The organism is Streptomyces sp. NPDC096105, from assembly GCF_044763335.1.
In the GTDB taxonomy this organism is placed as follows: Bacteria; Actinomycetota; Actinomycetes; order Streptomycetales; family Streptomycetaceae; genus Streptomyces.
The window spans coordinates 160,619-384,864 of record NZ_JBIWGC010000002.1; the positions used below are offsets into that span (position 1 = coordinate 160,619).

The 224,246-nt window shown below is 71.6% G+C and carries 217 protein-coding genes, 4 tRNA genes and 3 pseudogenes (2 of these 224 running past the window's edge); 136 read left to right on the forward strand and 88 right to left on the reverse strand.

All coding sequences use genetic code 11. The features are described 5' to 3' along the window. Nucleotides 1-114, forward strand: the end of a protein-coding gene (locus tag ACIQ8B_RS03475) for a YibE/F family protein (protein ID WP_403544954.1). Its footprint begins 1,419 nt before the window's first position; only the last 114 of its 1,533 coding nucleotides appear in the window; its start codon lies off the left edge, out of view; the stop codon is at nt 112-114. Between the two features lie 81 nt (nt 115-195). Here the strand turns inward: ACIQ8B_RS03475 and ACIQ8B_RS03480 are convergent, their stop codons facing one another. The 4 genes from ACIQ8B_RS03480 to ACIQ8B_RS03495 all read right to left on the reverse strand — a co-directional run bounded on the left by ACIQ8B_RS03480 (nt 196) and on the right by ACIQ8B_RS03495 (nt 2,430). Then, nucleotides 196-630 (reverse strand): SsgA family sporulation/cell division regulator, encoded by a 435-nt coding sequence (locus tag ACIQ8B_RS03480; protein ID WP_106413425.1) that lies wholly within the window; start codon nt 628-630, stop codon nt 196-198. 98 nt (nt 631-728) lie between these two features. After that, nucleotides 729-1,559 carry an IclR family transcriptional regulator gene (locus tag ACIQ8B_RS03485; protein ID WP_403544956.1) on the reverse strand — a complete coding sequence of 277 codons (831 nt, stop codon included), beginning with the start codon at nt 1,557-1,559 and terminating at the stop codon, nt 729-731. Between the two features lie 195 nt (nt 1,560-1,754). Then, complete coding sequence (locus ACIQ8B_RS03490) at nt 1,755-1,964, reverse strand: DUF5326 family protein (protein ID WP_093549636.1); 210 nt, start codon at nt 1,962-1,964, stop codon at nt 1,755-1,757. Nucleotides 1,965-2,112: 148 nt separating this feature from the next. Next, nucleotides 2,113-2,430, reverse strand: a complete 318-nt coding sequence (locus ACIQ8B_RS03495) for a cupin domain-containing protein (protein ID WP_048457242.1) — start codon at nt 2,428-2,430, stop codon at nt 2,113-2,115. A 59-nt stretch (nt 2,431-2,489) separates the two neighbouring features. Between ACIQ8B_RS03495 and ACIQ8B_RS03500 the strand changes: the two genes are divergently transcribed. From ACIQ8B_RS03500 to ACIQ8B_RS03525, 6 genes are all read left to right on the forward strand, one after another. Further along, nucleotides 2,490-2,867 carry a phage holin family protein gene (locus tag ACIQ8B_RS03500; RefSeq protein WP_290002274.1) on the forward strand — a complete coding sequence of 126 codons (378 nt, stop codon included), beginning with the start codon at nt 2,490-2,492 and terminating at the stop codon, nt 2,865-2,867. A 5-nt stretch (nt 2,868-2,872) separates the two neighbouring features. Continuing rightward, nucleotides 2,873-3,364: a low molecular weight protein-tyrosine-phosphatase gene (locus ACIQ8B_RS03505; protein ID WP_403544959.1), complete on the forward strand. Its 492-nt coding sequence runs from the start codon at nt 2,873-2,875 to the stop codon at nt 3,362-3,364. Next, complete coding sequence (locus ACIQ8B_RS03510; RefSeq protein WP_290002278.1) at nt 3,361-4,509, forward strand: cystathionine gamma-lyase; 1,149 nt, start codon at nt 3,361-3,363, stop codon at nt 4,507-4,509. The genes ACIQ8B_RS03505 and ACIQ8B_RS03510 overlap by 4 nt, the downstream gene beginning before the upstream one ends. Nucleotides 4,510-4,725: 216 nt before the next feature. Continuing rightward, nucleotides 4,726-5,631, forward strand: coding sequence for a LysR family transcriptional regulator (locus ACIQ8B_RS03515; protein WP_403544961.1), 906 nt, complete (start codon nt 4,726-4,728; stop codon nt 5,629-5,631). Nucleotides 5,632-5,721: 90 nt separating this feature from the next. Next, complete coding sequence (locus ACIQ8B_RS03520) at nt 5,722-6,204, forward strand: NUDIX domain-containing protein (RefSeq protein ID WP_006134039.1); 483 nt, start codon at nt 5,722-5,724, stop codon at nt 6,202-6,204. 88 nt (nt 6,205-6,292) lie between these two features. Next, on the forward strand, nt 6,293-7,156 hold the full coding sequence (locus ACIQ8B_RS03525) for a GNAT family N-acetyltransferase (protein ID WP_403544963.1): 864 nt from the start codon (nt 6,293-6,295) through the stop codon (nt 7,154-7,156). A 126-nt stretch (nt 7,157-7,282) separates the two neighbouring features. On the opposite strand, the gene ACIQ8B_RS03530 is transcribed toward ACIQ8B_RS03525, so the two are convergent. Both ACIQ8B_RS03530 and ACIQ8B_RS03535 read right to left on the reverse strand, forming a co-directional pair. Beyond that, a complete protein-coding gene (locus tag ACIQ8B_RS03530; protein WP_106413419.1) occupies nt 7,283-7,702 on the reverse strand; it encodes a heme-binding protein in 420 nt (139 codons plus the stop codon). Nucleotides 7,703-7,805: 103 nt separating this feature from the next. Then, nucleotides 7,806-9,014: an MFS transporter gene (locus tag ACIQ8B_RS03535; RefSeq protein WP_403544966.1), complete on the reverse strand. Its 1,209-nt coding sequence runs from the start codon at nt 9,012-9,014 to the stop codon at nt 7,806-7,808. A 141-nt stretch (nt 9,015-9,155) separates the two neighbouring features. Here ACIQ8B_RS03535 and ACIQ8B_RS03540 point away from each other — a divergent pair, with 141 nt between their 5' ends. Continuing rightward, nucleotides 9,156-9,620 (forward strand): MarR family winged helix-turn-helix transcriptional regulator, encoded by a 465-nt coding sequence (locus tag ACIQ8B_RS03540; protein ID WP_290002292.1) that lies wholly within the window; start codon nt 9,156-9,158, stop codon nt 9,618-9,620. Between the two features lie 10 nt (nt 9,621-9,630). Then, a complete protein-coding gene (locus ACIQ8B_RS03545; RefSeq protein WP_290002295.1) occupies nt 9,631-10,083 on the forward strand; it encodes a GNAT family N-acetyltransferase in 453 nt (150 codons plus the stop codon). 86 nt (nt 10,084-10,169) lie between these two features. Here the strand turns inward: ACIQ8B_RS03545 and ACIQ8B_RS03550 are convergent, their stop codons facing one another. Further along, nucleotides 10,170-11,555, reverse strand: a complete 1,386-nt coding sequence (locus ACIQ8B_RS03550) for a serine hydrolase domain-containing protein (RefSeq protein WP_403544968.1) — start codon at nt 11,553-11,555, stop codon at nt 10,170-10,172. 324 nt (nt 11,556-11,879) lie between these two features. Here ACIQ8B_RS03550 and ACIQ8B_RS03555 point away from each other — a divergent pair, with 324 nt between their 5' ends. Next, entirely contained in the window at nt 11,880-12,722 is an 843-nt protein-coding gene (locus tag ACIQ8B_RS03555; protein WP_403544970.1) for a phosphotransferase family protein, read from the forward strand. A 103-nt stretch (nt 12,723-12,825) separates the two neighbouring features. Here the strand turns inward: ACIQ8B_RS03555 and dnaB are convergent, their stop codons facing one another. Beyond that, complete coding sequence (dnaB, locus tag ACIQ8B_RS03560; protein WP_106413415.1) at nt 12,826-14,304, reverse strand: replicative DNA helicase; 1,479 nt, start codon at nt 14,302-14,304, stop codon at nt 12,826-12,828. Nucleotides 14,305-14,765: 461 nt separating this feature from the next. Here dnaB and ACIQ8B_RS03565 point away from each other — a divergent pair, with 461 nt between their 5' ends. Next, the gene (locus ACIQ8B_RS03565; RefSeq protein WP_403544972.1) at nt 14,766-16,103 is read left to right on the forward strand and encodes an MATE family efflux transporter; all 1,338 of its coding nucleotides are present in this window, start codon (nt 14,766-14,768) and stop codon (nt 16,101-16,103) included. Nucleotides 16,104-16,229: 126 nt separating this feature from the next. On the opposite strand, the gene rplI is transcribed toward ACIQ8B_RS03565, so the two are convergent. The 4 genes from rplI to rpsF all read right to left on the reverse strand — a co-directional run bounded on the left by rplI (nt 16,230) and on the right by rpsF (nt 17,919). Next, complete coding sequence (gene rplI, locus ACIQ8B_RS03570) at nt 16,230-16,676, reverse strand: 50S ribosomal protein L9 (RefSeq protein ID WP_106413413.1); 447 nt, start codon at nt 16,674-16,676, stop codon at nt 16,230-16,232. Between the two features lie 18 nt (nt 16,677-16,694). Continuing rightward, the gene (gene rpsR, locus ACIQ8B_RS03575; RefSeq protein ID WP_003949403.1) at nt 16,695-16,931 is read right to left on the reverse strand and encodes a 30S ribosomal protein S18; all 237 of its coding nucleotides are present in this window, start codon (nt 16,929-16,931) and stop codon (nt 16,695-16,697) included. Between the two features lie 43 nt (nt 16,932-16,974). Then, nucleotides 16,975-17,553 (reverse strand): single-stranded DNA-binding protein, encoded by a 579-nt coding sequence (locus ACIQ8B_RS03580; RefSeq protein WP_403544975.1) that lies wholly within the window; start codon nt 17,551-17,553, stop codon nt 16,975-16,977. 75 nt (nt 17,554-17,628) lie between these two features. Beyond that, nucleotides 17,629-17,919 (reverse strand): 30S ribosomal protein S6, encoded by a 291-nt coding sequence (gene rpsF, locus ACIQ8B_RS03585; RefSeq protein WP_004985983.1) that lies wholly within the window; start codon nt 17,917-17,919, stop codon nt 17,629-17,631. A gap of 314 nt (nt 17,920-18,233) precedes the next feature. Here rpsF and ACIQ8B_RS03590 point away from each other — a divergent pair, with 314 nt between their 5' ends. The 3 genes from ACIQ8B_RS03590 to ACIQ8B_RS03600 all read left to right on the forward strand — a co-directional run bounded on the left by ACIQ8B_RS03590 (nt 18,234) and on the right by ACIQ8B_RS03600 (nt 20,967). After that, the gene (locus tag ACIQ8B_RS03590; protein WP_106413412.1) at nt 18,234-18,548 is read left to right on the forward strand and encodes a hypothetical protein; all 315 of its coding nucleotides are present in this window, start codon (nt 18,234-18,236) and stop codon (nt 18,546-18,548) included. 164 nt (nt 18,549-18,712) lie between these two features. Continuing rightward, nucleotides 18,713-19,834 carry a peptidoglycan bridge formation glycyltransferase FemX gene (femX, locus tag ACIQ8B_RS03595; protein WP_106413411.1) on the forward strand — a complete coding sequence of 374 codons (1,122 nt, stop codon included), beginning with the start codon at nt 18,713-18,715 and terminating at the stop codon, nt 19,832-19,834. A 101-nt stretch (nt 19,835-19,935) separates the two neighbouring features. Further along, a complete protein-coding gene (locus ACIQ8B_RS03600; RefSeq protein WP_106413410.1) occupies nt 19,936-20,967 on the forward strand; it encodes an alanine racemase in 1,032 nt (343 codons plus the stop codon). Nucleotides 20,968-21,061: 94 nt separating this feature from the next. Here the strand turns inward: ACIQ8B_RS03600 and ACIQ8B_RS03605 are convergent, their stop codons facing one another. Together ACIQ8B_RS03605 and ACIQ8B_RS03610 are read right to left on the reverse strand one after the other, a co-directional pair. After that, a complete protein-coding gene (locus ACIQ8B_RS03605) occupies nt 21,062-22,570 on the reverse strand; it encodes a glycosyltransferase family 87 protein (RefSeq protein ID WP_403544978.1) in 1,509 nt (502 codons plus the stop codon). 99 nt (nt 22,571-22,669) lie between these two features. Continuing rightward, nucleotides 22,670-24,955: a transglycosylase domain-containing protein gene (locus ACIQ8B_RS03610; RefSeq protein ID WP_403544980.1), complete on the reverse strand. Its 2,286-nt coding sequence runs from the start codon at nt 24,953-24,955 to the stop codon at nt 22,670-22,672. A gap of 717 nt (nt 24,956-25,672) precedes the next feature. Here ACIQ8B_RS03610 and ACIQ8B_RS03615 point away from each other — a divergent pair. The 4 genes from ACIQ8B_RS03615 (at nt 25,673) to ACIQ8B_RS03630 (ending at nt 29,433) form a co-directional block, all read left to right on the forward strand. Next, a complete protein-coding gene (locus ACIQ8B_RS03615; RefSeq protein WP_290002327.1) occupies nt 25,673-26,356 on the forward strand; it encodes a PadR family transcriptional regulator in 684 nt (227 codons plus the stop codon). Between the two features lie 43 nt (nt 26,357-26,399). Then, nucleotides 26,400-27,482 (forward strand): inositol-3-phosphate synthase, encoded by a 1,083-nt coding sequence (locus tag ACIQ8B_RS03620; protein WP_106413406.1) that lies wholly within the window; start codon nt 26,400-26,402, stop codon nt 27,480-27,482. Nucleotides 27,483-27,562: 80 nt separating this feature from the next. Continuing rightward, a complete protein-coding gene (locus ACIQ8B_RS03625; protein WP_403544982.1) occupies nt 27,563-28,825 on the forward strand; it encodes an MFS transporter in 1,263 nt (420 codons plus the stop codon). A 122-nt stretch (nt 28,826-28,947) separates the two neighbouring features. Beyond that, a complete protein-coding gene (locus tag ACIQ8B_RS03630; protein WP_403544984.1) occupies nt 28,948-29,433 on the forward strand; it encodes a hypothetical protein in 486 nt (161 codons plus the stop codon). Nucleotides 29,434-29,527: 94 nt separating this feature from the next. On the opposite strand, the gene ACIQ8B_RS03635 is transcribed toward ACIQ8B_RS03630, so the two are convergent. Continuing rightward, the gene (locus ACIQ8B_RS03635) at nt 29,528-30,955 is read right to left on the reverse strand and encodes a CCA tRNA nucleotidyltransferase (RefSeq protein ID WP_403545459.1); all 1,428 of its coding nucleotides are present in this window, start codon (nt 30,953-30,955) and stop codon (nt 29,528-29,530) included. A 240-nt stretch (nt 30,956-31,195) separates the two neighbouring features. Here ACIQ8B_RS03635 and ACIQ8B_RS03640 point away from each other — a divergent pair, with 240 nt between their 5' ends. The 7 genes from ACIQ8B_RS03640 to trxA all read left to right on the forward strand — a co-directional run bounded on the left by ACIQ8B_RS03640 (nt 31,196) and on the right by trxA (nt 41,042). Then, on the forward strand, nt 31,196-33,595 hold the full coding sequence (locus tag ACIQ8B_RS03640; RefSeq protein WP_403544985.1) for a DUF6049 family protein: 2,400 nt from the start codon (nt 31,196-31,198) through the stop codon (nt 33,593-33,595). Between the two features lie 44 nt (nt 33,596-33,639). Then, entirely contained in the window at nt 33,640-36,006 is a 2,367-nt protein-coding gene (gene murJ / locus ACIQ8B_RS03645) for a murein biosynthesis integral membrane protein MurJ (protein ID WP_403544987.1), read from the forward strand. Between the two features lie 142 nt (nt 36,007-36,148). Beyond that, nucleotides 36,149-37,846, forward strand: a complete 1,698-nt coding sequence (locus ACIQ8B_RS03650; RefSeq protein ID WP_403544989.1) for a protein kinase family protein — start codon at nt 36,149-36,151, stop codon at nt 37,844-37,846. A gap of 26 nt (nt 37,847-37,872) precedes the next feature. Beyond that, on the forward strand, nt 37,873-38,598 hold the full coding sequence (sigM, locus tag ACIQ8B_RS03655) for an RNA polymerase sigma factor SigM (protein WP_403544991.1): 726 nt from the start codon (nt 37,873-37,875) through the stop codon (nt 38,596-38,598). Continuing rightward, nucleotides 38,595-39,509 carry an anti-sigma factor family protein gene (locus ACIQ8B_RS03660; protein ID WP_403544993.1) on the forward strand — a complete coding sequence of 305 codons (915 nt, stop codon included), beginning with the start codon at nt 38,595-38,597 and terminating at the stop codon, nt 39,507-39,509. The genes sigM and ACIQ8B_RS03660 overlap by 4 nt, the downstream gene beginning before the upstream one ends. Before the next feature lie 193 nt (nt 39,510-39,702). Continuing rightward, on the forward strand, nt 39,703-40,671 hold the full coding sequence (gene trxB, locus ACIQ8B_RS03665; protein ID WP_106413397.1) for a thioredoxin-disulfide reductase: 969 nt from the start codon (nt 39,703-39,705) through the stop codon (nt 40,669-40,671). A 38-nt stretch (nt 40,672-40,709) separates the two neighbouring features. After that, nucleotides 40,710-41,042, forward strand: coding sequence for a thioredoxin (gene trxA / locus ACIQ8B_RS03670; protein ID WP_003991504.1), 333 nt, complete (start codon nt 40,710-40,712; stop codon nt 41,040-41,042). Nucleotides 41,043-41,129: 87 nt separating this feature from the next. On the opposite strand, the gene ACIQ8B_RS03675 is transcribed toward trxA, so the two are convergent. The 9 genes from ACIQ8B_RS03675 to rpmH all read right to left on the reverse strand — a co-directional run bounded on the left by ACIQ8B_RS03675 (nt 41,130) and on the right by rpmH (nt 48,143). Then, nucleotides 41,130-41,747: a GNAT family N-acetyltransferase gene (locus tag ACIQ8B_RS03675; protein WP_290002357.1), complete on the reverse strand. Its 618-nt coding sequence runs from the start codon at nt 41,745-41,747 to the stop codon at nt 41,130-41,132. Between the two features lie 316 nt (nt 41,748-42,063). Next, a complete protein-coding gene (locus ACIQ8B_RS03680) occupies nt 42,064-43,164 on the reverse strand; it encodes a ParB/RepB/Spo0J family partition protein (protein WP_403544996.1) in 1,101 nt (366 codons plus the stop codon). Continuing rightward, nucleotides 43,161-44,237: a ParA family protein gene (locus ACIQ8B_RS03685; RefSeq protein ID WP_403545461.1), complete on the reverse strand. Its 1,077-nt coding sequence runs from the start codon at nt 44,235-44,237 to the stop codon at nt 43,161-43,163. Before ACIQ8B_RS03685 ends, ACIQ8B_RS03680 begins: the two co-directional genes overlap by 4 nt. A 365-nt stretch (nt 44,238-44,602) precedes the next feature. Next, nucleotides 44,603-45,322 carry a 16S rRNA (guanine(527)-N(7))-methyltransferase RsmG gene (rsmG, locus tag ACIQ8B_RS03690; protein WP_403544998.1) on the reverse strand — a complete coding sequence of 240 codons (720 nt, stop codon included), beginning with the start codon at nt 45,320-45,322 and terminating at the stop codon, nt 44,603-44,605. Nucleotides 45,323-45,447: 125 nt separating this feature from the next. Continuing rightward, a complete protein-coding gene (locus tag ACIQ8B_RS03695; RefSeq protein ID WP_290002365.1) occupies nt 45,448-45,960 on the reverse strand; it encodes a R3H domain-containing nucleic acid-binding protein in 513 nt (170 codons plus the stop codon). 15 nt (nt 45,961-45,975) lie between these two features. Next, nucleotides 45,976-47,238 (reverse strand): membrane protein insertase YidC, encoded by a 1,263-nt coding sequence (yidC, locus tag ACIQ8B_RS03700; RefSeq protein ID WP_290002368.1) that lies wholly within the window; start codon nt 47,236-47,238, stop codon nt 45,976-45,978. 3 nt (nt 47,239-47,241) lie between these two features. After that, nucleotides 47,242-47,616: a membrane protein insertion efficiency factor YidD gene (gene yidD / locus ACIQ8B_RS03705; protein WP_290002371.1), complete on the reverse strand. Its 375-nt coding sequence runs from the start codon at nt 47,614-47,616 to the stop codon at nt 47,242-47,244. Further along, nucleotides 47,613-47,984, reverse strand: a complete 372-nt coding sequence (gene rnpA / locus ACIQ8B_RS03710) for a ribonuclease P protein component (protein WP_106413390.1) — start codon at nt 47,982-47,984, stop codon at nt 47,613-47,615. The genes yidD and rnpA overlap by 4 nt, the downstream gene beginning before the upstream one ends. A gap of 21 nt (nt 47,985-48,005) precedes the next feature. Next, entirely contained in the window at nt 48,006-48,143 is a 138-nt protein-coding gene (rpmH, locus tag ACIQ8B_RS03715) for a 50S ribosomal protein L34 (protein WP_003956500.1), read from the reverse strand. A gap of 375 nt (nt 48,144-48,518) precedes the next feature. Between rpmH and dnaA the strand changes: the two genes are divergently transcribed. The 11 genes and pseudogenes from dnaA (at nt 48,519) to ACIQ8B_RS03770 (ending at nt 62,368) form a co-directional block, all read left to right on the forward strand. Further along, nucleotides 48,519-50,510: a chromosomal replication initiator protein DnaA gene (gene dnaA, locus ACIQ8B_RS03720; protein ID WP_365416313.1), complete on the forward strand. Its 1,992-nt coding sequence runs from the start codon at nt 48,519-48,521 to the stop codon at nt 50,508-50,510. An 879-nt stretch (nt 50,511-51,389) separates the two neighbouring features. Then, a complete protein-coding gene (dnaN, locus tag ACIQ8B_RS03725; RefSeq protein ID WP_106413388.1) occupies nt 51,390-52,520 on the forward strand; it encodes a DNA polymerase III subunit beta in 1,131 nt (376 codons plus the stop codon). Between the two features lie 142 nt (nt 52,521-52,662). Further along, complete coding sequence (gene gnd / locus ACIQ8B_RS03730; protein ID WP_106413387.1) at nt 52,663-53,538, forward strand: phosphogluconate dehydrogenase (NAD(+)-dependent, decarboxylating); 876 nt, start codon at nt 52,663-52,665, stop codon at nt 53,536-53,538. 72 nt (nt 53,539-53,610) lie between these two features. Next, a complete protein-coding gene (gene recF / locus ACIQ8B_RS03735) occupies nt 53,611-54,732 on the forward strand; it encodes a DNA replication/repair protein RecF (protein ID WP_403545003.1) in 1,122 nt (373 codons plus the stop codon). Next, complete coding sequence (locus ACIQ8B_RS03740; RefSeq protein WP_106413385.1) at nt 54,729-55,271, forward strand: DUF721 domain-containing protein; 543 nt, start codon at nt 54,729-54,731, stop codon at nt 55,269-55,271. Before recF ends, ACIQ8B_RS03740 begins: the two co-directional genes overlap by 4 nt. A 434-nt stretch (nt 55,272-55,705) precedes the next feature. Continuing rightward, nucleotides 55,706-57,763 (forward strand): DNA topoisomerase (ATP-hydrolyzing) subunit B, encoded by a 2,058-nt coding sequence (gyrB, locus tag ACIQ8B_RS03745; protein WP_403545005.1) that lies wholly within the window; start codon nt 55,706-55,708, stop codon nt 57,761-57,763. A 42-nt stretch (nt 57,764-57,805) separates the two neighbouring features. Next, nucleotides 57,806-60,403: a DNA gyrase subunit A gene (gene gyrA / locus ACIQ8B_RS03750; protein ID WP_403545007.1), complete on the forward strand. Its 2,598-nt coding sequence runs from the start codon at nt 57,806-57,808 to the stop codon at nt 60,401-60,403. Between the two features lie 18 nt (nt 60,404-60,421). Continuing rightward, nucleotides 60,422-61,168 (forward strand): DUF3566 domain-containing protein, encoded by a 747-nt coding sequence (locus ACIQ8B_RS03755; protein ID WP_106413382.1) that lies wholly within the window; start codon nt 60,422-60,424, stop codon nt 61,166-61,168. A 121-nt stretch (nt 61,169-61,289) separates the two neighbouring features. Beyond that, nucleotides 61,290-61,363: transfer RNA gene (locus ACIQ8B_RS03760), tRNA-Ile, on the forward strand. An 84-nt stretch (nt 61,364-61,447) separates the two neighbouring features. Continuing rightward, nucleotides 61,448-61,906, forward strand: a complete 459-nt coding sequence (locus tag ACIQ8B_RS03765; RefSeq protein WP_403545009.1) for an ASCH domain-containing protein — start codon at nt 61,448-61,450, stop codon at nt 61,904-61,906. Between the two features lie 85 nt (nt 61,907-61,991). Further along, nucleotides 61,992-62,368: pseudogene (locus ACIQ8B_RS03770) on the forward strand (VOC family protein). A 257-nt stretch (nt 62,369-62,625) separates the two neighbouring features. On the opposite strand, the gene ACIQ8B_RS03775 reads toward ACIQ8B_RS03770, so the two are convergent. Further along, nucleotides 62,626-63,123: a DUF6344 domain-containing protein gene (locus tag ACIQ8B_RS03775; RefSeq protein ID WP_403545011.1), complete on the reverse strand. Its 498-nt coding sequence runs from the start codon at nt 63,121-63,123 to the stop codon at nt 62,626-62,628. A gap of 338 nt (nt 63,124-63,461) precedes the next feature. Here ACIQ8B_RS03775 and ACIQ8B_RS03780 point away from each other — a divergent pair, with 338 nt between their 5' ends. Then, complete coding sequence (locus ACIQ8B_RS03780) at nt 63,462-63,590, forward strand: DLW-39 family protein (protein WP_003999697.1); 129 nt, start codon at nt 63,462-63,464, stop codon at nt 63,588-63,590. Nucleotides 63,591-63,732: 142 nt separating this feature from the next. Then, nucleotides 63,733-65,082, forward strand: coding sequence for a hypothetical protein (locus ACIQ8B_RS03785; protein WP_290002402.1), 1,350 nt, complete (start codon nt 63,733-63,735; stop codon nt 65,080-65,082). Between the two features lie 38 nt (nt 65,083-65,120). Here the strand turns inward: ACIQ8B_RS03785 and ACIQ8B_RS03790 are convergent, their stop codons facing one another. Further along, nucleotides 65,121-66,704 carry a protein kinase gene (locus ACIQ8B_RS03790; RefSeq protein WP_403545014.1) on the reverse strand — a complete coding sequence of 528 codons (1,584 nt, stop codon included), beginning with the start codon at nt 66,702-66,704 and terminating at the stop codon, nt 65,121-65,123. 141 nt (nt 66,705-66,845) lie between these two features. Then, nucleotides 66,846-67,394 (reverse strand): DNA-binding protein, encoded by a 549-nt coding sequence (locus ACIQ8B_RS03795; RefSeq protein WP_019526636.1) that lies wholly within the window; start codon nt 67,392-67,394, stop codon nt 66,846-66,848. Nucleotides 67,395-67,576: 182 nt separating this feature from the next. Between ACIQ8B_RS03795 and ACIQ8B_RS03800 the strand changes: the two genes are divergently transcribed. Next, nucleotides 67,577-67,649 (forward strand) — tRNA-Ala (locus ACIQ8B_RS03800). Between the two features lie 141 nt (nt 67,650-67,790). Here the strand turns inward: ACIQ8B_RS03800 and ACIQ8B_RS03805 are convergent. Then, entirely contained in the window at nt 67,791-68,489 is a 699-nt protein-coding gene (locus tag ACIQ8B_RS03805; protein ID WP_290002410.1) for a DUF5324 family protein, read from the reverse strand. A gap of 338 nt (nt 68,490-68,827) precedes the next feature. Between ACIQ8B_RS03805 and ACIQ8B_RS03810 the strand changes: the two genes are divergently transcribed. Then, nucleotides 68,828-69,355, forward strand: a complete 528-nt coding sequence (locus ACIQ8B_RS03810) for a peptidylprolyl isomerase (RefSeq protein WP_290002414.1) — start codon at nt 68,828-68,830, stop codon at nt 69,353-69,355. Between the two features lie 102 nt (nt 69,356-69,457). Continuing rightward, nucleotides 69,458-70,345 carry a rhomboid family intramembrane serine protease gene (locus ACIQ8B_RS03815; protein ID WP_403545017.1) on the forward strand — a complete coding sequence of 296 codons (888 nt, stop codon included), beginning with the start codon at nt 69,458-69,460 and terminating at the stop codon, nt 70,343-70,345. A 306-nt stretch (nt 70,346-70,651) separates the two neighbouring features. Here ACIQ8B_RS03815 and crgA read toward each other — a convergent pair whose 3' ends face one another. After that, a complete protein-coding gene (gene crgA, locus ACIQ8B_RS03820; RefSeq protein WP_403545019.1) occupies nt 70,652-70,906 on the reverse strand; it encodes a cell division protein CrgA in 255 nt (84 codons plus the stop codon). Between the two features lie 140 nt (nt 70,907-71,046). Here crgA and ACIQ8B_RS03825 point away from each other — a divergent pair, with 140 nt between their 5' ends. The 5 genes from ACIQ8B_RS03825 (at nt 71,047) to ACIQ8B_RS03845 (ending at nt 74,731) form a co-directional block, all read left to right on the forward strand. Further along, nucleotides 71,047-71,829 carry a DUF881 domain-containing protein gene (locus ACIQ8B_RS03825; RefSeq protein ID WP_403545021.1) on the forward strand — a complete coding sequence of 261 codons (783 nt, stop codon included), beginning with the start codon at nt 71,047-71,049 and terminating at the stop codon, nt 71,827-71,829. 209 nt (nt 71,830-72,038) lie between these two features. Then, the gene (locus ACIQ8B_RS03830; RefSeq protein WP_290002425.1) at nt 72,039-72,200 is read left to right on the forward strand and encodes a hypothetical protein; all 162 of its coding nucleotides are present in this window, start codon (nt 72,039-72,041) and stop codon (nt 72,198-72,200) included. Next, nucleotides 72,197-72,835 carry an aminodeoxychorismate/anthranilate synthase component II gene (locus tag ACIQ8B_RS03835; RefSeq protein WP_403545023.1) on the forward strand — a complete coding sequence of 213 codons (639 nt, stop codon included), beginning with the start codon at nt 72,197-72,199 and terminating at the stop codon, nt 72,833-72,835. Before ACIQ8B_RS03830 ends, ACIQ8B_RS03835 begins: the two co-directional genes overlap by 4 nt. Then, nucleotides 72,832-73,959 carry a class E sortase gene (locus ACIQ8B_RS03840; protein WP_403545025.1) on the forward strand — a complete coding sequence of 376 codons (1,128 nt, stop codon included), beginning with the start codon at nt 72,832-72,834 and terminating at the stop codon, nt 73,957-73,959. Before ACIQ8B_RS03835 ends, ACIQ8B_RS03840 begins: the two co-directional genes overlap by 4 nt. A gap of 13 nt (nt 73,960-73,972) precedes the next feature. Further along, nucleotides 73,973-74,731, forward strand: coding sequence for a class E sortase (locus ACIQ8B_RS03845; protein ID WP_403545027.1), 759 nt, complete (start codon nt 73,973-73,975; stop codon nt 74,729-74,731). Nucleotides 74,732-74,823: 92 nt separating this feature from the next. Here the strand turns inward: ACIQ8B_RS03845 and pknB are convergent, their stop codons facing one another. The 7 genes from pknB to ACIQ8B_RS03880 form a co-directional block, all read right to left on the reverse strand. Next, nucleotides 74,824-76,788, reverse strand: a complete 1,965-nt coding sequence (pknB, locus tag ACIQ8B_RS03850; protein WP_403545030.1) for a Stk1 family PASTA domain-containing Ser/Thr kinase — start codon at nt 76,786-76,788, stop codon at nt 74,824-74,826. Nucleotides 76,789-76,958: 170 nt separating this feature from the next. Then, on the reverse strand, nt 76,959-78,425 hold the full coding sequence (locus tag ACIQ8B_RS03855) for a peptidoglycan D,D-transpeptidase FtsI family protein (protein WP_403545032.1): 1,467 nt from the start codon (nt 78,423-78,425) through the stop codon (nt 76,959-76,961). Nucleotides 78,426-78,666: 241 nt separating this feature from the next. Continuing rightward, on the reverse strand, nt 78,667-78,882 hold the full coding sequence (locus ACIQ8B_RS03860) for a hypothetical protein (protein WP_403545034.1): 216 nt from the start codon (nt 78,880-78,882) through the stop codon (nt 78,667-78,669). A gap of 265 nt (nt 78,883-79,147) precedes the next feature. Further along, a complete protein-coding gene (locus ACIQ8B_RS03865; protein ID WP_403545036.1) occupies nt 79,148-80,596 on the reverse strand; it encodes an FtsW/RodA/SpoVE family cell cycle protein in 1,449 nt (482 codons plus the stop codon). Between the two features lie 27 nt (nt 80,597-80,623). Next, entirely contained in the window at nt 80,624-82,168 is a 1,545-nt protein-coding gene (locus ACIQ8B_RS03870) for a Stp1/IreP family PP2C-type Ser/Thr phosphatase (protein WP_290002797.1), read from the reverse strand. 132 nt (nt 82,169-82,300) lie between these two features. Beyond that, nucleotides 82,301-82,807: an FHA domain-containing protein gene (locus ACIQ8B_RS03875; protein ID WP_106413365.1), complete on the reverse strand. Its 507-nt coding sequence runs from the start codon at nt 82,805-82,807 to the stop codon at nt 82,301-82,303. Between the two features lie 10 nt (nt 82,808-82,817). Continuing rightward, entirely contained in the window at nt 82,818-83,657 is an 840-nt protein-coding gene (locus ACIQ8B_RS03880) for a DUF3662 and FHA domain-containing protein (RefSeq protein ID WP_093764316.1), read from the reverse strand. Nucleotides 83,658-84,265: 608 nt separating this feature from the next. Here ACIQ8B_RS03880 and ACIQ8B_RS03885 point away from each other — a divergent pair. The 4 genes from ACIQ8B_RS03885 to ACIQ8B_RS03900 all read left to right on the forward strand — a co-directional run bounded on the left by ACIQ8B_RS03885 (nt 84,266) and on the right by ACIQ8B_RS03900 (nt 87,481). Beyond that, nucleotides 84,266-84,349: transfer RNA gene (locus ACIQ8B_RS03885), tRNA-Leu, on the forward strand. Nucleotides 84,350-84,710: 361 nt separating this feature from the next. Then, nucleotides 84,711-86,171 carry a DUF2252 domain-containing protein gene (locus tag ACIQ8B_RS03890; protein WP_403545039.1) on the forward strand — a complete coding sequence of 487 codons (1,461 nt, stop codon included), beginning with the start codon at nt 84,711-84,713 and terminating at the stop codon, nt 86,169-86,171. 85 nt (nt 86,172-86,256) lie between these two features. Next, complete coding sequence (locus ACIQ8B_RS03895; RefSeq protein WP_403545041.1) at nt 86,257-87,096, forward strand: hypothetical protein; 840 nt, start codon at nt 86,257-86,259, stop codon at nt 87,094-87,096. A 55-nt stretch (nt 87,097-87,151) separates the two neighbouring features. Then, entirely contained in the window at nt 87,152-87,481 is a 330-nt protein-coding gene (locus ACIQ8B_RS03900) for a rhodanese-like domain-containing protein (protein ID WP_106413363.1), read from the forward strand. A gap of 78 nt (nt 87,482-87,559) precedes the next feature. On the opposite strand, the gene ACIQ8B_RS03905 is transcribed toward ACIQ8B_RS03900, so the two are convergent. Genes ACIQ8B_RS03905 through paaA form a run of 5 tightly spaced genes read right to left on the reverse strand, consistent with a single transcriptional unit; the run spans nt 87,560 to nt 91,185 of the window. Further along, nucleotides 87,560-88,618, reverse strand: a complete 1,059-nt coding sequence (locus tag ACIQ8B_RS03905) for a 2Fe-2S iron-sulfur cluster-binding protein (RefSeq protein ID WP_403545043.1) — start codon at nt 88,616-88,618, stop codon at nt 87,560-87,562. Continuing rightward, nucleotides 88,618-89,157 (reverse strand): 1,2-phenylacetyl-CoA epoxidase subunit PaaD, encoded by a 540-nt coding sequence (gene paaD / locus ACIQ8B_RS03910; RefSeq protein WP_403545045.1) that lies wholly within the window; start codon nt 89,155-89,157, stop codon nt 88,618-88,620. The genes ACIQ8B_RS03905 and paaD overlap by 1 nt, the downstream gene beginning before the upstream one ends. Next, entirely contained in the window at nt 89,151-89,888 is a 738-nt protein-coding gene (gene paaC / locus ACIQ8B_RS03915; protein WP_403545047.1) for a 1,2-phenylacetyl-CoA epoxidase subunit PaaC, read from the reverse strand. Before paaC ends, paaD begins: the two co-directional genes overlap by 7 nt. Beyond that, entirely contained in the window at nt 89,885-90,172 is a 288-nt protein-coding gene (gene paaB, locus ACIQ8B_RS03920; RefSeq protein ID WP_024886305.1) for a 1,2-phenylacetyl-CoA epoxidase subunit PaaB, read from the reverse strand. Before paaB ends, paaC begins: the two co-directional genes overlap by 4 nt. Continuing rightward, nucleotides 90,169-91,185: a 1,2-phenylacetyl-CoA epoxidase subunit PaaA gene (gene paaA, locus ACIQ8B_RS03925; RefSeq protein ID WP_403545050.1), complete on the reverse strand. Its 1,017-nt coding sequence runs from the start codon at nt 91,183-91,185 to the stop codon at nt 90,169-90,171. Before paaA ends, paaB begins: the two co-directional genes overlap by 4 nt. Before the next feature lie 313 nt (nt 91,186-91,498). Here paaA and ACIQ8B_RS03930 point away from each other — a divergent pair, with 313 nt between their 5' ends. Genes ACIQ8B_RS03930 through ACIQ8B_RS03940 form a run of 3 tightly spaced genes read left to right on the forward strand, consistent with a single transcriptional unit; the run spans nt 91,499 to nt 94,462 of the window. After that, nucleotides 91,499-92,425 (forward strand): DUF5819 family protein, encoded by a 927-nt coding sequence (locus ACIQ8B_RS03930; RefSeq protein WP_403545052.1) that lies wholly within the window; start codon nt 91,499-91,501, stop codon nt 92,423-92,425. Further along, nucleotides 92,422-93,666: an HTTM domain-containing protein gene (locus ACIQ8B_RS03935; RefSeq protein WP_403545054.1), complete on the forward strand. Its 1,245-nt coding sequence runs from the start codon at nt 92,422-92,424 to the stop codon at nt 93,664-93,666. Before ACIQ8B_RS03930 ends, ACIQ8B_RS03935 begins: the two co-directional genes overlap by 4 nt. A 10-nt stretch (nt 93,667-93,676) precedes the next feature. Next, entirely contained in the window at nt 93,677-94,462 is a 786-nt protein-coding gene (locus tag ACIQ8B_RS03940; protein ID WP_403545056.1) for a TrmH family RNA methyltransferase, read from the forward strand. Nucleotides 94,463-94,468: 6 nt separating this feature from the next. On the opposite strand, the gene paaN is transcribed toward ACIQ8B_RS03940, so the two are convergent. Further along, a complete protein-coding gene (paaN, locus tag ACIQ8B_RS03945) occupies nt 94,469-96,160 on the reverse strand; it encodes a phenylacetic acid degradation protein PaaN (protein ID WP_290002487.1) in 1,692 nt (563 codons plus the stop codon). 161 nt (nt 96,161-96,321) lie between these two features. On the opposite strand from paaN, the gene ACIQ8B_RS03950 reads away from it, so the two are divergent. Both ACIQ8B_RS03950 and ACIQ8B_RS03955 read left to right on the forward strand, forming a co-directional pair. Further along, nucleotides 96,322-97,836: a 3-hydroxyacyl-CoA dehydrogenase gene (locus ACIQ8B_RS03950; protein ID WP_403545059.1), complete on the forward strand. Its 1,515-nt coding sequence runs from the start codon at nt 96,322-96,324 to the stop codon at nt 97,834-97,836. Beyond that, the gene (locus tag ACIQ8B_RS03955; RefSeq protein ID WP_290002495.1) at nt 97,833-98,435 is read left to right on the forward strand and encodes a TetR/AcrR family transcriptional regulator; all 603 of its coding nucleotides are present in this window, start codon (nt 97,833-97,835) and stop codon (nt 98,433-98,435) included. Before ACIQ8B_RS03950 ends, ACIQ8B_RS03955 begins: the two co-directional genes overlap by 4 nt. A gap of 160 nt (nt 98,436-98,595) precedes the next feature. Here ACIQ8B_RS03955 and ACIQ8B_RS03960 read toward each other — a convergent pair whose 3' ends face one another. Beyond that, entirely contained in the window at nt 98,596-99,081 is a 486-nt protein-coding gene (locus ACIQ8B_RS03960) for an Lrp/AsnC family transcriptional regulator (RefSeq protein WP_106413353.1), read from the reverse strand. Nucleotides 99,082-99,270: 189 nt separating this feature from the next. Here ACIQ8B_RS03960 and pdhA (ACIQ8B_RS03965) point away from each other — a divergent pair, with 189 nt between their 5' ends. From pdhA (ACIQ8B_RS03965) to ACIQ8B_RS03990, 6 genes are all read left to right on the forward strand, one after another. Then, nucleotides 99,271-100,413 (forward strand): pyruvate dehydrogenase (acetyl-transferring) E1 component subunit alpha, encoded by a 1,143-nt coding sequence (gene pdhA / locus ACIQ8B_RS03965; RefSeq protein ID WP_403545061.1) that lies wholly within the window; start codon nt 99,271-99,273, stop codon nt 100,411-100,413. Next, entirely contained in the window at nt 100,410-101,414 is a 1,005-nt protein-coding gene (locus ACIQ8B_RS03970; RefSeq protein WP_290002500.1) for an alpha-ketoacid dehydrogenase subunit beta, read from the forward strand. The genes pdhA (ACIQ8B_RS03965) and ACIQ8B_RS03970 overlap by 4 nt, the downstream gene beginning before the upstream one ends. Further along, nucleotides 101,414-102,853: a dihydrolipoamide acetyltransferase family protein gene (locus ACIQ8B_RS03975; RefSeq protein ID WP_403545063.1), complete on the forward strand. Its 1,440-nt coding sequence runs from the start codon at nt 101,414-101,416 to the stop codon at nt 102,851-102,853. Before ACIQ8B_RS03970 ends, ACIQ8B_RS03975 begins: the two co-directional genes overlap by 1 nt. A gap of 242 nt (nt 102,854-103,095) precedes the next feature. Then, the gene (locus ACIQ8B_RS03980; RefSeq protein WP_403545065.1) at nt 103,096-104,061 is read left to right on the forward strand and encodes an NTP transferase domain-containing protein; all 966 of its coding nucleotides are present in this window, start codon (nt 103,096-103,098) and stop codon (nt 104,059-104,061) included. Beyond that, nucleotides 104,058-105,482: a molybdopterin molybdotransferase MoeA gene (locus tag ACIQ8B_RS03985; protein WP_403545067.1), complete on the forward strand. Its 1,425-nt coding sequence runs from the start codon at nt 104,058-104,060 to the stop codon at nt 105,480-105,482. Before ACIQ8B_RS03980 ends, ACIQ8B_RS03985 begins: the two co-directional genes overlap by 4 nt. Beyond that, on the forward strand, nt 105,479-106,573 hold the full coding sequence (locus ACIQ8B_RS03990; protein WP_290002511.1) for a TrkA family potassium uptake protein: 1,095 nt from the start codon (nt 105,479-105,481) through the stop codon (nt 106,571-106,573). Before ACIQ8B_RS03985 ends, ACIQ8B_RS03990 begins: the two co-directional genes overlap by 4 nt. A gap of 123 nt (nt 106,574-106,696) precedes the next feature. On the opposite strand, the gene ACIQ8B_RS03995 is transcribed toward ACIQ8B_RS03990, so the two are convergent. After that, a complete protein-coding gene (locus ACIQ8B_RS03995; RefSeq protein WP_290002513.1) occupies nt 106,697-107,545 on the reverse strand; it encodes an ABC transporter permease in 849 nt (282 codons plus the stop codon). Then, complete coding sequence (locus ACIQ8B_RS04000; RefSeq protein WP_106413345.1) at nt 107,542-108,558, reverse strand: ATP-binding cassette domain-containing protein; 1,017 nt, start codon at nt 108,556-108,558, stop codon at nt 107,542-107,544. Before ACIQ8B_RS04000 ends, ACIQ8B_RS03995 begins: the two co-directional genes overlap by 4 nt. A gap of 190 nt (nt 108,559-108,748) precedes the next feature. On the opposite strand from ACIQ8B_RS04000, the gene ACIQ8B_RS04005 reads away from it, so the two are divergent. Continuing rightward, the gene (locus ACIQ8B_RS04005; RefSeq protein WP_403545070.1) at nt 108,749-109,732 is read left to right on the forward strand and encodes an NAD(P)H-quinone oxidoreductase; all 984 of its coding nucleotides are present in this window, start codon (nt 108,749-108,751) and stop codon (nt 109,730-109,732) included. 18 nt (nt 109,733-109,750) lie between these two features. On the opposite strand, the gene ACIQ8B_RS04010 is transcribed toward ACIQ8B_RS04005, so the two are convergent. Further along, nucleotides 109,751-110,467, reverse strand: a complete 717-nt coding sequence (locus ACIQ8B_RS04010) for a hypothetical protein (protein WP_403545072.1) — start codon at nt 110,465-110,467, stop codon at nt 109,751-109,753. 188 nt (nt 110,468-110,655) lie between these two features. Between ACIQ8B_RS04010 and ACIQ8B_RS04015 the strand changes: the two genes are divergently transcribed. After that, nucleotides 110,656-111,195 (forward strand): bacterial proteasome activator family protein, encoded by a 540-nt coding sequence (locus ACIQ8B_RS04015; protein WP_106413342.1) that lies wholly within the window; start codon nt 110,656-110,658, stop codon nt 111,193-111,195. A 114-nt stretch (nt 111,196-111,309) separates the two neighbouring features. Here ACIQ8B_RS04015 and ACIQ8B_RS04020 read toward each other — a convergent pair whose 3' ends face one another. Then, nucleotides 111,310-112,941 carry a protein kinase gene (locus ACIQ8B_RS04020; protein WP_403545074.1) on the reverse strand — a complete coding sequence of 544 codons (1,632 nt, stop codon included), beginning with the start codon at nt 112,939-112,941 and terminating at the stop codon, nt 111,310-111,312. Nucleotides 112,942-113,317: 376 nt separating this feature from the next. Between ACIQ8B_RS04020 and ACIQ8B_RS04025 the strand changes: the two genes are divergently transcribed. The 4 genes from ACIQ8B_RS04025 to ACIQ8B_RS04040 all read left to right on the forward strand — a co-directional run bounded on the left by ACIQ8B_RS04025 (nt 113,318) and on the right by ACIQ8B_RS04040 (nt 119,030). Continuing rightward, nucleotides 113,318-114,979 (forward strand): protein kinase, encoded by a 1,662-nt coding sequence (locus ACIQ8B_RS04025; protein ID WP_403545077.1) that lies wholly within the window; start codon nt 113,318-113,320, stop codon nt 114,977-114,979. A gap of 395 nt (nt 114,980-115,374) precedes the next feature. Beyond that, on the forward strand, nt 115,375-116,580 hold the full coding sequence (pdhA, locus tag ACIQ8B_RS04030; protein ID WP_290002529.1) for a pyruvate dehydrogenase (acetyl-transferring) E1 component subunit alpha: 1,206 nt from the start codon (nt 115,375-115,377) through the stop codon (nt 116,578-116,580). Nucleotide 116,581: 1 nt separating this feature from the next. Then, nucleotides 116,582-117,559: an alpha-ketoacid dehydrogenase subunit beta gene (locus ACIQ8B_RS04035; RefSeq protein WP_093764344.1), complete on the forward strand. Its 978-nt coding sequence runs from the start codon at nt 116,582-116,584 to the stop codon at nt 117,557-117,559. A gap of 10 nt (nt 117,560-117,569) precedes the next feature. Continuing rightward, nucleotides 117,570-119,030, forward strand: a complete 1,461-nt coding sequence (locus tag ACIQ8B_RS04040; RefSeq protein WP_403545080.1) for a dihydrolipoamide acetyltransferase family protein — start codon at nt 117,570-117,572, stop codon at nt 119,028-119,030. A gap of 142 nt (nt 119,031-119,172) precedes the next feature. Here ACIQ8B_RS04040 and ACIQ8B_RS04045 read toward each other — a convergent pair whose 3' ends face one another. After that, nucleotides 119,173-120,075, reverse strand: coding sequence for a D-alanyl-D-alanine carboxypeptidase family protein (locus ACIQ8B_RS04045; protein ID WP_290002540.1), 903 nt, complete (start codon nt 120,073-120,075; stop codon nt 119,173-119,175). A 198-nt stretch (nt 120,076-120,273) separates the two neighbouring features. Between ACIQ8B_RS04045 and ACIQ8B_RS04050 the strand changes: the two genes are divergently transcribed. Continuing rightward, nucleotides 120,274-120,930 (forward strand): GntR family transcriptional regulator, encoded by a 657-nt coding sequence (locus ACIQ8B_RS04050; protein ID WP_391662691.1) that lies wholly within the window; start codon nt 120,274-120,276, stop codon nt 120,928-120,930. Next, entirely contained in the window at nt 120,927-122,258 is a 1,332-nt protein-coding gene (locus tag ACIQ8B_RS04055) for a nitrate/nitrite transporter (protein ID WP_290002543.1), read from the forward strand. Before ACIQ8B_RS04050 ends, ACIQ8B_RS04055 begins: the two co-directional genes overlap by 4 nt. 373 nt (nt 122,259-122,631) lie before the next feature. On the opposite strand, the gene ACIQ8B_RS04060 is transcribed toward ACIQ8B_RS04055, so the two are convergent. Next, nucleotides 122,632-123,456: a maleylpyruvate isomerase family mycothiol-dependent enzyme gene (locus ACIQ8B_RS04060; RefSeq protein WP_106413334.1), complete on the reverse strand. Its 825-nt coding sequence runs from the start codon at nt 123,454-123,456 to the stop codon at nt 122,632-122,634. A 219-nt stretch (nt 123,457-123,675) separates the two neighbouring features. Between ACIQ8B_RS04060 and ACIQ8B_RS04065 the strand changes: the two genes are divergently transcribed. Further along, on the forward strand, nt 123,676-124,470 hold the full coding sequence (locus ACIQ8B_RS04065) for a carbon-nitrogen family hydrolase (RefSeq protein WP_290002548.1): 795 nt from the start codon (nt 123,676-123,678) through the stop codon (nt 124,468-124,470). A gap of 637 nt (nt 124,471-125,107) precedes the next feature. Here ACIQ8B_RS04065 and ACIQ8B_RS04070 read toward each other — a convergent pair. After that, nucleotides 125,108-125,446: an LLM class flavin-dependent oxidoreductase gene (locus ACIQ8B_RS04070; protein WP_403545084.1), complete on the reverse strand. Its 339-nt coding sequence runs from the start codon at nt 125,444-125,446 to the stop codon at nt 125,108-125,110. Nucleotides 125,447-125,560: 114 nt separating this feature from the next. Continuing rightward, complete coding sequence (locus ACIQ8B_RS04075; protein ID WP_403545086.1) at nt 125,561-125,935, reverse strand: cupin domain-containing protein; 375 nt, start codon at nt 125,933-125,935, stop codon at nt 125,561-125,563. Nucleotides 125,936-126,009: 74 nt separating this feature from the next. On the opposite strand from ACIQ8B_RS04075, the gene ACIQ8B_RS04080 reads away from it, so the two are divergent. Then, a complete protein-coding gene (locus ACIQ8B_RS04080; protein ID WP_290002568.1) occupies nt 126,010-126,483 on the forward strand; it encodes a MarR family winged helix-turn-helix transcriptional regulator in 474 nt (157 codons plus the stop codon). A 297-nt stretch (nt 126,484-126,780) separates the two neighbouring features. Here ACIQ8B_RS04080 and ACIQ8B_RS04085 read toward each other — a convergent pair whose 3' ends face one another. After that, nucleotides 126,781-127,275 carry an LURP-one-related/scramblase family protein gene (locus ACIQ8B_RS04085; protein WP_106413324.1) on the reverse strand — a complete coding sequence of 165 codons (495 nt, stop codon included), beginning with the start codon at nt 127,273-127,275 and terminating at the stop codon, nt 126,781-126,783. Between the two features lie 104 nt (nt 127,276-127,379). On the opposite strand from ACIQ8B_RS04085, the gene ACIQ8B_RS04090 reads away from it, so the two are divergent. Continuing rightward, entirely contained in the window at nt 127,380-129,242 is a 1,863-nt protein-coding gene (locus ACIQ8B_RS04090; RefSeq protein WP_403545089.1) for an NHL domain-containing thioredoxin family protein, read from the forward strand. Here the strand turns inward: ACIQ8B_RS04090 and ACIQ8B_RS04095 are convergent. From ACIQ8B_RS04095 to ACIQ8B_RS04105, 3 genes are all read right to left on the reverse strand, one after another. Further along, the gene (locus ACIQ8B_RS04095) at nt 129,218-129,472 is read right to left on the reverse strand and encodes a DUF6458 family protein (protein ID WP_290002577.1); all 255 of its coding nucleotides are present in this window, start codon (nt 129,470-129,472) and stop codon (nt 129,218-129,220) included. The genes ACIQ8B_RS04090 and ACIQ8B_RS04095 overlap by 25 nt on opposite strands. 137 nt (nt 129,473-129,609) lie before the next feature. Further along, the gene (locus ACIQ8B_RS04100; RefSeq protein WP_106413321.1) at nt 129,610-130,908 is read right to left on the reverse strand and encodes a M18 family aminopeptidase; all 1,299 of its coding nucleotides are present in this window, start codon (nt 130,906-130,908) and stop codon (nt 129,610-129,612) included. 118 nt (nt 130,909-131,026) lie between these two features. Then, complete coding sequence (locus tag ACIQ8B_RS04105; RefSeq protein ID WP_106413320.1) at nt 131,027-132,853, reverse strand: acyl-CoA dehydrogenase; 1,827 nt, start codon at nt 132,851-132,853, stop codon at nt 131,027-131,029. Between the two features lie 163 nt (nt 132,854-133,016). On the opposite strand from ACIQ8B_RS04105, the gene ACIQ8B_RS04110 reads away from it, so the two are divergent. From ACIQ8B_RS04110 to aspS, 3 genes are all read left to right on the forward strand, one after another. Next, nucleotides 133,017-133,481 (forward strand): SseB family protein, encoded by a 465-nt coding sequence (locus tag ACIQ8B_RS04110; protein WP_106413319.1) that lies wholly within the window; start codon nt 133,017-133,019, stop codon nt 133,479-133,481. Nucleotides 133,482-133,656: 175 nt separating this feature from the next. Further along, entirely contained in the window at nt 133,657-134,637 is a 981-nt protein-coding gene (locus ACIQ8B_RS04115; protein ID WP_290002587.1) for a pirin family protein, read from the forward strand. Between the two features lie 429 nt (nt 134,638-135,066). Continuing rightward, on the forward strand, nt 135,067-136,830 hold the full coding sequence (gene aspS / locus ACIQ8B_RS04120; RefSeq protein WP_290002590.1) for an aspartate--tRNA ligase: 1,764 nt from the start codon (nt 135,067-135,069) through the stop codon (nt 136,828-136,830). Between the two features lie 71 nt (nt 136,831-136,901). On the opposite strand, the gene ACIQ8B_RS04125 is transcribed toward aspS, so the two are convergent. The 5 genes from ACIQ8B_RS04125 to ACIQ8B_RS04145 form a co-directional block, all read right to left on the reverse strand. Beyond that, complete coding sequence (locus tag ACIQ8B_RS04125; RefSeq protein WP_365416716.1) at nt 136,902-137,792, reverse strand: hypothetical protein; 891 nt, start codon at nt 137,790-137,792, stop codon at nt 136,902-136,904. 253 nt (nt 137,793-138,045) lie between these two features. Then, complete coding sequence (locus ACIQ8B_RS04130; RefSeq protein WP_403545093.1) at nt 138,046-138,981, reverse strand: hypothetical protein; 936 nt, start codon at nt 138,979-138,981, stop codon at nt 138,046-138,048. Then, nucleotides 138,978-139,562, reverse strand: a complete 585-nt coding sequence (locus ACIQ8B_RS04135; RefSeq protein ID WP_403545095.1) for a DUF6932 family protein — start codon at nt 139,560-139,562, stop codon at nt 138,978-138,980. Before ACIQ8B_RS04135 ends, ACIQ8B_RS04130 begins: the two co-directional genes overlap by 4 nt. Before the next feature lie 71 nt (nt 139,563-139,633). Continuing rightward, nucleotides 139,634-140,539, reverse strand: a complete 906-nt coding sequence (locus tag ACIQ8B_RS04140) for a helix-turn-helix domain-containing protein (RefSeq protein WP_403545464.1) — start codon at nt 140,537-140,539, stop codon at nt 139,634-139,636. A 150-nt stretch (nt 140,540-140,689) separates the two neighbouring features. Continuing rightward, nucleotides 140,690-141,235 (reverse strand): ATP-binding protein, encoded by a 546-nt coding sequence (locus tag ACIQ8B_RS04145; protein ID WP_403545097.1) that lies wholly within the window; start codon nt 141,233-141,235, stop codon nt 140,690-140,692. A gap of 156 nt (nt 141,236-141,391) precedes the next feature. Between ACIQ8B_RS04145 and ACIQ8B_RS04150 the strand changes: the two genes are divergently transcribed. After that, complete coding sequence (locus tag ACIQ8B_RS04150) at nt 141,392-142,267, forward strand: helix-turn-helix domain-containing protein (RefSeq protein ID WP_403545099.1); 876 nt, start codon at nt 141,392-141,394, stop codon at nt 142,265-142,267. Next, nucleotides 142,264-142,488 carry a DUF397 domain-containing protein gene (locus ACIQ8B_RS04155; protein ID WP_403545101.1) on the forward strand — a complete coding sequence of 75 codons (225 nt, stop codon included), beginning with the start codon at nt 142,264-142,266 and terminating at the stop codon, nt 142,486-142,488. The genes ACIQ8B_RS04150 and ACIQ8B_RS04155 overlap by 4 nt, the downstream gene beginning before the upstream one ends. A 33-nt stretch (nt 142,489-142,521) precedes the next feature. Here ACIQ8B_RS04155 and ACIQ8B_RS04160 read toward each other — a convergent pair whose 3' ends face one another. From ACIQ8B_RS04160 to ACIQ8B_RS04170, 3 genes are all read right to left on the reverse strand, one after another. Then, nucleotides 142,522-142,887, reverse strand: coding sequence for a PH domain-containing protein (locus ACIQ8B_RS04160; RefSeq protein ID WP_106413312.1), 366 nt, complete (start codon nt 142,885-142,887; stop codon nt 142,522-142,524). 126 nt (nt 142,888-143,013) lie between these two features. After that, on the reverse strand, nt 143,014-144,630 hold the full coding sequence (metG, locus tag ACIQ8B_RS04165) for a methionine--tRNA ligase (protein WP_106413311.1): 1,617 nt from the start codon (nt 144,628-144,630) through the stop codon (nt 143,014-143,016). A gap of 124 nt (nt 144,631-144,754) precedes the next feature. After that, on the reverse strand, nt 144,755-146,542 hold the full coding sequence (locus ACIQ8B_RS04170; protein WP_403545104.1) for a VWA domain-containing protein: 1,788 nt from the start codon (nt 146,540-146,542) through the stop codon (nt 144,755-144,757). Between the two features lie 277 nt (nt 146,543-146,819). On the opposite strand from ACIQ8B_RS04170, the gene ACIQ8B_RS04175 reads away from it, so the two are divergent. Continuing rightward, nucleotides 146,820-148,892, forward strand: coding sequence for a PhoX family protein (locus ACIQ8B_RS04175; protein ID WP_403545106.1), 2,073 nt, complete (start codon nt 146,820-146,822; stop codon nt 148,890-148,892). 27 nt (nt 148,893-148,919) lie between these two features. Here ACIQ8B_RS04175 and ACIQ8B_RS04180 read toward each other — a convergent pair whose 3' ends face one another. After that, complete coding sequence (locus ACIQ8B_RS04180) at nt 148,920-149,843, reverse strand: LysR family transcriptional regulator (RefSeq protein WP_366251509.1); 924 nt, start codon at nt 149,841-149,843, stop codon at nt 148,920-148,922. A gap of 228 nt (nt 149,844-150,071) precedes the next feature. On the opposite strand from ACIQ8B_RS04180, the gene snpA reads away from it, so the two are divergent. Continuing rightward, entirely contained in the window at nt 150,072-150,752 is a 681-nt protein-coding gene (gene snpA / locus ACIQ8B_RS04185; protein ID WP_403545108.1) for a snapalysin, read from the forward strand. A gap of 190 nt (nt 150,753-150,942) precedes the next feature. Here snpA and ACIQ8B_RS04190 read toward each other — a convergent pair whose 3' ends face one another. Both ACIQ8B_RS04190 and ACIQ8B_RS04195 read right to left on the reverse strand, forming a co-directional pair. Continuing rightward, nucleotides 150,943-151,863, reverse strand: coding sequence for a hypothetical protein (locus tag ACIQ8B_RS04190; RefSeq protein WP_403545110.1), 921 nt, complete (start codon nt 151,861-151,863; stop codon nt 150,943-150,945). Nucleotides 151,864-151,996: 133 nt separating this feature from the next. Continuing rightward, nucleotides 151,997-152,437, reverse strand: coding sequence for a hypothetical protein (locus ACIQ8B_RS04195; RefSeq protein WP_403545112.1), 441 nt, complete (start codon nt 152,435-152,437; stop codon nt 151,997-151,999). A gap of 139 nt (nt 152,438-152,576) precedes the next feature. On the opposite strand from ACIQ8B_RS04195, the gene ACIQ8B_RS04200 reads away from it, so the two are divergent. From ACIQ8B_RS04200 to ACIQ8B_RS04220, 5 genes are all read left to right on the forward strand, one after another. Further along, complete coding sequence (locus ACIQ8B_RS04200; protein ID WP_290002629.1) at nt 152,577-153,788, forward strand: PP2C family protein-serine/threonine phosphatase; 1,212 nt, start codon at nt 152,577-152,579, stop codon at nt 153,786-153,788. A 64-nt stretch (nt 153,789-153,852) separates the two neighbouring features. Continuing rightward, nucleotides 153,853-154,992, forward strand: a complete 1,140-nt coding sequence (locus tag ACIQ8B_RS04205; protein WP_403545114.1) for a hypothetical protein — start codon at nt 153,853-153,855, stop codon at nt 154,990-154,992. A 9-nt stretch (nt 154,993-155,001) separates the two neighbouring features. Beyond that, the gene (locus ACIQ8B_RS04210) at nt 155,002-155,364 is read left to right on the forward strand and encodes a hypothetical protein (protein WP_290002636.1); all 363 of its coding nucleotides are present in this window, start codon (nt 155,002-155,004) and stop codon (nt 155,362-155,364) included. A gap of 4 nt (nt 155,365-155,368) precedes the next feature. After that, on the forward strand, nt 155,369-157,984 hold the full coding sequence (locus tag ACIQ8B_RS04215; protein WP_403545116.1) for a substrate-binding domain-containing protein: 2,616 nt from the start codon (nt 155,369-155,371) through the stop codon (nt 157,982-157,984). Continuing rightward, nucleotides 157,984-159,357 carry an extracellular solute-binding protein gene (locus ACIQ8B_RS04220; RefSeq protein WP_403545118.1) on the forward strand — a complete coding sequence of 458 codons (1,374 nt, stop codon included), beginning with the start codon at nt 157,984-157,986 and terminating at the stop codon, nt 159,355-159,357. The genes ACIQ8B_RS04215 and ACIQ8B_RS04220 overlap by 1 nt, the downstream gene beginning before the upstream one ends. A gap of 27 nt (nt 159,358-159,384) precedes the next feature. Here the strand turns inward: ACIQ8B_RS04220 and ACIQ8B_RS04225 are convergent, their stop codons facing one another. Continuing rightward, the gene (locus tag ACIQ8B_RS04225) at nt 159,385-159,555 is read right to left on the reverse strand and encodes a hypothetical protein (protein WP_198602511.1); all 171 of its coding nucleotides are present in this window, start codon (nt 159,553-159,555) and stop codon (nt 159,385-159,387) included. A gap of 97 nt (nt 159,556-159,652) precedes the next feature. Between ACIQ8B_RS04225 and ACIQ8B_RS04230 the strand changes: the two genes are divergently transcribed. The 3 genes from ACIQ8B_RS04230 (at nt 159,653) to ACIQ8B_RS04240 (ending at nt 162,304) form a co-directional block, all read left to right on the forward strand. Then, nucleotides 159,653-160,996 (forward strand): tetratricopeptide repeat protein, encoded by a 1,344-nt coding sequence (locus tag ACIQ8B_RS04230; protein WP_403545120.1) that lies wholly within the window; start codon nt 159,653-159,655, stop codon nt 160,994-160,996. A 223-nt stretch (nt 160,997-161,219) separates the two neighbouring features. Continuing rightward, nucleotides 161,220-161,978, forward strand: a complete 759-nt coding sequence (locus ACIQ8B_RS04235) for a GAF and ANTAR domain-containing protein (RefSeq protein WP_403545122.1) — start codon at nt 161,220-161,222, stop codon at nt 161,976-161,978. A 50-nt stretch (nt 161,979-162,028) separates the two neighbouring features. Further along, nucleotides 162,029-162,304 carry a hypothetical protein gene (locus ACIQ8B_RS04240; RefSeq protein ID WP_403545124.1) on the forward strand — a complete coding sequence of 92 codons (276 nt, stop codon included), beginning with the start codon at nt 162,029-162,031 and terminating at the stop codon, nt 162,302-162,304. A 28-nt stretch (nt 162,305-162,332) separates the two neighbouring features. Here ACIQ8B_RS04240 and ACIQ8B_RS04245 read toward each other — a convergent pair whose 3' ends face one another. After that, nucleotides 162,333-163,163 carry a hypothetical protein gene (locus ACIQ8B_RS04245; RefSeq protein WP_290002655.1) on the reverse strand — a complete coding sequence of 277 codons (831 nt, stop codon included), beginning with the start codon at nt 163,161-163,163 and terminating at the stop codon, nt 162,333-162,335. Between the two features lie 332 nt (nt 163,164-163,495). Here ACIQ8B_RS04245 and thrS point away from each other — a divergent pair, with 332 nt between their 5' ends. The 4 genes from thrS to ACIQ8B_RS04265 all read left to right on the forward strand — a co-directional run bounded on the left by thrS (nt 163,496) and on the right by ACIQ8B_RS04265 (nt 168,667). Continuing rightward, a complete protein-coding gene (thrS, locus tag ACIQ8B_RS04250) occupies nt 163,496-164,716 on the forward strand; it encodes a threonine--tRNA ligase (RefSeq protein ID WP_403545126.1) in 1,221 nt (406 codons plus the stop codon). A gap of 37 nt (nt 164,717-164,753) precedes the next feature. Continuing rightward, complete coding sequence (locus ACIQ8B_RS04255; RefSeq protein ID WP_290002658.1) at nt 164,754-165,737, forward strand: nucleoside hydrolase; 984 nt, start codon at nt 164,754-164,756, stop codon at nt 165,735-165,737. 208 nt (nt 165,738-165,945) lie between these two features. Further along, the gene (locus tag ACIQ8B_RS04260; RefSeq protein WP_290002660.1) at nt 165,946-167,649 is read left to right on the forward strand and encodes a glycoside hydrolase family 13 protein; all 1,704 of its coding nucleotides are present in this window, start codon (nt 165,946-165,948) and stop codon (nt 167,647-167,649) included. Nucleotides 167,650-167,872: 223 nt separating this feature from the next. Further along, entirely contained in the window at nt 167,873-168,667 is a 795-nt protein-coding gene (locus ACIQ8B_RS04265) for a carboxypeptidase regulatory-like domain-containing protein (RefSeq protein ID WP_403545129.1), read from the forward strand. A 105-nt stretch (nt 168,668-168,772) separates the two neighbouring features. On the opposite strand, the gene ACIQ8B_RS04270 is transcribed toward ACIQ8B_RS04265, so the two are convergent. Both ACIQ8B_RS04270 and ACIQ8B_RS04275 read right to left on the reverse strand, forming a co-directional pair. After that, on the reverse strand, nt 168,773-169,144 hold the full coding sequence (locus ACIQ8B_RS04270) for a DUF6479 family protein (protein ID WP_290002666.1): 372 nt from the start codon (nt 169,142-169,144) through the stop codon (nt 168,773-168,775). Between the two features lie 512 nt (nt 169,145-169,656). Beyond that, nucleotides 169,657-170,850 (reverse strand): cytochrome P450, encoded by a 1,194-nt coding sequence (locus tag ACIQ8B_RS04275; protein WP_403545132.1) that lies wholly within the window; start codon nt 170,848-170,850, stop codon nt 169,657-169,659. 104 nt (nt 170,851-170,954) lie between these two features. Between ACIQ8B_RS04275 and ACIQ8B_RS04280 the strand changes: the two genes are divergently transcribed. From ACIQ8B_RS04280 to ACIQ8B_RS04290, 3 genes are all read left to right on the forward strand, one after another. After that, nucleotides 170,955-171,707, forward strand: coding sequence for a TetR/AcrR family transcriptional regulator (locus tag ACIQ8B_RS04280; RefSeq protein ID WP_403545134.1), 753 nt, complete (start codon nt 170,955-170,957; stop codon nt 171,705-171,707). Between the two features lie 115 nt (nt 171,708-171,822). Beyond that, complete coding sequence (locus ACIQ8B_RS04285; protein ID WP_403545136.1) at nt 171,823-172,203, forward strand: MerR family transcriptional regulator; 381 nt, start codon at nt 171,823-171,825, stop codon at nt 172,201-172,203. Between the two features lie 238 nt (nt 172,204-172,441). Beyond that, nucleotides 172,442-172,645: a cold-shock protein gene (locus ACIQ8B_RS04290; protein WP_006134583.1), complete on the forward strand. Its 204-nt coding sequence runs from the start codon at nt 172,442-172,444 to the stop codon at nt 172,643-172,645. A gap of 107 nt (nt 172,646-172,752) precedes the next feature. Here the strand turns inward: ACIQ8B_RS04290 and ACIQ8B_RS04295 are convergent, their stop codons facing one another. Both ACIQ8B_RS04295 and ACIQ8B_RS04300 read right to left on the reverse strand, forming a co-directional pair. Next, complete coding sequence (locus ACIQ8B_RS04295; RefSeq protein WP_403545139.1) at nt 172,753-173,640, reverse strand: serine hydrolase; 888 nt, start codon at nt 173,638-173,640, stop codon at nt 172,753-172,755. Continuing rightward, the gene (locus ACIQ8B_RS04300) at nt 173,637-174,605 is read right to left on the reverse strand and encodes a LysR family transcriptional regulator (RefSeq protein WP_403545141.1); all 969 of its coding nucleotides are present in this window, start codon (nt 174,603-174,605) and stop codon (nt 173,637-173,639) included. The genes ACIQ8B_RS04295 and ACIQ8B_RS04300 overlap by 4 nt, the downstream gene beginning before the upstream one ends. An 85-nt stretch (nt 174,606-174,690) precedes the next feature. Between ACIQ8B_RS04300 and ACIQ8B_RS04305 the strand changes: the two genes are divergently transcribed. Both ACIQ8B_RS04305 and bla read left to right on the forward strand, forming a co-directional pair. Further along, complete coding sequence (locus ACIQ8B_RS04305) at nt 174,691-176,316, forward strand: penicillin-binding transpeptidase domain-containing protein (protein WP_403545143.1); 1,626 nt, start codon at nt 174,691-174,693, stop codon at nt 176,314-176,316. 32 nt (nt 176,317-176,348) lie between these two features. Continuing rightward, nucleotides 176,349-177,272 (forward strand): class A beta-lactamase, encoded by a 924-nt coding sequence (gene bla, locus ACIQ8B_RS04310; RefSeq protein WP_403545145.1) that lies wholly within the window; start codon nt 176,349-176,351, stop codon nt 177,270-177,272. Between the two features lie 10 nt (nt 177,273-177,282). On the opposite strand, the gene ACIQ8B_RS04315 is transcribed toward bla, so the two are convergent. Continuing rightward, complete coding sequence (locus ACIQ8B_RS04315) at nt 177,283-177,603, reverse strand: antibiotic biosynthesis monooxygenase (protein WP_290002695.1); 321 nt, start codon at nt 177,601-177,603, stop codon at nt 177,283-177,285. Nucleotides 177,604-178,264: 661 nt separating this feature from the next. Here ACIQ8B_RS04315 and ACIQ8B_RS04320 point away from each other — a divergent pair. The 11 genes from ACIQ8B_RS04320 (at nt 178,265) to ACIQ8B_RS04370 (ending at nt 187,958) form a co-directional block, all read left to right on the forward strand. After that, nucleotides 178,265-179,395: a sugar ABC transporter substrate-binding protein gene (locus tag ACIQ8B_RS04320; RefSeq protein WP_403545147.1), complete on the forward strand. Its 1,131-nt coding sequence runs from the start codon at nt 178,265-178,267 to the stop codon at nt 179,393-179,395. Between the two features lie 97 nt (nt 179,396-179,492). Then, entirely contained in the window at nt 179,493-179,699 is a 207-nt protein-coding gene (locus tag ACIQ8B_RS04325) for a DUF4287 domain-containing protein (protein ID WP_006134592.1), read from the forward strand. A gap of 40 nt (nt 179,700-179,739) precedes the next feature. Continuing rightward, entirely contained in the window at nt 179,740-180,687 is a 948-nt protein-coding gene (locus ACIQ8B_RS04330; protein WP_403545150.1) for an RNA polymerase sigma-70 factor, read from the forward strand. A gap of 101 nt (nt 180,688-180,788) precedes the next feature. Beyond that, a complete protein-coding gene (locus ACIQ8B_RS04335) occupies nt 180,789-182,000 on the forward strand; it encodes an NAD(P)/FAD-dependent oxidoreductase (protein WP_403545152.1) in 1,212 nt (403 codons plus the stop codon). A 6-nt stretch (nt 182,001-182,006) separates the two neighbouring features. Then, the gene (locus tag ACIQ8B_RS04340) at nt 182,007-182,210 is read left to right on the forward strand and encodes a hypothetical protein (protein WP_403545154.1); all 204 of its coding nucleotides are present in this window, start codon (nt 182,007-182,009) and stop codon (nt 182,208-182,210) included. Nucleotides 182,211-182,389: 179 nt separating this feature from the next. Beyond that, on the forward strand, nt 182,390-184,696 hold the full coding sequence (locus ACIQ8B_RS04345; protein ID WP_403545156.1) for a histidine kinase: 2,307 nt from the start codon (nt 182,390-182,392) through the stop codon (nt 184,694-184,696). Next, nucleotides 184,693-185,367, forward strand: coding sequence for a response regulator (locus ACIQ8B_RS04350; protein ID WP_403545158.1), 675 nt, complete (start codon nt 184,693-184,695; stop codon nt 185,365-185,367). The genes ACIQ8B_RS04345 and ACIQ8B_RS04350 overlap by 4 nt, the downstream gene beginning before the upstream one ends. A gap of 113 nt (nt 185,368-185,480) precedes the next feature. Further along, on the forward strand, nt 185,481-185,843 hold the full coding sequence (locus tag ACIQ8B_RS04355) for an SCO4225 family membrane protein (RefSeq protein WP_403545160.1): 363 nt from the start codon (nt 185,481-185,483) through the stop codon (nt 185,841-185,843). Nucleotides 185,844-186,009: 166 nt separating this feature from the next. Beyond that, a complete protein-coding gene (locus ACIQ8B_RS04360; protein WP_403545162.1) occupies nt 186,010-186,603 on the forward strand; it encodes a hypothetical protein in 594 nt (197 codons plus the stop codon). A gap of 84 nt (nt 186,604-186,687) precedes the next feature. Further along, nucleotides 186,688-187,239, forward strand: a complete 552-nt coding sequence (locus ACIQ8B_RS04365; RefSeq protein WP_403545164.1) for a SigE family RNA polymerase sigma factor — start codon at nt 186,688-186,690, stop codon at nt 187,237-187,239. Then, nucleotides 187,236-187,958 carry a hypothetical protein gene (locus ACIQ8B_RS04370; protein WP_403545166.1) on the forward strand — a complete coding sequence of 241 codons (723 nt, stop codon included), beginning with the start codon at nt 187,236-187,238 and terminating at the stop codon, nt 187,956-187,958. The genes ACIQ8B_RS04365 and ACIQ8B_RS04370 overlap by 4 nt, the downstream gene beginning before the upstream one ends. Nucleotides 187,959-188,016: 58 nt before the next feature. Here ACIQ8B_RS04370 and ACIQ8B_RS04375 read toward each other — a convergent pair whose 3' ends face one another. From ACIQ8B_RS04375 to ACIQ8B_RS04385, 3 genes are all read right to left on the reverse strand, one after another. Continuing rightward, nucleotides 188,017-188,601, reverse strand: coding sequence for a TerD family protein (locus tag ACIQ8B_RS04375; protein WP_106413274.1), 585 nt, complete (start codon nt 188,599-188,601; stop codon nt 188,017-188,019). Between the two features lie 103 nt (nt 188,602-188,704). Next, on the reverse strand, nt 188,705-189,475 hold the full coding sequence (locus ACIQ8B_RS04380) for a polysaccharide deacetylase family protein (RefSeq protein WP_403545168.1): 771 nt from the start codon (nt 189,473-189,475) through the stop codon (nt 188,705-188,707). Between the two features lie 242 nt (nt 189,476-189,717). Continuing rightward, complete coding sequence (locus ACIQ8B_RS04385) at nt 189,718-189,888, reverse strand: hydrophobic protein (RefSeq protein WP_106413272.1); 171 nt, start codon at nt 189,886-189,888, stop codon at nt 189,718-189,720. 137 nt (nt 189,889-190,025) lie between these two features. Between ACIQ8B_RS04385 and ACIQ8B_RS04390 the strand changes: the two genes are divergently transcribed. Beyond that, a complete protein-coding gene (locus tag ACIQ8B_RS04390) occupies nt 190,026-190,199 on the forward strand; it encodes a CsbD family protein (RefSeq protein WP_106416323.1) in 174 nt (57 codons plus the stop codon). Nucleotides 190,200-190,268: 69 nt separating this feature from the next. On the opposite strand, the gene ACIQ8B_RS04395 is transcribed toward ACIQ8B_RS04390, so the two are convergent. Then, entirely contained in the window at nt 190,269-191,003 is a 735-nt protein-coding gene (locus tag ACIQ8B_RS04395) for a translation initiation factor IF-2 (protein WP_403545171.1), read from the reverse strand. A 240-nt stretch (nt 191,004-191,243) separates the two neighbouring features. Further along, nucleotides 191,244-192,134, reverse strand: a complete 891-nt coding sequence (locus ACIQ8B_RS04400; protein WP_403545173.1) for a DUF3152 domain-containing protein — start codon at nt 192,132-192,134, stop codon at nt 191,244-191,246. Between the two features lie 140 nt (nt 192,135-192,274). Here ACIQ8B_RS04400 and ACIQ8B_RS04405 point away from each other — a divergent pair, with 140 nt between their 5' ends. From ACIQ8B_RS04405 to ACIQ8B_RS04420, 4 genes and pseudogenes are all read left to right on the forward strand, one after another. Next, nucleotides 192,275-192,967 carry a response regulator transcription factor gene (locus tag ACIQ8B_RS04405; RefSeq protein ID WP_290005152.1) on the forward strand — a complete coding sequence of 231 codons (693 nt, stop codon included), beginning with the start codon at nt 192,275-192,277 and terminating at the stop codon, nt 192,965-192,967. A gap of 77 nt (nt 192,968-193,044) precedes the next feature. Next, the gene (locus ACIQ8B_RS04410) at nt 193,045-194,523 is read left to right on the forward strand and encodes a sensor histidine kinase (RefSeq protein ID WP_403545466.1); all 1,479 of its coding nucleotides are present in this window, start codon (nt 193,045-193,047) and stop codon (nt 194,521-194,523) included. Continuing rightward, complete coding sequence (locus ACIQ8B_RS04415) at nt 194,520-195,152, forward strand: hypothetical protein (protein WP_403545175.1); 633 nt, start codon at nt 194,520-194,522, stop codon at nt 195,150-195,152. The genes ACIQ8B_RS04410 and ACIQ8B_RS04415 overlap by 4 nt, the downstream gene beginning before the upstream one ends. A 133-nt stretch (nt 195,153-195,285) precedes the next feature. Continuing rightward, nucleotides 195,286-195,491: pseudogene (locus ACIQ8B_RS04420) on the forward strand (VapC toxin family PIN domain ribonuclease); the annotation flags it as partial. Nucleotides 195,492-195,557: 66 nt separating this feature from the next. On the opposite strand, the gene ACIQ8B_RS04425 reads toward ACIQ8B_RS04420, so the two are convergent. Further along, the gene (locus ACIQ8B_RS04425; protein ID WP_403545177.1) at nt 195,558-195,776 is read right to left on the reverse strand and encodes a hypothetical protein; all 219 of its coding nucleotides are present in this window, start codon (nt 195,774-195,776) and stop codon (nt 195,558-195,560) included. Nucleotides 195,777-196,413: 637 nt separating this feature from the next. On the opposite strand from ACIQ8B_RS04425, the gene ACIQ8B_RS04430 reads away from it, so the two are divergent. Next, nucleotides 196,414-196,917: a lamin tail domain-containing protein gene (locus tag ACIQ8B_RS04430; protein ID WP_290005159.1), complete on the forward strand. Its 504-nt coding sequence runs from the start codon at nt 196,414-196,416 to the stop codon at nt 196,915-196,917. A 1,676-nt stretch (nt 196,918-198,593) separates the two neighbouring features. Here the strand turns inward: ACIQ8B_RS04430 and nhaA are convergent. After that, the gene (gene nhaA / locus ACIQ8B_RS04435) at nt 198,594-199,919 is read right to left on the reverse strand and encodes a Na+/H+ antiporter NhaA (protein ID WP_403545179.1); all 1,326 of its coding nucleotides are present in this window, start codon (nt 199,917-199,919) and stop codon (nt 198,594-198,596) included. A 512-nt stretch (nt 199,920-200,431) separates the two neighbouring features. Here nhaA and ACIQ8B_RS04440 point away from each other — a divergent pair. Further along, nucleotides 200,432-201,022, forward strand: a complete 591-nt coding sequence (locus tag ACIQ8B_RS04440; RefSeq protein WP_403545181.1) for a DUF5994 family protein — start codon at nt 200,432-200,434, stop codon at nt 201,020-201,022. A gap of 5 nt (nt 201,023-201,027) precedes the next feature. Further along, the gene (locus tag ACIQ8B_RS04445; RefSeq protein WP_403545183.1) at nt 201,028-201,315 is read left to right on the forward strand and encodes a hypothetical protein; all 288 of its coding nucleotides are present in this window, start codon (nt 201,028-201,030) and stop codon (nt 201,313-201,315) included. Here the strand turns inward: ACIQ8B_RS04445 and ACIQ8B_RS04450 are convergent. The 3 genes from ACIQ8B_RS04450 to ACIQ8B_RS04460 all read right to left on the reverse strand — a co-directional run bounded on the left by ACIQ8B_RS04450 (nt 201,312) and on the right by ACIQ8B_RS04460 (nt 204,860). Further along, entirely contained in the window at nt 201,312-201,788 is a 477-nt protein-coding gene (locus ACIQ8B_RS04450) for a fatty acid desaturase (RefSeq protein WP_403545185.1), read from the reverse strand. The genes ACIQ8B_RS04445 and ACIQ8B_RS04450 overlap by 4 nt on opposite strands. Before the next feature lie 206 nt (nt 201,789-201,994). Then, a complete protein-coding gene (locus tag ACIQ8B_RS04455; protein WP_403545187.1) occupies nt 201,995-203,722 on the reverse strand; it encodes a SpoIIE family protein phosphatase in 1,728 nt (575 codons plus the stop codon). 328 nt (nt 203,723-204,050) lie between these two features. Further along, complete coding sequence (locus ACIQ8B_RS04460) at nt 204,051-204,860, reverse strand: GntR family transcriptional regulator (RefSeq protein ID WP_403545189.1); 810 nt, start codon at nt 204,858-204,860, stop codon at nt 204,051-204,053. Nucleotides 204,861-204,940: 80 nt separating this feature from the next. On the opposite strand from ACIQ8B_RS04460, the pseudogene ACIQ8B_RS04465 reads away from it, so the two are divergent. The 6 genes and pseudogenes from ACIQ8B_RS04465 (at nt 204,941) to ACIQ8B_RS04490 (ending at nt 210,494) form a co-directional block, all read left to right on the forward strand. Then, nucleotides 204,941-205,218: pseudogene (locus tag ACIQ8B_RS04465) on the forward strand (hypothetical protein). A 508-nt stretch (nt 205,219-205,726) separates the two neighbouring features. Beyond that, complete coding sequence (locus ACIQ8B_RS04470; RefSeq protein WP_403545191.1) at nt 205,727-205,996, forward strand: hypothetical protein; 270 nt, start codon at nt 205,727-205,729, stop codon at nt 205,994-205,996. Beyond that, entirely contained in the window at nt 205,965-206,696 is a 732-nt protein-coding gene (locus ACIQ8B_RS04475; protein WP_403545193.1) for a GntR family transcriptional regulator, read from the forward strand. Before ACIQ8B_RS04470 ends, ACIQ8B_RS04475 begins: the two co-directional genes overlap by 32 nt. Further along, a complete protein-coding gene (locus tag ACIQ8B_RS04480; RefSeq protein ID WP_403545195.1) occupies nt 206,693-206,998 on the forward strand; it encodes a hypothetical protein in 306 nt (101 codons plus the stop codon). The genes ACIQ8B_RS04475 and ACIQ8B_RS04480 overlap by 4 nt, the downstream gene beginning before the upstream one ends. Nucleotides 206,999-207,580: 582 nt before the next feature. Beyond that, on the forward strand, nt 207,581-208,405 hold the full coding sequence (locus ACIQ8B_RS04485) for a DUF4231 domain-containing protein (RefSeq protein ID WP_210963120.1): 825 nt from the start codon (nt 207,581-207,583) through the stop codon (nt 208,403-208,405). 919 nt (nt 208,406-209,324) lie between these two features. Next, on the forward strand, nt 209,325-210,494 hold the full coding sequence (locus ACIQ8B_RS04490; RefSeq protein ID WP_403545197.1) for a hypothetical protein: 1,170 nt from the start codon (nt 209,325-209,327) through the stop codon (nt 210,492-210,494). Nucleotides 210,495-210,717: 223 nt separating this feature from the next. On the opposite strand, the gene ACIQ8B_RS04495 is transcribed toward ACIQ8B_RS04490, so the two are convergent. Further along, nucleotides 210,718-211,320 (reverse strand): hypothetical protein, encoded by a 603-nt coding sequence (locus ACIQ8B_RS04495; RefSeq protein WP_210963125.1) that lies wholly within the window; start codon nt 211,318-211,320, stop codon nt 210,718-210,720. Nucleotides 211,321-211,771: 451 nt separating this feature from the next. Then, nucleotides 211,772-212,236 carry an NUDIX hydrolase gene (locus tag ACIQ8B_RS04500; protein WP_210963126.1) on the reverse strand — a complete coding sequence of 155 codons (465 nt, stop codon included), beginning with the start codon at nt 212,234-212,236 and terminating at the stop codon, nt 211,772-211,774. A gap of 18 nt (nt 212,237-212,254) precedes the next feature. On the opposite strand from ACIQ8B_RS04500, the gene ACIQ8B_RS04505 reads away from it, so the two are divergent. The 11 genes from ACIQ8B_RS04505 to ACIQ8B_RS04555 all read left to right on the forward strand — a co-directional run bounded on the left by ACIQ8B_RS04505 (nt 212,255) and on the right by ACIQ8B_RS04555 (nt 219,424). Then, entirely contained in the window at nt 212,255-213,034 is a 780-nt protein-coding gene (locus ACIQ8B_RS04505; RefSeq protein ID WP_210963128.1) for a GntR family transcriptional regulator, read from the forward strand. A 139-nt stretch (nt 213,035-213,173) separates the two neighbouring features. After that, nucleotides 213,174-213,530 (forward strand): hypothetical protein, encoded by a 357-nt coding sequence (locus tag ACIQ8B_RS04510; protein WP_189480428.1) that lies wholly within the window; start codon nt 213,174-213,176, stop codon nt 213,528-213,530. A 3-nt stretch (nt 213,531-213,533) separates the two neighbouring features. Then, nucleotides 213,534-214,889, forward strand: coding sequence for an FtsK/SpoIIIE domain-containing protein (locus ACIQ8B_RS04515; protein WP_403545200.1), 1,356 nt, complete (start codon nt 213,534-213,536; stop codon nt 214,887-214,889). Nucleotides 214,890-214,973: 84 nt separating this feature from the next. Then, nucleotides 214,974-215,651 carry a DUF2637 domain-containing protein gene (locus ACIQ8B_RS04520; protein ID WP_403545202.1) on the forward strand — a complete coding sequence of 226 codons (678 nt, stop codon included), beginning with the start codon at nt 214,974-214,976 and terminating at the stop codon, nt 215,649-215,651. 19 nt (nt 215,652-215,670) lie between these two features. Beyond that, complete coding sequence (locus tag ACIQ8B_RS04525) at nt 215,671-215,865, forward strand: hypothetical protein (RefSeq protein ID WP_365425949.1); 195 nt, start codon at nt 215,671-215,673, stop codon at nt 215,863-215,865. Between the two features lies 1 nt (nt 215,866). Beyond that, nucleotides 215,867-216,058 (forward strand): mobile element transfer protein, encoded by a 192-nt coding sequence (locus ACIQ8B_RS04530; protein WP_403545205.1) that lies wholly within the window; start codon nt 215,867-215,869, stop codon nt 216,056-216,058. 12 nt (nt 216,059-216,070) lie between these two features. After that, nucleotides 216,071-216,226, forward strand: coding sequence for a DUF4175 domain-containing protein (locus ACIQ8B_RS04535; RefSeq protein WP_215209544.1), 156 nt, complete (start codon nt 216,071-216,073; stop codon nt 216,224-216,226). A gap of 12 nt (nt 216,227-216,238) precedes the next feature. After that, the gene (locus tag ACIQ8B_RS04540; protein WP_403545207.1) at nt 216,239-216,559 is read left to right on the forward strand and encodes a SpdD-like protein; all 321 of its coding nucleotides are present in this window, start codon (nt 216,239-216,241) and stop codon (nt 216,557-216,559) included. An 89-nt stretch (nt 216,560-216,648) separates the two neighbouring features. Beyond that, nucleotides 216,649-218,046: a replication initiator protein RepSA gene (gene repSA, locus ACIQ8B_RS04545; protein WP_403545209.1), complete on the forward strand. Its 1,398-nt coding sequence runs from the start codon at nt 216,649-216,651 to the stop codon at nt 218,044-218,046. 2 nt (nt 218,047-218,048) lie between these two features. Further along, nucleotides 218,049-218,258 carry an excisionase family DNA-binding protein gene (locus ACIQ8B_RS04550; RefSeq protein ID WP_189480445.1) on the forward strand — a complete coding sequence of 70 codons (210 nt, stop codon included), beginning with the start codon at nt 218,049-218,051 and terminating at the stop codon, nt 218,256-218,258. Beyond that, a complete protein-coding gene (locus ACIQ8B_RS04555; protein ID WP_403545211.1) occupies nt 218,258-219,424 on the forward strand; it encodes a tyrosine-type recombinase/integrase in 1,167 nt (388 codons plus the stop codon). The genes ACIQ8B_RS04550 and ACIQ8B_RS04555 overlap by 1 nt, the downstream gene beginning before the upstream one ends. A 79-nt stretch (nt 219,425-219,503) precedes the next feature. On the opposite strand, the gene ACIQ8B_RS04560 is transcribed toward ACIQ8B_RS04555, so the two are convergent. Further along, nucleotides 219,504-219,577, reverse strand: a tRNA-Gly gene (locus tag ACIQ8B_RS04560). Between the two features lie 277 nt (nt 219,578-219,854). On the opposite strand from ACIQ8B_RS04560, the gene ACIQ8B_RS04565 reads away from it, so the two are divergent. The 3 genes from ACIQ8B_RS04565 (at nt 219,855) to ACIQ8B_RS04575 (ending at nt 221,214) form a co-directional block, all read left to right on the forward strand. Then, on the forward strand, nt 219,855-220,013 hold the full coding sequence (locus tag ACIQ8B_RS04565) for a hypothetical protein (RefSeq protein ID WP_167534416.1): 159 nt from the start codon (nt 219,855-219,857) through the stop codon (nt 220,011-220,013). A gap of 131 nt (nt 220,014-220,144) precedes the next feature. Continuing rightward, nucleotides 220,145-220,720, forward strand: a complete 576-nt coding sequence (gene dcd, locus ACIQ8B_RS04570) for a dCTP deaminase (RefSeq protein ID WP_093764417.1) — start codon at nt 220,145-220,147, stop codon at nt 220,718-220,720. Beyond that, nucleotides 220,717-221,214 carry a phosphoribosyltransferase gene (locus tag ACIQ8B_RS04575; RefSeq protein ID WP_106413264.1) on the forward strand — a complete coding sequence of 166 codons (498 nt, stop codon included), beginning with the start codon at nt 220,717-220,719 and terminating at the stop codon, nt 221,212-221,214. The genes dcd and ACIQ8B_RS04575 overlap by 4 nt, the downstream gene beginning before the upstream one ends. Nucleotides 221,215-221,286: 72 nt before the next feature. Here the strand turns inward: ACIQ8B_RS04575 and ACIQ8B_RS04580 are convergent, their stop codons facing one another. Both ACIQ8B_RS04580 and ACIQ8B_RS04585 read right to left on the reverse strand, forming a co-directional pair. Continuing rightward, entirely contained in the window at nt 221,287-222,279 is a 993-nt protein-coding gene (locus ACIQ8B_RS04580) for a Yip1 family protein (RefSeq protein WP_403545214.1), read from the reverse strand. A gap of 62 nt (nt 222,280-222,341) precedes the next feature. Then, nucleotides 222,342-222,821 (reverse strand): NADase-type glycan-binding domain-containing protein, encoded by a 480-nt coding sequence (locus ACIQ8B_RS04585; RefSeq protein ID WP_403545216.1) that lies wholly within the window; start codon nt 222,819-222,821, stop codon nt 222,342-222,344. Between the two features lie 30 nt (nt 222,822-222,851). On the opposite strand from ACIQ8B_RS04585, the gene ACIQ8B_RS04590 reads away from it, so the two are divergent. Beyond that, nucleotides 222,852-224,246, forward strand: the 5' portion of a protein-coding gene (locus ACIQ8B_RS04590; protein ID WP_403545218.1) for a hypothetical protein. It continues 93 nt past the right edge of the window; the window shows 1,395 of its 1,488 coding nt (coding positions 1-1,395); its start codon is at nt 222,852-222,854; its stop codon lies off the right edge, out of view.

The window sequence follows — 224,246 nt, forward strand, 5'->3', positions numbered from 1 at the left end:
TCGGCCGACCGCCCGGCGGACCGGGCCCCGGTGTCCGGGCAGACGGCGGGACACGCGCCGGAGCCCCGGCCGGCCATGGTGCGGGGCGGACGGGGCCGACGCCGCAAGCGCTGACGTCCCCCGTCGCGGGTCGGGCGCCGGGCCGGGGGCGCGCTGAAGCGTTACGCCACCGGCCCACCCGGTCGGCCCAACGCCTCAGCCGGCGCTCTGCTCCGCGAGGATGCGGTCCAGCGCGTCGTCGAGATGGGCGTCGAAGTCGGCGAGCGCCCCTTCCTGCCCCAGCGGCACCAGCTTGTCGGTGCGGTCGAGGAAGGCCACGAGCGGGGCGGCCGACGAGCGGAACAGCGCCTGGTCGCTGCCGACCTGCAGCCGGATCAGCACCTCGCCCAGGGTGTCGGGGTCGACCGGCGCGACCCGCACATCGCCCTCGCCGCAGGGCCTGCCCACGCCGTCGACCAGCAGCTCCCGGCCGAACGCCCACGTCACCGGGGCGTCTCCGGGCAAATGGAAGGTCAGCCGCACCGCGTAGGGATCACAGGTGTCATAACGCAGCTCCACCGGAATGCGGAAGGAAAGCTCCTCCGACACGAGAAAGCTCATCATGACCTCTGCCTGTACGGATTCGCGCATCGCCTACCCCGTCATTCGCCGCGGACTGGCCGGGCATGGACCCTGACACCAGAGGGAATCTTGCTGAACGTACACAGCAGATCACAAGGAGTGAGTTTTCAGATACTGATAGACAGTGCGAGCGACCCCGGCAGACGGCGCGTCTCCGCCTGCAGCCGCTGGACCACCGGGAGGAGCCGTTCGGCCTGGTGCACGGGCAGCGAGACCGCCACGGACGCCGCTGTCGCGCCGACCGTGAGAGGGATCGCGGCGCACACCGTCCCCAGCGCGTACTCCTGACGTTCGGTCACCATGTCGCTGCCCCGGGCGCGTTCGAGGCGGCGGAGCAGGCTGTGGGCGTCGCGCACCGTGTACGGGGTGACCGGCCGCACCGGATAGCGGTCGAGATGGTCGCGCCGGGCCGCCTCGTCGAGCTGCGCGAGGAGGCACTGGCCCAGGGCGTGGGCGTGAGCGGTCTCGCGGAAGTCGGCCCACTCCTCGACAGCCGGGGCGGCCGGGGTGTCGGCGACGCCGACCAGACCGATCTCGCCGTCGTGGTACACCGCGTAGTAGACGGGGGCGCCCACCGCGTCCCGCCAGCGGGCGAGGGTGTCGGTCACCGTGCTGCGACGTTTCTGCCGCGCTCCGCTGCTGCTCAGCCGCTCGACGGCCTCCCCGAGGAAGAACAGCCCGCGGTCGCGCCGCAGATACCCCTCGTGCACCAGGGTGCGCAGCAGGTGGTAGGCCGTGGGAAGCGCCAGCCCGGTCTCCCGGGCCAGCTGTTTGGCCGGGGCGCCGTGCTCGTGACCGGCGACGGTCTCCAGCAGGCGCATGGCGCGCTGGACCGAGCCGATGAGGGTCGCACCGGCGGGAGAGGCGGGCGGTGCCGGCGAACGGGGCTGCGGGGGGACCGCGGTCCGAGAGGCGGGGGCGGTGCCAGTCGTGGCCAAGGGTCACTCCCGTAACGCGAGGGGGCAGCCCGTGCGGGGAACACGGGTGGTGGAGTCGCCGCTCGCGGGGACCGGCCCCGCGTCGAGTTCCGGACTCTAACCGGCCGTCACCGCTCTCAGGAGATCCTGGGCGGAAACTTCCCCCACCCGAGGGAACCGGCGCTTCCTGTTACCGTCCCGCCGGTTCCCGTCGGCTCACCAGTCGCGCGACGAGGAGCTCGCCGTGAACTTCCGCACGACATAGATCAGTCCGCCGACCAGGGCGACGAAGACCAGCGCCTTGAAGAGCAGGCCGACGACGAAGCCGACCACGCTCGCTATCAGACCGCCGAACACCACCAGGGCGATGACCGGCACCGCGATCCACTTCACCCACCACGGCAGTCCCGTGAAGATCTCTCGCATGGCCTCGTCCTTACCTCTCCGCCCGCTGCCCGCCGGGTCGTGTCGATGATGTCCTGCACTCGATGCTAGGGCGGCCGGAGGTCCGGCGGGGGCCCTGGATCCCTTGTCCTCCCCTGACCCGTCCCCTAGGGAACCCCGAGACCGGGCCTCAGCTCTCCGGGGGAGAGAACACCACCAGGACCCGCAGGTCCTCGCTGATGTGGTGGAACTTGTGCGGTACCCCGGCCGGTACGTAGACGACACTGCCGCGTGCCACTTCCGTGGTCTCCGTGCCGACGGTGATCGAGGCGCGGCCGCTGACCACGAAGTACACCTCGTCCTGGCCGTGCGGCTGCTGCGGGTCCTGGGCGCCGGCGTCCAGGGCGTAGAGGCCGACCGACATGTTCCGTTCCCGCAGGAATTGCAGGTACGCCCCGTCGTTCGCGGCACGTTCCGCTTCCAGTTCGTCCAGCCGGAATGCCTTCACTGGTCCCGCCCCTGTTCTCTCACTGCCCGATCACGATGCTGTCTGCAACGATCAGACACATGAAGAATTTCCTAGTCAAGACGATCGCCAACGCGGGAGCCCTCGCGGTCGCGGTCTGGCTCCTCGACAAGATCACCCTGACCGGGGACGACACCGGCAAGGAGATCGGCACCCTGCTCCTGGTGGCGCTGATCTTCGGCGTGGTGAACGTCCTGGTCAAGCCGGTGGTCAACCTGCTGAGCCTGCCACTGCTCATCCTGACCCTGGGCCTGTTCACCCTGGTGGTGAACGCCCTGATGCTGCTGCTCACCTCCTGGCTCGCCGGCCAGCTCGACCTGAGCTTCCACGTGGAGGGCTTCTGGACGGCCGTCCTGGGCGGCCTGATCATCTCCGTGGTCTCCTGGGCCCTGAACGTCGTCCTGCCCGACGGGGACTGACCAGGATGACCTACCGCGTCTGCTTCGTCTGCACCGGCAACATCTGCCGTTCCCCGATGGCCGAGTTCGTCTTCCGCGCGCGCGTGGCCGAGGCCGGGCTGGAGGACCTGGTCGAGATCGACAGCGCCGGCACCGACGGCTGGCACGAGGGCGAGGGCGCGGATCCCCGCGCCGCCGCCGTGCTGCGGGGGAACGGCTACGACGCCGAGCACACGGCCCGGCGGTTCGACCCCTCCTGGTTCGACCGTCTCGATCTGGTCGTCGCGCTGGACGCCGGTCATCTCAGGGCGCTGCGCCGCCTCGCCCCCACGGAGCGGGACGCGGAGAAGGTGCGGCTGCTGCGGTCGTACGACCCGGCCGCCGGTGACGACCTCGACGTGCCCGATCCCTACTACGGGGGTCCTGAGGGTTTTGACGTGTGTCTTGAGATGGTGGAGGCGGCGAGCCAAGGGCTGCTCGCCGCGGTGCGCGAGCAGGTGGAAGGACGGACGGCATGAGCGACGCGACAAGGGGCACGGGCGGGCCGGGCGACGGCACCCGTGCGGTGCGGGCCGGGCTGCCCGAGCCGGTGAAGCACGAGCCGACCCTGCCCGGGCCGGTGTTCGCCGCCCACTTCCATCTGCCGGGCGACCCGACCGGCCCGTACACCTACGGCCGGGACGAGAACCCGACGTGGACCCTGCTGGAGCGGGCCATCGGCGAACTGGAGGCTCCGGGGCGGGACGGCGTCGAGACACTGGTGTTCGCCTCCGGCATGGCCGCCATCTCCGCGGTGCTGTTCTCCCAGCTCCGCGCGGGGGACGCGGTCGTCCTCCCGGACGACGGCTACCAGGCGCTGCCACTGGCGCGCGCCCAGCTGGAGGCGTACGGCATCGAGGTGCGCACCGCGCCGACCGGCGGCGACGCTCAGCTGGAGGTGCTGGACGGCGCGAAGCTGCTGTGGATCGAGACGCCCTCCAACCCCGGTCTGGACGTGTGTGACGTGCGGCGGCTCGCCGAAGCGGCCCACGCGCGGGGGGCCCTGGTCGCCGTCGACAACACCCTGGCGACGCCGCTGGGCCAGCGCCCGCTGGAGCTCGGCGCGGACTTCGCGGTGGCCAGCGGCACCAAGCAGCTGACCGGACACGGCGACGTGCTCCTCGGGTACGTCACCGGCCGGGACGCCGGGGCGATGGCCGCCGTGCGGCGTTGGCGCAAGATCGTCGGCGCCATTCCGGGGCCCATGGAGGCGTGGCTCGCCCACCGGTCGATCGCCACGCTGCAGCTGCGCGTGGAGCGGCAGAGCGCCACCGCGCTGCGGCTCGCCGAGGCGCTGCGGGAGCGGCCGGAGGTCACGGGCCTGCGCTATCCGGGGCTGCCCGACGACCCGTCCCACAGGATCGCGTCGCTGCAGATGCGGCGCTACGGGTGCGTGGTGTCCTTCACACTGCCGTCCCGCGAGCGGGCGGACCGTTTCCTGGACGCCCTGCGGCTCGTGGACGACGCGACGAGCTTCGGCGGCGTGCGGTCCACGGCCGAGCGGCGCGGACGCTGGGGCGGGGACGCGGTGCCGGAGGGCTTCGTCCGCTTCTCCGTGGGCGCCGAGGACCCGGAGGACCTGATCGCGGACGTGCTGCGGGCGCTGGACGCAACGGCAGGCTGACCTGCGGACATCTGGCGGAAGGCACCACTGCGGACGGTCCGAGCCTCCCCCCTCGTGGCTCGGACCGTCCTCGGTTCTGCGCGCGAAGAACCGCTCGACTTAGGCTAGTTGACTCACTGTCAGTGTCCAATCACTGGAGCGACAGCGGCCTATCGACATATTTATAGTTGGGCCCGTCCGGACTGCGGCGGGGCCGATGAGGAAGGGGTGCGTGCCGTGGATCTGGCCTTGCTGCGGACCTTCGTGACCGTGCACCGGGCCGGCTCCTTCACGCGCGCGGCGGCCCTGCTGGGCCTCTCACAGCCGGCCGTCACCTCGCAGATCAGAACGCTGGAGCGGCAGGTCGGGCGGCCCCTGTTCCTGCGGCAGGCGCGCGGGGTGACGCCGACGACGATCGGCGACGAACTCGCCCACAAGGCGGCGCCGCACCTGGACGCCCTGGTGGAGATAGCCGAGTCCGGGCTGGAGCAGGACTCCTCGTTACGCACCCTGCACCTCGCCGGGCCTCCCGAGTTCACCGCCGAGCGGGCGCTGCCCGCGCTCACGGAGCTGACCGGCGAGGACGGCCAGGGCTTCGCGCTGCGGGCCTCCTTCGGCACCGTGGACGAGGTCCTCGAAGGACTCGCCGCCGGCCACCACGACCTGGCCATCAGCACCATCCGGCCGCGCGGTGCGCTGCTCTCGGCCACCGCGCTCTGCGACGAGGAGCACGTCCTGGTCGCCGCGCCCGGCTGGGCCGAGCGGATCGGCACCGGGACGCTCCGCCGGGCCGGGCCGAGCGCCCTCGAGCGGGTCCCGGTCGTGGAGGTGCACGAGTCGCTCCCCTTCGTCGCCCGTTACTGGGCCTCCGTGTTCGACTCCCGTCCGGTCTGTCCGGGCACGGTGATCGTCCCGGACCTGCGGGCCGTGCTGGCGTGCGCCACGGCCGGGGCGGGTCTCGCGGTGCTGCCGCGCTATCTGTGCGCGGGCGCGCTGACGCGCGGCGAGGTCGTGACCCTGCACGAACCCGCGGTGCCTCCGCTGCGCACCTACTTCCTGGCCGTCCGCACGGGCACACTGGCGATGCCGCACATCGCACGGGCCCACGAGTGGCTGGAGCGGGCGGCCGCCGACTGGTGCTGACACAGTCGTCGCCGCCCCGGCGTCCGGCAGCCCCGGAGCAGGGGCGCCCGGTGATGTTTCACGTGGAACCAGCCGGGCCACATTTCCCCCATGACCGTCCGACCCGTGGTCAAGCGCACCGCCCGAGCCGTTCTCCTCGACGGCGATCATCTGATTCTGATCAAGCGCACCAAACCCGGCGTGGACCCCTACTGGGTCACTCCCGGCGGCGGGGTCGAGCCGGAGGACCCGACCGTCGTCCACGCCCTGCACCGCGAGGTGTACGAGGAGCTCGGCGCCAAGATCACTGACGTGGTGCCGTGCTTCGTGGACACCGTGGAGCACATCGGTGAGGACGAGGGCTCCACCGGCGTGAAGGTGCAGCACTTCTTCGTCTGCCGTCTGGAGTCCATGGATCCGTCCCTGCGGCACGGCCCGGAGGTCGAGGAACCCGCCGGCGAGTACGAGATCGTGCGGGTGCCCTTCACCCGGGTCGGTATCGCCTCCGTCCACCTCGTACCGCTGTCCCTGCGGCACTACCTGGACGGCAACATCGAGGGCGTGCGTGCGCTGCACGCCTCCGACCTGGGCTGATCCCCACCTGGACGGGATGGCCAAAAGCACGTGCGCATCTGCGGAAACAGGTGGACGCCGAAGGCTCCGGTCGGACAGCCTGACCTGCGTGCCGACACCTTCTCTCGACTCCCTGCCCATCCGCCGTCTGACGCTCCGCGATCTCACCGCCTGCGCCGACCTGTCCGAGGACCGGGGGTGGCCCCGGGAGGAGCACAAGTGGGGACTCCTGCTCGCGGCCGGACGCGGCCACGGCGTCGATGCCCCCGACGGCGGTCTGGCGGCCGCCTGCGTCGTCACCGAGTACGGCTCCCGGGAACAGCCCTCCCTCGCGGCCGTGGGCATGGTGCTCGTCGCGGAGCGCCACTCCCGACAGGGCCTCGGACGCCGGCTGATGCGCCACGTCGTCGAGGAGGCGGGCACCACTCCCCTCACCCTGCACGCCACACCCCTCGGCCGGCCTCTCTACGAGGAGCTCGGTTTCAAGGTCACCGGTCAGGCCGAGATGGTGCGCGGCCACTTCGTCCCGTCCGGCCGGCCGGACGTCCTGACCCGCACGGCCACCGCCGACGACCTTCCGGCGATCCTGCGGCTCGACGAGGAGGTGTTCGGCACGGACCGGACGCACATCGTCACCCGCCTGCCCGCCTTCGCGGACCAGTTGCGGGTGGCCGAAGAGGACGGAAGGATCATCGGCTACGCCGCCGCCTGGCCCAACATGAACACCCATGTCGTGGGCCCGCTGATCGCCCGGGACACCGCGACCGCCCAGGCACTCATCGCCTCGCTGGCCGCCCACACCAACCGCCCCCTGCGCACCGACATCGACGTACGGCACCGCGAGCTGCTCGACTGGGTGAAGGAGCGCGGCCTCGCGCCAGTCGCGTTCAACGCCGTCATGGCGCACGGGATCACGGAACTGCCGGGGGACTGGAGCCGGCGGTTCGCCCCGGTGACGGTGGCGGCCGCCTGACGGTACGCAGACGGCGACGCCGGTCCCGCGTGCCTGCGGGACCGGCGTCGCCGTGCGATGCGCCGTACGGGCGTTGCCACGCCTTGTACGGCTGCGCCATACGTCGTGCGGGGTTGGTGTCCCTCGTCAGGCGAGGGACTCCACAGCGGCGGTGGCGAAGCCGTGGTCCTGCTCCGGGGCGCCGCCGCCGACGCCCACGGCGCCGATCAGCCGGCCGTCACGCCGTACAGGCACGCCGCCGGCGATGAAGAGCAGCGGCCGGTCGAGGGCGGTGGGCAGGGTGTGGAAGAGCCCGCCGGGCTGCACGGCGTCCACCAGGTCGGCGGTGGGCGTGTTCAGCTGCAGCGCGGTGTAGGCCTTGCGCGTGCTGGTCTCACCGGAGATCAGCACAGCTCGGTCGTCCCGGCGGAATGCGAGCAGGTGCCCGCCCGCGTCGAGGACGGTCACGCTGACGGTGACACCGGCCTTCTCGGCGGCCTCGACCGCGGCGGTGACGAGGGCTTCGGCGTCCGTGGTGGTCAGCGGGGCGACGGCAGTGGTGGTCATGAGGTGGTTCTCCTAGCGGTTCGTGCGGTGTCCGTCGTGACGGACGGGAGGGGAGCTGTGGGCGCGGGGACGGCCCTGGCCCCGCGCCCGGCGGCGCCTCGGGTCAGCGCGTGGCAACGGTCGGCCGCTCCGCGGGGGCCGTGCCGGCGACCGGTGTACCGGCCGCGCGCTCGCGGCGCTCGAGGCCGGCCGAGAGGACGGCGAGCGCCAGGGCAGCCGCGGCGAGGACGGCGCCGACCCAGTTGGGGGCGGTGTAGCCGAACCCGGCGGCGATCACCAGGCCGCCCAGCCAGGCGGACAGCGCGTTGCCCAGGTTGAAGGCGCCGATGTTGAGCGCCGAGGCCAGGGTGGGAGCGCCGTGCGCGTGGTCCAGGACCCGCTTCTGCAGCGGGGGGACGGTGGCGAAGCCGAGTGCGCCGACGAGGGCGATGGTGACGGCCGCGGCGATCTTGTTGTGGGCGGTCAGGGTGAACAGCGCCAGGACGGCGGCGAGGGCCCCGAGGGACACGTACAGCATCGGCATCAGGGCGCGGTCGGCGTACTTGCCGCCGACGAGGTTGCCGCCGACCATGCCGAGGCCGAACAGCACCAGCAGCCAGGTGACGGAGCCGTCGGCGAAGCCCGCGACGTGCGTCATCATCGGCGCGATGTAGGTGATCGCCGCGAAGACGCCGCCGAAGCCGAGCACGGTCATCGCCATGGCGAGCAGGACCTGCACGTTCTTCAGGGCGGCCAGTTCGTGGCGCAGCCGCACGCCCTCGGGCTTGGGCATGTCGGGCACCAGCTTGGCGACGCCCAGCAGGCCGACCACGCCGAGCGCGGCGACGATGCCGAAGGTGACGCGCCATCCGAGGGACTGGCCGACCAGGGTGCCCAGCGGCACGCCGACGACGTTGGCGACGGTGAGACCGGTGAACATCAGAGAAATGGCGCCGGCCCGCTTGTCGGGGGCGACCAGGTCGGCGGCGACGACGGAGCCGATGCCGAAGAAGGCGCCGTGGGCCAGGGACGCGACCACCCGTCCGGTCAGCATGAGGCCGAAGGTGGGGGCCAGCGCCGAGAGCAGGTTCCCGACGACGAAGAGGCCCATCAGCAGCATCAGCATGCGCTTCCGGGAGATCTTGGTGCCGAGCACGGTCATCAGGGGGGCGCCGAACATGACACCCAGGGCGTAGCCGGTCACCAGGTAACCGGCGGTGGGGATGGAGACACCGAAGTCGCCCGCGACCTCGGGCAGCAAGCCCATGATCACGAATTCGGTGGTGCCGATCCCGAAGGCCCCGATCGCGAGGGCCAGAAGCGCGAGAGGCATGAGGGAACAGACCTTCCGGAGATTGCGGGAGCGCTTAACGAGACTCGACAATAGTTGCAGACGCGGGATACTTGCAAGCGCGGGATATTTCGTCTGTGCTCTACCCTGGTGTCAGACGCTGCTGGACGGAGGAATCACCCCATGACAGCCACGGATCCCGCACTCACCGCCCTCGCCCAGGGCTGGTGCGCTCTCTCGCTGCTGCACGGGAGGATCGAGACCCACATCGAACGCGCCCTGCAGGCCCGGCACGATTTGAGCGTGCGGGAGTACTCCCTGCTCGACGTGTTGAGCCGGCAGCACGCCGGCGAGGGCGGCCATCTGCAGATGAAGCAGGTCGCCGACGCGGTCGTGCTCAGCCAGAGCGCCACCACCCGGCTGGTCACCCGGCTCGAGGACCGCGGTCTTCTGGAGCGCTACCTCTGTCCCACCGACCGGCGCGGCATCTACACCGACGTCACCGAGGCCGGCCTCAAGCTGCTGGAAGAGGCCCGGCCCACCAACGACACCGCGCTGCGCGAGGCGCTCGACGAGGCGGCGAAGAACCCCGACCTCGCCCCGCTGGTCCGCGTCGTGGAGACGCTGAAGGCGCCGGTGCCCGCATAGGGTGCGCGGCATGGGAGACCTTGAGATACGGCCCGCGACCACCGACGACGTCCTGGCGATCGTCGCCATGCTGGCGGACGACCCGCTGGGTGCGCGACGCGAGTCACCTGACGACCTCGCACCCTACTTGACCGCGATGGACCGGCTGCGTGCCGACCCGAACCAGCACCTTGTCGTCGCCGTCCGGGGAGGGCGGGTCGTCGGGACGCTCCAGCTCACCATCATTCCCGGACTGTCCCGGCGAGGCGCCACGCGGTCGATCATCGAGGGCGTGCGCGTCCATGCGGACGAACGCGGCAGCGGTCTGGGCAGCCGGATGATGGAGTGGGCGATCGACACCTCTCGCCGCGAGGGCTGCCGGCTGGTCCAGCTGACCTCGGACAACACCCGCACCGACGCCCACCGCTTCTACGAGCGGCTCGGCTTCACGGCCTCGCATGTGGGCTTCAAGCTGGCTCTGTGAGAAAAGCGGCCGTGTTTCACGTGAAACACGGCCGCTTGCGTGCGTCCGGTAAGCCACCGGACCCGGTCGGGTCCACGGGCCGCCGACTACGGGATGCCCTGCCACCCCTCCGTGTCCACGCCGCCGGGCACCGGGACGCCCTCCTCGTACGGCTGCCGGGTGAACACGAACGAGCCGAGGTCGAGATGGCTGACCGAGCCGTCCGGACGCCGCACGGGCTTCAGCACCTCCCCGGCGTAGTAGCCCTCGAGCCCCACCCAGCCGCCGGAGCCGTCCGGACGGAAGCGTGAGCGCCGCCCCTTCCCGGAGAGCGGCTCCAGCGCGAGCAGCCCGTCGGCCGACAGCCGCAGCCCGAAGGCGTACGTCCCCCAGTACCACTGGCCCACCAGGCCGAGCACGGCGGAATCGGCCTCCCGGAGCGGCCGCCAGGGTGCGGGGATGCGGGGTTCCGCCTCCGCGACGATCCGCACCAGGTCCGCGGCGACCGTGAACGGAGCGGGCCCGGAGGTGCAGTTGGCGAGGACCACCGCGCTGACGTCGTCCGCGAGGCCCATCGTGAGGCAGGCCAGGAACCCGGGGAGTGAGCCGGTGTGCCCGACGAGCCCCCTGCCGTGCTGATGGCGCAGCTCCAGGCCCAGGCCGTACGCGTAACCGTCGGCCACGTCCGCCGCCTCGGCCGGCGCCGCCGGCGTCCGCATCTCCCGCACCGACTCGGCGCTCAGTACCCGCTCGTCCCCCGCGGCCAGGAAGGCCGCGAAGCGGGCCAGGTCACCGGTGGTGGACCACAGCTGTCCTGCGGGAGCCATCACGCCCAGGTGCTCCAGCGGTTCGGGCTGCATCACGTCGGCCCACGGATGCACGGCCCAGCCGCCCGCGTGCGGCGCCACGGGCTCCACGGTCGTGCGGCGCAGCCCCAGAGGGTCGAGCACCTCTCGCCACAGGACGTCCGCCCACGGCGCCCCGCGGAGCTTCCCGACCAGCGCGCCGAGGAGCGCGTACCCGGGGTTCGAGTAGTGGAAGCGCCGCCCCACCGGGTGAACCAGGGGACGCTCGCCGAGGACGTCGGCGAGTGCGGGGCGCAGGGAGCCGGGGGTCCGCTCCCACCAAGGGCCGGGCGTCTCGGCGGCCAGTCCGGCGCGGTGCGCGAGCAGGTCGACGACGGTCACCTCGCCCACGCCGGTGCCCGGCAGGTGCTTCTCCAGCGGGTCGGCGAGGTCGAGCAGACCCTCGTCCCGCAACCGCAGCACCAGAACGGCGGTGAAGGTCTTGGTGATCGAGCCGATCCGGTACTGGACGTCATCGTCCGGGACCTCCCCCTCCACCGAGGTCCGGGCCCCGCTCCACACGGTCCTTCCGCCCCGCACCACGGCCGCGACGAGCGACGGCGCCCGCCCTTCGCTCTGCGCGACGGCGATCCGGTGCAGCAGCGCGCGCCGCGTACTGGGCAGCAGTTCTTCCTGGGGTGACGTCATGCCACCAGTTCAGCAGGTACGTCAGATCCGCGCGGCGGCGACCGGCCCCGTGAGAGCACCACCCTGCCGAGAACGGCGGATGACGTCCTGCCCGGGGCCTGTACGCGACCGCGTCTGTAACGACCGTTGCCGGCCACCGGTCACAAGGTCGGCCGAATGAATTCCCCAGCCCGTGCGGGTTCTGCTTTGCGATGCTTATCGCCGGGTCCGGGGTCCGAGGTCCGAGGTCCGAGGTCCGAGGTCCGACCGATGCTCATGAAGACCTCGGGGACGTCGCTGTTGTCCCCGGGCGTGCAGGCGTACTCAACGATGAGGGGGAACGCTATGGAGCCGTCAGAACTCCGCCGAGCAATGGCGGCAGGACGGGCGACCGCTTCGGCTCTGGGACTTCAGGCCGACGACGCCGTCGTCGTCCACGACTCGGACCGGGTCGCGCTGCGCCTGGTCCCTTGTGATGTTCTCGCCCGGGTCGCGCCTTCGGGGCATCTGGCTGATTCCGAGTTCGAAGTGGAGGTCGCCCACCGTCTCGCCGACGTCGACGCCCCGGTGGCCGAGCTCGATCCTCGGATCCAGCCCCGCATCCATGTGCGTGACGCCTTCGCCATCTCGCTCTGGACCTACTACGAACCTGTGGGGTCAGAGATCGCGCCGGCCGACTACGCAGACGTGCTGATGCGGCACCATGCCGCCCTGCGCCAGATCGATCTGGACGCACCGCATTTCACCGACCGAGTCGCCGCGGCGCTGAAAGAGGTGAACGACCCGGAACGATCCCCCGAGCTACCTGACTCCGACCGGGAGCTCCTCAGCACCACGCTCGAGGGCCTGAGCGCCACGATCAGCTGCGACAGAACCGGCGACCAGCTGCTGCATGGCGAGCCGCATCCGGGCAACCTCCTCAACACGAGGCGAGGACCGCTTCTCGTGGACCTCGCCACGTGCTGCCGTGGGCCGATCGAGTTCGACCTCGCCCATGCTCCTGAGGAAGTGGGGGAGCACTATGCGGGGGCTGACCACGGCCTGGTTCAGCGGTGCCGCGCCCTGAACTGGGCGATGTTCTCGGCCTGGCGCTGGCGCCGAGCCGACCAGATGCCTGACCGGGGCCACTGGAGGGTGGAGGGGCTCCACCGGGTCCGTGCCGCACTCGATCGCTGCGCACGGGGCTGAGCTGGAGGAAAAAGGGCTTCCGTCCCGTCCCCTTCACCCCACGCAGTGGCCATCGCTGAGCGGGAAGCGGCCACGGGATCCGGAAACCCGCGCCGGCCGTCGCTCAGGTCTGCGCCATGTCGACGAAGCGGGAGTAGTGGCCCTGGAAGGCGACCGTGATGGTCGCCGTCGGGCCGTTTCGGTGCTTGGCGACGATCAGGTCGGCCTCGCCGGCGCGCGGGGACTCCTTCTCGTAGGCGTCCTCGCGGTGCAGCAGGATGACCATGTCGGCGTCCTGCTCGATGGAGCCCGACTCGCGCAGGTCGGAGACCATCGGCTTCTTGTCCGTGCGCTGCTCGGGACCTCGGTTCAGCTGCGACAGCGCGATGACCGGGATTTCCAGTTCCTTGGCGAGCAGTTTGAGGTTACGGGACATGTCCGAGACCTCCTGCTGCCGGCTCTCGGCCCGCTTGGAACCGCCCGACTGCATGAGCTGGAGGTAGTCGATGACCACCAGCTTGAGGTCGTTGCGCTGCTTGAGCCGCCGGCACTTGGCGCGGATCTCCATCATCGACAGGTTGGGCGAGTCGTCGATGTAGAGCGGCGCGGCCGAGACGTCCGGCATCCGGCGGGCCAGGCGGGTCCAGTCCTCGTCGGTCATCGTGCCGGACCGCATGTGGTGCAGGGCGACGCGGGCCTCCGCGGACAGCAGACGCATCGCGATCTCGTTGCGGCCCATCTCGAGCGAGAAGATGACGCTGGGCAGGTTGTTCTTGATGGAGGCGGCCCGCGCGAAGTCCAGCGCGAGCGTCGACTTGCCCATCGCGGGACGCGCGGCGATGACGATCATCTGACCGGGGTGCAGCCCGTTGGTGAGCGAGTCGAAGTCGGTGAACCCGGTGGGGACGCCCGTCATCTCGCCGCTGCGTGACCCGATCGCCTCGATCTCGTCGAGGGCGCCCTCCATGATGTCGCCGAGCGGCAGGTAGTCCTCGCTGGTGCGCTGCTCGGTGACGGCGTAGATCTCCGCCTGGGCGCGGTTGACGATCTCGTCGACGTCGTCGTCGGCCGCATATCCCATCTGCGTGATGCGCGTGCCCGCCTCGACCAGGCGGCGCAGCACCGCCCGCTCGTGCACGATCTCCGCGTAGTACGCCGCGTTGGCCGCTGTCGGCACCGTCTGCACGAGGGTGTGCAGGTACGACGCCCCGCCGACCTTGTTGATCTCACCGCGCTTGGTCAGCTCGGCGGCGATGGTGATCGGGTCGGCCGGCTCGCCCTTGGCGTAGACGTCGAGGATCGCGGTGTAGATGGTCTCGTGGGCCGGTTTGTAGAAGTCGTGGCCCTTGAGGATCTCGACGACGTCGGCGATGGCGTCCTTGGACAGCAGCATGCCGCCCAGCACGGACTGCTCGGCCTCCAGGTCCTGGGGCGGGACCCGCTCGAAGGCGGAGCCCGGGCCGTCCCACACTCCCCGGTCCGGGCCGCGGTCGTGCTGCTCGTCGCGGCCCCTGCCGTGATCACCCGTGCGGCGGGAGGCGGGCAGACGATCACTGGGACCGCTGTCGGCCCAGGGGTCGTCCAAGGGCTCGGAAATGCTCACCGAGCCACCTCCTCCCGTCCGCCGGAGCGGATCTCGCCGTGCGTCTCAGTTCTACGGCACGGCACTGACAGATAAGGGGGGCCGACTCCGCTTGTCGGACGCCGGTTTTGTGACGTTTCCGGATCCGGTGGACGGAGCAGGCGCCGGACCACCGTAGGCCCGTCGGCACCGTCAGCCAATCTGGTTATCCACAGGCCGTGTGGACGACTGGCCCAGAGCTGTGGAGAACTCCGCGAAACCTGTGCACGAGCCGGTGGACAGCGCTGTGAACAAGCCCTTGAACACCCTGTGAAGAACACTCTGACCTGCTTCTTTGCCATCCACCGGCTGTGCAGAAGAAAAACTTCCCCACACGGATCAAGATCGGTTCAACAGGTGTACACAACCCCACACCCTGAGCCACGAGGTAAGGGTCACAATCAGTTGGCATCTCTTACCTGTGGATGATTAGATTGGTGCACATGACACAGGCTCCCGCGCGCCCCAAGGCCGCCCGCCGTCGGCACGACCGAGAGATCGTCCTGCTGGCCGTCCCGGCCTTCGGCGCCCTCGTCGCCGAGCCTCTTTTCGTCATGGCGGACAGCGCCATCGTCGGCCATCTCGGCACGGCACAACTCGCCGGACTCGGCGTCGCGTCGGCCCTCCTGGTGACCGCGGTGAGCGTCTTCGTCTTCCTCGCCTACGCCACCACGGCGGCCGTCGCCCGGCGGGTGGGCGCCGGTGACCTCCCCGCCGCGATCCGTCAGGGCATCGACGGCATCTGGCTGGCCCTGCTGCTCGGCGCCGCCGTCATGGCTGCCGTCCTCCCCACGGCACCCGCGCTCGTGAACCTCTTCGGGGCCTCCGAGACCGCCGCCCCGTACGCCACCACCTATCTGCGGATCTCGGCGCTCGGCATCCCGGCCATGCTGATCGTGCTCGCGGCCACCGGTGTGCTCCGCGGACTGCAGGACACCCGGACCCCGCTGTACGTGGCGGTCGCCGGCTTCGTCGCCAACGGCATCCTCAACGTCGTCCTGGTCTACGGCGCCGGCCTCGGCATCGCCGGGTCCGCCTGGGGCACGGTCATCGCGCAGTGCGGCATGGCCATGGTCTATCTGGGCGTGGTGCTGCGGGGCGCACGTCGGCACGGGGCTTCTCTGCGGCCGGACGTCGCCGGAATCCGGGCCTCGGCCCAGGCGGGCGCTCCCCTTCTGGTGAGGACGCTCTCGCTGCGGGCGATCCTGATGATCACGACGGCGGTGGCCGCCCGTCTGGGAGACTCCGACATCGCGGCCCACCAGATCATCCTCTCCCTGTGGAGCCTGCTCGCCTTCGCCCTCGACGCCATCGCCATCGCGGGGCAGGCCATCATCGGGCGTTATCTGGGAGCCGGTGACGCCCAAGGTGCGCGGGACGTGTGCCGCCGCATGGTCGAGTGGGGTGTGGCCGTCGGTGTCCTTCTGGGCATGCTCGTCGTCCTGGCCCGCCCGGTGTTCCTGTCACTCTTCACCAGCGACGCCGCCGTGAAGGACGCGGCGCTGCCCGCCCTGGTGATCGTGGCCTTGTCCCAGCCGATCTGCGGCATCGTCTTCGTCCTGGACGGCGTCCTGATGGGCGCGGGCGACGGGCCGTACCTGGCCTGGGCGATGCTGGTCACCCTCGCGGTGTTCACCCCGGCCGCCCTGCTGGTGCCCGTTCTCGGAGGTGGACTCACCGCGCTGTGGGCCACGATGACACTGATGATGACCGTGCGGATGCTGACCCTGTGGCTGCGTTCACGCTCGGGCCGCTGGGTCGTCACGGGCGCCGCGCGCTGAGCGTTTCACGTGGAACACCGCTCTCAGGACGGTTTCACGTGAACCGTGAAACACCGCACCCATGCGACGGGGGCCGCACCCTGACGGATGCGGCCCCCGTGCTCACTGCTTCAGCGAGCGCTGCCCTCAGGCGGCGACGACCTCGATGTTGACCGTGGCGGCAACCTCGGGGTGCAGACGCACCGACGTCTCGTGGGCGCCCAGCGTCTTGATCGGCGAACCGAGCTCGATGCGGCGCTTGTCGACCTCGGGACCACCGGCAGCCTTGATCGCCGAAGCGATGTCGGCCGGGGTGACGGAACCGAAGAGACGGCCGGCGTCGCCGGAGCGGACGGCCAGGCGGACCTTGACGCCCTCGAGCTGGGCTTTCACCTGGTTGGCCTGCTCGATGGTGTGGATCTCGTGGATCTTGCGAGCACGACGGATCTGCTCGACGTCCTTCTCGCCACCCTTGGTCCAGCGGATCGCGAGCTTCCGCGGAACCAGGTAGTTGCGAGCGTAGCCGTCCTTGACGTCGACGACGTCGCCCGCGGCGCCGAGGCCGGAGACCTCGTGGGTGAGGATGATCTTCATGAGTGGGTCACCCTTCCCTTATCGCGCGGTGGAGGTGTAGGGCAGCAGCGCCATCTCACGGCTGTTCTTCACGGCCGTGGCGACGTCACGCTGGTGCTGCGTGCAGTTGCCGGTCACGCGGCGGGCACGGATCTTGCCGCGGTCGGAAATGAACTTCCGCAGCATGTTCGTGTCCTTGTAGTCCACGTACGTGACCTTGTCCTTGCAGAACGCGCAGACCTTCTTCTTAGGCTTGCGCACAGGCGGCTTCGCCATGGTGTTTCTCCTGTGTGATCAAGAAGTGTGGGTACGGCCCGCCCTAGAAGGGGGGCTCGTCCGAGTAGCCGCCGCCGCTGCCGCCGGAGCCACCGCCCCAGCCGCCGCCGCCCTGCTGACCACCGGCGGGAGCACCGGTCGCCCACGGGTCGTCCGCGGGAGCGCCGCCGCCCTGCTGGCCGCCGCCGGGGCCGCCGCCCCAGCCGCCGCCCTGGCCGCCGCCGCCACCGCCGCCGTAGCCGCCCTGGCCACCGCGGCCGGTGGTCTTGGTGACCTTGGCCGTGGCGTTGCGCAGGCTGGCGCCGACTTCCTCGACGTCCAGCTCGTAGACCGTGCGCTTGACGCCCTCACGGTCCTCGTAGGACCGCTGCTTCAGCCGGCCCTGCACGATGACGCGCATGCCTCGCTGGAGCGACTCGGCGACGTTCTCCGCCGCCTGACGCCAGACGGAGCAGGTCAGGAACAGGCTCTCGCCGTCCTTCCACTCGTTCGTCTGACGGTCGAAGGTGCGGGGGGTCGACGCGACACGGAACTTCGCGACGGCCGCACCGGACGGGGTGAAGCGCAGCTCGGGGTCGTCGACAAGATTGCCGACGACCGTGATGACGGTCTCGCCTGCCATGGGGGAACCTCTCGGCGGGTTTGCTGCTGGCTGCTTGCTGCTACTCGGATCCCGGGATCAACCGAGCGGAGACGCTCAGTGGGTCTCGGGACGGAGGACCTTGGTCCGGAGGACCGACTCGTTCAGGTTCATCTGGCGGTCGAGCTCCTTGACGACCGCAGGCTCGGCCTGCAGGTCGATGACCGAGTAGATGCCCTCGGGCTTCTTCTTGATCTCGTACGAGAGACGACGACGGCCCCAGGTGTCGACCTTCTCGACCTTTCCGCCGCCGTCACGGACGACAGAGAGGAAGTTCTCGATCAGCGGGGAGACAGCGCGCTCCTCGAGATCGGGGTCGAGGATGACCATCACCTCGTAGTGACGCATGTGGAACCCACCTCCTTTGGACTCAGCGGCCACGGTCGTTCCGTGGCAGGAGGGTCGTGATGCGTTGCGCAACGATGTCTGTCAGTAGAACAGCCGCCACTGACAATCGAGCCGGGCGGCGGTCCGCCGGGCCGGACGGAGGGGCCATGACCCGCTCCTGCTCCCGCCTGGCTCTGTCCGGACAGACACCGGTGCAGACGCTACAGAGTACCCGCACAGCGGCTTCCGGTTGAAATCTGGCCGTGAAGCCCGTCAATCTGGACACATCGGGTGTGTACGGCGCTACGATGCGCCGCCCTTCGCAGGAGGTGCCCATGGCACAGGCAATGCGACCCAATACCGCCGGCGGACTCTTCGCCACCGACGGCAAGCCCCACCCGCTCCAGTACACCCTGCTCGCGGTGACCCTGGTGCTGGGGCTCACGTCCTTCATCTCGGCGCAGTTCCACGACCTGCACCTGCTCAGCTCCTGGACCGGCCTGGTGGGCCTCCTCACCGGGGCGTACGGCCAGTGGATCTCCGTCACGACGCGTGAGCGGTTCGGGCTGATCCTGGGCCTCGGCCTCGCGGGGATCGGGTTCTTCCTGGGCATGGCGCGCGGCGGCCTCTTCGGCGGAGTCATCGCCTGACGTCCGCACCCCCCAACCGCACATCGTCGAGGGCCCCGGCCGACGGCCGGCCGGGGCCGAGGTCCCGTGCGCCCAACCGGGCCGCACCCGAGGCGCAGTAGGCTTCGCGCGAGAGCCGGAGCCCCTGAACCCATGGGGACACACCAGCCCGAGGAGCGCCCCGAATGAGCCTGACCCTGAGGACCATCAGTCGCGAGCAGCATCTGGCGTACATCCAGAGCCTGCCGTCGGCGAGCCACATGCAGGTCCCGGCCTGGGCAGACGTCAAGGCGGAGTGGCGCTCCGAGAACCTCGGCTGGTTCGACGACCGCACCGGCGAGATGGTCGGCGCCGGTCTGGTGCTCTACCGGCAGCTGCCCAAGATCAAGCGTTACCTCGCCTACCTGCCCGAGGGCCCGGTCATCAACTGGTTCGCGCCGAACCTCCAGGAGTGGATCGAGCCGATGCTCGCCCACCTGAAGCAGCAGGGCGCCTTCTCCGTGAAGATGGGCCCGCCGGTGATCATCCGGCGCTGGGAGGCCGCGACCATCAAGCGGGGCATCCAGGACCAGGACGTCAAGCGTCTGCGCGACCTGGAGGCCGACTTCATCGAGCCCCGCGCCTTCGAGGTCGCGGACAAGCTGCGCCGTATGGGCTGGCAGCAGGGCGAGGACGGCGGCGCCGGCTTCGGCGACGTCCAGCCGCGCTACGTCTACCAGGTGCCGCTGGCGAACCGCTCGCTCGAAGAGGTCCACAAGAACTTCAACCAGCTGTGGCGCCGCAACATCAAGAAGGCCGAGAAGGCCGGCGTCGAGGTCGTACAGGGCGGCTACGACGACCTGCCCGAGTGGCAGCGTCTGTACGAGATCACGGCCGTGCGCGACCGCTTCCGGCCGCGCCCGCTGTCGTACTTCCAGCGGATGTGGGCGGCCCTCAACACCGAGGACCCCAACCGCATGCGGCTGTACTTCGCGCGGCACAACGGCGTGAACCTGTCCGCGGCGACCATGCTGATCGTCGGCGGGCACGTCTGGTACTCCTACGGCGCCTCCGACAACATCGGTCGCGAGGTCCGTCCCTCCAACGCGATGCAGTGGCGGATGCTGCGCGACGCCTACGCGCTCGGCGCCACCGTCTACGACCTGCGCGGCATCTCCGACTCGCTGGACGAGACCGACCACCTCTTCGGTCTGATCCAGTTCAAGGTCGGCACCGGCGGCCAGGCGGCCGAGTATCTCGGCGAGTGGGACTTCCCGCTCAACAAGCTGCTCCACAAGGCGCTCGACATCTACATGTCGCGCCGCTGACCCGCGCTTCGCCGCAGTATGCGTCTCCGTAGCCCCGACGGCTTCGTCGCCTCCCATACCTTTGTTACACCGCAGCCACGAGAAAGGTTCCAGGTCCGGCCATGGCGCTCACGCTCTACGTCGACACCGCGCGCTGGCGGGCGCATCACAAGCACGTGCAGGAGCAGTTCCCGGGGCTCGTCCCCGTCTGCAAGGGCAACGGCTACGGCTTCGGCCACGAGCGGCTCGCCGAGGAGGCCACCCGGCTGGGCACGGACGTCCTGGCCGTCGGCACGACGTACGAGGCCGCGCGGATCAAGGACTGGTTCGGCGGTGACCTGCTGGTGCTGACGCCGTACCGGCGCGGCGAGGAGCCCGTGCCGCTGCCCGACCGGGTCATCCGCTCGGTGTCGTCGGTCGACGGCGTGTACGGCCTGGTCGGCGCCCGCGTCGTCATCGAGGTCATGTCCTCGATGAAGCGGCACGGCATCAGCGAGCAGGACCTGCCCCAGCTGCACGCCGCGATAGAGAACGTCCGGCTGGAGGGCTTCGCCCTCCACCTCCCGCTGGACCGCACCGACGGGTCCGACGCCGTCGAGGAGGTCATCGGCTGGATGGACCGTCTGCGGGCGGCCCGTCTGCCGCTGCACACGATGTTCGTCAGCCACCTCAAGGCCGACGAACTCGCCCGCCTCCAGCAGCAGTTCCCGCAGACCCGTTTCCGCGCCCGGATCGGCACCCGGCTCTGGCTCGGGGACCACGAGGCGACCGAGTACCGCGGCGCGGTCCTGGACGTCACGCGCGTCGTCAAGGGCGACCGGTTCGGCTACCGGCAGCAGAAGGCCGCCTCCGACGGCTTCCTGGTGGTCGTGGCGGGCGGGACGTCCCACGGGGTGGGTCTGGAGGCCCCCAAGGCTCTGCACGGCGTCATGCCGCGCGCCAAGGGCGTCGCCCGGGCCGGCCTCGCGACCGTCAACCGGAACCTCTCGCCGTTCGTGTGGGCGGGCAAGCAGCGCTGGTTCGCCGAGCCGCCGCACATGCAGGTGTCCATCCTGTTCGTGCCGGCCGACGCCCCGGAGCCCAAGGTCGGCGAGGAACTGGTGGCCCATCTGCGGCACACCACCACGCAGTTCGACCGGCTCGTCGACCGCTGAGACGACGCCGGGACCACGCGAAGGGCCGTGCACGGATTTCCGTGCACGGCCCTTCGCGTGGTCCCGGGACGACCGCCCGAGGACGGCGGTTCGCTCAGAGCGAACCTCCCTGGGCCCCTGTTCCGCCCCAGTCGACCTGGGGCCCCTCGGAGTGGGTCGCGTGCCGCGCGGGACGCGCCACGGGGCCGAGCACGAAGACGTCCTCGGCGCCGTCCAGAACGCCCCCCGAGGGGTCGTCACCGCCGGAGCGGCGCACCGGGTCCCGGTCCGGCATCAGGATGTCGCGGACGATCATGACGCAGAGGTAGAGCGTCCCCGCCAGGTGCACGCCGACGGCCCAGTGGTAGCCGTCGGTGGGCAGCCCCTTGTGGGCGTCCCCGCTGGTCGTGTACGCGAGGTACATCCAGATGCCCAGGAAGTACGCCACCTCGCAGGCCTGCCAGATCAGGAAGTCCCGCCACTTGGGCCGGGCGAGCGCCGCGAGCGGCACCAGCCACAGCACGTACTGCGGCGAGTAGACCTTGTTGGTGAGGATGAACGCCGCGACGATCAGGAAGGCCAGCTGCGCGAAGCGCGGCCGGCGCGGAGCCGTGAGCGTCAGGGCCGCCACGCCCGCGCAGCACAGCAGCATCAGCAGTGTCGCGAGGGTGTTGACCGTCTCGGTGGCGAGCGGGTCGTCCGAGTTCTGGGCCAGGATCAGCCAGAACGAACCGAAGTCGACGCCGCGTTCCTGGCTGAACGTGTAGAACTTCGACCAGCCGTCGAAGGCGAACAGCATCACCGGCCCGTTCACGACGATCCAGGCGACGGCGGCCCCGGCGAGCGCCGTGCCGTACTGCCGCCACCGGCCCGCGCGCCAGCACAGCACGAGCAGCGGCCCGAGGAGCAGCACGGGATAGAGCTTGGCGGCCGTGGCGAGGCCCAGCAGGACACCGAAGGCGAGGGCACGCCCCCGCGACCACATCAGCATCGCGGCGGCCGTCAGAGCGACCGCCAGCAGGTCCCAGTTGATGGTGGCGGTCAGCGCGAAGGCCGGGGCGAGGGCGACGAGCAGGCCGTCCCAGGGACGCCGCGCGTGGGTGCGCGTCACGCACACGGCGATGACGGCCGCGCACGCCATGAGCATCCCGGCGTTGACCATCCAGTACCACTGTGCCTGGTCCTGGATGCTGCCGCTGCCCGGGGTGAGCCAGGCGGCCACCTCCATGAACACGCCCGTCAGCACCGGGTACTCGAGGTACTCCATGTCTCCGGGGAGCCGGTCGAAGTACGGCACCAGCCCGTCGGCGAAGCCACGCCCCTGGTACAGGTGCGGGATGTCCGAGTAGCAGGCGTGCGTGTACTGCGAACTGGCACCGAAGAACCAGGCGCCTTTGTAGCAGGGCGCCTTCTGCACCAGTCCGAGCGCGAACACACCGATCGCCACGAGCGCGATCACCCGCACCGGGGTCCACCAGGATCTGCCGAGCAGGGCGCGCCGACCGATCGGTCCCCCGATCAGCTCGCTGCCGGCCGCCGCGACCCGGTCCTCCTCCGTCGGCCGCACCGAGTCCGGCTCGTGGACGCTCGCTTGCGTCGTTTTTCCACTGGGCATGCCGCACATCCTGCCGTACCTGCCCGGTGATACGGCGAGGGCCGCCGTACCCGTCGGGTACGGCGGCCCCTGTTTCACGTGAAACACCCCTACCGGGCGGGGAACGGCTCAGCCGTCGGTGCCTCCGAGGAAGCTGCTGCCGTTGCCACCGCCCCTGGACCCGCCGGGGTCCTCGGACTCGGAGGGGTCGGGCGACGTGGTCACGCCTCCGTCGGTGCCTCCGTTGTCACCGCCACCGTTCTCGGTCCCGCCGTCCTCTTCCTCCTCGTCCCGGCAACGGAAGTCGAACGGCCCGCAGGTCTCTGTCTCCGTGGGCGACGGCGAAGTGGTCACCGTCTCCGTGGGCGTCGGAGTCGCCGACGGCGTCGTCTCCTCGGTCTCCGTGACGGTCGGGGTGGGCGACGGGGCGCCGATGCCGTCGGCGACCTCACCGATCTTCTCGGCCTTGGGGAATCCGGGGTCGGGCTCGCCCTTCAGCGCGATCTTCATGAACTCGGTCCACACCTCGGTGGGGATGTCACCACCGTGGATCGAGTCCTTGCCCGCCGTGCCGTTCATGGAGAGCAGCTTGTGGCTCTCGGGGTCCTCACGGAACATCGCGACCGCGGTCGACAACTGCTGGGTGTAGCCGACGAACCAGGCCGACTTGTTCTCGTCCGTGGTACCCGTCTTGCCGGCCGCCCGCCGCCCCAGCTCCTTGGCGTACTGGGCCGTACCGTTCTCGATCACGTTCTCGAGCACGTCGGTGACGTTGTTCGCCACGTTCTCGGGCATCGCCTGCTCCACCCGCGGCTTCTCGAAGCCGGGGAGCTCCGAGCCCCGGTGCTTGACCATGGTCACCGAGTACGGGTCGGCCTGCTTGCCGGACGCCGCGAACGTCGCGTACGCGTCCGCCATGCGGATCGCGCTGGGCGTGGACGTACCGAGCGCGAACGAGGCGTTCAGTCCGGCGAAGCTGTCCTTGAGGATGCCGGACCTCTCGGCGACGTCCGCCACCTTCTTCATCCCCACGTCCATGCCGAGCTGCACGAACGGGGTGTTGACCGACTGCTCCATCGCCTTCCTGAGGCTGATGTAGCCCCACGGGTGGTCGCTCTCGTTCTTCTGGAGGAACGGCGTGTTGTCCTTCTTGAGGACGTAGGAGCCGTCGTTGTTCAGAATCTTCAGCTTGTCGTTGCCGTTGTATTTGCTGGCCGGTGAGACGCCCACACCGTTGGTCTTGTACGTGCCGTGCTGCATCGCGGCGGCGAGCACGAAGGGCTTCCACGTCGAACCGACGGGGACACCCTGGGTGTCGGCGTTGTTGTTGAAGTGGCCGTTCTCGAAGCCGGCGCCGCCGTACAGGGCAACGATCGCGCCGTCCTCGGGCTTCACCGTGGCCGCGCCGAACTGGACGTGCTGGTCCTTCTCGCGCTTCGGGTCGATGTTCTCCTTCTCGACCTTCCGCACCGCCTTGGCCAGCGCATCGACCTTGGACTTCTCGAAGGTCGTGTAGATCTGGTAGCCGCCCTGGTCGAACTGCGCCTCCGTGAGGTCGGAGTTCTTCAGGACGTACCGCTTCGCCGTGTCGACCAGGTAGCTGATCTGGCCGGTCATGCCCTTGATCGCCTTGCGGCCCTGGGGCATGGGGTACTTCTTGATCGCCTGCTGGTACTCCGCGGTGGAGAGGCGTTCGTCGGTGTGCATCTGCTCGAGGATCCAGGCCCAGCGCTCCTCGGAACGCTCGCGGTTCGCCTGGGGCGTGGCCGAGCTGTCGATGCTCTGGTTGCCGGCCGGGTCGTAGTACGTCGGGCCCTTGAGCAGGGCCGCGAGGAAGGCGCACTCGCTCGGTGTGAGGTCGACCGCGTCCTTGCCGTAGTACGTCTGGGCAGCGGCCTGGATTCCGTAGGCGCCACGCCCGTAGTAGGAGGTGTTCAGGTAGCCCTGGAGGATCTCGTCCTTGGAGAGCTTGGCGCCCACCTTGATCGAGATGAACATCTCCTTGAACTTCCGGGAGAGCGTCTGTTCCTGGGACAGGTAGTTGTTCTTCACGAACTGCTGGGTGATCGTCGAACCACCCTGGGTGTCACCGCCGCGCGCCATGTTGCCGAGCGCACGGGCGATGCCCATGGGGTCGATGCCCGAGTCGGTGTAGAAGCTCTTGTTCTCGGCCGAGATCACCGCCCAGCGCATGGCCTCGGGGATCCGGTCGAGGGTGACGTTCTGCCGGTTCTGGCCGCTGCCCGTGGCGACCATCTGACTGCCGTCCGCCCAGTAGTAGACATTGTTCTCGGACAACGCCATGGCGTTCTCCTCGCTGGGGACGCTCACCATCGCGTACCCGATCCCCGCTACGGCGACGAGACTGCCGAAGAAGGCGAGGCACAGGCCGGACACGAACTTCCAGGACGGCATCCAGCGGCGCCAGCCGTCCTTGTCGTGGCGCGGATAGTCGATGACTCTCTTCTTGGCCGGAGGGGCCGCGCGTCCGCGTCCGGGCCCGGCGGCGCGGCGGGACCCTCCCCGCTGTGCCGCACGCCGCGCCTCGGCACGACTGCCGTACGGGCGGGCCTCATCCCCCGCGCCGCGGGCGCCCGACCCGTAGGCATCGGACGCAGATCCGGTGGCGCCTCGCGGTGCCGCTCGGCGGCCGGAGGACGAGCCGGACTGGCCGCGTCGGGCCGCGGCACGTCCGCCTCCCTGCGGCTGCGGCGGTTTGCGACGGTGCTCGCTCATCGAACGACTACTCCTCGGGCAGGCGCACCTCTGCGCGCCTGGAAACGGCGGCTGGTTTCCGGTCCCCCTGAAGTACGGATGCGGCGCTCGGCGCATTCACCCGTACCGCACCGGGGACAGGGACGCCCCCAGTCGTCACTCGGTTCCCGGTGGTCTGCATGGCGCACAGACTACGCACCGCCAAAACCCACCGGGCCCAGAAGTTCACCTCAAATCAGGCAACTTGCTCGCAACGAAACGGTGATGTGATCCCGTTCACCCTCCCCCCTCTTGTCGCACCCGGAAGGTCGTTCTATCGTCGTGATGTATCGAGTCGATACATCAGCTCGACATAAAGGCGGCTCCGAGCCGCACACGAGCCCGTCGCGGCGCGACCGGGGCAGAGGGGAGGCGACGATGAGCCGGCGTTCCGGAATCCTCGAGTTCGCCGTACTCGGCCTGCTCCGCGAGGCTCCGATGCACGGGTACGAGCTGCGCAAACGACTCAATACGTCACTGGGTGTGTTCCGTGCGTTCAGTTACGGGACGCTCTATCCCTGCCTCAAGACGCTGGTCGCCAACGGCTGGTTGATCGAGGAACCGGGGAACACCACCGAGGACGCCCTCGCCGCTCCGCTGACGGGGCGCCGCGCCAAGATCGTCTACCGGCTGACTGCGGAGGGCAAGGAGCACTTCGAGCAGCTGCTCGCCCAGACGGGACCGGACGCGTACGAGGACGAGACGTTCGCCGCGCGGTTCGCCTTCTTCGGGCAGACGTCGCGCGACGTCCGCATGCGCGTGCTGGAAGGCCGCCGCAGCCGGCTGGAGGAGCGCCTCGAGAAGATGCGTGCCTCCTTTGCCCGGACCCGGGAGCGCCTCGACGACTACACGCTTGAGCTCCAGCGCCACGGGATGGAGTCCGTGGAGCGCGAAGTGCGCTGGCTGAACGAGCTCATCGAGAGCGAGCGGGCCGGCCGGGACCTCAAGGGGTCCGCCGCCGGGGGGCCCGCTCAGCAGGACACCACATCTGGAGCGACGGGCGACCTGCCCCGGTCCGGGGACGACCCCCGGCCGGATACGCCCGGCGACACCGCCACGTGAGAGCCCGCAAGGGCCTCACTCGTACACACAGGGAGCAACCGGAATGGGTTCGGTTCGCGTAGCCATCGTCGGCGTGGGCAACTGCGCCGCATCGCTGGTGCAGGGAGTCGAGTACTACAAGGACGCCGACCCGGCGTCCAAGGTGCCGGGCCTGATGCACGTCCAGTTCGGCGACTACCACGTCGGTGACGTCGAATTCGTCGCCGCCTTCGACGTGGACGCCAAGAAGGTCGGTCTCGACCTCGCGGACGCCATCGGCGCCTCCGAGAACAACACCATCAAGATCTGCGACGTTCCCCGCACCGGCGTGACGGTCCAGCGCGGCCACACGCTCGACGGTCTCGGCAAGTACTACCGCGAGACCATCGAGGAGTCCGCCGAGGAGCCCGTCGACGTCGTGCAGGTCCTCAAGGACAAGCAGGTCGACGTCCTCGTCTGCTACCTGCCCGTCGGCTCCGAGGACGCGGCGAAGTTCTACGCCCAGTGCGCCATCGACGCCAAGGTCGCCTTCGTCAACGCCCTTCCGGTCTTCATCGCCGGCACCAAGGAGTGGGCGGACAAGTTCACCGAGGCGGGCGTCCCGATCGTCGGCGACGACATCAAGTCGCAGGTCGGCGCCACCATCACGCACCGCGTCATGGCGAAGCTGTTCGAGGACCGGGGTGTCGTCCTGGACCGCACGATGCAGCTGAACGTCGGCGGCAACATGGACTTCAAGAACATGCTCGAGCGCGACCGCCTCGAGTCGAAGAAGATCTCGAAGACCCAGGCCGTCACCTCGCAGATCCCCGACCGGGAGCTCGGCGAGAAGAACGTCCACATCGGCCCGTCCGACTACGTCGCCTGGCTGGACGACCGCAAGTGGGCCTACGTCCGCCTCGAGGGCCGCGCGTTCGGTGACGTCCCGCTGAACCTGGAGTACAAGCTCGAGGTCTGGGACTCCCCGAACTCCGCCGGTGTCATCATCGACGCCCTGCGCGCCGCGAAGATCGCCAAGGACCGGGGCGTCGGCGGCCCCATCCTGTCGGCCTCCTCGTACTTCATGAAGTCGCCGCCGGTGCAGTACTTCGACGACCAGGCCCGTGAGAACGTCGAGAAGTTCATCAAGGGAGAGGTCGAGCGCTAGAAGCGCGACCACAGCGGGCAGTCGGGGGGTCTCCGGGTCGTGTGTCCCGGAGACCCCCGTCGTATGTGAGGCTGTGCCCCATGGCTGTCGTCCGTGACCTGCGCGTTCTGTTGCGCTTCCAGGGCTTCCGGCGCCTGCTCGCCGTCCGGCTGCTCTCCCAGGGCGCCGACGGGGTCTTCCAGGTCGCGCTCGCCGCCTACGTCGTCTTCTCCCCGGAACGGCAGACCTCGGCCGCGGCCATCGCCTCGGCGATGGCCGTCCTGCTCCTGCCCTACTCCGCCGTCGGCCCCTTCGCCGGCGTCCTGCTGGACCGCTGGCGCCGCCGCCAGGTCTTCCTCCACGGCAATCTGCTGCGCGCCCTGATGGCGTCGGTGACCGCCGTCCTGATCCTCGTCCGGGTCCCCGACTGGCTTCTGTTCGTGGCCGCGCTGTGCGTCACCGGCGTCAACCGCTTCGTCCTCGCCGGGCTCTCCGCCGCGCTGCCCCGTGTGGTGGACACCGAACGGCTGGTCATCGCCAACTCCCTCTCCCCGACCGCCGGGACGCTCGCCGCGACCGCGGGCGGCGGCCTGGCCTTCGTGGTCCGGCTGGTCGTCTCCGACTCGGACGCGGCCGTCGTGCTCGTGGGCGCCGCCCTCTACCTGTGCGCGGCACTGGCGGCCCTGCGCATCGCCAGGGAACTGCTCGGCCCGGACCGCGCTCCGGTACGTCCCCGGCTGGCCACGGCTCTCTCCGGCACGGTCGGCGGCCTGGCCGCGGGCATACGTCATCTCGCGGCCCCAGCGCGCAGGGACGCCGCCTGGGCGCTCACGGCGATGTTCCTCATGCGCTTCTGCTACGGCGGAATGCTCGTCATGCTGCTGATGCTGTGCCGGTACCACCTGACGTCGACCACGGACGAGGGACTCGCCCTGCTGGGGCTGGCGTTGGGGGTGTCCGGCGCCGGTTTCTTCGCCGCGGCCGTGCTGACGCCGTGGGCCGCGGGGCGGGTGGGACCCGGCCGCTGGATCGTGCTGTGCGCCGCTGCGGCGGCCGTGCTGGAGCCGGCGTTCGGCCTGCCCTTCGCCTCCGGCCCGCTGCTGGCCGGGGCGTTCGTCCTCGGCCTGAGCACCCAGGGAGCGAAGATCGCCACGGACACCATCGTCCAGGCCTCCGTGCACGACGATTACCGTGGCCGGATCTTCTCGGTCTACGACGTGCTGTTCAACGTGGCGTTCGTCGGCGCTGCGGCCGTTGCCGCCCTGGTGCTCCCTTCGGACGGCCGTTCGGTCACGCTGGTGGTAACAATTGCCGTTATCTACGGAGCGGTTGCGGTGACTATGGCTCGTTTTGGACGTCAGTAAGTGTCACATCAGTGCCACAGAGCCAAATCTCGCTACGGAGTTGTCGGTGGGGACCGATAGCTTACGTGGGTCTTACCGACGCGACTTTCGCGTCACATGCCTACGTACAGGGGGACCCCCAAGTGACCACTCCGCCGCCCCAGGGCAACCCGTTCGCCCAGGGCCAGCAGCAGCCCTACGGCCAGCCCCAGGGCCAGCCCCCCTTCCCGCAGCAGGCCGGCCAGCCCGGCTTCCCGCCGCCGGGGGCTCCGGTGCCCCCGCAGCAGCAGGGCCGCAAGATCAGTTTCAAGATGATCAAGAACATCGTGATCGTGCTGATCGTCGCGGGTGTGGCCATCGGCGGGTGGATCGCGAGCCGCGACGACGCCAGCGCGGCCGCCGTGGGCGACTGCATGCACCGCGGCAGCACGGACGACAGCGACCCGGACCTCGAGGTCGTCGACTGCGGTGACGCGAAGGCGCAGTACACGGTGCTGGCCAAGGTCGAGGGCGACTTCTCCGGCCTGACGGCACAGAGCAAGTGCGAGGCAGCCGCCAAGGACTTCGAGTACGTCTACACGGAGACCAACGGCAGCAAGAGCTTCCTGCTCTGCCTGAAGGACAAGTAAGACGACACCGAGGGGCGGTGTTTCACGTGAAACACCGCCCCTCGGTTCGTGTGCGGGGGCATGTTTCACGTGAAACATGCCCCCGTTCTCGTTGTCAGCCCTGCTGCTCGGCCCACCACTCCTGGAGAGCCTTCACGGCCTCGTCGTGTTCCATGGGGCCGTTCTCCAGCCGGAGCTCCAGCAGGTGTTTGTAGGCCTTCCCGACCGCCGGCCCCGGCTTGACGCCCAGGATCTCCATGATCTGGTTGCCGTCGAGGTCCGGCCGGATGGAGTCCAGCTCCTCCTTCTCCTGAAGCTGGGCGATGCGCTCCTCCAGCCCGTCGTACGCACGGGAGAGCGCGGCGGCCTTGCGCCGGTTCCGCGTGGTGCAGTCCGAGCGGGTCAGCTTGTGGAGCCGGCTGAGGAGCGGCCCCGCGTCGCGGACGTAGCGGCGGACGGCGGAGTCCGTCCACTCTCCCGTGCCGTAGCCGTGGAACCGCAGGTGCAGCTCGACGAGCCGGGAGACGTCCTTCACCAGTTCGTTGGAGTACTTCAGGGCGGTCATGCGCTTCTTGGTCATCTTCGCCCCGACCACTTCGTGGTGATGGAAGGAGACGCGGCCGTCCTTCTCGAAGCGGCGGGTGCGGGGCTTGCCGATGTCGTGCAGCAGGGCGGCGAGGCGAAGGGTCAGGTCGGGACCGTCCTCCTCCAGGGCCATCGCCTGCTCCAGCACGGTCAAGGTGTGCTCGTAGACGTCCTTGTGCCGGTGGTGCTCGTCGCGCTCCAGGTGCAGGGCCGGCAGCTCCGGCAGCACGTACGAGGCGATCCCGGTGTCCACGAGCAGGGTGAGGCCCTTGCGGGGGTGTGCGGAAAGGATCAGCTTGTTCAGCTCGTCCCGCACCCGCTCGGCAGAGACGATCTCGATGCGTCCCGCCATCTCCTTCATCGCCGTGACGACCTCGGGGGCCACCTCGAAGTCGAGCTGAGCGGCGAAGCGCGCAGCCCGCATCATCCGCAGCGGATCGTCGGAGAAGGACTCCTCGGGCGTCCCCGGCGTACGCAGCACCCGCTCGGCGAGGTCCCGCAGACCGCCGTGCGGATCGATGAACCTCTTCTCGGGGAGGGCGACGGCCATCGCGTTGACGGTGAAGTCACGGCGGACGAGGTCGTCCTCGATGGAGTCGCCGTAGGACACCTCCGGCTTGCGCGACGTGCGGTCGTACGCCTCGGACCGGTAGGTGGTCACCTCGATCTGGAAGCTCCGCCCGGTGTCCCCGACGCGCGCCTCCTTCTGGGCGCCGACCGTCCCGAAGGCGATCCCGACGTCCCAGACGGCGTCCGCCCAGGGACGCATGATCTTCAGGATGTCCTGCGGGCGGGCGTCGGTCGTGAAGTCCAGATCGTTGCCGAGGCGGCCGAGCAGCGCGTCCCGCACCGAGCCGCCGACCAGGGCGAGTGAGAACCCCGCCTCCTGGAAACGGCGGGCTAGGTCGTCGGCGACAGGGGCGACCCGCAGCAGTTCACTCACGGCACGGTCCTGCACCTGGCTCAGGGCACTGGTTGCTTCGTTGGCGTTCGGCACAACAGAAGAGGGTACGTGGCCCGCACGGCCCGGAGCGCCCGGAAAAAGGCGCGCGGACGGACACCTGTGGCGATCATGGACAAGGCGCGCACCGCTCGATCTTGAGAACCGGTCCGCGGCACTTCCCCTCCTCGCACCTCGTTACCATGCCTGGACGCACATTCCGACGACCACTGACGACGACAAGGGACGGGCGAGCGCGTGGCCGAGGCGGCAGACTTCCAGGGGACCAGTCCCTCACCTGCCCGCCGCTGGCTGCGGCGCTCCGGTGCCCTGCTCGCCGGGACGCCCCTCCTGGCCGGGCTCGTCCAGCTGTCCGCCGCACCCCCCGCGGAAGCCGCCGCCCCGGCCGCGCCGCGGGCCGCCTCCGACGACGGACCGGTGGCCGTCTCCGTCGACTCCCTCACGCCCAGCACCCCCGCCGAGGGCGACACCGTCACCGTCTCCGGGACGGTGACCAACAAGGGCAAGCGGACCGTCACCGACGCCTCCGTCGGCCTCCGGGTGGGGCCACTGCTCAACACCCGCTCCAGCATCGACACGCTCGCCAAGAACTCCGGTGACATCGACGGCCCCCTCGGAGCGGAGATCGACGACAAGTACACCGAGAAGTTCTCCAAGCTCACCCCCGGGGTCTCGCAGCCCTACACCATCTCCGTGCCGACGGACGAACTGGACCTCGGCCAGGACGGCGTCTACGAGCTGTCCGTCACCCTCTCCGGCGAGACGTCCGACCAGCCGTGGGAGCAGACGCTCGGCGTCCGTCACACGTTCCTGCCGTGGCAGCCCGAGGCAGCGGACACCAAGACGAAGACGACGTTCATGTGGCCGCTGATCTCCTCCGTCCACATGACGGCGGAGACCGGCTCGGACGAGGAGCAGACGCCCGTCTTCCACGACGACGAGCTCGCCGAGGAGATCTCCCCGGGCGGCCGTCTCGACCGGATGGTGGCCCTCGGACGGGACCTCGACGTCACCTGGGTGATCGACCCGGACCTGCTCGCCTCCGTCGAGGCGATGACCACCCGGTACGAGATCCCCGGTGAGAACGCGGACGACAAGAACGTCGTCGGCGGCCACCAGACGGTCGCCAAGCGCTGGCTCACCGAGGTGCAGAAGGCGGTGGAGGACAAGGAGGTCGTCGCGCTGCCGTTCGGCGACCCCGACCTCGCCTCCCTGGCCCACCACGGCACGTCGGTCACCGGCTCGCTGCGCCACCTCAAGGAGGCCACCGACGTCGCCGCCGGCACCGTCGAGTCGATCCTGCACGTCAAGCCCAGCACGGACTTCGCCTGGCCCGTCGAGGGCGCCGTGGACCCCGCCATCGTCAAGGTCTCGACCTCGGCCGGCGCCGACAAGGTGATCGCCCGTGGCGACACCTTCGAAGGGGGCCGCGACCTGACCTACACGCCCACCGCACCCCGGCCCATCGGCGGCGGCACCACGGCCGTGGTCGCGGACGCACGGCTGTCCACCGCCTTCGACGGCGACATGACCAGGGCCTCCGCCTCCACCCAGGCGGTGCAGCGCTTCCTGGCCCAGAGCCTCACCCTCGCCCTGCAGACGGACCGTCCGCGCAGCGTCGTGGTCGCCCCGCAGCGCACCCCGTCCGCCGCCCAGGCTCAGACCATGGCCGAGGTCATCGGCGTCCTCCAGGGCAGCACCTGGTCGGAGCCGCAGGACCTCATGGCGGCCGCGAAGTCCAAGCCGGACCCGGCCGCCGGCACCGACGTGCCCCCGGCGTCCGCGTACCCGAAGTCGCTGCGCAAGCAGGAGCTCCCGCGGTCGGCCTTCGAGCAGATCGCCAGGACGCAGGACAAGCTCGACCGCTTCAAGGTGATCCTCTCCGACCAGTCCCGCGTGGTGACGCCGTTCGGGCGCGCCCTGAACCGGGGCATGGCGGCGTCGTGGCGCGGCCGGCCGGCCGAGGCGGCGATCTACCGCAGCGGCGTCGAGACGTACCTGGACACGCTGAGCAGCCAGGTCCGGCTGATCGAGAAGTCGGAGACCAAGCTCTCCGGCCGCAGCGCCACGATCCCCGTGACGGTCCAGAACAACCTGGTGCAGGGCGTCGAGCACCTGGTGCTGCGGCTCACCTCCACCAGCCCGACCCGCCTGGAGATCGACGGCAACGCCTACGAGGAGCAGCCCGTCACCGTCTCCGGCGGCCACAGCCAGTCGGTGAAGTTCACCACGAACGCCAACGCCAACGGCCGGGCCACCCTGGTCGCCCAGCTCTATACGCAGGACGGCCGGCCCTACGGCCAGCCCGTCACGTTCGACGTGAAGGTGACCGAGATCACCGCGACGGTGATGCTGGTCATCGGCGGCGGCGTGCTGCTGCTCGTCCTGGCCGGCTTCCGGATGTACACCCAGCGCAAGCGCGCCGCGGCCCGCGAGGCCGAGGAGCGGGAACCGGAGAACGCGGCGGACGCGGACGCCGACGGCCCGAAGAACCCCGAAGCCTCCGAGAGGCGTCCCACCCAGGAGTCCGCGCCGGACACCCGGAAGGGCGGCCCGGAGCAGCCGAGTGACCCGGCCCCGGACACCGCACCGGAAAGCGCCGACCCGTCCGGCACGGGTGAGAGAGTGGACCGTTGAGGAAGTCGTGGCCGGTCGGCCCGGGACGATGAGGTGGGGTAACCATGAACGCGCCGTACGACGGTGACCGCGGCAACGCCGCGGCCAACTCGGGCCATCCCGAGTCGGACCCCGCCGGGGGTCCGCCGCCCGGGCACGACCAGGCGTCACAGCCACCCGCCGACATGTACGTCCAGGACGCCTACGCCCAGGACCCCTACCGGGCGCAGGACATCGACGCCCAGGACCCGGTCGCGGAAGCGCTCTACGACCGGTCGGCGCACCCCCCGCCCCCGCCCGGCGCACACCACCCGCAGCAGCCCCTGTACGGGCAGCCGCCCCAGTCGCCGTACGCGCCCGACCCCCGGGTGTGGGCCCGGACGCCCGCTCCGGAGCCGGACGGACCCACCCAGCACCTGCCGTACGGCGACGACCCGCGCACCACGCAGTACGTCGGCGTGGACGACCTCGTCGGCCAGGCCGGGGAACAGCGCCACGAACCGGACGCCTTCGCGCACCTCTTCCGCGACCAGCAGCAGGGCGGCGCCTTCCCCGACCAGCACGGCGGGTACGCCCAGCGGCCCCAGGGCGACGCCTTTCCCCACCACTACGGCGGGTACGCCCAGGGGCCCCAGGGCGGCGCCCAGCCCGGGCAGCCGACGGGCGAACCGCAGCAGTACGCCTCCGCGCCGGTGCCCGGCCCCGCGTCCCCCACGCCCGGTCACTACGCGGGCGCCACTCCGCCGCCCGCCGCAGAGCCGGCTGCCCCGGAACCCGCGCCCGCGCCCACGCCGAAGAAGGGCGGTCGCGCAGGCGGTCTGCTGAAGTCCAGCGCCGTGATGGCGGCGGGGACGATGGTCTCCCGTCTCACCGGTTTCATCCGGTCCGCGCTGATCGTGTCGGCCCTGGGCCTCGGCCTGCTCGGCGACTCCTTCCAGGTCGCCTACCAACTGCCGACGATGATCTACATCCTGACCGTCGGCGGCGGCCTCAACTCCGTCTTCGTGCCGCAGCTCGTGCGCGCCATGAAGGACGACGAGGACGGCGGCGAGGCGTACGCCAACCGGCTGCTGACGCTGGTGATGGTGGCGCTGGCGGTGCTCACCGCACTCGCCTGGCTGGCCGCCCCGCTGCTGGTGCGCGCGCTGTCGAACCCCGTCGCCTCGGATCCCGCGGCCAACGAGGTCGCCGTCACCTTCACGCGCTACTTCCTGCCCTCGATCTTCTTCATGGGCGTCCACGTGGTGATGGGCCAGATCCTCAACGCGCGCGGCCGGTTCGGCGCGATGATGTGGACCCCGGTCCTGAACAACATCGTCATCATCGTCACGCTCGGCACGTTCATCTGGGTCTACGGCACCGCCGCGGACTCGAAGATGCAGGTCTCGAACATCCCGCCGGAGGGTCTGCGGCTCCTCGGCATCGGCGTGCTGCTGGGTCTCGTCGTACAGGCCCTCGCGATGATCCCGTATCTGCGGGAGACCGGCTTCCGCATGCGGCTGCGCTTCGACTGGAAGGGCCACGGTCTCGGCAAGGCGGCGATGCTCGCCAAGTGGACCATCCTCTTCGTCCTCGCCAACCAGGCGGGCGCGCTGGTCGTCACCCAGCTCTCCACCGCCGCGGGCCTGGACTCGGACGTCGAGGGCACCGGCTTCGCCGCCTACGCCAACGCCCAGCTGATCTGGGGCCTGCCGCAGGCCATCATCACGGTCTCCCTGATGGCCGCGCTGCTGCCCCGCATCTCCCGCTCGGCGGCCGAGGAGGACGGAGGCGCCGTCCGGGACGACATCTCCCAGGGCCTGCGCACCACCGCCGTCGCGATCGTGCCCATCGCCTTCGGCTTCGTCGCGCTCGGCATTCCGATGTGCACCCTGATCTTCGGGTCCTCGGGCACCAACGCGGCCACCAACATGGGGTACATGCTGATGGCCTTCGGCCTCGGCCTGATCCCCTACTCCGTGCAGTACGTCGTCCTGCGCGCCTTCTACGCCTACGAGGACACCCGGACCCCCTTCTACAACACGGTCATCGTGGCCGCCGCGAACGCGGTCGCCTCCGGCCTCTGTTTCCTGGTGCTGCCGGCCCGCTGGGCCGTGGTCGGCATGGCCGCCTCGTACGGCGTCGCCTACGCCCTCGGGGTCGGCGTCGCCTGGCGCCGGCTGCGCAAGCGGCTGGGCGGCGACCTGGACGGCGCCCGGGTGCTGCGGACCTACGCCCGCCTGTGCATCGCCTCCGTCCCGGCCGCTCTGCTCAGCGGCGCGGCCTGTTACGGCATCAGCGAGGTCCTGGGCCAGGAGGTCCTCGGTTCATTCGCCGCACTGCTGGGCGGCGGGGCCGTCCTGCTGGGCGTCTTCTACGCAGCCGCGCGCCGGATGCGTATCGAGGAGGTCAACTCGCTGGTCGGTATGGTGCGCGGACGCCTGGGACGCTGAGACAAGGGGTAGGCGCACAACCATCATCGGCCCCCGCGTGTCGTGCATAGCGGCGGACTGTGGGCACAATTGGGTTCGGCGTCGGACTGCGCGTGACGGACGCCGGGCCGACGCGCATCGGATGGGGAGGCAGGGAACGACGGTGGCGGAACGGAGCACAGCTGCCGTCGACGTGGCAGACGACAGCGGCGAGCAGTCGCTGACCGCGGAGGCGGACCAGTCCACGGCCGACGGGGTGGCCAAGAACCGGGAGCGGGACACGGACAACGACGAGGCACAGGAGAACACCGGGACCGAGGGCCCCGCGACGACCTCGCCACCCGAGCTGCACAGCGGCCACAAGCTGGCCAGACGCTACCGCCTCGAGGAGTGCGTCACCCGTCTGGACGGGTTCAGCAGTTGGCGTGCCGTGGACGAGAAGCTCCGCCGTGCCGTCGGCGTGCACATCCTGCCCGCGGACCACTCGCGCGCCCGGTCCGTACTGGCCGCGGCCCGCTCCTCGGCCCTGCTGGGCGACCCGCGCTTCGTGCAGGTCCTGGACGCCGTCGAGGAGGACGACCTCGTCTACGTCGTCCACGAATGGCTGCCCGACGGCACCGAACTGACCACCCTCCTCGCCTCCGGCCCGCTGGAGGTGTACGACGCCTACCAGATGGTCAGTCAGGTTTCGAGTGCCATGGCGGCGGCCCACCGCGAGGGTCTCGCCCATCTGCGGCTCAACCCCAACGCCGTCCTGCGCACCTCGACCGGTCAGTGGCGCGTCCGCGGTCTCGCCGTCAACGCGGCGCTGCGCGGCGTCAGCTCGGACACCCCCCAGCGCACGGACACCGAGTCGATCGGCGCCCTGCTGTACGCGGCACTGACCCAGCGCTGGCCGTACGAGAACGACGCCTACGGCATGTCAGGTCTGCCGAAGGACATCGGTCTGATCCCGCCCGACCAGGTCCGGGCCGGCGTCCACCGCGGCCTGTCCGAACTGGCCATGCGCGCCCTCGCCAACGACGGCGCCACCGCCTCCCGCCACGAGTCGCCGTGCACCACGCCGGAGGAGCTGGTGAAGGCGATCGGCGAGATGCCCCGCATCCGTCCGCCGGAGCCCGCGTTCACCGCCCCGCCGGACTACCAGCGCACCACGTATCAGCAGGGCTCCTACGCGCGCCCCGCCGTTCCCTCCCGCCCCGCCCAGCCGACGCCGGTGCCGCCCCCGCCGCTGCAGAGCCGCACCGGCAAGGCTCTGAAGTGGGCCGTCTCGGCGCTGCTGATCGCCGCGCTGGGGCTGGGCAGTTGGCAGCTCGCGGACGCCCTCATGGACCAGGGCGGCACGGCCGACGACACCAAGACCCAGACGACCGAGGGTGAGGACAAGAAAGCCCCGAAGCCGGTGCGCGGCAAGCCGATCGCCATCTCGGAGCTGCACGACTTCGACCCGTTCGGCTCGGACGGGTCCGAGTACCCGGAGAACCTGCCCAAGATCCTGGACGGCGATCCGACGAGTTACTGGCAGACGAGCTACTACGCGAGCTCCGACTTCGGCCGTCTGAAGCCGGGTGTGGGAGTCGTCGTCGATCTCGGCAAGAGCCAGGACGTCGGGAAGGTCACCGTCACCTTCATCGGCAGCACGTCCGCCGAGCTCCGTGCCGCGCCCGGCGACGCGGAGTCCCGGCCGACCTCCTTCGACTCGTACAGCAAGGTCGCCGAGGGGTCGGGCACCACTGTCTCCCTCGCGCCCGAGAACACGGTGAAGACCCGCTACCTCCTGGTCTGGCTGACCGACCTCCCCCTGCAGGCCGACGACGGCCGGTGGCGTGGCCGGATCGCGGACATCAAGGTGACCAGCTGAGGGACCGCGTCGAGGGAGGGGATCCGATGGCGGACGGGGCCGCACACGACGGAGTGAGCGATCAGGATCTGCTCACCCGGCACGTCGCCGGCGATCCCGACGCCTTCGGCGAGCTCGTGCGGCGGCACCGCGACCGGCTCTGGGCCGTGGCCCTCCGGACGCTGCGGGACCGCGAGGAAGCCGCCGACGCCGTCCAGGACGCCCTCGTCTCCGCCTACCGGGCCGCCCACACGTTCCGCGGCCAGTCGGCTGTCACCACTTGGCTGCACCGCATCACGGTGAACGCCTGCCTGGACCGTGCGCGCAAGGCCGCCTCCCGGAAGACGGCGCCGGTTGACGACACCGAGCGCCTGGAACAGCTGCTCGAACCGCACGAGTCCGCCTCGGCGCCCGCGGAGCGCAACGATCTGCACCGCCAGCTCATCGAGGCGATGGGCACCCTTCCGCCCGACCAGCGGGCGGCGCTCGTCCTGGTGGACATGCAGGGTTACCCGGTCGCCGAGGCGGCCCGCGTCCTCGACGTGCCCACCGGCACGGTCAAGAGCCGGTGCGCCCGGGGTCGCGCGAGACTCCTGCCCCTGCTCACCCACCTGCGCCCCGGGGGCGCAGGTGAGGAGGAGGACAGAGACAGGGGACGGAACCGGAGAGGGGGGACACCCGTCCCACCCGCAGCGGGTCCGCGGCGACCGGACCCGCCCGACACAGGATCGAACGACCCGGCTGCAGTGAAGGGCGGAGGTGGGCGAGCGTGACGTCGACGACCGACAAGGCGGAGCACCCGGACGTCGCGGAGATCTCCGACCTCACCGAGGGTCTCCTCCCGGCGGAGCGCAGGGAGGACGTCCGGAGGCATCTGGACCAGTGCGAGCTCTGTGCCGACGTCCACGCCTCCCTCGAGGAGATCCGAGGACTGCTCGGCACGGTTCCGGGTCCGCCGCGGATGCCGGCGGATGTCGCGGGGCGCATCGACGCGGCCCTGGCCGCCGAGGCCTTGCTGCACGCCACGGCGCCCGTGACCGACGAAGAGGACGAGAGCGTCATCCTCGGTACGACTGCGGCCGAGAGTGAACCGTCTCATGTTTCACGTGAAACATCGGCGCCCTCCGACCGGCCCGTGGGCCGCCCCCGCTCCTCGGCCACGGGACCGGGCCGCAAGCCCCGGCTGCGGGGCAGGAGCCGCCGGGCCGTCGTCCTGGGCACAGCGTTCACCGTGGCCGCTCTCGGCCTCGGATCCGTGGTGCTGTCCTCACTGAACGACGGCGGAGGCCCGGACGAGGAACACCGGACGACCGCTGCGGACACCTTCTCCGAGGGGAAGCTGGAGAAGCAGGTCACCGATCTGCTCGCACGCAGCCCGCAGCAGGACAAGGCAGCCCGCTCCCCGCACACCTTCGGCATGGAGTCGGATTCCTCCGGCGCGAATCCCAGGGTGCTGACGAAGCCGGTGGTCCCGGAGTGCGTCCAGGAGGGCATCGGCCGCAACGACGCCGCGTTGGCCACCGAGCAGGGTGTCTATCAGGGGAAGGCCGCCCTGCTCGTCGTGCTGCCCGACGCCTCGGACGCCACGCGCGTGACGGCCTACATCGTCGACGCGGCATGCGTGGAGAACGCGTCCCCGTCCTCCGCCGCGAAGGTCTTGCTGGAACACACCTACACACGCTGACCGCACACGCGTGGTCTTGGTTCCGCGTGGTATCCCGTACGGTGTGTGGCCCCGGCGTGCCGTCGGAGCACCGTCTGCGTGTGCCCGGGCACGGCGGGAATGCGGGCCCCTTAGGATCCGTTGGGTGGGGTGAGAGTTCCGAAAGAAGCTCCCACCGGTCGAATGACGCAGACCAGAGACGAGGAATCCAGCCGTGAGCGACGTCCGTAACGTGATCATCATCGGCTCGGGGCCCGCCGGCTACACGGCGGCGCTCTACACCGCCCGCGCGTCGCTGAAGCCCCTGGTGTTCGAGGGCGCTGTCACCGCCGGCGGTGCACTGATGAACACCACCGAGGTGGAGAACTTCCCCGGTTTCCAGGACGGCATCATGGGCCCGGAGCTCATGGACAACATGCGGGCCCAGGCGGAGCGCTTCGGTGCCGAGCTGGTTCCGGACGACGTCGTGGCTGTCGATCTGACCGGTGAGATCAAGACCGTCACGGACACCGCCGGAACGGTCCACAAGGCGAAGGCCGTCATCGTGACGACCGGGTCGCAGCACCGCAAGCTCGGGCTGCCCAACGAGGACGCCCTCTCGGGTCGCGGTGTCTCGTGGTGCGCCACCTGTGACGGCTTCTTCTTCAAGGACCAGGACATCGCCGTCATCGGCGGCGGTGACACCGCCATGGAGGAGGCGACCTTCCTGTCTCGCTTCGCCAAGTCCGTGACGATCGTCCACCGCCGAGACACCCTGCGCGCCTCCAAGGCGATGCAGGAGCGCGCCTTCGCCGACCCGAAGATCTCGTTCGTCTGGGACAGCGAGGTCGCGGAGATTCAGGGCGACCAGAAGCTCTCGGGTCTGAAGCTGCGCAACGTCAAGACGAGTGAGCTCTCCGACCTGGCGGTGACCGGCCTGTTCATCGCGATCGGTCACGATCCGCGCACCGAGCTCTTCAAGGGCCAGCTCGAGCTGGACGAGGAGGGCTACCTGAAGGTCGACGCGCCCTCGACGCGCACCAACGTCACGGGTGTCTTCGCGGCCGGTGACGTGGTGGACCACACCTACCGCCAGGCGATCACCGCGGCCGGTACCGGCTGCGCGGCAGCCCTCGACGCGGAGCGCTTCCTCGCCGCGCTCGCCGACGAGGACAAGGCCGAGCCCGAGAAGACCACTGTCTGATCCACTCTCCCCACGCACCAACGATTAAGGAGCCCGCTGTGGCCGGCACCCTGAAGAACGTGACCGACGACTCCTTCGAGCAGGACGTCCTCAAGAGCGACAAGCCTGTCCTGGTGGACTTCTGGGCCGCCTGGTGCGGTCCGTGCCGTCAGATCGCTCCGTCCCTCGAGGCCATCGCCGCCGAGTACGGAGACAAGATCGAGGTCGTCAAGCTCAACATCGACGAGAACCCGGGCACGGCCGCCAAGTACGGCGTCATGTCGATCCCGACCCTGAACGTCTACCAGGGCGGTGAGGTCGCCAAGACCATCGTCGGCGCCAAGCCGAAGGCCGCGATCGTCCGCGACCTCGAGGACTTCATCGCCGAGTAGTGACGGGCCGCCTCGACGGCGGTGCATGTTTCACGTGAAACACGAATGGGCCGACCCGCTTGGGTCGGCCCATTCGTGTGAGCGAGGTCAGAGCGGTCGCAGGGCCGGCTCCTTCTGCACCGCCCCGAGCAGTCGGTCGAGCGCCATCTCCACGTCTTCCTTCCAGGAGAGCGTCGACCTCAGCTCCAACCGCAGCCGGGGATAGGCGGGGTGCTGACGGACCGTCTTGAAGCCCACGGCGAGCAGATGGTCCGCGGGCAGCACACAGGCCGACTCCTTCCACCGGGCGTCACCGAAAGCCTCGATCGCCTTGAAGCCCCGCCGCAGCAGATCCTTCGCCACTGTCTGGACCATCACGCGGCCGAGCCCCTGCCCCTGGTAGTCGGGGAGGATGAACGCGGTCATCAGCTGCACCGCGTCGGGGGACACCGGACTGGTGGGGAACGCGGTGGAGCGGGGCACATAGGCGGGGGGCGCGTAGAGCACGTAGCCCACGGGCACCTCGTCCACGTAGACGACGCGTCCGCAGGAGCCCCAGTCGAGAAGGACGGCCGAAATCCAGGACTCCTTCTCGAGCTCTGCGGTGCCCGCCTTTACCGCTGCCTCGCCGCTGACCGGGTCGAGCTCCCAGAAGACACACGAGCGGCAGCGCTGGGGGAGGTCCGGAAGGTTGTCCAGCGTGAGCGGTACGAGCCGACGGCCCATGAAGGCTGTTCCTCGCTTCCTTGGCCCGCTGCCACACGGGCGGCGGTCAGAGCACTCCGTTCTCTGAGCAGGCTGCCGATGAAGCCACTGACGACGCCCACCCCCAGCCCCGCGCTCATCAGTCCGGTGCGGCTCGTCATTCGCATGGCCCCTGCCTAGCTCTCAGAGGTGTTGCCGGGTGGATGCGCCATATACGAACGCATCGTATCCATGAAGCGATTCCCTCGATACCGGCACAAGGCAAAGGGCGGGCCGTGTCCGGTGCGTACCGGACACGGCCCGCCCTGGCCGGCTTCAGGCCGGGCGGAGCGACTCTTCAGGAATCGGTCTCCTCGGCGTCGTTCTCGTCCACGATGCTCTTCTGGAGCACCGGGCCCTCTCCGGGGGCGAGGGTGCCGAGGATGCGCTCCAGGTCCTCCATCGAGGCGAACTCGACGGTGATCTTGCCCTTCTTCTGACCGAGGTCGACCTTCACCCGCGTCTCGAAGCGATCCGAGAGGCGCGTCGCCAGTTCGGACAGGGCCGGCGACACCCGGGCGCCCGCGCGGGGGCCCTTGGACCGCTGAGCCTTCTGAGGCCGCGAGCCCATCAGGGTCACGATCTCCTCGACGGCCCGTACCGAGAGGCCCTCGGCCACGATGCGGTGAGCCAGACGGTCCTGTTCCTCGGAGTCCTCGACGGACAGCAGCGCGCGGGCGTGCCCGGCGGAGAGCACTCCGGCGGCCACCCGGCGCTGAACGGTCGGGGACAGCTTCAGCAGACGCAGGGTGTTGGACACCTGCGGGCGGGACCGGCCGATGCGGTCGGCCAGTTGGTCGTGCGTGCAGTTGAAGTCCTTGAGCAGCTGGTCGTAGGCGGCAGCCTCTTCCAGCGGATTCAGCTGGGCACGGTGCAGGTTCTCCAGCAGCGCGTCCAGGAGGAGCTTCTCGTCCTCCGTGGCCCGCACGATGGCCGGGATGGCGTCGAGTCCGGCCTCACGGCAGGCACGCCACCGGCGCTCGCCCATGATCAGCTCATAGCGGCCGCCGCCCGCCTGCCGCACGACGACGGGCTGAAGCAGACCGACCTCCTTGATGGAGGTGATCAGTTCGGCCAGGGCGTCCTCGTCGAAGACGTCCCGAGGCTGCCGCGGGTTCGGCGTAATGGCGTCGAGGGGGATTTCAGCGAAGTGCGCCCCCATCGGCGGGGCCGGCACCGAAGAGCTCGCGGCTGCGGCCTCCTCCGTTTCACGTGAAACAGAAGCCAGCGTGGCCACCTTCGCGGCCGCCACTCCACGCTCGTTCGGCAGTACCGGAATCGCTGCGGGCGACGGGGAGGCCGTCCCGCCCACCGCGGCCGGGGGCACCGTCTTCTCTGTCGGGGCAGCGGGGATCAGTGCTGCGAGCCCACGACCCAGCCCCCTCCGTCGCTCACTCACTGCACGCCCTCCACCATGTTCGGATCAGTCTGCTGTACGCCGATGTGCGCCTGCGACGCGTCGTACCGGACTCCGACGCCTCTCAGCGCGATCTCGCGTGCCGCCTCGAAGTACGAGAGAGCACCGCTCGATCCAGGATCGTAAGTCAGCACCGTCTGCCCGTAGCTCGGGGCCTCGGAGATACGGACGGAACGGGGGATGCTGGTGCGCAGGACCTCGTCGCCGAAGTGGGTGCGTACCTCCTCCGCGACCTGGGAGGCGAGCCGCGTCCGGCCGTCGTACATGGTGAGCAGGATGGTCGAGACGTGCAGAGCGGGGTTGAGGTGCCCTCGAACCAGGTCGACGTTGCGCAGCAGCTGACCGAGTCCTTCCAGCGCGTAGTACTCGCACTGGATCGGGATCAGCACCTCCTGGCCCGCCACCAGGGCGTTGACCGTGAGGAGACCGAGCGACGGCGGGCAGTCGATGAGGATGTAGTCCAGCGGCTGCTCGTAGGCCTGAATGGCCCGCTGCAGTCGACTCTCCCGTGCCACGAGCGACACCAGTTCGATCTCCGCACCGGCAAGATCGATGGTGGCGGGGGCGCAGAAGAGGCCCTCGACATCGGGGACGGGCTGGACGACCCCTGCCAGCGGCTTGCTCTCCACCAGCACGTCGTAGATGGAGGGCACCTCGGCATGGTGGTCGATCCCCAGGGCGGTGGATGCGTTGCCCTGCGGGTCGAGGTCGATCACCAGGACACGGGCGCCGTGCAGAGCGAGCGAAGCGGCCAGATTGACGGTGGTCGTCGTCTTTCCGACACCGCCCTTCTGGTTGGCGACCACGATGACGCGGGTCTGCTCGGGCCGCGGCAGCCCTTCTCCGGCACGGCCCAGAGCCTCCACCGCCAGTTGGGCAGCGCGACCGATGGGAGTGTCGTCCATCGGAGGCGGTGTTTCACGTGAAACATCCGCCCCCATCGATTCGGTACGGGGACCGGGGACCGGATCGGTCATCGGTCCCGCGATGTTGGCGTCGGACCGCAAGGATTCACTCTCCTCGACTTCAGGCTCGCAATGAACAGAGCCTCCCATGCCTTCGGGGTCGCGAACCAGTGAGGTCTGACGTTCTGTGGAGAAATCCACCTCTGTGGACAACTCCGTACCTCGTGAAGGGGACGACTCGCGGGGAGCTGAGCTCTCGTCGAGGGAGCCGAGGGGCTTCCGTTCACGAGGTTCGGCCGCAGCGCGGCCCCGACTGATGATGCCGTGCAGCAGTGAGCGACGTTTCACGTGAAACACGATGCACAGCAGCGGAGGCGGTACTGCCACGACACTCCGGCATGCGCGGGTTGGGCAGCTTGTGTGGAGTACGCCCGGCCTCGACGGCCGGGCACGTCGTCCCGATGCGTGACATTGCCGCACCAGAACCCTCGCACTCCACAGCGAGGGACATACGGCTATCCGCGTCGACGCCGGGCCCGTCCGGTGCGGGCGGCCTTGGCGCGTTTGGCGGCGAAGCGCACACCGCCGGGGCTCTCTCCGACCTCGACCCGTACCACTGTGGACAGGGGGTCCACCATGCCCTCACCCACGTGCACGATCGACGTCGTCACGGCGCCGAGCTTGGTCAGTGCGGTGGCAGCGCTCTTCAGCTCCTCCTCCGCGGTGTCGCCCTTGAGCGCAAGCATTTCCCCGTACGGCCGCAGCAGGGGGATGCCCCAGGTGGCCAGGCGGTCGAGCGGCGCCACGGCGCGTGCGGTCACCACGTGCACCGGAGGCAGCTTGCCCATGACCTCCTCGGCGCGTCCGCGCACAACGGTCACATGATCCAGGCCGAGCAGTTCCACGACCTCGGTCAGGAAGTTGGTGCGGCGGAGCAGCGGCTCCAGCAGGGTGATCTTCAGGTCCTCCCGGACCAGAGCGAGCGGAATGCCCGGCAGACCGGCCCCCGAGCCGACGTCGCACACGGTGACACCCTCGGGTACGACCTCCGAGAGCACCGCGCAGTTCAGCAGATGCCGCTCCCACAGGCGGGGCACCTCACGCGGGCCGATCAGACCGCGCTGGACGCCCGCCTCGGCGAGCAGCTCGGCATACCGGACTGCGTCCGCGAAGCGTTCACCGAACACCTCGCGGGCCTGCTCGGGCGCGGGGGGAAGCTCCGCTGCCTCCGTCACGGGGGACCGTCCTTCCGTACCGTGCCGACGCGGACGCCGGCACCAGAACCAGAACCAGAACTATCAGGTTGACAAAGAGCGGCCCCGCCTGCGCAACAGACGGGGCCGGTGGAACGGTGAGCCGATCAGGCGGGAAGCACGACGACGAAGCGCTGCGGCTCCTCGCCCTCGGACTCACTGCGCAGGCCGGCCGCCTTGATCGCGTCGTGCACGACCTTGCGCTCGAACGGGGTCATCGGGTCGAGCCGCACGGGCTGACCGCTGCTCTTCGCCTCGGCCGCGGCCTTGGCGCCCAGGTCGGCCAGCTCGGTGCGCTTGCGGGCGCGGTAGCCGGCGATGTCGAGCATCAGGCGGCTGCGGTCACCGGTCTCCCGGTGGACCGCGAGGCGCGTGAGCTCCTGAAGGGCCTCCAGCACCTCGCCGTCACGGCCGACCAGCTTCTGCAGATCGCGGCTGTCCGTGTCGCTGATGATCGAGACAGAGGCGCGGTCGGCCTCGACGTCCATGTCGATGTCGCCGTCGAGGTCGGCGATGTCGAGCAGACCCTCCAGGTAGTCCGCCGCGATCTCGCCCTCCTGCTCCAGGCGGGTCAGGGTGTCTGTGCCCTCGGCAGCGGCCGCGGTGGTGCCTTCCGTCACGGGATGGACTCCTTCTTACTTCTTCGACGGGGACTTGGGCCGCTGCGGGCCCTTGCGCTGTCCGGACTGGGCCCTGCTGCGGGTGCCGTTGCCGGCGGGCTTGGCGTTGCCCTTCTTGGCAGCGGGCGTGGCGTCCTGCGGATCGTCGGCCTTGGTCAGCGAGGTGGGCTCACCCGCCGGCTTGGCCACGCCGGCCTGGCGCTTCGACTTGGGCTGCCGCTTGGGCTGCTGCCGCTTGGGGGCGACGGTGGTCGTCGTACCGTCCTCGGCCTGGGCGGCGGCGCTGCTCTCGCTCTTGATCACAGTGCCGTCGGCCTGGGCGGCGAGGCCGGCCTTGTTCAGGCCGTTGATGAACTTGCGCTCGTGCTCGTTGCGGTCCCGGCCCTTGGCGACGATGGCCTTGACGATGGCCCGCTGGCCGCGGCCCCGGGTCCCGCCGTGGGTGGTGACCTTCTTGTGGAGGCGCTCGAGGTAGGCGGCCTGAGCCTTGGAACCCGGGGTCGGGTTGTTGTGGATGACGTACATCTGCTGGCCCATGGTCCACACGTTGGTGGTCAGCCAGTAGACGAGGACACCGACCGGGAAGTTGATGCCGAAGACGGCGAAGATGACGGGGAAGACGTACATCAGCATCTTCTGCTGCTGCATGAACGGCGTCTTCACCGTGGTGTCGACGTTCTTCGTCATCAGCTGGCGCTGCGTGTAGAACTGCGACAGCGACATCAGGACGATCATGATCGCCGTGACGACACGTACATCGGTCAGCGACGAGTTCAGCGCCTCGACCTTGTCCGGGCTGTCCGTGAACTTCGCGGCGAGCGGGGCACCGAAGATGTGGGCCTTCTGCGCGCTCTCCAGCAGTCGCTCGTTGATCACGCCGATGGTGTCGTTCGACGCGATGCTGTTGAGCACGTGGTAGAGGGCGAAGAAGAACGGCGACTGCGCCAGGATGGGAAGACACGAGGAGAGCGGGTTGGTGCCCGTCTCCTTGTAGAGCTTCATCATCTCTTCGGACTGGCGCTGCTTGTCGTTCTTGTAGCGCTCCTGGATCTTCTTCATCTCCGGCTGGAGCGTCTGCATGGCACGCGTCGCCTTGATCTGCTTCACGAAGAGCGGGATCAGGCAGATGCGGATGAGAATCACCAGGGACACGATGGACAGGCCCCAGGCCCATCCTGTGTCAGGCCCGAAGAGGGAGCCGTACACGCTGTGGAACTGGACGATGACCCAGGAGACAGGTGTCGTGATGAAGCTGAAGAGGCTGGCAATCGTGTCCACTAATCATGCTCCTTGGGCATGGGACGAGGTCTCTGCGGCCGGGCCCGAGGGACTCGTAGGACTTGTGGGAGAAGCCTGCCCGTCGGTGGCCGGTTCGGCGGCGGAGGTCCCGCCCTTGCGTGCACGCCAGGCGTTGCGCAGCATTTCGTGCCACCGCGGACGCCTGCGCGGCGGGACATGGTCCACGCCGCCCAGCGACCACGGATTGCACCGCAGGATGCGCCAGGCCGTGAGTGCTGTTCCCTTGACGGCGCCGTGCCGGTCGATGGCCGTGTAGCCGTAGTGGGAGCACGACGGGTAGTACTTGCACACCGGGCCCAGCAGTGGACTGATCGTCCACTGGTAGAGCTTGATCAGGGCCAGCAGCGGGTACTTCATCGCGCGCCCCCTCCCAGCAGCCGCTGCAGAGCGGCGTCCAGGTCTCGGGCCAGCTGTGCGTGGTCGGCGTCGCCCGCGGCGGGCAGCGCTCGTACCACTACCAGGCTACCGGGGGGCAGCTGGTCGACTCGTTCGCGCATCAGATGGCGAAGCCTCCGCTTCACCTTGTTGCGCACCACCGATCCGCCCACGGCCTTGCTCACGACGAAACCCGCACGCGTCGGGGGAGCGCTCTCCCCAGGCGCATGCGGGTCCGTTGCACCGCTGTGAAGGTGGACGACGAGGCACTGGCGCCCGGCCCGGCGTCCTCGTCGTACCGCGGTCGCGAAGTCCTCGCGCCGCCTCAGCCGGTTCTCGGTGGGCAGCACGACGTCATGACCTGACCGGGATCAGGCGGACAGACGGGCGCGACCCTTGCTGCGGCGGGACGCGAGAATCGCGCGGCCGGCACGGGTGCGCATACGCAGCCGGAAGCCGTGGGTCTTGGCGCGACGACGGTTGTTCGGCTGGAAGGTGCGCTTGCTCACTCGGGGGCTCCAGAAAGAATCGGTGTTTGCGGGGTGCCGTCCTGGCTGTCACCGTGCGCCCACGAGTAGCTCGCGTTACGCCCGAGTGCACCGCTGACCGATCATCTTGCGCGATCTGTGCCCATCGGAGGCAGGCGGCAGCAGCCATCGACAACTCGACCTCGTTACGGTACGCGCGGCCGTGTCATTCGGTCAAACCGGTGGCTGCCGGGAGACACTTGTCCACAGCCTGGGGACAACAACTTGAACCGTACCGGTCGCGCTGACTACCGTGACGGGACCCCGATTCGTTCCCTTGACCCCCCACCACCCGATTTACATCCCGACCCGTCCCTCGCGTCACACGATCGAGGGACCTGTGAGAGAGCGTGCCCTGTGGCTGACGTACCTGCCGATCTTGCCGCAGTGTGGCCACGCGTACTGGAGCAACTGCTCGGCGAGGGCCGTGGACAAGGTGTCGAGAGCAAGGACGAGCACTGGATCCGGCGCTGCCAGCCGCTGGCCCTGGTCGCCGACACCGCCCTGCTCGCCGTGCCGAACGAGTTCGCCAAGGGCGTGCTCGAGGGCCGGCTGGCCCCGGTGGTCAGCGAGTCCCTGAGCCGCGAGTGCGGCCGCCCTATCCGCATCGCCATCACGGTCGACGAGACCGCCGGCGAGCCGCCCGCCACGCCCGCGCCCGCTCCCCGTCCACAGCCGCGCTACGAGGAGCCGGAGCTGCCCTCCGTCCACCCGGAGCGCCCGGACCACCGCGACCGGCAGGACCGCGAGCCGTACCAGGACCGCGAGCCGTACGAGGGGTACGGCGGATACGACCGTCGCCACGGCGACCAGCAGCAGGGCCGGCCGGACGACCGTCTGCCCTCCGCGCGGCCCGCCTACCCGTCGGAGTACCAGCGCCCCGAGCCCGGCTCCTGGCCGCGTCCCTCGCAGGACGACTACGGCTGGCAGCAGCAGCGGCTCGGCTTCCCCGACCGGGACCCGTACGCCTCGCCGTCGTCCCAGGACGCCTACGGCTCCCCGCAGCAGGACGCGTACGGCTCGCCGGATCCGTACGGCACGCAGGACGCGTACGGCTCGGACACCTACGGCGGTCCGTCCTCCCAGGACTACCGTCCCCAGCCTGTGGAGCGTCCGTCCTACGACCAGCGCTCCGACTACGACACGTCGCGCGGCGACTACGACCAGCGGGACGACCGGCGCCGCGACCTGCCCGAGCCGCCGCCCGGCTCGGGGCACGTCCACCGCGGCGGCCCGGTCGGCCCGAACCTGCCCACGACCGGCGCGCCCGGCCCTCTGGCGGCGCAGCCCGCCCCGGCGACGGGTCCCGGTGAGCCGACCGCGCGGCTGAACCCGAAGTACCTCTTCGACACGTTCGTCATCGGCGCGTCCAACCGCTTCGCGCACGCGGCCGCGGTGGCCGTCGCGGAGGCGCCGGCGAAGGCGTACAACCCCTTGTTCATCTACGGCGAGTCGGGCCTCGGCAAGACGCATCTGCTGCACGCGATCGGGCACTACGCGCGGAGCCTCTACCCGGGCACGCGCGTGCGGTACGTGAGCTCGGAGGAGTTCACCAACGAGTTCATCAACTCCATCCGCGACGGCAAGGGCGACAGCTTCCGCAAGCGCTACCGCGAGATGGACATCCTGCTCGTCGACGACATCCAGTTCCTGGCGGACAAGGAGTCGACGCAGGAGGAGTTCTTCCACACGTTCAACACGCTCCACAACGCCAACAAACAGATCGTGCTGTCCAGCGACCGGCCGCCCAAGCAGCTGGTGACGCTGGAGGACCGGCTGCGGAACCGTTTCGAGTGGGGTCTGATCACCGACGTCCAGCCGCCGGAACTGGAGACGCGCATCGCGATCCTGCGCAAGAAGGCGGTGCAGGAGCAGCTCAACGCCCCGCCGGAGGTGCTGGAGTTCATCGCCTCCCGGATCTCCCGCAACATCAGGGAGCTGGAGGGCGCGCTGATCCGGGTGACGGCCTTCGCGTCGCTCAACCGGCAGCCGGTGGACCTCGGGCTGACGGAGATCGTCCTCAAGGACCTGATGCCCGGGGGCGACGACTCGGCCCCGGAGATCACCTCGACGGCCATCATGAGCGCGACCGCCGACTACTTCGGCCTCACCGTCGAGGACCTGTGCGGCACCTCACGCGGGCGCGCGCTGGTGACCGCCCGGCAGATCGCCATGTACCTCTGCCGTGAGCTGACGGACCTGTCGCTGCCGAAGATCGGCGCGCTGTTCGGCGGGCGGGACCACACGACGGTGATGCACGCCGACCGGAAGATCCGCAATCTGATGGCCGAGCGGCGCTCCATCTACAACCAGGTCACCGAACTGACCAACCGCATCAAGGCCGGCTGACGGCCCACACGCAGCACGCGAGGGCGCCCCTGGAGAGATCCCGGGGCGCCCTTCTTCGTGTCCCGGCTCTCCGGCCGCGACGCTGAGGCGTACCGCGGTGTTCGATTTCCGCGGCGGGACACGGCCGTCCTCCACAGATTCGGTGACTTTTTCCCGTCCACACGCTGGGGATCGGAAAGTTGTCCCGACTCCGTCCACAGCCTCCTCCGGTGAGAAGCTGTCCGCGCAGGTCATCCGCCTGTGGATTCGTGGACGAAGGATCTCCACAGGCTGTGGACAACAAGATGCTCCACAGCCTGTGCATCGAGTTGTCCACGGGCTTCCCACAGGCTGTGGCCGGTTGTCCCCAGTGATCGGCCGCTTCTCCACATGACTGTCCACTGTTCGGCAACGCGACGCGGCTCATCACCGGACCGAGTGAAAGCCGTCACATCGGGCTGCCCAAGGGGGCTGTGGGAAAGAAGCGCAAACCTGGGGACGCGGCTGGGGAGAACTCGGCCTCCCCTGTGCACGGGATGTGCAGAACTTTCCGTTCTCCACAGCAAGGCCTGGTTGTCCACGGCTTCCGCCCACAGGACCCGTGGACAAAAAACCGGCGCTGAGCTGTGCAAACGAGGTTATCCACGGTATCCACAGGCCCTACTACTACTCCCGACCATAGAGAGCGAGGAAACCGTTTCGAAGGGGGTCCTGTGCACAACCGGCCGTCCGGCCCTCGCCCGCCCCTCGTCACGACTTGACCCGAGGGGCGCCTAGTGTCAGTGCGGTGCGTCAGACTGGACCCCGGTGTCCTTCCCCTCCCCGGGGCCGACGACACCGAGTCAGACGACGAAAGCCAGGCAGGGCGAGAAGCGCCGGCAACAGCAGGAGGCGGCAACAGTGAAGATCCGGGTGGAACGCGACGTACTCGCGGAGGCAGTGGCCTGGGCGGCTCGCAGCCTCCCGGCCCGTCCGCCGGCGCCTGTCCTCGCCGGCCTGCTGCTCAAGGCAGACGACGGCCAGCTGAGCCTGTCCAGCTTCGACTACGAGGTCTCCGCGCGCGTGTCGGTGGAGGCCGAGGTCGAGGAGGAGGGCACGGTCCTGGTCTCCGGCCGCCTGCTGGCCGACATCTCCCGCGCCCTGCCCAACCGCCCCGTGGAGATTTCCACAGACGGTGTACGGGCGACGGTGGTCTGCGGCTCCTCGCGGTTCACGCTCCACACACTGCCTGTGGAGGAGTACCCGGCCCTGCCGCAGATGCCGAACGCGACGGGCACGGTTCCCGGCGAGGTGTTCGCCTCCGCCGTGCAGCAGGTCGCCATCGCGGCCGGCCGCGACGACACCCTCCCCGTCCTCACCGGTGTGCGCATCGAGATCGAGGGCGACACGGTGACGCTCGCCTCCACCGACCGCTACCGCTTCGCGGTCCGCGAGTTCCTGTGGAAGCCGGAGAACCCGGAGGCCTCCGCGGTCGCCCTGGTGCCCGCCAAGACCCTGCTGGACACCGCCAAGGCGCTGACCAGCGGCGATCAGGTGACCCTGGCGCTGTCCGGCTCCGGCGCCGGCGAGGGTCTGATCGGCTTCGAAGGCGCGGGCCGGCGCACCACCACGCGCCTGCTGGAGGGGGACCTCCCGAAGTACCGCACGCTGTTCCCGACGGAGTTCAACAGCGTCGCCGTGATCGAGACCGCCCCCTTCGTGGAGGCCGTGAAGCGCGTGGCCCTGGTCGCCGAGCGCAACACCCCGGTGCGGCTGAGCTTCGAGCAGGGCGTGCTCATCCTGGAGGCCGGTTCCAGCGACGACGCACAGGCTGTGGAAAGGGTCGACGCCCAGCTCGAGGGCGACGACATCTCCATCGCCTTCAACCCGACGTTCCTGCTGGACGGCCTGAGCGCCATCGACTCCCCGGTGGCCCAGCTGTCGTTCACCACGTCCACCAAGCCGGCGCTGCTCAGCGGCCGCCCGGCGACGGACGCGGAGGCGGACGAGGCATACAAGTACCTGATCATGCCGGTGCGGCTCAGCGGCTGATCCACGGCCGCGGCGAAGCCGAAGGTGGGGACGGGCGTGTGAGCGCGTATGCCCACAGATGTGCGCGCGCGTCCGGGTTTAGGCTCGGACGCCGGTACGCAAGTGCCGTCACGTCCCGTCGCATACCTAAGGAACGCATCTGATGGAGCTCGGTCTCGTCGGCCTCGGCAAGATGGGCGGCAACATGCGCGAGCGGCTGCGCCGCGCAGGGCACACCGTCTTCGGTTACGACCGCAACCCGGACCTCGCCGACGTCCACAGCCTGCAGGAGCTTGTGGGCAAGCTCAGCGGCCCCCGCGTGGTGTGGGTGATGGTCCCGGCCGGCGAGGCGACCCAGTCCACCGTCGACGAGCTCGCCGAGCTGCTGGAGCCCGGCGACGTCGTGGTGGACGGCGGCAACTCCCGCTGGACCGACGACGAGAAGCACGCCGCGGAGCTGGCGGCCAAGGGCATCGGCTTCGTCGACTGCGGTGTCTCCGGCGGCGTCTGGGGCCTGGAGAACGGCTACGCGCTGATGTACGGCGGCTCCGAGGAGGACGTCGCCAAGGTGCAGCCGATATTCGACGCCCTCAAGCCGGAGGGCGACTTCGGCTCGGTGCACGCCGGCAAGGTCGGCGCGGGCCACTTCGCCAAGATGGTCCACAACGGCATCGAGTACGCCATGATGCAGGCCTACGCAGAGGGCTGGGAGCTGCTGGAGAAGGTCGATTCGGTGACCGACGTCCGGGAGGTGTTCCGCTCCTGGCAGGAGGGCACCGTCATCCGCTCCTGGCTGCTGGACCTGGCGGTCAACGCCCTCGACGAGGACGAGCACCTGGACGGGCTCCGGGGTTATGCACAGGACTCCGGTGAGGGACGCTGGACTGTGGAGGCCGCCATCGACAACGCGGTGCCGCTCCCGGCGATCACGGCCTCGCTGTTCGCGCGGTTTGCCTCGCGCCAGGAGGACTCGCCGCAGATGAAGATGATCGCGGCGCTGCGGAATCAGTTCGGCGGCCACGCGGTCGAGAAGAAGTAGTCCACAGGGACGTCCACTGTCCACAGGACCGCACGGCGGTCCACAACGCCGGAGGAGGTCGGTGGAACGACCATGCACGTCACGCATCTGTCGCTGGCCGACTTCCGCTCCTACCCCCGGGTCGAGGTTCCGCTCGACCCCGGGGTGACGGCCTTCGTCGGTCCCAACGGACAGGGCAAGACGAACCTCGTCGAGGCGGTCGGCTACCTCGCCACCCTCGGCAGCCACCGGGTGTCCTCCGACGCCCCGCTGGTGCGCATGGGAGCCGAGCGCGCGATCGTCCGGGCCCAGGTCCGGCAGGGCGAACGGCAGCAGCTGGTGGAGCTGGAGCTCAACCCGGGCCGCGCCAACCGCGCCCGCATCAACCGGTCCTCGCAGGTCAGGCCGCGTGACGTGCTGGGCATCGTGCGGACCGTGCTGTTCGCGCCCGAGGACCTGGCGCTGGTGAAGGGCGATCCGGGTGAGCGCCGGCGGTTCCTGGACGAGCTGATCACCGCGCGCTCCCCGCGCATGGCGGGCGTGCGCTCCGACTACGACCGGGTGCTCAAGCAGCGCAACACGCTGCTGAAGTCGGCGGCGCTGGCCCGTCGGCACGGCGGCCGCACCCTGGACCTCTCCACGCTCGACGTGTGGGACCAGCACCTCGCCCACGCGGGCGCCGAGCTCCTGGCGCGGCGCCTGGACCTGGTGACCGCGCTCCAGCCGCTCGCCGACAAGGCGTACGAGCAGCTCGCGCCCGGCGGCGGCCCGGTGGCACTGGAGTACAGGCCGTCCGCGCCGGGCGAGGCGCACACCCGTGAGGATCTCTTCGAGCAGCTGATGGCCGCGCTCGCGGAGTCCCGCAAGCAGGAGATCGAGCGCGGGGTCACCCTGGTCGGCCCGCACCGCGACGACCTGCTGCTCAAGCTGGGTCAGATGCCCGCCAAGGGCTACGCCTCGCACGGCGAGTCGTGGTCGTACGCGCTGGCGCTGCGTCTCGCCTCGTACGACCTGCTGCGGGCCGAGGGCAACGAGCCGGTGCTGGTGCTCGACGACGTCTTCGCGGAGCTGGACGCGCGCCGCCGGGAGCGGCTGGCCGAGCTGGTGGCCCCCGGTGAGCAGGTGCTGGTGACGGCCGCCGTCGAGGACGACGTGCCGCACGTGCTGGCGGGCGTGCGGTTCGCCGTGTCCGAGGGGACGGTGGAGCGCGCGTGAGCGGCCGGCAGCCGCCCGGCGGCGGTACCGGCAAGGACCCCGAGCCCTCGGGCGTCGACCTGGCGCGCGTGGCGTTGCGCGCGGCCCGGGAGGCGGCACGCGCGCGTGGGGACGCGGCGCAGCAGAAGAAGCAAGCACGGCGCGGCGGCCTGCGCTCCGGCGCGCGCACCGACCGGCGCGATCCGATGGCGCTGGGCGCGGCGATCAACCGGCTCCTCACCGAGCGCGGCTGGGAGGCTCCCGCGGCGGTCGGCGGCGTGATGGGGCGCTGGCCGGAGATCGTCGGCGAGGACGTCGCCAAGCACTGCGAACCCGAGCGCTACGACGAGGACGAGCGGGTGCTGGTCGTGCGCTGCGACTCCACGGCCTGGGCGACCAATCTGCGGCTGCTGGCGCCGACGCTGGTGGCCCGTCTCAACGACGACCTCGGGCACGGCACCGTGCGGCTGATCAAGGTGGTCGGCCCCACCGGCCCGGCCCGCCGTTACGGGCCGCTGCGCGCCCCGGGCAGCACCGGTCCCGGCGACACGTACGGGTGATCCGGGGGCTTTTCCCGCCTCTTCGCGCACACGTGAGAGACATCACATCAGGGCGTCCGAGCACCGCTTTCGCGGGCCGGAGCCCCGCGTCGCCGTACCCCCGCACGGGGGTACGAATCGCCACCTGACTCCTAAGTAGCCAAGGGTTGACGGCCGGAAGCGCTGAGTGCCCTCGTGGGGCCTCTGGAGCCCCCATCCGCATATCGGGAGTCGGACGAGGCCGGTTCAGGGCGGCACATGCGGACTCAGGTGCCCGCAAACCCCCATCGATGTCAGTGCTACCGGTAGACTGGAAGACAATCCCGCCCCGATCGTGGGGACCGCCCGGGAAGACGCTGAGCAACGCTGATCAAGGCTTACCAACGCAACATGCCGCAGCCGCTCCGGCAACCTGCCGACGAGCCTGGCTCGTGCTGTGCCAGAAAGGGCGCTTCGTGGCCGATTCCGGCAACCCCAACGAGAACATCCCGTCCACCGACACCGCCGCCGGCGACGCGGCAGGCTCCTCGACCGGAGACGCCGCGTCGTACGACGCGAGTGCCATCACCGTCCTCGAGGGCCTGGACGCGGTCCGCAAGCGACCCGGCATGTACATCGGGTCGACGGGCGAGCGGGGCCTGCACCACCTGGTGCAGGAGGTCGTCGACAACTCGGTCGACGAGGCGCTGGCCGGCCACGCGGACACCATCGACGTGACGATCCTGGACGACGGCGGCGTCCGCGTCGTCGACAACGGCCGTGGCATCCCCGTGGGCATCGTCCCCTCCGAGGGCAAGCCCGCCGTCGAGGTCGTCCTCACCGTGCTGCACGCGGGCGGCAAGTTCGGCGGCGGCGGTTACGCGGTCTCCGGCGGTCTGCACGGCGTGGGCGTGTCCGTGGTCAACGCGCTGTCGACGCGCGTCGCCGTCGAGGTGAAGACCGACGGGTACCGCTGGACGCAGGACTACAAGCTGGGTGTCCCCACCGCGCCGCTCCAGCGGCACGAGGCGACCGAGGAGACCGGCACGTCGGTCACCTTCTGGGCCGACGGCGACATCTTCGAGACCACGGACTACTCGTTCGAGACGCTCTCCCGGCGCTTCCAGGAGATGGCGTTCCTCAACAAGGGCCTGCGGATCAACCTCACCGACGAGCGCGAGTCGGCGAAGGCGACCGCCGGTGCGGACGAGGCGGGCGAGGACGAGAAGCACGAGGTCAAGAGCGTCTCGTACCACTACGAGGGCGGCATCGTCGACTTCGTGAAGTACCTCAACTCCCGCAAGGGAGAGGTGGTCCACCCCACCGTCATCGACCTCGAGGCGGAGGACAAGGAGCGGCACCTGTCGCTCGAGGTCGCCATGCAGTGGAACGGCGGCTACACGGAGGGCGTGTACTCCTTCGCCAACATCATCCACACCCACGAGGGCGGTACGCACGAGGAGGGCTTCCGTGCGGCGCTCACCTCGCTCATCAACAAGTACGCGCGCGACAAGAAGCTGCTGCGCGAGAAGGACGACAACCTCACCGGTGACGACATCCGCGAGGGCCTGACCGCGATCATCTCGGTCAAGCTGAGCGAGCCGCAGTTCGAGGGCCAGACCAAGACCAAGCTGGGCAACACCGAGGTGAAGACCTTCGTGCAGAAGGTCGTCTACGAGCACCTCGCCGACTGGCTGGACCGCAACCCCAACGAGGCCGCGGACATCGTCCGCAAGGGCATCGCGGCGGCCACCGCGCGCGTGGCGGCCCGCAAGGCGCGCGACCTGACGCGCCGCAAGGGCCTGCTGGAGACGGCGTCGCTGCCGGGCAAGCTGTCCGACTGCCAGTCGAACGACCCGACCAAGTGCGAGATCTTCATCGTCGAGGGTGACTCCGCCGGCGGCTCGGCCAAGTCCGGCCGCAACCCCGAGTACCAGGCGATCCTCCCGATCCGGGGCAAGATCCTCAACGTCGAGAAGGCGCGCATCGACCGGATCCTGCAGAACCAGGAGATCCAGGCGATGATCTCCGCGTTCGGCACCGGCGTGCACGAGGACTTCGACATCGAGAAGCTCCGCTATCACAAGATCATCCTGATGGCGGACGCCGACGTCGACGGCCAGCACATCAACACCCTGCTGCTGACGTTCCTGTTCCGCTTCATGCGGCCGCTGGTCGAGGCCGGGCACGTGTACCTCTCCCGTCCCCCGCTCTACAAGATCAAGTGGGGCAAGGACGACTTCGAGTACGCGTACTCCGACCGCGAGCGCGACGCGCTGATCGAGATGGGCCGCAACGCCGGCAAGCGCATTCGTGAGGACTCGGTGCAGCGCTTCAAGGGTCTCGGCGAGATGAACGCCGAGGAACTGCGCATCACCACGATGGACCAGGAGCACCGCGTCCTCGGCCAGGTCACCCTGGACGACGCCGCCCAGGCCGACGACCTGTTCTCCGTCCTGATGGGCGAGGACGTCGAGGCCCGCCGCGCCTTCATCCAGCGCAACGCCAAGGACGTCCGCTTCCTCGACATCTGAGTCGGTCTCAGCTGACCGCACCAGGAAGGACCTTCACCAGCAATGACCGACGAGAACACTCCCGTCACGCCCCTCGAGGACGTGGACGCCGCCGCGATGCGCGTCGAGCCCGTCGGGCTCGAGACGGAGATGCAGCGCTCGTACCTCGACTACGCGATGTCCGTCATCGTGTCGCGTGCGCTGCCCGACGTCCGTGACGGCCTCAAGCCCGTCCACCGCCGCGTGCTGTACGCCATGTACGACGGCGGCTACCGCCCCGAGCGCGGCTTCTACAAGTGCGCCCGCGTCGTCGGCGACGTCATGGGCAACTACCACCCGCACGGCGACTCCTCGATCTACGACGCGCTGGTCCGTCTCGCGCAGCCGTGGGCGATGCGGATGCCGCTGGTGGACTCCAACGGCAACTTCGGCTCCCCGGGCAACGACCCGGCGGCGGCGATGCGCTACACCGAGTGCAAGATGGCACCGCTGTCGATGGAGATGGTCCGGGACATCGACGAGGAGACCGTCGACTTCACGGACAACTACGACGGCCGCTCCCAGGAGCCGACCGTCCTTCCGGCCCGCTTCCCGAACCTGCTGATCAACGGCTCGGCCGGGATCGCGGTCGGCATGGCGACCAACATCCCGCCGCACAACCTGCGCGAGGTCGCCGCCGGCGCCCAGTGGTACCTGGAGAACCCCGAGGCGTCGCACGAGGAGCTGCTGGACGCGCTCATCGAGCGGATCAAGGGCCCCGACTTCCCGACCGGCGCCCTGGTGGTCGGACGCAAGGGCATCGAGGAGGCGTACCGCACGGGCCGCGGCTCGATCACCATGCGCGCGGTGATCGAGGTCGAGGAGATCCAGAACCGCCAGTGCCTGGTGGTCACGGAGCTGCCCTACCAGGTCAACCCGGACAACCTCGCGCAGAAGATCGCCGACCTGGTGAAGGACGGCAAGGTCGGCGGCATCGCGGACGTCCGCGACGAGACGTCGTCGCGGACCGGCCAGCGCCTGGTCATCGTCCTCAAGCGGGACGCGGTCGCCAAGGTCGTCCTGAACAACCTGTACAAGCACACCGACCTGCAGACCAACTTCGGCGCCAACATGCTGGCCCTGGTCGACGGCGTGCCGCGCACCCTCTCCCTGGACGCGTTCATCCGCCACTGGGTGACGCACCAGATCGAGGTCATCGTCCGCCGTACGCGCTTCCGGCTGCGCAAGGCGGAGGAGCGGGCGCACATCCTGCGCGGCCTGCTGAAGGCCCTGGACGCCATCGACGAGGTCATCGCGCTGATCCGGCGCAGTGACACCGTGGAGATCGCGCGCGGGGGCCTGACGGACCTCCTGGAGATCGACGACATCCAGGCCAACGCCATCCTCGAGATGCAGCTGCGCCGACTGGCCGCCCTGGAGCGCCAGAAGATCGTCCAGGAGCACGACGAACTCCAGGCGAAGATCAACGAGTACAGCGAGATCCTCGCCTCCCCGGTCCGCCAGCGCGGCATCGTCAGCCAGGAGCTGGCCGCGATCGTGGAGAAGTACGGCGACGACCGCAAGACGAAGCTGATCCCCTACGAGGGCGACATGTCCATCGAGGACCTGATCGCCGAGGAGGACATCGTCGTCACGGTCACGCGCGGCGGCTACATCAAGCGCACCAAGACCGACGACTACCGCGCGCAGAAGCGCGGCGGCAAGGGCGTGCGCGGCGCGAAGCTCAAGGAAGACGACATCGTCAACCACTTCTTCGTGTCCACCACGCACCACTGGCTGTTGTTCTTCACCAACAAGGGCCGCGTGTACCGCGTGAAGGCGTACGAGCTGCCCGACGCCGGCCGCGACGCGCGCGGACAGCACGTGGCGAACCTGCTGGCCTTCCAGCCGGACGAGACCATCGCCCAGATCCGCGCCATCCGCGACTACGAGGCGACGCCGTACCTGGTCCTGGCGACCAAGGCCGGCCTGGTGAAGAAGACCCCGCTCAAGGACTACGACTCCCCGCGGTCCGGCGGTGTCATCGCCATCAACCTGCGCGAGCAGGAGGACGGGACCGACGACGAACTGATCGGTGCCGAACTCGTTTCGGCCGAGGACGACCTGCTGCTGATCAGCAAGAAGGCGCAGTCGATCAGGTTCACGGCGACGGACGAAGCGCTGCGGCCCATGGGCCGCGCCACCTCGGGCGTCAAGGGCATGAGTTTCCGCGAAGGGGACGAGCTGCTCTCGATGAATGTCGTCCGACCCGGTACGTTCGTGTTCACTGCCACAGACGGCGGGTACGCGAAGCGGACCGCTGTCGACGAGTACCGTGTCCAGGGCCGTGGCGGCCTCGGCATCAAGGCTGCCAAGATCGTCGAGGACCGCGGCTCCCTCGTCGGCGCTCTGGTGGTCGAGGAGACCGACGAGATTCTCGCCATCACGTTGTCGGGTGGTGTGATTCGCACGCGAGTCAACGAGATCAGGGAAACCGGCCGTGACACCATGGGCGTCCAACTGATCAACTTGAGCAAGCGCGATGCCGTGGTCGGCATCGCCCGCAATGCCGAAGCAGGACGCGAGGCGGAGGAAGTCGACGGCGACGTGGCCGTGGACGACACCGCCGACGGGGACGCGACCACCGGTACGGACCAGGGTGAGGCGCCCTCGTCCGAGTAGCACGAGGAGTGAGTCAGCGTGAGCGGAGCCACGGGCGCCGGACCGGCCGGTACCAGTACGGGAACGGACGGCGGCGGCCGTGGCTCCGCCGCGCGGACGACAGATCCGCACACGACCAATCTCAAAGCGATCAAGGCGCCGGTCTCCGACGCCTCCTCGTCCACCAGGCAGGGATCCCAGGGGGGAACCGTGACGGACACCCGAGGCCCGCAGCAGGCCGCACCCGGGCAGGGTGCCGCCGCTCATGCGGCCTCACCGCTGCCGGGGGAACGGCAGCCGCAGCAGCAGGCGGGCCCGTACCACCCGCCGCAGGCCTACCCGGCCCAGACCGGCGAGGCCGCCGACCGCACCGGCTCGGTGCGCCGGCCCCGCACGGGGGCCAGCACCACCCCGCGCGTGCGCAAGGCGCGCCTGCGCGTGGCGAAGGCCGACCCGTGGTCGGTCATGAAGGTCAGCTTCCTGCTGTCGATCGCCCTCGGCATCTGCACGATCGTCGCGGCGGCGGTGCTGTGGATGGTCATGGACGCCATGGGCGTGTTCTCGACCGTCGGCGGCACGATCTCCGAGGCGACCGGCTCGGAGGGGTCGAACGGCTTCGACCTCCAGTCGTTCCTGTCGCTGCCCAACGTCCTGATGTTCACGACGGTCATCGCGGTCATCGACGTCATCCTCGCGACCGCGCTGGCGACCCTGGGCGCGTTCATCTACAACCTGTCGGCAGGTTTCGTGGGCGGCGTCGAGCTGACCCTGGCCGAGGACGAGTGACCAGCTCGGAGGGTGCGCCCGGGCCGCGCTGACGGCCCCCGGGGAACCGATTTTGGGACTGCCCCGGTCGTGCGCTAATCTTCAGGAGTCAGCGCGCGGGAGACACCCCGCAAGGCGCGGCGGGGCTATAGCTCAGTTGGTTAGAGCGCATCCCTGATAAGGATGAGGCCACAGGTTCAAATCCTGTTAGCCCCACCGACGAGAAGACCCCCGGTCCGATGGACCGGGGGTCTTCTCGTTATGGGCACCTGGCGTGGCGTGTCGCCTTACGGTGATCACATGACATCCGACTCCACGCTGTCGCCCGCGGACATCGCGTCCCTGCCCAGGGCGGAGTTCGCCTTTCCCGGCCCGCTGCGCGACCGGCTCGTCGCGGCTGTTCTCGACGGGTCCAAGACCGCCACGACGGGACTCGTCGCCGAGTACGAGCACGAGGGAGAGCCCCTGCCCGAGGTCGGGAGCCGTGCGGTGGTCGTCGACTCCGGGGACCGGCCGGTCGCGGTCATCGAGGTGACGGGCGTGTCCGTTGTCCCGTTGGCGCAGGTGGACCTCGCGCACGTGATGGCCGAGGGGGAGGGGCACGCCGACGTGGCCGAGTGGCGTGTGGGCCACGAGCGGTTCTGGAGCGGCGAGGCGATGCGTGCGGCTCTGAGCGACCAGGACTTCGTCGTGAACGATGCGACGCCGGTGGTGCTGGAACGGTTCCGCGTCGTCACCGACCTCCGCCCCGCCGGCTGAGGCGTCCTCCGCGGAAACCCTTCGCGTCGCGCGGAGCCGGGGGGACGGTCGCGGGCTTGCGCTTCCGAGCGGAAGGCGGGCCTTCATGGCGAGTCGGATCAGTGAACTGGTGCTGGAGTGCCGTGATCCCGAGCGGCTCGCGCGGTTCTGGTGCGAGGTGCTCGACTTCGTGGAGCTGGACCGCGACGGGGACGACATCGAGATCGGCCCCCGTGGAGGGTCCGGGGGCGCGTAGCCGAGGACCGTCCTCAGCCGGCAGGACCACCGCAGCCGGGCGGGACACGACTGCGCATCGACGTCGACGCCACCGACCGCGACCAGGGCGCCGAGCTGGAACGCCTGCTGGAGCTCGGGGCGCGGCCCGCGGACGTCGGGCAGACCGGCGAGGAGCCGTGGCACGTGCTCACGGACCCCGAGGGCAACGTGTTCTGCCTGCTGGGGAGGCGTCTCGGCCCGCTCTGAGGGCTTGTCGCGGGCCTGGAGTGCCAGACGTTCCGCCGGAGCCTCCCAGGGGCTCACGCCGCCGTGTGCGGGATCGCGCCCGGTGTGCGGGCGCGGAGTGTGCGGACATGACCGGACCCCGGTCGGAGGACGACCGGGGTCTCGCGATGTCTCGGCTCGTGTCGTGCCGTTGTGCTGTACGCGAGTTCGCCAGGACTCCGGGGAAGCAGCGACGGCACGAGGAGGGTCGGGTCGAAGCGGCAGTGGGGCGCGGGGCCTCAGCGCTGCAACGGGATACGGGCGGAGGCGGGTGCGGGGAGAGTGGACGCCGTGTGCTCGGCGCAGTGCGCGGGGACGAGTGCGGGATCCGGGCGTTCGGAGGCCCTGCCCTGTTCCGCGGTGGTGTTCTGTCCCGTGGCCCTGTCCTGTTCCGCGGTGGTGTCCTGCTCCGTGGCCCTGTCCTGTTCCGCGGCGGTGTCCTGCTCCGTGGCCGTGTCCGAGTGGGGCCGGTGCCGACAACCGGGGGACTTGCCGTGCGCCTCGGCGTGGATGCGCTGCTTCATCGTGGGGGGCAGTGCTCTGATCAGTGACCGGGACCACAGGAGAGCCGCCGACGCGGGCGCCTCCGTCGTGGGAGCGCTGTCGCTGTTGCGCGTCTTCTGGGTCTGGGGTACGGCCGCCGCGGCGGTCGTGGTGATGAGACCGAGCGCCGTGCACAGCGCGAGGAAGGCGGTGACGACGGCGTTCCACAGCTTCATGACCTTGCTCCTGGCCATGGCCCCTCACTTTCGGGTCGGGCGATTTGCGTACTTTCCTCATGATGTGTATGGGGGCCTCGAAGTGGTGGACCGACGCCCGTGCCGCGCGGATGTTCAGATGAACACCACTCGGATGGGCGCATGAAGGAAGAAAATCCCTGGATACGGGAGGAAACGGAGTGAAAACACCGTGCGTGCGGGTGCGATCACGCTCCGACCGGACCGCCCGTGCCGCGTCGATCCAGTTGCCTCCGACGGCAGTTGGAGGCGGCGACGCAGGTCACCGATCGATATCGACCGGTGTGTATAGTCGGGCGCCAGAGGTCCCCTACGTCAAGGAAAGACGAGGTCGCGCGGTGAAGAAGCTTCTCCTGGTCGCACTGGCCGCCATCGGCGGGCTCCTCGTGTACCGCCAGATCCAGGCGGATCGCGCCGAGCAGGATCTGTGGACGGAGGCGACTGACTCCGTGCCCACGGGTTCGTGAGTACCGACATACGACGCTGAACAGACCCCGGCCGCCTGTGCGGTCGGGGTTTTGTGCGGCCGGGGCCTTGTGGCCCGGCCTCGTCCCCGGTGCAGGATGGGCGGCGGCACGGTGCGAGGCCCGGCGGCGACGAGGGGGGCGCGTGAGGGGACGGCAGGGCACGGCGCGGAGGACGGCGGGGCGGAGCCGCTGGTACGTCGTCGCGGGACGTCCGGTGCTGGTGGCCGCGCTCGGACTGGGGACCGTCCTGACGGGACAACAGGCCCACGCCGCCGGCCAGGACACCGCCCGCGTCCCCGCCTACGCCTTCGCCGAGGACGCGCGCCGGATCGAGGGCGCAGGGAGCACCGCCGACGCCGTGGAGCTGGAGCCCGGCCGGACCTATCGCAGCACGCTCCCGCCCGACGGCAAGGTGTACTACCGCCTGGAGCTGGACGACACCAGCACCGTCCACGCCTCCGCCACGGCTGTCCCGCCGCCCGGTTCCGGCGTCTCCGTCGCCGACGGCGTCAAGGTGACGGTGGAGGACGCCGATGGCCGCTCCTGCGACGTGGACACGTCGACCTTCGGCGCGCCGGGCAGTCCCCACCCGGTCGCCGCGTGGGCCATGCGGGAGATCTCCCCCAGGAGAAGCCTCTGCGCCCGGGCCGGCACCTACTACGTGACCGTCGAGCGTGCCGCACCCGACGCGCGCGGCGCCTCCCCCGACCCCTGGGAGCTGGAGCTCAGCACGGTGTCGGAGCCCGGGACGGAGTCGGCGGACCGCACGACCGCGCCTGAGGTGTGGGACTCGGCCACGCCCGCACCCGTCCAGGGAACCGCCCGCCGCCGCCCGGGCGGCGCGGGGTTCGCGCAGGCCGCCCCGCTCGACGCGGGTGTGTGGCGGGACGACATACGGCCGGGCCAGACACTCTTCTACCAGGTGGCCGTCGACTGGGGCCGGCAGCTCCACGTCACCGCCGAGCTGGGCAGCTCGGGCACGGACACTCCCGGCTACAAGGCCTCCGCGCTCTCCCTGGACCTCTACAACCCGGTGCGGGGCCACGTCGAGGACCTGTCCGTCGGCTACGACGGCGGCCAGAAGTCCAAGGCGCTCAAGCCCCTGCCGCCGGTCGCGTACGAGAACCGGCACGCCTCCGGGCAGCTGGTCTCGGCGGTGCGGTTCGCCGGCGCCTACTACCTCGTCGCCCACCTCTCGCCGGAGGTCGCGGAGGACTTCGGCGACGGACCGGTGCCGCTGACGCTGCGCGTCCGGCTGGGCGGGGCGGCGCAGGACGGGCCGGACTACGCGGGCGGGCCCGTGCCGTCGGACGTCTTCTCGGTCACCGGCGGTGGGGGCGGGGCGGCCTCGGGCGGGAGCGGCACGGCGGGCGACGAGACCCTGTACCGGATGCTCGCGGCGGGCGGCATCGGCACCGGGAGCGCCCTGGTGGTGGGACTCGGGGTGTGGACGGTGGTGGCTCGGCGGCGGGCCGCGGTCTCCCCCGACTGATCCGGTGACGTCGTCGCCGCTGGTGCGCTCGGTGACGGTCAGATCCGGGTGAGCGCCCAGAAGCCCACGGCGTAGCAGGCCAGCGCCAGCAGCAGGACGGGCACGGCCACCCGCGCCGGAGGGCCGGGCCGTCGGGCGGTGCGCCGGCGGTGGGAGCGGGGGCCCGGAGCGTGCTGCGCGGTCACCGTGTCCGGAGGCGGAACCCGCGACGGCCGGGCGGTGTATTCAGCAGTGGAGGCATCGGGACGCACGGCCGGTCGTGGCAGGGGGGAGCGCAGCGGATGGGTCGGTTCGTAGGGGGAGACCTCGGGCGCCTGCTGCTGGTGGCCGTACGGAGGGCCCGGCACGTACTGCGGGGGGTGCTCGGGGGAGCGAGGGGCGGGGACTGGGGGCGGCTGCGGCGGGGGGAAAGCGGGGGAGGCGGGAGCGGCTGCCCGGGGCGGCGGGAGGGGGAAGCTTCCGGTGTCCGAGGGGGAGTCGGGCTGCGGGGCGGCCTCCGGTGGCGTCGTGGGGGAGCCGGTGGTGCTCCGTGGATCGGGGAGGGGGGCGGAGGGAGGGGTGCTCCACGCCGGCCGGGGCTCGGGCGAGCCGCCTTCTCCAGGGCCGGCCGCCGCTCCGGCTCCGGTGCCCGTCGTCCTCCCGGCCGCGCGCGGGGGCGTCCCGCTGCTTCCGAGGCTCTGCCCCGTCCTCTGCGGCCCGCCCCCTGGCCCTTCCGGTCCCGGGTGAAGCCCGGACGCTCTCTTCTCCGGGCCGCCCTCGGTGAACCCGGGCGGGAGCGGCCCCACTTGGTCGAAGATCTCGATCAGCTCGTCGTCGGGGCCGGGCTCCGGCAGCAGCTCCGCCGCTGTCGCGAGCGCCTTGCGCGCCCCCGTGGCCGTGCGGAAGCGCGCCTCGGGATCGGGCTGCAGCAGGGTGGCCACGACCTGCCACAGCGGCTCGGGGATGCCCCGGGGCGCGCCCGGCGTCCCGTGGTCGGCGAAGTACTGGATGAGGGCCTTGGCGTCCGGTTTCGCGCCCTCGAGCAGATACAGGGCGACCAGGCCCACGGCGAACAGGTCGGCGGGGAAGTCCGGTTCGGCGCCCATCATCTGCTCCGGGGCGAGATACCCCGGGGTGCCGACGACCAGGTCGGTCTCGGTCAGCCGGGGTTCGCCCAGCCGCATGGCGATGCCGAAGTCCGACAGCCGCAGCTTCGGCCTGCCCCTGCCGGTGGCTTCCAGCAGCACATTGGCGGGCTTGATGTCGCGGTGCACCACGTCCTCCGCGTGCACCGCCGCGAGCCCCGAGAGGAGCTGGTCGAGCAGGGTGCAGACGAACGCGGGCGGCAGCGGACCGTAGTCGCCGACCAGGTGCACCAGGGAACCGCCGGTGACCAGGTCCATGGTGAACAGGACCTTGTCGTCGTCGGCGGCCCAGCTGGTGGGGGCGAGGACGTGCGGGTGGTCGATCCGCAGCGCCTGCTCGCGCACGAAGCGCAGCAGCGAATGGGCGTCGCTCTGCAGCAGCACCTTCGCCGCCACATAACGGCGACGGCGGTGGTCCCAGGCGCGCCAGACCGCGCCCACACCCCCGCGTCCGATCGGGTCGACCAGCTCGTACCGGCCGGCGAAGACCTCACCCATGGCTGTCCGTCGCTCCTCCCCCTGAGACGTCCCCCTGTCTCTCCCCCACGACGAGCGATACGACTCCCCCTGTGTTCCGGTGTCCCCCCGGCTCCCGCGTGTCACCGGCGGCCGAACCCCCTTCGGCCGCCGGGCGGTGCATCAGCTCTGGTGTGCCTGGTAGTGCGTGACCGCGTCGGCCGTGCGGCCGGCCCCGTAGACCCGGAGGAACTCCGCCAGCTCCGGGTGGGTGGGCGCGAGCGAGTCCGCGGCGTCGAGGATGTCGCCGGCGGCCGCCACCGAGCGCAGCAGGGACTGGATCTCACGAACCACGCGCTTGACCGTGGGAGCACCTGAACTGCTCGTGGTCTGCGTGGTGTTGGTGAGGACGGAGCCCCCCTGGGACTTCTTGATCTCCTCCATGCGCTCCGTCGCCTCGGCCGCACTGACGCTGCCGTCCGCGACCTGCCCCGCCAGGTCCTGCAGCAGTTGCACGCGCTGGACCACCGCCGGGTTGCCGATCTTCGCCCGCTGGCCGCTCATCAGCTGCGACAGCATCGGTGCGGACAGCCCGAGCACCCCCGCCAGACGGGCCTGGTTGAGGCCCAGGTCGTCTATGAGCCTACGGAAGAGCGCCCCCAGCGGCTCCCCGTACCAGTTCCGCTGCAGTTCCCGCGCTCTGGCGGTGGCTTCCTGCTGTGCGGCGTCCATTGCGTCTCCCCATCGCTTCCCCATGAACCGTGGATTCGCTGGAGCGAACCACGCCGAGCATCTTACGGAGAGTGGTTGGTCACGGGGACCCCCAATCTTTTTGCGGAATCCCCGGGGGGACCCGGTACTCTGGTCCCGGACGCCTGCCGGGATGTGTTTGTCCTGGTGGGCGCTACCCTCCCGGGGCCTTAGCTCAGTTGGTAGAGCGCTGTCTTTGCATGGCAGATGTCAGGGGTTCGACTCCCCTAGGCTCCACAGAGAACCCCCCTCCACCTGCGGAAACGCGGTGCGGGGGGTTCGTTTCACGTGAAACGGAGCGGCGGGACAGAGGATCAAGTCCTCTGTCCCGCCGCTCCGTTCGCTCCGTTCCTCGTGCTGACGGCCAAGGCCCTGCCGTCAGCTCTCGTCGCGCTTGGCGGCGTCTTCCTCGGCCTCCTTGGCCTCGACCTCGGGGTCCAGGGCGCCCACGTCGCTGCCGTCCACGGAGGTCAGGGCGGTCGAGCCGGACACGTCCGTCGCGGCCGGCGGCTCCACCAGCCAGTCCGGGTTGGCCTGCTTGTCCCACCACTTCCAGGCGGCATAGGCCCCGCCCGCCACGGCACCCAGAATCAGGACGACCTTGGCCGCACGGCCGGCCCTGGCCCGCCGCTGCTGCTTGCGCACGAGCTTCTGGATCTGCTGGGCCGAGACCTGGCCGCGCAGGGCGGCGAGCGCGGCCGCGCTCCGGGCCGCGGCCTCCTCCCGGGCGGGTCCGGCGGCGGCCACCGCCTGCTCGAGCACCGGCCGGGAGTACTCCGCGGCCTGGCGGGCGGCGAGGCGCGTACGGACGGCGGCCTGGTGGGCGGCCTTGTCGACCTTCGGCGGCACGTGGGTCTTGACCTGTTCCAGATACGGCTGCACACGGGCGTCGTACTGGACGCGCGCCTGCTCCGCGGCCTGCGACACCTTGGGCGCGAGGCGCACACGGGCCTCCTGTGCGTAGTGCGCGGCCCTGACCTTGGCCGTGTCGGCGTAGGGCGCCACCACTTCCGCGGCGTGCAGCACGCTGTCCTTCGCCGAACCGGTCGCGGCGCGCACGCTGTCGATGCGGGTCACGAGTTCCTCCTCCTCGGTGGCGTACGGTATTTCGACTTTCCACCCTTTTACGGATCATGCCTGCCGGGTCGGCGTGCGGCATGCGTGGACGGGCGAACGGGTGCCGTCCTCGGTGACCGACGGTGATATCGCGGTCAAGGGGGTGCATACGGTGCAACGGGTGCGTCTCGCCGACGATGCCACGGATCGGCGCGATGTGCCCCCGGCGCGGAGGGACTCCTGAGGGTTCCCGCAAGCGGTACGGCCCCGGACACGGTCCTGTGGACGGAGGCCGGGCGACTACGCGTCCGGTCCGTGCGAGGATCAGGGAGTCACGGAAAGACAACGGAAGGCACATCGTGGCTACGCAGCTCTACGCCACCCTGAAGACCAATCACGGCGACATCCAGGTCCAGCTCTTCCCGGACCACGCGCCGCAGACGGTCAAGAACTTCGTCGAGCTCGCCAAGGGCGAGCGGGAGTGGACGCACCCCCGGACCGGCCAGAAGACCACGGACAAGCTCTACGACGGCACGGTCTTCCACCGGGTGATCAGCGGCTTCATGATCCAGGGCGGTGACCCGCTGGGCAACGGCACCGGCGGCCCCGGCTACCAGTTCGGCGACGAGTTCCACCCGGACCTGCGCTTCGACAAGCCCTACCTGCTGGCGATGGCCAACGCCGGTCCGGGCACCAACGGCTCGCAGTTCTTCATCACGGTCGCCCCGACGGCCTGGCTGAACCGCAAGCACACGATCTTCGGCGAGGTCACCGACGCCGCGAGCCAGAAGGTCATCGACACCATCGCCTCGACGCAGACCAACCCGCGCACCGACCGTCCGGTGAACGACGTGGTCATCGAGTCGGTCGAGATCCACGAGGGCTGAGCACCTCGCTCCCCGGGCGCGAAAGCCTCCAAGGGAACCATTCGCCCCGCTCATCCGTAAGGATGGGCGGGGCGGGGCTTTTCCAACGACCTAGGGGATCTCATGGACGACCAGGCCGCCGGCAGCCGGCAGGACGCCCAGCGCGTCCCGGGCTGTTATCGCCACCCGGACCGCGAGACCGGTGTCCGCTGCACCCGGTGCGAGCGGCCGATCTGCCCGGAGTGCATGGTCGACGCCTCGGTCGGGTTCCAGTGCCCGGACTGCGTCCGCAGCGGCGGGGGCACCGGCCACGCGCCGTCCGCCTCCATGCCCCGCACGCTGGCCGGCGGGAGCATCGCCGCGGATCCCCGGCTGGTGACCAAGATCCTCATCGGGATCAACTTCGCGGTGTTCCTCGCCGTGACGATCGAGAGGTCGCTGCTGGCCGATCTCTACCTGGTCGGCGCCTGGCCGCCGGCGCCGTTCGTGCCCACCCAGGGAGTGGCGGGCGGCGAGTGGTACCGCCTGGTGACCTCGATGTTCACGCACGAGGAGATCTGGCACATCGGCTTCAACATGCTCAGCCTGTGGCTGCTCGGCGGACCGCTGGAACAGCATCTGGGCCGGGCGCGCTATCTCGCGCTGTATCTGATCTCCGGTCTGGCGGGCAGTGCCCTGACGTATCTGCTGGCCGGGGGGAGCACGGCCTCGCTCGGCGCGTCCGGGGCGGTCTTCGGGCTGTTCGGCGCGACCGCCGTGCTGATGCGCAGGCTCCGCTACGACATGCGGCCGATCATCGCCCTGCTGGCGATCAACCTCGTCCTCACCTTCAGCTGGAGCGGCATCGCCTGGGAGGCCCACATCGGGGGGTTGGTCGCCGGTGTCGTCATCGGCTACGCGATGGTGCACGCCCCGCGTGAGCGGCGGGCGCTGGTGCAGTACGGCACCTGTGCGCTGGTGCTGGCCGTGGTCGTGCTGATCACGCTGATGAGGACCGCGCAGCTCGCCTGACCGGGCGTTTGTCCACAGACGGTGCCGGATCTTGTGCACACTGTGCGGGAAGTGTGCCGCGTTCGGTGGCCGGCCGCTGTTTCCACAGGTCAGACCGTAGGCGAACAGGCTTTCGGTGTTGATATTTCTGTCACACCGGCGTCAATCCCGAAGGGGGTTATCCACAGATTGGGTCGACTATCCACATGTGGACAAGGGCTGTGGATAACTCAGGGGAAAACCCTGCCCAGAGCTGTGGACCCCTCCGGGCAGGGCAGGGCAGGGCTCAGCGAGCGGCCGGAGCCGTGCGCGGAGGCCGGTCCGGCGCTACTTCCACTGCGTGGAGACGCCGAACCCGGCGGCGATGAAGCCGAAGCCCACCACGATGTTCCAGTTGCCCAGCGAGTCGATGGGCAGCGAGCCGTCCGTGACGTAGAAGACGACGATCCAGGCCAGGCCGATGAGGAACAGGGCCAGCATCACCGGCGCGACCCAGGCGCGGTTGGTCAGCTTGATCGCGGTCGCCTGCTTCGCCGCCGGCGGCGTGTAGTCGGCCTTCTTGCGGATACGTGACTTCGGCACGAGGGTCTCTCCTGTCGATGCGCTGCGTGGCCGCGCAGGGTCTGGGTCGGGCTCGGGGCAGCGTACAAGGGGACTCTGAGTGCTCCCCCGGGCGTCCGTTAGCGTAGTGCTTCCACGGCGCCGAAGGAGATAAGGGTACGTTGAGCAATTCTGCCGACTTCCCGGGGGCGGAATCCAGTCCCGCATCCCGCCGACGCCGTCTGCGTCCGGTGCGGGTGCTCACCGCGGGCATCTTCGCCCTCGCGGGCCTCCTCTTCTTCGTCAGTTTCGACACGGCCAAGGGCACCAACATCCGCACGGACGCCTCCCTGCTGAAGCTGTCCGACCTGATCCACGAGCGCAGCCGCAAGAACGCCGAGCTCGACGAGTCCAACGGCACGCTGCGCGAGGACATAGAGGCCCTCGCCGAGCGCGACGACGGCAGCACCGAGGCCGAGGACGCCCACCTCGCCGAGCTGGAGGAGCGCGCCGGCACCCAGGAGCTGAAGGGCGAGGCGATCACGGTCACCCTGAACGACGCCCCGCCGGACGCCACCGCCAAGCTCCCCGGCTATCCGGAACCGCAGCCGGACTACCTGGTCATCCACCAGCAGGACCTCCAGGCCGTGGTGAACGCCATGTGGCAGGGCGGCGCCGAGGGCATCAAGGTGATGGACCAGCGGCTGATCTCCACCAGCGCCGTGCGCTGCGTGGGCAACACCCTGATCCTCCAGGGCCGCGTCTACTCGCCGCCGTACACGATCACCGCGGTCGGGGACCCGGAGAAGCTGAGGAAGGCGCTCGCCGCCTCACCGGCGATCCAGAACTACATGGTGTACGTCAACGTCTACGGCCTCGGCTGGAAGGTCGAGGACGAGGGGACCGTGACCCTGCCCGGCTACAGCGGCACGGTGGACCTCCGCTACGCCGAACCCGTGGACTGACACCCCGCCCTCCCCCGTCCTCCCGTTTCACGTGGAACATGCGTCCGGTATCGAGGCGATCGGCCTCGCGGCACGTACTGAGGGGTGCATACAACGGACCGGTCGGCTTGTCACACAGCCTGTGGAGGCCGGGAAACAGAGGGCGTTGCGCCGTTAGTCTGGTGGCGTACGGCGTGGGTCTGGTGCCGTGGTACGACGGAAGGGACGGCATGTACAGCTGGATCTGGCGGCATCTGCCGGGCAACGGATGGGTGAAGGCACTCATCTCACTCGTGCTGATCGTCGCCGTGGTCTACGTCCTCTTCCAGTACGTCTTCCCCTGGGCCGAGCCGCTGCTGCCCTTCAACGATGTGACGGTGGACAACCAGTGAGCGCGCGCATTCTCGTCGTCGACAACTACGACAGCTTCGTCTTCAACCTGGTCCAGTACCTGTACCAGCTGGGCGCCGAGTGCGAGGTCCTGCGCAACGACGAGGTGTCGACGTCGCACGCCCAGGACCGTTTCGACGGCGTGCTGCTGTCCCCGGGGCCCGGCACCCCCGAAGAGGCCGGCGTCTGCGTGGACATGGTGCGGCACTGCGCCGTGACCGGTGTCCCCGTCTTCGGCGTCTGCCTCGGCATGCAGTCGATGCAGGTGGCGTACGGCGGTGTGGTCGGCCGGGCCCCCGAGCTGCTGCACGGCAAGACCTCCCCGGTGACGCACGGGGGCAAGGGCGTCTTCGCCGGACTGCCCTCGCCCTTCACCGCCACCCGGTACCACTCGCTGGCCGCCGAGCCGGCCACGGTGCCCGCCGAGCTGGAGGTCACGGCCCGCACCGAGGACGGCATCGTGATGGGACTGAGGCACCGTGAACTCCCGGTGGAAGGGGTGCAGTTCCACCCCGAGTCGGTGCTGACCGAGCACGGCCACCGGATGCTGGCCAACTGGCTCGCGGAGTGCGGTGACCCGGACGCCGTGGCGAGATCCGCGGGGCTCGCCCCGGTGGTGGGCAGGTCCTCGGCGTGACGGCGCTGCGCCCCGAGCGCGAGTCCGGCGCCCACGGATACGGCGCCGGCGACCCCCACACCTCGTACGGCGGGCAGCCGTACGAGGCACAGGGTGCGCACGGGGCCCAGGGGGCGTACGAGGACGGCTGGTACGGCCGGGCGGCGACGCCCGGCTCCTACGACGCGGGGAGCACCGACGACGCCACCGCGCAGCTCCCGCCGGTCGACGACGAGACCGTCGCGCTGCGCATCCCGGACCCGCCCCCGCGGACGACGGGCGAGGAGCCCCCGCCGGCCGGGGGCCGGGCGGCCCGCAGGAAGGCCGCCAAGAAGCGGCAGGGACGGCGTGGAGGCTCCCACAAGGCCGGGGACGGGCCCTCGGCCGGCAGAGGGCGGGACGACGCCTCTGAGGGGGCGCCACGGGCTCCGCTGTCCCGGGTCGAGGCGCGCAGGCAGGCACGGGCCCGCAAGGCGGGCCCGGCGGTCGTGGCGAGCCGGGCCATCGGCGAGGTGTTCATCACCTCCGGCGTGCTGATGCTGCTGTTCGTCACCTACCAGCTGTGGTGGACGAACGTGCGCGCGCAGGCGCAGGCCGGCAAGGAGGCCAGCGACCTCCAGCGGGACTGGGCGAACGGCGAGCGCAAGCCCGGCGCGTTCGAACCGGGGCAGGGCTTCGCGCTGCTGCACATACCGAAGCTGGACGTGGTGGTGCCGATCGCCGCGGGCATCAGCGACGAGAAGGTCCTCGACCGGGGCATGGTCGGCCACTACGCGGAGGCCCCGCTGAAGACGGCGATGCCGGACGACAAGACCGGCAACTTCGGTCTCGCGGGGCACCGCAACACGCACGGGGAGCCGTTCCGGTACATCAACCGGCTGGAGCAGGGCGATCCGATCGTCGTGGAGACGCAGGACAAGTACTTCGTGTACAAGACGGCGTCGATGCTGCCGGTGACGCCGCCGAGCAACGTCAGCGTCCTCGACCCGGTGCCCAAGGGCTCGGGCTTCACCAAGCCGGGCCGCTACATCACGCTGACCACGTGCACACCTGAGTTCACCAGCAAGTACCGCTTGATCGTCTGGGGCCAGATGGCCGAGGAACGGCCGCGCAGCAAGGGAAAGCCGGATGCGCTCGTCAGTTAAGGGCAGAGGAAACGTGGCAGCGACCGCCGACGACACCGCACAGCACACGCACGCGTCCCCGCCGCCGCGGGAGCGCCGCCGTCCGGGGCCGGTGGCCATGGTGATCAGCTTCTTCGGGGAGATGCTCATCACCGCGGGCGTGGTGCTCGGCCTGTTCGTCGTCTACTCGCTGTGGTGGACGAACGTCGTCGCGGACCGCGCCGCGGACCAGCAGGCGGACGAGGTCCGCGACTCCTGGGCGCAGGAGTCCGACGGCGGCGAACGCGACGGACCCGCCGTGTACGACAGCAAGGACGGCATCGGCTTCCTGCACGTGCCCACGATGAGCGACGACGACATCCTCGTCGAGAAGGGCACGTCGATGAAGGTCCTCAACGACGGCGTGGCCGGCTACTACACCGACCCCGTGAAGGCGACGCTGCCGACGTCCGGCAAGAAGGGCAACTTCTCCCTCGCCGCCCACCGCGACGGCCACGGTGCCAAGTTCCACGGCATCCACAAGATCAAGAAGGGCGACCCGATCGTCTTCGAGACGAAGGACACGTGGTTCGTCTACAAGGTCTACGGCATCCTCCCGGAGACCTCGAAGTACAACGTCGGCGTCCTCGCCGAGGTCCCCGAGGAGTCCGGCCGGAAGAAGGCCGGCCACTACATCACGCTGACGACCTGCACGCCGGTCTACACCAGCAAGTACCGCTACATCGTCTGGGGCGAACTGGTCCGCAAGGAGAAGGTGGACGAGGACCGCACCCCGCCGGAGGAGCTGCGCTGAGTCCGGCGCCCCGCGCCTGTCACCTGGAACAGCAAGGAGCCCCGGCCCCTCCGAAGGGGGACCGGGGCTCCTGTCGTGCGGGGACCCGCGGGTCAGTCGTCGAAGATGCCGCCGCCGCCACCGCCGACCGTGAACAGGGTCACTCCGGCGCCCTTGTCCACCTGGCTGTCCTGGGGCGGGTTGGATCCGAGGACGCGTGCTTTGGGGTCCTTGGGCCCGACGACGTCGGCGAGGGAGAGACCCGCATCCTGGAGCATGCGCTGGGCGTCCTCGAGCCTCTGGCCGTTGACCTTGGGCACGGCCACCTTCTCGACTTCCTTCGCCTTGCCGATGAAGATCTGCACCTGGGTGCCCTTCGAGACCTCGGTGTTCGCCTGGAACGAGGTGCGGATGACCTTGCCGACCAGGTTCGGGTCGTCGGTCTCCTCCTCGACACAGGCGCCGGTGAGGTTGTTCGCCGTCATCTGGGCCACGGCCTCGTCACACGTCTTGCCGAGGACGTTCGGGACGGTGGCCTTCTCCTCGGCCTTGGCGACGGTGAGGGTGACGGTGGTGCCCTTCTCCACCTCTTCACCGAGATCCGGCTTCTGCTCGATGACCGTGCCCGGCTCCTCGCCGCTGATCTCTTCCTCGACCTCGACGACGAACTCGTACTTCTCGCCCTCGAGTTCGGCCTTGGCGTCCTCGAGGCTGTCACCGATCACGCTCGGCACCGCGACCTTCGGCGCACCGGTGGAGACCACCAGGTTGACGGTGTCCCCCTTCTCCACCTCGGTCCCGGCCTTCGGGTCCTGGTCGCAGATGTTGCCCTTGGCCTGGTTCTCGCAGGGCTTCTCCGTGAAGCTCAGCTGCAAGTCGCTGTTGACGGCGCGCTTCTCGGCGTCCGCCCTGGTCTCGCCGATGAAGTTGGGGGTCGCAACGGTGCTGTTGTCCACTCCGTCACCGCTCATCACCCAGCGGCCGATCAGGATGGCGCCGATCAGGACCAGGACACCCGCCACGACCAGCAATATCGTGCTGGTGTTGTTCTTCTTCGGCGGGCGGCGCCGGCTCTGGCGGTCGTCGTAGCCGTAGCCGCCGTCGTCCGGGTTCATGGGCGGCAGCATCGAGGTGGCGCCGGCACCCGCGCCGGCGTCCGAGCGCAGCGCCGTCGTCGGCTGGTCGTCCGGGTAGCCGCCGTAGCCGGCGGCGCCCATGGCGGCGGTCGCCGCGACGGGCTGGCCGTCGAGGCAGGCCTCGATGTCGGCGCGCATCTCGTCGGCCGACTGGTAGCGGTAGTCGGGGTCCTTGACGAGCGCCTTCAGCACGATCGCGTCCATCTCGGGCGTGATCTCGGGGTCGAAGACGCTCGGCGGCTGCGGCTCCTCCCGGACGTGCTGGTAGGCGACCGCGACCGGGGAGTCACCGACGAACGGCGGCCGGACGGTGAGGAGTTCGTACAGCAGGCAGCCGGTGGAGTACAGGTCGGACCGGGCGTCCACCTGTTCGCCCTTGGCCTGTTCCGGGGAGAGGTACTGGGCGGTGCCGATGACGGCGGCGGTCTGGGTCATCGTCATGCCGGCGTCGCCCATGGCGCGGGCGATGCCGAAGTCCATGACCTTGACCTGGCCGTTGCGCGTCAGCATGACGTTCGCGGGCTTGATGTCGCGGTGGACGATGCCGGCCCGGTGGGAGTACTCGAGCGCCTGGAGGATGCCGATGGTCATCTCCAGCGTCCGCTCCGGAAGGAGCTTGCGACCGCTGTGCAGCAGCTCACGGAGCGTGGAACCGTCGACGTACTCCATGACGATGTACGGGATGGAGACCCCGTCGATGTAGTCCTCGCCCGTGTCGTAGACCGCGACGATCGCGGGATGGTTGAGCGAGGCGGCCGACTGGGCCTCCCGGCGGAACCGGGCCTGGAAGGACGGGTCACGCGCGAGATCGGCGCGCAGCGTCTTCACTGCCACGGTGCGGCCGAGACGGGTGTCGTGGGCGAGGTAGACCTCCGCCATTCCACCACGGCCGAGCACCTGGCCCAGTTCGTACCGGCCGCCGAGGCGACGCGGCTCTTCCATAGCTACCTACCAGCCCTCTCCGTCGGTCCCGACCGGCACCCTTGTGCGATCGGAGGCTGCGTTCCGGGCCTACCGTACCCGGCTCTTTTTCTGTGGCCCTGGCAAAGTGCGTCAGCCGATACAGGACCGGTACCGCAACGTGCACCGATGTGAAGCGGACGTGACCGGGGTCACTGCTTGCTCTTGAGGACCGCCTCCATCACGTCCTTGGCGATCGGTGCGGCCAGGCCTCCGCCGGAGATGTCGGCACCGGTCGCGTTGCTGTCCTCGACGACGACGGCGACGGCGACCGGGGAACCCTCATCGGTCTTGGCGTACGAGATGAACCAGGCGTACGGCTTGCCGGTGTTGTTGATGCCGCGCTCGGCGGTACCGGTCTTGCCTCCGACGGTGACGCCGTCGATCCGGGCGTTGCCTCCGGTCCCCTCTTCGACGACGGTCTCCATCATCTCTTGCAGTTTCTGCGCGTTCTCCGGGGAGACGGGCCGGGAGAACTCCTGTGGTTCGGTCGTTTCGATGGTGTCGAGGTTCGCGGTCTTGAGCTGGTCGACCATGTACGGCTTCATCAACGTGCCGTCGTTGGCGATGGCGGCTGCGACCATGGCCATCTGGAGCGGAGTGGCGCGGTTGGACGCCTGCCCGATGCCCGCCATGGCGTTCTGCGGCTTGTTGTCCTCGGGGAAGACGCTCATGGAGGCGCGGACCGGGGTGTCCAGCTTGGCTTCGTTGAAGCCGAACTTATCCGCGTACTCGATCATCTTCTTGTTACCGACCTCGTGACTGAGCTTGCCGAAGACGCTGTTGCACGAGTATTGAAGCGCCTCGCGCAGGGTGGCGTTTTCACAAGGGATATTCCCGTGGTTACGCAGAGGCGTCGTGGTGTCCGGCATGATCCACGGTTCCGGCGTGTCGGTCTTGGCGTCGATGTCGGTGACCAAGCCTTCCTCCAACGCCGCTGCCGCGGTGACCACCTTGAACGTGGAGCCCGGTGAGTAGGTCTCACGCAGGGCTCGGTTCAACATCGGGTCATCGGGGTTGTTCTTCTTCTGGAGCGCGTTCCAGGCCTTGGCGTCCTTGTCGGAGGTCCCAGCGAAGGTCGACGGGTCGTACGACGGTGTCGAAGCGAGCGCCAGGATCTTGCCCGTCGACGGCTCGATCGCTGCGACGGCGCCCTTCTTGTCACCCAGACCCGTGTACGCGGCCTTTTGCGCAGCAGAGCTGAGGGTGGTGACGACACTGCCGCCCTCTCTCGGCTTCCCTGTGATCATGTCGAGGGTGTTACGGAAAAAGAGACGGTCGTCATTGCCGGTGAGGATGCCGTCTTCCAGCTTCTCCAACTGACTGGAGTCAAAAGCTTGCGAGGAGTAGCCGGTGACTGGTGCCCACATCGCGCCGTCGATCCAGGTGCGCTTGTACTTGTAGTCACCGCTCTGGGACTCGACGGATCCTGTAATGGCTTTGCCATCGACGATGATGTTTCCGCGGGGCGTAGCGTAACGTTCGATGCCGACGCGGCGGTTCTTGTCGTCGGAGGCCAGCTCGCTGGCCTGGACATGCTGCAGCCAGTTTCCTCGAACGAGCAGAGCAAAGATGAGGAGGCCGCAAAAGATTGCGACCCGGCGCAATGGCTTGTTCACATCCGGCCTTTCCACAAGCTGACAAGTGCGCCTGTTGGTTCAGATGTTCGGCGTCGCTGTTGTGACGTTCACCTCAAGCCACCCACGGTTTGCAGGTAGTAGTTGTACGCACAGGAGAAGCCGACATCGGTCAATCAATAGACGCACTGAAGAGTCGGGTGGTTCCGGATTATACGGACGGCTTCCGGACCGGCGAACGCCGGTCCGGAAGCCGTCCGTCAACATGTCGCCGGGACCGTGCCTAGCAGTTCGGCGGGTTGCCGCTGGCCACCCTGAAGTAGTAGGCCGAGGTGTAGCCCCACACGTTCTTGTTGGAGTTGATGTTCTGTACGTAGTACCAGGTGGTGTTGCCGTAGATGCCTTCACCCTGGACCTTGCACTTCACGGCTCCGCCGTCGCCTATGTAGCCACGGTCGACGATGGCCGTGCCGGTGCTCGGACCCTTACGGATCTTCACATCGTTGGTGGTCCAGTTGCCCCCGTAGGCTGCGGCCTGGGCACTCGCCGAGTTGGTCACGGTCAGCAGTACGGCACCGAGAACGGTCGCGGCTCCCGTCACAACGCGCCTACTGCGTGTACGCATGCGAAGCATGGTAAACCCCCATAACTCTAGTCACTCGCTGGTCGCTTGCGGTGATTCAGAGTGACCTTATCGAGTGATGAGGCGTCAATGATCTTTTTTTTGAGTGACGATGATCACTCTCATGGGTGCCCTGGCGTCTTCATGGGCGGACCACCTGGGTCATCTCGGCGTCGGGGTTGGAGGCGGGGGCGGGCGCCGGGCGGCGGGCGGTGTCGCTGATCCTGAGCAGGATGCCGATCAGCGCCCAGTTGGCGATCACGGAGGAACCTCCGTACGCCAGGAAGGGCATCGTCATACCGGTCAGCGGGATGAGTCCCATGACGCCGCCGGCCACGACGAAGACCTGGAGGGCGAAGGCCCCGGAGAGGCCGATGGCGAGCAGCTTGCCGAACGGGTCGCGGGCGGCGAGGGCGGTCCGCACGCCCCGCTCCACGATCAGCGCGTAGAGCAGCAGCAGCGCCATGATGCCGGCCAGGCCCAGCTCCTCGCCGAAGGTGGCGAGGATGAAGTCGGAGTTGGCGGCGAAGCCGATGAGGTCGGAGTGGCCCTGGCCCCAGCCCGAGCCGAGGGTGCCGCCGGAGCCGAACGCCCACAGCGCCTGCATGGCCTGCTCGGAGTGGACGATGCCGTCCTGGACGCCGGCGCGGCTGAGCTCGAACTCGCGCATCGGGTCCAGCCAGGCCTGCACACGCGTCTGGATGTGCGGCTCGAAGCTCGCCACGCCGACGGCGCCGACCGCGGACATCAGCAGACCGAACACGATCCAGCTGGTCCGCTCGGTGGCGACGTACAGCATGATCACGAACATGCCGAAGAACAGCAGCGAGGTACCGAGGTCGGTCTCGAAGACCAGGATCAGGATGGAGATGATCCAGACCACGATGATCGGGCCGAGGTCACGGCCGCGCGGCAGGTAGAGCCCCATGAAGCGGCGGCTGGCGAGGGCCAGGGCGTCGCGCTTGACCATCAGGTAGCCCGCGAAGAAGACCGCGAGGACGATCTTGGCGAACTCACCGGGCTGGAGCGTGCCGAGGCCGGGGATCTTGATCCAGATCCTGGCGCCGAAGACGTTGTGGCCGAGGCCCGGGACCAGCGGCAGGAGCAGCAGCACCAGCGCGCCGGCCATCGAGATGTAGGTGTAGCGCTGCAGGACACGGTGGTCCTTGAGGAAGAACAGCACGATGACGAAGAGGGCCACGCCGATCGCCGAGTACATCAGCTGCCGCGGCGCCGCCTCCACGAAGGTCCGGCTCGCCTGCAGCCTCTCGGACTGGTCCAGGCGCCAGATGGCGACCAGACCCAGGCCGTTGAGCAGCGTGGCGAGCGGCAGCATCAGCGGGTCCGCGTACGGGGCGAACTTGCGTACGGCGAGGTGGCCCAGGCCCGCCATCAGACCGAGTCCCAGGCCGTAGCTCAGCAGCCCGGCGGGCACCTGGTCGTCGAGGGCGAGTCCCACGTTGGCGTAGGCGAAGACCGGGATGACGACGGCGAACACCAGCAGCGCGAGCTCGGTGTTGCGGCGGCTGGGAGCGCCGATGGCACCGATCGTGGACGTGTGCTGCGTCGACGGGTTGGTAGTACTGCTCATCGTGTGACAGGGCCTCTCACGGCTTGCCTACTGCTTACCGCACAGCGAGACGACCTTCTGCTCTTCCTCCGAGAGGCTGGGGCCGGGGCTGGTAGTGGGTGCGGTCGTGGACGGGGGCGTGGACTGCTCCGGTGCCTTCGCCGAGCCCGAGGGGTTCGGCGTCGGCGATGCCTTGGACGCGAAGGAGGCGGGGGTGGTTCCCGTGGTGCCCCCGGCCTCGCCCTCGCCGGTGCGTGCGTTCCTCTCGCCGGCGGCGGCGCGCCGCTCGGCCTGCTTCTTGCACGCGGAGGCCTGGACGGCCAGTTCCTCGATCTTCTCCCGCGCGCCGTACAGATCGCCCTCGACGATGGTCGCCTCGACCTGCTTGCGCTGGTAGGGCGGCAGGTACTTGAGTTCGATCTCGGGGTGATCCTTCTCGACCTTCGACAGGGACACCCAGGCCAGGTCCTGGTTGATGCCCCGGTACAGCGCGACGTGCTCGTCCTTGGCGCCGACGTAGTACTGCGTCTGCGTCCAGCGCCAGCCGCCGTACAGACCGGCGCCGATGACGGCGAGTGCGAGCAGGCTGTACGCGGACCTCTTGAGCCACCGGCGGTTCTTGGCCGGCTTGACGAAGTCGTCGTCGCCGTAGCCGAGGCCGTCGGTCTGGATGAAACCGGTGACGTCGCCGCTGCCGGGCGGGCCGAACTCGCCGCCCCCGCCGCCCCCGCCGCGCCGCCGCCCGAGGCCGGAGGCGCGGCCCGCGGGCGTCTGCATGATGCCGTTGTCCTGCGGCTGGTTCTGGTTCTCCGCGACGGCGCCGACCACGACCGGGGTGTCGGAGAGCTGCCCGGCCAGGGTGTCCCCGGTGTCCAGGTCGAGGACGTCGGCGACGATCACGGTGATGTTGTCGGGCCCGCCGCCGCGCAGCGCCAGCTCGATCAGGTTCTGGACGGTCTCCTCGGGGCCCTGGTAGCTGGCCAGGGCCTCCTCGAGGGTCTGGTGGGAGACCACGCCGGACAGGCCGTCGGAGCAGATCAGGTAGCGGTCGCCGGCCCGCACCTCGCGGATGGAGAGGTCGGGTTCGACGTGCTCGCCGCTGCCCAGGGCCCGCATCAGCAGGGACCGCTGCGGGTGGGTGGTGGCCTCCTCCTCGGTGATCCGGCCCTCGTCCACCAGACGCTGCACCCAGGTGTGGTCCTGGGTGATCTGGGTGAGGACGCCGTCGCGCAGGAGGTAGGCGCGGGAGTCACCGACGTGCACCATGCCCAGGCGCTGACCGGTCCACAGCAGCGCGGTCAGGGTGGTGCCCATGCCCTCGAGCTGGGGGTCCTCCTCGACCATCATGCGCAGCTGGTCGTTGGCCCGCTGGACGGCCGTGCCGAGGGAGGTGAGCAGGTCGGAGCCGGGCACGTCGTCGTCGAGGGCGACGATGGTGGAGATCGCCTCGGAGGAGGCGACCTCACCGGCGGCGGCGCCGCCCATGCCGTCGGCGATGGCGAGCAGGCGGGGACCGGCGTAACCGGAGTCCTCGTTGCCCTCCCGGATCATGCCCTTGTGCGATCCGGCGGCGAAGCGCAGGGACAGACTCATGCGCACCTCGCCCGTCGGCTCCGGGTACAGCCGGTCGTGTCGAGCCACACTGCCCACCCTCCGGTCGGGAGCGCGCCGGGACCCTGGGTGAGGACCCCCACCGCGTGCTCGCTCCGCTCGCTCATTCTCGTACTACTTCCGCAGCTCGATGACGGTCTTGCCGATGCGGATCGGTGCGCCCAGCGCGATCGGCGTGGGGGTCGTCAGCCGGGTCCGGTCCAGGTAGGTGCCGTTGGTGGAGCCCAGGTCCTCGACGATCCACTGCCCGTCGCGGTCCGGGTAGATCCTGGCATGGCGGCTGGAGGCGTAGTCGTCGTCCAGCACGATCGTGCTGTCGTGCGCCCGGCCCAGGGTGATGGTCTGGCCCTGGAGCGCGACGGTGGTGCCGGTCAGGGTGCCCTCGGTCACGACCAGCTTGGTGGGGGTGTTGCGGCCGCGGCGGCCGCCGCCGGCCTGCTGGCGCTGCGGGGGCGGCGCCTGGCGGGCCGCCTGCTGCCGGCCGGTCTCGCGCCGGGCTCCGCGCTGGGTGACGCGAGTGCCGAACAGGTCACTCCGGATGACCTGCACGGCCACGATCACGAACAGCCACAGAACGGCCAGGAAACCCAGCCGCATGACCGTGAGGGTCAGCTCTGACATTGCCCCCGCTTCACCCTTCGGCTTGCCTATAGATAACGGTGGTGCTGCCCACGACGATCCGCGAGCCGTCGCGGAGCGTAGCGCGGGTGGTGTGCTGCCCGTCCACCACGATGCCGTTGGTGGAGCCGAGATCCTGGATCGTCGAGGGCGTTCCGGTCCGGATTTCGCAGTGCCGGCGCGAGACACCGGGGTCGTCGATCCGCACGTCGGCCTCGGTGCTGCGGCCCATCACCAGGGTGGGGCGGGAGATCTGGTGGCGGGTGCCGTTGATCTCGATCCAGTAGCGGGTGCGGCCGCCGGGCACGGGGCCGGGGGCCGCGGCCGGCGGGTAGCCGTAACCGCCGGGCCGGCCGGGCGGCGGCGCGGCGGGCATGGGCGGGGCGCCCGCGGGGGCGGCCGGCGGGTAGCCGTAACCTCCGGGGCGGCCGGCGGGCGGGGCGGGAGCGGCCGCCCCGGGGGCCGCCGCCTGGCTGGCGGAGGAGGCGAGCGTGCGGCTGCGCACGCGGTACAGGCCGGTGTCGAGGTCCTCGGCCTTCTCCAGGTGCACCTTGATCGGGCCCATGAAGGTGTAGCGCTGCTGCTTGGCGTAGTCGCGGACCATGCCGGCGAGCTCGTCGCCGAGCTGGCCGGAGTACGGGCTCAGGCGCTCGAAGTCAGGGGTGCTCAGTTCGACGATGAAGTCGTTGGGCACGACGGTGCGGTCGCGGTTCCAGATGGTGGCGTTGTTGTCGCACTCCCGCTGGAGTGCACCGGCGATCTCCACGGGCTGGACCTCGGACTTGAACACCTTGGCGAAGGTGCCGTTGACCAGACCTTCGAGACGCTGCTCGAATTTCTTCAGGACTCCCATGGGGCACCTCCTCCGTCGCTGCCGTCCTGTGTACTGCCCCGTGCACCGTTGTGTGCACCGCTTACCTGGTACTGCTTACTGATCGTATCCACGCGCCGCCCGATCGGCTGGTTCCCCCTGTCCGCCCGGCCGCCGGGTGTCGGCGCCTGACGAAGTTCCCTCCGAGGCTCCTCTTCGAACTCCGTCGGCCGTGGTGGTGCCCGTCGTTCTGCCATGGATCGTAGAGGGGGCCGCAGACCAGTGTCCCGCACCCTGCGGCGGACTCCGTCCGCCTCTTGGGGAGACGGCCGGTACCGGTACGAGGTTGATACGTGAGGCGGTCGCGGTCGCGACACGGGCGGGCGTCCGACGCCGGCCGGCGGGGGTCCGTGGACGGCGGGGGGCGTGGAGGGGGCGTATGGAGGGAGAAAGGGACGGCCGCGGGTTTTCCGCGGCCGGGTGTGAACGGGACGCCGGAGAGGTGCCCGGAAGGGGTGGTGACGGCGTCGTCCCCGGTCGGAGGCGGTCCGCGCGGAAGGGATGTGAATCCACCCCGGACAGCGTGCTAATGTTCTCGATGTCGGAAGGCGCCAGGCCCCAGGGGGCAAGGACCGGAAGATACACCCAATGCGCGGGTGGCGGAATAGGCAGACGCGCTGGATTCAGGTTCCAGTGCCCGAAAGGGCGTGGGGGTTCAACTCCCCCCTCGCGCACACCGTCGGACGGGCGGCATCCATCGGATGCCGCCCGTTTCGCATGTCCGGGCCCTGTGAGGGCGGGGTGGACGTGTGAGGAACATCTCATGATCGAATCGGGTGCGCAGGGGCGGCAAGAGGGGTGATCTCCGGTCGTAACGGGCCGCGGGGGGCGTGGGCCGGAGCGGGGGCCGGGGGCGGGTGGCCGGGCGTGGTCGAACGGAGGGCGGGCCGGCCGTGCGGGGTGTTCGTCCGTGGTTGTCCACAGGGTGTGCGTCGTCCACAGGGCTGACGCCCGCGCGCCCGCCGGCTGTACGGTCGGCTCGATCGATGACGAGACGTGCGCACCGCACACATGTGCAGGGGAGAGGCGGCCGAGATGAGCGACGCCCGAGCCGGAGGGGGCGACGTGGTCGCCGGGGCGCCCGGGGCCTCGCCCGGGGAGACCGGGACCGGACAGCGGTTGCCGCAGGTGCCGGGATTCGGTCGCCGGCCCGCCGCGGGCTCCCCCAGGCAGGAGGGCAAGGCGCTGCGTGGACGGGTGCCCCGCAGCGTCCACGCCGCCCTCGGCCCGGACGTCTCCCGGCCCGACGCCGTGGCCGCCGTCGAGGAGTCCAGCCGCGGCCGGCTGCCCGAGCTGGCGCCCCTCCGCGTCGGCCGGATGGCGGCCACCCCGTTCGCCTTCCTGCGCGGCTCGGCGGGCCTCATGGCCCACGACCTGGCCCGCACGCCGGTGACCGGCATCGGCGCCCAGATCTGCGGTGACGCCCACGCGGCCAACTTCGGTCTCTACGGCGACGCCCGCGGCGGCCTGGTCATCGACCTCAACGACTTCGACGAGACCGTGCGCGGCCCCTGGGAGTGGGACCTCAAGCGGCTCGCCGCCTCCCTCGTGCTCGCCGGGCGGGAGGCCGGCGCGGACGAGGACGTGTGCCGTGCGGCCGCCCGGGACGCGGTGGGCGCCTACCGCCGCACCATGCGCCTCCTGGCCAAGCTGCCGGCGCTGGACGCGTGGAACGCCATCGCGGACGAGGAGCTGGTCTCCCACGCGGACGCGCACGACCTCATCGGCACCCTGGAGCGGGTCTCCGAGAAGGCCCGCGTCAACACCAGCGGCCGCTTCGCCGCCAGGTCCACCGAGCGCACCGAGGACGGCGGACGCCGCTTCGTCGACGCGCCGCCCGTGCTCCGCCGCGTCCCGGACGCCGAGGCGACCGCCGTCGCCGCGTCCCTGGAGCAGTACCTCGGCACGCTCCCGGCCGACCGCCACCCCCTGCTCGCCCGGTACGCGGTGCACGACGTGGCGTTCCGCGTCGTCGGCACCGGCAGCGTCGGCACCCGCTCCTACGTCGTGCTGCTGCTCGACCACCGGGGCGAGCCGCTCGTGCTCCAGGTGAAGGAAGCCCGCCCCTCCGCCCTGATGCCGCACCTCCCGGCCGCCGGCTTCGACGCCCAGGACGCGGAGCACGAGGGACGCCGGGTGGTCGAGGGCCAGAAGCGGATGCAGGTGATAAGCGACAGCCTGCTGGGCTGGACCACCGTCGACGGCCGTCCGTACCAGGTGCGGCAGTTCCGCAACCGCAAGGGCAGCGTGGACCCGGCCGCGCTGGCCGCCGACCAGATCGACGACTACGCCCGCATGACCGGGGCCCTGCTGGCCCGCGCCCATAGCCACAGCGCCGACCCCCGCCTCATCGCCGGCTACTGCGGCAGGAACGACGAACTGGACGAGGCGGTCGCCGCGTTCGCCGTCGCCTACGCCGACCGCACCGAGGCGGACCACACGGACCTGGTGATGGCGGTGCGGGCCGGCCGGATCGCCGCGGAGACGGGGATCTGAGACGGTTCGCCCCAGGACGGCCCGGTCCGGGCGCACACCCCGGTGACGGGACGTGCCGCCCCCGCAGGTGGCCTACGCTGTCCGGGTGACGACCTCGGAAGGTGACCAGGGTGAAGGCGCCGGCGCGCAGCGTACGCCCGTCGGCGGTGGCGCGACGCGGCCCGAGGAGCGGCTGGAGCAGGCCGTGCGGGCGGCGGAGAAGGCGCTGATCGAGTTCGAGATCGCCGTGGAGACGTTCCGCGTCGAGGTCGAGAACTTCTCCCGGCTGCACGAGCAGAAGCTGGGCCCCCTGTACACCCGCCTCGAGGAGCTGGACGCCCGGATCCTCGAGGCCAGGGCGGCCCGCAGCGACGACCCCGAGGACCGCCGGCGGGCCGACGAGGCGCGCGCCCGGCTGGTGCCGATCCCCGGCGTCGAGGAGCTGATGAACGGCTGGATGGACGGGGACGGCCTGTTCCCCGAGGCCACCGCCATGCTCACGGACCGGCCGGTGCGGCCCCCGGAACGGGTGCGGCCCAGCGAGGAGGCCCGCAAGCTCTACCGCGAGCTCGCCCGCAAGGCCCACCCCGACCTGGCGCAGGAGGACGAGGAGCGGGCCCGCCGCGAGGAGTTCATCACCCGTGTCAACGCCGCCTACGCCCGTGGCAACGCGGAGGAGCTGCGCGAGCTGGCGGAGGAGTGGGCCGCGGGACCGGAGCTGAAGCGCACCCCGAGCCCGGCGGAGGAGCTCTACGCCCGCCTGGAGTGGCTCTCCCAGCGCAAGGAACTGCTCACGCTGGTCGCCAGGAACCTGGAGGAGAGCGCCATCGGCTCCATGCTGCGGCTGGCGCCCGACGACCCCGACCAGCTCCTCGAGGACATCGCCGCGCAGCTGCGGGCCCAGCTGGCCGAGCGTGAGGCGGAGCTGGCGGCGCTGCAAGGCTGAAACCGGGTGTGCCCCGCGGTCCGGTAGCGTCGGGTGCATGAGTTTTGGAGCTGGTGTGCCCACGGTCCAGGTCGGCGACCTCAAGGACGGCGACTTCCTGCTGGACGTCCGTGAGGACGACGAATGGAAGGCCGGTCACGCCGAAGGCGCGCTGCACATCCCCGTCAGCGAGTTCGTCGCCCGCTACGGCGAGCTGACCGAGGCCGCCCCGCAGGACGGCCGGATCCATGTGATCTGCCGCTCCGGCGGACGGTCGGCCCAGGTCACCATGTACCTGGCCCAGCAGGGCATCGACGCCGTGAACGTGGACGGCGGGATGCAGGTGTGGGAGGCCGCGGGGCGTCCCGTCGTCACCGACGACGGGCAGCCGGGTCACGTGCTCTAGCGGTCGCCCGGGACGCCCCGAGAAGCGTCCGAGTCCGTCGGCCCGCCCCGCAGGGCGGGACCGGCGGACTCAGCGGTCTCAGCGGTCGAAGTCCAGCTCCACCTTCTCCGTCACCGGGTGCGACTGGCAGGCCAGGACGTACCCCGCCTCCGTCTCCTCCGGCTCCAGGGCGAAGTTGCGGTCCATGCGCACCTCGCCGGAGACCAGGAACGCCCGGCAGGTGCCGCACACGCCGCCCTTGCAGGCGTAGGGCGCGTCGGGCCGGTTGCGCAGCACCGCGCTCAGCAGGGACTCGCCGGCCTGGACGGGCCAGGTGCCGCCGCGTCCGTCGAGCCGTGCCGTGACCGTGCTGTGCGCGGGGGCGGCCGAGGCGGCGGGGGCGGCCGGTCCGGAGTCCACGTGGAAGATCTCCTGGTGGATGCGGGAGCGGGGGACGCCCAGCCCGCGCAGGGCCCGGTCGGCGCCCTCCACCAGTCCGTACGGTCCGCACAGGAACCAGCCGCCCACCTGGTCCACCGGAAGCAGCGCCGGGAGCAGCGCGGCCAGCCGCTCCCGGTCCAGCCGCCCGGACGGCAGTCCCGCCTGCTGCTCCTCCCGGGAGAGCGCCGTCACCAGCTGGAACCGGTCGGGGTAGCGGTCCTTCAGGTCGGCGACCTCCTCCAGGAACATCGTCGAGGCGGCCGTCCGGTCGCTGCGTATCAGGCAGAACCGTGCCTCCGGCTCGCGGGCCAGGAGTGTGGAGACGATCGACAGCACCGGCGTGATGCCGCTGCCGCCGACCACGGCCGCGTACAGACCGGGGGCCGGGGGGAGCGTGAAGCGGCCGGCGGGGGTCATGACCTCCAGCTCGTCCCCGAGGCCGATCTCCTTGAGCGCGTACGTGGAGAACGCGCCGCCCTCCACGAGCCGCACCCCGACCCGCAGGGTGCTCGGCGCCTCGCCGTCGGGGGCGGGGGAGCAGATCGAGTAGGTGCGGCGGATCTCCTCGCCGTCGGCGACGCGGCGCAGCGTGAGGTGCTGCCCGGGGATGTGGCGGTACTCCTCGCGCAGTCGTGGGGGGACGGCGAGGGTGAGGGCGACGGAGTCGTCGGTGAGCCGGTCGACCGCGGCCACCCGGAGCCGGTGGAAGCGGGCCATCACAACTCCTTGAAGTGGTCGAACGGTTCGCGGCAGGACAGGCAGCGGCGCAGCGCCTTGCACGCGGTGGAGGAGAAACGGCTGAGCAGCTCGGTCTCGGGGGAGTCGCAGTGCGGGCAGCGCACGGGCTCCGGCCCGCCGGCGGCGCCGCTGTCGCGTGTGCGTGTGGGGCCCAGCTCGACGCGGACGGGGCCGGGGACGGCGCCCGTGCGGGGCGGGGCGATGCCGAACTCCCGCAGCTTGCGGCGGCCTTCGTCCGTGATGTCGTCGGTCGACCAGGCGGGGGCGAGGACCGTGCGCACGGTGACCTCGCGCACGCCGTGCTCGCGCAGCACGCGCTCTATGTCCAGGCTCATCACCTCGACGGCCGGGCAGCCGGTGTAGGTCGGGGTCAGGTCGACCTCGACGCTGTCCGTGCCGTGCGCCCGCACCGCGCGGACCACGCCCAGCTCGCGCAGGGTCAGCACGGGCAGCTCGGGGTCGGGCACCGAGCCGGCGAGCTCCAGCAGCTGCTCCTCCAGGGGCGTGGTGGTCACCATGTCGCCCCCGGGTGGCTGCGGTGCAGGTGCTGCATCTCGGCGAGCATCCGGCCGAAGGGCTCGGTGTGCAGGCCCTGACGGCCCGCGCCGGCCCTCCAGGCCCCCGAGCGCGGCCCCTTCGGCACCGTGAGCGTGGCGCGTCGCAGCACGTCCTCGATCACTTCCAGCCAGGTGCGCTCCAGAGCGCTCCAGTCGACGTCGTCGATCCCCTCGACGGGCTGGAACATCTCGCCGGTGTAGCGCCACAGCGCGTCCACGGCCCGCTGCATCCGCGCGTGGCTCTCGTCCGTGCCGTCGCCGAGACGCAGGGTCCACTGCTCGGCGTGGTCGCGGTGGTAGGCGGACTCCTTGACGGCCTTGCCGGCCAGCGGGGCGAACGGGCCGTCGCCGGAGGCCAGCCGGCCGTGCAGGAGGTGCTGGTACACGGAGAAGTAGAGCTGGCGGGCGATGGTGTGGGCGAAGTCGCCATTGGGCTGCTCCACCAGCTGGAGGTTGCGGAAGGCGCGCTCCTCGCGGAGGAAGGCCAGCTCGTCCTCGTCACCGGCCGTCGACAGCAGCAGCCGGGCCTGGCCGAGCAGGTCGAGCGCGATGTTGGCGAGGGCGACCTCCTCCTCCAGCACGGGGGCGTGCCCGGCCCACTCGCCGAGGCGGTGGGAGAGCACCAGGGCGTCGTCGCCGAGGGCGAGCGCGGCGGCCGTGGGGACGGTGTCCGCGGGGGGTGTCGTGGTCACAGGTGCTGCACCCCCTCGGGGATCTCGTAGAAGGTGGGATGGCGGTAGGGCTTGTCGGCGGCCGGCTCGAAGAAGGGGTCCTTCTCGTCGGGCGAGGAGGCCGTGACGGCGGAGGACGGCACGACCCAGATGGAGACGCCCTCGCCGCGCCGGGTGTACAGATCGCGCGCGTTGCGCAGGGCGAGCTCCGCGTCCGGGGCGTGCAGGCTGCCGGCGTGGGTGTGGGACAGGCCCCTGCGCGAGCGCACGAAGACCTCCCACAGCGGCCAGTCGGTGTGGGTCATGCGCGCGTCGCTCCCGTCGTGTCGTTCCTGTGCTTGGCCGCGTGGGCCGCTGCCGCATCCCGGACCCAGGCGCCTTCCTCGTGGGCCTTCCTGCGCCGGGACAGGCGCTGTTCGTTGCACGGGCCGTTGCCCTTGAGGACCTCCCAGAACTCCGACCAGTCGATGGCGCCGAAGTCGTGGTGCCCGCGCTCCTCGTTCCACCGCAGGTCCGGGTCGGGGAGGGTGAGGCCGAGCGACTCCGCCTGCGGGACGCAGATGTCGACGAAGCGCTGGCGCAGTTCGTCGTTGGAGTGCCGCTTGATCTTCCAGGCCATCGACTGCGCGGAGTGCTGCGACTCGTCGTCGGGCGGGCCGAACATCATCAGCGACGGCCACCACCAGCGGTCCACCGCGTCCTGCGCCATCGCGTGCTGCTCCGGCGTGCCCTTGCTGAGGGCCAGCAGCAGCTCGTACCCCTGGCGCTGGTGGAAGGACTCCTCCTTGCAGATGCGGACCATCGCGCGGGCGTACGGGCCGTAGGAGCAGCGGCACAGGGGGACCTGGTTGGTGATCGCGGCGCCGTCCACCAGCCAGCCGATGGCGCCGACGTCGGCCCAGGTCAGCGTCGGGTAGTTGAAGATCGAGGAGTACTTCTGCCGGCCGGCGTGCAGCTTGTCCAGCAGCTCGTCGCGGCTCACGCCGAGGGTCTCGGCGGCGCTGTACAGGTACAGCCCGTGCCCGGCCTCGTCCTGGACCTTGGCCATGAGGATGGCCTTGCGGCGCAGGGAGGGCGCGCGCGTGATCCAGTTGGCCTCCGGCTGCATGCCGATGATCTCGGAGTGCGCGTGCTGGGCGATCTGCCGGACGAGCGTGGCGCGGTAGGCGTCCGGCATCCAGTCGCGCGGCTCGATCCGCTCGTCGGCGGCGACCGCCGTGTCGAAGGCACTCTGGAGCGCGGCGGCGTCACCGGGGCCCGCCGGTGCGTCGTACGCGGTCGGACCGCCGGCCGTATCGCGGGCGGCTGCTGTCGCCATGGGGTCCCCCTCGACCTGGATGCTTCCCTGAGCACGCTCCCGACCGATCGTTCGGTTCGTGCGGTTCCATGGTGAGACGGGGGCCGCGAGGTGTCAACCGCTGTGGATAACCTGCCGGTGCCGGCCGCCGGCGGCCGCCCGGAGACCGGGTGTGGCGACCGCCACGGGACGGAGCGCCGACGGGACTGTGCCCGGGCGGCCGGGGCTGAGTACCGTTCCGTGCGACGCGGCGGAGCGGCCGTGCCCCGCGCCGCGGGGGCTCGCGGCCGGGCGGACGCGGCAAGGGACCGGGGAACTCGGGGATCGGGGCGGAATGGACGCGCAGGACAAGGGCTCGGACGCCCGGCACGGGCCCGCGGAGCCTGGCGCGCCGGGGCCGCGCGCCCCGCTGCCCGGACCCGCGGCGCCGGCGGACGAACCGGACGAGCCCGTCGTACCGCGGCCGGAGGCGTCACCGGACAGCGAGGAGAGGGCCGCTCGCGCCCAGGGCGGCGCGCAGCCGCTGAGCGGCGACTCCGGCGGACCCCGCACCGGAGTGGCCGGAGAGGAGCAGCCCGGCGCGCAGCCGCTGAGCGACCCCTCCGGCGGACCCCGCACCGGAGTCGCCGCCCTCTCCCTGCGCTACCGGATCGGCGTCGCACTCACCCTCGCGGTCGTCGCCGTCGTGGTGTGCGTGCACCTCGGGATGACGTTCCTGCACGTCGCGCCGCCGAACACGGTGAGCAGGAAGCACAGCGAGACCATCGCCGACTGGATCTACCCGGAGTTCGAGCAGAACTGGAAGCTGTTCGCGCCGAACCCGCTGCAGCAGAACGTGTCCGTGCAGGTCAGGGCCGAGATCCGCACGCCGGACGGTGCCAGCCGCACCACCGGCTGGTACGACCTGTCGGCCCAGGACGGACGCGACATCGACGGCAACCCGGCGCCCAGCCACACCCAGCAGAACGAACTGCGCCGCGCCTGGGACTTCTACGTCTCCACGCACGACGACGACAACCGCCCGGTGGGTCTGCGCGGGGCGCTGTCCGAGACGTACCTGCGGCGGATCATGGTCATGCGCCTGGACCGGGCGGACGCGGCGGGAGCGGACGGCGAGGTCGCCCGGGTCCAGGTCCGCTCGCGCACCACCGACGTGCCGCCGCCGTCGTGGAGCGAGGAGAAGGTGTCGGGCGAGGCCGTGTACCGCGTGCTGCCCTGGTGGTCGCTGCCCGAGGACGAGACCCGGGGAGGCATCGGGTGAACCGCTTCTCGCAGGCGGTCCCCCGGGCGATCGCCCGGGTCACCGACTCCGCCCTCGGTCCGTACCAGACCGCCGTGCTGCGCATCGGCCTCGGCCTCACCTGGCTGCTGTTCCTGCTGCGCGAGTACCCCCACCGGCAGGAGCTCTACGGCCCCGACAGTCCCTGGGCCTGGGACCTCGCCGCCCAGCTGGTCGCCTCGAACGACGCCTTCACCGTGCTGCTCTGGTCGGACAGCCGGATCTGGTTCGAGGCGGTCTACGCGCTGGCCGTGCTGTTCAGCCTCCTGCTGCTGCTCGGCTGGCGCACCCGCACCATGGCGGCGCTGTTCATGGTGGGCGTCCTGACGCTGCAGAACCGCAGCGTCTTCATGGGCGACGGCGGTGACAACGTCCTGCACATCATGGCGATCTATCTGGTCTTCACCCGCTGCGGCCGGGTCTGGTCCCTGGACGCCCGGCGGGCGCACCGGGCCGCCGGGGCACGCGCGCGCGGGGAGCGGCCGCGCGACCGGGTGGGCCCCGCGCTGTGGGCGGTGCTCGGAATCGTGCTGCTCCTGGGGTCGCTAGCGGGCCGGACGGACGGGGACTGGTTCATACCCGCGCTGCTGTGGGCCGTGTGGCTCGGGCAGGCGGTGTGGTGGCTGGCCGGGCGGCCGGCGAGGACGGAGCAGCCGCGGATCCTGCTGGACGTCGTCGCGAACGTCGTGCACAACGGCGCGCTGCTGGTGATCATGGCGGAGACGTGCCTGATCTACGCCACGGCCGGCTGGTACAAGGTGCAGGGCTCCCGCTGGCAGGACGGCACCGCGGTCCACTACCCGCTGCACCTGGAGTACTTCTCCCCCTGGCCGTCGCTGGCGGAGCTGCTCACCGCCAGCGGCACTCTGGTGATGCTGGTGACCTATGTGACCGTCGTCGTGCAGGTCGCCTTCCCGTTCACGCTGTTCAACCGGCGGGTCAAGAACGCCCTGCTGAGCTTCATGATCCTGGAGCACGCGGTGATCGCCGTGGTGCTCGGGCTGCCCTTCTTCTCTCTGGCGATGATCGCGGCCGACGCGGTCTTCCTGCCCACGTCCTTCCTGCGCCGGACCGGCCGCCTGGCGGCACGCGCGCGGGGACGGCTGCGCCCGCGCGCGGACGCGGCCCCGCTCCCGCCGCCGCGGCGCCCGCACGGTCCGCCCGCCGTGAGTTCGGCGGAGGCCGGCCCGGCGGCCGACGGAGCGCCGGGCCCGCGCACGTAGGCTGCTCGGCATGAGCGACCCCGTCCACGACCTGTCCGCCGCGTCACCGGCCGGCCCGGTGGCCGCATGGCGCCGGGCCGCCCCGGACGCGGTGCTGCTCGACGGCTTCCACGCCCTCAAGCACGCCGTGCGCTTCGGCGCCGAGGTGCTCGTCGCGCTCACCGCCGACCGGGCCGCCGCCCTGGTGCTCGCCGACGAGCTGGCCGAGGACGTGCGGGACACGCTGGCGGCGCTGCTGACGGAGGTGCCGTACGGGACGTACGCCTCACTGGTGACCCGTCCGCACCCCACGGCCGTCGCGGCGCTCGCCGTGCGGCCGGACCGCGCGGGCAACCTGACGAGGCTGGCGCGCGCGCCGCGCACCGCGCCCGTGGTGGTCCTGGACCAGCCGCGCAACCTGGGCAACGCGGGGGCCGTGGTCCGGCTGGCCGCCGGCTTCGGGGCGACCGGCGTCGTCACCACCGGGACGCTGGACCCCTGGCACCCCACCGTGGTGCGCGGCGGGGCGGGGCTGCACTTCGCCACCGCCGTGGAACGCCTCACCGTGGACGAGCTGCCGTCCGGACCGGTCTTCGCGCTGGACCCGGAGGGCGAGGACATCCGCTCCCTGAAGCTGCCGGACGACGCGCTGCTCGCCTTTGGGTCGGAGCGCACCGGTCTCACGGCCGAGCTGCGGGAGCGGGCCGACCATCTGGTGGCGCTGCCGATGCGCCCCCAGGTCTCCAGCTACAACCTCGCGACCAGTGTGGCCATGACGCTGTACCACTGGAGCGCCACCGGGGGCGCATCCGCCTGAGGCGGCTCAGGCCTCGCGGCGCACCTCGACCACCCGGAAGCGGTTGGCGACGAAGGCGCCGTCGCACAGGGCCGCGTTGGCCGCCGGGTTGCCGCCGGAGCCGTGGAAGTCGGAGAAGGCGGCCGTCTGGTTGACGTAGACCCCGCCGGTGAGGTTCAGCGAGAGCTGGGCGGCCTCCTCCAGGCAGACCTCCCGCACGGCCTCCTCGACCTCCGGGGAGGTCGTGTACGCGCCGACGGTCATCGCGCCCTTCTCGCGGATCGTGCGCCGCAGCAGCTCCGTCGCGTCGGCGGCGGAGTCGACGGCGACCACGAAGGAGACCGGGCCGAAGCACTCGCTCATGTAGGCGGCCTCGGCGTCCGGCTTGGAGCCGTCCAGCTTCACGATCACCGGCGTGCGCACCACCGCGCCCGGGAACTCCGGGTGGGTGATCTCGCGGGAGGCGAGCGCGACCTCGCCGAGCTCGGTGGCGGCCTCCAGGCGGGCCTTGACGTCCGGGTTGACGATCGCGCCCAGCAGGGCGCTTGCGCGGGCGTCGTCACCGAGCAGGCCGTCGACCGCCTCGGCCAGGTCGGCGGCGACCTCGTCGAAGGACTTGGGGCCCTGGTCGGTGGTGATGCCGTCGCGGGGGACCAGCAGGTTCTGCGGGGTGGTGCACATCTGGCCGCTGTACAGGGACAGGGAGAACGCCAGGTTGGACAGCATCCCCTTGTAGTCGCCGGTCGACTCCACGACGACCGTGTTGACGCCGGCCTTCTCCGTGTACACCTGCGCCTGGCGCGCGTTGCTCTCCAGCCAGTCGCCGAACTCGGTGGAGCCGGTGTAGTCGATGATCCGGATCTCCGGGCGCGTGGCGAGCGTCTTGGCGATGCCCTCGCCGGGCCGCTCGGCGGCCAGCGCGACCAGGTTGGGGTCGAAGCCGGTCTCGGTGAGCACCTGGCGGGCGGCCTGGACGGTGAGCGCGAGCGGCAGCACCGCGCGCGGATGCGGCTTGACCAGGACCGCGTTGCCCGTGGCCAGGGAGGCGAACAGGCCCGGGTAGCCGTTCCACGTCGGGAAGGTGTTGCAGCCGATGACCAGGCCGATGCCGCGCGGGACCGGGACGAAGCTCTTGGTGAGGGCGAGCGGGTCGCGCTTGCCCTGCGGCTTGGTCCACTCCGCGGTGTCGGGCGTGCGCACCTGCTCCGCGTACGCGTAGGCCACCGCCTCCATGCCGCGGTCCTGCGCGTGCGGGCCGCCGGCCTGGAACGCCATCATGAACGCCTGGCCGGAGGTGTGCATGACCGCCTGGGCGAACTCCATGGTCCGGTCGCTGATCCGCCGGAGGATCTCCAGGCAGACCACCGCGCGGGTCTCCGCGCCCGCGTCCCGCCAGGCGCGCATCCCGGCCTTCATGGCGGGCAGCAGCACGTCCAGGTCCGCGTGCGGGTAGCTCGTGCCCAGCTCGACGCCGTACGGGGAGGTCTCGCCGTCCACCCAGCCGTCCGTGCCGGGCTGGTCCAGGTCGATGCGGGTGCCGAGCAGGGCGTCGAAGGCGGCCTTGCCCGCGGCCATGTCCAGGCTGCCGTTCTCCCCGTACGCCTTCGGGTGCTCGGGGTGGGGTGACCAGTACGCGCGTGTGCGGATCGCTTCCAGGGCCTGGTCCAGGGTGGGACGGTGGCGGGCGATCAGCTCGGGCGCGGTGAGTTCGGCGGCCATGGGGGACCAACTCCTCGTCTCAGGAACTCTTCGTCGAGCTCTTGGACCTGTGCGGAAACGTAGTCAGGAACGGGCGGTCAGAGTTAGAGTAACCGAACGATCGGTCGGGACAAGGGGGTCCGCCGCATCTGTGGAAAACACCGTGCGGGAGGATCGCGCACATGACAGCACTCGACCTCAGCAGTCCCGTGGCCGTGGTCGGCACCGGCACCATGGGGCAGGGAATCGCCCAGGTCGCGCTGGTCGCGGGCCATCCCGTGCGGCTGTACGACGCCGCCCCCGGCCAGGCCCACAAGGCCGCCGGCACGATCGGCGCCCGGCTCGACCGCCTGGTGGAGAAGGAGCGCCTCACCGCGGACGAGCGGGACGCGGCCCGCGCCCGTCTGACTCCCGTCGACGACCTGCCCGGCCTCGCCGGCTGCTCCCTCGTCGTCGAGGCGGTCGTGGAGCGCCTCGACGTCAAGCAGGAGCTGTTCCGGACGCTGGAGGACGTCGTCGCCGACGACTGCCTCCTCGCCACCAACACCTCCTCCCTGTCGGTCACCGCGATCGGCGGCGCGCTGCGCGTCCCCGGCCGCTTCGTCGGCCTGCACTTCTTCAACCCGGCGCCGTTGCTGCCGCTCGTCGAGGTCGTCTCCGGCTTCGCCACCGACGTCACCTCCGCCACGCGCGCGTACGAGACGGCCCGCGCCTGGGGGAAGACGCCGGTCGCCTGCGCCGACACCCCCGGCTTCATCGTCAACCGCATCGCGCGCCCCTTCTACGCCGAGGCCTTCGCGGTGTACGAGTCGCAGGGCGCCGACCCGGCCACCATCGACGCGGTGCTGCGCGAGTCGGGCGGCTTCCGGATGGGCGCCTTCGAGCTGACCGACCTCATCGGTCAGGACGTCAACGAGTCCGTGACGCACTCGGTGTGGCAGGCCTTCTTCCAGGACGTGCGCTTCCAGCCGTCCCTGGCGCAGCGCCGGCTGGTCGAGTCCGGCCGCCTCGGCCGCAAGACCGGCCGCGGCTGGTACGACCACCGGGAGGGCGCCCAGCGCCCCGAGCCGCACACCGCCGAGCCCGCCGAGCCGCCCGCGTACGTCGTCGCCGAGGGCGGCCTCGGGCCCGCGGCGGAGCTGCTCGACCTGATCCGCGGGGCGGGCATCGAGGTGCGCGAGGCCGAGGAGGACAACGGCACCCGCCTGGTGCTGCCGAGCGGCGGTCAGCTGGTCCTGGCCGACGGACAGACCTCCGTGGAGTTCCGCGACGTGGTCTATTTCGACCTGGCGCTGGACTACCGCAGGGCCACGCGCATCGCCCTGTCCCACGCCGCGCACACCTCCGCGGCGACGGTCGCCCAGGCCACCGGGCTGTTCCAGGCGCTCGGCAAGAAGGTGAGCGTCATCGGGGACGTCCCCGGGATGATCGTCGCGCGGACGGTGGCCCGGATCATCGACCTCGCCGTCGACGCGGTCGCCAAGGGCGTCGCCACCGAGGAGGACATCGACACCGCGATGCGGCTCGGTGTGAACTACCCCCTCGGGCCGTTCGAGTGGAGCCGCCGCCTCGGCCGCGGCTGGGCCGGGTCCCTGCTGGACGAACTGCACGAGGTGGACCCGTCCGGCAGGTACGCGCCGTCCCTCGCGCTCTACCGGTACGCGTGCGCCGCCGACCAGCCGGAGGACACCCCATGACCACCGCCAAGCGGGACACCTACACCCCGGAGACGCTGCTGTCCGTGGCCGTCCAGGTGTTCAACGAACGCGGCTACGACGGCACGTCCATGGAGCACCTCTCCAAGGCCGCCGGCATCTCCAAGTCGTCGATCTACCACCACGTGGCCGGCAAGGAGGAGCTGCTGCGCCGCGCGGTGAGCCGGGCGCTGGACGGTCTCTTCGGGATCCTCGAGGAGGAGCACGCGCGGGTGGGGCGCGCCGCCGAGCGCCTGGAGTACGTCGTACGGCGCATGGTCGAGGTGCTGATCGCCGAACTGCCCTACGTGACGCTGCTGCTGAGGGTGCGCGGCAACACGGACACCGAGCGCTGGGCGCTGGAGCGGCGGCGGGAGTTCGACCACCGGGTGGCCGAGCTGCTGAAGGCCGCGGCGGCCGACGGGGACGTGCGGGAGGACATAGAGGTGCGGCTGGTGACCCGCCTGGTCTTCGGCATGATCAACTCCATCGTGGAGTGGTACCGGCCGGACGGACGCGGCATGAACGAGCGCGAGGTGGCCGACGCGGTGGCGCAGCTCGCCTTCGGAGGACTGCGCAAGGCAGGTGACGGCCGCCGGTGAGGACCGCGCCGGTGGACGGCCGGCGGACGGCCCGCCCCCTGTGCTCGCTGCCGCTGGAGACGTCCTTCCGGAAGCCGCCGGACGGCCGGCACGAGATCCTGGTACGGCGTGACAGGGGGCCGGACGTCCGGACGGTCCCCGCGGTGCCGGAGCCTGCGGGTCACCACTGCGGCTCCAGGTCCTCCTCCTCGAACACCAGCAGCGTGCGGGTGCTGAGCACCTCGGGAATGGCCTGGATCCGGGTCAGCACCAGCTCGCGCAGTGCCCGGTTGTCCGGTGTGTGCACCAGCAGCAGTACGTCGAAGTCCCCGCCCACCAGGGCGATGTGCGAGGCGCCCGGGAGCTGCCTGAGCTGCTCGCGCACCGTGCGCCAGGTGTTCTGCACGATCTTCAGGGTGATGTAGGCCGATGTGCCGTGACCGGCGCGTTCGTGGTCGACGCGGGCGCCGAAACCCCGGATGACGCCGTCCTCCACGAGCCGGTTGATGCGCGCGTAGGCGTTCGCCCGGGAGACGTGCACCCGCTCGGCGACCGACCGTACCGACGCGCGGCCGTCCGCCTGCAGCATCCGCAGGATGTCCTGGTCGATCGCGTCGAGAGGCCGCGCCGGCGGCAGTGGCCCCGTCCCCTCCTGGCCCTCGGCCATTTGTTCAGATGCCACCCGCCCCCACCTCTCAGCCGTGGACGTCCTGCCTCTATCCCATGGCGTGGAGAACCGTTTGTCCACAGCCTGGTGCCACCCGTAGCCAAAATGTGCCGACGACCGAACAATCGGTTGGTGAGGCGCGTCACAGACGCCGCGCCTCCGTCAGTCGTCCCACGAGGAGGTGCCGTCATGACGGTCATGGAGCAGCGGGGGGCCTACCGGCCGACCCCGCCGCCCGCCTGGCAGCCCCGCACCGATCCCGGCCCCCTGCTGCCCGACGCGGAGCCGTACCGCGTGCTCGGCACCGAGGCGGCGGCGGAGGCCGACCCCGAACTGCTGCGCCGGCTGTACGCGGAGCTGGTGAAGGGACGCCGCTACAACGCGCAGGCCACCGCCCTCACGAAGCAGGGCCGTCTCGCGGTCTACCCCTCCAGCACCGGCCAGGAGGCGTGCGAGGTCGCCGCCGCCCTGGTGCTCGAGGAGCGCGACTGGCTGTTCCCGAGCTACCGCGACACCCTCGCGGTCGTCGCGCGCGGCGTGGACCCGGTCGAGACCCTCACCCTGCTGCGCGGCGACTGGCACAGCGGCTGGGACCCCTACGAGCACCGGGTGGCCCCGCTGAGCACCCCGCTCGCCACCCAGCTGCCCCACGCCGTCGGTCTCGCCCACGCCGCCCGCCTCAAGGGCGACGACGTGGTGGCGCTCGCCCTGGTCGGCGACGGCGGCACCAGCGAGGGCGACTTCCACGAGGCGCTGAACTTCGCGGCCGTCTGGCAGGCCCCGGTCGTCTTCCTCGTCCAGAACAACGGCTTCGCGATCTCCGTCCCGCTCGCCAAGCAGACCGCGGCCCCGTCGCTGGCCCACAAGGCCGTCGGCTACGGCATGCCCGGCCGCCTGGTCGACGGCAACGACGCGGCCGCCGTGCACGAGGTCCTCGCCGACGCGGTGCGCCGCGCCCGCGCGGGCGGCGGGCCGACCCTGGTCGAGGCGGTCACCTACCGCGTGGACGCCCACACCAACGCCGACGACGCGACCCGCTACCGCGGCGACGCCGAGGTCGAGACGTGGAGACAGCACGACCCGATCGCCCTGCTGGAGCGGGAGCTGACCGGCCGCGGCCTGCTGGACGAGGCCGGCGTCGAGACCGCCCGGCAGGACGCCGAGACCATGGCCGCGTCCCTGCGCGCCCGCATGAACCAGGACGCGGAGCTCGACCCCATGGACCTGTTCACGCACGTCTACGCCGAGCCCACCCCCCAGCTGCTGGAGCAGCGTGAGCAGCTGCGGGCCGAGCTGGCGGCCGAGGCCGAAGCGGAAGGAGCGCGGCCATGACCACCGTCGCCGTGAAGCCCGCCACCATGGCGCAGGCCCTCACGCGCGCGCTGCGCGACGCCATGACCGACGACCCGTCCGTGCACGTCATGGGCGAGGACGTCGGCACGCTCGGTGGCGTCTTCCGCATCACCGACGGCCTGGCCAAGGAGTTCGGCGAGGACCGCTGCACGGACACGCCGCTGGCCGAGGCGGGCATCCTCGGCACGGCCGTCGGCATGGCCATGTACGGGCTGCGGCCGGTCGTGGAGATGCAGTTCGACGCCTTCGCCTATCCCGCGTTCGAGCAGCTCGTCTCGCACGTGGCGAAGATGCGCAACCGCACCCGCGGCACGATGCCGCTCCCCCTCACGATCCGCATCCCCTACGGCGGCGGCATCGGCGGCGTCGAGCACCACAGCGACGCGTCCGAGGCGTACTACATGGCGACTCCGGGGCTCCATGTCGTCACGCCCGCGACCGTCGCCGACGCGTACGGCCTGCTGCGGGCGTCCATCGCCTCCGACGACCCGGTGGTCTTCCTGGAGCCCAAGCGGCTCTACTGGTCCAAGGACGCCTGGAACCCGGAGGAGCCGACGGCCGTCGAGCCGATCGGCCGCGCGGTGGTGCGTCGCCCCGGCCGGAGCGCCACGCTCATCACCTACGGGCCGTCCCTCCCCGTCTGTATGGAGGCGGCCGAGGCGGCCGAGGCCGAGGGCTGGGACCTGGAGGTCGTCGACCTGCGCTCACTGGTGCCGTTCGACGACGAGACGGTGTGCGCCTCGGTGCGGCGGACGGGACGCGCGGTCGTCGTCCACGAGTCGGGCGGTTTCGGCGGCCCCGGCGGGGAGATCGCGGCCCGGATCACGGAGCGCTGTTTCCACCACCTGGAGGCGCCGGTGCTGCGCGTGGCCGGGTTCGACCTGCCGTACCCGCCGCCGATGCTGGAGCGTCACCACCTGCCCGGTGTGGACCGGATCCTGGACGCCGTGGGGCGTCTGCAGTGGGAGGCCGAGAGCTGATGGCACAGGTGCTGGAGTTCAAGCTGCCCGACCTCGGTGAGGGGCTCACCGAGGCGGAGATCGTGCGCTGGCTGGTCGAGGTCGGTGACGTGGTCGTCGTGGACCAGCCGGTCGTCGAGGTCGAGACGGCCAAGGCGATGGTGGAGGTGCCCTGCCCCTACGGCGGTGTGGTCACCGCCCGCTTCGGCGCGGAGGGCACCGAACTGCCGGTGGGCGCCCCGCTGCTGACGGTGGCGGTCGGGGAGACGGCGGACGGCCGCCCGGCCGGGGACCCGGCCGGCGCGGACACCGCGGGCTCCGACGGCGCGAGCGGCCGGAAGCCGGCCGCCGAGGGCTCCGGCAACGTGCTGGTCGGCTACGGCACCTCGCACGCCCCGGCCCGGCGCCGCCGGGTCCGCTCCACCGGCCTCGCGGTGAACGGGCGGCCCAGGACGCCGGAGCCCGCGCGGGCGACGCGGCCGGCGGACACCCCGCAGGGCACGCCCGACCCGCAGTCCGGCGGCGGCAAGGCCCCGGCGGACGGCCCGGTCCCCGTGATCTCCCCGCTGGTCCGCAGGCTGGCCCGGCAGAACGGCCTGGACCTGCGGGAGCTGACCGGTTCCGGCCCCGACGGGCTGATCCTGCGCGCGGACGTGGAGTACGCGCTGCGAGCCGCCGCGTCCCAGGACCGCACGGACACAGCGGCCACCGCCGCCGCACCGGTCCCGACGGCCACCCCGGCGCCGGCCGCGTCCTCCGGGAGCACCCCGTCGGTCACCCGCGTCCCCCTCAAGGGCATCCGCGGCGCCGTCGCCGACAAGCTCTCCCGCAGCCGCACCGAGATACCGGACGCGACCTGCTGGGTGGACGCCGACGCGACGGAGCTGATGCGGACCAGGGCCGCGATGAACGCGGCGGGCGGACCGAAGATCTCCGTGCTGGCGCTGCTGGCCCGGATCTGCACGGCCGCCCTCGCCCGCCACCCGGAGCTGAACGCCTCGGTGGACACCGGGACCAGGGAGATCGTCCGGTACGCGGACGTGCACCTCGGGTTCGCGGCGCAGACCGAGCGAGGACTGGTCGTCCCCGTGGTCCGCGACGCGCACGCGCGGGACGCGGAGTCGCTGACGGCGGAGTTCGCCCGGCTGACCGAGGCGGCACGCGCGGGCACGCTGACGCCCGCGCAGCTCACCGGCGGCACGTTCACCCTGAACAACTACGGGGTGTTCGGCGTCGACGGGTCCACGCCGATCATCAACCACCCCGAGGCCGCCATGCTCGGCGTCGGCCGCATCGTCCCCAAGCCGTGGGTGCACGAGGGCGAGCTGGCGGTCCGGCAGGTCGTGCAGCTCTCGCTCACCTTCGACCACCGGGTGTGCGACGGCGGCACGGCGGGCGGATTCCTGCGGTACGTGGCCGACTGCGTGGAACAGCCGGCGGTGCTGCTGCGGACGCTGTGACCGGGACCGCCCGGCCTGGCGGGTTCTCCGTCCGGCCTGGCGGTCCTCCGTCTGACCTCACCGGTTCTCCGTCCGGCCTGGCGGTCCTCCGTCTGACCTCACCGGTTCTCCGTCCGGCCTGGCGGTCCTCCGTCTGACCTCACCGGCCCGCCGTCCGACCTCCCCGTCCCCCGGCGGACCGCCCACCTCTTCCCACGCGCCCCCGCGTTCCCTGTGATCGCGGGGGCACGCATACTCGGGGGATGACCGAGCACCAGCCGCCCGCCACTGCGCCCGCCGCTGTGCCCGACACCACGCACAGCACCGCGCACGACGCCGCGTACGACGCCGTCGTGCTCGCCGGCGGTGCGGCCCGGCGGCTGGGCGGTGCCGACAAGCCGGCCGTACGGGTCGGCGGACGGCCGCTGCTCGACCGGGTGCTCGCGGCCTGCGCCGACGCCCGCACCACGGTGGTCGTGGCCGGCCCCCGCCCCACCGCGCGCCCCGTCACCTGGGCCCGCGAGGACCCGCCGGGCGGCGGTCCTCTCGCCGCCCTCGACGCCGGACTGCGGCACGTCACCGCCGAGCACGTCGTGCTGCTCTCCGCCGACCTGCCCTTCCTCGACGGCCGCACCGTCGCCGCACTGCTGGACGCCCTGCGCCGAGGCGCGGCCGACGGCGTGCTGCTGACCGACTCCGACGGCCGGGACCAGCCGCTGGTGGCCGCGTACCGCACCGGTTCCCTGCGCCGTGAGCTGGCCGTGCTCACCGCCCGGCACGGCGGCGCGGCCGGGCTGCCCGTGCGCCGGCTCACCGGCGCCCTCGACCTTCTCCGTATCTCCGGCCCGGTGGCGTCCTTCGACTGCGACACCTGGGACGACATCGCCACTGCCAGGGCACGCATCAGGGAGCATGGACACGTGTTGGACGAATGGATCTCCGCAGTCAAGGACGAGCTGGGCATCGACCTGGACGTCGACACCGGCGTGCTGCTCGACCTGGCCCGGGACGCCGCCCACGGGGTGGCGCGGCCGGCCGCCCCGCTGACCACCTTCCTCGTCGGCTTCGCGGCCGCGCGGGCGGGTGGCGACGCCGACGCCGTGGCCGAAGCGGCCCGCAAGGCCGTCGCACTGGCCAACCGCTGGGCCGAGGAGGACACCCAGGACGCCACCGCCCCCGCCTCCCCCTCGGGCGGCGCGGAACCCGAGACCCGCACGGACGCCGGATGACCGCGCGCACGCCCCGGGCCGGTGCGGACGCCGACGACCTCGACATCGAGGAGGCGCTCGCCCTCGTGAACGGCTCCCACGCCCCGGGCGCCCGCACCCACGGCGCCCCCGCCTCCTCCGCCCCCGCCTCCTCCGCCCCCGCCTCCTCCGCCTCCGGCGCCCCCGCCCCCGGCGCTCCCGCGCACCGCGACGGCACCGACTGGGCGGAGGCCCGCGCGATCGCCGGACGCGCCCCCTGCCGGGGCGGCGACCACCGCACCGGGTACCTCACCCCCGTCCCGGTCCCGCTGTCCTCCGCGCTCGGCCTCACCCTGGCCGCCCCGCTGATCGCGCTGACCGACCTGCCGTCGTTCGACACCTCCGCGATGGACGGCTGGGCGGTCTCCGGCCCCGGCCCCTGGGACGTACGGGAGGAGGGCGTCCTCGCCGGGCACACCGCGCACGCGCCGCTGACCGACGGGGAGGCCGTCCGGATCGCCACCGGCGCCCGTGTCCCGCCGGACACCACCGCCGTGCTCCGCAGCGAGCACGGCCGCACCGACGACAAGGGCCGGCTGTACGCCACCGCCGCCACCCGGGCGCCGCACACCGTCTCACACGGCCAGGACATCCGCCCGCGCGGCCAGGAGTGCCGCAACGGCGACCAGTTGCTGCCCGCGGGCACGCTGGTGACCCCGCCGGTGCTCGGCATGGCCGCGGCCGCCGGGTACGACACGCTCACCGTCGTCCCCCGCCCCCGTGTCGCCGTGTGCGTGCTCGGCGACGAACTGCTCGGGGAGGGCCTGCCGCACGACGGGCTGATCCGGGACGCGCTGGGCCCGCTGCTGCCACCGTGGCTGCGCGCGCTCGGCGCCGATGTCGTCGACGTACGGCGGGTCGGGGACGACGAGGACGCCCTGCGCCGGGTGCTGACGGCCTGCGACGCCGATGTCGTGGTCACCACGGGCGGCACCGCCGCGGGCCCGGTCGACCATGTGCACCCCACTCTGCGGCGGCTCGGCGCCGAGCTGCTGGTGGACGGGGTCGCGGTGCGTCCCGGTCACCCGATGCTGCTGGCCAGGATCACGGGGAAGCAGTACCTCGTCGGCCTGCCGGGCAACCCGCTCGCGGCCGTGTCCGGTCTGGTCACCCTCGCCGAGCCGCTGCTGCGGACCCTCGCGGCCCGTCCCGCCTCGGAGGGGTACACACTGCCCCTCAGGGACGCGGTGCAGGGGCACCCGCACGACACGCGGCTGGTTCCCGTCGCCCTGCGCGGTGACCGGGCGCTGCCGTTGCTCTACAACGGTCCGGCCATGCTGCGCGGGATCGCCGCGGCGGACGCGCTGGCCGTCGTACCGCCGGGAGGCGCCAAGCCCGGACAGGAGGCGGAACTGCTGGACCTGCCCTGGGCGTCCGGGGGAATCGGGGTGTGTTTCACGTGAAACTTCCGGGCCAGGACGTCATCGCCCGTCAAGCCGACGAACATCTGGTGACCCATCGGGTCAAGCTGCCGCGCAAACTGGTGGAGCACCCGATCCGCCAGGTCGCCAAGCGGCTGTCGATGGCCTTGCTGGTGCTCGTGGTGACGGCGCTCATCGTGTACGCCGACCGCGACGGCTACCACGACAACTCCGACGGACCCGTCGATCTCCTCGACGCGTTCTACTACGCGACCGTCACCCTCTCCACCACGGGGTACGGCGACATCACGCCGGTGACGGACGCGGCCCGGCTCACCAACATCTTCGTCATCACGCCGCTGCGGGTGATGTTCCTGATCATCCTGGTCGGCACCACTCTCGAGGCCCTCACCGAACGTACCCGGGAGGAATGGCGACTGACCCGCTGGAGGTCCACGTTGCGCGATCACACCGTAGTCGTCGGGTTCGGGACCAAGGGAAGGTCCGCGATCAGGACGGTCTGTGCGACGGGGCTCCGCAAGGAGCAGGTCGTGGTGGTCGATCCCAGCACCAAGGCGATCGACGCGGCCACGGCGGACGGCTACGCGGGCGTCATAGGCGACGCGACGCGCAGCGAGGTGTTGAAGCGGGCCGAGCTCCAGCGGGCCCGCCAGGTCATCATCGCGACCCAGCGCGACGACACCGCGGTCCTGGTGACGCTGACGGCGCGCCAGCTCAACCGGAACGCGAAGATCGTCGCCGCGGTCCGCGAGGAGGAGAACGCGCCGCTGCTCAAGCAGTCGGGCGCCGACGCGGTCATCACCAGCGCCAGCGCGGCCGGGCGGCTGCTGGGCCTCTCCGTGCTGAGCCCGGCCGCGGGCATGGTCATGGAGGACCTGATCCAGCAGGGCACCGGGCTGGACGTGGTGGAACGGCCGGTCATAAAGGCCGAGGTGGGGAAGACCCCGCGGGAGCTGGACGACCTGGTGGTGAGCGTCGTACGCGGGCACCGGGTGCTCGGCTACGACGACCGGGAGGTCGGAACGCTGGAGCTGACGGACCGGCTGATCACGATCGTGCGGGCCACACCGGTCACTCAGGTGGCCCCGGACGTCCGCCCTCTCCGTAACTGAGAGCCGTTCCCGCCCGCTGAGAACCGTCTCCGCGGCCGCACAAGGCGACGGCCCCGAGGAGCGACTCGCTCGACTCCTCGGGGCCGTACCGCGTCCTGGACCGCCCTGCTGCCCTGGACCGCCCTACTTGCGGTTGTAGAGCCGCATCGTGACCGGCCCGAAGACGACGATGAACACGGCCGACCAGCCCAGCGTCCACATGATGTCGGCGGCCGGCCAGTCGCCGGCCATCAGCCCGCGGACCGCCGAGGCCAGATGGGTCACCGGGCTGTTGTTGACGAAGGCCTGGAGCCAGCCGGGCATGGTGCGCGGGTCGACGAAGACGTTGGACAGGAAGGTGAGCGGGAAGATCACCATCATGCTGACGCTCATCACCGACTTCTCGGTGCGCAGCAGCAGCCCGAACATCGTCCAGATCCACGAGAAGGCGAACGAGAAAAGCAGCAGGAGCGCGATCCCGGCCACCACCCCGAGGACGCCGCCGTCGGCGCGGTAGCCGAGCAGCAGGCCCATGCACAGCATGATCACGGAGGCGATGGTGTAGCGCAGGGCGTCGCCGAGCAGGTAGCCGACCATCGCCGAGGGCCGCCAGATCGGCAGTGAGCGGAAGCGGTCGAAGACGCCCTTCTCGATGTCGATGTTCACCGAGACGCCGGTGTACATGGTGATCATGACGACCGACATCACGAGGATGCCCGGCAGGACGAACTGGATGTAGTCCGTCGGCGACCCCGCCAGCGCACCGCCGAAGAGGTACGTGAACATCAGCAGGTTCATGATCGGGAACGCGGTGACGTCGAAGAGCTGCTCGGGCACGTGCTTGATCTTCAGCATGGCGCGCCAGCCGAACGTCAGGGACGTGGACAGGGAGCTGGGCCGCTGCGGCCGCTCCTTGGCGACCAGCAGGGCCGCCAGGGACTCGGTGCTGACCGGCGCGAGTTCCTTGGTCTCCGTGCTCGTGGCCGTGCTCATGCCGCCACCTCGTCCTTCGTGTCGGTGCCGGTGCCGTCCTCGGCGCCGGTCTCATGGCCGGTCAGCGCGAGGAAGACCTCGTCGAGGCTCGGCTGGCCGAGGGAGAAGTTGTCGACGGTGATCCCGGTCCGGGACAGCTCGGTGAGGGCCCGTGCGGCCTGGTCGGCGGCGCTGTCGCTGGTCGCGGCGTTGAGCCGGGCGGTGAGCGCCACCGGGTCGGGTTCCAGCTGCACCTCGGCGAGCAGCATCTCGCGCAGCAGCCGCTCGGCGTCGCCGCGCCGGTCGGGATCGCGCAGCCGCACATGGACGGAACCGGCGCCCACGGACGCCTTGAGCTCGCCCTTGGTGCCCTCGGCGATCACCCGGCCCGTGTCGATCACCGCGATGCGGGACGCCAGCTGGTCGGCCTCGTCCAGGTACTGCGTGGTCAGCAGCACCGTGGTGCCCTGGGCGACGACCGCGCGCACGATGTCCCACACCTGGTTGCGGCTGCGCGGGTCGAGGCCGGTGGTGGGCTCGTCGAGGAACAGCAGGTCAGGGGTGTTGAGGATGGACGCGGCGATGTCGATGCGGCGCCGCATGCCGCCCGAGTAGTGCTTGATCTGCCTGCCCGCCGCCTCGGTGAGACCGAACGCCTCCAGCAACTGGGCGGCGCGCTCACGGGCCGCGGGCTTGCGGTGCCCGAGCAGCCGGCCGAGCAGGACCAGGTTCTCGGTGCCGGTGAGGTCCTCGTCCACCGACGCGTACTGGCCGGTGAGGCTCACCCGGGAGCGGACCGCGTCGGCGTCGTGCACGACGTCGTGACCGAAGACACGGGCCTCACCGCCGTCCGGGCGCAGCAGGGTGGCGAGCATCTTCACGGTGGTGGTCTTGCCGGCGCCGTTCGGCCCGAGGACGCCGTAGACCGTGCCGGTGGGCACCGTGAGGTCCACGCCGTCGACGGCCCGTGTCTCGCCGAAGGTCTTGACCAGGCCCGTGGTCTCGATCGCCAGGCCGGACGTCTGCGTGCTCATGCTTCGGGTCCTTCCGCGTACGTGGGCTACGCATGGGCAGACCTTCACCGTCGCGCAAACTCATCGGTCCCGCACGCGGATTTTCCGGCGTCCGCGCCGGGCGTCCGGGGGGCGGACGTGACTCCCCGGGGGCGGACGCGACTCCCCGGGGTGAGCCGTGGGCACCGCCTCCCGGAGTACCGTCCCCCTCATGCATGCGATCACGATTCCCGAACCCGGTGGGCCCGAGGCGCTGGTCTGGGACGAGGTCCCCGATCCGGTGGCCGGCGAGGGCGAGGTCCTCGTCGACGTGGTGGCCGCGGCCGTCAACCGCGCCGACATCCTGCAGCGCCAGGGCTTCTACGACCCGCCGCCCGGCACGTCCCCCCACCCCGGCCTGGAGTGCTCCGGCCGGATCGCCCGGATCGGTCCCGGGGTGAGCGGCTGGGCCGTCGGCGACGAGGTCTGCGCGCTGCTCTCCGGCGGCGGTTACGCCGAGAAGGCGGTCGTCCCCGCGGGGCAGCTGCTGCCCGTCCCCGAGGGGCTCACCGTCGACCGGGCCGCCGCGCTGCCCGAGGTGGTCTGCACGGTGTGGTCGAACGTCTTCATGGTCGCCCACCTGCGCCCCGGCGAGACGTTCCTCGTGCACGGCGGATCGAGCGGCATCGGCACCATGGCGATCCAGCTCGCCAAGGCCGTCGGGGCGAAGGTCGCCGTCACCGCGGGCACGAAGGAGAAGCTGGAGCGCTGCGCCGAGCTGGGCGCGGACATCCTGATCAACTACCGCGAGCAGGACTTCGTGGCCGAGCTGCGGGAGGCCACCGAGGGCAGGGGCGCGGACGTCATCCTGGACAACATGGGCGCCAAGTACCTGGACCGCAACGTGCAGGCCCTCGCCGTGAACGGCCGGCTCGTGATCATCGGCATGCAGGGCGGGGTGAAGGGCGAGCTGAACATCGGCGCCCTGCTCGCCAAGCGCGCCGCGATCACCGCCACCACCCTGCGCGCCCGCCCGCTGGAGGAGAAGGCCGCGATCGTGGCGGCCGTGCGGGAGCACGTGTGGCCGCTGGTGTCCGGCGGTCACGTCCGTCCGGTGATCGACCGGGAGATCCCCATGCCGGACGCCGCCGAGGCGCACCGGGTGGTGGAGGACAGCTCCCACATCGGCAAGGTCCTGCTGATCACGCCCAACTGAGTCCGGCGAGGCCGGTGGTCAGCGCGCTCCGCGTTCCTGGCGCAACCGCAGTCCCAGGTGGGCGAGGGCGCAGCCGAGGCCGATGAGGACCAGGCCGCTGCCCAGCGGCAGGATCCGCAGCACCGGTTGGGCGGCGGTGCCCGCGACCGCGTCCGGCTCAGCGGCCGGCGACGAGGCGGCGGGCACCGGAGCCGCCGCCGAGGAGGCGGGCGCGGACGGGGCGGCCCCGCCCGCGTCACCGGCAGGAGACTCCTCCGCCGCGCCGTCCCCCACCTCCGCCGGGGCGGACGCGTCGAGCCGGGCGTCGGGCCGCCGTGCCCCGTCGCCGTCCGGCCGTCCGGCCGCCCCGCGGGGGTCCGAGCCCTCCTCCTCGGCGCCCCGCCGGGACGGCGCGGTGTCCCGGGACCCTTCCCCCGCCGTCTCCCGCCGCCCGGGCCGGTCGCGTCCCTCGCCCGGCCCGTCTCCGGTCCGGGACGCGGAGGGCGAGGGCGAGGGCGAGACCGAGGACGACGGGGAGGCGGAGGGGGAACGGGGCACCGCGCGCGCCTGGGCGCTCCCGGCGCTGTCGGCGCCCGGCGGCGTGTGCTCCGCCCCGGACGCCGTGCCGGTGATCGTGCGCTCCGCCCCGGACGCCGTGCCGGCGGTCGGGGGTCCCGCGAGGGGGCTGTACGGCGTCAGCACGGCGCCCGCCGCCAGAACGAGCGTCGCCCCCAGTGTGCGCAGCGATGGAGTCACGGCCGTGACCTCCCGCGCCGGCCGGTGCTCGGCCGCACCGTCGGCAAGATGGGCCGGATGGACGCCAACAGCCTCGCACCGGCGGACGGGACCGGCATGTCGGACAGGGCCGTCCGGAGGACCCCGCGGGGCGGCCGCTACCGGGGGCGGCACCGTGCCGGGGAGGGGGCGTGCGCGACAATGGTCGAATGGAGATGCCGAGGAACGAACGGTCGCCGGAGAATCCGCAGATCCTGGTCGTGGGCCAGGACGGTATGGCGCTCAGCGGCGGCAAGGGGGACGAGGACTCCCGTGAGACCCCGGTGACGGAGCAGGTGGAGCAGCCGGCGAAGGTCATGCGGATCGGCAGCATGATCAAGCAGCTGCTGGAGGAGGTGCGTGCCGCTCCTCTCGACGAGGCCAGCCGCAACCGCCTCAAGGAGATCCACGCCAGTTCGGTGAAGGAGCTCGAGGACGGCCTGGCGCCGGAGCTGGTCGAGGAGCTGGAGCGGCTCTCCCTGCCCTTCACGGACGAGGCCACCCCCAGCGACGCGGAGCTGCGCATCGCGCAGGCCCAGCTGGTGGGCTGGCTGGAAGGGCTCTTCCACGGGATCCAGACGACGCTCTTCGCCCAGCAGATGGCGGCGCGCGCCCAGTTGGAGCAGATGCGCCGCGCGCTGCCGCCGGGTGTCGCCGAGGGACCCGAGGACTCCCACCCGGGCGGCCGCTCGGGCGGCCCGTACCTGTAAACCGCCTCATGGACCGGGGGACCGCCCCCGTCCGACCGCACCGAAGGGGCCCGGCATCCGTGCCGGGCCCCTTCCGTACGCGTGCGGGCGCTCCGCGGACGCGGAGCCGCCGGGTCAGGACGTCGGCGGGTTGCCCGTCGAGACCTTGAGTGTGATCTGCGGCATGTCCTCCGGATCGACGTCGGTGCCGGCCGGCGGGAACTGCTCGCGGACCGACCCCTCGCCGTAGGTGTTCTCGTCCACCTCGACGATCTTGAGGTTGCCGCCCCAGCCCGCGGCCTGGAAGCACGCCTTCACCGAGGCGATGTGCTTGAACTTGAAGTCGGGCAGCTGGACCTTGTCGGGGTCGTTGTACGCCTCCTGCGGGTCCTCGCACTTCTCCGGGTCGATCGTCTTGGACGTGTCCGGACCGCGGTAGCCCTCGGGCTTCGCCGTCGAGGCGGACGCGCCGCCCGCCCGCGGGTCCTTGTCGTCCCCGTTGTTGAGCGCCAGCGCCGTGACCAGGCCGCCGACCGCCAGCACCGCGACGAGGACCGAGGCGACGATCACCGGAGTGTTCCGGCCGCGCCTCGCACCGCCGCTGCCGGAGCCCTGCGGCGAGATCGTGTACGGCGCGGGCGTCGACGGGCCCTGCTGGGCGTACGGCGTCGGGTAGCCGCCCTGCTGCGGGTAGCCGTACGACGGGGCGGGCGTGGCCGGGGCGGGGGAGCCGTACGGGTTCGGCGGCGGGGGCGTCGGCTGGTACGGCGTCTGGACGCTGCCCGCGGGCGCCTGGCCGGACCGGTCGACCGGCGGGAAGACCGCGGAGCCGACACCGGCGCCGCTGGGCGTCTGGCCGCCGGGCACGATGCTGGGCGGGGCCGCCTGGAAGGACTGCGCCACCCGCAGGCACTCCCCGCGCATGGCCTCCGCGCTGGGGAAGCGCTCGTTCGGGTTCTTCTTCAGCGCGCGGGCGATCAGCGCGTCCACGGCCGGCGGCAGCGAGCGGTTGACGGAGGAGGCGACCGGGGGCTCCTCCTGCACGTGCGCGTAGGCGATGGCGAGCGGGGAGTCCGCGTCGAACGGCAGTCTGCCGGTGACCAGCTGGAACAGCATGATGCCGACCGAGTACAGGTCGGAGCGCGCGTCGACGCCCCGGCCGAGCGCCTGCTCCGGGGAGAGGTACTGCGGGGTGCCGACGACCATGCCGGTCTGCGTCATCGACGTCACGCCGGACTGCATGGCGCGGGCGATGCCGAAGTCCATCACCTTGACCACGCCGCGCTTGGTCATCATCACGTTGCCGGGCTTGATGTCGCGGTGGACCAGCCCCATCTCGTGGCTGATCTCCAGCGCCGCCAGCACGTCGGCGGTGATCCTCAGCGCCTTGTCGGCGGGCATCGCGCCGTGCTGCCGCACGTCCTCGTCGAGCACGGAGCCGAGCGGACGGCCCTCGACGTACTCCATGACGATGTACGGCGTCGTCATGCCGTCCACGTCGTCCTCGCCGGTGTCGAACACCGAGACGATGTTGGTGTGCGTGAGCTTCGCCACGGACTGGGCCTCGCGGCGGAAGCGCTCACGGAACGCCTGCTCCCGCCCGAGTTCCGTGTGCAACGTCTTGATCGCGACCTGGCGGTCCAGCACCGTGTCGTGGGCGAGGTGCACCGAGGCCATGCCACCCTGGCCGAGCAGGTCCCGCAGTTGGTAGCGTCCGCCCGCGAGCGCCCGCCCCGTGTGCCGGCCCTGTGCGCCGTCCTGGCTCATGTTCCGCGTCCCCCGTAGCCTCTCCGGCGTCCGGCACCGCCGTCGGTGACCTGCCCCGTCGTAGCCTGTCGTCGTCGCTGTCGTGGATCGAAAGCGCTATTCCCGGCCAAGTCTGCCCCAGGGCACCGACACGTCAAGCGTGGTGCCCGTTCCGTGACCGTACGCGAAAGAAGCGTCGCGGAAGCGTTACAGCGGCCGTCCCGCCGGTACACGGAATTTGCACGACGGTACGGAGTGCGGGTTTGATGACCGGTCCGTCGCGTGCCGGATCCGGCAGCCCGTCCCGGACCGAAGGCCCCGGCAGAGGCTGTAGCGTGGCCGACGGAGACCGTGACAACACCGCGCGCACCGCGGGCAGAAACGACGGCGAGGACTGATGGCACAGCAGCAGCGCGCTCAGGGCCCGTCCGACCCCGAGGCGACTGGCGGCGGCATGTCGGACGCGCCGGACAACTGGGGCAACGGCGGGCTGGTCGGCGACGGCCGGTACCGGCTCACGCACCGGCTCGGCCGGGGCGGCATGGCCGAGGTGTTCGCCGCCGAGGACGTACGCCTCGGGCGTACCGTCGCCGTCAAGCTGCTGCGCTCCGACCTGGCCGAGGACCCGGTGTCCAAGGCGCGCTTCACGCGCGAGGCCCAGTCGGTGGCCGGCCTCAACCATCACGCGATCGTCGCCGTGTACGACTCCGGCGAGGACATGATGGGCGGCCAGTCCGTGCCGTACATCGTGATGGAGCTGGTCGAGGGCCGCACCATCCGCGACCTGCTGATGAACGCGGAGGCCCCGGGCCCGGAGCAGGCGCTGATCATCGTCTCGGGCGTCCTGGAGGCCCTGGCCTACTCGCACCAGCACAACATCGTGCACCGCGACATCAAGCCGGCCAACGTCATCATCACCCACAACGGCGCCGTGAAGGTGATGGACTTCGGCATCGCCCGCGCCATGCACGGCGCGTCCACGACGATGACGCAGACCGGCATGGTCATGGGCACCCCGCAGTACCTCTCCCCGGAGCAGGCGCTCGGCAAGGCCGTCGACCACCGCTCCGACCTGTACGCCACCGGCTGCCTGATGTACGAACTGCTGGCGCTGCGCCCGCCGTTCACCGGCGAGACGCCGCTGTCGGTGGTCTACCAGCACGTCCAGGACATCCCCACGCCCCCCTCGGAGGCCTCGGACGCCTGCCCGCCCGAGCTGGACGGGCTGGTGATGCGCTCCCTCGCCAAGGACCCGGACGACCGTTTCCAGACGGCCGAGGAGATGCGCGGACTGGTCCAGTACGCGCTGCAGATGCTCTACGAGCAGGGCGGCCACACCGGCACCTGGAACACCGGGCCGGTGGACATGCACGAGGGCCCGCGCACGCCCGCGGCCGGGTTCGCCGGCACGGCGGTCATGCCGCACCCGGAGCACTCCGGCACGGCCGCCATCCCGCAGCCGATCCTGCCCACCGGCGGGTACGGCGGCGGTGACGACGGCGGCTTCGAGGGCCACGGCAACCGGGGCAGCGGCCGCGGCAAGCTGTGGATCCTCGCTGTGCTCGCGGTGATCGCCGTCGCGGCCGGCGTCGCCCTGGCGCTGAACAACGGCGGCGGCGGCGAGGGCGGGGGCGGCAAGACCGACCCCTCGCCGTCGGTCTCCCGGAGCACCCAGGAGGAGACGGCCAGCGAGTCGCCGACCGACGAGGAGACCGAGGAGACGACCGATCCCGGTACGGGGACCGGTGCCGACCCGGGCACGGGATCGGGCGGGAACTGGGACCAGCCGTACACGCCGCCCACGAATCCGACGGACACCGAGACCGAGACCGAGGCGCCGAGCGCCCCGCCGCCGTCCGCGCAGCCGACCCAGTCGGGCGGCACCGGGGACGGCGGCACGGAGAACGGCGGCACCGAGGACGGCGGCACGGAGAACGGCGGCACCGGGGACGGCGGCACGGAGAACGGCGGCACGGAGAACGGCGGAGCCGGCGGCCCGGGCGGCGTCGGCGACGCGGGCGGGGCCAACGCCGGAGTGCCCGGCGGCTCGGGCGGCTGACCGGCTTCCTCACCCCTCGACCGGACGATCCGCCCCCGCCCGGGGCACCCCGTGACGCCCCCTATGGCACCCCGTGCCGTAGGGGGCGTTCGCTCTTCCCGTGTCCGGCCCGGCCGGGATAACGTGCCGTTGCTCCGGCCTCCTGCAAGGCTGTGACCAGCGTGCCTTCCGGGCCTTCCCCGATTTACTTGGATATCCAAGCAAAATCGCAGGTCAGAGGGGGTTTCACAGAAATGTGGAGCACTGGGTAACGTGCTGTGTGCAGGGCGCTCGCCGGGGCACCTGTCACGCCTGTTCCCGGCCGAGCGGCACCCACCCCGTGCCCGGTGGTCGGAACAGGTGAGCCGCACTGGCCCACCGGCAACCCCGGGGGCCGGACCGACGGAGGAGCACACGTGACCGTGGAGAGCACTGCCGCGCGCACACCGCGACGCAGCGCCGGAAACAAGGCCGGCACCACCGGCACCAAGCGCACCACCAGCACCACCAAAAAGGCCGCCGGCGCCAGGAAGAGCGCCGAGCCCGCCCTCGTCCAGCTGCTGACGCCCGAGGGCAAGCGCGTCAAGAACGCCGAGTTCGACAAGTACGTCGCCGACATCACGGCCGAGGATCTGCGCGGTCTGTACCGCGACATGGTGCTCACCCGTCGCTTCGACGCCGAGGCCACCGCGCTCCAGCGCCAGGGCGAGCTGGGCCTGTGGGCCTCGCTGCTCGGGCAGGAGGCGGCGCAGATCGGCTCCGGCCGGGCGCTGCGCGACGACGACTACGTCTTCCCCACCTACCGTGAGCACGGTGTCGCCTGGTGCCGCGGGGTGGACCCGACCAACCTGCTCGGCATGTTCCGCGGCGTCAACAACGGCGGCTGGGACCCGAACGGCAACAACTTCCACCTGTACACGATCGTCATCGGCTCCCAGACGCTGCACGCCACGGGCTACGCGATGGGCATCACCAAGGACGGCGCCGACAGCGCGGTCATCGCGTACTTCGGCGACGGCGCCTCCAGCCAGGGCGACGTGGCCGAGGCCTTCACCTTCTCCGCGGTCTACAACGCGCCCGTGGTGTTCTTCTGCCAGAACAACCAGTGGGCGATCTCCGAGCCGACCGAGAAGCAGTCCCGCGTGCCGCTGTACCAGCGCGCGCAGGGCTTCGGCTTCCCGGGCGTGCGCGTGGACGGCAACGACGTGCTGGCGAACCTCGCCGTCACCCAGTGGGCCCTGGAGCGGGCCCGCGCCGGTGAGGGGCCGACGCTCGTCGAGGCGTTCACGTACCGCATGGGCGCGCACACCACCTCCGACGACCCCACCCGCTACCGGGGTGACGAGGAGCGTCTGGCCTGGGAGGCGAAGGACCCGATCCTGCGCCTTCGCCGTTACCTCGAGGCCTCGAACCACGCGGACGAGGGATTCTTCGCGGAACTGGAGACCGAGTCCGAGGCGTTGGGCAAACGAGTGCGCGAAGCGGTCCGTGCCATGCCGGACCCGGACCACTTCGCCATCTTCGAGAACGTGTACGCGGACGGCCACGCGCTGGTCGACGAGGAGCGGGCGCAGTTCGCCGCCTACCAGGCCTCGTTCGCGGACGAAGACGGGGGTAAGTGACATGGCTGAGAAGATGGCTCTGGCCAAGGCGATCAACGAGTCGCTGCGGCGCGCCCTGGACGCGGACCCGAAGGTCGTCGTCATGGGCGAGGACGTCGGCAAGCTCGGCGGCGTGTTCCGGGTGACGGACGGCCTGCAGAAGGACTTCGGCGAGAGCCGCGTCATCGACACCCCGCTCGCCGAGTCGGGCATCGTCGGCACCGCGATCGGCCTGGCCCTGCGCGGCTACCGCCCGGTGGTGGAGATCCAGTTCGACGGCTTCGTCTTCCCGGCGTACGACCAGATCGTCACGCAGCTCGCGAAGATGCACGCCCGCGCGCTGGGCAAGGTCAAGATGCCCGTCGTCGTGCGCATCCCCTACGGCGGCGGCATCGGGGCGGTGGAGCACCACTCCGAGTCCCCCGAGGCCCTGTTCGCGCACGTGGCCGGCCTGAAGATCGTGTCGCCGTCGAACGCGTCGGACGCGTACTGGATGATGCAGCAGGCCATCCAGAGCGACGACCCGGTGATCTTCTTCGAGCCGAAGCGGCGCTACTGGGACAAGGGCGAGGTCGACACCGAGGCGATCCCCGGCCCGCTGCACGCCGCGCGCGTGGTGCGCGAGGGCACGGACCTGACCCTCGCCGCGTACGGCCCGATGGTGAAGCTCTGCCAGGAGGTCGCCGACGCGGCGGCCGAGGAGGGCCGCAGCCTGGAGGTGCTCGACCTGCGCTCGGTCTCCCCGATCGACTTCGACGCCGTCCAGGCGTCGGTGGAGAAGACCCGCCGTCTGGTCGTCGTCCACGAGGCGCCGGTGTTCTTCGGCTCCGGCGCGGAGATCGCCGCCCGGATCACGGAGCGCTGCTTCTACCACCTGGAGGCCCCGGTGCTGAGGGTCGGCGGCTACCACGCCCCGTACCCGCCGGCCCGTCTGGAGGAGTCCTACCTCCCGGACCTGGACCGGGTGCTCGATGCCGTCGACCGCTCGCTGGCGTACTGAGGAGAGGGTCGTGACGACGATGACGAACGCGTCCGTACGCGAGTTCAAGATGCCGGACGTGGGCGAGGGCCTCACCGAGGCCGAGATCCTCAAGTGGTACGTCCAGCCCGGTGACACCGTCACCGACGGCCAGGTGGTCTGCGAGGTGGAGACGGCGAAGGCCGCCGTCGAGCTGCCCATCCCCTACGACGGCGTGGTCCGCGCCCTGCACTTCCCCGAGGGCACCACGGTCGACGTGGGCACGTCCATCATCGCGGTGGAGGTGGCGGGCGCGGCCCCGGCGCGGGAGGAGGCCCCCGCGGCCCCCGCCCCCGCTCCCGCCGCCGAGCCGGAGGAGCCCGCCGGGCCCGCGGCCCGCCAGCCGGTGCTGGTCGGCTACGGCGTCGCCACCTCCTCCACCCGCCGCCGCCCGCGCAAGCAGGCGCAGGACACCGCGGCCCAGCAGGCCGCGCCCGCGGTCCAGGCCGAACTGAACGGCCACGGTGCCGCCCCGGCGGCTCCGGCCGCCCCGGCCGTCCCGGCGGCCCCCGCGCAGCGGCCGCTGGCGAAGCCGCCGGTGCGCAAGCTGGCCAAGGACCTGGGCGTCGACCTGGCGACGGTCACCCCGACCGGCCCCGACGGCGTCGTCACCCGCGAGGACGTCCACGCGGCCGTCGCCGCGGCCCAGGCGCGGCAGCAGCCGGTTGCCCCCGCCGCCCAGCCGGCCGCCCCGTCCGCCCCGGCCGCCGCCGCGCCCGACCGGCCCGCGGCCCCGGCGTCGTACGACTCCGCCCGCGAGACGCGGATCCCCGTCAAGGGCGTCCGCAAGGCGACGGCGGCGGCGATGGTCGGCTCGGCGTTCACCGCGCCGCACGTCACAGAGTTCGTGACGGTCGACGTGACCCGCACGATGAAGCTGGTCGAGGAGCTGAAGCAGGACAAGGAGTTCGCGGGTCTGCGGGTGAACCCCTTGCTGCTGATCGCGAAGGCACTGCTGGTCGCGATCCGGCGCAACCCCGACATCAACGCCTCCTGGGACGAGGCGGCGCAGGAGATCGTGGTCAAGCACTACGTGAACCTGGGCATCGCGGCGGCCACCCCGCGCGGCCTGATCGTGCCGAACATCAAGGACGCCCACGCCAAGACGCTGCCCGAACTGGCCGCGTCCCTGGGTGAACTGGTGTCCACGGCCCGGGAGGGCAAGACCTCCCCGTCCGCCATGCAGGGCGGCACGGTCACGATCACCAACGTCGGCGTCTTCGGCGTCGACACGGGCACGCCCATCCTCAACCCGGGTGAGTCCGCGATCCTCGCGGTCGGCGCGATCAAGCCCCAGCCGTGGGTCCACAAGGGCAAGGTCAAGCCCCGCCAGGTCACCACCCTGGCCCTCTCCTTCGACCATCGCCTGGTCGACGGCGAGCTCGGCTCCAAGGTCCTCGCCGACGTGGCGGCGGTCCTGGAGCAGCCGAAGCGGCTGATCACCTGGGCCTGACGGCCGGCGGACACGGCAGGAGGGGCGCCGCACACGACTGACGTGTGCGGCGCCCCTCCTCATGTCCGGGAATCCGGGAAACCCGGAATCCGGGGATGCGGGTGGACCGGGCGGACCGGGCGGACCGGGTGGACCGGGCGGATCAGAGCTTGCTGAACGCGTAGTTCATGAGGGCCTTCGCGTCCTTCTCGCGCTGGGCGGCGGAGGAGGAGGCGAGGACGGTGCCGACGACCGTCTTGCCGTTGCGGGTCGCGGCGAAGACCAGGCAGTACTTGGCCGTGGGGCCCGAGCCGGTCTTGACGCCGAGGGTGCCGCTGTAGCTGTTCAGCAGGGTGTTGGTGTTGACCCACGGCGCCATGGTGCGGGTGCCGCCCGTCTTGGTCTTCGTCTTCGCCGTGTACTTCTTCGTCTTGACGATCGAGCGGAAGGTCGCGTTCTTCATCGCGCTGCTCGCGATCTTCGTCAGGTCGCGCGGCGTGGAGTAGTTGTTGCCGTTGCCGATGCCGTCGAACGAGTCGAAGCGGGTGTTCTTCAGGCCCAGCTTCTTCGCGTCGGCGTTCATCTTGCCGATGAACGACTTCACGCGGGCCGCGCGGGTCGTGCCGGTGCCGAACTTGTCGGCCAGCGCGTACGCGGCGTCGCAGCCGGACGGCAGCATCAGCCCGTACAGCAGCTGGCGGACGGTGACCTTGTCGCCGACGATCAGCCGCGCGGACGAGGCGTTCTTCGACACGATGTAGTCGCTGTACGCCTTCTGGATGGTGACCGTGGAGTTCAGGTTCAGGTTCTTCTGGGAGAGCACGACCTTCGCGGTCATGATCTTGGTGGTGGAACCGGTCGCGCGGCGGGTGTCCCCGAGCTTCGTGTACAGCGTCTTGCCGTTCGCGTTGTTGATCACGAAGCCGCCCTTGGCGACGACGGACGGAGCGGGAGCGGCGGCCTGCGCCGGCGCCGCGTAGAGCGCTCCGGAGGCGAGCACGGCGCCGGTGGTCACGACGACGCAGGTGGCTCTGCGGAGACGGATGCCCTGGATGCCGATATTCAAGTCAGATACCCCGATTTACCGTGAGTGGCCGTGCTGCTCGGCCTGGTTGAGGAGCGGCCGCACGGAAGAGGCCGCATGTGTCTGACGCGTACACCGAAGGAATGGTTGTACGGGAGAGGGTCACTTCTTTCCGGTGGATGCCGTTCCGCATCGTGGACGGACACTTCCATGCGTACGTGTTGTATCTATGCTGTCCGCATGAGTGTGTCCGCCCCCGTGAAACGTCCCCCCGCCGCCGACCGCGTCTACGCCCACGTCAAGCAGGGCGTCCTGGAGCGCACCTACGAGGGCGGGACGCTGCTCACGGAGGGCGAGCTGGCCGAGGCCGTGGGCGTCTCCCGCACGCCCGTGCGCGAGGCCCTGCTGCGGCTCGAGGCCGAGGGGCTGATCAGGCTCTACCCGAAGAAGGGCGCGCTCGTGCTGCCGGTCTCCGCGCAGGAGATCGCCGACGTCGTGGAGACGCGGTTGCTCGTCGAGGAGCACGCGGCGCGCAAGGCGGTGCCCGCGCCCCCCGGCCTCATCGAGCGCCTGGAGGAACTGCTCGCGCGCCAGAAGGAGGAGGCGGCCGCCGGCGACTTCGCCGCGGCCTCCGTCACCGACCGCTGCTTCCACGCCGAGATCGTCCGCAGCGGCGGCAACGAGATCCTCTCCCGCCTCTACGACCAGCTGCGCGACCGTCAGCTGCGCATGGGCCAGGCCGTGATGCACTCCCACCCCGACCGCATCGCCAAGACCCTCGCCGAGCACGAGGAGATCCTGCGGGCGCTGCGCTCCGGTGACGCGGAGGCGGCCGTGGAGATCGTCCACGGGCACGTCGGCTGGTTCTCCCACCTGGCCCGGGGAGAGGTGCGATGAGCGGCGCCTCCCCGCGCGGCGCCGGCACGCTGCCCGGCGGTCCTCCCCCGCAGGGGGCGCCCCCGGGCGGGCGGCGTGCGCTCGCCGTCTGGGGGGTCGGCGTCTCCGTCTACTTCGTCGCCGTCATCTTCCGCACGTCCCTGGGGGTGGCCGGCCTCGACGCGGCCGACCGGTTCGACGTGGGCGCCTCCGCGCTGTCCACGTTCTCCATCCTCCAGCTGCTGGTCTACGCCGGCATGCAGATACCCGTCGGCCTGCTGGTGGACCGGCTCGGCACGAAGAAGGTGCTGAGCCTGGGCGCGGTGCTGTTCACGGTCGGACAGCTCGGCTTCGCCCTCTCCCCGACGTACGGCATGGCGCTCGCCTCGCGTGCGCTGCTGGGCTGCGGCGACGCGATGACCTTCATCAGCGTGCTGCGGCTGGGCTCGCGGTGGTTCCCCGCGCGGCGCGGGCCGCTGGTCGGGCAGATGGCCGGGCTCATCGGCATGGCGGGCAACCTCGTCTCCACGCTGGTCCTCGCGCGGCTGCTGCACGGCATCGGCTGGACGGCGGCGTTCGCGGGCAGCTCGCTCGCGGGTGTGGTGGTCCTCGTCCTGGTCCTGCTGTTCCTGAAGGACCACCCCGAGGGCCACGAGCCGGCGCCGGTCCCCCACCAGGGCGCCGCCTACGTCCGCCGGCAGATCGCCGCGTCCTGGCGGGAGCCGGGGACCCGGCTGGGACTGTGGGTGCACTTCACCACCCAGTTCCCGGCGATGGTGTTCCTGCTGCTGTGGGGGATGCCGTTCCTGGTGGAGGCGCAGGGGCTGTCCCGCGCGGTCGCCGGTGAGCTGCTCACCCTGGTGGTGCTGGCCAACATGACCGTCGGCCTCGTCTACGGCCAGGTCGTCTCCCGGCACCACGGGGCGCGGCTGCCGCTGGCGCTGGGCACGGTGGGCGCGACGGCCCTGCTGTGGGCCGTCACGCTGGCCTGGCCGGGGGACAGGGCGCCGATGTGGCTCCTGGTCGTGCTGTGCGCGGTGCTGGGGGCCTGCGGCCCGGCGTCGATGATCGGCTTCGACTTCGCCCGCCCCGCCAACCCGCCCGAGCGGCAGGGCACGGCCTCCGGCATCACCAACATGGGCGGCTTCGTCGCCTCCATGACGACCCTCTTCGCGATCGGCGTCCTGCTGGACGCCACCGGCGACGACTACGCGGTCGCCTTCTCGGCGGTCTTCGTCCTCCAGGCCCTGGGCGTCACCCAGATCCTCCGCCTCCGCGGGCGCGCGGCCCGCCGCGAACGGGAACGGCTGGTCGCCAGCAAGGTGTCCACGGTCCACGTCCCGGTCTGACGGCCCCGGCGGCGGCCGGACCGGCCGGGACGGGTGCGGACCCGGGACGCCGCCCGGGCCGGGCACGGTGCGGGGCCTCGTCCGGGCCGGGCACGCACGGGACGCCGCCGGCGGCGTCAGAAGTCGCCGCTCGTGCGCCCGCCCGGCGGCTCCCGCTCGGCCGGTGCCCCGGTGCCGGACGGACGCCGAACCCGCGCGGCGCCGGGGCCGGCCCCGCGGCGAGCGGGCGCCGCTCCGGCCGGGGGTTCCGTGCGCCGGCCGAAGCGAGAGCGCGCCTACGGTGTCACTCGCGGGGCCGCAGCCCTGCCGTGAGCGGGTGCCGTCCCGGCCGGCGTCCTGTGCGCCGGACGGGGCGAGGGGCCCGGGCCCTTGGTCAAGGCGTCACCGCGAAGTGGCGGAGGATCGCCGCGGCCAGGTCCTGGTCGCCCTCCGTCTTCACGCGGTCCGCGACCGCCTCCGCCGTCACGCGGCCGCAGGCCAGGCGGAGGTAGGTCTCCCAGTCGAGGGCGAGGGTGGCGGCCGGGCCGAGGGCCGGGGCGGTCTCCAGGGTGCCGCGGCCCTGGATGTCGACGCGGACCGTGCGCAGGAACTCCACCGGGCCGTGCACGTCGACGACCACCGCGCAGCTGCGCGGCGCCTGCGCCAGTTCGGCGACGACCCGCGGCAGCTCGTCGAGCAGGACGTCGCGGGCGACGTGGGCGCCGGGGGAGTCGAGGTTGCCGGGGCGGCCGAGGGCGGTGCGCAGGTCCTGCTCGTGCACCCACACGTCGAAGGCGTGCCGGCGCATCGACTCCTCCAGCGTCAGCTCCGTGCCCAGCGGCCCGCGCACCTTGGTGCCGGGGTCACGGGACTCGTTCCGCAGCTGGCGGTTGCGCCGGATGATCATCAGCTCCAGCTCGGAGGTCATCTCCGGCGCCGTGTGGTGGCGGCGCACGTCGACCTGCATCTCCATGTACCGCTGGTGGTCGTTGGTGACGTGGAACAGGTCGCGCGGCAGCGTGTGGATCGGCCGGGGGTCGCCGTACATCTCCGAGTCGAGGCCGATGACGTGGGAGACCACGTCACGGACGGACCAGCCCGGGCAGGGGGTGCGCCGGTTCCAGTCGGCTTCCGGCAGCGGCTGCACCAGCTCGGATATCGCCTCGATGGAGTGGGACCAGGCGTCGGCGTAGGGCTGGAGGGCGGGATGCAGACTCACGGAACGGGACCCCTCGGCGGTCGGTACACGGGCAGGTTGTGGCGGCGGTGCCAGTGGGCGGTGGCTGCACTTCGTGGGTGTCTCGGGTCTCCTCCGGTTCTCGGCTTCGCTCGAACCGGCGGGACCCCCAAGTTACGCTGCTGGCAGGCACCCCGGCAGTGCTTTCGTGTGACGATCGTAGGCCCGTGGACACGGGTCGAATGCCAGGACGGTGGTAGTGTGCGCGCTTCCTTGCTCCAAGTCGCCGTGAACGAGGACGAACCGGTCGAATCGCGTCGGCGCCGGGTGGCCGCGCTGGTGCGTGATCAGGCCGGGGCGGATCTCGTCGTCCTCCCCGAGCTGTGGACCACGGGCGCCTTCGCCTACGAGGGGTTCGGCACCGAGGCGGAACCGCTGGAGGGGCCGACGCACGAGGCGATGGCCAAGGCGGCGAGCGAGGCGGGCGTGTGGCTGCACGCGGGGTCCGTCCCGGAGCGGGACCCCGACGGCACCCTCTACAACACCTCCCTGGTCTTCTCCCCCTCCGGCGAACTCGCCGCCTCCTACCGGAAGATCCACCGCTTCGGTTTCGACAAGGGCGAGGCCGTGCTGATGGGGGCGGGCGAGGACCTGGTGACGGTCCGTCTGCCGGACACCGTCGTGGGCGTGGCGACCTGCTACGACCTGCGCTTCCCCGAACTCTTCCGCGGCCTGGTCGACGCCGGCGCGGAGACCTTCGTCGTCCCGGCGGGCTGGCCCGAACGGCGCCGCGCGCACTGGACGCTGCTGGCGCGGGCGCGCGCGGTGGAGAACCAGGCGTTCGTCCTCGCGTGCGGAACGGCCGGGACGCACGCGGGAGTTCCCCAGGCGGGTCACTCGGTCGTGGTGGACCCGTGGGGCGAGGTCCTCGCCGAGGCGGGCCCCGGCGAGGAGGTCCTGACGGTCGACTTCGACCCGGCGACGGTGGCGGGCACCCGGGACCGCTTCCCGGCCCTCAAGGACCGCGTCCTGGGCCTGGAGCGCCCCCGCCGCTGACCCGTGGGGGCAGGCGCACCGGCGGAATGCGCCGGACAGCACCTGTGCGGTCCCCCCAAGGATCGTTTCCCGGGCCGAGGGTGATCGTCGCCGCGCCGGTGAACCCCTGTCGCGGGCCGAGCGGGCAGGCTCGCCGGGTCGCGTACGCCGAGGTGTCCGCGGACCGGACAGCCCTGGTCGGGTCGGGCGCGACGGGGGCGCGGCGCCCCCATGACCTCGTCGGCCGGCTCTTCGGAAGGAGGCGTCGCCGACTCCGCGACGTGCCGGCGTTCCTGGTGAGTGCCGGAGCCGCATGGGGCGAGCCGCACGGAGTGCAGGTGCCGCCTGTGCCCCGGCCGGGCCCCTCGGACGGGAGTGAGCCCGGCCGGAGATCAGCGGCGTCATGGCCACCGAGTCGTCATCGGCGACCGGCCCCCTCCGTCAGCGGGTCCCGTCCGACGGAGGGGTACGCCTTCCGGGTCGAGGTGCGGCTGCGCACCGGACCGGAGGTGCTGAGGGAGGGATCCACCAGCCGTTCACAGAGGTGTCCGGAAGTCGCGCCGGTACCACCCCAGAGCTGATGCCGCCGTCCCCTGCCTGCGCGTTTCGGAAAGTTCCCCGATCAGCAGCGTGTGGTCGCCGACAGGTATGCGACTGGTCACGACGCACCGCGGAGCGACCGCGATGTCAGCGAGTCCAGGCCGTAGCGGCCCGCCAGGCGCATGCCCCGCTCCGAGCCCGCGCCGGCCACCGCCATGTCGGAACACGGCTTGGTGCAGGGCTTCAGGTACAGGCGTGCGTCCCGCAGTTCGAACCAGCCCGTCCTGACCGTCACCGGCTCGTCCCCGTGCAGCAGCCGCACCAGAGCGTCGAGTGACTCGGCCGTCATCCGCCGCTGGTCGCCTGCGGCGATGCCCCTCATATGGGCGTCCGCCGGCGAGACTCCGGCACCCATGCCGAACATGGCGCGCCCCCGGCTCCGGTGGCCCAGTTGCACGATGCGGTTGGCGGGACCGCGATCCGGAGCCCGGAGAGGCGAACAGCCCGACCGGATCCCTCGGGGGGGTTGGCCTGGTCGGGCTGTTCGGTCGGGCTGTTCGGTCGGACACGGTCACTCGCCCCACGGGAGCGGGATCTTGTCCTCGCTCCCGGGCATCATCGCCTTGCCGCCGACGGCCATGGCGACCAGCGCCTCCGCCGGGCCGCCCACGGCCTTCAGCTGCCGCACGGCGCCGGCGGGAATGATGACGGCCTGGCCGGCCTTGGCCTGCTCGGTCCTTCCCTCCACCTCGACCTCGAACTCACCCGACAGGGGCATCCACACCTGTTCGCGGTCGATGATGTGTACCGGCGTGACCGCGTCCGCACCCAGCTCCACCCGCCACGTGCTGACCTCGGCACTCCCCTGACTGGGGGCCGCCAGGCCGAACATCGAACCGGCAGGGGTCTTGGTCGTCCGCTGCTCGCTCTCGCTGACCACGTTCATCGGCGTCTCCTGTGTAAAGCCTCTTTACTTGCAGCGAGTAAAGCGACTTTATATCGGTGTGTCAAGATGAGTTGATGGAGACCCACGACCCCCTCGAGCGAACCGAGCTCACCTTCCTGCTCGGGATGGCCTTCCAGCTGGTCCTCTCCGAGTTCGTGAGCCGCCTCGACGCCGCGGGCTATGCCGACCTGCGCCCCATGCACGGCCTGGTCTTCCAGGTGCTGCACGGATCCGGCGCGACCAGCAGCGAGCTGGCCGAGGAACTCGGGGTCACCAAACAGGCCGCCGGCCAGATCATCGACGACCTGGAGAAGCGGGGCTATGTGGAACGCCGGCCGCATCCCGCCGGCGGCCGGCGCAAGCTCGTCGTTCTGACCGACAAGGCTCTGAAGCACCTCGCCGTGGCCGGGCGGATCCTGCACGAGCTGGAGGCGCAACTGACCGAGCATCTCCACGAAGTCGGCCGGCAGGTACCACGAGCCGAACTCGCGGCCATCATCCGCACCTTGGCCGGTGACTCGATCCCGCCGTTGCGCCCCGTGTGGTGAAGCGGCACGGCGGCGGGGTGACGGGGCGTGACCGTGGCTGCTTCAGCACGCGAGGCAGGGCGGCCGTGCGCCGAGCTCACGCGCCGGTCGTCGTCCGCGTACAGCGGACCAGCCGGAGATCCACGGCACGGAGCGGGCCGCCGACAGCCTTCCGGCCGTCGAGGGTCCGCTTCACCACGCCAGAGACATCCGTCCCACCCGGAGAAACAGGAACGGGCGGCATCACCACCGCGATGCCGCCCGTTCCGTCGGTGCAGCCGGAGCGCTCTCGTCGGTGCTCCGGGGCACCCCCGGGGGCTACCCCTCCCGCTCCTTCTCCGCCAGGTGGATCACGCACACCGCCACCGCGATCAGCAGCGCCGGGTCGGCGTCGTCGCGGACGACGTCGACGCCGTAGGTGTCGCGGAGGGTCAGCAGGCGGCGGGAGATCACGGCGAGGAGTTCGCCGTCGTACTCCACGGCGAACTCCCGGTCGAGGATCCGCCCGCTGACGTCCAGCTCGGTGCCGCCGTCCGCCAGCGACACCCGGTAGTGGTTCCGCAGCAGCGACAGCCGCTTGCGCCGCACCGTCGCCAGCGGCTCCCCGCCCCGCTCGATCACCATGGTGTCCCGCAGCGCGAACATCTTCTGGCGGATGTCGATGAGCACGCGCCCCTCGACGTCCTTCAGCTCGAAGGTGTCCCGCAGCCGCATCGCCTTGCCGTCGACGAGGAAGACCTTGGCGCCGCGGTCGTCCTCGATCCAGTAGTCGTCCCCGATGCCGAGGATCCGGTCCCGCACGAAGAATCTCATGGTCCGACGGCTTCCCCGGCCCGCCGCGTCCGACGCCGCCGCTAGGCCGACGGGCGGAGTCCGCACCGCCCCCGCCCGGCGCCCCGCGGTGGCACGCTGGACGTATGGACGACGCCGCTCCCGCTCCCCGGGCCCGCCGTTCCGCGCGGGTGCGCGCCCCGGAACTGGCGGGCAGGGGCGGCTGGCTCAACACGGGGGGCGGAGAACTCACCCTCGCCGCCCTGCGCGGCAAGTGCGTTGTCATTGATTTCTGGACGTTCTGCTGCGTCAACTGCCTGCACGTCGTCGACGAGCTGCGCGAGCTGGAGGAGCGGCACCGGGACACGCTCGTGGTCATCGGCGTGCACTCGCCGAAGTTCCCGCACGAGACGGAGCACGCGGCGGTGGCCGACGCCGTGGAGCGGTACGCGGTCACGCATCCCGTACTGGACGACCCCGAGCTGACGACGTGGTCGCAGTACGCGGTGCGCGCCTGGCCGACGCTGGCGGTCGTCGACCCGGAGGGGTACGTCGTGGCCACGTACTCCGGCGAGGGGCACGTCCCCGAGATCGAGCGGCTGGTGACCGAGCTGGAGTCCGAGCACGCCGCGAAGGGCACCCTCCGGCGCGGTGACCTCCCCCACGCGCCCCCGGCGGAGCCGGAACCGACCGTGCTGCGCTTCCCCGGCAAGGTGCTGCGGCTGCCGGCGGGGACCTTCCTGGTCACGGACACCACCCGGCACCAGGTCGTGGAGCTGGCGGAGGACGCGGAGACGGTGCTCAGGCGGTTCGGCCGGGGCGGGCGCGGCCTGACGGACGGCCCGCCCGACCGGGCGCGCTTCCAGGAGCCGCAGGGACTCGCGCTGCTCCCGGACGGCGCCGTCGTCGTCGCCGACACCGTCAACCACGCCCTCAGGCGGCTCGACCCGCGGTCCGGGGAGGTCACCACCCTCGCCGGCACCGGCTCCCCCTGGCGCCCCGGCGACGCGACGGACGGCCCGGCCCGTCAGGTGAACCTCTCCTCCCCGTGGGACGTCACCTGGTGGCGGGACAGGGTGTGGATCGCCATGGCCGGCATCCACCAGCTCTGGTCCTACGACCCCGCCGAGGACGCCGTCGCCCGCGAGGCCGGGACGGGCGGGGAGCACCTCGTCGACGGACCGGCGCGGCAGGCCCTGTTCGCGCAGCCCTCGGGACTCGCGGTGACGCCGGACGGGCTGTGGGTGGCCGACTCCGAGAGCTCCGCCCTGCGCCGGCTGGGACCGGACGGGCAGGTGCGCACCGCCGTCGGCGCGGGACTGTTCGCCTTCGGGCACCGCGACGGCCCCGCGGACGAGGCGCTGCTCCAGCACCCGCTCGGGGTGACCGCGCTGCCCGACGGCTCGCTGGCCGTCAGCGACACCTACAACCACGCCCTGCGCCGCTACGACCCGGCCACCGGCGAGGTGACCACCCTCGCCACCGGCCTGCGCGAACCCAGCGGGGCAGTGGTCGCCGGCGAGGACGTCGTGGTGGTGGAGTCGGCCCGCCACCGGCTGACCCGGCTGCGGCTCCCCGCGGACGTGCTGGACCCGCCCGGAGCGGACCGGTCCGTCACCGAGATCGCCGCCGGCCCCGTCCGCCTGGACGTGGCCTTCACGCCCCCGCCCGGCCGGCGGCTCGACACGCGGGACGGCCCCGCGACCCGCCTGCTGGTGTCCGCCTCCCCGCCCGCGCTGCTGCGCAGCGGAGAGGGCGCGGGAGGCGGCCTCTCCCGCGCCCTCGTGACCGACCCCGCCGTGGGGCAGGGGGTGCTGCGTGTCGTGGCGACGGCGGCTGTGTGCGACGCCGCCCCGGACGTCCCCCATCCGGCCTGCCATGTGCACCGCCGTGAGTGGCGGCTGTCCGTGCGTCCCGTCGCGGGAGGCGCGGACCGGCTGGCCCTGGAGCTGTCCGGCGCGGACGGCGCCGGGCGGGCGTCCGGTCAGACGCCGTACCCGTCGCTGTAGCCGTCGCGGGTGTGGTGCGGACGGGCCGGGTCGTCGACGACCGGGGTGGCGGGGGGTACCACGACCCGCCGACGCCGGGCGATGCTGCTGAAGGTCGCGACGCCGATCAGTCCGACGATCATGAGGATGACGCCGACCAGGTCAAGGTTGACACCCTGCATGTCCCAGTCGGTCGCGAACGTGAGGATTGCTCCCACGGCGATGAGGATGATGCATCCGCCGAGGCCCATGAGTGTCGCCTCCCTGTCCGGTGTTTCCGGTGCGATCCGGGTACCCGGCAGGGCGGCTCCCATGCGCCGTGCCGCGCAGGGGAGTTGACCGCCACTCGGATCACTGCTAGAGAACGCGGCGCGTCCGCCGTTCCGAACTAGCCCTCCAGGAACGCCGTCAGCGCGTTCGCCAGCAGGAACGGGTCCTTGGCGCCGCACAGTTCGCGGACGCTGTGCATCGACAGGATGGCCACGCCGATGTCGACCGTCCGGATGCCGTGCCGGGCCGCGGTGATCGGGCCGATCGTGGTGCCGCACGGCATCGCGTTGTTGGAGACGAACGACTGGAAGGGCACCCCGGCCTTCTCGCAGGCCGCCGCGAACACCGCGCGTCCCGAACCGTCGGTGGCGTAGCGGTTGTTGACGTTGACCTTGAGGATCGGGCCGCCGTCGACGCGCGGGTGGTGCGTCGGGTCGTGCCGCTCCGCGTAGTTGGGGTGCACGGCGTGCCCGGTGTCGGACGACAGGCAGACGGTCCCGGCGAAGGCGCGGGCCCGGTCCTCCAGCGAGCCGCCGCGGGCGAACACCGAGCGCTCCAGGACGCTGCCGAGCAGCGGGCCGTCCGCGCCGGTGTCGGACTGCGAGCCGTTCTCCTCGTGGTCGAAGGCGGCGAGCACGGGGATGTACGACAGCTCCGCACCGCGTCCGGCCGCGGCGGTCAGCGCGGCCGTGCCGGCGTGCACGGACAGCAGGTTGTCCATCCGCGGACCCGCGACCAGCTCGCGGTCACGGCCCAGGTAGGCGGGCGGCTCGACCGGGTGCACCATCAGGTCCCAGCCGGTGACCGAGCCCGCCCGCACCCCGGCGGTCTCCTCCAGGAAGGCGATGAGGTCGCCGTCGCGGACGTCGTCGCCCAGGCCCCACACCGGCTGCATGTGCCGCTGCTTGTCGAGCTTGAGGCCGTCGGAGTTGACCGCGCGGTCCAGGTGGATGGCGAGCTGGGGGACCCGCAGCAGCGGCCGGTCGACGTCGACCAGGCGGGTCGAGCCGTCCCGCAGGGACAGCCGCCCGGCCAGGCCCAGGTCGCGGTCGAGCCAGGAGTTGAGCAGCGGGCCGCCGTAGATCTCCACGGCCACCTGGCGCCAGCCGTGGGCCCCGCTGTCGGGCCGCGGCTTGACCCGCAGGGTGGGCGAGTCGGTGTGGGCGCCGACGATCCGGAAGGGCGTGTGGGGGTCCGCCCCCTCGGGGACGTACCAGGCGACGATCGCGCCGCCGCGCAGCACGTACCTGCCGCCGGCCGCGCCGTCCCAGGCGTCCGTCTCCGCGACCTGCCGGAAGCCCGCCTTCTCCAGCCGTTCGGCGGCGTTCGCCACGGCGTGGTACGGCGTGGGGCTCGCCGCGAGGAAGGACATCAGGTCGTCGGTGTGGCCGCGGTCGAAGCGGGGGGGTGCGCTCATGGGTTCACCTTAACGAGCGCGAGGACCCGCTTCCCTGTGCGGGAGCGGGCCCTCGCGGGGGTCCGGCCGGGTCTCGTGCGGGTCTGTACGGGAGGGTCCCGTAAGGGCCCGGAAGCGACTAGAACGCCGCCTCGTCCAGTTCCATCAGGTCCAGCTCGACGCCCTCGGCGACCTTGCGGGCCAGGGTGACGCCCGGCAGGACGTTCGCCGCGAAGAACTTCGCCGCCGCGATCTTGCCGGTGTAGAACGCCTTGTCCTTGGCGGAGGCCGTCGGGAGCTTCTCGGCGGCGACCGCGGCGTGCTTGAGCAGCAGGTAGCCGACGACGACGTCACCGGAGGCCATCAGCAGGCGGGTGGTGTTCAGGCCCACCTTGTAGATGTTCTTGACGTCCTTCTCGGTGGCCGCGAGGTCGGTGAGCATCAGGCCGACGATGGCCTCCAGCTCGACGGCGGCCTTGGCCAGGTGCTCGCGGGCGCCCGCCAGCTCCTCGCCGCCCTCGCCGACCGCGAGGAACTTCTTGATGTCCTCGGCGAGCGAGTTCAGCGCCGCGCCCTGGTTGCGGACGATCTTCCGGAAGAAGAAGTCCTGGCCCTGGATCGCGGTGGTGCCCTCGTAGAGGGTGTCGATCTTGGAGTCCCGGATGTACTGCTCGATCGGGTACTCCTGCAGGAAGCCGGAGCCGCCGAAGGTCTGCAGCGACTGGGCGAGCTGCTCGTAGGCCTTCTCGGAGCCGTAGCCCTTGACGATCGGCAGGAGCAGGTCGTTCATCGCGTGCTCGGTGGAGGCGTCCTCGCCGTTCGCCTCCTTGAGCTGGATGGCGTCCTGGACGGACGCGGTGTACATCACCAGGGCGCGCATGCCCTCCGCGTACGCCTTCTGCGTCATGAGCGAGCGGCGCACGTCGGGGTGGTGGGTGATGGTGACCTTGGGCGCGGTCTTGTCCATGAAGTTCGCCAGGTCGGGGCCCTGGACGCGCTCCTTGGCGTACTCCAGCGCGTTCAGGTAGCCCGTCGACAGCGTGGAGATCGCCTTCGTGCCGACCATCATGCGGGCGAACTCGATGATGCGGAACATCTGGCGGATGCCGTCGTGCTTGTCGCCGATCAGCCAGCCCTTGGCGGGGTGCTTGTCGCCGAACGTCATCTCGCAGGTGTTGGAGGCCTTCAGGCCCATCTTGTGCTCGACGTTCGTGGCGTAGACGCCGTTGCGCTCGCCCAGCTCGCCGGTCTCGAAGTCGAAGAGGTACTTCGGGACGAGGAAGAGGGACAGGCCCTTGGTGCCGGGACCGGCGCCCTCGGGACGCGCGAGCACGTAGTGGAGGATGTTCTCCGACATGTCGTGCTCACCGGAGGTGATGAAGCGCTTCACGCCCTCGATGTGCCAGGAGCCGTCCTCCTGCTGCACGGCCTTGGTGCGGCCGGCGCCGACGTCCGAGCCGGCGTCCGGCTCGGTGAGCACCATCGTGGAGCCCCACTGCTTCTCCGTGGCGATCTTCGCGATGTGCTTCTGGACCTCGTTGCCCTCCTCGAAGAGGATGCCCGCGAAGGCGGGGCCCGAGGAGTACATCCACACGGCCGGGTTGGCGCCCAGGATCAGCTCGGCGTAGGCCCAGATGAGGGAGCGGGGCGCGGTGGTGCCGCCGATCTCCTCGGGCAGGCCGAGCCGCCAGTACTCGGAGTCCATGAAGGCCTGGTAGCTCTTCTTGAAGGACTCGGGGACGGGCGCGGTGTTGGTCTCCGGGTCGAAGACCGGCGGGTTGCGGTCGGCGTCGGCGAAGGACTCCGCGAGCTCGTTCTCGGAGAGGCGGGCCAGCTCCTCCAGGATGCTCTTCGCGGTCTCGACGTCCATCTCCTCGAACGGGCCCGTGCCGTACAGCTTGTCGCGCCCGAGTACCTCGAAGAGGTTGAACTCGATGTCGCGGAGATTCGACTTGTAGTGCCCCATGGCGACGGCTCCGTTTGAGAGGGATCGGCGAGGGACTGGGTCCTCGCGACTGATTCACGTACCGACAAGTAGCTACGATGATGCTACCCGTCGGTAATAAGAAGCAACCCCGATCCGGACATCTGTGACCCAGTCCTCGCGTGGGGTCAGTAGTCTGTGCGCCATGTACGGCTACGACCAGAGTGCGGGGACACAACAGGGTTACGTGCCGCCGCAGCAGCAGATGCAGGGCGGGTACGGGCAGCAGGCGCCCGCGTATCCCGAACCGTCCGCACCCTCGCTCGCCGACGCCGTGCGCGCGTTCACCACGGGCCAGATGGCGGCGGAGGACTTCCAGCAGATCTTCGCGACGTCCAAGGTCTACTGCCCGCGCGGTGACAACCCCGGCTTCCTCGCCCTGCACAACACCCAGCAGCCCGTGATCCCGATGTTCACCTCGCTCAAGGAGCTGCGGCGGTACGCGGGCAAGGAGTCCAAGTACTTCGTGATCACCGGCGCCGAGGTGATCGACCTGCTGCCCACGGGCTACGGCTTCGTGCTGGACATGGAGGGCGAGCACCGGATGGTGTTCGACGCCAAGGCCGTGGAGCAGATGGTCGAGTTCGCGATGCGCCGTATGTACGGCTGACGCCGATGTACGGCTGACGCCGTCACCGGGGGTGTGGCTGACACCGTCACCGCGTGAACGGCTGACGGCGCCCGTGTGTGAAGGAGCCCGGAGGGAATGCCCTCCGGGCTTCGTCGGTTCGAGGTGGTGAGAAGTTCAACGCTCAACTAAACTGGGCGTACCCGAGGAGGTACCCATGCCTGCAGTGACCGTCGAGAACCCGCTGACGCTGCCCCGTGTGACCGCTCCCGCCGACGCCGTGGCACGTCCCGTGCTGGCCGTCACGACCGCTCCCAGCGGTTTCGAGGGCGAGGGCTTCCCGGTGCGCCGGGCGTTCGCGGGGATCAACTACCGCCACCTCGACCCGTTCATCATGATGGACCAGATGGGTGAGGTGGAGTACGCGCCGGGCGAGCCCAAGGGCACCCCCTGGCACCCCCACCGCGGCTTCGAGACCGTCACCTACATCATCGACGGGATCTTCGACCACCAGGACTCGCACGGCGGTGGCGGCACCATCACCAACGGCGACACCCAGTGGATGACGGCCGGCAGCGGCCTGCTCCACATCGAGGCGCCGCCGGAGCACCTCGTGATGTCCGGCGGGCTGTTCCACGGCCTCCAGCTGTGGGTGAACCTGCCCGCCAAGGACAAGATGATGGCCCCCCGCTACCAGGACATCCGCAGCGGCAGCGTCCAGTTGCTCACCTCCCCGGACGGCGGCGCGCTGCTCCGCGTCATCGCCGGCGAGCTGGACGGCCACGAGGGTCCGGGCATCACCCACACACCGATCACGATGGTCCACGCCACGCTCGCGCCGGGCGCGGAGGTCACCCTGCCCTGGCGGGAGGACTTCAACGGTCTGGCGTACGTCATGGCCGGACGCGGCGCGGTGGGCGCCGAGCGGCGTCCGATCCACCTCGGGCAGACCGCGGTGTTCGGCGCGGGCGGCTCGCTGACCGTCCGCGCGGACGAGAAGCAGGACTCGCACACGCCGGACCTGGAGGTCGTCCTGCTCGGCGGCCGGCCCATCCGCGAGCCGATGGCGCACTACGGGCCGTTCGTGATGAACACGAAGGAAGAGCTGATGCAGGCCTTCGAGGACTTCCAGAAGGGCCGTCTCGGCACCGTCCCCGCCGTGCACGGCATGACGGAGGAGGGCCCGCAGGGGGCCTGAGCCTCTTCGGTCCGCGGGGCCCCGCCCGGCACCGGGCGGGGCCCTGGCGTTCCCGGCGTTCCGGCGTCCCGGCGTCCCGGTCAGCCGGGACCGTCGCCGTTCTTCTGTTCGTGGAGCTCGCACCAGATGCTCTTGCCGCGGCCGCGGGGGCGGTGTGCACCAGCGCATTGGTCAGCATTTCGGACAGGGCCGAAGCGATGCGCGAGCGGTCAGGTGGTCGGGTAGCGCGCTTCGCGCTCCCCCAGGGCGGGCAGGGGCCCACCAGTGAGTATTGCACCACTTTGGGAAGATGCTCCCGGAAACTTCCACCCATGTCGTTTGCCCGCCCCACGGGTTATGGCGGAGCGGCGATCTTGGCCCGGCCGGTAGGCTTGGGGGGAGTTTCACGTGAAACGACGACCCCGATCCGCGAAGGCTGGATGAACGACGATGCATCGGTACAGGTCCCACACCTGCGGCGAGCTCCGCGCCTCTGACGTCGGCACCGACGTCCGGCTGAGTGGCTGGCTGCACAATCGGCGCGACCTGGGCGGCATCCTCTTCATCGATCTGCGCGATCACTACGGGATCACCCAGCTGGTGGCCCGTCCGGGCACCGAGGCGTACGAGGCGCTCGACAAGCTCTCCAAGGAGACCGTGGTCCGCGTCGACGGCAAGGCCGTCTCGCGCGGTGCGGAGAACGTCAACCCCGACCTGCCGACCGGTGAGATCGAGGTCGAGGTCTCCGAGGTCGAGGTGCTGGGCGAGGCGGCCCCCCTGCCGTTCACCATCAACACCGAGGACGGTGTCAACGAGGAGCGGCGCCTGGAGTACCGCTTCCTCGACCTGCGCCGCGAGCGCATGCACCGCAACATCATGCTGCGCACGCAGGTCATCTCGGCGATCCGCCAGAAGATGACCGCGCTGGGCTTCAACGAGATGACCACGCCGATCCTGTCCGCGACCTCCCCCGAGGGCGCGCGTGACTTCGTGGTCCCCTCCCGCCTGAACCCCGGCAAGTTCTACGCGCTGCCGCAGGCCCCGCAGCAGTTCAAGCAGCTGCTGATGATCTCGGGCTTCGACCGCTACTTCCAGATCGCGCCCTGCTTCCGTGACGAGGACGCCCGCGCCGACCGCTCGCCGGGCGAGTTCTACCAGCTCGACGTCGAGATGAGCTTCGTCGAGCAGGAGGACGTCTTCCAGCCGATCGAGAAGCTGATGACCGAGCTGTTCGAGGAGTTCGGCAACGGCCGTCATGTGACGTCGCCGTTCCCGCGCATCCCGTTCCGCGAGGCGATGCTGAAGTACGGCTCCGACAAGCCGGACCTGCGCGCCCAGCTGGAGCTCGTCGACATCACCGACGTTTTCGAGGGCTCGGAGTTCAAGGCGTTCGCCGGCAAGCACGTGCGCGCGCTGCCGGTGCCGGACGTCTCCGGCCAGCCCCGCAAGTTCTTCGACCAGCTCGGCGACTACGCGGTCTCCCAGGGCGCGAAGGGCCTCGCCTGGGTGCGCGTCGGCGAGGACGGCTCGCTGACCGGCCCGATCGCGAAGTTCCTCACCGAGGACAACGTCGCGGAGCTGACCAAGCGGCTGGCGCTGGCCCCCGGCCACGCGGTGTTCTTCGGCGCGGGCGAGTTCGACGAGGTCTCGAAGATCATGGGCGCGGTGCGGGTCGAGGCCGCCAAGCGCGCCGGCCACTTCGAGGAGAACGTCTTCCGCTTCTGCTGGATCGTCGACTTCCCGATGTACGAGAAGGACGAGGAGACCGGCGCGATCGACTTCTCCCACAACCCCTTCTCGATGCCGCAGGGCGGCCTGGAGGCCCTGGAGACCCAGGACCCGCTGGACATCCTGGGCTGGCAGTACGACATCGTCTGCAACGGCGTCGAGCTGTCCTCCGGCGCGATCCGGAACCACGAGCCCGAGATCATGCTCAAGGCGTTCGAGATCGCGGGCTACGACCGCGAGACGGTCGAGGAGAAGTTCGCCGGCATGCTCCGCGCGTTCCGCTTCGGCGCCCCGCCGCACGGCGGCATCGCCCCCGGCGTCGACCGCATCGTCATGCTCCTCGCCGACGAGCCCAACATCCGCGAGACCATCGCCTTCCCCCTCAACGGCAACGCCCAGGACCTGATGATGGGCGCGCCGACGGAGCTGGAGGAGGCACGGCTGAAGGAGCTGCACCTGTCGGTGCGGAAGCCGCAGCCGAAGTAACCCCGTGGCAGCGAAGGTGCCCGGAACCGCCGAGACGTGGTTCCGGGCACCTTCCGCGTGCGTGCGGGCCTTCAGGCCGCCGGTTCCTCCTCGGTGAAGAGGTCTTCGGCGCGCTCGACCGTGCCGGAGCGGTCGAGCCAGTCGTTGAGGCGGTCGAGATCGGTGCAGGTGAGGATGCGCTGACGGACGTCGTCGGAGAGAGGGAGACCGCGTACCTCCAGGACGCGCAGAATGCCCTTGGCCTCGCCTTCGGCCTTACCTTCCAGGTACTTCTCCTCGAAGAGTGTCCCGTGACCCGGGAAGTGCGTGATGACGTCCTGCATCAGCTTCCTCCAGTTCTTCTTCGCCGAGGTGGACTCCAGACCGACTTCCACCACCTCGAACCAGTACTTCGTGGTGTCCGGCTCGAAGGCCATGAGCCCGTGGGCGACCGTTTCCAGTATGGCGGCCGTCCTCCGGCCTCCGCTGTGAACGATGGCCGAGAGCGCCGCCAGGGCCGGTTGCTGGGCCACCACCGCCTCGTCGGTGACCTCCGGGACGGTCTGAGGGCCCAGTACGAAAGGGCGGGTGATCTGGGTCGTCCACGGATCCACCGCGCAATCGAAGGGGCCCATCGCCCACGCCGCGGTCGACCGGTCCCGGCAGACGACGACCAGTAATACCGGGAGACCGTACTTCGCGTGCAGGTACGCGACGTAGTACGCCCAGCTCCTTGCCTTCTCCGGGTCCTTCTTCGTCTGGGCCTCGACGGCCAGGACGAAGTGCTCGCCCATGTCGGGCTCGAACATGAGGACCGTGTCCGCGCGGCGCTCCATCGGGCGGATCTCGGTGACATCCGGGGAGAGCTCGTGGAAGTCCGTCTTCACGGGCGGCGGAAGCCCCAGTGCCTCGAAGACGGGGGCGAGGGCCTCCGGATGCTCCTGGAACAGTCGGTGGGAGGCCTCGTGTGTTGCGGTGACCATGAGCGCACGGTAGGGCGCTCATGGTCATAAGGATGGGCGTATGCGGGCACGTTCACCCGTTCGAGGACAGAAGGAACGTTCCCGCCGGTTCGGGAGTCCGGTCAGCGGGTGACGGACCGGGTGAGGACGGCCGGGACCTCGTGGATGTCGACGCCCTTGGTGAAGGACCATGGGGCAGCGGTACGACTGGACCGGACGCGGGTGGGCAAGTCACGTCGTCGCCGCTCACGGGGATGAATGCCGGGCGGCCAGGTCAGGGTTCGAGCGGCAGGGAAGACTGTTCCGCCGCCGGACCCAGATAGGTGTACTCGGTCGACCGGGCGATTCCCACCGCATCGAGGCGCTGACGGAAACGGACCCGGAAGTGCACGTTGTCCCCGAGTCCGGGACGCATCCGCAGCAGTGTCTCCGGCTCCTCGAAGTGGACGTCGTAGGCCTGGGCGTTCCTGGCCGTGCCCGTCTTGACCTTCACCCAGCCGCTTTCGCGGAGCTCGGTGACGCGGCCCGAGATGATGAGTTCCTGGTCACGGGCCCTGGTTTTTTCACGAAGCCGCTCGACGTGGCGTCTGCCGCGCTCCGTGAACTGAGCCCTGCGCATGTCGCCGTCGGCGCCGTACCAGGTCACTCCCAGGTCGAGCTCGTACTTGCCCAGAGCCCGGGCCAGGGCGTCCACCGCGTCGAACAGGCGCGACCATTCACGGACGTCCTGCTCGGCCTCCAGCGCACCGAGCAGCCTGGTGAGCATCTGCATGCCGGTGCTCGCGGCCGATGTCGCGGGCGCATCCATGGCCGTGGTCTCCGGGACGACCACGGACGGCACGGGACGCGCGTGGACCACGGTGCTGCCGGCCGAGATGCCCGTGAGCTCCAGCTGGATCGGAGTGCCCGCGGCGATGGAGAGCGCGTTCTCCACAGGGTTCAGCAGAGCGTCACCCCACTGGAAGCGCAGGGCGCCCCCCTCGGTGTCCGGACCGGTCAGCCGGAGCCGCAGTTCCTCGTCGAGGCGGGCGTCGGGCTCGAAGGCACGGACCGCGGCGAGGCGGCCGGCCCGGTGCCCGGCCTCGACCTCCTCGTCGTCCCGCTCCTCGGTGCCCATGTCCTCAAGAAGGCGCTCGGCGGCCTCGGCCGCTGCCGGATCGTCCCTGAGCAGCGCACGCCTGCGCTCACGCCAGCTGTCGCCGGTGGTCACAGTCGCACCTCCAGGTATCCGCGTGCCGGGGCGGCACTCTCCGGGGACGGGGAACGATCCGTCTGTCCGGGCAACCGACAACGCTGCCACCAGTCGTCCCACACACCCCGTTCCATGAAGTATGTCCGCTCCTCGGCGGTGAAGCGCTCCGGCCGGAAGACGTGGCCGACGGGCTGATACCCGACCCTGACCGGTGAGACTCCGAACCTGCGCAGCATGTTGTCCCGGCTCTGAAAAGCGGTGGTCAGCCATTTGGAGCCGGGTCTGCCGCGGACGGCACGTTCGGCTCGTACGTCGATCAGCACAGTCACGTCGATGTTCCCCGGATCGGTTTTCGTGCTCACGAAGCTGCCGCCGAGCCACAGCCTGTGGATGAGCATGTGTCCGTCCATGAGGTCCGCGTACGTGTCCTCCAGAGTGAAGAAGCGCTCCAGATAGTCGTGCAGTCCGTCCCACAATGACCGGCGTGTCGCAGAGTCCCGGAACGTGGGCGCGGTGACCAGCATGGCCTTGGCCTCGTCGAAGGAGACGGAGTGGCGGCCCAGCGGAAGGAATCCGTTCGCGGTGAAGGAAGGCAGCACATGAAGTCCTGTCGGGTACGGATGGACGCCGTGGGGGTGAGGGATGTGACGGCGAGCGCTGCGGCCGTGGCTCATCCTGCCGCGTGGATCTCACCACCGCCGGTGTTTTTCGGTACGTGGGCGTCCCGCTCTCTGCACTTACGGCACCTGCCCGGCTCGGGTGCTCGGAAGGCGAGGTCGCAGCCGTCGCAGTTCTGAAGGGGATGACGGGCACCGGGGGCCGGTGGGGCCGGGGGCCGGGGCGGTGGCGGGGGCGGGAGTTGGGCGGTCAGGCGGTGGGCGAGGAAGGCGGCCGGACGGATCAGGGGCTCGTCCGGCAGGTCCGCGGCGAGGGCGTGGCGTACGGCGGTGGGGGTGAGGTCGCGCTCCAGCCAGGCGGCGACGCCGGGGGCGAGGTGTTCGGCGTCGGTGGCGGAGAGGAGCAGCCGGGGGTCCTGGCGGCGCAGGCCGGCCAGGACGTCGAGGGCCGCCTGGAGCAGAGCGGGCCAGGGGTGCGACGGCTGGGGCACGGCGGGGAGGCGCCGCTTGCGGGGCGTGGACTCGTCGGGGGCCGTGCGGCGGGCGGGCCTGCGGGCGGCCGTCTCCCGCGCCGCGTGGTGCCCCGGCCGGTTGCAGGACACCGTGCGGGTGACGATCCGGCCGGTGGGCGTGCGCTCGCGGGTGCGGCGCAGGTAGCCGTGCGCTTCGAGCTCCCGCAGGGCGGCGGCGATCCGGGTGGGGCCCTCGGGGAAGCGGGCCGCGAGGGTCTTGATGTCGACGGCGGTGCCCCGCCGCACGGACTGGATGTAACAGGCCAGTCCGATGGCGAGCAGGGACAGCTCCGGGTGCTGGGCCAGGTCGTTGCCGATCACCGTGAAGTTCTCGGTGTGGCGGACGTGGTCGTGGACGACGCCGGCGACCGGCTGCCCGTCGGGGTGGTTCTTGCCCCGGATGCGGGACTGGACGCGCATGGGCGCGCTAGGGTTTTCGGTATCCATCGGGAAGCCCTTATCTTCCTCGGTGGTCAGGCCCTCGCACTGGGATGCCAGTCCCGGCGAGGGCCGTCGCATGTCTGGGGTTGTGTGCGTACTGCTGGCGCTGAGCGTAGGGCAGGCAACCGGTCCTGAATCCAGCTCACAGGGGCATATTCACTCGCGGGAGTGAGTTTGCCCGGCGGGAGGGAGGGGTGGGGTTTGGTGGGGTGCTTTCTCCCCCGTGGGTGGTGCATAGGGAGCGCAGGTCCGGCCGGAGCGCGGGGAGCCGTGTTCCGGTGACTGCGGTGCGGGGAAGGTGAGTTCGGCCCAGACCGTCTTGCGGGGCGGCAGGTCGTGGGTGACGCCCCAGCGGTCGGCGAGGGCGGCCACGAGGGTCAGGCCGCGGCCGGTCTCGGCGTCCGGGTCCGGGGAGCGGAGATCCGGGAGCCGGTCACCGCGCGTGTCCGTCACCTCGATCCGGAGAGTCCCGCCGACCACGTAGAGCAGGAGCCGGACGTTCCGGCCGGGGACGCGGCCGTGGGTGACGGCGTTGTTCGCCAGTTCGGCCACGATGAGCTGGGCCGGGTCCAACGGGAGTCCCCAGGCGCGCAGTTGTTCGGAGGCGAACAGGCGGGCGAGGCGAGCGCCTCGGGGTGTGGGGGACAACAGGACGCTGAAGTTGCGGACGGTGTGTCCGGGGGCGGTGATTTTCTGGTTCACGTCACTCAGCGTGGCCGGATATGCCTACCGTGAGGAGTGACGCCGTGGTTGCGTACGGTGACTGTCCTGCGGTTGTCCGGTGGTGTCCGGGCTTGTCGGGGCGGTGCGTACGGGTAGGGCGTGGCTGGTACGACCCGGTACGACGGAGGGGCGCGCATGTCGGTGGACGGCGAGGTTCGGCAGCTGAGGACGGAGGCTGACGAGCCGGGGTGGGAGGTGGACCCGGACGACGAGTGGGGCGTGGCCGTGGTCGCCACCGTGGGGCGGCAGTTGAAGCTGCGGCGGGAAGCGGTCGGCATGCGGGCCGGCGAGTTCGGCAAGGCCGTGGGGTACGGCGAGGACCTCGTCTACAAGATCGAGAGCGGGAAGCGGATTCCCCGGCCGGAGTATCTGGACAGGGCGGACGAGGTGCTGGGGGCGGGTGGGCTGCTCGCCGCGATGAAGGAGGACGTGGCCAAGGTCCGGTACCCGAAGAAGGTGCGGGACCTGGCGCAGATGGAGGCGCGGGCGGTCGAGATCGGGGTGTACGAGAACAGCAACATCCCAGGGCTGTTGCAGACTTCGGATTACACGAGGGCGCTGCTGGAGTCGTGGCTGCCTGCCTACACGCCGGAGGACTTGGAGCGCCGCGTAGCCGCCCGTGTTGCTCGGCAGGCCGTCTATGAGCGGTGCCCTGCACCAGCGCTGAGCTTCGTCCTGGAAGAGGCGACGCTTCGACGCAAGGTTGGAGGCACAATGGTCCGGCGGCAGCAATTCGAACGATTGCTGGAGGTGGGGCGGTTGAGCAACGTCTCTCTCCAGGTGATGCCGATGGACAGTGCGCCACACCCCGGCATGAGCGGCAGGATCGAGTTGCTGAAGTTCGAGGACGGCACCGCCGTGGGGCGCTCCGACGGGGCGTTCAACGGACGTCCCGTGACTGACCTGCGGCAGCTCCGCATCCTTGATCTGCGGTATGGCACCATCCGGGCGCAGGCTCTCCCGCCGGGGGAGTCGCTGGCCTTCGTCGAGCAACTGCTGGGAGAGACATGATCCGCAAGGCCCCCGCCGGTGACGCCTCCGAACTGACGTGGTTCAAGAGCAGCTACAGCAGTGGCCCTGACGGCGACTCCTGCGTCGAGGTAGCCACCACCCCCGGCACCGTCCACGTCCGTGACTCCAAGTGCCAGGACGCCGGCCCCCGTCTCGCCGTCGCGCCGGAGGCGTGGGCGGACTTCGTGGCGTACGCGTCCGGGAGCAGGGCCATCGACTGACGTGCCCCGCACCCGGGCGCACAGCGCGCCGCGCTACCGCGCCACGAACTGGGTGAGGATCGCCTGGACCTCGTAGATGTCGACGCCCTTGGTGAAGGTCTTCTGCACCGGGGTGGGGGAGCCGGAGATCCAGATCTTCAGCTCGGCGTCGAGGTCGAAGTGGCCGGCGGTCTCGACCGCGAAGTGGGAGATGCTGCGGTACGGGATCGAGTGGTACTCGGTCTTCTTGCCGGTGATGCCCTGCTTGTCGACCAGGATCAGCCGGCGGTCCGTGAACAGGATGGTGTCGCGTATCAGCAGGAACGCCGCGTGCACCTGCTCGCCGTGGCCCAGGAGCCGGGCGTAGTCCTGCTGGGCCTTGGCCGGGTCGACGGTGTGTGCGTTGCCGAAGAGTGCCATGGTGCGGGTCCCCCTGTGTGTCGTGAGCGCGGCCGGACGTTCGGGCCGCCTTGGCGCGATCTTCGCAAAGGGGAGGGCCCCGGGAGAAGCGTCGTTCTCCCCCGGGGCCCTGCTGTAGCGAGCGTGTTACGCGGTGGGCTTCTCCTCGAGACGGGGGAAGAGGACCGCGCCCTTGGTGACCGTGGAGCCGGCGGGGAGCAGGCCCCAGGTGCCGCACTCCTGGACCTTCTGGTCGGCGAGGGCGCCCAGGGAGGGCTCCGCGCCGAGGGAGTCCCAGAGCTTCTGGGAGGTCTCCGGCATGACCGGGTTCAGCAGGACGGCCACCGCGCGCAGGGACTCCGCGGCCGTGTAGAGGATCGTCGCCAGGCGGGCCTTGCCCTCCGGCGAGTCGTCCTTGGCGACCTTCCAGGGCTCCTGCTCGGTGATGTAGCCGTTGACCTGCTTCACGAAGTCGAAGACCGCCAGGATGCCGCCCTGGAAGTCCAGCTCCTCGCCGATGCGGCGGTCGGCCTCCTCGACCGCCTTCGCCAGGCCGTCGTGGACCGCCTTCTCGGCGTCGCCGTCGGCCGTCGCGGCCGGCAGCTCGCCGCCGAAGTACTTGCCGACCATCGCCGCCACACGGGAGGCGAGGTTGCCGTAGTCGTTGGCCAGCTCGCTGGTGTAGCGGGCGGAGAAGTCCTCCCAGGAGAAGGAGCCGTCCTGGCCGAACGCGATCGCGCGCAGGAAGTACCAGCGGTACGCGTCCACGCCGAAGTGCGAGGTCAGGTCCTGCGGCTTGATGCCGGTCAGGTTCGACTTGCTCATCTTCTCGCCGCCGACCATCAGCCAGCCGTTCGCGGCGATCTTGCCCGGCAGCGGCAGGCCCTGCGCCATCAGCATGGCCGGCCAGATGATCGCGTGGAAGCGGAGGATGTCCTTGCCGACCAGGTGCACGTCGGCGGGGAACGTCGACCCGAACTTCTCCGGGTTCTCGTTGTAGCCGACCGCCGTCGCGTAGTTCAGCAGCGCGTCGACCCACACGTAGATGACGTGCCTGTCGTCCCACGGGACCTTGACGCCCCAGTCGAACGTCGAGCGCGAGATGGAGAGGTCCTGCAGGCCCTGGCGGACGAAGTTCACGACCTCGTTGCGCGCGGACTCCGGCTGGATGAAGCCGGGGTTGGCCTCGTAGTGCGCGAGAAGCTTCTCGCTGTACTCGCTGAGCTTGAAGAAGTAGTTCTCCTCGCTGAGGATCTCCACCGGCTTCTTGTGGATCGGGCACAGCTTCTGGCCCGCGTACTCGCCCTCGCCGTCGAGCAGCTCACCGGGGAGCTTGTACTCCTCGCAGCCCACGCAGTACGGGCCCTCGTAGCCGCCCTTGTAGATCTCGCCCTTGTCGTACAGGTCCTGCACGAACTCCTGGACGCGGTCGGTGTGCCGCTTCTGCGTGGTGCGGATGAAGTCGTCGTTCGCGATGTCGAGGTGCTCCCACAGGGGCTTCCAGGCCTCCGTGACGAGCTTGTCGGCCCAGGCCTGCGGGGTGACCCCGTTCGCCTCGGCCGTGCGCATGATCTTCTGACCGTGCTCGTCCGTGCCGGTGAGGTACCACACCTTCTCGCCCCGCTGGCGGTGCCAGCGGGTGAGCACGTCGCCTGCGACGGTCGTGTAGGCGTGGCCCAGGTGAGGAGCGTCGTTGACGTAGTAGATGGGGGTCGTGACGTAGAACGCCTTCGCCCCCTGCTTCTCTGATCCAGTGGCCGCCATGGGCGAAATCCTACTGGTCCCGGGGAGATCGACTCACACGCGTTTCGGGGGGTGGACGGGGGTGGACGGGGGTTCCGTCCCTCTCTCCGTCCACCCCCCGTGGGGTGGGTGAGGGCAGTGCTTCCTACGGGCGCCAGGACGCCAGGACGCCCTCGTACAGCTCCTTGTCCGTGAGCTCGCGGGGGGCCGGGCCCGCGTGGAAGAAGGAGGTGTTGCCGGTCTTGAGCTTGCGGAGGTAGTCGAACGCCTTGTTGTCGTGCTCGCCGAAGGCGACGAAGGAGAAGAACACGCCGGGGTGGTTCTCCGCGGCCTCGGTGAGGGCCTTGGTGGCCGGGGTCTTGGCGTCGGGGGCGCCGTCCGTCTGGAAGATCACCAGGGCGGGGGTGCCGGCCGGCTCCTCGGCGTGCCGGCCGAGGACCGCCTCGACGGCCGCGTGGTAGCTGGTACGGCCCATCCGGCCGAGCTCCGCGTGCAGCTTGTCGATCTTGTTCTCGTGGTCGGAGAGGGTCAGCTCGCCAGTGCCGTCCAGCTCGGTGGAGAAGAACGTCACGTGGAGCGTGGCCTCGGTGTCCAGGTGCGCGGCCAGGGCGAGGGCCTGCTCGGCGAGGGCCTGGGCCGAGCCGTCCTTGTAGTACGGGCGCATGGACGCGGAGCGGTCGAGGACGAGGTGGACCTTGGCGCGGGCGCCGGTGAGGTTGTGCTGCTCGAGGACGGTGCCGGCGGCTTTGTAGGCGGTGGTGAGGGTGGTGTCGCGGAGCGCGGTGGCAGGGGTGGCGGGGGCGGCGGGCTTGCCGGCGGGGGCCGTGCGGGGTTCGGCCTCGGCCTCGGCTTCGCCTTCGGCCGGGGTTTCGTTCCCACCCGCACCACCCGTGCGGGTCTCGTCGTCGGGTGCGGGTGGCCCCTGTGGGGCCTGCTCGTCGTCGGCGGCTGCGGGAGTCGCCTCCGGCGTGGACTCCGGTTCCGGTGCCGATTCCGGTCCCGGTGCCTGAGCTGCGGGCTTCGGTTCGGGCACCGGCTCGGGCTCCGGCTCCGCCTTTGCCCCGGGCTCGGCGGTTCCCTCGGCCTCGGACCGGGGTGCTGCCTCCGGCTCGGCGGCGGCCTCGGGCTCCGGGGCCGCCTCTGTCTTCGGCTCGGCGTCGGCTTCGGCGCTAGCGTCGGCTTCGGCCTCGGGCTCAGCCTTGGGCTTGGGCTCCGGGGTCGCCTCTGTCTTCGGTTCGGCGTCGGCGTCGGCGTCGGCTTCGGCCTCGGGCTCAGCCTCGGGCTCCTCGGCCGTGGTCGCCGCCTCGGTCCTGACGAGGGCTTCCTCCGGCTCCGGCTCCGCTTCCGGCTCTGCCTTCGCCTCGGTCTTCGGCTCCGGCTCCGGGGTGGGCTTGGTTTCGGGCTTCGCCTCGGCGGTCGGTTCCGGGGTGGGCTTGCTCTCCGGCTCCGCCTCGGCCTTCGGCTCCGCCTCAGGGGCCGTCTTCGGCTCCGGAGTCGTCTCCTCGGGCTGCGTCTCCGGCGCCTGCGCCCCGGCCTCCGTCTCCGGCGCCTCAGCCTCGCGCTCCGGCTTCGGCGTCTCCGCTGCCCGCTCCGGCTTCGGCGTCTCCGTCCACCGCTTCTCCTCCTCGCCGGACGGCCGCGTCGGACGTGGGACCGACACCCTGTCGAAAGCCGCGCTCACCAGGTCGTGTTCGTCGCTTTCACGTGGTTCCGGGACCGTCGAGGTCGTTGGGGTCGCCGGAGTCGCCGGGGTGCCCGCGGAAGCCGACGGCTCCGGGGACGGGGAGGGGACCGTGCGCTCCGGGGACGGCTCGGGCGTCGTCGGAGCCGCCGTTTCCGTCGCCTCGGCGGCCGGCGCCGCACCCTCCGCTTCGGCGGACTTCGCTCTACGTGACCGGCCGAACGCGTTCCGCAGGAGAGTGAGAATGCCCATGTGCGCAACCCTTCGCGTGAGTTGGTGCCCGTCAAACCCTGGCCAGGACGGACACGTAAGGTTAGCGGCCCTCGGGGGCGATCTTGGGCAGGGTGGGGTGTACGGGATCGTCTCTGTCAAGGGCGCGATCCGGTCGGCGCGAGCCGTCCGCCCGCTCCGGTGCACGCCCCCTTGATGCCGCCCCGGCTTCACCCGTCGTTCACTCCCGCGCCCGGTCGTCGCACCCGTGTGCTCCTACGGTCACGCTGACACCACGGGCATGCCAAGGAGAGAACACGTGCGAAAGCTGCTGCCGTTGATCGGAACGCCGTCCGGTGCGCATCCCGGCGGCCGGTCCGCCCTGACCTGCCGTTTCCGGTGTGGTGACGCCTGCTTCCACGAGGTGCCCAACACCAGTGACAACGAGTACGTCGGTGACATCGTCGCCGGCGCCCTCAGCCGTCGTTCGATGATGCGGGCCGCCGCCGTCGTGACCGTCGCCGCGGCCGGTGCCGGCGCGGTGGGCGTCGCCGCCGCCCCCGAGGCGCAGGCGGCCCCGGCCGCCAAGGGCCGCACACCTCACGCCCCCAAGGGTGCCCGGGGCCTCAGGTTCACCCCCGTCCCGCCGAACACCCGTGACGCCGTCACCGTGCCGGAGGGCTACCGGCAGAACGTCGTCATCCGCTGGGGCGAGCCCATCCTGCGCGGTGCGCCCGCCTTCGACCCGGAGCGGCAGAGCGCGAAGGCGCAGGCCGGGCAGTTCGGGTACAACTGCGACTTCCTCGCGCTGCTGCCCCTGAAGGGCGAGCGGAACCGGCAGCTGCTGGTCGCCAACCACGAGTACACCGACGAGATCCTCATGTTCCGGGACTACGACCCGGAGAACCCGACGCGCGAGCAGGTGGAGATCGCCTGGGCCGCGCACGGTCTCGCCGTCGTCGCCGTGGAGGGCGACCACAGGAGCGGCAGGCTCACGGCCGTGGGACGGCACCACCTCAACCGGCGGCTGACCGCCACCTCCGAGTTCCGGCTCACCGGTCCCGTCGCCGGCTCCGACCTGGTGAAGACCTCCGCCGACCCGAGCGGCACCCGCGTGCTCGGCACCCTCAACAACTGCGCCGGCGGCACCACCCCGTGGGGCACCACCCTGCACGGCGAGGAGAACTTCAACCAGTACTTCGCCCACGGCAGCAGCGCCACGGACAAGCGGTACGGGATCGGCAGCGGTGCGACCGAGCGCAAGTGGGAGCGGTTCGACAAGCGGTTCGACCTCGCCCAGGAGCCGAACGAGGCGCACCGCTTCGGCTACGTCGTCGAGCTCGACCCGTACGACCCCGACTCCACCCCGCGCAAGCACACCGCGCTCGGCCGGTTCAAGCACGAGGGCGCGACCGTGCGGCTGACGCACGACGGGCGGCCGGTCGTCTACTCCGGCGACGACGAGCGGTTCGACTACTTCTACAAGTTCGTCGGCAGCAAGCGGATGCGGCACGGCAACAGCCGCGCGGCCCGCGAGCACAACCTCTCGCTGCTCGACGAGGGCACGCTCTACGTCGCCAAGCTCACCGGCGACTCGCCCGCCTTCGAGATCGACGGCACGGGGAAGCTGCCGAGGGACGGGGAGTTCGACGGCAGCGGCGAGTGGATCCCGCTGGCCACCGCGACCGCCCGCGGCGCCGTCTCGCACGTGGAGGGCATGACCGCCGAGGAGGTCTTCGTCTTCACGCGTCTCGCCGGCGACAAGGTCGGCGCCACGAAGATGGACCGCCCCGAGGACATCGAGCCCAACCCGGTCACCGGCAAGGTGTACCTCGCGCTCACCAACAACTCCAACCGCGGCGTCGGCTCCCACCCGAAGGCGGACGAGGCGAACCCGCGGCACGCCAACAAGCACGGCCAGGTCCTGGAGCTCACCGAGCGGTGGAACCGGCCGGAGAGCACGAGGTTCGCCTGGTCGCTGTTCCTCGTCGCGGGCGACCCGGAGGATCCGGCGACGTACTTCGCCGGCTTCCCCAAGGACGCCGTCAGCCCGATCTCCTGCCCGGACAACGTCGCCTTCGACGCGCACGGCAACCTGTGGATCTCCACCGACGGCAGCGCCCTCGGCTCCCACGACGGCCTCTTCGGCGTCGCCACGCGCGGGGAGCGGCGCGGTGAGCTGAAGCAGTTCCTGACCGTGCCGACGGGTGCGGAGACCTGCGGCCCGGTCATCCAGGACCGGCGTGTGCTGGTCGCCGTGCAGCATCCGGGCGAGGTGAACGGGGCGACCGTGGAGCGGCCCGCCAGCACCTGGCCCGACGGGCCCGGCACGTACGTCCGCCCGGCGGTCGTCGCGGTGTGGCGCGCGGACGGGCGGGACATCGGCGTCTGACGCCGGACCGGAGCCGGTGCCGGGGGATCAGACCCCCGGCACCCGCTCCTCCAGCCACTCCCGGTACGCCGGGGCCTGCCGGGCCACCTCCTGGTAGGCGTCCGCCAGGTGCGGGTACACACCCTCCAGCTCCGTGTCCGTGCGCGCCGCCAGCAGCAGCCGCACGCCCAGCGGGTCGCCGGCGAGACGGCGGACCGCCGCCTCGGGGCGGGAGGGCGAGGTCGGCTGGCAGACGGTGACGACCTCGCCGATCGCGACCAGGGACGCGGCCGTGTGGTAGTCGCCGTGCAGCACGGGCGGGTCGATCCCGGCCTCGCGCAGAATCCGCCGTACGGCGTCCCACTCGCCGTCGACCGCCGGGTCGATCATCCAGCGGTCGTGGGCCAGGTCGGAGAGGTGGACGACCGGGCGGGCGGCGGCCGGGTGGTCGGCGGGCAGGGAGACGAACTGCGGTTCGCGGGCGATGAGGACGCGGGTGCGCAGGCCGTCCGGGACGTGCAGCGGGCAGCCCTCGACCTCGTGCACGAACGCGACGTCGAGCTGGCCGTCGGCGACCATGCGCAGCAGGGCGTTGGCGGAGACGTCCATGTGCAGGGTGGGTTCCTGCCAGTGCCGGCGCAGGCGGCGCAGCCAGCCGGCCAGCGCGCGGCTGGCGGTGGAGCCGATGCGCAGCTGACGGCCGCCGACGGCGGCGGCGCGGGCCTCGGTGACCAGGGAGCGCAGCTCGGTGACGAGCGGGCGGGCGCGGCTGAGGACCAGCCGGCCCAGGGGGGTGGGACGGCAGCCGGTGCGGGCGCGGACGAACAGGGCACCGCCCAGCTCCTGTTCGATGCGCCGCAACTGCGTGCTCAACGAGGGCTGGGCCACGCCGAGATGGCGTGCGGCCCGGTGCAGACTGCCCGTGTCGGCGATCGCGCACAGCGCCCTGAGGTGCCGGACCTCAAGCTCCATGTCCTGGGAGGGTAAGCGGGAAGTTCAGGTTTCACCAGACGTCCAAATGCCGTCCGTCCAGGCGTAGTCGGACGTCTTCGACACCGGGACGGGACGGGGATGCGGGCGGCCCGTGGCGGGGAGCGCCGATAGCCCGGTCCTATCACCGGTTGCCATCATCACAGCCGCCGCACAGGCGCGGACACTCACCGGTGACATGTGACTCACCCCCCACCGAAGGAGTCGTCCATGCGCCTGCGCATGCCCCTGTCCGTGCTGTCCGCGGCCGGTCTGAGCCTGACCGCGCTCGGTCTGGGCGCCGCCCCGGCCGGCGCCGCCGAGGCCCCCCTCGCCCCCGCCGACACGTACGCCGCGTACGCCGGTTCGTCCGAGGAGGCCGCCGCCAGCCGCGCGTTCTTCCAGGCCGTGCTGGAGTCGGTGGCCGAGAAGCGGGCCGCCGATCCCACCGGCGCCGCCGCCGTCACCATCGTCTACAACGCCTCCCAGGCGCCCACGTTCGCCACGCAGATAGCCCGCAGCACCCAGATCTGGAACAGCTCGGTCTCCAACGTGAGACTCCAGGCGGGCACCTCGGGCGCCGACTTCTCGTACCGCGAGGGCAACGACCGGCGCGGCTCGTACGCCTCCACCGACGGCCGCGGCCACGGCTACATCTTCCTCGACTACGCCCAGAACCGGACCTACGACTCGACGCGGGTGACCGCGCACGAGACCGGTCACGTGCTGGGCCTGCCGGACCGCTACTCCGGTCCGTGCAGCGAGTTGATGTCCGGCGGAGGCCCCGGCCCGTCCTGCACCAACGCCTACCCGAACGCCGCGGAGCGGGCGCGGGTGAACCAGCTGTGGGCGGGCGGCTTCGCCGCCGCGCTCGACCAGGCGGAGAAGGCACTGGAGAAGTCCGGGCGCTGACCCCTGCGTGTCCCGTCCGGTGCGGGCCGTCCCCTCGCGGGGCGGCCCGCACCGCCGTCCGCGCGCGGGGCGGGGGCCGGTGACAAGGGTGTGGCGGCCGAGGCAGAGGAAGCGGACGCGGCCGGCCGCCGGCTCCTCGGAGGCCGGGGGCGGCCGACGCGCGCGCCGGACGCCGTGCCGGCGGCTTCGGTCAGGTGCGGGCGTCGGTCGGGGCCGGTGCCGGCGTGGCCGGGGCGGGGCGACCGCGACGGAGTACGGGCCGGCCGGCCAGCCGGCAGGTCAGGGCCACCGCCGCGCCCAGGGCGAGGAGCAGCCAGGACGCCGTGCGCAGGGCGTCGGTGAGGGCGTCGTAGACCGCGGCGGCCGCCGGGCGGTGGACGGGGTCCGGCAGGTCGGCCAGGGTCAGCCGGCGGCCGGCCGTGACGGCCAGGGCGAGCAGGGCGCCGCCCAGCGCGGTGCCCAGACCGGCGGCGGTGAGGACGCGGCGGCGGGACGTGGCGACCGCGACTCCGGTGACGGCGAGGGTCACGGCGGCGAGGGGCAGCCAGAGGGCGGCGGCGTCCAGCAGCCGGTAGCCCTGGCGGAGCCCGGCCACCTCCTCGGCCGGGACCACGGGGACCTCGGTGTGCTCGACGGGGATGCGGTGCGCGTAGGGCATGCGGCCGGCCTCGAGCCGCTGTTTCACCTGGGCGGTGACGGGCGCGAGGTCGACGGTGACCGGTCCGCCGGAGGGCGCGTCGTCGCGCAGGGCGTGCAGCACCGCGTCGTGGAGGGCCCGGTTCCCCGCCTCCCACGCCGTGCGGAACGCGTCCGTACGGGTGAACGACTCGATCGCGTCCCGCACGAACGGCCCCATGGCGGCCCCGTCCGCGGCCCGCGCCTCCAGCTCCCGCACGACCTGGTCGCCGACGGCGTCCGCGACGGCCTCCCGCACGTCGGGGTGGCCGGCCAGCGGTGTGACGGTACGGACGTACCGCCCGGTGTCGGCGAGCCCGAACGCCGCCCACCCGGCCAGTACGCCGCACGGCACGAGCAGACACGCGACGGCGACGCACACCGCGCCGACGACGTCCCGCACCCGCGCCTGACGAGGACCGCTCCAGGAACCCACCCCTCCAGGCAAGACGCCCGCCCCCGCCGGCGCGAGCGGTGACCCCCCGAACGGGCGGAGCGCCCCCGGGAGGCCCGGCGCCCGCGGCCGGGCCCACGCCCGCGGGTGTCCGCCGGGGAAGCCCCCGCCGGTCTCACTCCGGGCGGTTCCCCTCCGCGTCCTCCTTGGTGTAGTAGCGGTAGAACAGGATCACGAAGGTGCCGACCATGAGGCCCACGCCCACCCCCACCGAGCGGTAGATGCTGGGGTTGGACTGGCTGTACAGGAAGCCGACCGCGCAGCCGGCGAAGGCGGCCCAGACCAGCGCGTGGGGTCCGCGGCGGAGTCTCGGGGCCAGGGTGAGCAGCGTGATGAGGACCCCGGTGAAGACCAGCCCGGTGAGGATGCCGAGCAGCAGGTTCGAGCCGGTGATGGGACCGCCGTAGCGGCGGTTCGCCGCCGCCCAGTAGCCGTAGACGACCCCCGCGAGGACGGGCAGGACCACCTGGGCCATGCGGTGGGTGCGGGCGTCGAAGACGTCGGTGGTGCGGCTCTGCTCGATCATGCCCCGGGACCGGGGCGCCGCATGCGTCATGGGAGCACTCCTTCCTGCGTCCCCCGTCCCTTCAGGGCACACCTGCCGCGCCCGGGCGGCAACTCGGCCGCCCGGGGCCGTCCGGGCGCGGCCAGGGGGAGGGGATGCGGGCGCCACGGCCGCGTGTTTCGCTGGGGCCGTGAGTCCGGCCACCACAGGACACGCCCGGCCCGAGCCGTACCCGACGGCCGGCCCGGGCGACGTCGTGCAGCGGCAGCAGCTGCTGCGCGTACGCGGCCGCAGCGTCGCCTGGGCGCCGCCGCTGCTGCTGCTCGTCGCGATCGCGGTGGCCGACTACAACACCACCGGCGAGTTCCGGATCATCTCCTGGATCGTGCTGGTGCCGGGCATCGCCGCCGCGCTGTGCGGGGTGTGGGGCACGGCGGTGTTCGCGGTGCTGGCCATGGGCACGTACACCCTGGTCGACAGCGCCTGGCCGCACCAGTTCCAGGCGGGCCTGCCCGACTTCATCCTGGTCGCCCTCGGCGGCGTCCTCGCCACGCTGGCGTGCGTGGTGCGGGTGCGCGGCGAGCGCCGCGCGCTGCACATGCGGGACGTGACGGACACCGTGCGCCGCACGGTGCTGCGGCCGCTGCCGCCCGGCTGGGGCGGCCTGGAGCACGCAGGGATGTACCTCACCGCCGACACCCAGGCCCGGGTCGGCGGCGACTTCTACGACATCCAGCCCGGCCCGCACGGCACCCGCGTGCTGGTCGGGGACGTGCAGGGCAAGGGGCTGGGGTCGGTGGAGACGGCGGCGGTGCTGCTCGGCACGTTCCGCGAGGCGGGTTTCCACGAGGCGGACCTGGCGACGGTCGCCGACCGGCTGGAGGCGCGGATGGCGCGGCACCGCGCCTACACCGCCGCCCTCGGCCGGGCGGAGGGCGACCGGTTCGCGACGGCCGTGCTGCTCGGTTTCCCCGCGGACGAGGACGGCGTCGTCGACACCGTCGTCTTCGGTCATGAGCCCCCGCTGGCGGTGAGCCCGTCGGGGGTGCGGCACCTGACGGCGGCCGGGGGGCTGCCGCTCGGCTACCGCGACCTCGCGCCCGGTCCCCCTCCGGTGCGCCGGGTGGGTCTGGGCGCCGACGAGACGCTGCTGGTGGTGACCGACGGGGTGACGGAGGCGCGGGACCGGGACGGCCGCTTCTTCAAGGTCGCGGAGGAGGTGCGGCGGGCCGTGGCCGCCGACCCGCGGCTGACGGCCCCCGCCCGGCTGGTGAACGTCGTACGGGACCGGACGCTGCGGCACTGCCGGGGACGGCTGGCGGACGACACCACCGCGTTCGCGGTGCGGCGCGCCCGGGGTGCGGGGGCCGAACGCCGCGAAGGGGGACGTTCACCGCTGTGACGCCCCCGTTCGCGACCGCAGCCGTTACGGTGCTGCCGTGGGCGATCGACAGGGGGAGGGGACCATGTCCGGGACCGTGCTGCTGCTGGCGGCGTCGCCGCTGGGCCGTGGACGGCTGGTGGACGCGGCGTCCGTGCTCCCCGTGCTGGCGGCGGTGCCCCCCGCGGTGCTGTCCGGCGCGGACACCGCGAACGTCGTGGAGCTGGCCGACCCGCTGGAGCCGCAGGCGGTGCTGACCCGGCTGCGGGCGGCGGCCGCCGCGCCCGGCCCGCTGACCGTGTACGTGGCGGGGGAGCTGCGGCTGGACCGCAGGCAGCGGCTGCCGCACCTGGCGCTGGCCCGCACCACCCCGGCGACCGTGCGCTACACGGCGCTGCCCTGGCACTGGTTCCGGGACGAGCTGCGGCTGCGCCCGGCCGGCGCGACGACCCTGTTCCTCGATCTGCACGCCGACCCGGACACCTGGCAGGCGCTGTCCGCGCCGTCGGCGCCGGGCCGGCCGTTCCCGCTGGACTGCGGGCGGGACGCCGCCGTCTACGGTCGCGTCGCACCGCCGCCGTCGCGCCGCCAGGTGGCGGCGCCGGCGTACATGAAGGCGCTGGCGACGCTGCTGCGCAGCGGGCGGCGGATGCCGGACGAGGAGCTGCACCAGCGGACGCTGGCCCGGATCGCGCCGGAGAGCGCGGGCGCCGACCTGGTGCTGGCGCAGCACGGACCGCTGCCGGGCGACCCGCACGCGGCGGTCACGGCGGCCGTGCGCGCGGGGCGGCACGCGGAGGCGGACGCGCTGGCCGCGCGGCTGGAGCAGGCGGCGGGGCTGGCGCACGGGCCGGTGTCCGAGGAGGCGCTGCACTGGACGGAGGTCCGCGCGGACCTGGCGATGCTGGCGGGCGACGCGGTGCGCAGCTGCCGCGCGTGGATGGCGCTGGCGGGCACCCGGCTGGCCGCCGGACAGCCGGCCGGCGCGCCCGCCGTCGAGGCGGCCGTGGACCGCGCCCACCACCAGTGGGGCCGGATCGACGACCCGGTGCGGGTCCGTGAACTGGGGTTGCAGCTCGTGGAGTTGAGGAGCCGGGTGCCGGGGCGCCGGGAGGGGGCCGTGGAGCATGTGCGGCGCCGGCTGCGGGAGGTGCAGGGGCGCGCGGCGGTGCCCGCCGGACAGTTGCGTACGGACCCTCCCCAGGGAGCGGCCGCGGTGCCATGATGGTGAGTCATGGCTGAGGGGGACGGAGTGGCCGACCAGGACATCTGCATACGGCTCGACCGGAGCGCGACGGAGGGGGACATCACCGCCCTGCGCAACTGGCTGGAGCGGGAGAAACCGCTGGACGACCTGGCGCGGGACGGGAAGGTGCGGATCCTCGTGAGACCCGCCACCGAGCACGGCGGCACCCCGATGGGGACGAGCCAGGAGATCGTCATCGCCGTCACGTCGGCGGGCGCCACCGTGGTGTTCCAGGAGCTGCTGGAGCAGGTCAAGCGGGGTGTGAAGGCCTGGCGCGACAACCGCCGCCAGGTCGAGCACGGCGATCCGCCGCAGGACAGCGTCGAACCGGTGAACCGCGACGACGGGTAGACCGGTGCAGCCTCAGGACGCGGGGGAGCCGAGGGACCGGGCGCTGCTGATCGGTGTGTCCGAGTACGACTTCACGAAGCCGCCGCACGGGGTGCCGGGCGACCTGCCGGCGGTCCGGCACAACCTGACCATGCTGCGCGAGGCGCTGGTGCGCGGGCGGGTGTTCGCGGAGCAGGAGATCAGGACGCTGCCGTCGCCGTACCTCGCCGACACGGCGCGGGTGCTGCAGCGGGCCGCCAAGGAGGCCCGCGGGCTGCTGCTGGTCTACTTCGCGGGGCACGGGGCGATCCCCAGCGGGGGCGACGAGCTGTACCTGCAGATGCGGGACGCCCGGGTGATCGCCGGTGAGCACACGGTCTTCTCCGGGGCCGAGAAGTTCAGCGACCTGATGGCGACGGTCCTGGCCACCAGCGCGGCGCGCCGGATCGTGGTGGTCCTGGACTGCTGCTTCGCGGGCAACGCGGCCCGGGTGTGGGAGCTCTTCGGGGACAAGCGGCGCGTCGCGGTGCTGATGAGCGTGCAGGCGAACCACCGGATCGACGCGGGCGACCCCAAGACGCCCACGCCGTTCACGGAGGAGCTGGCGGCGGTGCTGGGGGAGGGGGGCGGGACGACCGTCTCGGAGCTCGCCGCCCGGCTGCGGGAGCGGATGGCCGCGCGGGGCCTTCGCACCGAGCGCGGAGACCCCTGGGAGCCGCAGCTGCGGGTCGAAGCGGGCGTCGACGTCCCGCTGGGGAAGGACGACGGTCCTCAGGTCCCGCTCCCGGGACCGGGCTTACCGGGCTTACCGGGCGGGCCGGGTGGCGCCTCGGACCCCGGCCCGCCGGACCCGGGCCCGGACCCCCGTCCGCCGTGGTGGCCGGCCGTGCTGAAGGGGTGGCGGTCCGTCCTGGCCGTGCTGAAGCGGTGGCTGTCCGCCCTGAGCGCGCTGAAGCGGTGGTGGCTCGCCCTGACCGTGCTGCTCGCCCTCGGTCTGCTCGGCCTGGGCCTGTACTGCGCGCTGGGTCCGGCCGGCGACGGCGCCCACTGCGCCCCGCCGCTCGAACTGAGGGTGCTGACCGACCCGGACCTGGAGCGGCCCGTACGCGCCGCCGCCGACGCCTATCTCGGCTCGGAGGAGAACACCACCGACGCCGGCTGCCGCCGCACCGGCGTCACCGTCTACAGCGCCGGTTCCTCCGACGTGGTCGGCGCGCTGCGGCGGCACACCGGCGACTGGCAGGAGCCGCGGGACGACGACGTCGACCCGCAGCGGGACCTCGGCCCGCAGCCGGACGTGTGGATCCCCGCCTCCCGCGCCGACGTCGACCGGGTGCGGGCCGAGCAGGACACGGACGCCGTCGCGGTCCTGGAACCGCGGGAGCCGCCGCTCGCCTACTCCCCCGTCGTGCTGGCCGTGCCGCAGCAGATCGCCGCCGACGCCTACGACGAGCGCACCGGACTGAACCTGACCGAGATGATCCAGGACCTGACCGTCCGCGCCGAGGACGCGGACGTGCGCCGCCCCGACCCCGAGTTCACCGACTCCGGACTGCTCGCCACCGTCGGCCTGTACGGTGCCGACGCGAGCGCCGTCGCTTCCGGGGAGCGCCTGGTCGCGCAGTCCGGCTCGCCCTCCCCCACGGCCGGCGACCTGCTGTGCGCGCTGCCCGACGACGACACCGTGGACGACCGCACCGCCGCCCTCGTCCCGGAGTTCCTGCTGCGCAGCGGCGTCGACTGCGACAGCACCACCCGCAGCCCGCGGATGGCCCAGTACCCGCAGGACGTGCCCGGGGTGGAGCCGGTGTTCGTGCGGGTGCGCTGGAACGGCGGCGACCGCGACGGGACGGAGCGGGACGCGGCGGCGAGCGCCTTCCGCGACTGGCTGGCGGGCGAGGACGGCCGCGCGGTGTTCGCCGGCCACGGCTTCCGTTCCGCCTACACCCGGGAGCTGCTGGACGGGGAGACCGTCGCCGACGGCGTGCTGCGCGCGCCCAGCCCGCTCGACGAGTCGGCCGGACGGGACGCGATGGAGCGGGCGCTGCGCGCCTACCAGGCGTACGGGGGGCCGGGCCGGGTGCTGTTCCTGCTGGACAGCTCCGGCTCCATGGCCGACCTCTGGCAGGGGCCGAGCGGCGGCCCCGGTCTGCTGCGGCAGTCACTGGGCGGGCTGGGCGCCGAGGACGAGTACGGCGTCTGGTCGGTGGCGGACACCGACGACGGCCCCTACGAGACGCTGCTGGGCATCGGCGCCCACCGGCGGACCGACGCCCAGCGCGCCGTCGAGGAGCGGGCGCGGGTGCGGGACGCCACGGCCGACCCGCACGCGGCGCTGCTCTCGGCGTTCGACGCGATGGACCGGCGGGGCGGCGACGGACGGCCGCAGATGATCGTGCACATCACCGACGGCGAGCACGGCGAGACGCTGAGCGGCGGCCGGCTGACCGAGGTGCTCGACCGGGCCGGGGCGAGCGGCGTTCCGGTGACCGTGGCCGTCCTGGGCAGCGGCGGCTGCGACCCGGGCCGGCCGGACCGCCGCATCGCCGACGCGAGCGGCGGGCGGTGCCTGGACGCGGGGGACGACCTGGGCGCGGCCCTGCACGACGAGATCGCACGCACCGGAACGGGGGAGGGCTGATGCCGCGACGGCTCGCCGCACTGCCGGCGCTGCTGCTGCTGTTGCTCGCCGCCTGCACCGGCGGCCGGGGCGGGGCGGAGACGTCCGCCGCGACCGCCGCCGAGGACGTGCCCGGCACGATCGTGGTCGCCAGCGGCCGGGACGTCACCGGCAGCAACGGCGTGCGCCAGCAGCTCATCGACGCGTGGAACCGGCGTGAGCGGCAGGCGGGTTCGCAGTACCGGGCCCGGCTGGTGGAGCTCGCGGGCAGCGCCGACGAGCAGCGCAGCCAGCTGCTCGGCGCCCTGCAGTCCCGCAGCGCCGAGTACGACGTGGTGAACCTGGACGTCACCTGGGTGCCGGAGTTCGCCGAGGCCGGGCTGGTGCGGGCGCTGCCGGACGACATCGTGGACGAGGACGTGATCGGTCCGGTCGCCGAGACGGCCCGCTGGGACGGGAAGGTCTACGCGGCGCCGTTCAACAGCGACGTCGGCCTGCTCTACTACCGGCGCGACCTCCTGCGGCGGGCGGGCGTCGAGGAGCCGTTCGTCCCGGAGGGGTTCACCTGGGACCAGCTGCGCGGGCACGTCGAGACCCTGCACACGAAGCTCCCCGCCGGCGTCTTCGCCAAGGGCTGGACCACCCAGCTCGCCGCGTACGAGGGCCGCACCGTCAACGCGGTGGAGGCGTTCGCGTCGGCGGTGCCCGGCCTGGCGCTGGTGGACGAGAAGGGCCGCTACACGGGCGACGTGGAGCAGCTCACCGAGGGCGTGACGGAACTGCGCCGCCGCATCGAGCCGGCGTACACCCTCCAGGACGCGGCCACCTCCGACGAGGCGGCCGCGACCAGCGACTTCGTCGAGGGACGCACGGCCTTCCTGCGTGCCTGGCCCTCCGCCTACCCCACGCTGTACCGGGTGTTCGGGGACCGGGTCGGCGTGGCGAAGCTGCCCGGGCGGGCGGTTCTCGGCGGGCAGAACCTGGCGGTGACCAAGGCGTCGCAGCGGGCCCGGAAGGCGACCGAGCTGATCCGGTACCTCACGGGACGGGAGAGCGCGCGCTGCCTGCTGGAGGCCGGGTTCGCGGCGACCCGCGACTCGGCCTACCGGGACGTGGTGCGCTGCCCCGAGGGCGTGTCCGCCGCGCCCTCGCCGTCCCCGACGGGGGAGGGCGCCGATCAGGTGCCGCGGGACGGCGGGGGCCGCCCCGCCCACGCGGACACGACCTTGCGGGCGCTGGAAGAGGCCGTGCACCGCCCGAGGACCCCGCTCTACGGCGCGCTCACCCAGACCTTCATCACGCGGCTCGGCCCGCTCGTGGACGGAGCCCCGCTCGGCGACGAGGAACTGGCCCGGCTGTTGGACGAGGGGCTGCGCGGCGCCCTGCCCGGCTGAGGGCCGTCCCGGCCGAGGGCCGCCGCCCTACCGCTCCGCCGCCTCCACCTCCACCGGCGCGGTGGTCCCGCGGTCGGCGTCCGGGCCGACGGTCCCGGCCGGTCCCGCGTTCGCCGCGAGGAGAAGCGCCGCGACCGCGGCGAGAGCCGCGATGAGTCCTCGGGCGTAACGCTCGGTGGGGCGGGTGCGTTCCAGCACGGCGACCTCGCAACAGCGACGGGTTAAGCGGGTTTAATTCACGGTTTAACCTAGGGGCTGTCCGACGCGAACGGCAAGTGGCACTGGGGGAGTTGGCATGGGGGAGCGGGACGAGCCGGGCACGATCGGACGCCGGGTGCAGCGGCTGCGCGTGGCGCGCGGGCTGACCCAGAGACAGCTGGCGGAACCGGTGTACACCCCCGCCTACGTCTCCACCCTGGAGGCCGGCCGGGTGCGCCCCTCCGACGACGCGCTGCGGCACCTCGCCGAGCGGCTCGGGGTCGAGTTCGACGAACTGGCGACCGGGCGCTCCGCGCGGCGGGTGACCGAACTGCGGATGCGGCTGACCGAGGCGCAGCGCGCGCTCGCCGTCGGCGAGGCGGAGTCGGCGGTGGAGCAGTACACGGCGCTGCTGGCCGAGGCGGAGGCGCAGGAGCTGCCCGAGGAGCAGGCCGCCGCGCTGCTCGGACTCGGGGAGTGCGCGCTGGACACCGGTGAACTCGTGGACGGGCAACGGTACTTCGAGGAAGCGGAGGCGCGGCTCGCGGACGCGCCGCTGCCCGCGCGGGTGCCGGCGCTGCGCGGCCGGGCCGTCGCGCACTACCTCGCGGGGGAGCTGCGGTACGCGGTGTACCTGCTGGAGACCACCATCGACGAGCTGAACCGGGGCGGCCTGCACGACCCGGACGCGCTGCTCCTGCTGTACGCCAGCGTCATCGGGCCGTACATGGACATGGGGGCGCACGCGCGGGCCGCGCAGGCCGCGGAGTTCGCGCTGGCGCTCGCCCCGCAGTCCGGCGACCCGGCGCTGGTGGCGCGCATGCACCGGTCGGTGGCCCGCACCCTGCTCGCCGAGGGCCGCCTGGCGGAGGCGGACGCCTCACTGGCCAAGGCGGCCGAGCTGTACCGGGAACTGCAGTTGCGCACCGAGCTGGCCAACTGCCACTGGATGCGGGGCTACGTGCACGCGCAGAACGGCGAACTGGCCGAGGCCGAGGCGGAGATGCGGGAGGCGCTGCGCATGCTGTCCGCGACCCGCGCGACCCTGTACAGCAGCCAGCTCACCGTCGAACTGGCGGACGTACTGCACCGGCGGGGCCGGTCCGAGGAAGCCGCTGAGCTGCTGAAGGACGTGCTGGGCGGGCTCTCCCCCGAGCGGGGCGCGGTCCACGCGGCGGCCGCGCACCGGCTCCTCGGCATCATCGCCGAGGACGCCCGGGACACGGAGCGGGCCGAGGAGCACTACGTCCGCGCGCTCAGCCTGCTGGAACGCGCGGGCGCGGCGGGCGACCTGGCCGACCTGTGCCGCCTCCTCGGCGACCTCCTGCGCCGCACGGGCCGCGTGGAGGCGGCGCTGGACGCCTACCGCACCGGCCTCGGCCACCGCACGGCCCCCGGCACGACCACCCTGGGACCGGCCCCGGCACAGCCACCGGTGTGAGACAAGGGGGGTGAGCCGGGTCCCGGCCTCACCCTCGCCCTCGCGCCGATGCCCGCGCCCGACACCCGCACCCCCCCGCGAACGCCCTGGGCGACGCCCCGGGCACCCCGCTCGTATCCGCACGCCCCACACCCCCCGGGAGTGACCCCGGCTCGCCGGGTGCCGCCCGGTTTCGCTCGCCCCGCCCCGGGTAGTCAGACCGCGTTTCGGCTGGTGAGGGGATGTGGTTGGCGTGCGGCCCGGGAACGTCCCAGGAGGCGGGCAGGACCGGGGTGCGGGTGGCGGGGGGCACGAGCGGGTGGCCGGCGCCATCGCCGCGGGGCTGCGCGGGGCCGGTCCCGCGCAGGTGCCGGGGCGGCTGTGCGCGGTGGCCGTGGACCTGCTGCCGGTGGACGGCGCGTCCGTGTCGCTGCGCGGCGACAGCATGCCCCTTCAGCTCGCCGCGTCCGGCGCCGGCGCCGCGCGGCTCGCCCAGGTGCAGGCCACCCTCGGCGACGGCCCCTGCCACCACGTGCTGCGGACCGGCGCCCCGGTGCTCGTCCGCGACCTGGCGGACGGGGACTGCGCCGACCGCTGGCCGGTGTTCGTGCAGCAGGCGCTCGGCTCCGGCGTGCGCGCCGTGTACGCGCTGCCCCTCGGTTCCTCCGCCGTCTGCGTCGGCACCCTCGACCTCTACCGCGGCTCCCCCGGCGGCCTCACCGCGCGTGAGCTGCGCGTGGCGCTGCTGGTGGCCTGCGTGATGACGGTCGCGCTGACGGACCTGCCGTACGACGCGCGGGACGGCGACGGGGGCTGGCTCAGCGGGCTGGCCGCCGACCACGACCGGGTGCACCAGGCGGTCGGCATGATCATGGCCCAGCTCGGCGTGGGCGCCGACGAGGCCCTGGCCCGGCTGCGCGGCGACGCCTTCGCACAGGGCCTCACCGTGCTGGAGGCGGCCGTCGACGTCGTCGCCCGCCGGCGGCGTTTCGACACGCCCTGACCGCCCGTCCCTGGCGATCGGCTCCCGTCCACGGCCTAGGCTGACGGGTCATGGACACAGCCATCCTCTTCCTCACCTGCGTCGTGATCCTCGGCGTGGCCTCGATCCAGACCCATCTCTCCCGCTCCGAGCGCCGTGTCGCCCGCGTGGAACGCAAACTCGACCTCGTCCTGGGTCACTTGGGACTGGAGGAGGAGGTGCCGAGGAGGGACGAGATCCTCGCCCTGGTGCGTGACGGCAAGCAGGTGCAGGCGGTCAAGCTGTACCGCGAGTCCACCGGCGCGAGCCTGGTGGAGGCCAAGCAGGCCGTCGACGGCATGAGCTGAGTCCCGAAGGATTCCCGGGTCGGTCTCCTCAGACCCGCAGCCGTTCCTGCCGGGCGACCTCCGCGAGCCGGTCCGCGCCGAGCTGGGCCATCGCCCGGGTGACCTCGGCCCGCACCTCACCGAATCCGCCGTTGGTGAGGACGACCGCGTCCTCGCCGACGCGGATCGCCGCGAGGTCGACCGTGAGCCGGGCCGGGATGGCGTCCGGCGCCCCGCCGGTCAGCGTCACCCGCAGCGCGGCGCGGGCGTCCCCGGCGGTGTCCGGCAGGCGCAGCTCCGTCACCTCGACGTCCTGGGTGCCGGACCGTGCGGTCTCCGCCCGGAAACTCCCGCACTTCTCGGGCAGCGTGCCCAGCCAGACCAGCGCGCGCTCCACGTCGTCCGGGCGGTGCGCGCCGACCTGCTCGCGCAGCTGGGCGCCCTCGGCGGTGTCGTCCAGGGTCACCGAGGCGCGCGGCCCCGCCGGGACGCCGAACGGCTCCTCCGTGTACAGGACCTCCAGCAGCCGCCGGCAGTCGCCGTCGTCCGTGGTCGCCTTCAGCGTGCCGTCGCGCCACAGCGCCGCCCCCTGGCCGGCCGCCCAGGGCGGGCCGAGGTCCGCCGCGGTGATCAGCGCCGCCTCGAGCTGCTCGTCGTTCAGCACGGGCGTGGACCGTTCGGTGTCGGTCACGGCGGAGGAGGACGCCGAGGGGGACGGGGACGGGGAGGGCGACGTCTCGGCGGGCGGCTCGGACACCCCCTGGGGCAGCGCGCGCGGGACGTCCCGGTCGTAGGCCACGCAGGCCGCCGTGATCAGCAGGGCGGTGACCGACAGGGCGGAGGCGAGGAGGGTGCGGGCGCGGGCCGGGGCACGGGTCATCGGATGCCTCCTGGGGGCCGGGCCGTCCACGGGCGGACACGGCGGGAGTGGCGGACGTGCTCCTACGGCACCACCGGGACAGGCCCCCCACCAGCGAGGCGAGCCGTCCGGGTGAGCACCGGGCACGGTCCCGCCGGGGCCGCGGAAACCGGGTGCGCCCGCCGGCCGCCCGCTGCTAGCGTCCGCCGCATGCAGCGCGCCCGCGTGTCCCGCACGACGACGCCGGAGGACGTCCCGGCGCGCTGACAGCTGACCGCTGACGAAGCCCCGGGGCGAGTGCCCCGGGGCTTCGCCGCGCGTGGTGCTCGCCTCCCGACCCCGAGGAGGGCGCCGTGCACGACCACCGACGCCTCGGCCGTGAACTCGGCCTGTTCGACACCGACCCGCTGATGGGCGCGGGCCTGCCCTACTGGCTCCCCGACGGTGCCGTCGTACGGCACACCCTGGAGGAGTACGTCCGCGAGGCGGAACGCGCGGCCGGTTACCGGCACGTGTACTCGCCCGTGCTCGGCAAACGCGAGCTGTACGAACTCCCCGGGCACTGGGACCACTACCGCGACGACATGTACCCGCCGATGGAGCTGGGCGGGGAGCAGATGCTGCTGCGCCCCAGCCTCTGCCCCCACCACGCCCTGATCTTCCGCTCCCGCACCCGCAGCCACCGCGAACTGCCGCTGCGGATGGCCGAGCTGGGCGGGATGTACCGCTCCGAGCGGTCCGGCGTGCTCGGCGGACTGACCCGGGTGCGGGCCATCCAGCTCAACGACGCGCACATCTTCTGCACCCCGGACCAGGCCGCCGAGGAGGCCGCCGGAGCCCTCGCGCTCATCTCCCGCGCCTACGCCGACCTGGGCATCCGCGCCGCCCGCCACCGGCTGTCGCTGCCGGGCGGCGGCGGGAAGTACGCCGCCGGCCCGGCCCTGTGGCGGCGCGCCACCGCCCTGCTGCGCGAGGCGCTGGACGCGTCCGGCGTGGCGTACGAGGCCGTCGAGGGCGAGGCGGCCTTCTACGGCCCGAAGATCGACGTGCAGATCACCGACCCGGCGGGCCGCGAGTCCACCCTGTCCACCGTGCAGATCGACTTCCACCAGCCCGAGCGGTTCGGGCTGCGCCACACCGGCCCGGACGGCGCCCGGCACCGGCCGGTGATGGTGCACCGCAGCGTCATCGGCAGCGTGGAGCGGGCCGTCGCCCACCTGCTGGAGGAGCACGGCGGCGCCTTCCCGCCGTGGCTGGCCCCGGTGCAGCTGGTGGTGCTGCCGGTGGGCGGGGACCAGGAGGAACGCGCCCACGCCGTCGTCCGGCAGGCCGCCGGACTCGGGCTGCGGGCGGAGGTCGGCGGACCCGGCGAGGGCAGTCTCGGCGCCCGGATCCGCCGGGCCCGGCTGGTGCCGTACCAGGCGGTGCTCGGCGCGCGGGAGGCCGGGGACGACCGGCTCGCCGTGCGCCTGCGGGACGGGCGGCGGCCCGGTGTGCTGCCGGTGGCGGAATTCCTGCGGCGCGTCGAGGAGCGGGTGCGCGCACGCGGGACCGCGCTGTGGGAGCCCGCGTAAGGTCGACGGGCAGACCCGCCTCGAGAAGGAGTCCGTCGTGCGCAACGGCCGGCCGGTCCCGGTGATCATCGACTGCGACACCGGCGTCGACGACGCCCTGGCGCTGCTGTTCGCCGTACGGCACCCCGGGATCGACCTGCGGGCCGTCACCTGCGTGGCCGGGAACACGGACGTGGACGGCGTCGTGCGCAACACGCTGACCGTGCTGGAGGCGGCGGGCGCGCCGGACGTCCCGGTGGCGCGGGGCGCCGAGCGTCCGCTGATCGAGGCGCCGCGCTCCGCCCGCCACGTCCACGGCCACGACGGCATGGGCGACCTCGGCCTGCCCGCCCCGCGCAGGACCCCGGCGGACGTGGACGCGGTGACCCTGCTGCGCCGCGAGATCCTCGCCTCGCCGCGCCCGGTCACCCTCGTGCCCACCGCGCCGCTCACCAACATCGCCCTGCTGCTGCGGGCCCACCCCGAGGTCACCCGCAACATCGAGCGGATCGTGTTCATGGGCGGCGCGGCGGGCGCCGGGAACGCCACCCCGGTGGCCGAGTTCAACGTGTGGCACGACCCGGAGGCCGCCGCGATCCTGCTCACCGCGGGCGTGCCGATCACCATGTACGGGCTGGACGTGTTCACCCGGGTCGTCGTCCCCGGCGCCGACGTGCGGAGGCTGCGCGCGAGCGCCGAACCGGGCGCCCGGCTGGCCGGCGACCTGCTCGCCCACCGTCCCGCCCACCCGGGCAGCCGCCCCGACGACCCCGCCGAGGACTCCGGCGGCCTCGGCGACGCGGGCGCGCTGTGCGCGGTCGCCGACCCGGAGGGGCTCACCACCCACCGCCTGCCGGTCGAGGTGTCCCTGGCGCCCGGCCCGGCGCGCGGACAGACGATCGTCGACCGCCGTCCCCGCCCCGGCGAGTCGGAGCTCCACGAGGGCATCCGCGAGCAGGCCCTCGTGGACGTCGGCCTGGACGTGGACGTGGAGCGCTACGTGAAGCTCTACCTGGCGACGGTCGAACACCCCGCGACCTAGCCGGACACCCTGCGACCCAGTCGGAGCGCCCCGCGCTCCGGCCGAACACCGTGCGCCCTGATCGGACGCCGGTTCGACCCGTGTGCGCCGGGCGGGCGTGCGGTCCGCCACACCCGGGGGGAATGTCACCCCCTTACCGGTGCGTTCGCTTTTACGGTGTTCTGGTCAGTTTCTCCGCCGGTACCCGCACACCCAGAGGAGACCCCGCGTGACCGACCGCCCGACCGCGCCCGATCCCCGGCCGCCGCACCCCGCCCCCGACGCCACGCCCGACCTCTCCTCCCGCGACCCCGACTGGTGGCGGCAGGCGGTCGTCTACCAGATCTACCCCCGCAGCTTCGCCGACGCCGACGGCGACGGCCTCGGTGACCTGCGCGGCATCACCCGGCGCCTCACGCACCTGTCCGCCCTGGGCGTCGACGCCCTGTGGCTCAGCCCGTTCTACCCGTCCGAGCTGGCCGACGGCGGCTACGACGTCGCCGACCCGCGCGACGTCGACCCGCGGCTCGGCACCCTCGACGACTTCGACGAACTGGTCCGCGAGGCGCACCGGCTCGGCCTCAAGGTGATCGTCGACATCGTCCCCAACCACACCTCCCACCAGCACGTCTGGTTCCAGGAGGCGCTGCGCGCCGGGCCCGGCTCCCCGGCCCGCGACCGCTACGTCTTCCGGGACGGCCGGGGCGAGCACGGCGAGCTGCCGCCCACCGACTGGCAGTCCGTGTTCGGCGGCAGCGCCTGGCAGCGGGTGCCGGACGGACAGTGGTACCTGCACCTGTTCGCCGCCGAGCAGCCCGACCTCAACTGGGACCACCAGGACGTCCGCGAGGACTTCCGCACCACCCTGCGCTTCTGGTCCGACCGGGGCGTGGACGGTTTCCGCGTCGACGTGGCGCACGCCCTGACCAAGGACCTCGAGGAGCCGCTGCGCGACCTCGGCGACCACGCGGCGGGCGGCGAGGCGGCCCTCGCCGACTTCGCGCCCGGCACGCACCCGTTCTACGACCGCGACGAGGTGCACGAGATCTACCGCGACTGGCGGAAGATCTTCGACACCTACACCCCGCCCCGTACGGCCGTGGCCGAGGCGTGGGTGCCCGGCGCCCGGCGCGCCCTGTACGCCCGCCCGGACGAGCTGGGCCAGGCCTTCAACTTCGAGTACCTCCAGGCCGCGTGGGACGCGGGCGAACTGCGCCAGGTGATCACCGACTCGCTGGCGACCGCGCAGGCCGCCGGGGCCTCGGCGACCTGGGTGCTGTCCAACCACGACGTGGTCCGGCACGCCTCCCGGCTGGTGCTGCCGCCCGGCACGGACGAGAACGCCTGGCTGCTGTCCGGCGGCCACGCCCCCGCCGTCGACCTGGAGGCCGGTCTGCGCCGGGCCCGCGCCGCCACCCTGCTGATGCTGGCGCTGCCCGGCTCGGCGTACGTCTACCAGGGCGAGGAACTGGGGCTCCCCGAGGTCGCCGACCTGCCGACGGAGGTCCTCCAGGACCCGATCTGGGAACAGACCGGTCACGTCCGCAAGGGCCGCGACGGCTGCCGCGTCCCGCTGCCGTGGACCACGACCGGCCCGTCGTACGGCTTCGGCGCGGGCGGCGCGTGGCTGCCGCAGCCGGCCTCCTTCGCGGAGTACGCCGTGGAGGCGCAGGACGGGGCGGAGGGTTCCACCCTGGAGCTGTACCGCACGGCCCTGCGGCTGCGGCGCAAGCTGATCGACGGCGAGACGCTGACGTGGGCGGAGGGCACCCCGGAGGGGGTCCTGCAGTTCGACCGCGGCGACGGCTGGCGCTGCGTGACCAACCTGTCCCCCGACCCGGTCTCCCTCCCCGCGGGCGAGGTCGTCCTGACCAGCGCCCCCCTGGAGGACGGCCGCCTGGCCCCGGACACGACGGCGTGGCTGACCCGCTGAGGAAGCCGGCGGGCGACGCCCTCCTCGGGGGAGGGGCCGTGCGCCGCGGACGCGGGTGACGGCCGGCGGCACCGTGCGCGGTGCCGCCGGCCCCACGGCGCTCACGACCGGTGACCGGCGGCTGCCACCCGTCCGGGGGTCCAGGGCGGGCGGTGGACGGGAGCGGCCGTCAGAGCCGGCCGCAGGTGTGTCCGACGTCCGCCCTGCAGGGAGCCCGCCCACGATGAACAGGTCCAGCAAGACAACGGCCGCCGTGCTGGCGGCGGCCGGGATCCTCGCGGCCGGGTGGCTGCCCGCCGCACCGGCGTCCGCCGCCGACGGGTCCGCCCCGCCGCCGGGCGAGCGGGTGCTCTGGGGCTCCGTGACCGTCCCGCCCGGCCGGGAGGGCGTCGTCGAGGCCGCGGGGCTGGACGGCTCGGCCCTCGGCGCCGGCTCCACCCTCACCCTCACCGCCCCCGCCGGGGCCGAGGTCACCGGCGTGCCGCTCACCGCCGCCGGCTACCGGGGCGAGGTGGCCGCCGACGGCCGTACCGCCGCGTACACGGCCACGTCGGCGGAACGGCCGTGGCGGGCCGGGGCCTTCCCCTTCGTGCCGGCGGTGTCCGCGGACGCGGAGCCGGGGACCAGGCTCGGCGGGTGCGGGCTGAGGCTCGCGGACGCGGAGGGCGTCACGCGGGCGAGCGGGGGGTGCCAGGTGACGGCGGGGCTGCCGTCGCCGGTGCTGTCCCGGCCCGGGTCGGGGGTGCCGCTGGGCCACCGCCCGGCCGCCGCGGGCACGGCGTACCCGGGTGCGCAGGTCACGGTCTCCGACCAGGACGGCAACGAGGTGTGCACGGACACGGCGGGGCCCGACGGGCTCCGGAGCTGCGCGCCCGGCCGCGATCCGCCCGCCGGGGCGAACCGGCTCCAGGCCACGGCGACGACGAACGGCGTGACCGCCTCGGGCGAGCAGATCCAGATCACCGTGGGCTCGCCCGCACCGGGGCCCGCTCCGGCCCCCGCGGTCCCGCCCCGCTGACCGCACCCGCGCCTGCGAGGCGTCCGGCCGCGCGGCACCCCCTTGCGCGGCCGCACCGCGCGGCCGCGTCCGTGTGGGGGCGTGGGTCACGTCCGGACCGTCAGGTCAGACGTGCCCCGGCCCACCGCTGCCGAAGGCTCCGCTGGAGCCCGGCAGCCAGCGTTTGCGTTGCTGGTCCTTGCCCGTCCTGGTGCCGGCGTGATGCAGCTCGTACGGCATGAGCCGGGAGCCGCTGCGGGGCGTGAGCGGTATCTCGTCCGGCTCCCGCATCTCCCGCATCTCGTGCACCGCGCCGCCGTCCGGCAGCCTGGGCTGCTCGTCGGGCTGAGGGCGCGGCGACTCCTGGTCCATGTACCGCATTCCCGCACGGACGGCCCAGACCAGGGCGCCTGCCACGATGATGCCGCCGATGAAGGCCGCTGCCACGGCCCACTGGTGGTCACTGGCGGCCAGTTGTACAAGCGTTGCCGTGTTCATGTTTCCGAGTATGGACCAGGAAATGTGATAAAGCTCCCGTTCTGTCCTGATTGGTGCGGTCCCCCGTTCGGCTTCCCCGAGGGGCGGCGCCCCGTGCCGCGTAGCAGGCTGCGGCCAGAGGGAAGGCCGGGACGGGCCGTCGCGTCCCCACGTGTGCAGCTCGGGGCCCGGCCCCGGCCTTCCCGTCTCCCGGGCCGCCGGCCTCTGCGCCGTCGTCCCGTCGGCCGGCTCCCGCGCCTCCGGTGCCCGGCCGGCGCCGACGTCACCGTCCGGCCGCGGCGGGTCGTGGCACCACCGCCCCGGCCGCCGGGACCGGCGGCCGGGATCCGGCGCGCTGACGTACGTGCGGTTCTCCACGAGCGCCGCCACGATCCGCGTCCGGTGCGGGTCGCCCGGCGCGGGGGCGATCTTCAGCAGGGCGTCACCCGTGGGCGCCGGCGGCGGGACCTCGGGCATCGGGGCCCTTTCCCTCGTGTCCGGGCCGGCTCCGGGAGGCCCCGGAACGGACCGTGTCAGCCGAGGCGGACCGGGAGCCCGGCGAGCCCTCGCAGCAGCGTGCCGGCGCGCCAGGTGAGGGACTCCGGGGCGGCGTCGAGGGCGAGTCGGGGATGCCGTTCCAGCAGCAGGCGCAGGGCGACGGCGGCCTCCGCGCGGGCGAGCGGGGCGCCGAGGCAGTGGTGGACGCCGTGCCCGAAACCCAGATGTCCCCGGGTGCGGCGGGTGAGGTCGAAGCGGTCGGGGTCGGGGAAGGCGAGCGGGTCGCGGGAGGCGGCGGCCAGCGAGACCAGGACGGCGTCCCCGGCGGCCACGCGGGTGCCGGCCAGGTCCAGCGGCTCCGCCGCGAACCGGAACGCGCCCGCGTGCGCGGGCGAGTGCAGGCGCAGCGACTCCTCCACGGCCGCGCCGGTCAGCTCCGGGTCGGCGCGCAGCAGGGCGAGCTGATCGGGGTGCTGGAGCAGGCTCAGTACGGTCGCGGAGATCAGGTTGACGGTCGTCTCGTGCCCGGCGACCAGGAGCAGGAACGCCATGCCGAGCAGTTCCTCGGGTGACAGCGGGGCCTCCGCGCCCGGCCTGCCGGGGGCGGCCAGGTCCGCGAGCAGGGAGCCGTCGGGGGTGCGGGCCTTCCGGGAGATCAGGCCGCTGAGGTGACCGGTGAGCGCGGCGGCCGAGGCGGCGGCCGCCTCCGCGCCGGTGGGCGCGACCAGTTCGTTCGACCAGGTGTGGAAGTCCGCGCGGTCGGCCGCGGGCACGCCGAGCAGGTCGCAGATCACGGTGACCGGCAGCGGCAGCGCGTACGTGCTCACCAGGTCGGCGGCGCCCGCGCGCGGCAGCCGGTCCAGCAGACCGCGGGCGACGGCCTCGATGCGGGGACGCAGCGCGGCGGCCCGTCCCGGGGTGAAGCGGCCCGCGACCAGCCGCCGCAGCCGGGTGTGGTGCGGCGGGTCGCTCTGCAGCATGTTGCGGCCGACCGCGTGCCCGCCGTCGGTCTCCCAGCCGGCCGAGTGCCGGATGTCGTTGCGCAGCCGGGAGTCGGTGAGCGCGGCGCGCACCGCGTCGTGGGTCACCACCAGCCAGGCGTCCCCGCTGCCGGGGACGTGCACCCGGTGCACCGGCCCCTCGGCGCGCAGGGCCGCGAGCCGGCCGAAGGGGAAGGGCGTCGGCGCCCACTCCAGGGGCGCGGGTCCGTCCGGGGCGTCGGCACGCATGGTGCGTCCTCTCTGCCGAGCAGCAAACGGGGAGTGGTCCCCACTTAATGGCGGGACGATAGCATCCGGCCGGGGAGCACTCCCCGGTCCGTACGGAGGGACCCATGACCGTCGGTGAAGAACCCACCGCCCCCGGCCCCGGGCCGACCGGCCCGGAAGCCGCGGCGTCCGTCCCGCCCCGGCTGCGGCGGGACGCGCGGCGGAACCGGGAGCGGCTGGTGGAGGCGGCGCACGCCGTCTTCGCCGAGCAGGGTCTCGAGGCCCCGCTGGACGTGATCGCGCGGCGCGCCGGCGTCGGCAACGCGACCCTCTACCGGCACTTCCCCACCCGCGCCGCGCTCGTGGACGCCGTCTTCCGCGACCAGCTCACGGAGACCATGGAAGCGGGTGAACGCGCGCGCGGCGCACCCGACCCCTGGACCGGTCTGACCGGCTACCTCGACGCCGTGTTCGTCACCCTCGCGGCCGATCGCGGCACCAACGACCTGATGACCACCCGTCTGCCGGACGCCGAGACGCTCGGCGCCGTGCACGCGCACAACCGGGAGACCGTCGGCGTGCTGCTGGAACGCGCCCGCGCGGAGGGCAGCGTGCGTGCCGACGTCACCACCGAGGACCTCCTCTTCGCCCTGGCGGCCCTGGGCCGTGCCGTGCCGCCGCTGGCGGTGGCCGCCGGCCCTGACGCCTGGCGCCGCCCCCTCGCCCTGTTCCTGGAAGGGCTGCGCGGCCCCGCGAGCGAGCCCCGTCCGCTGCCCGGCACCCCGCTCGGCGAGGAGGAACTGGGTCAGGTGCTCGGGGAGATGGGGCCGCACCGGGTCAGGCCCGCGGACGGGTCCGCGGCGGGCGACGAGGCGTAGTCGAGGACATCTGCACGCGCCGGACCAGATTTTCCGCCGAGGCGACTAGAGTTTGGCGGTGGGGAACCCGTCCCCGTGGCGGACCGTGACGCCTGTGGTCCGCGGAAAGGTGCGTATGCCCTCGGAAAGCCAGCCGTACGCCGACGGCCGGCAGCCGGACCAGGACCGGCCCCCCGTCGCCGACCGGCTCGACGACGACCACTTCCCGGCCTACACCATGGGCAGGGCCGCCGAGCTGGTCGGAGCCACACCCGCGTTCCTCCGCGCCCTCGGCGAGGCGCGGCTGATCACCCCCACCCGCTCGGACGGCGGCCACCGCCGCTACTCGCGCCACCAGCTGCGGCTCGCCGCCCGCGCCCGCGAACTGGTCGACCAGGGCACCCCGGTCGACGCCGCGTGCCGCATCGTGAGCCTCGAGGAACAGCTGGAGCGGGCCGAGCGAACGAACGAGGAGCTCCGTCGGCAGGGTGCCGACACGGCCCACGGGCACCGGTGAAAATCTGTCCCGGCCGGAACAGGATTTCCGCTCCGCCCGCGAGAAATTCCTTTCTTTAAACGCGCCGGCCGGGTTTATTCCAGTGATTTTCCTCGCTTGCCGAGAATGCTTTCCGTGCTAGGCTGACGTCAGTTGCAGTTGTGGTTGCCAGTTTGAACCGGTTCTCCGGGCGGGTGATCATCGCGACGATGTAGGGATTCGTAAAGTGCGATTCCCGGCACTGTCTCAGGAGATAGATATGGCCACCGGTACGGTCAAGTGGTTCAACTCGGAAAAGGGCTTCGGCTTCATCGAGCAGGACGGCGGCGGCGCTGACGTGTTCGCCCACTACTCGAACATCGCCACCTCGGGCTACCGCGAGCTCCAGGAAGGCCAGAAGGTGACCTTCGACGTCACCCAGGGCCAGAAGGGCCCGCAGGCGGAGAACATCGTTCCCGCCTGACCCTGACCTGCACGCAGGTTTTGAGGAGCGGGTGCCCGCACGTTTCGTGCGGGCACCCGCTCTTCGTCGTTTTCCGGCCCTTTCCCCGGGGCGTTTTTCCGCCACGCTCAGCGTGAGCGGAACGCCTTCGCGCGCAGCGCGTCCACCGCGATCCGCGCCGCCGTGCCGATCACCGCGTCGGCCGCCGGCAGCGTGGCCGCCGTGTGCGCGGTCCGGGTGAAGACGGCGACCGCGTAACGGCCCCCGTCGGGGTACTCGACCACGCCCACCTCGTTGCGCAGGGTCGGCAGGCTGCCGGTCTTTCCGGCGACATGGACGTCGTCGAAGGGGAAACCCGAGGCCAGGCGGTGCGGCCACACCTGGAGCCCCATGATCCGCCGCATGGCCGCGCCGTGCTCCGGGGTGCACGCCTCGTCCCGCCACACCGCGCGCAGCAGCCGGGTCATGTCCCGTGGGGTGCTGCGGTTGGTGCGGTCCGGGTCCAGCGCCCGCAGCCGGCTCACCACCCGCGGGTCGGCCAGCGCCCGCGCCCCGTCCGGCCCGGCGTCCTCCCTCACGGTGGCGAGCATCTCGCCGAAGGAATGCACGGCCCGCGTCCGGGTGAGGCCCAGCCGGTCGGTCGTCGCGTTGACGGCGTCCAGACCCACCCGGCGCAGCAGCAGGTCGGCGGCCGCGTTGTCGCTGACCGCCATCATCAGATAGGCGAGGTCGCGCAGGGACATCCGGGCCGCGTCCAGCATCGCGGCCACCCCCGTCGGCCCCGCCGTACGCCCGCCCGGCACGGTCTCCACCTGCTCGGCCAGGTCCAGCGCGCCCCGCGCCGCCCGCTCGTGCAGCGCGACCAGCAGGCACAGCTTGTGGACGCTGGCGGTGCACACCGGCTGGTCGGCGCCGGCGTCCAGTTCCTCGCCGGAGTCGATGTCGAGGGCGTGCAGCCGGCCGGTGACCCCGGCGTCGGCGAAGGCCGCGTGGATGCGGGCGACGGCGTCCGTCACAGCCAGTACTCCGATGCGGGTCGCAGATGCAGGGGACGGGCCGGCACATCGGGGACCGCGCGGGCGGCGGTGCGCAGGGCGTGCGTGGCCGCCTCGGCGAAGGCCCGCACGGCGGCGTCGCCGCGCCCCTTCGGCCAGGCCGCGGAGTGGCGCAGCGCGGGCGCCCCGCCGGTCAGCGGACGCCACACGACATCCGCCCGCCCGTTCTCCGGCTCCGGCGGCGCGGCGTCGCGCGGGCACAGGGCGACCGCCCCGGAGGACAGCACGAGCCCCCGTACGAAGCTGGCGCCCTGGCCGTGGCGTACGGCGGCGGGGGTGAAGCCGCCGCGGGCGCAGGTGGTCAGCAGCTCGTCGTACAGGGCGGGGGCCGCCGTGCGGGGGAAGAGGATCAGGTCCCGGCCGGACAGCGCGGGCAGCGGCACCTCGCCGGGGGCGGCCGCCTGGTCCCCGGCAGGCAGCAGGACGCCGAGCTCCCGGCGCAGCACCGGGCCCAGCTCCAGACCCGTCACGTCGCACGGGTGGTGGACGACCCCCACGTCCAGGTCGTGCGCCGCGAGCCGCTCGAGCTGCTGCGCGGTGGACAGTTCGTGCAGCTCCAGCTCCAGACCGGCGTGACGCTCGCCGAAGTCCGCGAGCAGGACGGCCACGGTCTCGCCCGACAGGTCCGGGGGGAGGGCGGCGCGCAGCAGTCCCGTCTCGCCGTCACGCACCCGGCGTGCGGCGGCGAGGAACGACTCCGTGCGGGACAGGACCTCCCGCGCCTCGGCCAGCAGCAGCTTGCCGGCCTCGGTGACGCGCACCTGACGGCTGGTGCGCTCGAACAGCCGTACCCCCAGTTCCCGTTCCAGCCGCTGGACGCGCTGCGACAGAGGGGGCTGGGCCATGCCCAGGCGGGCCGCGGCACGGCCGAAGTGTGACTCTTCTGCAACAGCCACGAAGCACTCCAGGTGCCGCACCAGGTCCACGACCAGTCATCATATCGAGTGTTGATCGATCCATGATTGATAGCGGACTTGGACGGACGGCCGTCTCCGCTGCTGTGGTCGGGGCATGGACACGTATCCCGACCTTCCCCGTTCCGGTCCCCGTCGGCGTCCCCGCATCGCGGTCAGGGCGCTCACCGCCGTCACGGCGGTCGCCGCGGTCGCCGTGGGCGGCGCCTGGGGCGCCGGGCTCGGCCCGTTCGCGGGCGAGACCGGACCCGACCCGGAGGCGGCGGCCGAGGCCCGCGCGTTCCTCGCCGACTGGGCCGCCGGACGCCTCCCGGACGCCGCCGCCCGCACCACCAGACCCGACCGCGCGGAGGAGGTGCTGCGCAGCTTCACCGCCGGGCTCGACATCGACAAACCGGTGCTGAAGGCCGGGAGGCCCGAGGAGGACGAGGAGTCCGGCGGACGCGCCGTCACCGTGCCGTACACCGCGCGGATGCCCGTCGCGGGACTCGGCACCTGGGCGTACACCGCCGAGCTGCCGCTGCGGAAGCGCGGCGGCGAGTGGACGGTGGACTGGCGGCTGTCGCTGGTGCACCCGCGGCTCAGCGGGACGGAGAAGTTCCGCCTGGAGCGGGAGGAGACCGAACCGGTCCGGGCCGACGACCGTGACGGCCGCACCCTGTCGGCCGCCGCCCACCCCTCCCTCGGCCCGGTCCTCGCCCGGCTGGCCCGCGGCACGGGCGGCGGGCCGCGCGGGGCGGTGCTGCTCGTGGACCGCGTCACCGGAGACGTCCGCCGCACCGAGGCGGCCTTCGGCGCCGGGACCCGCGAGGACGAGGGACCCGTGCGCACCACCCTCGACGCCCGCTGGCAGGCGGCCGCCGAGCAGGCCCTGGAGAAGGCCGGCGGCAAGAACGCGGCGCTGGTCGCCCTGCGCGTCGACGACGGGGAGATCCTCGCCGTGGCCAACTCCCCGGCCGACGGCTTCAACCGCGCCGTCTCCGGCACCTACGCCCCCGGTTCCACCTGGAAGATCGTCACCAGCAGCGCCCTGCTGCTGAAGGGCGCGGTCGCCCCGGACGACGTCGTGGACTGCCCCCGCTACCTCACCGTCGGCAAGCGGTTCCAGAACGTCGAGACCTCCGCCCACCCGGGCGCCACCTTCCGCAAGGCGTTCACCGAGTCCTGCAACACCGCCTTCATCGGCCTGCGCGACAGACTCGGCGACGGCGAACTCGGGGACGTGGCGAGGACGTACTTCGGGGTCGGCCAGACCTGGCACGTCGGCGTCCCCTCCTACGACGGGTCCGTGCCGGAGCCGCGGGACGCGACGGAGAAGGCCGCGTCGATGATCGGCCAGGGACGGGTGCAGGCCAACCCGCTGATCATGGCGTCGGTCACCGCGACGGCCGTCTCCGGCCGCTTCCACCAGCCCGCCCTGGTCGCCGGCACCGAGGACACCACCGAGACCGAGCCGCTGCCGCCCCGCGTCGTGACCCAGCTCCGCACGCTGCTGCGCGCCACCGTCACCGAGGGCACCGCGCAGGCCCTGGCCCCGCTCGCCGGAGAGGCCGGCGGCAAGACCGGCACCGCCGAGGTCTCCGACGACCAGGAGAACAACGGCTGGATGGTCGCCCACCGCGACGGCGTCGCCGTGGCCTGCGTCGTCGAGGAGGGCGTCACCGGCGGCGGCTCGGCCGGACCCGTGCTGCACGCCCTGCTGTCCGCCGCGCCCCGCTCCTGAGCCGCACCCCGCGCCTGAAAGGACGCCCCGTCATGACCGCACGCCCCTCCCGCCGCGCACTGCTGCTGACCGCGGCCCTCGTCCCCGTGGCGGGCTGCGCCACCGACGCCGCCCCGGACCGCGCCCCCGCACGCGGCGGCCCCGCCACCCAGGACCGCCGCGGCCCGTCCCCGGTCCGCCCCCGGAACCTCGCCGCCCTGGAACGCGAGTACGGGGCCCGTCTCGGCGTCTTCGCCGTCGACACCGGCACCGGCGCCACCGTGGTCCACCGGGCCGACGAGCGCTTCGCGTTCTGCTCCGCCTTCAAGACCCTCGCCGCCGCCGCGGTCCTGGACCGCCGCCCCGGCGCCCGCCTCGACGAACGGATCCCCTACGGCACGGCCGACCTCGTGCCGTACTCGCCGGTCACCGAGAAGCGCACGGGGAAGGGCATGACCCTGCGCGAGCTGTGCGACGCGGCCGTCCGGTACAGCGACAACACGGCGGCCAACCTGATGCTGCGGGACATCGGCGGCCCGCGCGGCCTCACCGCGTACGCGCGCCGGCTCGGTGACCGGGTGACCCGGCTGGACCACACCGAGCCCGAGCTGAACAGCAACCCGCCCGGCGACCCGCGCGACACCACCACGCCCCGCGCGATCGCCGGCGACTACCGCGCCCTGGTGCTCGGCGACGCCCTCCCCGCCGCCGGGCGCGCGCTGCTCACCGACTGGCTGGTGCGCAACACCACCGGCGACCGGCGCGTCCGGGCGGGCGCGCCGCGCGGCTGGAGGGTGGGCGACAAGACGGGCGGCGGCGAGTGGGGGCGCGCCAACGACGTGGCCGTGCTGTGGCCCGGCGCGGGCCGCTCGCCGCTGGTGCTGGCGGTGCTGACGGAGCGCCCCGACCGCGCCGCGTCCCCCAGCGACGAGCTGGTGGCGGAGGCGGCGCGGCGGGTGCTGGACGTGCTGCGGTGACCCCGGCCGGTCAGTCCTGGCGGGGCGCCGCCTGCTGGACCACCTCGAAGGACCACAGGGTGGCGCCGGTGGCCGCGGGACGCGGCTTGTCGCCCTGCGCGCCGGCGTGGGCGGCCCGGCCGAGCCCCTCCGCCCAGCGCTGGAAGTCCTCCTCGCTGCGCCAGCGCGTGTAGACGAGGTAGGTGTCGGTGCCCTCCACCGGGCGCAGCAGCTCGAACCACTCGAAGCCGTCCGAGCTCTCCACCGCCCCGGCCCGCGCGGCGAACCGCTGCTCCAGGGTCTCGCGCTGGTCCTCGGGAACCGTGAGTACGTTGATCTTGACGACGCTCATGGCGCGATTGTCCCGCAGCCCCTGCGGGGTCCGCCGGTCGGGGCGCGCGGCCGGCCGAGGCGGATCACCGGCGGGCACGGGCGGGCACGGGCGGGAATCGCGCGGCTCGTCGGCGCGGGGTGCGGGGCGCCGGGCGTCGGCCGGGCGGCGGGGCGGCCGGCCCGGTCCGCGCCGCCGTCGCGGCCCGCGTCGTCGTTCCCGTTGCCGCCGTCACCGCCGGTCCGGGGACGCGGGGGACGCGGTGGCCGCCCGCCACGCCGGAGGTGATGCCGGGGGCACAGGCGCCGCGACCCGGGTGGGCCAGGGCGCCGTCCAGGTGCCGGCGGCACGTGGAGCAGTGGTCCGTCCGCGGTCTTCCCGAGGTGCCGTACCGGGTTTGCGCGCAGGGGGCCGGTCCGGTCCGGGCAGGAAGCCGGGCACGCGAACCAGGCCCGCGGCCCGCTGTGTGCAGCCGGTGTGCCGTTCCTGCGCACATTCTCGGTGTGCCGGGGGAGGAGGTCGTGATCACGCGTCCCCCGCCACCGTGCGGCGGACAGACTGCTGAGCGGCGTTCCGGACCCGGCCGGACGCCGGCCCCGACGCCGTAGCCGTACGGAGTGCCGCGTCGGCCGTCCAGCTCCACCCCCCCGTGCCGCACGTCCGCCTGGAAGGCGTCCCCACCGTGAAGCTCCGTGCCACCGCTGCCGCCGCACGCCGTTGCGCCCTGCTGCTGACCGCCTCGCTGTCGGCCCTCTCCCTCACCGCCTGCGGTGTGCTGGAACCGGGCGGCGACGCCCCCTCGGACGCGCGCGCCGACCAGGACATCACCGTGGGCCTGCTGCTGCCCGACCGGGACACGGCGCGGTTCGAGAAGTTCGACCACCCGCTCATCAAGGAGCGGATCGCCTCGCAGACCGACCGGCGCGGCGAGGTCGTGTACGCCAACGCCGAGGGCAGCAAGGAGAAGCAGAGCGAGCAGTTCCGGCAGATGATCGACCGGGACGTCGACGTGATCCTCGTGAACGCGGTGGACGCGCGGGCGATCGCGCCGGACGTGCGCCGGGCCAAGCGGGCGGGCATACCCGTGATCGCCTACGACCGGCTCGCCGAGGGCCCGATCGACGCGTACGTCTCGCACGACAACGAACTCGTCGGCCAGGTGCAGGGCCGCGCCCTGGTCGACGCGCTCGGCGAGAACGCCGAGAACAGCAAGGTCGTCATGATGAACGGCGAGCCCGCCGACCCGAACACGGCGCTGTTCAAGAAGGGCGCGCTGGACGAGCTGGACGGCGCGGTGGACATCGCCGTGTCGTACGACACCAGGAAGTGGCTGCCCGAGGTCGCGGCGGAGAACATGCGCAAGGCGATCGAGGAGGTCGGCGCCGGGAACATCGCCGCCGTCTACTCCGCGAACGACGGCATGGCCGGCGCCGTCATCGAGGAGCTCCAGGACGCGGGCGTCACCGAACTGCCGCCGGTGACCGGGCAGGACGCGGACCTGGAGGCGGTGCGGCGGATCGTGGCGGGCACCCAGTACATGACCGTGTACAAGTCGTTCCTGCTGGAGGCGACCGGGGCCGCGGACATGGCGGTGGCCAAGGTGCAGGACCGGGCGATCCAGTTCGACGCCCTCGCCCGGGACGAGGTCGACAGCCGGTCGCGGAAGGGCATCCCGGCCATGCTGGTGCCGGTGGTCGCCCTCACCCGGGAGAACATCGAGGACACGGTGATCGCGGACGGCGTCTACACGGTCCGGGACATCTGCACCCCGGCCCACGCGGAGGACTGCGCGACGATCGGGCTCACCGGCTGAAGGTGATCCAGATCACGTCCGGCTGCCGCTCGGTTCCGGTCCTCCCTCCGGTCTTCATGGGCACAGGTGTCCGCGAGCGGAGGAAGGACCGGTCGTCATGAGCGCGCAGGTGAAAGGCCCGGCCAGCTATTTCCCGTCGATCGAGAAGAAGTACGGCCGCCCCGTGGCCGAGTGGAAGGAGCTCATCCGCTCCTCGCCGCTGACCCGCCACATGGAGCTGGTCGCCTGGCTCAAGACCGAGCACGGCCTGGGCCACGGCCACGCCAACGCCCTCGTCGCCCACACCCTCGCGGAGAAGGGCTGACCGCGGGCGCGTGCTCCGGAGGCGGGCCTAGGATCGCGGCATGGCTGCGCGCACGAGCGACGTGAACCGGTTCCTGGCCGTCAAGCCCCGGCTGGAGGCCATCGCCTACCGTCTGCTCGGTTCCGCGAGCGAGGCGGAGGACGCCGTGCAGGAGACGTATCTGCGCTGGCAGGCCGCGGACACCGAGCGGATCCGGGTGCCCGAGGCCTGGCTGACGAAGGTGCTCACCAACCTCTGCCTCAGCCAGCTCACCTCGGCCCGTGCCCGGCGCGAGACGTACGTGGGGCAGTGGCTCCCCGAGCCGCTGGTCGCCGGCGACCCCATGCTGGGGCCCGCCGACACCGCCGAGCAGCGGGAGTCGGTGTCGTTCGCGATGCTCGTGCTGCTGGAGCGGCTGTCCCCGGACGAGCGGGCGGTGTACGTGCTGCGGGAGGCGTTCGGCTGCCCGCACCGGGAGATCGCCGGGATCCTCGACGTCAGCGAGGCAGCCAGCCAGCAGATCCTGCACCGGGCCAGGAAGCACCTGGCGCAGGGCAGGGCGCGCCGGGAGGTCGACGAGGCGCAGGCCCGGCGGGTCGTCGAGGAGTTCCTCGCGGCCGCCACCAGCGGACGGACCGAGCCGCTGGTCGCGCTGCTCACGCGGGACGCGGTCGCGGTCGGCGACGGCGGCGGGAAGGTGCCGGCGCGGGCCAAGGCGTTCGAGGGCGTGAAGGCGGTGGCCGCGTTCCTGCGCGGCCTGTTCACGCCGGGCCCCGGCAAGCGGGCCGTGGCGGGCGGGTCGCCCGAGCTGTACGCGGCGACCGCGAACGGTGATCCGGCCGTCGTGGCGGTCCTCGACGGCCGGGTGATCGGCGTGATGTGCCTGGAGGTCACCGAGGACGGCATCGCCGCGGTCCGCAGCCAGGCCAACCCCGACAAGCTGGAGCGCGTGACGGAGCGGTGGGCCGCCGTCGACCACGGGGAGCCGCTGGTCCGGAACGTCTTCTGACGCGTACGAGTGATGTGTGACGCAGGTCACAAGGGAGAGGTGTCAGGGATCGGCGGGCCGCCCGGTTCAAGGGGCGAACCAGTCGACGACAGGAGCCTGCCATGCAGCACCGCATCATCGTCCTCGGAGCCGGATACGCCGGAGCCTCCGCCGCCGGACGCCTGGCCAGGCGGCTGCACCGTGACGACGTCGCCCTCACCCTCGTCAACGCCGAGCCCGACTTCGCCGAGCGGGTCCGCAACCACGAGCTGGCCACCGGCCGGACGCCCGCCCACCGGCCGCTGACCGACGTGCTCGCCGGGACCGGCGTCGAGCTGAAGGTCGCCCGGGTCACCGCCGTCGACGTCGACCGCAAGGTCGTCACCGTCACCGGCGGCACCGGTGTCGAGGAGCTGGCGTACGACACCCTCGTCCACGCCCTCGGCAGCCGCTGGGACGACCGGGGCGTGCCGGGCGCCGCCGAGCACGCGCACGAGATCGCCGGGCGGGCCGGCGCGCTGCGGGTGCGCGAGCGGCTGGCCGGGCTCGGCGCCGGGCAGCCCGTGGTCGTGGTGGGCGGCGGCCTCACCGGTCTGGAGGCGGCGACGGAGATCGCCGAGTCGCGTCCGGACCTGGAGGTCACCCTCGCCGCCCGCGCCGGCCTCGGCGACTGGCTGTCGCCCAGGGGCCGCGACCACGTGCGGGCGGTGTTCGCCCGGCTCGGCATCACCGTGCGCGAGGACGCCGAGGTCACGGCCGTGGAGGAGGACCGCGTGGTCACCGCCGACGGGACGGTCCTGCCGTCCGCGCTGACCGTGTGGACCGCCGGGTTCGCCGTGCACCCGGTCGCCCGGGCCACGGCACTGGAGGTGAGCGACACGGGGCAGATCGTGGTCGACGGCACCATGCGCTCGGTCTCGCACCCGGACGTGTACGCCGTCGGCGACGCGGCCCTGGTGCAGGGGCCCGGCGGCAAGCCGCTGCGGATGTCGTGCGCGACCGGCACGCCCACCGCGTGGCAGGCCGCCGACGCCATCGCGGCGCGCCTGACCGGCGGCAAGCTGCCGCACGTGTCGCTGCGCTACGTCAACCAGTGCGTCTCGCTGGGCCGCAAGGACGGTCTCGTCCAGTACGTCACCGCCGACGACCGGGCGGTGAACGCCGCCCTGACCGGCCGCCTTGCGGCCCGCTACAAGGAGCTGGTCTGCAGGGCCGCGGCCTGGGCCGTCTCCCACCCCACCCTCGGCCTGCCCACCCGCCGCCGCCGGATCCCCCGGCCCGCCCCGGCGCCGTCCGCCGCGACACCGGCCCCGGCACCGGAAACGGCGGCCTGAGCGCCCGTGCCGCCGGCCCTGGTGGTGGGGTCGGTGGTTTGGGCGCTCGTGCTGTCGGCTCTGGTGGTGGGGTCGGTGGTTTGGGCGCTCGTGCTGTCGGCTCTGGTGGTGGGGTCGGTGGTTTGGGCGCTCGTGCTGTCGGCTCTGGTGGTGGGGTCGGTGGTTTGGGCGCTCGTGCTGTCGGCCCTGGCGGTGGGGTCGGCGGTCTGAGCGCCCGTGAGGCCCGTCCCCCGGCGGGCCTCGCGGCGTCCCCGCGCCCACGCGCCGGTCTGCGGGGACGTCTTCAGGGGTGGACGCCCCGCCCCGGCTTCTGCACCCAGGGACAGAGACCCGGATCCTCCTTGTGCCGGAGGGGGAGGCAGGACGGCCCGGCCTAGCCTGAACGGGTCATGAAACGTATCGACGACCGGCTGGTACCGGTCCTGCTGCTGTGCGCCCAGGCCGTGGTGTGGCCGGGGGCGGCACTGGCGCGCGGCGAGGTTCCGTCCGCGTACGCCCTGCTCGTGGCGGTGCTGGTCGCCGGGCCGGTCACCGCCGTGCTGGCGCTGCGCCGGAGCCGTCCGGTGACCGCCCTCGTCGTGGTCGCCGCCGCCTGCGCGCTGGGCGCCGGTCCGCTGCCCGCCGGGGCGACCGCGGTGCTCGGGACCGCCGGGGTCGCGCTCGCCCTGTGGACCGTGGCCACCGAACGGGACGCCTTCACCACCCTGCTGTGCGGGGTGTCCCTCGCCGTCTGGCAGCTGCTGCACGGGCTCACCCTGCACCGGCTCAGCGACCGCGACGGACTGGACCTGGTGCTCACCGCCCTGCTGTACGCGGCCACGTGCGGCGCCGGGCTGCTCGTCCGGCGGTCCCGGAACGCGCGGCTCGCGTCCGCGCACCTGCTGCGCCGGGCCGAGTCCGAGCGGCACCGGCTGCCGGCCGTCGAACGGCGGCGGATGGAGCGGGAGCTGCACGACGTCAGCGCCCACCATCTGACCGCCGTGGTGGTCACCGCCGGCGCCGCCCTGAGCCTGCGTGACCGGCGGCCCGAACTCGCCGACGAGGCACTGCGGTTCGCCGTGGACACCGGGCGCGAGGTGACCCGGGCGCTCGGCGCGGTCCGGGCCCCCGTCCCCTCGGAGAGCGATCTGCCCGCGCCCGAGGAACGGCTGCTGGGCCTGGTCGACGGGTTCCGGCGGATCGGCCAGCCGGTCGACTGCGTGCTCGACCCGCTGCCGGAGGGCGTCGTCGCGGACGCCGCGTACGGCATCGTGCGGGAGGCGCTCACCAACGTGGCGCGGTACGCGCCGGGCGCGGCCACCACGGTGCGGTGCCGGTACGGCGACGACCGTACGGAGGTCGTGGTCACCAGCGGCGCCTCGCTGCCCGGCACCCCCGCGCACGGCGCGGACCTCGGCGGCGGACGCGGCCAGGGCATCCTGCGCTCCCGTGCCCAGGAGGCGGGCGGCACCCTGACCACCGGGCCGACGGACGACGGCGGCTGGGAGGTGCGGGCGGTCCTGCCCGGCCGTACCGCCGGCGCCGTGGACCGGCCGGGTGCGCGCGGCCACCGCGCCGCCCAGGTGACGGCCGCCGCCGGTCTCGTGCTCCAGCCGCTGCTGCCGGTGGTGGCGATCCGCGCGGAGGAGACCCCGACGGGCTCGGACGTGTCGGCGGGTGTGCTGTTCGCGCTGCTCGCGGCGGCCCAGGCGGTCACCCTGCTGTGGCTGCGGCGGGCCCCGCGCACCGCGTACGGCGCTCTCGCGGCACTCGCCCTGCTCTGGCCGGCGGCGGCCGCGGCCGGCGGCTACACCGGCCCGGTGCTGCTGCCGCCCGCGCTGGGCATGCTCGCCACCTGCGCCGCGCTCGCCGCGGACGCGGCCCGCAGGGCGGCCGGGGACCACCCGCGCCTCCCGGGCTCCGCGCTGCTGACGGCCGCGGCGGTCGCGGTGCACACGGCCGCCGTCACCACCGCCGTACTGGACCGGGGGACGGAGCTGCCCGCCTGGGCGGTCGTGCTCGCGGCCACCGCCGGGACGGCCCTGGCGGCGGACGCGGCCCGCCGCTGCGGGACGCTGCGCGGCCGCCGCACGCGGGACGCCCGCGCCGAGCGGGACGGGCGGCTCGGCGCGCTGACCGGGGAGGCGGTCCGCGACGCGTGGGCCGAGCGGCGCCGGATCGCCGGCGGACTGGAGACCACCGTGCTGGCCCGCACCGCCGACCTGGTCGCCGAGGCCGAGGCGGGCAGGCTCGACGCGGCCGCCGAGCGTGCCCGGGAGGCCCTGGCCGCGATGCGCGCCCTGCTCGACACCGTCCGGGACGGCGAGGCGGAGCCCGCGCTGTGCCCGCAGCCCACGCTCCAGGCGCTCGACCTGCTCGCCCGCCAGTGCCGGGCCACCGGCCGCGAGGTGGAGATCCGCCTCACCGACCGGGTGCCCGGACGGCTGCCCGCCGCCGTGGACCTGGCCGCCTACCACGCCGCCGAGACCGTGCTCGCCACCGGCGGGGAGCAGCCGGCCGCACTGAGACTCGACGCGACGGAGGGTACGTTGACGCTCACGGTCACCGGGGTTCCGTCCACCGCCCACCCGGCCGTGCGGGAGCGGCTGGCCGCGCGCGTCGAGGCGCTCGACGGCACTCTGACCACCGGACCGGCGGACACCGTCCGTCTCCTGCTGCCCCTCGCACCGGGCGACGGGGAGGAGAGGGAACGATGAGCCTGAACGTGCTGGTCGCCGACGACCAGGGCATCGTGCGCGCGGGATTCGCCGCCGTGATCGACGCCGAGGAGGACATGACGGTCGTCGGCGAGGCCGCCGACGGGGCGGCCGCGGTGCGGCTCGCCGAGCAACTGGCGCCGGACGTCGTCGTCATGGACGTACGGATGCCCGAGCTGGACGGCATCGCCGCGACCCGGATCATCACCGGCCGCGCGCACGCGCCCCGGGTGCTGGTGCTGACCACCTTCGACCTCGACTCCTACGTCTTCGACGCGCTGCGGGCGGGCGCCTCCGGCTTCCTGCTGAAGGACGTCCACGCGTCCGAACTGCTGCGCGGGATCCGGGTGGTGGCGTCGGGCGAGAGCGTCCTCGCCCCGTCCGCGACCCGGCGGCTCATCTCCCACTACGCGGCCGCCGCCGAGGGCCCGGCGGCGCCGGTCGCCGAACTGTCCGGCCTGACCGGCCGGGAACGCGGCGTCCTCACGCTGGTCGCCGCCGGACTGACCAACGCGGAGATCGCCGGTCAGCTCGGCATCACCGTCGGCACCGTGAAGTCCCATGTCAACGCGTTGCTGCGGAAGCTGGGGCTGCGCGACCGGGTACAGGCGACGATCCTCGCCTACGACCTCGGCCTCGCCCGCCCCAACCCGCCCGGCACCGCCGTGTGACCCGGCGTCCCGTACGCCTCCACGACCCCCGCACCACCCCCGCACGACCACAGACACCCCCACGGACACGACGACAGACCTGTTCCGACCGAACCGACCCGAGGATCATGGACATGACCATCATCAGCAGCGCCGGCGGCAACGCATCCGAGGAGCCCACCCCCATGACCGGACGTTCCGACCGCACCCTCCTCGCCCGCCTGCGCCACCTCTACGGCGACGTCTTCGCCCTCGTCTACCTGGGCGTCTGCGCGGCCCTGACCGTGTGGGCGATCGTGGTGAGCGCCGGAGACAACGAGGACGCGTCCTTCGCGGGCGTCATCCCCGTGCTCGCCACCGCCCCCGGCAGCCTCGTCGGGCTGGCCCTGCCGGGCGGCATACCGACCTTCGCGTTCGCCGTGGTCATGGGCGCGCTGATCAACGCCGGCGTCATCGGCTGGTGCTCGCGCCGCCTGCGCGGCGGCCCGGCGCACTGACCGGGCGCCCGGTGGCGCGGGCGGTGCGGGACGCGGGCGGAAAACTTCACGGCGGGTGTCATCCGGCGGGCGGAGGGCCGGGGTTTGTACGGGTGGAGAGGCGCCCTCCGTCCGTCAGACCGCCTGGGCCCGCAAGGACCCGATGCCCACGAGGAGTTGCCCGTTCATGAAGCGGACACGGAAGTACCTGGCCGGCGCGGCCGTCACGGCCGCGGTGGCCGGCATGACCACGGTGTCGTACGCGGCGCCCGCCACGGCGCCCCACGACACGGCCGGCCGCGCGGCGCACTCCGCGACGGCGGACGCGGCGAGCACCCCGGCGGCCGCCAGGAAGCACGCCCCGACGCCCCGCATCGTCGCTCCCGGTGAGCGGGTGACCGGCGCGCCCGGCTTCGAGCTGTGGCTGACGCCCGAGGGCAAGCACTGGACGACGCCGGACATGCCCGAGGGCCAGTTCCGCAGCGTGGTCGACGGCAACATCGACCTGAGCAGCCCCGGCGTCTCCCTCCAGTACGAGGGCACTCCCGAGCGCGTCCACCTGTCCGGCCTGTACTACGGCGGCAAGGGCACGGCGTCCGCCGTCGAGGTCGAGACGCGGGCCGGCACGGTGGCCGGGAAGCTCATCGAGCTGCCCGGCCGGCCCGGCTGGGGCGTCTGGTACGCCACCGCCGTACCGGACGACAGCTCCTGGGACTTCGTCTCCGAGGTCACGGTCCGCGACACCAAGGGCCGCGTCTACGCCTCGCTGACGAGGCGCTGACCCCGCGCCGACCCCGCGGGCGGGGGACCGGACGGTCCCCCGCCCCGGATCCCTCCCCCACACCCGACGCAGAGGAACCGGTCCGTGCCGCACGAGACATCCGCCGCCTTGCCGGAGCACCCCGACTTCACCGCCTACGCGGGTGCGGCCTGGGCCCGTCTGGTGCGGACCGCCCTCCTGCTCACCGGGGACTTCCACGAGGCCGAGGACCTGGTGCAGACCACCCTGGCCAAGGTGTACGCACGCTGGGGACGCATCCCGCCCGACGACGTCGACTTCTACGTCCGGCGCTCCCTGGTCAACAACAACATCAGCCGGACCCGCAGACGCAGGGTCACGCATCTGCTGATGCCGTTCCTGCCGGAGCGGGTGCACCAGCCGGACCAGGGCCACGCCGAGTCCGTCGAGCACCGGGCCGCGATCACCGAGGCCCTCGGCTCGCTGTCCACCCGGCAGCGGACGGTGCTGGTGCTGCGGTACTGGGAGGATCTGCCCGAGACCGCCATCGCCGAGGTGCTCAACTGTTCCCCCGGCACGGTGAAGACGCATGCGCGGCGCGGCCTCGAAGCCCTGCGCTCCCATTCCGCGTTCGCCGCCGCCGAGCGCTCGCACCCGATCCCCGGAGCCCGCCCATGAACCACCCCCACCCGGAAGCAGAACCGGACGCGGAGCCCGCCGGGGCCGGGCCGCTGCGCGAGGCGCTGGCCGCCGCCGCGTACGGCGTCACGCCGTCCCGGGTGCCGCTGGCCGCCGTGGAACGCCGTGGCCGGCTGATCCGCCGCAGGCGCCGCGCGACCGTGCTGGGCGCGGGCTGCGGCGTGCTGCTGGCGCCGCTGGCCTTCGTCGCGCTGCAGGGCACGGACGGCGGTGACCGGGTCACCCGTCCGGCCGCCACGGTGTCCGCCTCGCCCGCGCCCACGCCCTCGCCGAGCGTGCCCGCGCCGACGCCGCGCATCGTCGAACCGGGCGAGCGGGTGACGGCGGCGCCGGGGTTCGTCCTGTGGCTGACGGAGGAGGGCAAGCACTGGACGACGCCGGACATGCCCGAGGGCCAGTTCCGCAGTGCGGTCGACGGCAACATCGACAGGAACATTCCCGGAGTCTCGCTGCAGTCCGAGGGGACGGACACCGGGGTGCTGCTCTCGGGCCTCTACTACGGCGGTGAGGGCACGGCGTCGGTCGTCGAGGTCGCGTCGGAGAACGGCCCGGTGCGGGGCAAGCTGCTGGAACTGCCCGGCCGCCCCGGGTGGGGCGTCTGGTACGCCACCGCCGCACCCGGCGACAGCTCCCGGGACTTCGTCCCCGAGGTCACGGTCCGCGACACCGAAGGCGGCGTCTACGCGCAGCTTCCCTGACGGGGGAGGGCGGCCACGGCACCCCGGCCGGGTGTCGTGGCCGCCCGTTTCTCCTGCGCTACTTGCTGACGGCGAACCGCATCAGGGCGTGCTCGTCGCCCTGCTTGATCTTGCCGGTCTCGTTGATCACCTGGAGCTTCCAGCTGTCGCCCACCTTCACGGCCTTGGCCACGGCGCATCCGTTGTCCTGGCTGAGCAGGCTCGGCCAGATGTCGGCCACCTGCTGGCTGCTGCCGCCGGTCGCGTCGTAGACCTTGAAGCTGATGTTGCGGGCCTTCTGGAAGGAGCTGCCCTTCTTGTAGGCGGCCGCGACGAACACGATCGCGGTGATGGCGCCGGGCAGCCGGGAGAACTCGACGGTCACCGTCTCGTCGTCCCCGTCACCGTGGCCGGTCTGGTTGTCGCCGCTGTGCAGGAGGGAGCCGTTGCCCATCGGGTCGGGCGAGTCCAGTCCGGCCATGCGCACCGGGTCACCGCCCGACATGGCGACGGCGATCAGGTCGAGGTCCGTACCGGTCTTGCGGCGCAGCTTGCCGAGCACTCCGCCGCTGCTTCCGGCGGTGGGGTCCCAGGAGACACCGATGGACAGGTGCGTGACCCCGTCCAGGTCCGCGGGGCCGTCTTCCTTGGTCAGCGTGATCATGAACGAGCCATCCTTCGTCGACACGTGTACGGCCCCGAGTCTGCCTGGCACCGCTCCATCCTGAACAGGCGGGTCTGCCCTGAAACGGGATCGTTGTGGACGCTCAGCGCACCGGGAAGCCGAAGGAGTGACCCTCCTCCTTCAGCCAGGGCAGCACTCGGCGCAGCGCCTCGACGGTCTGGGCGCGGTCGCCGCCGGCGTCGTGGAAGAGGATCGTCGGCCCGTTGGGCAGTTCCCGCCGCACGGTCTCGACGATGGCGTCCGCGCCCGGCTGCTCGAAGTCCTTGGTGTCCACGTTCCAGCCCAGCGGGCGCATGCCGCGGGAGGCGGCCACCGCGCGGCTGTGGGGGGTGAACGCCCCGCCGGGCGCGCGGTAGTAGAGGGGACGGACGCCGCCGGACGCCTCGGTGATCATGCGTTCGGCGTCGAGGATCTCCTTCGACTGGTACGCCTCGGACTTCCGGTCCATGGCGGTGTCGTGCGAGACGGAGTGGTCGCACAGCACGTGCCCCTCCGCGACGATCTCCTTGACCAGGCCGGGGTGGGCCTGCGCCTGGACGCCGGTCACGCAGAAGGTGGCCTTCACGCCGTGCTCGCGCAGCAGGTCCAGCACCTCGGGCGTCCAGCGCGGGTCGGGGCCGTCGTCGACGGTGATGTTCACGCCGCGCGGGCCCGCGTCGGAGGCGTGCGCGATGGCGGGGGAGACCCGCTGCACGGCGGCGGGCTTCGCGGACGCGCCGGCCCGGGCTGACCCGCCGTTCACGCCCTCGGCCTGGGCGGTGTACACCGAGGCGCCGACGGCCAGCATCGTCACCCCGAGGGCCGCCCCGGCCACCTTGCCGTACCAGCTCCGTCCACCGCTGTGCCGCGCCATGTCCCGCCCCCGTTGTCCCGCTGTCGTCCGTCGCTCGTCGCCGTGTCCCAGAAGCGCTGGGAACCACGGGGGAGGACGGAGGACGGACGCCCCGGGATGTGTCCGTTACCGATCACGGACATGTCCGGGGACGTACGCGGACACAGCGACGGCGGGCGGGTCGCGGCGCCCACACGGACGGGGGCCCGGTCACCGTGGTGACCGGGCCCCCGGGGGGTGGTGCGGTGTCGTGGTACGACGCGTCACCATCGGTACCAGCGACCGCGGCCACCGCCCGCGGTGGTGGAGCGCATGACGAAGCCGAGCAGCCAGACCACGAGGACCGCGATGGCGATCCACCACAGCACCTTCACGGCGAAGCCGGCGCCGAACAGGATCAGGGCGAGAAGCAGAACGAGAAGCAAGGGAACCATAGTTATCGACCTCCTGCCGCACCGTTTGCCCTCCACCCGCAGCCGCACACCTCGCCGGCACCTTGTTTGTGAAGGAAAAGTGGGGGCACTCGTGGGCTCACGACGCAGTGCCCGAACGCTACGAGGAGGCGTTTTCCGTGAGTGCCGGTGAGAAGGCCAAGGCGAAGACCGAGCAGGCGCAGGGCAAGGCCAAGGAAGCCATGGGACGCGCCACCGGGGACGAGCGCATGGAGGCGGAGGGCCAGGCGACGAAGAGCAAGGGCGACGCCCGCGAGGCCAAGGAGAAGACGAAGGACGCGTTCAAGCACTGACCTGCTTCGACCCGCCCGCGTGGGGCTGCCCCGGCATACAGCCGGGGCAGCCCCACGCGGGCGTCCGCGTCAGTGCGGCGGCGGCAGCGGGTGCAGGGCGTTGCCGGCCGAGCAGCCGCCTTCACCGGGCATGCGGTGGATGCGGGAGGGTGTCCGGACGTTCGTGTCGCCGGGGGCGACGACGGCGAGGACGCAGTCCGTCGGGGAGCAGCCGTCGGACGGCGGGGACAGGAGGACGCCGACGCGGCCGTCCTCCGTCTTCACCTGTACCGTGATCGACGGGTCCATGTCCAGTGAGGCGAGTGCCCGGCGCACCTCGACCTCGTCCACGCGGCCGCCCTCCGGGACGCGCGGCAGTTTCGAGCTGACCGCTTCGAACGGCACCTGGGGCGGTTCCGGCGGCGGGGCGAAGCGGAGGGGCGGACCGTCGGGGCAGTCGACGTCCCGGGCCTCCTCACCCCACTCCGTCCGCGGGGACACCCGTACGGCGAAGCAGCGCCGCACGGTGACCGCCTGCGGGTCGAGTCCCGGCTCGGGGGCCGAGCCGGTGGTGCGGACGATCAGCTCGACCCCGTCCCCGTCGTGCGTGGCGGTGCCCGTGACCCGCAGCACCTCCACCCCGTCCAGGGCCGACGCCGCGTACCCCACTTCGTCGGCCGTGCGCGGCCGTCGGCTGTCCAGGCGCACGCCGGCCTTCGTGGCTTCCGCGCGTGCGGCGTCGGTCGCCTTCTCGTCGCCCGACCGGATCACCCCGCACCCCGTCAGGGCCGGCAACACCGGTGCGAGCAACAGGGACCGACGCATACGGCCACTCTCCGCCGCGCTCTGTCCGGCGCGCATCCGTACGGGTACTCAGATCGTCGTGCGCGGGGCCGCCCGGTCCGTGACGTACGCGTGAGGAGGCGCGTGGTGTTCCCGTCGAAGGCGGCAGCCCCGGCGCCCGCCCCGGCGAGGACCGCGCCTTCCGCCTCCTCCTCCCCGACTCCACGCCCGCACCGGACGACGGCCGGCGAGGGCGACGGCCTGTCGTCGTGCGGCCGGTCGTCATGCCGGCGGCCCCGTGACGAGGTCGCCGTCCTCGTCGTACGGCCAGGCGTTGGCCACGCAGCCCTTCAGGCCCTTGATCTGCTGCATCATCACGGGCGCGAGCCGTCCCTCGCCCCCGCAGGTCATGTGGGAGTGGCCGAGGAAGTGGCCCATCTCGTGATTGATGATCAGCGCCCGGTAGTCGTGGATCGGCCCGTCGAAGGTGGGCGAGCCCTCGACCCAGCGCCTGAGGTTCACCACCACCCCGTCCGGCACCTCGCAGTTGTACTCGCCCCCGGTGTCCTGCCGGATGCCCTCCCAGCACAGGGCGTCCGCCGTGGCGGGGGTCGCGATCTTGATCGAGAGGTCGTGCGGGGCGCCCGCGCCGACCAGGCGGAACGCGTTCTCGGGGTCGTGGGTCCAGCCGCGCGGGGCGGCGAGGATCTCGGCGATCTCCTCGGCCGCATCGGACGGCGAGACGTCCAGCCCGTCCTCGACCTCCACGACGTACCGCAGGGGCCGGGACCCCTCGCCCACCGTCTCCCCGTCGGCCCGCGCGGTGACGAACGTCCCGCTGCCCCGCTCCGGCACCTCGATCGTGGTCCTGGTCGCGGAGGGGGAGGGCGCCGCGGGCGCGGGGGCGGGGGACGAAGGGGGCGTGGGCGTGGGCGCGGCCCGTGGAGGCCGTGCGTCCGGCGCGCCCCGCACGCCGTCCCCGCCCCGCAGTTCCGCCCGCAGGAACGCCGCCGCGGCCAGCAGCGCGACCGCGAGCACGACGGTCAGCAGGACGCGGCCCCGTCTGCGGGGACGTACGCGGCGGTGGGAGGACGGCCGCCGTCCGCCGGTGCGGCGAGCGGCCGCGCTGCTGCCGGTGGGGGGTGCGGATTGCCTCTCTCGTACCGAACGCATGACAGGTCAATCTGGTCATCCCAGGTGATCGCCCCGAGTTCGCGAGGTCACGGAACGGTAACGGCGGTCGGGTGTCCGGCAGGTCCGGCGGCTCAGGGCGGCCGGACCTGCCGGACACCCGGCCTGCTTACACTGCGGCAATGCCACGGATCCTGATCGTCGAGGACGACTCCACCGTGCGGCAGGCCGTGCGCCTGGGCCTGCGGCACCAGGGGCACGAGGTCGTCGCGGTGGAGACGGGCGAGGAGGGGCTGGCACAGCTCCGCGCCGCCCGGCCGGACGTCGTCGTGCTCGACCTGATGCTGCCCGGCATGTCCGGCCTGGACGTGTGCCGCCGGATCAGGGAGCGCGACCAGGTGCCGGTCATCATGGTCACGGCCCGGGGCGACGACATCGATGTCGTCCTGGGCCTCGAGACGGGCGCGGACGACTACGTCGTGAAGCCCGTGCAGGCGCGGGTCCTCGACGCGCGCATACGCGCCGTCCTGCGCCGGCAGGACGCGTCCCCGCCGGACGGCGTCCGGCCCCGGCCGGAGACGCACGGCGACCTGGTCGTCGACCGCGCCGGTCTGGCGGTGACCCACCGGGGCGAGCCCGTCACCCTCGCCCCCTCCGAACTGCGCCTGCTGCTCACCCTGTCCGCGTCCCCGGGCCAGGTGTTCAGCCGCCAGCAACTGCTGGAAGCGGTCTGGGAGCACGGTTACCACGGCGACATACGCCTCGTGGACGCCTGCGTGAAGCGCCTGCGCAACAAGCTCGGCGAGGGCAGGAGCCCGCGCTACGTGCAGACCGTCCGCGGCTTCGGCTACCGCTTCGGCACCGGCCGCGCGTGAACGGGGACCCGTCCGCGGAGCCGCGGAACACCCCGGACCCGGTGCCGCTCACCGGCCCCCGCCGCCTCTTCCGCGCCGTGGTGTCCCGCATCCCGCTCCCCCTCCGCGGCCTGCGCTCCCGCCTCCTGATCTCCTTCGTCCTGGTCGCCATGGCCAGCTCCCTGGGCACCGGCGCCCTCGCCTTCCGGGAGGCGCGCACGGGAGTGCTCCAGCAGAGCCAGGACTCCGTCATCAACCGCTTCCGCGCGAGCGTCGACGCCGTCGCGCCCAGCGTCCCGCACGCCCCCGCCGCGTCGGACCTCCAGTGGGCGGTCGACCAGGTGATCCGCGCGAACCGGTCGTCGGGCTGGCGGGTCATGGCCACCTACGGCGACCGGCGCGCGTACGCCCCCACGCCCCGCTTCACCCGGCCCAGCCGCGAGATGCTCCGCTCCGTGCGGACGCGGCGCGCGGCGGTGTTCCAGCGGGTGACCGTCGACGGCAGCCCGCGTCTCCTCGTCGGCATGCCCGTGACGTACACGACGGACGACTACATGGTGCAGCGGCTCTCCGGGGTGGTGATGTACCTGGAGGTGCCGCAGACCGCGGAGGAGGGGTACGTCGAGGCGATGGTCAGCGGCATCGAACGGGCCACCCTGGTGGCACTGTGCCTCGCCGTCGTCCTGGCCCTGCTGGCCGCGAGCGGCGTGCTGCGCCCCGTACGGGCCCTGCGCGGGGCGACGCGCAGGATGGCCGCGGGCCATCTCGACGTACGGCTGAAGGTCACCGGCTCCGACGAACTGGCCGAGCTGTCCCGCTCCTTCAACGAGACGGCCGCCGAACTGGAGCGGACAGTGGCCGAGTTGCGCCGCCTGGAGGCGCGGGGCCGCCGCTTCGTGGCGGACGTCTCCCACGAGCTGCGGACCCCGCTGGCGGCGATGACGGCGGTCACCGACGTACTGGACCAGCGGGTGGAGGGCGAGACGGGCGAGGCGCTGCGGCTCGTCAGCGAGGGAACGCAGCGGCTGAGCGTGCTGGTCGACGACCTGATGGAGATCTCCCGCTTCGACGCGGGGGCGGCGCGGCTCAACCGCGACGACATCGACCTCGCCGAGTCCGTCCGGCGCACGGTCGCCGCCCGCTGGCGGCCGGAGGAGGTCGAACTGCGGCTGCCCGCACCGGGCGGACTCCGCGCCCGCGTCGACCCGCGCCGGCTCGACGTGGTGACCGCCAACCTGGTCGGCAACGCCCTGCGCCACGGCGAACCGCCGGTCCGGGTGACGCTGTGGGCGTGGGGCGACCGGGCCGTCCTCGAGGTGACCGACAACGGCCCGGGTGTCGCGGAGGAGGCGCTGCCGCACATCTTCGAGCGCTTCTACAAGGCGAGCACGTCACGGGCGAGGAGCGGGAACGGAAGCGGGGACGGGGACAGCAGCGGCCTCGGCCTGGCCATCACGGCGGAGAACGTCCGCCTCCACGGCGGCCGCATCCACGCGGCCAACCGCCCCGGCGGCGGAGCCGTCTTCACGGTCGAACTCCCCCTGGGCCTGAGCGACGACGACGGAGGCACGGAGTGAGGCTCACGCCGGGACTGGTCACGGCGCTCATGGCGCTCACGGCGCTGACGGGGTGCGGTGTCCCGGCGTCCGACGTCATCGAGGCGGGCGGCCCGGCGAGCGGCATGCCGGGTCCCGCCCCGACGGCCTCGGCGGCGCCGGCCGTCGTCCCCCTCTTCTTCCTGGCCGACGGCGAGCTGACGGCGTACCCCCGTCCGGCCGCCGACGCGGGCGACCTGACCTCGGTGGTCCGCCTCCTCTTCGAGGGCCCGAACGAGAAGGAGAGGGCGACGTCGGCGACGACGGACCTCCCGCGCCTGACGGGCGCCCCCTCGGTGACGGTGACCGACGGCGTCACGGTCAGGGTCACCCTCCCGGACACCCCCACGCCGGTGTCCCGCGAGGCCCTCCTGCAACTGACCTGCACGGTCCGCCACGCCTTCCCACCGGCCCCCACAGTGGTCCCCCGCGCGTCGGACACCCCCGAGGAGGCCGGCCCTCCTCCCCTCCCCACCCTCCAGGTGACCGGCACGGCCTGGACGATGACGTCCCCCACGGCAGCCTGCCCGGCGAAGCCGTCGACCGAGGCCGGAGCGGGGGACCTGTTCCACGGGGGCGGGGGCGGGGGTGCGGGTGGGGGCGGCGACTGAGCGCCTGCACCACAGTGGTCCATGGACTGCCCTTGGTCCATGTCCATGAAGCGCACGGACGTCCACACCGACCCCCGAGGACCTGGCGATCATCAAGGAGGCCGCCAGGCGCCGGGGCGTCAGCGAGGCCGGGATCACCGAGAGCCACCTGGCCGCCGCGCAGTCCGTCCGGCCCGTTACGGCGCACTCGACCTGGACCTCGCCGACGCGGTGAACGTCGCCCTCGCCGCCGCCTGCGACACGGACGCGGTCCTCACCCTCGACCGCCGCGACTTCCGGGCCGTACGCCCGTTGAGCCGGTACAAGGCCTTCCGGGTGCTCCCGGACGGTCCCCCGCTCCGAACGGCGCGCGGCGCCGTCCGTCCACTCCCGGACGAACGGCACCGCGGTCCCGCGCCGAGCCGCCTACTTCGCCGTCTCCAGCGCCGCCAGGGCCTGCGCCCAGCGGACGTACTTCAGGTTCGCCAGGTCCGCGACGGTCTTCACGCCGAACGCCTCCCGAAGCAGCTCGCCGTCACGGTCGGAGACCCCCTTCAGCGCGGCGACGGGCGCGTCGAGGATCTCCGGCAGGCTCTTGTCCGCCCACGCCTTGTCCAGCACCTTGTCCAGGTCGATCGAGGCCATGAGTGTCGTCTCCAGGGGTGCGCGGCCCGGGCGGGACCCGGACCTTGATCTCTACAAACGTGTAGAAGGATAAGGGCGTCCCGTCGGCCGGGGGCGGCCTTCCTCCCCGTCGCGCCGAAAACGGCCGAATACCGCCCCCGGCCTGGCCGGACACCCCACGGCGACGCCGACTGGCACCGCTGGTCACGGGCGGCCGGGCACGTCTGCCCCGCCGCCTTCACCGCGGAGATCCTCCTGTACCCGGCGGCCCACGCCGGCCGCCCCCGCGGGCTTCTTCGAGGCCCCTGTCCTCGGCCCGGCGGTCGTCCTCCGCGCCTTCCTGCCCGTCCTGCGGGAGAGCGGCACGGCCCTGCGCCTGCTCCGCCCGGCCCGCGTCCTGGGCGCCGCCCGCTTCCGGCACCGGACGCGCCGGAACGAGAACTGCCGTGCGCGGCGCCCCCACCGCCGGACTCCCGCCGGCGATGCCCACGCGGCGTCAGGCGCGGGGGAGTCGGAAGCGCCTGGGGACCGGGGTGGCCGGAGTGGCCAGGGTGGGCCTCAGTGGCCGACTGTCACATCCTCTTCACATCAGCATCATCGTATGAACGCCTTCGGTATGCTCCGGATGCTCCATTCGCATCACTGAGGGGGGAACCTCATGATCATCCGGCGCACCGTGACCGCTGCCGCCACCACCGCGGCCGTCGCCGCGCTCGCCCTCGCGGCGGCGGTGCCGGCGCACGCCGCCGAGTACTCCTCGGCGCTCAAGATCAAGGGCGTCCAGTACGACGCCCCCGGGCGGGACTCCAACAAGTGCTCCGGCGGGAACACGAAGAACGAGTACCTGACGATCAAGAACTACTCGAAGAAGTCGAAGGTGAACCTGAAGGGCTACAAGGTCAAGGACCGTTCCGGCAACACCTTCACCTTCAGGGCCAACCACATCCTCGAGCCGGGCGACTACGTCCACCTGCGCGGAGGCCGGGGCACCGACTCCGACGGCAAGAACGTCGTGTACCGCCAGAACTGCAACTTCCTCTGGAACAACGACAAGGACACGATCTACTTCTACAAGCCGGGCGGCAAGCCGGCCGACATCCACGCCTACACCAAGAAGGTGCACGACAAGGACGGCAACGGCTACATCAAGTACCACGGCTGACCGGACGCCCGGCACGGCACGGGAGGGGCCGGGGCACCGGCCCCGGCCCCTCCCCGCCGCACGGACCTGGGCGCGCCCCGTCACGGCGACGGTCTCCCGCGCGTCCGGCCCTCCCGTCCTCTCCCCCGGACGCCGCCCGCAGCGGGCCAGCGCCACCCCCCGCCGCGCGCGACGACGACCGCGCCGCATCGACTCCGACGAGAGCCCCGGAACCACCGAGAAGATCCGTATCCAGGTGTGGCCGGCCCCGGAACTTCCGGCAGAGATCATCAAGCGGTGGCCGCAGCCCGGCGACGAGTTCAGCGCACAGGTCAGCGGGGTCTCGAACAGGTCAGCGGGGTCTCCACGGACGCGGCGAACGCCGGCAACTGCGGTCAGCGGCCGGTCCACTGATCGCCGGTCCCGTTGCCCCCCGGTCCCGCAGAAGCCCACGGATCCGACCGGCTCAGGTGTCGTGGACTCCCGTCTTCGACGGTCAGTACCGGCTGACTTCGAACGGCCTGGAGACGGTCCGGACCTGTACCGAGCCGACACCGGTTCGGAAGATCGTGTACGCAGACACGCCCTGATCCAGCAGGGTGCTGACCTGATGTCCCGCTTGACCGGGCACGACCGGGGCGCAGGCGACAGATCCGGCCTGATGCCCGACGCGAGCGGCGCATCCGAGTACCTGTGCCCATGTGCGGCGCCCGCTGCGACGGCCACGCCGACCGCATGTATTTGATGGGGCGTCACCTGCGGACGGGACGGCAGTGGCCATGAGGCGGACGGATGGACCGTCAGCCGGCCAGCAGATCGGGGTCAGCGTGGCGCTGCTCGTCATCGACTTCATGCTCATCGCCTGGTCGGTGTACGGCGTCGGGACAGCGGGACGGGCCGACAGCCACGAGAGCGACGACGTCGTTCCGTCGAGTGCGTCGCGGGCGGCGTCGCAGGCATGGGTGGCTTCTGGGGGGCGGCGCGGTACTGACAGGCGGTGGCCTCCTCGCCCTGGGACGGCGCATCCCCGGCATCGTGCGGTCGGTCGTCCTCGGGTTCGGGGCACTGCCGGTCTCTTCGCAGGCTGCCGGTTGAGAGGCGCGCGCCTGCCGAGCCGGAGATTCCCACCACTCCCCTCCGGCTCCCGTCCCGCCTGCTCGGCTCCGCCTGGGGCGCCGGCAGACGGGACGGGAACTCCCCGCGCACGCCACTCCTCCGGCCGGTACTCGCAAGCGACGCCCCCTCCGTCTCGGAGCCTGAGCGCCCCGCCGAAGGCATGCCTTGAGCGTTGCCGCGCTCCGCGGTCGCGACCCGGCCCGCGCGTCTTCCGCTCTGGTTCGGAGGCCGACTGCGTGGTTGAACCGCGCGGCTCGCTCCCGGGCCCGGACGACAAAAAACCCGGGCCTTGCGGGCCAGGGGTTTCGCGTGGAGCGGGTGACGAGGACCGGACTCGCGCTCCCAGCCCGGGAAGCGACGGCGCTCGGGGCGGCCTACCACTGCTGACCTGCGCAGGCTTGTCGCGCGGCTCTGTCGACCGTGTTCGTCCGTACTGAAGGGCACGGTATGGGCACGAAGCCGTGAGGCGGACGAGCGCCGTGTCCGCACGTGTCGTCGTGCCCGGAACTCGGTGAGGCGCAGATGCGCCGGCAGAGGGATGCGCGATCGCCCAGTGCGCGGCCGGTGCTGTCGGTCGGCGATCAGCGCTCGCCGGGGGCCCCGGGCGGGGGCCTGTCCGTGTGCTGTTGGTGGACATCGGGGACGCCGTCGGCGTCCCCGTCTCGGTTCTCCGCCTCCCAGAGCCTGCGGTAGACGCGGTCACGACGTTTGACCAGCAGCGACGCCACGCCCGCGGCGAGCACCGAGGCCAGCAGGACCGCGGCCTTGATCTGTCCGGCGGCTGCCGGGTCGGGGAAGGACACCTCGGTGATCAGGAGGGCGACCGTGAAGCCGATACCGGACAGCACCGCGAGGGCGAAGACGTCGGCCCAGGCCAGGTCAGGGTTGAGCCGGGCGCGCGTGAACCGGGCGGCGAGGTAGGTTCCGATGAAGATCCCCACCGACTTGCCGACGACCAGTCCCAGCACCACGCCCAGTGGCTCCGGGCGGGTGAACGTCTCGCCCAGCACGGGGAGCGAGACGCTCACCCCGGCGGCGAACAGGGCGAACAGCGGCACGGCGAAGCCGGCGGACACCGGTCGCAAGAGGTACTCGGTGCGTTCCCCGGGCGAGGAGTCCTCCCCCGCTTCCCGGTCCCGGACGCAGCGCAGGACCAGGCCCATGGCCACCCCGGACACCGTGGCATGCACCCCGCTGTTGTAGGTCAGCGCCCAGATGGCCACGCCCAGCGGCACGTACCACCACCAGCCGCGCACCCGGAACCGCTGCAACAGGTAGAACACCACCAGCCCGGCGAAGGCCCCTGCGAGCGCGGCCGGTTGCAGACCACTGGAGAGGAACACCGCCACGACGAGGATCGCGCCCAGGTCGTCGACGACCGCGAGGGTCAGCAGGAAGGCCCGCAGAGCGGTGGGCAGGTGGGTACTGAGCACGGCGAGCACCGCCAGGGCGAAGGCGATGTCGGTGGCCATCGGCACGGCCCAGCCGCCCGTCCGCCCGCCGCCGGCCGTGACCGAGGCCAGGTAGATCGCCGCGGGTACCACCATGCCGCAGACCGCGGCGACGACCGGCAGAACCGCCATGGCCGGGGTACTCAGCCCGCCGGCCACGAGTTCGCGCTTGAGCTCGATCCCGGCGACCAGGAAGAAGACGGTGAGCAGCCCGTCGGCGGTCCAGTGCTGCACCGAAAGATCCAGCCCCAGCGCGGGTACGCCGAAGTGGATGTCACGCAGTGACTCGTAGCTTCCGCTCCACGGGGTGTTCGCCCACACCAGCGCCACCACCGCGGCACCCAGAAGCACCAGGCCGCCGACCGTCTCCGTCCGCAGCGCCCGGGCCACCTGCACGCGTTCGGGCCAGGGCAGCAGCCCGAGGAAGACCGACCGCGCACGCGGGGCAGCGCACAAGGAGGAACCTCCGGGTATCGCCACGTGACCATGAAGGAATGCCGCTTTACCTACTTATACCTACTTGACGGCATGTTTCTCCCACGCTAACGCGGCAGACCTCCCAGCCCGTGCACGTGCCCCGTGCGCATCCGGACGCGGCCCTCCCGTACCTCGGCACGCCGTGGGGCCTGCGGCCGTCGTCGGCCGAGGAGTGCCGTGAAGCGAGGAGATCCTTCGTTCTTGCCGTCCCCGGTAGGCAGGCGAGTGCGATGTCCGACGCCGATTCCCCGCGGAGGACCGGGCTCCTGCCCGGTGCCGATGACGACCTCGCTGTGCGACAGGGAAGGTGTGCCGGCCACTTGTACTCCACCGTGCCTCCCTGAGACTCGGCGTACGGTCCGCTCGGAGGCCGCGAAGAGTAGGCTGGAGGGACCGGGGACACTCCGTGCACGGACATTCGCGCCTGTGCCGTCCCTCGGTGATCCGATACGCCGGGCCGGCTCCGGCCCGCCCGGGGCAGGGTTCGCCTCATGACTGCGACCGTCTTCCACCCGATGACATCCGAGGACCGGCGTCCCACGTCCCCCGTACGTCTCTCGCTCGCTCCCGCCGGTTCGGCACCGCTCCTGCTGGACGGCGCATGGTGGCCGCGCTCGCGCGATCTCGCCGCCGAACTGCCCGCTCTGGCGTCCGTTCTCGATCCGCTGTGGGGACGGATCACCCGGGTCACGGTGAATCCCGCCCAGTGGCCGGCCGTCCCGCACAAGGTGCCTGTCGCCGGGCATGTGGTGAAGGTGGGCTGGTTCCGCTTCGAGCAGGACGAGCACGAGCTGCTGCTGCTCTCCTACCCCGTAGGTCGTTGGAACCTGCTGGTCGTTCCCCCGCCGACGCCTCCGGCCGCGGCCGCCTGGCTGATGGCCGCCGCGAGCGACCCGCGCCGGGCGGCGACCGCGAGCAGCCTGCTGGCGGATGTCGCGCGTCCGGCGGTGACCGCCGAGGCCGACCGCACCGGGGAAGCGGTGTGGGAGTCCGAAGGGGGACACGGAGCCGGTGCTTCCGTCACTTCTCGGTGGCATCGAGTGGCCATCGCCGCATCGAAGGACCAGCCGGAGAGGGTGTGAGGACGGTGGACATAGTCGTGACGGTGATCGCGCTGCTGGCCGTGGTCGCGGCAGGCGCGTTCCTCATCCGCCGGCTGAACGCTCAGCACGGGGACAGGAGCGCCGCCTTCCACTACGGCCGCGGCGGTGTGGTCGCACCGGACCGGAAGACCACGGACGAACCGGCCGCACGCCGCCGGGCCACCGCGACGGACGATGCCGGCGAGCGCCGGGACCACCGTGACGGAGGACGCGGACGGCTGCGCACTTCACGCCGCCCCCACAAGAAGCCCGCCGGCAAGAAGCCCGCCTAGGCCCGGACGCGTGCCCGCCGGAGCGGTGCGCCGGCGGCGTGGAGGCTGGAGAGCGCCAGCCGGTACGAGGCGACCAGCCCGGTCTCCGCGTAGTCCACGCCCAGTTCCCGGCAGTACCGCCGGACGACGGCACGGGCCTTGCGCAGGTTGGGGCTGGGCATGCTCGGGAACAAGTGGTGCTCGATCCGGTGGTTCAGACCGCCTAGCGGCAGGTCGGTGAACCAGCCGCCGTTGACGTTGCGCGAGGTGAGCACCTTGCGGCGGAGGAAGCCGGGGCGGTCGTCGGCCGAGAGGATCGGCAGGCCCTTGTGGTTGGGGGCGAAGACGGAACCGAGGTAGACGCCGAACAGGCACTGGTGGACGGCGAGGAAGGCGATCGCCATGCCGGGCAGCCCGGACGTGGCCGGCGGGGCTCGGGTTCCGGAAGTCGTGCTTGGGCGCTCTTGCCGGAGGAAAGCGCCGACGACCACCACGGGCCGGGGAAGGGAGTCGGCGGGCGTATGCGGGGTGAAGGGGGAGCCCGTCCCGCTCGATGAACGCCGTCGATACCGGGGTGGAGCCGGTCCGCCACCGGCGCGCCTGATGCCCTCGGTCTCCTCAGCCCACTCCTCGGTCCGTAAAGGCGGCGTGACGGACCGTCATCGTGCCGTAGGAGCGGTGGGCGGCCGCCACCGCCGTCTCATGGCGGCGGCACGCGCAGGGCGAGCAGGGCCACGTCGTCGGTGCTGCCGGGCGGCAGGTGGGCGAGTACTTCTCCGCACAACGTGTCCAGCGGTTCGTGGGCGAGCGCGAGGGCGTGCCGACGCAGCCGCTCCAGGCCCGTGTCGAGGTCGCTGCCCGGCGTCTCGACGAGCCCGTCGGTGTACAGCAGCAGGGTGGATCCTGGCTCCAGGGGATGTGTGGCGTCGGGCCGGCCCGCGCCGGTGACCGGACCGGTACCGAGGAGCAGTCCTTGGCCGGCTTCCAGGTAGCACGCGGTGCCGTCCGGGGAGAGGAGCAGGGGAGGTGGGTGTCCCGCACTGGTCCAGCGGAGCGTCCACGGTCCCGTGCCGGGGTCGCCCTCGACACGGGCGAGGATCAGGGTGGCCAGCGGGACGGTGGTGATGACCGGCATGGCGGCGTCGAGGCGGTCGACGACGGCACCGGGCGGTCCGGTGTGGTCCCAGGCCAGTGAACGCAGGATGCCGTGCAGTTGGGCCATGCCGGCCGCCGCGGTCAGGTCGTGGCCCACGACGTCACCGATGACCAGGGCGAGCGCGCCGTCCTTCAGCGTGAAGGCGTCGTACCAGTCCCCGCCGACCTGCGAGCCCGCCGGTGCGGGCTGGTAGCGGGCGGCCAGCCGGAGGCGTCCGGGCCGGGGCAGTGGGGCGAGCAGGTTGCGCTGCATGGCCTCGGCGATGGCGCGCTGACGGCCGTAGCGACGGGTGTTGTCGACGACCACGCCGACCCGGCGGCCGACGTCACCCACCGCCTCCAGGTCGGCTTCGTCGAAGGGATGCGCCGGGTCGGTGCGCACCACCGTCAGCGCCCCGGTGATCCGGCCCTCGGTGCCGAGCGGCACCGTGACGGCGGAACTCGCGCCCACCGCTGCCAGGAAGTCGCTGTGGAGCGCGGCCGGAGTGGAATGGCCGGCGGCCGGGGGGAGGGCTGTCACCCGCTCCTGGAGTACGGATTCACCACCGGTCAGTGCCCGGCCCAGGGGTGAGTCCTCTCCCGTACCGGCCTCCTCCGGGACGGGGACGCGCCGGCCCTCGAACCCCGCGTTCCGTCCCCCCGGACCGGTCACCGCCACCCGGTGGATCTCCCCGGAGCCGGTCCGGAGGTCCACCGCCGCCCAGTCGGCGAGGCGGGGCACCAGCAGGCGCACCAGGCGGCCCAGCGCCTCGTCGGTCTCCAGGGTCTGCCCCAGGACGTCCGTGATCTCGGCGACCAGGGACAGCCGCTCGTTGAGATCCTCCAGCGCGCGCGTGCGTGCCATTCGCTCCCGGTGGACGCGGCGGTCTCCGGTGGCATCAGTGAACAGCAGTGCCATACCCCTGACGGAGCCGTCCTCCGTCAAGGGGGACGCGGACCAGGAGACCGCCAGCAGGCGACCGTCGCCCTGCAGATATGTGCCACCCTCCCCGCGCGCCCCCTTCCCCTCGGCCAGCGCGTGGAGCAGGGGGCACCGGTCGCGCGGCACCTTGTTGCCGTTCGCGTCCCGGTGCAGCAGATCGTGTGCGTCAGCGCCCCTCATCGCCGCGGTGGTGCGACCCAGCAGCCGCTCGGCCGCCGGGTTCGCGGCGACCGCCCGTCCGGCTGTGTCCAGCACCAGCAGCGCCGTGCCCAGCCGCTCGACGACCTGCCGCCAGAAACCCGGCTCGCCCATCGGCCACCGGCCCACGCCATCACCCACCGCATCGTGCACGGACCCTCCAGAGGCTGCCTTCCCGCCGATGGTGCTCCGCCGCGTTCCTGCTCGCAGGGTGACGGGGCACTCGGCGCACACCGCGTGGGCACGGCCCACGGCCGGCGAACAGTGTGCGCGACGCGGCTTCGACTGTCGTCGAGCTCAGCGGTCGTGTCGGACCGGGCAACAAGAAACCCCCGGGTCGATGACCTGGGGGTTTCGCGTGGAGCGGGTGACGAGAATCGAACTCGCGCTCTCAGCTTGGGAAGCTGCGATCATTCGCGGCGGACTCGACCGCTGACCTGCGCGAACGGTATGGGCGCCGTCTCGTCGGCCTCAGCGGCTTTCACCGTGGTTCCCCGCTGTTTCCCGCTCCGTCTGGTGCGCTTGTGGTGCGCGGCTGCCGACTGATCGGAATCTCGTAGACGATCTCGCAGAGCGCGGCGGGCACGACGATATCCGCGGTCTCCACGGGCCGCCCCTGGTCGCTGTAGTACGTCCGCCGGATGTGGGTGACGAGCGCGCCCTTCTGGACGCCGAGGAGTGAGGCCTCCTCGGCGGTCGCCTGCCTCGGCTCCGGCTGCTCCACGGCGTGGGTGACGGTGATGCCGATCTCCGCCATGCGGTTCACGACACCCGCTCCGGCGTGCGGCCCTCCCTCGGGGAGGACGACGAGTGTGCCGGCGGTGAGGTCGTACGGCTCCCAGCTCGTCGACAGCTGAACCGGCCTGCCGTTGGCGAGGAACTCGTACGCCGTCCGCACGCACAGCTCGCCTTCGGCGATACCGAGACGCGTGGCGATCTCCGCCGGTGCCGGAACCTTGGCCTCGGTCCGGCTCTCCCAGTCGCCCTGCCTGCCCACGGCCTTCATGTCCGCCCGGAACGGGGAGCCGCTGAGCTGCTCGCGCGCCGATGACCGGACCATCCGTACGCGCTGCCGTGGCTCGGCGACGTAGGTGCCGGAACCGGCGCGGCCTTCGAGCACACCCTGGGAGATCAGCAACTCCTGTGCCCGACGCACCACGTTGTCGCCGACGCCGTACTCCTGGCCGATCTGGGCGCGGGAGGGAAGCCGGTCCCCCGGCTCCCACTCGTGCTCCGCGATCCGCCGCCGAAGCTCGTCGGCGATGCGGAGGTAGGGCGGTTGCTCAGGCATATGGAAAATCTAGTCCACTAGCTCTAATCTAGTTAACTAGCTTCACTCAAAGTGATCGCCGCTAACCGGAGGGCTGCCCTGTGCCTGCTTCCAAGGTGCGCGCGGAGGCCATCGCGGCCCGGTTATCGGCCGTCGGGCTCGCCACGCGCGTGGAGGAGCGCGACGACTGCACGGCCATCGAGGCGGAGGTGCCGGAACCACTCTCCGCCGAGTCATGGCGGGAGGTCCTGGAAGCGGTGGCCGATGCCGACCGCTTCGGCCTCCTCGCCACCAGTTCGAACGACCGCACCCTCTGGGCGGTCGTACACAAACGGTCCCCACGACGGGCGATGTCGGGGGACCGGGTCATCAGCGATAGGGGCTGAACACCGTGCTCAATCGTATCCGCCGTACCGTCTCGCGCCTCAGGGAGCGGTACCTCCACAAGGGCCGGCACCGCCGCTCCGAAACGCCTGTGCGGTCGGTGGCCATGTCCCCGGAAGTCGCTTATGGCGCAGTGCTGTTCCTGCGTCGGCACCGCGAGCACACGGGCGTTCTCGTGGGGGAGGAGACGGCGCTCGTCCGCCCGTACGTACTGGCCAATGAGGCGCGAGCACGGCACCGCTCGGCGGCCGTGAGCCGCGCTCCCCTCGCCGGTCCTTGGCACGCCTCGGCGGGTGACCGCTGATGCCGTCCCGCCAACAGCCCCACACCACCCAACCGGGGCCCGACTCCTACCGGTCGACCTCCTGCCGCATCGGCACACACCATGCCTGCGCGGAGTCGTCCCCGGTCACCGCACCGGTCGACGTGCCGGTGATCTACGAAGCCTGCGACTGCTCGTGCCACACCACCGCCGAGTGCCCAGTACCGACAGAGGCGGCACGGTGAGGGGGCCGGCACTCAGCGGCGCGGTGCTCTCCCCCGTCGAGATCACCTCGACCAGCGTGCAGCTCGGCGACGTCATCCAGGTCGGGGGCCAGCAGTGCCGGGTGACCGACCTCTTCCAACTGCCCGGCGGAGCCAAACGACTCGTGTTCGACTCGGGCGAGCTGCTGACCATCCACACGGGGACCCGGCTCATCGCCCTGCGGCTCGTGCGAGTGAGAGGCGGTGATCCCACCCGTGCCCTCACGACGCGACGCCATCGCCGATGACCTCCGGGACCGGATCGTCACCGGTCGGCTCAAGCCCGGCGAACGCTTGCCTTCTGAGGCGCATCTGGCCGCGCAATACATGGTCAGCACACCGACGCTGCGGAACGCCCTCGCCGTACTCCAGGCGGAAGGCCTCGTCGAGAAGACCCACGGCAAGGGGAACTTCGTCCGTCGTCCGCTCCACAGGATCACGTACGTCGGCGGGAGACGAACCCCGGATGCGTACAGCATGGATCTCGCACCCCTGAGCGTCACCGTCCACACCACCAGGGTGCGGGCCCGCGGGTATCTTGCGGCCCTGCTGAAGATGCCGACCGGCAGCCCTCTGACTGAGATCCTCTGTCTCGGCCATGAGGACGAGAGACCTCACAGCCTGGCGCGCATCTATGTCCCCTGCGACTTGGCGCCGACCAGCATGCTCCGCGAGCCACTCCCGTACGAGGTGGTAGTGACGCGACTGATGGAACTCCGCCCGCCGCCGGCTGAGGTCCGGGAGGAGATCAGCGTTCGCCTCCCGACACCGGAGGAGACGTCCACCCTCCGGATCAGCTCTGCCCTGGCAGTCCTCGCCATCACACGCCAGACGGCCGACACCACTGGACGCGTGGTCGAGGCGGCCCTCCTGGTGCTGCCGGGAAACCGCGCCGACGCGGTGTTCACCACTCACTACGTGATCGACGAGAGGCCGGCGAAAGCATGACGACGTCAAACGAACTGCGGCTCCTTCCCTGGACAAGCCCCGACGGCAAGCCGTGCTTCCTCAGCACCGATGACAGCTGCGGCTACATGTCCCGCCTGGCCGACAACATCGAGTCAGTACAACTCGGCACGGCAACCGAACTCCTGGACCAGGCGATCGACATGCTCGCCACCGACACGGCCCCGGACGACATGCGGCTCCTGGCGAAGAACCTGACCGGAGCCCTGAGAGACACGCTCCGCGTGGCGACCAGTCGGGGCCACCGCCTGGACAGCTGGCCTGCTGATTGCTCTTCCTGCTGACCAGCGGGTCTGACGAAGCCCACGGTTCCGACCAGTTCGGATGCCGTGGGCTTCTGCCGTCGGTGGTGCTGCTGTGTGACCACCGCATTAAGGAGTTCGATCCATCCGCGGCTCACACCCAAATCCAGGTGGCTGCAGGGTGTGCCGACTGCTACGCAGGAATGCTGGGAGCTTCGTAGGAGAAACCGTCGCTGGTCGGAGCAAGGTCTGCGGGCGACAGGGCCGGGCTTGTCCACAGATAGCTGAGCAATACTTCCTCCTCGCAGTGCGGATGGAGGCTGAGCGGTAACGCTTGTTGCGCACCCCCATGCGCCCCCTGTGCTCCTGCCGTCATGATCTGAGGAGATCAGTGCTTGACATGGCGTGAATGTTCCTGGTTATCGAACAACTTGAGAAACAGCTGTAACATTGGTCGCCTGTTTTCCCGCAAGTGACCATGCGGCATTGTGAGCCACTGAAACTATCCGTACTCTCCCAACGCATCGAATTAGCGACTCGGAGTACGGGGGTGCTGTGACCAGCGGGCAGGGCGGTACAGGGGGGCACACGCGCTCAACCGGGAGTGTTACACACACTCCTTCTGTGTTGACAGAAGAGGAAGAAAGGCGCTTACAGGAAGAGTATCGGCAGCGCGTAAAAGTATTTGACGAAATCGAAGACGATCTGCGAGCTTCCAGAACATTTCAGCGCATTTTCGTGTTGTGTCTGGTCGGTGCCGTAGCGCTAGCCTTTTTGCTGGGGTATACGGTAATAGTTGGGCTTTGGGAGTCGAAGCCCAACTTCACACGCTGGGCTGGACTGGTAATTGTTCTAGGGCTCTGGATTGCCCTAACTTGGGTCATCTGGAAGAACCGCAAGAAAATCGTTAGTCGCGCCGGATCCCTCCGTAACGCGTTACAGGACCGCCAGACGGCCGCCGCCCGCTTGCCACTGGACTCTCCATCTGGACTTCGAATCTATCGCGAAGCGTCACTCGATCTCATTGCCCAATACCGAAAGGGGGCCAGCAGGAATCGGCGGGTTCATAACGTATTCCAACTGTTGATCATCAGTGGCTCGATCGTAACGTCGACCCTCACTGCTATGAATGAGGGCAGCAACAAAGTTCTCGCAATTTGCACGTCAGCCCTAAGTGCATTGGTCGGCATCTCGGCTGGCGTTACCGGATACTTTAAGTTTCGGGAGCGCGGCTACAACCTTCAATCCACTGCAGATGAAATTGAGAAGCATTACAACGCTTCTCAATTTATGCTCGACGACTATGCGAGCCAGAACGGCGTGCCCCTCGCTGAAGCAGACCGCCTTCGTCTCTTCGCAAGATACGTGGAGCGCCTTAAGGAAGAGCAGCGAAAGCGTGAACTGCAACTAGAGCAGTCCAGCTCGGCTCGCGAGGAACGGGCCAGTTAATCCCGCTAAACGCGTTGTCGAGCCTACGGAGAAGAGTCCGTGACTGCAATGTGGCGGTGGCTGCTGGCGCCTATAAGCCAGTGGCGCTCTCATCGGCTAGTGATGCATCATGGCCCATCGCTGAATTATGAAACAGCATGGTCTCTGGTATTGCTGGCTCAAGATCCGGCATCCCTTCCCTACGTGCGTCGATCATGGCTTCAAAGTGAACGAGAGCGTTCCCATGTAGGCGTCATGGTGGACGTCTGGGTTCAAATAACTGAAGCGGAAAGGAGGAGGCGGCTTAAGTGGCTACAACGCCATTCCGAAACGCCTTTGTATAGGTTGGGGATCACGGAAGAGTTGATCGAGCTAGCTGGACTATCCGTCACCGAGTGGTCCTTGCCGCCCAACTGCCCGGCCGCATCCATCGTGGTTCAGCAGCGAGGCCGCAGGTCTGAGTGACTCTGCCGCGTCTGTGCCGACCGACCAGACCTGAGAGCCAGCGGTCGCCCTCCTGCCCAGAAAGCACCGAGCCAGCTGCAGGTCTCTGACCCTTCCCGGCCGCCGGCCTATCAGTTTGGGAAGCGCATGTGATCTACGGGAGGTTGCTTGACTGACCTGGACAGGAGCACTGCCAGAGTCCAACCGCTTGTTGGGTTGATACCCGGTGCTCCCCGTAGCTCCCCCGCCCGATCTGGCACGCCCATTTCCTTCGGACAGTAGTGTCGGTGTCACTCCTAGGGGACTGCCGACGACCAGGTCAGACAGACGATCCAGCCCCTCGCCTCCTGCCCCTCGTCCTGCCCCTCACAGCTAGCCGGAGGCAGTGGAGTGCATGTGCTGTAGTGGGGCGCGTCGAGGTGTAGCTGATGGATCGAAGAAGAGCCGTTGCCAAAAATCGCAGCGATGGCGCCCCCGCGTATGCATAATCTTGCTCATGCAGAATCTATCCCGATGGTTGAACCGGCTCGACAGTGCTATCGCCAAGAAGGATTTCAAGTTTGCCGAGTCTTTTAGGCAGATCCTTATACCTGGTCCCAATCGAGTCGAGTCGGAAGGCCTGTTGCGGATAGAACCAGCGAGTCAAATCTACATTCCGGGGGCCACATACCAACACCTCCATGTGGTGGGGTGGCTTGATGCTGGTGGAAATCCTTTCGAGCTAACCGACGACATTGGCGCGGCGCTTACCCTTGTGGCAGACCGAAGAATAGAGGTAGTTCCTGCCCAGCCGCTTACCATGGAGGGAGAGCCCAACCGGAAGGTCTTCCTGCCCATGTCTGATCTTCCTGATCGTCGACTCATGGGCCCACTCGATGACGGGCTTGACCTGGATGGAGATTTCCGTGCCCTTTTGGGTGGTATTCGATCGCTTGAGAGTCGAGAAGCGGATGTCCTCACTGCTGCCATTAGGCTCCACTATGGCGCCTGCCTCCTTTTTGCGACAGATATCGCAGCTGCTTACACGTTGATCGTTGCGGGGATTGAAACTCTAGCCGGAGAATTTCACAAATTCAGCCCCGGTTGGGAAGTCTGGGACCAGGCTAGAAGCTGGGAAAAATTCATCAAGGCGCAAGCGCTGACAGATAAGCAGGCGGAAGCGCTCAGGTCCAAGCTGCTAGAAAAGAACGCGCACATGAGGCTGGGTGAGCGATTCGCCGACTATGCGACGAGTGGGATCACCGAAGCGTTCTTTGAACAGGAACTATCTGTATGGGTGCCGAACATTGACTGGGCTAGGGGCGGCATCACAGGCGGATCCTGGAATTCGGGGCCGCGTATAGGAGAGGTCAACTCAAATGTCGACGCCCTTAAAAAGGCGCTAAAAAAGTCATACGCTGTGCGCTCAGGTTTTGTGCATTCGGGTGAAAGGTCAGTCGACTCGATCAATCAGGCCGTAGGTGCGTATGCTGGGTACAGTTCCTCTGCGCCGGTCCCATTCGCCATATTGCGGTCGCTGCTTCGGCACCTCATTCTTAGGGAAATCGATTCGCGGTGCACAAGCCGAGAGACGCCACCAATTGAGGACCGCAAAGCCCACAACGTTGCGACTCTACTGCGCGAGGCTGCTCCGCTTCTTAGGCATGGTAAGAAGGGAGGAGGTTGATCGCCGTCGCTAGCGGAAGAGGTCGGTGGAGTCCCAGTGGCCGAGTTACGCCGATGGGGCGCCGCCCACCGCTTGAGGGCGGCGCCGCGCCTGGGACAGGTTCGGGCCTCATTCTTATCAGGTCAGTCATGAGAAGGCCGCTGCCCTGCGAAGCGCCATCTGGGAGGCACCGACACGTTCACCAAAGTCCGTCACGGTGCGGGCGGATTCGCTCCCGTTCGTGTCAGTCGTTGATGTCAGCGGCCACGGCGCCTCTTGACAGCGCTTCCGGCGACTCCGTTGCACCAGCCGTACCGCGCCGTGGAAGAATCCGCCGCCACTTCGGGGGATCCACTCGGGTCACCTCGCGCATGTACCAGCTTCGGCCCTTGCTCAACACGATGATTGCGTCGCCGATGCCTTTTGGGTCCCACACGGAAAGAATGTCTTTGTTGTCCTTGGGTATCCTCGTCATCCTTTCAAGGCGCGCGATGGATGCCCTGACTTCGTCTATGCCTGGGAAGTCGGGTAGTGCCTGGGCCTCCGCCCTGGCCCGCCCGATCGGCTCCAAGATGGCGAAGACGTACTTCTCCCGCTGTTTGAAGTCTGTCACGTCGATGTCTGCGAGTGCCACCACATACCGACTGCCGGCATCAGCGGCCTCAATGAAGTGCTGGAGCGTCGACTCGAACCGAGCAGCGTCAAACTTCGCGATCTCCAGCTTGCCTTCCCATCGAATGCGATCTGCAGCCACCCCCCGCTGCGTCCAACGGGTGACGCCTCCGACGATGAGCGCGGCGCCCGCCGTGAACAGAGGGGCGATGGTGGCTACGGAGTCAAGCTGCATAGTCGTATGCTCCATCACTTTGGCGCAGGCAGATGCTCAGATGCCTCAACCCACCACTCTTCCCAGCTCCCATCCCGTCCGCCGTCGACCCACACACCGTGGAGCGGGCGTGGTTCATGGCGTCCAGGTGGAGCGCACCACTGTACGAACGACCTGGACGCCATGGGCCGCGCCTGCTCGGCTCTGCCTGGGTCGACGGTGGACGGGATGGGAGCTCCCCGCGCACGCCACTACGTGCCCGCAGTCGGCGACGGCGCCCCTCCATCCCGGTGCCGGCCGATCCCCGCCGGAGGCATCATCTTGTGCCCGCGGATGACGTCCCGTCCTTGCCCCGCTTGCACGCAGCGCGCCGCCGGGCGGGGCCGCCGCTGGCGAAGACAGGGCGGCGGCCCCGCCGACAAGGCGGCGCGCGCCCGCGCCGTGCGCGGGCCTTGATGAAGTAGGGAAAGTTTTATCCCGCTGGGATGATTTGCTTGCCGTCGTGGCTCCGTACGTGGGGGCCGTTGCCGTCCAAGGCGTCCAAGAGCCTGATCGCGTAGACCTCGGCCATGCGCTCGCTGACCTCGTCGGGTGTGAGCCAGGAGACGGCCGTCGACTCGTCAGAGGTGCGCTCGGTGCCGCCGGAGGGCTTGCAGCGGAAGACCAGAGCGACGATGCCGCGGGTCGTGTTCTTGTAGACGCCGGTGAGTTCATCCACCTCGACGTGGATGCCGGTCTCCTCCAGGACCTCGCGGGCTACGCCGGCCTCCGGGGTCTCGTCGAGTTCGAGCACGCCGCCGGGGAGTTCCCATGTGCCGTTGTCGGCCCGGCGGATGGCCAGGAGGCGCCCGTCCTCGCGCACCACTACTCCGGCGACGGAGACGGAGTGCAGGGGTGAGGGCGTTGCTTCCTGTGATTGACTCATGTACAGGAGCATAGGAGGCGGAGAACGACTATGGGAACTGCGGTAGAGGGGGGCAGGTCGGGGCCTCGGTACGTGCAGATCGCCGATGAGATTGTGCAGCAGATCCGGGCCGGTGTGCTCAAGCCCGGCGACATGGTGCCGAGTGAATCGGAACTGGTGGAGCGCTACGGCGTCTCGGGCGGCACGATCCGCAAGGCCATGGTCGAGGTGCGGGCGAGCGGGCTCGTCGAGACCCGACACGGCAAGGGCTCGATCGTGAAGGACCGGCCGCCGGTGCGGCACCGCTCCTCCGATCGCTTCCGGCGGTCCCATCGGCAGGGGGGTAAGGCCGCGTATCTCGCGGAGTCGGCGCAGTCCGGTGCCACGGCCAAGGTGAGCGTCCTCTTCATCGGGCCCATGGAGGCCCCCGAGGACCCTGCCCGGCGGCTCGGCGTTCCCGTCGGCACTCAGGTGCTCGCGCGCCGACGTCTCTACTTCCGCAACGGCACCCCGGTCGAGACTGCCACCTCGTACCTCCCGTGGGACGTCGTGAAGGAGATCCCGGAACTGTTCGCCGAGAACCCCGGCGGCGGGGGCATCTACGCCCGACTCGAAGACCACGGGCACGAGTTCGCCGAGTTCGTCGAGACGCTGCAAGCGCGGCCGGCTTCCAAGGCGGAAGCGTCCGAGCTGGCGCTCACTCCCGGCGCGCCGGTGGTTCACCTGATCCGTGAGGCTCGTACGACGGCCGGCCTCGTGGTCGAGGTCTGTGACACGCTCATGGCTGCTGACCAGTTCGTTTTCGAGTACCGGATCCCTGCCGCCGACTGACGCCTGCTCAACTCCTTGCGACCCGTCGTGACTTCTTAGCCGCGGCGGGTTGACTCATGTATAGGAGTCAGGCACTCTTCTTTCCATCACTCATGTACATGAGTGATGGAGTTCGACATCTATAAAGGAGTGATCTGCTGTGCGTCAGATTCCCGTGGAGACGTCCGGTGCCACCGTGATGGTCGCCAAGGCCCCACAGCCCAAGGTCCGTGACCGCCGTACCGGTGAGATCGCCACCGACATGGAGACCGGCGTCAAGCTGATGACGGTCGACGTGATGTTCGCGGCCAACGACGAGGTGGAGATCCTGTCCATCACCGTCCCGGAGACCGGCTTCTCCGGTGAGCTGACCATGGGTACCCCGGTGGCGCTCACCGGCCTGGTCGCCCGACCGTGGGAGAACGAGTTCAACGGCCAGAAGCGGCACGGGATCGCCTTCCGCGCGGTCGCCGTCACCTCGCTGGTCGACGTCGACTCGGCCTCGAAGGCGGCCTGAGCCGTGACGTGGCCGACGGTCTTACTGCTGGTGGTCGTCGCCGCTGCGGGTCTCCTGCGGTGGCGGCGCCCCGCCTGGTACTGGCTGACCTTCGGGGTCATCTTCGCGGTTCTGCGGGTCCTGGTCCGGTACGGCTCGGTCATGGACGCCTGCGGCCTGACGGTCCCGCCCTCGCGCTGGCGTCTGACGCTGGCTCGGATGACCAACCGCCCGGCGCCGGAGTCCCGCGCACCGCGCATCCTGCGGCTGCGTCCCACCCGCACCGGCCTGATCCTGCGGCTCAAGCTCCGGCCCGGACAGGACGCCTTCGACGTCGCCGCCGCCTCGGACCGGCTGCGCCACTCCTTCGGCATGTACGGCGTCACCTCCCGTGAGCTGCGCTCGGGCGTCGTCGAGATCCGGATGACCGGCTACGACGTGCTCAAGCGGGTGCAGATGCCTGCCAAGACCGACACCCGTCCGATGCGGGTCCCGGTCGCACTGCGGGAGGACGGTTCGGTCCATTACCGCGACTACCGTGCCGTCCCGCACGGTCTGACCCTCGGTGCGACGGAGTCCGGCAAGTCCGTCTATCAGCGCAACCTCGTCGTCGGCCTCGCCCCGCAGCACGTCGCCCTCGTCGGCATCGACTGCAAACAAGGGGTGGAGCTGTTTCCGCTGGCGCGCCGGTTCTCTGCGCTCGCCGACAACCCTGAAACCGCGCTGGAGCTTCTGGAGGCGCTGGTCTCCCACATGGGGGACGTGTATCAGCTCATCCGGGCCGAGCAGCGTGTCAGCGTCGCTGTGCCGGATGCGGAGATCGCCGCCGACATCTGGGACCTGCCCGAGGACCTGCGGCCGGTGCCGGTCGTGGTCCTGGTCGACGAGGTCGCCGAACTCGCTCTCTTCGCGAGCAAGGAGGAGGAGAAGCGGCGGGACCGGATCATCACTGCCCTGGTCCGCCTCGCCCAGCTCGGCCGCGCGGCCGGCATCTATCTGGAGATCTGCGGGCAGCGTTTCGGCTCCGAACTCGGCAAGGGCATCACCATGCTCCGCGCCCAGCTCACCGGCCGCACCGCCCACCGCGTCAACGACGAAACCTCGGCGAACATGGCCTTCGGCGACATCGCCCCGGATGCGGTCCTGGCCGCGATCCAGATTCCCGCTGAGACTCGCGGGCTCGCCATCGCCGGGGACTCTACCGGCGGTTGGCACCGCATCCGCGCCCCGCACACCTCGCTGCGGCAGGCCGTGAACACCTGCAACAAGTACGCCGACCGCACCCCGGATCTTCCCGCCCTGGCGGCCTTCCGGCCCTCGGTCGCCCCTGTGCCCACGGCCCGTGTGCCGCTGTCTAAGACGGCCCCTGCCACCGCCTGACCTCTCCCGCACCCCACGGTCGGCGCGATTGTCCTTCGCGCCGTGTCCCTACCCCCGCCATGCCTGATCACAGGAGGAGCCGTCATGACTCGCCCCGCCCTCCGCGTGGACGCCGTGCTCGTTCAGGCCGTCATCGCCGGGGCACTGTCCTTCGCCCACCTTCACGACCTCGCCGCCGCCGCTGGACAGGACGGCTGGAAGGCCTGGGCCTATCCGGTCTCCGTAGACCTGCTCCTCGTCGCCGCCTGGCGACGGCTGCGCACGGACGGGCCGTCCCGGTTGGCCTGGTGCTGGTTCCTGATCGCCCTGGTCGCTTCGCTCGGCGCCAACGTCGCCACCGCCGGGCTTCTCGACCTGGACGACGTTCCGGCCTGGCTGAGCATCCTGGTCGCCGCCTGGCCTGCCCTGGCCTTCATGGGCGGCACTCTCCTCGCCCACTCGTCCGCGGGCCACACCTCGGCTTCGCCGGATCCTGCGCCGGTGCCGGACCCCGTGCCCGAGGTGGAACCCGAACCGGCCCCCGCTGCTAAGCCGGAGCCGGCCCCGGTCGACTCCGCCGACGCTGCCCCGTCCCTCCCGCCCGTCCACTCCGCTCCGGCACCGCCGGCCGTTCCGGTCCCGGCCGCGCTGGTGGACCACGCCCGCAAGGTCGCCGCCGACCACGAGGAGCGGACCGGTGCCCGGATCGACACCGACACCCTGCGCGCCCGCCTCGGCGTCCCGCCGCACCTGGCCGACGCCATCGCCGCCCAGCTCGCCTGACACCGAAAGGGGGCACCTCGTGCTCGTCGACCCGGCCGACCTGACCGCCGCCGACCACCTCGACGCCGCCCGCGAGATGGCCGCTGCCAACCGGCCCTTCCTCGCCCACCTGCTCGCCGAGGAGGCCGCCCGCCTCACTGCCGACCCGGCCACCGCCGCCGGCATCCGCGCCGCCTTCCCCGACCCGAACCTGACCCGAACGGAGACCGACTGACATGCCCGCCCGCGACTTCTTCCACTCCGTGATGCGCATCGGCCCGGTGCAGATCGGCACCCACCGCGACCGCCACGGCACCACCAAGCACGCCGCCGTGTGCAGCAACGACGGCTGCGGCTGGTCCGCCGACTACACCAACCGCTCCGCCGCCCAGCTCGCCGCCCGTACCCACCGCTGCAAGGTCCGCTAGGAGGCCACCGCCATGGACGTCCCGCTCTGGCTCGCCCTGATCGTCGTCGGCTGGCTCGGCGTCAAACTCGTCCGCCCGCCCTGGTGGCTGATCGCCGTGCTCCTCCTCGGCGGCTTCCTCCTCGCCGACAGCGTGCTTGCCCCGGTCATCGACACCGCCGTCAAGTAAGGAGATCCGCTCATGTTCCGGCCCAAGCTCCCGACCATGCCCCAGCCCACCAGCCGGGTCATCCCGCCTGACGTCGTCGAGCCGACCACGATCATCCCGGGAACCCCGTCCCCGCCGGCCCCCGTCGCCCCGGCCCCGGTTCCGTCCCGGCCCACGGTCCAGCTCACCCCCGGCACCGCACTCGCCCTCGTCGGCAGCGGCACGGCCGTCGTCCTGGTCGTCGGCGCCGTCCTGGTCTCCATGCTCCTGGCCGTCGCCATCACGGGCGCCTCGGTCGCCGTCTGCGCCCTGGTGATCCGCTCGCTCGTCAACGCCGACGCCAAGCGTCGCTGACCGGCCCCCGGGCGGCCTCGATACCGCCAAGCATCCGCCGCCCGGGAGCCGTCCCTGTCCGATCTCTCAACCGGAAGGAAGCACCCAGCATGGCGCATCGCGCCTCACTTGCGCCTGAGCCTCTGCTCGACCCGGTCGTCCTCGGCGATTTGCTGCGGGTGGCCTCGGCCGACGACTACACTCGATGGGAAGACCAGATCCGCCGTACCGGCGGCTGCTCCGACCCCATCCACCTCACCGGCTGGACCCTCCACAAGGACAAGACCAGCGGCGAGACCCTGCACCACTACACCACCGCTGATGAACCCGGCGGACGCCTCCGTCTCGCCTGCGGCAACCGCCGCGCCTCCCGTTGCCCGGCCTGCGCCTGGACCTACGCGGGCGACACCTATCACCTCATCCGCGCCGGCCTCGCCGGTGACGACCGCCGCGACATTCCCGCCACCGTCCGGGATCACCCGCGCGTCTTCGCCACGCTCACCGCGCCCTCGTTCGGCCCGGTCCACAACCGGCCCGATCACGGCGTCTGCCGCTGCGGCACCCGCCACGCTCCCGACGCACCCGAACTGGGCACCGCCCTCGACCCGGCGACGTACGACTACGCGGGCGCCGTCCTCTTCAACAACCACGCCGGGCAGATCTGGCAGCGCTTCACCACCCGGCTCCGCCGCGAACTCGCCGCCCGCGGTAACCTTCCCCGCCGGGAACTCGCCGATCACCTCCGCCTCTCGTACGGCAAGGTCGCCGAGTTCCAGAAGCGGGGTGCCCTGCACTTCCATGCGGTGATCCGGCTCGACGGGCCGGAGGGTCCTGGAACACCGCCGCCTGCGTGGGCCACGGTCGGTGTCCTCGCCGACGCGATCAACGCGGCTGCGGCGCACTCCTACACGTCGGTCTCGGTCCCGGCCGCCGGGGACCAGCCGGCCCGGTCGTTCCGCTGGGGCACACAGCTCGACGTCCGGCCGGTGAAGGCGTTCGGGGACGGCTCCGACATCACCGAACAGGCCGTCGCCTCGTACGTCGCCAAGTACTCCACCAAGGCCGCGGAGAACACCGGCACCCTCGACCGCCGCATCGGGGAGATCTCCGAGCTCGACCGCCACGGTGTGCCCGACCACACCCGCCGCCTCATCACCGCCTGCCGCGACCTCGACCCGCTATATCCGGACCGGCGGCTGTGGGCCTGGGCGCACATGCTCGGCTTCCGCGGCCACTTCTCCTCGAAGTCCCGCCACTACTCCACCACCCTCGGCGCACTCCGCCAGGCACGCGCCGACTACCGCGCCGCACAGGACGTCGGGGCCCTCGGCCTGGACGACCGCGAGCCGGAGACCGTCCTCGTCCTGGCGGACTGGCAGTACGCCGGCCACGGCCACACCCCCGGTGAATCCGCCCTCGCCGCCACCATCGCCCGGGACATCCGGCTCAACCGTGAGACCGCCCGCGAAGCACTACGCGACCAAGCCGGGGCCGAGGGGGAGTGGTGACCATGGAGCGACTCCTCACCGTGGACCAGGTCGCCGAACGTCTCGGCACGGGCGTCCGCTTCGCGCGGCGGCTCGTCGAGGAGCGGCGCATCCGGTACGTGAAGGTCGGCCGGCACGTCCGTATCCCCGAGAGCGCCGTTCGCGACTACCTCGCCGCCCACACCGTGGAACCGGTGAGGCTCCGCCGTGCCGGACTGCGGAGGGCTGCCTGATGGCCAACAAGAAGGGCAGGCGTCGGCGCTTCGGTGCGGTGCGGCAGTACCGGTCCGGCCGGTGGACGGCTTCGTACCTCGGGCCCGACGGTGAGCGCATCCGTGCGGACGAGACCTTCGCGACCAAGAAGGACGCCGAGATCTGGCTCTCCCAGGTCGAGGCGGACCTCAGCCGCGAGGACTGGCGCGCTCCCGATGCCGGGGCCGTCAACTTCGGTGTCTACGCCGAGAAGTGGGTCGAGGAGCGGGAGTTGGCCGTTCGGACCGAGGATCTGTACCGGCACCTGCTGCGCCTGTACATCCTCCCGGCGTTCGGCGGGCTCGACCTGGACGAGATCACGGCTCCGCGCGTGCGTGAGTGGCGTGCCGAACGGCTCCGGGCCACCCGTGCCAAGACCACCGTCGCCAAGGCGTACCGCCTCCTCAAGGGCATCCTCGAGACGGCCGTCGACGACGACCTGATCAGCCGCAACCCCTGCCGTATCAAGGGCGCGGGCAAGGAGTCGGCCGCTGAACGGCGTATCGCCACCGTCGCCCAGGTCGACGCGCTCGCCGACGCGATCGGCATCCGCTGGCGGCTCATGGTCTACCTCGGCGCCTACGGTCCGATGCGGCCGGAGGAGCTGGCCGGCCTCCGTCGTCGGGACGTCGACGTCGACAACTTGGTGATCCGCGTGCGGGTCGCCGAGCCGGAGCGGACCAACGGCAAGCGGGCTCCGGGGCCGACCAAGTCCGACGCGGGGGCTCGCGTGGTCGTCCTCCCGCCCTTCCTCCGGAAGGAGGTGAGGCGGCACCTCGACTGGTTCGCCGAGAAGGGCCCGGACGGGTTGGTCTTCGTGGGGGAGAAGGGCGCGGCCTTCCGGCGTACGACCTTCGGGCGGAAGTGGCGGCGGGCCCGTGAGGTCGCCGGTCTCCCGGACGGCTTCCGCTTCTACGACCTCCGCCACACCGGACACACCCTGTCGACCCGTTCGGGTGCCACCCTCCGGGACACGATGGTGCGCGCCGGCCAGTCCTCCGAGAAGGCGGCGCTGATCTATCAGCACTCCGACGAGGAGCGGCAGCGGGAGGTCGCCGCCGGGCTCGACGACCTCGTACGCGCCGAGCGTGCGAAGCACCACACCGACGAGCGTGCGCACCACAGGGAAGAACCCTCGGCGGGCTAATGGTGCGGTTGTGGTGCGGCACCCGCTCACCGGTCTGGACAACAAAGAACCCCCGGGTCGATGACCTGGGGGTTTCTCATGGAGCGGGTGACGAGAATCGAACTCGCGCTCTCAGCTTGGGAAGCTGATGTTCTACCATTAAACTACACCCGCGCAAGATCCAGATCTGCTCCGTCGGAGTGGTCCGGACGCTCGATCACTGTACCTCATGCCAGGCCCCCGGTGTCCAAGACCCGGGGGCCTGACCGTGTTTCAGGATGGTTCAAGGTGTGGAAGCCGCTGCGGGGGGCAGACGGCGGGGCGTACCGTGAGGCCGTGGCGTGCGTCCGGGGTGCCGCCTGGAGGGCCGTTCCTTTCATCCCGTAACGTGGCTTTTGTCGTCAGGGCAGCAAGCCAGACGCGGTTCTTGGGGAAGGGACTCTTGGACTTGATGGAGCGCACCGTCGTCCGCTGTGCCGATGGGCACGTGTTCACCGCCACCTCGTTCCCGATGCAGCAGGCCGAGCGCCTCGGCCCCGGCCGGCTGCTGCGGTGTCCGCGCTGTGCGCGGCTTCGCAGCGTCGTGCCGGTGACCTTGCAGAAGCGGTAACCGGTAGCCGGTAGCCGGTAGCCGTAAGGAGCGGCAGGGCAGGAGCGGCGGGGGAAACCCGCAGACAGAGAGCGTGGGCGCGTGGGGCGGCCGGTTTCGGTCGTCGCGCGCGCCTTGCGTATTCTCGGGACGTGCTTCTCTCAGACAAGGACATCCGGGCCGAGATCGACGCCGGGCGGGTGCGGATCGACCCCTACGACGCATCCATGGTGCAGCCGTCCAGCATCGACGTACGTCTCGACCGCTTCTTCCGGGTGTTCGAGAACCACCGGTACCCGCACATCGACCCCTCCGTCGAGCAGGCGGACCTCACCCGGCTCGTGGAGCCGGAGGGGGACGAGCCGTTCATCCTGCACCCCGGTGAGTTCGTGCTGGCCAGTACGTACGAGGTCATCACGCTGCCCGACGACCTCGCCTCCCGGCTGGAGGGGAAGAGCTCGCTGGGGCGGCTCGGGCTGGTGACCCACTCCACGGCCGGCTTCATCGACCCCGGGTTCTCCGGGCACGTGACCCTGGAGCTGAGCAACCTCGCCACGCTCCCCATCAAGCTGTGGCCCGGCATGAAGATCGGGCAGCTCTGCATGTTCCGGCTCAGCTCACCGGCCGAGCACCCCTACGGCAGTGAGCGGTACGGCTCCCGCTACCAGGGGCAGCGCGGGCCCACGGCCTCGCGGTCCTACCTCAACTTCCACCGGACGCAGGTGTGAGCGGCGTGCGCGAGAACCTCAGCTACGAGCAGTTCGGCGTCGCCGTCCGCGAGCTCGCCCAGACCATCGCCGACGACGGCTACCGGCCGGACGTGGTGCTCAGCATCGCGCGCGGCGGCGTCTTCGTCGCCGGCGGGCTCGCCTACGCGCTCGACTGCAAGAACATCCACCTGGTCAACGTCGAGTTCTACACCGGGGTCGGCACCACGCTCGAGATGCCCGTCATGCTCGCGCCCGTCCCGAACGCGATCGACTTCACCGACAAGAAGGTGCTGATCGCGGACGACGTCGCCGACACCGGCAAGACCCTCAAGCTGGTCCGCGACTTCTGCCTCGACGCCGTCGCCGAGGTGCGCAGCGCCGTCATCTACGAGAAGACGCAGTCGCTGGTGAAGTGCGAGTACGTGTGGAAGCGCACCGACGAGTGGATCAACTTCCCGTGGAGCGTTCAGCCGCCCGTGGTGCGGCGGGACGGGCAGGTGCTCGACTCCTGAGTCGGGCGGTGCCGGGACCGGAACAGGAAGAAGGGGCTCCCCTCGGGGAGCCCCTTCCTCGCGCCCGGCCGGTCAGAACGTGCCGAGCTTCACGATCGACAGCAGCGCGATGAGCTGGATGGACGACGCGCCCAGGGCCTTCGGCCAGGGGAGGTCGTGGGAGCGGCTGACCATCAGGGTGAGCAGCGCGCCGCCCGCCACCCAGGTGGCCCAGCCGAGGAGCTGCACGAACATCGCGTCGCCGCCCGCGAACATGGCGAAGACCAGGCGCGGGGCGTCGCTGAGGGACATGATCAGCATGGACAGGCCGACCGTGGGCTGCCACGCGCCGTTGCCGCCGAGCTGGCGGGCCAGCGTGTGGGTGACCACGCCGAGGATGAACGCGCTGAGCACCATCGCCACGGCCGTCGTCAGCACGATCGGGATCGCGTTGGACAGCGTCGCGTTGATGGCGTCCTCGCGGGCGCCGTCGAAGCCGAAGACGGCGAGCAGGCCGTAGAGGAACGTCACGATGAGGGCCGGGCCCCACACCGTGTAGTCGCGCATCTGGAAGAACGTCCGCTGCGGGGACGTGACGATGCCCTTCAGCAGGTCCTTCCACGGCAGCCGGGGGCCGACCGGGCCGGGGGGCGCCTGGTAGGTGTCGTCCGGGTGGTAGTGGTCGTCGATCGAGAAGGCCTGGGTGTGACCGGGGTTGTTGGCCGCGTACGGGTCGTGCGGGGCGCCGTGCGGGCCGGGAGGGTAGCCGCCGTCGCCGAAGTACTCCGGCTCGCCGTGCCCGCCGTAGCCGCGCGGGCCGCCCTGGCCGGCGTGCGGCTGCGGCCACGGGCTTGCGCCCCTGCCGTGTCCGTGGGCGGGCGGCTGCGGCGCCGGGGGGTAGCCGTACGGCGGCGGCGGTGTCTGCTGCCCGTGCGGGGGGTGGGGCGGCCGCGCCTGAGGCGCCCCGTCGTTGTTCCGTCCGCGTCCGATCCTGAATCCAGCCACGTCCTTGAACGTACCTGTTCCCGGGCGGCCGTGTGTCCGGGGTCGGCCACCCGGCGGGGCATTGCTGCCGAGCTGTGACATCCCCTAAGGGGAGTACCCGGACCCGTGTCCGGGCCCGCCCCGAGGCGGGCCCGGCGGGGGCGTCAGGAGGTGGTGTTCGAGGGGCCGAAGAACTCGATCTCGGCGATCGCCACCTGCTTCTCCGGGCCGGCGCCGTAGGCCGACCGCAGGACGAAGCGCACGGCCGTCACCTCGCCGACCCGGAACGACCGGCGCTGGCCGCCCGCGCTCTGGTCCAGGGTGAGGGTCCGGGTGATCTTCTCGCCGTCGACGCGGGTGATCTGCGCGTCGATGCGGCGCGGGAGGGCGGACTCCGACAGCTCGTTCGCGCGGGTGGAGGTGCCGGGGGTGATCACGAGGTCCAGCAGGCGGGTCGGCTGGTCGAAGGTGACCTCCAGCCACTCGCCCTCCGCGGCCTGCGAGATGCCGGGGCCCCACCAGGTGTTGTTCAGCTTGTCGAAGGCGAGGCCCGCGCCGTGCCCGGTGTACGAGCGGGACGCCTTCACGGCGGACGGGCCGACCGGGGCGCGCTTGGCGAAGTGGTCGCGGGTGGCCTGGATCATCGTGACCGGGTCACCGGCTGGCTCACCGCGATGACCCGGCTCGGCCTGCTGCGGCGGGACGCGGGCGGACCGCACCGGTACGCCCACCCGCTGCTGCGGGACGCCGTGCTCAGCGGCTGGACCAGCGGGCGGCGCCGGGAGGCGCACCGCGCGGCCGCCGAGGAGCTGATGCGGGAGGGCGCCCCGGTCGCCGTGGTGGCCTGGCACCTGCTGCACGGCTCCGCGGTGGCCGAGCCGTGGGCCGTCGACGTCCTGCTGGACGCGGCGGCCGAGGAGGCCCGCGCCGACCGGCAGCGGAGCGCCGTGGCGTTCCTGCGGCGCGCCCTCGACGAACCGATGGAGCCGGTCCGGCGGGCCGCCGTCCTCATCCAGCTCGGCTCCCTGGAGTGCGCCGCCCACCCGTCCGGCGGACTCGCCCGGCTCGCCCAGGCCGTACGGCTGCCCGGCGACTCGCGGGACCGGGTACGGGCGACGATCGCCCTGGCCACGGCGCTGGCCCGCAGCGGGGACACCGTGGCGGCCCAGCGCATGCTGCGGGAGGAGGAGCAGCGGCTGGCGGGGCGGCCCGGACTGGTGCGCACCCTGCGCGCGGTCACCGTGCTGCTGTCCGACGCCACCCCGCACGCGGCGCGCGCCGGCCACGAGCCGCCCCCGCCCGCGCCGGTCGGGGACGGGCCCGACCTGCTCGACGCGGCCCACCGGATGCTCGCCGTGCGGCACGGGGCGACGGCCGGCCTGATCTCCTCACGGGAGGCGATGGAGCGGGTCCGCGCGCTCACCGAGGGTTCCGCCGACCCGCTCGCCGTACCGTTCCTGCACGGCATGGCCGCGCTCGTGGCGCACTGGGCGGACGAGCTGGACACGGCCGAGCGACTGGTCCGGCGGGCGCTGGACCCGCTGGCGTCGTTCCTGCTGCACCCGATGCACCACATCCTGGCCGACGTGCGGGTGGACGTCGCGGCGGCCCGCGCCGACTACGACGCCGTCCTGGCGGAGCCGCTGGCCCGCACGCCGACGACCTGGTCGTCCGGGTCCGGTCCCACCAGCGCGCACACGCAGGCCGTGATCGCGCTGGTGGAGACGGGACGGCCGGAGGAGGCCGCGCGGCTGGTGGACGGGTTCGACCCGCCGGCCGCCCCGGACTCCTGGCGCACCCACCGCTTCCTGTACGCGCGGGGCGTGCTGCGGGCCGCGTCCGGGGAACCGGCTCGGGCGCTGGAGGACTTCCTGGAGTGCGGGCGCCGCCAGGCGTCCCTGGGGGCGCACCTGTCCGTGGTGTCGCCGTGGCGCGTGGGCGCCGCCGAGTGCCTGCTCGCGCTGGGCAGGCCGCACGAGGCGCTGGCGCTGGCGGAGGAGGAGGCGCGGCTCGCCGAGGTCTGGGGCACCGCGCGGATACGGGGCCGGGCGCTGCGGATGCTGGGCGAG

Bases quoted from the DNA above. Each gene is read 5' to 3' on its own strand.
- ACIQ8B_RS03480 (WP_106413425.1), bottom strand. From the start codon at position 630: ATGCGCGAATCCGTACAGGCAGAGGTCATGATGAGCTTTCTCGTGTCG.
- ACIQ8B_RS03490 (WP_093549636.1), bottom strand. From the start codon at position 1,964: ATGCGAGAGATCTTCACGGGACTGCCGTGGTGGGTGAAGTGGATCGCG.
- ACIQ8B_RS03500 (WP_290002274.1), top strand. From the start codon at position 2,490: ATGAAGAATTTCCTAGTCAAGACGATCGCCAACGCGGGAGCCCTCGCG.
- ACIQ8B_RS03505 (WP_403544959.1), top strand. From the start codon at position 2,873: ATGACCTACCGCGTCTGCTTCGTCTGCACCGGCAACATCTGCCGTTCC.
- ACIQ8B_RS03510 (WP_290002278.1), top strand. From the start codon at position 3,361: ATGAGCGACGCGACAAGGGGCACGGGCGGGCCGGGCGACGGCACCCGT.
- ACIQ8B_RS03520 (WP_006134039.1), top strand. From the start codon at position 5,722: ATGACCGTCCGACCCGTGGTCAAGCGCACCGCCCGAGCCGTTCTCCTC.
- ACIQ8B_RS03530 (WP_106413419.1), bottom strand. From the start codon at position 7,702: ATGACCACCACTGCCGTCGCCCCGCTGACCACCACGGACGCCGAAGCC.
- ACIQ8B_RS03535 (WP_403544966.1), bottom strand. From the start codon at position 9,014: ATGCCTCTCGCGCTTCTGGCCCTCGCGATCGGGGCCTTCGGGATCGGC.
- ACIQ8B_RS03540 (WP_290002292.1), top strand. From the start codon at position 9,156: ATGACAGCCACGGATCCCGCACTCACCGCCCTCGCCCAGGGCTGGTGC.
- ACIQ8B_RS03545 (WP_290002295.1), top strand. From the start codon at position 9,631: ATGGGAGACCTTGAGATACGGCCCGCGACCACCGACGACGTCCTGGCG.
- ACIQ8B_RS03550 (WP_403544968.1), bottom strand. From the start codon at position 11,555: ATGACGTCACCCCAGGAAGAACTGCTGCCCAGTACGCGGCGCGCGCTG.
- ACIQ8B_RS03555 (WP_403544970.1), top strand. From the start codon at position 11,880: ATGGAGCCGTCAGAACTCCGCCGAGCAATGGCGGCAGGACGGGCGACC.
- ACIQ8B_RS03565 (WP_403544972.1), top strand. From the start codon at position 14,766: ATGACACAGGCTCCCGCGCGCCCCAAGGCCGCCCGCCGTCGGCACGAC.
- rplI (WP_106413413.1), bottom strand. From the start codon at position 16,676: ATGAAGATCATCCTCACCCACGAGGTCTCCGGCCTCGGCGCCGCGGGC.
- rpsR (WP_003949403.1), bottom strand. From the start codon at position 16,931: ATGGCGAAGCCGCCTGTGCGCAAGCCTAAGAAGAAGGTCTGCGCGTTC.
- ACIQ8B_RS03580 (WP_403544975.1), bottom strand. From the start codon at position 17,553: ATGGCAGGCGAGACCGTCATCACGGTCGTCGGCAATCTTGTCGACGAC.
- rpsF (WP_004985983.1), bottom strand. From the start codon at position 17,919: ATGCGTCACTACGAGGTGATGGTCATCCTCGACCCCGATCTCGAGGAG.
- ACIQ8B_RS03590 (WP_106413412.1), top strand. From the start codon at position 18,234: ATGGCACAGGCAATGCGACCCAATACCGCCGGCGGACTCTTCGCCACC.
- femX (WP_106413411.1), top strand. From the start codon at position 18,713: ATGAGCCTGACCCTGAGGACCATCAGTCGCGAGCAGCATCTGGCGTAC.
- ACIQ8B_RS03600 (WP_106413410.1), top strand. From the start codon at position 19,936: ATGGCGCTCACGCTCTACGTCGACACCGCGCGCTGGCGGGCGCATCAC.
- ACIQ8B_RS03605 (WP_403544978.1), bottom strand. From the start codon at position 22,570: ATGTGCGGCATGCCCAGTGGAAAAACGACGCAAGCGAGCGTCCACGAG.
- ACIQ8B_RS03610 (WP_403544980.1), bottom strand. From the start codon at position 24,955: ATGCCGTCCTGGAAGTTCGTGTCCGGCCTGTGCCTCGCCTTCTTCGGC.
- ACIQ8B_RS03615 (WP_290002327.1), top strand. From the start codon at position 25,673: ATGAGCCGGCGTTCCGGAATCCTCGAGTTCGCCGTACTCGGCCTGCTC.
- ACIQ8B_RS03620 (WP_106413406.1), top strand. From the start codon at position 26,400: ATGGGTTCGGTTCGCGTAGCCATCGTCGGCGTGGGCAACTGCGCCGCA.
- ACIQ8B_RS03625 (WP_403544982.1), top strand. From the start codon at position 27,563: ATGGCTGTCGTCCGTGACCTGCGCGTTCTGTTGCGCTTCCAGGGCTTC.
- murJ (WP_403544987.1), top strand. From the start codon at position 33,640: ATGAACGCGCCGTACGACGGTGACCGCGGCAACGCCGCGGCCAACTCG.
- sigM (WP_403544991.1), top strand. From the start codon at position 37,873: ATGGCGGACGGGGCCGCACACGACGGAGTGAGCGATCAGGATCTGCTC.
- ACIQ8B_RS03675 (WP_290002357.1), bottom strand. From the start codon at position 41,747: ATGGGCCGTCGGCTCGTACCGCTCACGCTGGACAACCTTCCGGACCTC.
- ACIQ8B_RS03685 (WP_403545461.1), bottom strand. From the start codon at position 44,237: ATGGGAGGCTCTGTTCATTGCGAGCCTGAAGTCGAGGAGAGTGAATCC.
- yidD (WP_290002371.1), bottom strand. From the start codon at position 47,616: ATGAAGTACCCGCTGCTGGCCCTGATCAAGCTCTACCAGTGGACGATC.
- gnd (WP_106413387.1), top strand. From the start codon at position 52,663: ATGGAGCTCGGTCTCGTCGGCCTCGGCAAGATGGGCGGCAACATGCGC.
- recF (WP_403545003.1), top strand. From the start codon at position 53,611: ATGCACGTCACGCATCTGTCGCTGGCCGACTTCCGCTCCTACCCCCGG.
- gyrA (WP_403545007.1), top strand. From the start codon at position 57,806: ATGACCGACGAGAACACTCCCGTCACGCCCCTCGAGGACGTGGACGCC.
- ACIQ8B_RS03765 (WP_403545009.1), top strand. From the start codon at position 61,448: ATGACATCCGACTCCACGCTGTCGCCCGCGGACATCGCGTCCCTGCCC.
- ACIQ8B_RS03775 (WP_403545011.1), bottom strand. From the start codon at position 63,123: ATGGCCAGGAGCAAGGTCATGAAGCTGTGGAACGCCGTCGTCACCGCC.
- ACIQ8B_RS03790 (WP_403545014.1), bottom strand. From the start codon at position 66,704: ATGGGTGAGGTCTTCGCCGGCCGGTACGAGCTGGTCGACCCGATCGGA.
- ACIQ8B_RS03795 (WP_019526636.1), bottom strand. From the start codon at position 67,394: ATGGACGCCGCACAGCAGGAAGCCACCGCCAGAGCGCGGGAACTGCAG.
- ACIQ8B_RS03815 (WP_403545017.1), top strand. From the start codon at position 69,458: ATGGACGACCAGGCCGCCGGCAGCCGGCAGGACGCCCAGCGCGTCCCG.
- ACIQ8B_RS03830 (WP_290002425.1), top strand. From the start codon at position 72,039: ATGTACAGCTGGATCTGGCGGCATCTGCCGGGCAACGGATGGGTGAAG.
- pknB (WP_403545030.1), bottom strand. From the start codon at position 76,788: ATGGAAGAGCCGCGTCGCCTCGGCGGCCGGTACGAACTGGGCCAGGTG.
- ACIQ8B_RS03865 (WP_403545036.1), bottom strand. From the start codon at position 80,596: ATGAGCAGTACTACCAACCCGTCGACGCAGCACACGTCCACGATCGGT.
- ACIQ8B_RS03870 (WP_290002797.1), bottom strand. From the start codon at position 82,168: ATGAGTCTGTCCCTGCGCTTCGCCGCCGGATCGCACAAGGGCATGATC.
- ACIQ8B_RS03875 (WP_106413365.1), bottom strand. From the start codon at position 82,807: ATGTCAGAGCTGACCCTCACGGTCATGCGGCTGGGTTTCCTGGCCGTT.
- ACIQ8B_RS03880 (WP_093764316.1), bottom strand. From the start codon at position 83,657: ATGGGAGTCCTGAAGAAATTCGAGCAGCGTCTCGAAGGTCTGGTCAAC.
- ACIQ8B_RS03890 (WP_403545039.1), top strand. From the start codon at position 84,711: ATGAGCGACGCCCGAGCCGGAGGGGGCGACGTGGTCGCCGGGGCGCCC.
- ACIQ8B_RS03905 (WP_403545043.1), bottom strand. From the start codon at position 88,618: ATGGCCCGCTTCCACCGGCTCCGGGTGGCCGCGGTCGACCGGCTCACC.
- paaD (WP_403545045.1), bottom strand. From the start codon at position 89,157: ATGGTGACCACCACGCCCCTGGAGGAGCAGCTGCTGGAGCTCGCCGGC.
- paaB (WP_024886305.1), bottom strand. From the start codon at position 90,172: ATGACCCACACCGACTGGCCGCTGTGGGAGGTCTTCGTGCGCTCGCGC.
- paaA (WP_403545050.1), bottom strand. From the start codon at position 91,185: ATGGCGACAGCAGCCGCCCGCGATACGGCCGGCGGTCCGACCGCGTAC.
- ACIQ8B_RS03930 (WP_403545052.1), top strand. From the start codon at position 91,499: ATGGACGCGCAGGACAAGGGCTCGGACGCCCGGCACGGGCCCGCGGAG.
- ACIQ8B_RS03940 (WP_403545056.1), top strand. From the start codon at position 93,677: ATGAGCGACCCCGTCCACGACCTGTCCGCCGCGTCACCGGCCGGCCCG.
- paaN (WP_290002487.1), bottom strand. From the start codon at position 96,160: ATGGCCGCCGAACTCACCGCGCCCGAGCTGATCGCCCGCCACCGTCCC.
- ACIQ8B_RS03950 (WP_403545059.1), top strand. From the start codon at position 96,322: ATGACAGCACTCGACCTCAGCAGTCCCGTGGCCGTGGTCGGCACCGGC.
- ACIQ8B_RS03955 (WP_290002495.1), top strand. From the start codon at position 97,833: ATGACCACCGCCAAGCGGGACACCTACACCCCGGAGACGCTGCTGTCC.
- ACIQ8B_RS03960 (WP_106413353.1), bottom strand. From the start codon at position 99,081: ATGGCCGAGGGCCAGGAGGGGACGGGGCCACTGCCGCCGGCGCGGCCT.
- pdhA (WP_403545061.1), top strand. From the start codon at position 99,271: ATGACGGTCATGGAGCAGCGGGGGGCCTACCGGCCGACCCCGCCGCCC.
- ACIQ8B_RS03970 (WP_290002500.1), top strand. From the start codon at position 100,410: ATGACCACCGTCGCCGTGAAGCCCGCCACCATGGCGCAGGCCCTCACG.
- ACIQ8B_RS03975 (WP_403545063.1), top strand. From the start codon at position 101,414: ATGGCACAGGTGCTGGAGTTCAAGCTGCCCGACCTCGGTGAGGGGCTC.
- ACIQ8B_RS03980 (WP_403545065.1), top strand. From the start codon at position 103,096: ATGACCGAGCACCAGCCGCCCGCCACTGCGCCCGCCGCTGTGCCCGAC.
- ACIQ8B_RS03985 (WP_403545067.1), top strand. From the start codon at position 104,058: ATGACCGCGCGCACGCCCCGGGCCGGTGCGGACGCCGACGACCTCGAC.
- ACIQ8B_RS03995 (WP_290002513.1), bottom strand. From the start codon at position 107,545: ATGAGCACGGCCACGAGCACGGAGACCAAGGAACTCGCGCCGGTCAGC.
- ACIQ8B_RS04000 (WP_106413345.1), bottom strand. From the start codon at position 108,558: ATGAGCACGCAGACGTCCGGCCTGGCGATCGAGACCACGGGCCTGGTC.
- ACIQ8B_RS04005 (WP_403545070.1), top strand. From the start codon at position 108,749: ATGCATGCGATCACGATTCCCGAACCCGGTGGGCCCGAGGCGCTGGTC.
- ACIQ8B_RS04015 (WP_106413342.1), top strand. From the start codon at position 110,656: ATGGAGATGCCGAGGAACGAACGGTCGCCGGAGAATCCGCAGATCCTG.
- ACIQ8B_RS04020 (WP_403545074.1), bottom strand. From the start codon at position 112,941: ATGAGCCAGGACGGCGCACAGGGCCGGCACACGGGGCGGGCGCTCGCG.
- ACIQ8B_RS04025 (WP_403545077.1), top strand. From the start codon at position 113,318: ATGGCACAGCAGCAGCGCGCTCAGGGCCCGTCCGACCCCGAGGCGACT.
- ACIQ8B_RS04035 (WP_093764344.1), top strand. From the start codon at position 116,582: ATGGCTGAGAAGATGGCTCTGGCCAAGGCGATCAACGAGTCGCTGCGG.
- ACIQ8B_RS04050 (WP_391662691.1), top strand. From the start codon at position 120,274: ATGAGTGTGTCCGCCCCCGTGAAACGTCCCCCCGCCGCCGACCGCGTC.
- ACIQ8B_RS04055 (WP_290002543.1), top strand. From the start codon at position 120,927: ATGAGCGGCGCCTCCCCGCGCGGCGCCGGCACGCTGCCCGGCGGTCCT.
- ACIQ8B_RS04075 (WP_403545086.1), bottom strand. From the start codon at position 125,935: ATGAACGTGGTCAGCGAGAGCGAGCAGCGGACGACCAAGACCCCTGCC.
- ACIQ8B_RS04080 (WP_290002568.1), top strand. From the start codon at position 126,010: ATGGAGACCCACGACCCCCTCGAGCGAACCGAGCTCACCTTCCTGCTC.
- ACIQ8B_RS04085 (WP_106413324.1), bottom strand. From the start codon at position 127,275: ATGAGATTCTTCGTGCGGGACCGGATCCTCGGCATCGGGGACGACTAC.
- ACIQ8B_RS04090 (WP_403545089.1), top strand. From the start codon at position 127,380: ATGGACGACGCCGCTCCCGCTCCCCGGGCCCGCCGTTCCGCGCGGGTG.
- ACIQ8B_RS04095 (WP_290002577.1), bottom strand. From the start codon at position 129,472: ATGGGCCTCGGCGGATGCATCATCCTCATCGCCGTGGGAGCAATCCTC.
- ACIQ8B_RS04100 (WP_106413321.1), bottom strand. From the start codon at position 130,908: ATGAGCGCACCCCCCCGCTTCGACCGCGGCCACACCGACGACCTGATG.
- ACIQ8B_RS04105 (WP_106413320.1), bottom strand. From the start codon at position 132,853: ATGGGGCACTACAAGTCGAATCTCCGCGACATCGAGTTCAACCTCTTC.
- ACIQ8B_RS04110 (WP_106413319.1), top strand. From the start codon at position 133,017: ATGTACGGCTACGACCAGAGTGCGGGGACACAACAGGGTTACGTGCCG.
- ACIQ8B_RS04115 (WP_290002587.1), top strand. From the start codon at position 133,657: ATGCCTGCAGTGACCGTCGAGAACCCGCTGACGCTGCCCCGTGTGACC.
- aspS (WP_290002590.1), top strand. From the start codon at position 135,067: ATGCATCGGTACAGGTCCCACACCTGCGGCGAGCTCCGCGCCTCTGAC.
- ACIQ8B_RS04125 (WP_365416716.1), bottom strand. From the start codon at position 137,792: ATGGTCACCGCAACACACGAGGCCTCCCACCGACTGTTCCAGGAGCAT.
- ACIQ8B_RS04140 (WP_403545464.1), bottom strand. From the start codon at position 140,539: ATGGATACCGAAAACCCTAGCGCGCCCATGCGCGTCCAGTCCCGCATC.
- ACIQ8B_RS04150 (WP_403545099.1), top strand. From the start codon at position 141,392: ATGTCGGTGGACGGCGAGGTTCGGCAGCTGAGGACGGAGGCTGACGAG.
- ACIQ8B_RS04155 (WP_403545101.1), top strand. From the start codon at position 142,264: ATGATCCGCAAGGCCCCCGCCGGTGACGCCTCCGAACTGACGTGGTTC.
- ACIQ8B_RS04160 (WP_106413312.1), bottom strand. From the start codon at position 142,887: ATGGCACTCTTCGGCAACGCACACACCGTCGACCCGGCCAAGGCCCAG.
- metG (WP_106413311.1), bottom strand. From the start codon at position 144,630: ATGGCGGCCACTGGATCAGAGAAGCAGGGGGCGAAGGCGTTCTACGTC.
- ACIQ8B_RS04170 (WP_403545104.1), bottom strand. From the start codon at position 146,542: ATGGGCATTCTCACTCTCCTGCGGAACGCGTTCGGCCGGTCACGTAGA.
- ACIQ8B_RS04180 (WP_366251509.1), bottom strand. From the start codon at position 149,843: ATGGAGCTTGAGGTCCGGCACCTCAGGGCGCTGTGCGCGATCGCCGAC.
- snpA (WP_403545108.1), top strand. From the start codon at position 150,072: ATGCGCCTGCGCATGCCCCTGTCCGTGCTGTCCGCGGCCGGTCTGAGC.
- ACIQ8B_RS04195 (WP_403545112.1), bottom strand. From the start codon at position 152,437: ATGACGCATGCGGCGCCCCGGTCCCGGGGCATGATCGAGCAGAGCCGC.
- ACIQ8B_RS04205 (WP_403545114.1), top strand. From the start codon at position 153,853: ATGTCCGGGACCGTGCTGCTGCTGGCGGCGTCGCCGCTGGGCCGTGGA.
- ACIQ8B_RS04210 (WP_290002636.1), top strand. From the start codon at position 155,002: ATGGCTGAGGGGGACGGAGTGGCCGACCAGGACATCTGCATACGGCTC.
- ACIQ8B_RS04220 (WP_403545118.1), top strand. From the start codon at position 157,984: ATGCCGCGACGGCTCGCCGCACTGCCGGCGCTGCTGCTGCTGTTGCTC.
- ACIQ8B_RS04230 (WP_403545120.1), top strand. From the start codon at position 159,653: ATGGGGGAGCGGGACGAGCCGGGCACGATCGGACGCCGGGTGCAGCGG.
- ACIQ8B_RS04240 (WP_403545124.1), top strand. From the start codon at position 162,029: ATGGACACAGCCATCCTCTTCCTCACCTGCGTCGTGATCCTCGGCGTG.
- ACIQ8B_RS04245 (WP_290002655.1), bottom strand. From the start codon at position 163,163: ATGACCCGTGCCCCGGCCCGCGCCCGCACCCTCCTCGCCTCCGCCCTG.
- ACIQ8B_RS04265 (WP_403545129.1), top strand. From the start codon at position 167,873: ATGAACAGGTCCAGCAAGACAACGGCCGCCGTGCTGGCGGCGGCCGGG.
- ACIQ8B_RS04270 (WP_290002666.1), bottom strand. From the start codon at position 169,144: ATGAACACGGCAACGCTTGTACAACTGGCCGCCAGTGACCACCAGTGG.
- ACIQ8B_RS04275 (WP_403545132.1), bottom strand. From the start codon at position 170,850: ATGCGTGCCGACGCCCCGGACGGACCCGCGCCCCTGGAGTGGGCGCCG.
- ACIQ8B_RS04280 (WP_403545134.1), top strand. From the start codon at position 170,955: ATGACCGTCGGTGAAGAACCCACCGCCCCCGGCCCCGGGCCGACCGGC.
- ACIQ8B_RS04285 (WP_403545136.1), top strand. From the start codon at position 171,823: ATGCCCTCGGAAAGCCAGCCGTACGCCGACGGCCGGCAGCCGGACCAG.
- ACIQ8B_RS04290 (WP_006134583.1), top strand. From the start codon at position 172,442: ATGGCCACCGGTACGGTCAAGTGGTTCAACTCGGAAAAGGGCTTCGGC.
- ACIQ8B_RS04305 (WP_403545143.1), top strand. From the start codon at position 174,691: ATGGACACGTATCCCGACCTTCCCCGTTCCGGTCCCCGTCGGCGTCCC.
- bla (WP_403545145.1), top strand. From the start codon at position 176,349: ATGACCGCACGCCCCTCCCGCCGCGCACTGCTGCTGACCGCGGCCCTC.
- ACIQ8B_RS04315 (WP_290002695.1), bottom strand. From the start codon at position 177,603: ATGAGCGTCGTCAAGATCAACGTACTCACGGTTCCCGAGGACCAGCGC.
- ACIQ8B_RS04325 (WP_006134592.1), top strand. From the start codon at position 179,493: ATGAGCGCGCAGGTGAAAGGCCCGGCCAGCTATTTCCCGTCGATCGAG.
- ACIQ8B_RS04330 (WP_403545150.1), top strand. From the start codon at position 179,740: ATGGCTGCGCGCACGAGCGACGTGAACCGGTTCCTGGCCGTCAAGCCC.
- ACIQ8B_RS04335 (WP_403545152.1), top strand. From the start codon at position 180,789: ATGCAGCACCGCATCATCGTCCTCGGAGCCGGATACGCCGGAGCCTCC.
- ACIQ8B_RS04345 (WP_403545156.1), top strand. From the start codon at position 182,390: ATGAAACGTATCGACGACCGGCTGGTACCGGTCCTGCTGCTGTGCGCC.
- ACIQ8B_RS04350 (WP_403545158.1), top strand. From the start codon at position 184,693: ATGAGCCTGAACGTGCTGGTCGCCGACGACCAGGGCATCGTGCGCGCG.
- ACIQ8B_RS04355 (WP_403545160.1), top strand. From the start codon at position 185,481: ATGACCATCATCAGCAGCGCCGGCGGCAACGCATCCGAGGAGCCCACC.
- ACIQ8B_RS04360 (WP_403545162.1), top strand. From the start codon at position 186,010: ATGAAGCGGACACGGAAGTACCTGGCCGGCGCGGCCGTCACGGCCGCG.
- ACIQ8B_RS04370 (WP_403545166.1), top strand. From the start codon at position 187,236: ATGAACCACCCCCACCCGGAAGCAGAACCGGACGCGGAGCCCGCCGGG.
- ACIQ8B_RS04375 (WP_106413274.1), bottom strand. From the start codon at position 188,601: ATGATCACGCTGACCAAGGAAGACGGCCCCGCGGACCTGGACGGGGTC.
- ACIQ8B_RS04380 (WP_403545168.1), bottom strand. From the start codon at position 189,475: ATGGCGCGGCACAGCGGTGGACGGAGCTGGTACGGCAAGGTGGCCGGG.
- ACIQ8B_RS04385 (WP_106413272.1), bottom strand. From the start codon at position 189,888: ATGGTTCCCTTGCTTCTCGTTCTGCTTCTCGCCCTGATCCTGTTCGGC.
- ACIQ8B_RS04395 (WP_403545171.1), bottom strand. From the start codon at position 191,003: ATGCGTCGGTCCCTGTTGCTCGCACCGGTGTTGCCGGCCCTGACGGGG.
- ACIQ8B_RS04400 (WP_403545173.1), bottom strand. From the start codon at position 192,134: ATGCGTTCGGTACGAGAGAGGCAATCCGCACCCCCCACCGGCAGCAGC.
- ACIQ8B_RS04405 (WP_290005152.1), top strand. From the start codon at position 192,275: ATGCCACGGATCCTGATCGTCGAGGACGACTCCACCGTGCGGCAGGCC.
- ACIQ8B_RS04425 (WP_403545177.1), bottom strand. From the start codon at position 195,776: ATGGCCTCGATCGACCTGGACAAGGTGCTGGACAAGGCGTGGGCGGAC.
- ACIQ8B_RS04430 (WP_290005159.1), top strand. From the start codon at position 196,414: ATGATCATCCGGCGCACCGTGACCGCTGCCGCCACCACCGCGGCCGTC.
- ACIQ8B_RS04440 (WP_403545181.1), top strand. From the start codon at position 200,432: ATGACTGCGACCGTCTTCCACCCGATGACATCCGAGGACCGGCGTCCC.
- ACIQ8B_RS04460 (WP_403545189.1), bottom strand. From the start codon at position 204,860: ATGCCTGAGCAACCGCCCTACCTCCGCATCGCCGACGAGCTTCGGCGG.
- ACIQ8B_RS04480 (WP_403545195.1), top strand. From the start codon at position 206,693: ATGACGACGTCAAACGAACTGCGGCTCCTTCCCTGGACAAGCCCCGAC.
- ACIQ8B_RS04490 (WP_403545197.1), top strand. From the start codon at position 209,325: ATGCAGAATCTATCCCGATGGTTGAACCGGCTCGACAGTGCTATCGCC.
- ACIQ8B_RS04495 (WP_210963125.1), bottom strand. From the start codon at position 211,320: ATGCAGCTTGACTCCGTAGCCACCATCGCCCCTCTGTTCACGGCGGGC.
- ACIQ8B_RS04500 (WP_210963126.1), bottom strand. From the start codon at position 212,236: ATGCTCCTGTACATGAGTCAATCACAGGAAGCAACGCCCTCACCCCTG.
- ACIQ8B_RS04505 (WP_210963128.1), top strand. From the start codon at position 212,255: ATGGGAACTGCGGTAGAGGGGGGCAGGTCGGGGCCTCGGTACGTGCAG.
- ACIQ8B_RS04520 (WP_403545202.1), top strand. From the start codon at position 214,974: ATGACTCGCCCCGCCCTCCGCGTGGACGCCGTGCTCGTTCAGGCCGTC.
- ACIQ8B_RS04530 (WP_403545205.1), top strand. From the start codon at position 215,867: ATGCCCGCCCGCGACTTCTTCCACTCCGTGATGCGCATCGGCCCGGTG.
- ACIQ8B_RS04535 (WP_215209544.1), top strand. From the start codon at position 216,071: ATGGACGTCCCGCTCTGGCTCGCCCTGATCGTCGTCGGCTGGCTCGGC.
- ACIQ8B_RS04540 (WP_403545207.1), top strand. From the start codon at position 216,239: ATGTTCCGGCCCAAGCTCCCGACCATGCCCCAGCCCACCAGCCGGGTC.
- repSA (WP_403545209.1), top strand. From the start codon at position 216,649: ATGGCGCATCGCGCCTCACTTGCGCCTGAGCCTCTGCTCGACCCGGTC.
- ACIQ8B_RS04550 (WP_189480445.1), top strand. From the start codon at position 218,049: ATGGAGCGACTCCTCACCGTGGACCAGGTCGCCGAACGTCTCGGCACG.
- ACIQ8B_RS04555 (WP_403545211.1), top strand. From the start codon at position 218,258: ATGGCCAACAAGAAGGGCAGGCGTCGGCGCTTCGGTGCGGTGCGGCAG.
- ACIQ8B_RS04565 (WP_167534416.1), top strand. From the start codon at position 219,855: ATGGAGCGCACCGTCGTCCGCTGTGCCGATGGGCACGTGTTCACCGCC.
- ACIQ8B_RS04580 (WP_403545214.1), bottom strand. From the start codon at position 222,279: ATGTCACAGCTCGGCAGCAATGCCCCGCCGGGTGGCCGACCCCGGACA.
- ACIQ8B_RS04585 (WP_403545216.1), bottom strand. From the start codon at position 222,821: ATGATCCAGGCCACCCGCGACCACTTCGCCAAGCGCGCCCCGGTCGGC.